The sequence below is a fragment of the Egbenema bharatensis FJBBOT/2019 genome, assembly GCF_048077055.1.
GTDB lineage: Bacteria > Cyanobacteriota > Cyanobacteriia > Elainellales > Elainellaceae > Egbenema > Egbenema bharatensis.
Genome location: NZ_CP182236.1, coordinates 2,389,044 through 2,619,729 on the forward strand (window position 1 = coordinate 2,389,044; position 230,686 = coordinate 2,619,729).

Consider the following 230,686-nt stretch of genomic DNA (forward strand, 5'->3'; position numbering starts at 1 on the left):
CTTTGGGTTCCAGTTCCGTCCGGAGGGCTTCAGTGAGTCCAGTTACAGCAAACTTACTGGTAGTGTAAGGCGTTAAATAGGGAATGGCAACCTTACCGCCGATCGAACCGACATTGACAATCGTGCCCCTGCCTCGCGTCACCCAATGGGGGATTAAAGCGTGAATGGTGTGAATATAACCCCAAAGATTCGTATCGATCGCCTGATGCCAATCCTCCAGAGAAAATTGGGCAACTGGCCCAGAGATGTAGATTCCGGCATTGTTAATCAATACGTCGATCGAGCCGTACTGATCCAGAGCCGATTCCACCAGATGATTCACCTGTTCAAACTGTCTGACATCGGTGGGAATGGCCAGAGCAGACCCGCCCAAATCGGTGATTTCCTGACCAACCTGATTCAGGTGATCAGCGTTACGGGCAGCCAATACAATATTGTAGCCTTGACGGGCAAAGAGTAAGGCGGTTGATTTGCCGATGCCTTGAGATGCACCTGTGATCAGTACCGTAGAAGCCATGATTCCAAACCAGAAAAAGTTTCTAGTAGAAGCGAGCGTGAATTGAGCAACCGTAGAGCGGGCATCTTGCCCCGCGCAGGCTGGAAGCCTGCACTACGAAAGATGGGCGTATTGCTGCCGAGATTTACTAGTAGGGTGAGCCTTACCCACCCGTCTTAATTCAGTCTTAATTCAGTGCCAATGGAATGTAAATCTCCGTGGGCGAAAGTCTTCAATGGGAAAAACCTGAACTATTGCCGTCCCGATGGCTGACCCTCTACAGTGGCAATCTCCCCTGCCTCCATGAGCTGTTTAAACCGACGCAAATCATCCCCGATCTGCTGTTCCGGTTCTTCCCCAAAGAGTTTCGCCAGCGTTGCTCCAATTACGCCCGCTGGGGGTTCATATTCCAGTACAACTTTGACTTCCGTTCCACGTCCTACGGGAGCAGGTTGGAATCGCACCACCCCAGAATTCGTTACATCCGCACCTTCTACAGAAGCCCAGGCAATCAACCAATTTTCCTGATCACTAATGATTTCAGCATCCCATTCCACAGTTGTATCAGCCGGAGCCTTCGCAACCCAGTGCGATCGCCGTTCGTCCAGCACCGTAACAGACTGGAGGTGCTTCATGAAGGTAGGCAGATTTTCAAAATTACGCCAGATTTGATATAGCTCCTCCGGCGTTTTATTTAAGATAGTCGTGGACTTTTCCACCTTGATGCTCTGGTTCACCCCAACCGCATCCCCCACCTTTTCCTGCAAACTTTTTTGACTGGAAGCTCCGTGATAGGCCAGACTACCGCCTGCGATCGCCATTAGAGCACCTCTGAGGGAACGTTGCCGCAATCCCATTAACACTAAAGCTCCTCCCCCCAGCAGGGAAGCCCATCGCTCTTGATCGGTTAGCGATTCGTTTTGTTCAGGAGTAATGTTTTTGTTTTTAATTCGTTCTTCCATGATGTATTGTCCTTAATTGTGGTGTGACTGTATTGCCCCGTTAATCATCTAAAATTCTTGTGGGGTGGGCAGCGTTTCGACTGAGCTCAAGCCGAAGTCTTGCCCGCCCAGTCAACAAAGAAAAACATTGCAGGTTATTTAATCCATGATCCTAAACCCTGGTATCTTGAAACAGCGGAGTAGCCAGCCACGCTAAAGCCGCCACACCGATCACAGAACCTGCAATTAGACTATTTTTGGCAACCGGATGGCGATCGAACCAATCCGTCAGGCTGGGAACCACTAAATGATCAAACTCACCCGTGACTTTGTCATGTTCAGGAACTGGCTCATACAGATTATTGGGCGCATCTTCGGACTTCAGTTGCTCCGTCTTTTGGAGGGGAAAACCTGCCAGGAGCAGCAAGGAATCCACCAGTCCCGGAGACAGTCGTTGTGCGACATCTAAAATTCGACCCACATCACCCACAATAAAATCGCGGGTTGGATGTTCTGCGGTGTAAAGGATTGCATCTGCAACTAAACCGGGCTGGTAATAGGGCGGAATACCAGTGGGTTTCACCCCTAACTTGGTGCGACCCTTATCGTAGAACGGCGTATTGATCACCGCTGGTTTAATACTGGTCACGCTAATGGGCCATTTTTCATGGGCTAACTCGACCCGCAGAGATTCCAAAAAACCTTCCATTCCGTGTTTTGCAGCGGAGTAAGCACTTTGAAAGGGTAAAGCCCGTCTACCTTCCATTGAAGAGACATGAATCAATGCCCCCCGCCCTTCCTGCTTCAGGTGAGGAAGTGCTGCCATTGCACCGTAGACCTGCCCCATTAAGCTGACATCGATGACCCGCTTAAATTCCTTTGGAGTCATCTGATCAAACAGAGAAAATACCGTTGCGGCAGAGGCATGCACCCAGGTATCCATCCGTCCATAGGTAGCGATCGTTTTGTCTGCGATCGCCTGCACCTGTTCAAAGTGCGACACATCGGCTGTGATTGCGGTAGCTTCACCACCGGACTGGTGGATTTCTTCGATTAAGCTCTGCAATCCAGATTCACTGCGGGCGGAAACCACCACCTTTGCACCCTGTTGAGCAAAGCGTAGGGCTGTTTCACGACCAATGCCGCTAGAGGCTCCTACAATGATGACAACCTGTTGATCGATCGGTTTAAGTTGCATTTGAGAGGGAGTGGTAATGGAGCTTGAGTCAGGAACTATGTGATTCCGAAAGTATTTTTCTTGATGCAGCAAAAGTAGAGACGCTGAAGCCACATCTCTACCCGTTGTTAGATTGCCTGGTTTCGAGCCAAAAGCACCGAAATTTACAGGATGCTCAGAAATTCCTGGAACAATCCAACATTCACGAGAAGCGTATAAGCTACGATCGCGCCACCAATGCCACCCAGGAAGAAGCCTGTGCCATACTCATTCCATCCCTCCTCGTTACGGAACGCCTGGGGCGGATTGGGAGTTGTAATAGTGGCAACAGGTTGGGGTGGATTACTGACGGCATATAACGAGATCGCAAGGGTTGCAATCAAAATAGTACCGATCGCTGAAAATAAACCTGCTATGGGCCCTACATCGGTGTAACGCAATGGGTTAAAGGTGACGAATGGGCCAACCAACCAGTAACCATGCGCCAGACCAACTTCTAATCCCCGCCGGAGAGGAGACAATCCTTTGCGATAGGCTGGCAGGTTATTGATGAAAGCCTTGGTGAAGCCGGACGCATTGATAGGAGTGGCAAGATTTCCATTCTGCGGATCGCTTGCAGGATTAACCACCTCCTGATTTCGTGGATCGGATGGACGCTCGTTCGATCGCTCAATCTTGTCAACAAAAGTAGCCATAATCGTTTAATTTCGTATGGATCATTTCGATTCAACGTAGTTGGCAACCATGTTATGAAGTTTTTTATCATGAAGCATCTTTCTTAAGCCACACTTTTGTCATCATGGGGATGAAGGGATGACATCAAGAATACATCATTGATTAACATTGACCTGAAATTGTAGCGAATTGATCGTTGAATGTCAGTAGTTACGGTAAAGTGACTTCACTTAATGAACACTTTATTGATTGACACTTATATGTAGTCTTACAACCCTCTTTGTTTTTAACTTTCACTCTATAAATTTTGTCTGTTTGCACGCGATCGATACGGGGATCAATGTGTAGAGTTTTGTAATTTATTTACTAATTGCAAACTAAAATCATACCTCTTGATAGAAGTAGGTCAACTTTTTTTTTGATAAAACTGTACGTATAGCAGCCTTAAATTCTAAAAGCTACGTTGATACAACGTGATAGGAAGCGGTTGCTGTGAGTAGTAATCAGCTAATACGAATTTGTTAGGCGAGTTTGTATAAACCCACCCAATTTGTATGACTTGAAGGAGTTTAAAGATGACTGGACAAATGAGCTGGCTTTCCACGTTTGGTTCGAACGGTAATAAAATACTCCATTTGCGACTTGCACCGAATCAACCCTGGCAACCTTATCTTGCATTTCCTCAGTATTCAGTTCCTGATTATCCAATTCCCAAAGGTTCCAAAGGTTGGGCAACTTATCAAAAGCTGATGAAGGCAGGTTGGGAACTGATTCCCAGTGCTAAAGCACATGAAACTTTGCTGGTTAGTAACCGATAGAAACCTGAAGCGATCAGAGCATCACGGGTTAGCGTGTCATCTCCAGAAACCTCTCTACCAAATGGAGGATTTTACTCAAAACTACGCAAAAATCCTCCTTCATTGAGGTTTCACACCCAGACAAACTTAACTTCTGATAGAGCGCAACTAATGTAACGGTTGTTAAAGTTGTTAACAATCAGCGTTCCGATCGAGTTTAGATGCAACTTAAAGTCTGAAAATTAGAGCGATCGTTTCCTGTAAATCGTCTATATTCTTTGTAGTTCGATTTGCTTTCCCTGGCGTTTTCCTGGAGTTGCTTGACCTAGAACTACTTCCTTGATTCACCGTATCTTTTCTACAGTTTCTTTATTGGATTCTCTATCGGACTGAATCGTATTCTTCATCACCCAATCTAGCATGCCTTCATCATTTCCTCTAGATTCGTTCTGACTAAGTTTGCGCTAATTGGTTTCACTTACCCAACTTATCCCATGTAATTCATCCAATCCACAAGTCCAATCCACAAGGAAATTGAAATGATGAAAGCTACCTCACCCTCATACTCACCTTTTTTAGCTCCATCTGTCAATGGGGTTAGGAATAACATTTGGATTGTAGGAATCCTTTTCTTGTTGTTTGGTGCTGCCGATCGAGCTATCACGATTTACACCGATGGATACGTCTCAGCCTCAGAATTTCTGCAACTCCTGATTCCCTCTCTCTTACTGCTGGGTTGGCTATGCCTCAGGCCTGAGGAAGATTGGGTTAGCGATGGGAATCAACAGTTGCAGATGTATCGAGAAGAAACCCTTTCACCCCAGGATGAAGCTTATCTCTCCACTGCTCAGGCCAGGATGAATGAGCTACAAAAGCAGCATAAAATCAGCCAGCGATACATTCTGCCTTTTCCCTATCTTTGTCAGATCTACCACCTGTTAAACCTGAAGCATTTAGAGAATGTTCATAACTTTAGTCTGGGCAACTTGAGGGTCATTGGGATTAGCGATGTCAAACCCACTGCGATCGGCGGAACCATTCGCTTCCAGACCGTTTTAGATTCTCCAATGAATGTTTTACGCATCTGGCGACAGCCAGTTGTGGATGTTAATCTGATTCTCCACACTCCCTATATGGTTGAGCTGAATGTTCCGGTGTATCAGGGCAAGCGAATCATTGTGATCTTCAACGTTCTCCCGCTGGTTGGAGCCAATCATGAATTCCTGGTTGATATTTACAGTGATTTGGAGTGGCCTAAATTTTTGTTGCAGCCTGTACTCCATTTCGCTGCCTGCCTGACGCTGTTTGAAGACCTGCCCTATTTGCAAAGGTTAGCCAACCGCAATCTGCTTCACTCCTTTAGGTCAAGCCAATCCGCAGGGCATCCATCCATGTGGCTCTTCAAACGGTTTGTTGATCTCTATGGTGCAACCCAGAATGCGATAGAACCAGCAAAACCCAAAGCGATTGAATAGTACTCATCTCCATTAACCAGTCTGCATCGATCAGGTGAACCTCATGCCTCCAATTCCTTCCTCCAACCCTGTACAACAACTCACTCTCAAAGACAGAATTTGGCTCTTCGGAACCTCTGCCTGGATTGTTGGCATTATCGATCGCAGCATTGCTATTTTCTCCAGTGGAAGCCTGACCGCGATTAACATTATTCAGCTTTTACTGGCGATCGTCTTTTTCGGCGGCTGGCTTTATCTCAAACCCCGTTCTTCCTCACGGACACGGCTCAATTCTCCCATGGTCAGAAAGCGAAGCAGACCGGAGCCGAAAAATTCCTTTAGTTTAGAATCCGAGCAGTCTTCAGAGCAGCAGGCAGATGAAGCCGCGAATTCGGAACCTGAAAAGGAGTTATCGCTGTGTGGAACGCCGGATGATTAGTCTGCTGTTAAGGGTTTAATCCTGAGGACGAGGCACCCAAAAACGAGGAGTTCTGGGGGCAGCTAGAACCTGATTCCAGAGCGTGATGTATTTTTCAGTCATTGCTTTTGCAGTGAACTGAGCGATCGCCAACTGGTAGGCTTGCTGACCCAAATGAATTCGGAGTTCACGATCATCCCTGAGGGTTTGCAGGGCTTTTGCCAGACCAGCCACATCGTTTTTTTCGACAAGAAGCCCCGTTTGTTGATCAACCACCGCTTCAGGCATACTTCCTACCCGCGTGGCGATGATGGGGCGAGCAGCCAGCATGGCCTCGACCATCACCAGGGGAAAGCCTTCTGAGCGAGAAGGGATGACGACACCATCAAAATTGGGTAAATAAACTTGAGGCTGATCAACCCAACCCAGGAACTTGATGCGATCGACCACCCCTAACTGCTTGGCCAGTTCCTCCAGAGCTGGGCGCTGATCCCCTTCACCCAAAATCACCGCCAGTACCCCCTCAACCTGAGCCAGAGCCTGGATAAGAACGTCAAACCCTTTCATGGCATCCAAACGCCCAATGCTGCCCACGGTGATGCCTTTGGGAGGAGTAGTAGATGCAGTAACCTGACCCATTTCCAGTGGAGGAACACCGTTCGGGATGGAAATCACGCTATTTCGTCCCAGCGCATAGAAGTCTTCCATCCGTCGCGCACTGGCTTCTCCCACTGCAACATGGGCATCAACCCGCAGGGATAGACACCGAGTTCGCCCCAGGGTGATTGCATCCGTGGTGCGCAGGGGTAACTGATCGACCCGAACAATCCGCACCTGGGGTAAAAGTAGGGCTGCAAACAAGCCGATCGCCCCGGCCCAGGGAGTACAGAGATTGAAGTGAATGATATCAGGATGGAGTTGGTTAAAGGTGAGGAGATGCTGGAGAAAAGAATTAATCCCTCGATCGGGTAATACAACACGATGGGTTTGAGTCCGTCGATCGGCAATGGCATTTACCACTAAAGTTGATACCCCCACAACCGTAATCTGGATTTCCCTGGGTACGGTTGCCACCAAATGACCCAGACTAATTTCTGCACCACCAATTCCGGCTGAATCCGTATAGACGACAACGTGCAGGGGGTGATTTGAGGGATGATTCGAGGGATCAAAGTTCATGGTCGAGCGTACCCAACGGATTGGTAAACGGCTAAATGGGCTTCAACAATGCTGTCCCAGGTGAATTGCTGGCTGAAGTGCAACCCGGCTGAGGCGAGGGTTTGGCGGCGGGCAGAATCAGTTAGTACTTTCAGCAGGGCTGAAGCGAGGGAATCGACCTGGCGAGGGGGAATCCATTGCCCGATCGTGTCATCCAACTGGGGGGCAGGTGGGGTGGATTGGGTGGCGATCGTCGGTAAAGCGTGAGCCAGGAGGGTGAGCAAGGAACCGCTTTTGAGGGTTACGCCATGATTGAAGGGTAAGACTCCCAGATCCGAGGCGGTCAGATGGATTGAAACATCCTTTGCATCCAAATATCCTGTCCTGTGGACGACAGAACTTAAACCCAGTTCCGTAATTCGAGATCCCAGTTGCTTCCAGTATCGAGTCGCCTGTTCTCCGGGTAGAGCCAGGGTTTCCACGCCACCGATCAGGAGTAATCGCGCCTGGGGATGGTGGGAGCAGACCTGTTCAAAAGCAGGGAGCAGCGTTTCTAAACCTTTAACGGGATGGAGGAAGCCAAAAAAGGCAATGATCACGGCATCTTCTGACCATCCCAACTGATGCCGAATCGTTTTTCGCGCCTGGAGTCGATCGCAATTCTGGACTTCTACATTCGCAGCGATCGGAATCCGGTACACCTGGGATTTCAAATGGGGCAGGCGATCGAAAATGGTTTGTTCAATCTCATGGGTGGTGGTAATCAGGGCATGACTTTGGGTCAGCAAAAATCCATCCTCCCGATCCCACCAGCCTCGTTTCTGCCCGAAAACCTTCAGCCATTCCATCCACTGAGGCGGAATCCCTTTGGGTTGCCATTCCCACCAGCCGTATTCATGAACGGTTGTGACGATCGGAGCCTGCCAGCCCGTTTGTCGGAGCAGCAACGGCAGCAGAAACAAAGCCCGATCGAAGCCATAGGTTCCAGCGGCGTGTTGGATGTGTAATAGTGAAGCATGACTTCGGTGAATGGCGCGAACCAGGGGAATCAAATCCCTGAGATGCCAACCGTTCACTGCACCTTGTACAGTGGCATTCTGGTTAGATTGCGCGATCGAATGGGTAGTCAGCACCAGAGAAGGCATACCGCGATTCGCCAACTGTTCCCGCAGATGAGCCGTGTAGTGAGCCACACCGCATTGATTGGGTTGGTAAGAGCCAGCGATAAAGGCGATGGGATTCATGGGGCTATCTCAAATCTAATGTCATTTGCCTGGAGAAATTTTGGACATTTTCCATCTCTAAAAGCTCCAATCCGGCTGCCACAACTTGTTCCGGTTCTATGTCTAAACATTGCAACTCATAGGGACAAGTCAAGGCATAGCAGGGACTACAAAGGGTAGGACGACGCAAAAGTCGGGAAGGACTGTTGCGAGGTTGCCACTGACATTCCATCTCGGTTCCGGCAAACAGAATCACGCTGGGTGTTCCCACCGCATCCGCAATATGCATGGTGGACGTATTATTCGACAGCACTAACCGGGCAGCCGCAACTAATGCCACCAATTCTGGAAGCGTTGTTGCCCCCATCAAATCAATCGCTCGATCGCCTAATTTCTTTAGGATTGACTGCGATCGAGCGCGGTCTTTTTCTACTCCTGTAACCACCACCGGATACTGAGTGATGTTACTCAACTGGCGAACGGCGGTGACAAAGCGATCGGGGTCATAATTCCGTGATGGGCAACTCGTCCAGGGATTGAACAGGAGGAAGGGAAATGGCGCAGGATGGAACCGGGAGGGCGCATGCTGTTGTAGCAGTTGTAGGGCGGATTTTCGACAGTCGGGTGGGATGTCCAGGGTGAGGCGGCGATCGGAGATAGTTAGACCGAGGAATTCCAGGAGGCGGAGGTTGCGATCGACCTGATGGAGGGCATCCGAGGCAGGGGGGACGGCATGGGTCAGGGTTCCCATATCTACTTCCTTCGATTCTGCAATCCGAATCGGAATACCTGCCAGGGCACAGATCAGGGCTGCGGGATGGGGACTCTGGCTGAAGCTAGTGAACAAAATCGCGGCATCAAATGAGCTAGCCTTGAGGGTTTCAATCAGCTTCCAGTCCTGCTCAGGGCTAAAACTCCGCTGTCCAATGTCTTGCCAGAGGACACGCCAGGGCAGAACCTCGTCTATCCAGGGAAGGAGTGGCGCAGCCAGGGCCCCAGCCGGACTTGCCATGAGGGTGATGTGGGCTTCGGGCAGGTTTTCGCGCAGGGTTCGCAGGGCCGGACTGGTCATCAAGACATCGCCGATGTTGTCCAGGCGCAGGAGGAGAAGGCGAGGGTGGGGAGGGGGGAGGAGTGAGGAGTGAGGAGTGAGGAGTGGGGAGTGAGGAGTAGGGAGTGAGGAGTAGGGAGTGGGGAGGGGTAGGGGCGATTTGCGAATCGCCCGTACAGGGGAGGGGTAGGGGCGATTACTCCTGCGGAGTTGCTGTGCGAACGGGAATCGCCCGTACGGTGGGGAGTGGAGGAGGGTTTTGGCGGATTCCAGGACGGTGTTGGGGGAGATGGCTTCGAGGCAGGTGTCCCAGTCATAGGGACATTCCCCGCTGTACCAGCAGCGTTGTTCAGTGAAGTTGTGGACAAGACGATCGGGGCAGTGGGGATCGCCCTGGAGGTTGATGTGGGGGGAGGGTTGGCCATAGCGTTCGTGCCAGGTTGGGCCAAATAGGGTGAGGGTGGGGATGTTGAGGGCGGCTGCGATGTGGGCAATGCCGGTGTCTGGAGCGATGACCAGATTCGCTTCTGCAATCATGGCTGTAAGCATCCGTAGGGTTCCTCGTGGCCAAACAACTGACGATCGCCCGATCGCCGCGGCAATCTGTTCGGCTTCCTCTGGTTCAGTTCCTTCAATCACAACGATCGATCCGCTAAATTCCTGCTGTAGTCCTTGTCCTACGGTGATGAAATGTTGGGTTGACCAGCGTTTAATTGCCATCCCCGTATCGGGACACAGGACAATCACGGGTTGGTAAAGTGCCCCTAGTTTGGAACGAACGATCGCCCGTTCGGATGGTGTGACAGTAATTTGCGGGTTGAGGGATGGAGGAATGGACTCGGAGATTACTGCTTCAGTTCGTAAAATTTGTAAAAATCGATCGCTGACTCGTTCATTAGGTGGAGGCGATCGCCATAGATTGGTGATGACTTGCTGGGCAGAACTGCATTGAATTAAGTCGGCAATTCCGTCGTAATTGGTATCCGACACAATTAAAGTATGGGTTAAAATATTCGATCGATCCAACTGTGCTAAAGTCTCCTCCACTGCCTGCCGTGCCTGACCGCTGGCAGCATACACCACCCGATCGATCAGAGGATCGGACTCCAGCAGTTCTCCCCCTGGCGCAAAGGTCAGAACCGTTAATTCCGCCTGGGGATGCGATCGTTTTAAGGCGTGGATTGCGGGCAGGGCGATCACCAGATCTCCAATGCCGCCCAGTAATTCGATAAATAAAATCTGTCTGATTGCTTCACGGTGTTCCATTCCCGTCCCCTTCTGTTTTGCTGGCAGGCAAGATGCCTGCGCTACGGTTTTTCCCAGCTTCTATTTCCTGGTTTCTTTTGCTGGCAGGCAAGATGCCTGCGCTACGGTTTTTCCTCCTGGTTTTCGTGCGGGGAATTCGCGTTCGTGCTGCGACTCCACAGGAGTAACCGCCCCTATACGCTCAAAACCTGGGGTGCATCAATTTCCCGATCGACGATCGTGGTGGGCAATTCCTGGTGATAGGCTCCCGATGGAATGATGCCACAGCCGCCGTACTGGGCCATGACTCGCAATTGTGCCAAAACATCTTCTCCACAGTGATTCGGGGGAAGTTCTCGCCAAAATTCAAACCCGCCGACGCTGCGGAGCTTTGCCGTGTCATACAGCACACAGCCCGCGATCCAGGCGACCCGATAGGTGCGTCGTGTGGCGGGGGTCAGGTTCAGGTTTTGCTGGACGTGGTAGAGATTAGCCGCATTATGAAGCTGATAGCGTTCCCATTGGGGAGTGCCCGACTGCACAGTTTCCGGCTCCACTGCTCCCTCCCAAAACTCGATCGCCTGCTGGTGGGGACGAATATCCTGGAGAAAACTGAGTCCGATCATAGCAGAGCCGACAAAGCCACAGTTTTCTACCTGCATCGTAGAGAGCAAGCTATCCATGACCCAGGGTTCCAGGATCAAATCATCATCCAGGAACAGCACATAGGGAGCCGTTGCCTGATCGAGCAGGAACTGCCGTTGCTCGCCAATGCCCCGTCGGGGGAGATGGGTTTGGGTGATCACCTCCTGCCCGTGCGATCGCAGCACCCGCAAAGCGGCCTGAACCTCGCCTGCCTCTAAGGAAGCGGGAACGTCAGGACGATCGGACTGATCTGAGATAATCACGCGAAAATTTCGATACCGTTGCAGACCCAGGCTGGTAAGGGTTACTGCCAGGGCAGCAGGACGACAAAAGGTAGGAATCAGGACATCAATTACAGCGGACATAGTGCAGGATTTTGGAGGTTGGATTTTGAGTTTTGGCTGACAGAATCCGTTGGTGCGAGCAGGGAACGGACGGCTTGAATCACGGTATCAGGTTCAACTAAGCGCAGGCAATGATGATGCCCTTCGGGACAGATGCTCTTGTAGCAAAGCCTACAGGGAACCTCATGGAACAGAACGCGATGGGGAATGCTCCAGGGCGTATGCTGTAGATTGGTCAGAGCATAGAGATCGACGACGGGCGTACCGACGGCAGACGCAAGATGGACGGGCGCAGTATTGTTTGATAGCAATAGGGGCGCTTGATGCAGGAGAGCCGCCAACTCACTCAGATTCAGGCGATCGACCAGGGAAAAGGATGTCGCCTGCATTTGGGTACGAATACTTTCCACCAACTCTGTTTCAGATTGAGTGCCCGTAAAAATCACCTGAAGCTGATCCTGCTGAACTAAGTGATGAGCTACCGTTGCAAAGGATTCAGGTGGATAGCGGCGGGAAGCTGCCGTTGCGCCCGGATGAATCACGATCCAGGGTTGTTCTAAATTGACACCGATTTCCCGGAGCAGATCCCGAACTCGCTGGAGGGCGATCGGATCAAGTTTCAGCAACTGGCGATCGTGAGTTGGATCATTTACAACTCCAGATACATCACAGCCAACGCTGGCAACCAGATCCAATTGTCGCTGTACCTCATGGCGGATTTGTTGCGCGGGTTCTGGGTCAGGAATCCAGTGGGTCAGCAGTTGATACGGATTTTCGTGACAGTGAGCCAATCGGAGCGGAATACCTGCCATGTAGCACAAAAAGGCAGAGGGCAAAGGATTCTGGCTGTATACCGTACAGATGATCGCCGCATCAAACTGAGCCTGACGGAGTTGTTCGATCATGGCAAACTCTGGCGCGTTGGTGATCCGGGGGGAGGTCGCCTTTAACCAGGGCGCATCATAGACGATCAGATCATCCAGGGATAATAGCGGAGCGGCAACGGCTCCAGCGGATGAGGTCATTAGCGTAATGTGGCGATCGGGCTGTTCCAGTTTGAGGGCCAGCATCGCCGGAGCGGTCATGATCACATCACCGATCGTATCCAGCCGAATACAAAGAATTTTCCGGGCAGTCTTCCAGTTGAGCATATTTAACAGTGGAGGGTACGGATTTGGTGAATTAATCGGGTCGTAGAACGATTATCGACGTAGGGCAGGATTTGCACCCTTCCGCCTAATTCTTCAACCAGACTGGCTTCGGGCAATGTTTCTCGCGTGTAATCTCCCCCCTTCACGTAAGTATCCGGACACACAATCCGAATCAAATGATGGGGCGTTCGATCGCCAAAGGGAACCACATGATCAACACAGCTTAAGGCAGATAAGACCGTGAGCCGATCGCTTAAAGGATTGACCGGCGCCATTCCCCTTGAGTTGCCGCACACTTTCATCTGAATTGACTCCAATGATCAACACATCTCCCAAAAGTTTTGCCTGGGTTAAATACGCGACATGACCGGGATGGAGAATATCAAAACACCCATTCGTAAACACAATTCTGCGATCGGCGGCGCGATACTGCTGAACGTAGGTTGCCAGATCGGATTGATCCAGAATCAGCTTACTAGGACTCCGGGCATCAATAATGGACTGGCGCAGTTCCTCTGCTCGGCAGGCGGTCGTTCCAGGTTGTTGCACCACGATCGCCGTTGCGGTACTGGCCAGGGAAGAGGCTGTCGTCGTAGAGGCTCCCGAAGCCAGAGCCAGGGTTAAAGCACTGATGAAGGTATCCCCCGCTCCAGAGGTTTGGTTCTGCGGCGCGGGACGGGCATGGGTGCGAATCGGCGGTTGGCCCGGCTCAAACACGATCGCCCCTTCCACATCTAAGGTCACGGCCACAATGGATGCCCCCGTTAACTGCAACAATCGATCGCCATAGGGGGTGATTTGTTCGGCGCGATCGCGGGGTTGTTTCGGCAGTCCCAGCAGATGAATTGCTTCATCATAGTTGGGTTTCACGGCCGTTGCCCCCACCGGATGATAGATCGATAACTGGCGAGAATCGATGACGAGGGTACGGGGAAACTCGGACTGCAAGGATTTCAGCTTATGGAGCAGCCGAGGGGTAAGAATACCGTAGTTGTAATCTGAAATCACCACTGCATCCGCCTGGGGAAATTGGGTCATCAACCGATCGATCAATTGCTGTTCCAACTCCGGCGAAATCTCCTCCGTGCTGCCCTGATCCAACCGCACCAAGATTTGCGACCCTGCCAGAACCCGCTGCTTGGCTAAGGTCTGACGTTGCTCACTGCTGATCATCCCCGCCGACGATACACCCCGTTGCTCCAGCGCTTGCCGTAACCGCTCACCCTCCCGATCGGCTCCCAGTACGGACAGGAAGACGACTCGGCTGCCCAGACTGGCTAAATTCGTAGCCGTATTCGCAGCCCCTCCTGGCACATCCAACTGTTGGTGAACTGCCACCACTGGAGCCGGGGCTTCTCGACAGAGGCGATCGGTGCTGCCATTGAGGTAGCTATCTAAGATGGCATCGCCAATCACTAATACAGTGAGGGATGTCCAGGAATCAATTCGGTGTAGGAGATCGGAAGTCATAGGAGGTTAGGGAAGTAGGGATTGGGGAACCGGAAGTCGGGCAGGAGAATTGAGAATAATCTGGGCAGCTTCGTGCAGGTTTTTAACACGGTGGTGGGGCAGGCGGGCAGGCGTTAATTCCCATTCCGTTTCATTGCCGTTGTCGATCAGAATCGTGCGGCAACCAGCCGTTCGTCCGGCTTCAACGTCGTTGAGGATATCCCCAATCAGCCAGGACTGCCCCAGATCGATCGTCTGCTCCTGGGCCGCTCGAGCCAGCAGACCGGGTTGGGGTTTGCGACATGAACAATCGATCGCGTAGGACGCAACCGTACCGTCAGGGTGGTGGGGGCAGTAGTAAAAGCCATCTAGCTGAATCCGGTGAGGGGTTAACAACTCCTGCAATCGATGCTCCACCGCAGTCAGGGCCGTTTCAGGGAAATATCCACGAGCAACTCCCGATTGATTCGTAATCACAATCAGTCGGTAATCCTCAGCCTGGAGCAGCTTTAATCCGGCGATCGCCCCTTCACAAAGTTGAATCTGATCTGGATCAACGTTGTAGGGAACGTTCTCGATCAGTGTTCCGTCCTTATCAAGAAATACGGCCTTGCTGTACACTCTTTACTCCTTCATATTCACCGGTGCGGGGGATGTGTGGATTGCCTCTACCCCATGACGGGCGGTTATTCGTGAATTGTCTCTATTTGGTGACTGGGCGGGCAAGATGCCCACCCCACAAGAAGTTCAGTGGATTAGATAACCGGTCAATTATTCTGCTTTGGTGACTGGGCGGGCAAGATGCCCACCCTACAAGAAGTTCAGATGATTCAATTTGCATTCCTATGGCCATGATGTTTCTCGGATTGGAATCACCATTACTTCAGGAATTACTGTTTCAGCTGGTTGCATCAGTACATAACGAACGGTGTCAGCAACGTTTTTCGGATCCTGGAGGACATTGGGATCGATATCTGGAAACCGATCGAGGAGGAACGGGGTTCGCATTCCGCCAGCCACAACGGCGGTTACTTTGACTCCGTGGGGTCTACCTTCAACGTGGAGGCTATGGCTTAATCCCATCAATCCCCACTTACTGGAATGGTAAACAGAGGCATTCGCCCAGGTGCGTTTGGATGCAGTCGAGGAAATGTTGACAATATGTCCACTGCCCTGCTGTTTCATCAGGGGCAAAATCAATTTTGATAGGACAAAGGGAGCGCGTAAGTTGACACTCATCACCTTATCCCAATCGGCGATCGACAATTCCTCGACGGATAGGGTGACATCGGCTCCGGCATTGTTGATCAGGAAATCGATTTTTCCATGCTGATCCACAATCTTTTGAATCGTAGTTTCCACCTGGGCATCGTTGGTAATATCCAGAGGCAGGGCAACCGCTTCCAGACCGCGATCGCATAAATCCCTGGCTACCTGCTCGGCTAGCTCTGCCTGAATATCTGCCACGATCGCCACCACTCCGGCTTCCGCCAGGGTTTCGCAAATCGCAGCACCTAAACCGCGACCACCCCCCGTGACAAGGGCTACTTTCCCAGACAACATTTGCATGGTGTTAACTCCAATGGACATAAAACTACAATGAATTGAGGAATAAACTGAGCATGTAGGAGCTTTGACAACTTATCCGTAGCCTGGTGGTGGGCAGTGCCCACCCTACTCCTGAGTTATTGGGGAGTGGGCATTTTGTTTGCCCAGTTGAACGATGAACGTGATGAACGAGTTACCGCATTAGACACCGGCCTAGATACCGCAGTGGATACGGCATCTGGGGAAAGGGATACATTCTCCAGGGAAGTCGTCTCGTTCAGCGATACATCGGGAACAGGAAACTCACTGCGATCGGAAGGGTGCGTGAACAGGTTTTCTTCCACTAACTCACACAGTAGATGAATCACCAACAACTGCACTTCCTGAATCCGCTGGGTTTCCAGAGCCGGAACCACGATCGCAATATCTGCCTCAGCTCGTAACTCCCCCCCATCCTTACCCAGCAGGGCGATCGTCTTCAGGTTCAACCGTTTGGCCGCCGCAAAAGCATGGATCAAGTTTTGAGACTGACCACTCGTGCTAATGCCCAGCAACACATCCTGGGGTTGAGCAAAGGTGGCAACCTGACGGGCAAACACATCGTCATAGCCAACATCATTGGCCCAGGCGGTGAGAAAGGCGGAATCGGCCGTCAGGGCCAGGGCCGGTAAACCGGCGCGATGGGGACAGCAAAATCGTCCCACCAGCTCGGCGGCAAAGTGTTGAGCATCGGCTGCACTGCCCCCATTGCCACAGATCAGTAGCTTGCCTCCCCGTGAGAAGCAGGTACTCATGGTCTGGGCGGCGGCCTGAATCGTGGGACGAAGTAGCCGATGGGAACGCTGAACCGTTGTAATCATCTCCTCAAAGCCGCGATCGAGAATGGCTAATTGATTCGCTTCACCGCCTGGAATTGCTGCGCTGCCCAACAGGATATCCTCGTACAGAGCTGCCACCGCACTGGTGACTTTCTGCCAGGTGAAATGATCCTGACACCGCCGCATCGCCTGGCGGCCAAACAAGCTTCTCAACTGAGGCTGCTCATACAAATGCAGCAAGCGATCGGCTAATCCTTCTGGGGCATTGGGCGGAATTAAATAACCCGTTTCGCTATCCTTCACCGTAAATTGAATCCCACCCACCTCTGAACCAATGACGGGTGTACCACAGGCCATCGCCTCGATCGGAGTAATGCCAAATGGTTCGTACCAGGGGGTTGTGACAAACACATCCGCTGCACTGTAGTAATACTTCAACACCTCCCGCCCTTTCCGTCCCACAAACGTCACCCGTGAAGCCACTCCCAACTCCTGAGCGATCGCACTCAACCGTCCAATCTCAGGGGTTAGCCTGGGATCAGAGGATTCCGATTCGCCTCCAACAATGAGCAAGCGAGCAGGAATGGTCTGGCGTTCCAACAAGTGGGAAAAGCCACGAATCACGTTGTCTACTCCCTTGCGGGGCACCATGCGTCCCAGTTGCAGCACCAGGTACTCATCGGGGGAGAGCCCCAGCGTCAATCGGGCATGGATTTTGTTGATTGCCCAAAATTCCGTGGCATCAAAGCCGCAGGGAATGATACTGATTCGATCGGGGTTTGCCCCGTACAGCCGCAGTAAATCTTCCCGGTCTTGGGGGCATTCTGCAATGATATGATCCGCCTCCCGCACAATCCGATCTTCAATGGCAAACCGTTCATCTGGAAACTGATCCGCCTCTCCCTGATGCAGCCGACGGACTCTACCCAACGCATGAAAAGTCACGACAAACGGAATGCCGATCGCCCGCTTAATATCTGCCGCAACTAACGCCGACATCCAGAAGTTGGCATGGATCAGGTCATAGGATTGATCTCGACACCAATCTAAAATGAACGCTGTGAATTCTCCCATGTAGGGCAGCAGTTGTTCCTTGGGTAAGCACTGACAGGAACCGGCTGGCACATGGATCACCCGTACCCCCTGTTGCCAGTTGACAACCTCTGGTAAATGTTCACTATCCCGACGTGTAAAGACATCCACCTGATAGCCGATCGCCGCCAGATGCTTGGCTAACTGACCGACATAGACATTTTGTCCGCCACTATCAACACCGCCAAAGATGCCCAGAGGAGTGGCGTGTTCGCTAATTAGGGCAATTCGTTTAGACATGATTGAGAATACTGGGTGAAGAATAAAGGGATTAAATGTTTCAGGGTAATCATCATGGAGCAGTAATTAATTGGCGACTCATTGCCTGATCGAATGCTTGATTCCAGTCATCTACAAATCGCTGAATACCAAACCGCGATCGAGCCTGTTCTCTGGCGTTTTGCCCCAGACGTTGAGCCTGCTGAGAATCCTGTAACAGCTCCTGCATTCGTTCCACTAAGCTATCTAAATTCGTGTCAATGTAGCCAGATATACCGTTCTCAATCACGGTTGTTAGTTCGGTGGTTGCCAATCCTACAATCGGTAAGCCCACCATCATTGCCTCACACACCGCCAATCCTAAACTGGTGTAGCGCACCGGATGAAAAAAGAAGCGATAGCGAGATTGAAAAGCAGGTAAATCGGCATGGGGGACTTCACCCAGCCCACCCAGGGATTCTGCACCCATACCCACCAGATCTAAGGGAACCTGGCGCTGTACCTGTTGAAAGATGTCTGAACCCAATCGTCTACCCCGCGATCGAATCCCATTGGCGATCACAATACCCCGTGCCAGAGTCCCTGTATAGCGAACGGAATCAGGAACAATCACCCCATGCTCAATCACACAGGTTGGTGATGCGCCACTGTCCCACATCAACCGATTGAAATGCGTCACATGAACGAGTAAAACGTCTGGATCATCTACAATATGCCTTGTGTCCGTTGGATGCTCCCGGGGTGGATCATGCTCCAGGTAAAGACGCGGTAACTGTCGCTGGGATTCCGACAAAATTTCGTACTGATCCTGCAAATAATTGCGGCGAGACTGAAACAACACACAGTCGAAGGATTGCTTGCACACCTCATCCGCTGGGATTTCATGCACATTTTCTCCCCAGGGAAATCCCTTTAACCGGCCGCCGTACCCTTCTGGTTTACCCGGTTTGACGGGTAAATAGAACTGATGGGGGGACTGGGTCAAATAATATAGATAACTTCCATGCACGTGCCAGGTCAAAATTCGCAATGGCATAAATTACTGAATGGCTAAGGTTTAAGTCCTTAAGGTTTAAATCGCTAAGGTCGATCGATCGAACAACAGAACTTCCCCCGATCGCTGAGGGGGTTCAGTCCGCTCTTCGGATAGAGACGGCACAGCAAATCCTAGAGCCTGAAGCAGATAACGTTGATACTCAGCCGCAGAAACAGGTTCGATCGGCGGCTTAACGCAGTGGGTCAGCACTCCTCCGCCAAACTCCTGAGACTGCCCGACCCGAACGGAAATTCCTGCTAAAAAGCAGAGATAGGCCATGGCATAGGGCGATCGGCCAGGAGCTGTGAACAGAATCGCAGCATCAAATTCCCCTCGTTGTAGATTTTCAATCAGGTTGGGATAGGCAAGGGCAGCCATTGAAGCAATCAAAATGTTGGGCACGCGCCAAACCTCCGCTGGTGCATCCCCGGCCAACCATAGGGTAATTTCAGCGTGGGGCAGGGCACAACGCACCAACCTGACCACCGGAGCGATGGACTGACCAGACTCTGGATCGCAGTAGAGAAACAGTCGATGAACGGTTTGCCACACTTCAGGACGCATAAGCAATCTCCTGTTGTAATAAGTCTGTTGCTTCAGCCAGAACCATTGCTGGAGAAGGTGTCAGCGGATTTTCGTTGTCTCCAAGACTGCTCCCCACAACCCGATGAAGCTGGCGATCGAGGGGCCCCCAACGCAAGGGATCGGATTGAGTAAAGATGACCACGCTGGGAACTTGTAAGGCATCAGCTAAATGGGAAACGCCAGTATCATTACAGATCAACAATCGTGCTCGTTTGAGTAAGACTGCGATCGCTCCTAAACCGGTTTTCCCAGCCAGGTCAATGGCGGGAAATTGCATTGCCTGAGCCACTGCCTGGGTCAATTCTTGCTCTGAAAGCGTCCCAGTCAAAACAATCTGTAATCCCTGTTTCGCCAACTGATCTGCTACCGTCGCAAATCGCTGAACTGCCCATCGTCGCCCTACTACACTTGCCCCTGGATGAATGCAAACATAGTTTCCTTCCTGCAAGCCAAAGGCAGAGGCTACCTTTTGAAAGGCTTGCCAGTCCGAGGGTGACAGGGGAAACTCCAACCGATCGCCCTGCAACGGTACACCTAAAAATTCCAGCAGCCGTAGAGGTCGCCACACCTCCGGTTCCTGATCCGGGTAAGGGAAAAAGCTCTTTGGATCAGGACAAGCATGACAGGGCGGGAAAAAGCCTGCGGTGTGTTTTGCTCCCAACAACATTGTAAAACTGTTGATGTGAGTCCCATTACCATGCAGTTGCAGAGCCAGATCGACTTCAGAGGACTGAATTTCTGTGAGAAAAGCGATCGTTCGTTGGGCGCAGAAAGGGACTTCTGGAATGCCGGGACATCCTGGAAAACTCAGCCAACCGTTCAAATAGTGCTGAAATCGCTGAACCAAACCAGCCGTTTGCTGTAAGCCAATCAGCCTGATGTCCGCTTCAGGTAACGCCAGTCGCAAAGCCCGTAATGCCGGAACCAAGCAAAGGAAATCACCCAATCCGGGCAGCGATCGAACTAGGAGAATTCGATGGGGCAAAGAGGTTAGCTGATGGTTGACATCAAGGTGCGTGCGCATTCCTAACTCACTAGATGAATCAAAAACATGAAGCTTGAGCAGTGGCGTTCATGTTGGTATTTTAAACAGTTAAAAATTGCAAATTCACTATGCATTTGCATGAATAAACCAGCAGTAAAAAGTTTCTAATTGGGCAAATGCACAAATTAGTAATACCAGCCACAAAAGCCTGTGCAAAAAGGATGAAATTAACAGTAAAACTTGAACACTTTGAATGAAATTTCATCAAAAAGCCACTTTGTATCATCCTCTACAAAATGGCTCTCAATGATTTAATTTCAGACGAAAAAGTAGGATAGATTCAATTCCTTCACCGATCTATCCAGAAAGTTATTTTTAATTCAGTCACTCGATCAAGCTTGCAGCGATCGCAACAATAGCGAAAGGCGCATTTGAACTGCATCATCAAACTTGCGGGGTTCCAGTCCCGTGAGAGAGGCGATTTTATCCAGACGATAGCTTAACGTATTGCGATGAATTGATAGGCGTTTTGCCGTTGATGAAGGGCAACAATCTTCTGAGAAGAAAGTATTCAAAGTCATCAAAAGCTCTGTCTCATGGTTGAGGGGACTTAACAGATATTTTGCCAGGTCAATTTTGGTTGCCTCATCGGCAATCCCCACAAATGCCGCAATTCCCATATCTCCCAGGCAGTGAATCCGGTTTACACCCTGAAGCCGAGTTCCCAGAGAAAGGGCAATATGAGCATCTTCATAGGAGCGAGCTAACCCCTTTAACCCTGGATGGTAGCGACCAATACCAATGTTAATTGAAGCGTTAGTATCGTTTTGTAATCTTACCAGCAACGCATTGGCTGCCCGTTTAAGTGCTGTCAGATTGGCCCAGGAGGCACTCACCCCTTGAGACTCTTCACAGGTTGCCCAGGGATCTAAGTTCCTACTGTTACTTGCCTTAAGAACTCCAATATTCCCCTGACCTAAATCGACACAAATTGTATCCGAAGGCAGTTGAAAGAAACTAACAATACTACCAATCACCACCTTCGTTCGTCGCTGTTCGATCGCCGCCTTTTGCTGATTTAATTTAATTTGATTGTCTGGCTTTCCTTCAGGAAAAGGAATTCCAGCCATATTATTCTCTTTCTCTAAAACATAATCGGCTGCATCAATTAAAATCACGGCTCTGGGTTGGGACAAATCCATACTCAGTTGAGCTGCCTGTTCCAGGGCGATCGATTCATCGGTAATTCGTCCATGCAACAAATCATAGAGCAAACGGTTTTTGATCTTATGCTGACTGGGAAACTGAATTTGAGTCACGGTCTGGTTGACGACTAATTCAACCAGGGCGTGAGCCAGCCGCGAGGGAATGACTTCGCAGTTGTAGGATTCGCCGACTAAAATTTCTGCTGTTTCAGCCGCATGGCAGAGCGGCACTCTCAAAAACTTTTCCAGTCTCTTTTCCCCGTACTCCCAATGCAGTAAACGCCCAGCAAAAGCAGGATCACTGCTGGTAAGCACAACTCCCCGTTGATCGACAACAAAAACTGGAGCATATAACAATTCAGTGACTTTAGCTGTAACCGCAGCAGCGACCTCTAGAAATCCAGTCGTGATCTCCAACATAAATGCTATTTTTTCAACATTCCTCTGTAAGAACCTGTCCGAAAATTAGTCAGGAGTTAGCGAACAATGTTTTCAGTGAAAGCAGTCTTAACTGAAATTAGGTTGACTGACATTCAGCCGACATTCAGCTAGATCCACTTAATATTCGATATTTATTCAACTACTTGCTAAAACTTTCAGTTGGATCAGTTCAGGACAATCCCACAAGGGTGCAACTAGAATCGGAGCAGTTAGGGCAATTTAATTTCATATACCTTATCAAACTCGTTCAGGCTTGTGCTCTTTCCAGGGAGTTAGATTGTTTGGCGATCGACTTGTTTTATAAGATACGCCCCCGCTTTAACAAACGTTGGCTGCTGAAAATCCATTTGCCAGAGGCGATCGACCGCATGCATGAACCCAGTGGCAAAGAACAGGTCTGATTCCGTTGGGCCTCAATATGGACTACGCCAGAAGGTTCTCGCTGAATTGTGACTTGATCGGCTAAACCAGGCAGCCTTAACGAAATCTGTATCCGTTCAAAATTCAAAAATTCCTGAATCGAGGAAACGAAATCTGCTGCGATCTCAGGCTGCACCATAGGGATAATCCCCCCAGATTGACATTGAGTCTCATTGTAAGAGGGAAAATTCCAACTGCAATTGATCAGGGAAAAAATAAAGCCCGCCGATCGCATTAGAGGGAGGCGATCGGCAGGCTACAGGGATAAGCCAGTACAGAGAATGGGTTTTAGAGAAAGACGACTTACTTGTCCGTCCGGGCGTAGTCATCTTGGTAGCGGATAATGTCGTCTTCGCCCAGATACTCACCGTTTTGGACTTCGATCAACACCAAGGGAATCACGCCAGGATTTTCTAAACGGTGCCTGGTGCAGGCTGGAACGTAGGTGGATTGGTTGCAGAACAGCAGCTTTTCCTCATCGCCGCATTCCACCTTTGCCGTTCCAGAAACCACAATCCAGTGTTCACTCCGATGGTGGTGCATCTGTAAGCTCAAACGGTGTCCTGGTTTGACCTCAATCCGCTTAATTTTGTAACCCTGTCCTTCTTCCAGAATCGTGAACGATCCCCAGGGGCGGAGTTCGGTCGCAGCAACTCCCTTGGCGGCAGCCGGACTGGGAACGGACACAGCTGTAGGTTGAGTTACTTCTTTTGGTTGAGCCACAATTTCTCTCCTTGAGACAAGTACTTAAAGACAACGCACGAAAACAACACTCTGACCAACGCCGTGTTGCCTGCGATGGCTGGTTCGACCAGCGAGTGGATCAGGTACGCAACGCTGTAACAGGAACACAGAAAAGCCCAATATCCAAACAACAAAGATGTCGTAGTACGCTTCACCCCGATCGCAAAATTAGCTATGGCAAAATTAGCTCAGGAATCAGGCTGTTTCAGAATTAGACATCATTGAGAGTCGTTCGCCAAGATAACAGAATTCTTCGGGTGAACGGTAGTCTCCTGTGGGGGAAACCGGCATTTCTACACGGATTCTTCACATGGGAACCGATGGGTTCAAGGCAGATTAATAGTAGGCGTGATTTGTAAATCATCCCTATTGAATCATCACCCCAATTCCGTTATGTACCTGGGCTGCGGTGCTGGGAATCCGATCGAGTAATTGTCCACCCAGATAAAGGGCGGTGGAACTCCCCCCATCCAGATTCAGGGCATGAACGGCTCCCAATTGCTTGGCCAGTTGAGCGGTTTCAGTGAGCGTTGGCCCTCGTCCACCCGCACGATGATGAACCGTCATCAGCATCAGAGTTCCCTGAGATGTGGTGGCGATCACGCTGCGAGAGGCAAATTGCTGGTTAAAGGCTTCACCAAACTGTTCTCCCAGTGCATCCAGGACGATTTGTTGATTGTGAAGCAGCAAGGGGCCTGCCCCTAAAACATGGGGAAACTGATTGAATTCAGACGGAGTAGCAGCCGTTTCCAGCCGGATGGAGCTGCCCGTCGGCAGGGCATTCACCGCAGCAGGATCATCCCGGATCACCAGTAAATAACCGTCTGCTGGGATGGGATAAGCACCATGCCCCGCCCCCTGGGTTCGTTGATGGAGCACGACTTGATCGTTGCGAACCGTAACAATTTGCTCATGGTTCAAAATCGGCGTATAGGTTCTTCCCCACTCCTGCGTGTGGCGATAAATTCCCTTACCGACATAGCCACTATTGAGATGGACGACCGGCAGGTTTGCCCCACGATTCGTCACCAGAGTTTCCTGAAGTGTCAGTCGATCAATGGCGACTTCGCCCTGATCATTCCAGCCGATCGCGCCCCGATTCAAAATGGGGCCAGAAAACCAGCGGGAATTGTAGCGAATCGCACCCAGGGGAAGCTGATTGTTGCGGTTAAAAAAGCCACCATTGATCGCAGCAATGGCATGGTACTGTTGCGCAGTGGTTGCCAGGGGAGCCGTACCCACCACCGTTTCCGCATTGCTGACCATTGGCTTTAAGCGAACCCCCGACTGCCGTGGATCAACCTCCAGCAGCACCACGGGGAAGCGGGCACTCCCCAAACTCACCCACTGCTGCCGCCAGCGGACTCCTGGGGCCCATAAAATATTGCGCTCCACCAACGAGTCCGGACGCAGATCGATCAGCAGGCGATGAGGGTTGGCAACTGACCAGACGCGCGGTCGGATATCTTGAGACACCTTGAGGCGGAGAACGGTCTGGTTGCCCTTCGGAGCCAGAATGAGGGACTGAAGCTGGCGGGTCGTGCGCGTTCTGAAAGCCTGGGATAACTCAGGGCTGATCTGAGCATCCAGCGTAACCATCAGTTCTCCTGCCTGTTCGCTCACCTGCCAGGGAGCCGTCTGATCCAGCTCCACCACCAGCCGATCGCCCCAGTCAAGCTGCTCTTGGCGAATTCCATTGACTCTGGCGGTAGGGGTTGCGATCGTTAAAGTATTGCCATTGACGGAGACTTGCCACTCGAAGCGTTGAGCCAGTTCCGTGATATCCAGGTAGCGATAATTTCCGGTTTGCCAGGCGGAAAGGGCGATCGGCTGAGATGGAGCATCAGAAAACCAGGCGATCGGCTGACTTGCAGCATTTTCTGTGCTGAGCAAATCAATCCCCATCTTCCAGATCAGCCCAGCATCCACCACGCCAATCTGCCCCGTTTGGAGGCGGCTCCAGGCAACAGGATAGGATTGACCATTTAGAACCACCTGGGAACCTTGCTGGTTTGGGACTGCGGCGGATAGCAAGGGAGCTGTACGGAAAGCCCGACCCAAAGCGGCGACAATCCGAAACAACGGCGGTTGGGCGGTCTGAGCTTGAACGGAATGGGCCAGTCCGGGTTGCCAATTCAGCGATAAACACAGGAGCACCAGCATCAGCAAGTACGGCAACAGAATGCTGGAACGCCGTCTCGCAGGTCTATAGGGAACATAAGGGGTTCTACGATGATAGCGGTGCGAGCGGTGACGATACGATCGAGTCTTAACCACAGTACTCCAGGATACGTCTGAACAAGCCTACAAGCCTGTTTTCCAGCATTCCCCACCCCAACCAAATCAACCGTCAATTGTTCACAAAATGTTGTTATTCTGTTAATTGCGTAATCTCTGGTTAGGATTGCGTAATCAAGAACTTACAGGAATTCCTGGAGTTTTGCCAATCGCCCCTGGCTTGTCCGTTTCAAACCAGTCCTGACAAAATGGTTGCCCTAGCTACCCAAGAAGTGTGAATTTAGCTTCATAATTGTATGGGTATAGAAATAATAAATTTGTAGAATTGATGTGAATCGATGAGCAAAACACGCCAGGAATGGTGTAATCGACTACCGATCGCGCCACTACTCAAGCATTGTCGTAAGGATCATGTCAGCACAAGGGCCATGTCAGCCTGGACGTAGTTTGGAGTAGGAGCAATCAGGCGCACCTCATAGAAGAGGCTGGAGCGATCGTTGAGTCGGTTGGTCAAGATCAGCAAGATCAGGCGGTTTGTCAAGATCAAGGAAAAAGCCTTTACTGCCAAACCCTTGAGGGATTGCCAAGCCCAGTCAGTTTCTATAAAATTCTCACTCTATCCTGCTTCAAGCCATCATCCTTATTCGCTCTTATTTGCTCACCGTTGAAATGCTGCTCTGCAAACTGCCGAGAGCCTTGTGTAGAGGGGTTGAAGCCTGGAATGATAGAGAACCGCTGTTGAGAGGACAAAATGTATTTTTTAATACAACTCGCCCAGTAGGATTTGGAGAGGTTAGGGGCAAAGATGAGAGAAGTGGAGAGGGGAGAGGGGATGAAAGCAGGCGGGTTTGCAAGGGGCAGGTTGAAAGGGACAAAGCTGAAAGAGGCTGTGAGCTAGAGACTGTAAACCAGGGCAAATTTTCCTGAACTGGAATCTTGGGGAATAGAAGCAAATCTTTTTTTGAGTTGAATTTGAGTTGAATTTACTGCATGGGAGTCGTGGAAGCGTGAACCAGAATATGCTGCATCATCGGAATTTGGATCAAGGATACGCTGGGCAACGGTGGTTGGTGGAAGAGCGAGATGCCTGTGGGGTCGGGGTGATTGCCGATCTGCATGGACGGGCCAGCCATGATCTGGTTGCGAAGGCGTTGGCTGCGGCCACCTGTATGGAACATCGGGGCGGTTGCAGTGCCGATCAGGATTCGGGTGATGGGGCAGGGTTGATGACGGCAATTCCCTGGGAGTTGATCGGGGGTTGGTTGACCGAGCAGGGGACGATGCTTCCAGAAACGATGCAGATGGGGGTAGGGATGCTGTTTTTGCCCCAGGCTGAAGCGGATGCCGCAGTTGCCCGTCAAGCAGTGGAGCGGGTGCTGGCAGAGGCAAGCCTGCAAGTTTTGGGCTGGCGATCGGTTCCAGTTAAGCCATCTGTATTAGGACGGCAGGCGAAGGAGAATCAGCCCCAGATCGAGCAGGTGATTGTCCAGTCCTCAGAGCAAGGAGAAGCCCTGGAACGGTTGCTGTACCTGACCCGGAAGCGGATTGAGAAGGCCGTTTTGGCGACGGCTTCCTTTCCTGGACTGCAAGACTTTTATATCTGCTCTTTTTCCAACCGCACAATCGTCTATAAGGGTATGGTGCGATCGGAGGTGTTGGGCACGTTCTACGAAGACTTAACCAATCCGGTTTATACCACTGCCTTTGCGGTGTATCACCGTCGCTTTAGCACCAACACCATGCCGAAGTGGCCCCTGGCCCAGCCGATGCGCTTCCTGGGGCATAACGGTGAGATTAATACGCTGTTGGGCAATATCAACTGGATGGTGGCGCGGGAGGCTGACTTGGAGCATCCCCTGTGGGGTGAGAGCCTGGCGGATTTGAAGCCGATCGTTGACCCTGAGAAAAGTGATTCAGCCAACCTGGACAGTGCGATGGAGTTGCTGGTGCAGTCGGGTCGTCGTCCCCTGGAAGCCATGATGATTATGGTTCCAGAGGCGTACCAGAATCAGCCTGATCTGGTCAATCACCCTGAAATCGTGGACTTTTACGAATACTACAGCGGCATTCAGGAACCCTGGGATGGCCCGGCGCTGCTGGCGTTCAGCGATGGCAAATTGGTAGGGGCAACCCTCGATCGCAATGGACTGCGCCCAGCTCGTTACTGCATTACCCGCGATGGTTTGGTGGTAGTGGGTTCAGAAGCAGGTGTCGTTGACCTGCCAGAAGCCGAAATTATTGAAAAAGGCAGACTGGGTCCGGGGCAGATGATTGCGATCGACCTGGAAAACCATGAAGTACTGAGAAATTGGGAGATTAAACAGCGGGTTGCCAGCGAGCGTCCCTATGGGGAATGGCTGCAAGCCCATCGCCAAAATCTGCCTCCTCAACCCTTCGCTGAGAGCCAGTCGATCGCCCCTGAGGTGTTGCTTCGGCAGCAAACTGCTTTTGGCTACACCACGGAAGATGTGGAGATGATCATTCAGGAGATGGCGGCTCAGGGTAAGGAGCCAACCTTCTGCATGGGGGATGATATTCCTCTGGCGGTGCTCTCCACCAAGCCCCGACTGCTGTACGACTACTTCAAGCAACGCTTTGCCCAGGTGACGAATCCGGCGATCGACCCTCTGCGGGAAAGTTTGGTGATGTCGCTGTCGATTCAGCTTGGGGAACGGGGCAATTTGCTGGATGCCAAGCCGGAGTCTGCCCATTTGCTGAAGCTGGACTCCCCTGTACTCAACGATGGAGAGTTGGACTATATCCGCCAGTCGGACTTTGCTACCGCCAGCCTTTCCACCCTATTTAAAATTGCCGATGGTCCCGACGGACTGCAACACGCGATCAACACCCTCTGTCAGCAGGCAACCGCTGCCGTGCGGGAAGGCAAGAAGATTTTGATCCTGAGCGATCGCCTACGGCGGGTCGAAGACCATCGGTTAAGCCAAACGGGTGAACCAAATGAACTGAGCCAGGAGTACAGCTACATTCCCCCCTTAGTCGCGGTAGGAGCAGTTCACCATCACCTGATTCGTCAGGGCTTGCGGATGCAGGCTTCCCTGGTGGTGGATACGGCTCAATGCTGGAGTACGCATCACTTTGCCTGTTTGCTGGGCTATGGAGCCAGTGCGATTTGTCCCTACTTAGTTTGGGAAACGGTGCGCCACTGGTGGGGCGATACCAAGACTCAGAAGCTGATGGAAACGGGCAGAATTACTAGGAATAGCCTGGAGGGAGCGCAGTACAACTACCGCAAGGCAGTAGAAGCCGGTTTGCTGAAGATTCTCTCCAAGATGGGCATTTCCCTACTGTCCAGCTATCAGGGGGCGCAAATCTTTGAGGCGATCGGCATTGGTTCGGATCTGCTGCATCTGGCCTTTCAGGGAACCGCTTCTCGGTTAGGGGGGTTGACCGTAGCGGAGTTGGCCCAGGAAATTGTTTCGACTCACCAGCGGGCATTCCCAGAGTTGACCACCAAAAAACTGGAGAACTTTGGCTTCTTTAACTACAAGCCAGGGGGCGAGTACCACATGAACAGCCCCGAAATGGCGAAGTACTTGCACAAAGCCGTTTCCAACAAGAGCTACGACCACTACGAACTGTATCAGCAATATCTGCAACAGCGTCCGCTGACTGCCCTGCGGGACTTGCTGGATCTCAACAGCGATCGCCCCTCCATCCCAATTGAGGAAGTGGAACCCGTTGAGGAGATCATGACGCGGTTCTGTACGGGGGGCATGTCCCTGGGGGCCTGTCCCGTGAGGCCCATGAGACCCTGGCGATTGCCATGAACCGGATTGGCGGTAAGTCCAACTCTGGGGAAGGCGGCGAAGATCCGGTGCGCTTCCGGGTGCTGGAGGATGTGGATGAAGCCGGAAATTCTCCCACCCTGGCTCACCTGAAGGGACTGAGGAATGGAGATACGGCCAGCTCTGCGATTAAGCAAATTGCCTCTGGGCGGTTTGGCGTGACTCCAGAGTACCTGATGAACGCCAAGCAGCTTGAAATTAAGATTGCTCAGGGGGCGAAACCCGGTGAAGGGGGACAGTTGCCCGGTAAGAAGGTCAGTCCCTACATTGCCATGCTGCGGCGATCGAAGCCTGGGGTGACGCTGATTTCCCCTCCTCCCCACCACGACATTTACTCGATCGAAGATTTGGCGCAGCTCATTTTTGATTTGCACCAGATCAATCCAGTCGCTAAGGTGTCAGTGAAGCTGGTGTCGGAAGTGGGCATCGGAACAGTGGCAGCAGGGGTTGCCAAGGCCAATGCTGATATTATCCAGATTTCGGGGCACGATGGCGGGACGGGGGCTTCTCCCCTCAGCTCGATTAAACACGCGGGTGTGCCCTGGGAATTGGGGCTGACCGAAGTGCATCGGGTGTTGATGCAGAATGAGTTGCGCGATCGGGTGATTCTGCGGGCCGATGGTGGTTTGAAAACGGGCTGGGATATTGTGATGGCGGCTCTGATGGGCGCAGAGGAGTTCGGCTTTGGCTCGATCGCCATGATTGCGGAAGGCTGCATTATGGCGCGGATTTGCCACACCAACAACTGCCCGGTCGGGGTGGCGACGCAGCAGGAAAAACTGCGGCAACGTTTTACCGGAACTCCGGAACACGTGGTCAACTTCTTCTACTTCATTGCGGAAGAGGTGCGCTCCCTTTTGGCGCGTCTGGGTTATAAGTCGCTGAATCAGGTCATTGGGCGATCGGATCTGCTGAAACCGCGGGAAGGTGTGCAGTTCACCAAGACTCAATCCCTGAATTTGGATTGTCTGATCAACCTGCCCGATACCCGTACCGATCGCGGTTGGCTTGACCATGAGGCGGTTCATAGTAATGGAGCCGTGCTGGATGACGAGATTCTGGCGGATGCGGAAATTCAGACCGCAATTCAGCAGCAGGGCACGCTCAGCAAAACCTATCGGCTGGTCAACACCGATCGCTCTGTGGGGGCGCGGGTGTCTGGGGCGATCGCCAAGCAGTACGGCAATACGGGCTTTCAGGGACAAATTACCCTCAACCTGAAGGGATCAGCCGGACAAAGCTTTGGAGCCTTTATTCTGCCAGGAATGATTCTCAACCTGGAAGGCGAGTCCAATGATTATGTCGGTAAGGGAATGCACGGTGGCGAGATTATTATCAAGCCCCTCCCGGAAGCGACCTACGACCCAGCGGAAAACGTGATCATTGGTAATACTTGCCTCTACGGAGCCACGGGCGGCATCCTGTTTGCCAATGGGCAGGCGGGTGAACGGTTTGCCGTACGGAACTCTAAGGGGCAGGCGGTGATTGAAGGAGCCGGGGATCACTGCTGCGAGTACATGACTGGCGGTGTGGTTGTGGTGCTGGGTCGGGCTGGACGCAACGTGGGAGCCGGAATGACGGGCGGTTTAGCCTACTTCCTGGATGAAGACGGCAGCTTCCCCACTAAGGTCAACCCGGAAATTGTCAAAGTCCAACGGGTGGTGACTCCTGCTGGAGAAGCTCAGTTGAAAGACTTGATTCAGACCCACTTCGATCGCACCCAAAGCCAGCGGGCAAAGCAAATTCTGGAGCAGTGGACGGAATACCTACCCAAGTTCTGGCAGGTGGTTCCGCCGTCTGAAGCCGACTCCCCTGAAGCCAATCCGAATGCGGTGGAGGAGAAGGTTTTAAGTCCGGTGCAGTAGGGTGGTAATGGGTAATCGGTAGTGGGTAGTGGGTAGTGGGCGATCAGTGAATCGATCGTCCATTACCCCTCTTTTTTGTCGGGTTCCTCAAAACAAAAGGGACGACCGCCCGATCGCCCCTGTCCATTTATCTAGTTGGCTTGAAGGTCAAAGTAAAGCTCAAACTCCAACCGGAGCAAACAAAACGGTTTCAATGCGCTCCAGAGCCTTATCCAGGTCATCATTAATCACCTGAATATCAAACTCATCTGCCGCATCAACCTCCGCCTGAGCCCGTTTTAGGCGACGAGTGATGGCTTCTTCTGAATCTTGCCCGCGACTGCGAAGGCGATATTCCAGTTCCGGCATGGAGGGAGGCAGGATAAAAATGCGCAGAGCTTCTGGGAACGTGCGCCGAATTTGCCTTGCCCCTTCTAACTCAATTTCCAACACTACCCATCGACCTCGCCGGATTTGTTCTTCCACCGGACGACGCGGAGTTCCATAACAATTGCCTGCAAACTCCGCCCATTCCAACAGTTCGTTGTTCACCACCATGCGATCGAATTCGGCACGAGTCACAAAATAGTAATGCTTCCCATGAACTTCTCCAGGACGGGGGGTGCGAGTGGTCACAGAGGTGGAAAGATAGAGATCGGGATGGCGTTGTAGGAGCGATCGAAGAATCGTTCCCTTCCCTACGCCACTGGGGCCGGTGAGTACAATGAGATTGCCTGTTGCCATGACTTTGGATCGGTTGTGGGTTTACTCAGTTTTTCCTGACTGGGGCTGCGATCGATGAACGATCGCTCAATTGAATCGCTGCTCAGATGTGCCAGTAGTACGAATTGTGATTTAGTATACCTTGCCAAAGGGGAGAGAGTGCATGGATTGAGGGCAGATGCTGTGAGAAGGACGAAGTTAGGTGAATGAAGGCAAGCCCAGGAGAATGGCTTCTCAGTTTTGCCCATTGTGGCTAAATACATTCAGGATAGAAAGTAAGCGACTTGGACAAATCACAGCACGGCAAATTTGAACCTGCCCGCCAACCCTGAATGAGTAGCTTTGAACGGTCAACGCGAAAGAGTCAAATTTGATCACCCTGTACTACACCATCGCACTCTTTTAGTCTCCATGCCCATCCTTAGTAACAACGAATCGATTTGCAACCGTTTCAGGTTGAATTGCCGAAAGGACAACATGACCCGAATCAGTAATGATTACGGCTCTGGTACGCCGCCCATAGGTTGCATCCACTAGCTGCCCACGCTCTCTTGCATCGCCAATGATCCGCTTAATCGGAGCGGACTCCGGGCTGACAATGGCAATGACTCGGTTGGCAGATACGATGTTGCCAAAACCGATATTAACCAGCTTTATATCCATCATGTGATCTAAATCACCCAGCCAGCGGGAGCCAATAACGTCTTATTTTCAATGTTATCGACAAAAATTTTGACCAACAAGCCAATGCAACCCGTAGACTTCACAACTTTCACAGCAGCTTGTTCAGAGTTGCGCTTAGACTGGATTCCGGCACGATTGGAACAGGTTTACCAACTCGATCGCCATTCCATTAGCCTCAGCCTGCGAACGTTGTCCCAGCGTGGTTGGTTAACGATCTCCTGGCATCCCCAGGCTGCCCGGTTTTGTTTGGGAGAGGCTCCCCCGCGCACCCCAGATACCTTTACCTTTAGCCAGCAACTCCGGCATCAGTTGGGGGGATTAGCCCTGGTGGCCATTCAGCCGATCGCTCCCTGGGAAAGGGTTGCTGATCTTCAATTTGCCCGTCGTCCTGGTGATCCGGTGCTGTGGCACTTGTATATCGAAATTATGGGCAAGTACAGCAATGCCATTTTGACGAATCAGAACAACCTGGTTGTCACTGCTGCCCATCAGGTGAGTCACCAACAGTCTAGCGTCCGTACTATTCAAACGGGGCAACCCTACGACCTACCGCCCGCTTTAACGGATCCGAGTCCAACCCTGGAGGAAAGCCAGGAACGCTGGCAAGAGCGAGTTGGACTGGTGCCAGGAGCCTTAAAGCGTAACCTGCTCAAAACCTATCGGGGGCTGAGTTCAGCTCTGGTTCTATCCATGATTCAGGTTGCTGGACTGGAGCCAGAGCAATCGACCGATCATTTGAAGGCAGAGGACTGGGCCAGATTGTTCGATCGCTGGCAGGAATGGCTGCGGGTTCTGGAAGCAGGCCAAGGATTTCAGCCCGGATGGTGGCCGGAGGGGGGCTATACGGTAATGGGTTGGGGCGCAGTGAAACCCGAAGAGTCCGTTCAGCAATTACTCCACCGTTACTATAGCGATCGCCTGAATCAGCAAGTATTTGGGCAACTGCGCCATCAACTCAGTCAAAAGCTCACAAATCTACTCAAAAAGCTGTACGTCAAGGCTAATGATTTTCGCAGTCGATTAACTCAGTCGGATGATGCCGATCGCTACCGGGAACAGGCGGATTTGTTGATGGCCTATCTGCATGAATGGCAGCCAGGGATGAAGCAGATTGAACTGCCGGATTTTGCCACTACAAAACCCGTGACCATTCCCCTGAATCCCGAAAAAAATGCCGTGCAGAATGCCCAGGCCCTTTACAAACGGCATCAGAAGTTAAAACGATCGCGCACCGCCCTGGAGCCATTGCTGGCCGATGTGCAGGCAGAAATTGATTATCTGGAGCAGGTAGAAGTGGCGATCGGGCAGTTGGATGATTACCGTAACGCCGATGACCTGACTGCCCTCACGGAAGTCCGGGATGAACTGATTCAGCAAGGCTATCTGGAAGATCCAGAGCAACGATACCGCAACCCGAATTCTGACCCCACCACTAATTTTCTCAAATACCAGAGTCCCAGCGGCTTTGAAATTTGGATTGGTCGCAACAATCGCCAGAACGATCAGCTCACCTTTCGCCTCGCCACCGACTACGACCTCTGGTTCCACACCCAGGAAATTCCCGGTAGCCACGTCCTGTTGCGCCTCGATCCGGGAGCTGTTGCCGATGAAGCTGATTTGCAGTTTACCGCCGATCTGGCCGCCTACTACAGCCGCGCCCGTCAGAGCGATCAGGCTCCAGTCGTTTACACCCAACCTAAGCTCGTCTACAAACCCAAGGGCGCAAAACCGGGCATGGCCATTTATAAGCAGGAGCAGGTGATGTGGGGACAACCGCAACGGGGCAAAGACTATGTCGTTGGGGATCGGTAACTGGTACTCAGCACGCTCACATTTTCCTCCCCTCCCCACTCCCCTCCCCACTCCCCACTCCCCACTCCCTACTCCCCATTCCCCATGCCCGCACCGACCAACCCTCGCCAACTTGCCCTCAACGCCCTCCGCGCGATTCAACGGGGAGCCTATGCTGATGTTGCCCTCGATCGCGTCTTGCGGCAAACGTCCCTGGAAGCGATCGACAGTCTTCGACCGGAAGGCAATCGGCGGTTGGTAACGGAGTTGGTCTATGGCAGTGTGCGACGGCAGCGGACGCTGGATGCTTTGATCGATCGGCTTGCTAAGAAAAAATCCCATCAACAGCCGCCGGATCTACGGTTAATCCTGCATTTGGGACTGTATCAGCTCCGTTATTTAAATCACATCCCCGCTTCGGCTGCGGTGGATACAACGGTGGAACTGACCAAGCAGAATGGGTTCAAGGGATTAGCAGGCTTTGTGAATGGTGTCTTGCGAAACTATGGGCGGCAGATTGCTTCCAGGGAATCTCCCCTCCAGTGGGATACAACCAGTCGCATCACTCAATTGGCGATCGAACAGAGCTATCCCGATTGGATGGTTGAGCTGTGGGTGGAGCAGTTTGGTTGGGAGGATGCCGAGCAGTTGTGTATGTGGCTGAATCAACCGCCTCAGATTGATTTGCGGATCAATCCACTGAAAACCTCGATCGCGCAGGTGGAACAGGCGATGCAGGCGGCAGGGGTGGAGGTCAAGCGGATTGCAGGTTTGCCGCAGGCATTACGATTAGAGAAAGGGGTTGGGGCGATCGATCGACTGCCAGGATTTACTGAGGGTTGGTGGACAGTGCAGGACAGCAGTGCCCAGTTGGTCAGCCATTTGCTCAATCCGCAACCCGGCGAGGTGGTGATTGATGCTTGTGCCGCTCCGGGCGGTAAAACGACCCATCTGGCCGAGTTAATGCAGGATCAGGGAACGGTGTGGGGCTGCGATCGCTATCCCTCTCGATTAAAAAAGCTGACCGCAAATGCAGAACGGCTCCAGTTGAATTCAATCCAAATCTGCACCGGAGATAGTCGAGATCTACCGCAGTTCAGAAACACTGCCGATCGCGTTCTGGTGGATGCCCCCTGCTCTGGCTTAGGCACGCTTCATCGCCATGCTGATGCCCGTTGGCGACAAACCCCTGAAACGGTGCAGGAACTCGCCCAACTGCAAACCGAGCTATTGAACCAAGCTGCGACCTGGGTTAAACCTGATGGTGTAATGGTCTATGCCACCTGTACCCTTCATCCCGCCGAAAATGAGGCCGTCGTCGATCGATTTTTGACTGACCATTCTGACTGGCAGATCAAACCGATTCCCTCTGACCATCCTGCCGCTCAGTTTATTGGTTCTCCTGTTATTGGTTCGCCTGCGGACGACTCGCCCCCGACGCGCAACTGGATCAAGGTGTTGCCCCATCAGCAGGATATGGATGGCTTTTTTATGGTTTTATTGGAGAAGCGGGCAGATGAATTTCGTAAGCGTTTGTAGCTAGGGTCAGAGCTTGTCTATTAAACAACACAAAACAGCCATACTCCGATCGCTAATGCAGCAGGCGGAAATTCCCAGTTTTCGGGCCTTGAGTCGATCGGCGGAAGTTTCCGAATGGCAGGTGGAACAATTACGACGGGGTAAAGCAGCTCAGATGCGAGTGGAAGCGTTGGCGCGATTGAGTCAAGCTTTGCAGATCTCCCTTGCAGAATTAATTCAGACTTTCGCAGAACTCCCCCCCGAAACCGTCGTTTCCTCCAGTCCGGCAGTCACCGTTTCCGACACGCCATCCAACGCAGAATCTAGCTCAGAATCCAACTTAGAAACCAACTCAGAATCTATCTCAGAATCTAACTCAGACGCACTGCGGCAAGAGTACGATCGCCTTCAGGCTCAACTCGAACGACAGGCAGAGGAACTCCAGCGATCGTTTCAGCAAACTACCCTGCAAATTTTAGAATCCTGGCTGATTCAGTTTCCCAGTCTGGTTTATGCAGCGCAACAGAATCCCCAGTTTCCGGCGAAAAACTTTCTGATCTTTATGCGCCCGATCGAACAACTGATGCAGGCGTGGGGGATTGAATCGATCGCAGCCGTAGGAGCGGAAGTTCCCTACGACCCTCAACTGCATCAACTCATGGCTGGTCATGTCCAGGCAGGCGATCGGGTGCGGGTGCGGTTTACAGGATATCGGCAGGGTGAAACGTTGCTGTATCGGGCCAGGGTAAGTCCAGTCCAGTAGAAGCGGGTGGGAAGTTAGGAATGCGAACTGAATAATCTGGAATTCTTGTGGGATGGGAATCTTGCCCGCCCAGTCAGCAATGTAAAACGCTTTACAGGTTGTTTAATCCATGATCCTTGGCAACCGTAGAGCGGACATCCTGCCCACGCAGACTGGCAACCTGCACTACGAAAGGTGGGTATATTGCTGCCGGGGTCTAACTCGTTCATACTTTGGTATCTTGAATCGGAATAATCGATCAATTGGCTGACTCAGAATAAGGGATTTTATAAGATTCAAAATGCGAATCATTCTGAGAATGAACTATTAAATAATTAGATTACTGATTAGATTACTGATGTGAATTATTCTTTATCTTGACTCGGATGATTTGAGTTGATCGAGCATTACCCAGAACGACACCAATTCTCCAAAGTAAAAGTAGGGTGGGCACCGCCCACCAGCCCTCATTCAGTGCCACTCAACGATCAATAGAACCTTCAATAGAACGTTACATCCTTAGGATAATGGACCAAACAACTTGGGCAACATTTTACCTCGCTGACTGGGCGGGCAAGACTTCGGCTTGAGCTCAGTCGAAACGCTGCCCACCCCACAAGAATTCCAGATTATTCAGTTCGCATTTCTTAGGGAGATTATCTACAACACTAGCAATATTCCTTCCACAGAGAGACGCACGAACCCCAGAGAGTTTGATACCTTCAGGCAAGCTCCTGGTTATCCCACGTCATTAAGTCACCCCGAATTTGCAGCCATGAAAGTCTCCGCATTTTTCCCATTACTGAAAGAAACTTTCTCCGAGTGGATGGAAGATAAAGTTCCCCGCTTGGCCGCAGCTTTATCCTACTTCACCGTCTTTTCCCTCGCGCCATTGCTTGTCATTGCCATTTCGGTTGCGGCAATTTTTTTTGGAGAAGATGCTGCCAGGGGGCAAATTGTTGGACAGATTCAGGGCTTGGTGGGACAGGAGGGGGCTGCCGCCATTGAAACGATGATCACCAATGCCGATCAAGTTGAAGGCGGTGTGTTTGCTACTGTGTTGGGAATCGTTACGCTACTGATTGGTGCATCGGGTGTTTTTGGTCAGTTACAGGATGCCCTGAATACCATTTGGGAGGTTGCCCCCAGACCCGGACGCGGCATTGCCTACTTCATTCGATCGCGCTTTCTCTCCTTTGGGATGGTGCTGGTCATTGCATTTCTACTGCTGGTGTCGTTGGTGATTAGTGCAGTAGTCGCGGGCATCGGAACTTACATGACTGACGTAGCGCCTGGATTATCTGCGCTCTGGGAACTGGCCAACTTTGCCATTTCCTTTGGTGTCATTACCCTGCTGTTTGCCTTGATATACCGGGTGTTACCTGATGTAGAAATTGCCTGGGGAGATGTTTGGATCGGCGCAGCAGTGACGGCCTTTCTGTTTACAGTCGGTCGCACATTAATCGGCATCTACCTGGGCAGTGCAGCGGTTGGTTCAGCCTATGGGGCAGCTGGATCACTGGTGGTGATTTTGGTTTGGGTTTTCTATTCCGCACAAATTTTGCTGTTTGGGGCTGAGTTTACCCAGGTTTATGCTCGTCGGTACGGTTCTCGGATTCGTCCCGCGCCGATCGCAGTGGATCTGAGCGATGAGGGACGGGTGCAACAGGGAATTCCCCGCAACGAGTATGTCAAGGAAGTGGCTGAATCGGAGGCAGGACAGGCACCTGAACCAGATCAAGGGTCTAGCCGTCGTCGGGATGCTGCTCCCCCACCGCAGAATAGGGCTAACCGTCGTCGGGATCCGATCGAACCTGCGTCCCCCAGAACAGGGCAACGTCCCGCTTCCTCTCCAAATCTGGGGGCAGTGATCCTGGGATCGATGGTTGTCATTGTTGAAACCGTTCGCGGCAGGAGTCGCAAAAGCAATCGTCGTCGCGATCGTTAGCAGTGGCATTGGGTCAGACAATGGCACGGGTGAGCATGCGCTCAATGTTTTCCCTCAGCAAATGGCAATCCACGATTAAATTTGCCGTATGGGTATCCTCATTAAAATTCTCTGAACTGCAAAGCTGATAAAAATATTTCAAATACAGAGCGGAGGACAAAGCAAAGTAACAATTGCGGCGGGCAGCCCTGGTTCGACGCAGTTCAAGGACGCTACTACCAGGTTTCATAAATAGCATATTGGTTAGACCAGCGCCATGATTTGAAACCAAGTATTGGGCATTTAAAGCAATCTTGACCTGCTGCTCAAAAGAATAATCTTCAAAGTAAATGGTTTTGAAGCCGTATTCTTCCAGAACGGCTATACATTCTGCTTCGTTAGCAATTTTCCTTTTTTTCGCTCTACCTCGACTAACATAAACCTTGCTGTAACTAAGATCACTGCATTCGTGCTGATAAAAGCTAGTATAAAGGCTTCTCAAGCCTCTGATAATGCTTTCGTTATAGTTTCCAGTGGGTGCTGTATGGGTAGGAATTTTAAAGTCTTTGCAATGAAAAGTTTCATGGACAAATTCGATCGCTTGAATTGAGAAAGGTTTTAGAGAAGACGTTATGAATTCCTGCTTTTGATATGTACCGGGTAGTAATAAAGTTGCATTTTCCAGTTTTTCCTGAATCATAAACAATCTAGGTAGGGCATCAGTCAACCAATGAAAATAGCCCTGGCTCCAGGTATCTGTTACCCAAAAGACTTCACGATCGATCGATCGATGACTGGATAAGAAATTTTTAAACCACAGCTTCAACTTACCTCTGATTCCTTTCCAGGAATCCATAAATCGTGGAGATGGAAATGACTGTGGTAAGATTTCGCTGCCACACACCAGTAAGCCATCTGGATTAACGGTAATATCTTTTAGGTAAAGTAATGTAGTTGCAGGAATGATCCTTTTTAGTTCATGGTCAAATAATTCTAAATCTTGCGGATTTAGATTAATCGGCAGATTCCGAATCGAAGTACTGGTTGGGTACAGTATTTCCTGGTTCAACATGACTGATCCTCCTGTTTTTTCAATCTTCAGTCCATGTTGAAATAATCCGGATTCTAACTCACCTTATCTCTACTGGGCTACTGTGCGATCGACAATCAGGGGGACACTGTTGATGCGAGACCTATGAATTGATCGCAATGAGTCGGATGGAATCGTATTTCATTGCTTTAGATGACAACACCGACTTCAGCAGCAATTTCCAGGCGCGCAGCTTGAAGTTTGGCGGTGAATCTCGCTTTGAGTCATAATGGGCAAAGGATTGCCAGATCTCTGCTTCATTCTCTAGCCATGTATTGGTAAATTGCCTGAAAAAGCCATCGTACTTTGTTTTTGCTACGCTGAAACCGTATTTAGTGAGGATTAAATTCAGGCTAGAGGGGGTAAAGAAGTTAAGATGTCGAGGAATGTCTGACCACGGCCATTCTCCCTGATAACTTTTGAAACCACGGGAATGACAATTGGGCGTTTCAACGATGAAGATACCACCCTGCTTTAAAATACGTTTAGCATTAGAAACCGCAGCATTAATATCGAGACAATGTTCCAAAACATGGGACATCAAAACTACATCAAATTTAGGCTCCAAAACCTCTTCAGGAAGTTCCTCAGCCGTTCCTTGAAAAACCAGCATACCGGATTTCTTAGCCGCATCTCTGGCACACGGATCAGGCTCAACGCCGACTCCAGAAAAACCTTGCTTCATGAACTGCAGTAAGTTCCCGCCGTTGCCGCAACCAATTTCACAGATTGTCAAGCTATCGCCTTCAAGCAGAGATAGGGCATCATCGGGGGTTAAAGGTTCGCCCCGATCGAAACGGTAGGATAGATGTGCTCTTAATCGATCGAAAAATGTTTTTCGCGGTTGAAGTTGACTGGTTGATTGAGAATTGTGAGTGTAGTAGTTTTCCAGTTGATAAAAACCTGGGATTTCTGCCCTGGATGGTCTTTCCCAGACCTGTCCATAGTCACACACTTCACACCAATCTATTGCATAGCGTCTGGAATTAAATGGTTTTCGGTAATCACATGGTACTGAAAACAACGGCGATGTCCTGCGAGTGCATATCGGGCATTCACCTGATTTGTTTTTTTCTTCCATGAAATTTGTTTAGAAACTTCTAAGAACGTTATGGTTCATTGGCAGGCAAGATGCCTGCGCTACGGAAATCGATCAATTTGTATCAATTGGATGCTCCCTATGGCCTTAGCTCACGCACTAATGAGCCGATCTTAACCACAAATGAATGCTAATCCCTCCGACAAGGGATGAATATAAGAGAATACATGACAACCTGGAAGAACAAATTAGGATTCCAGAACGATCGCCACTTTTCCCAGTTTCAAAACCATTAATCTATCTAGAGGTGGATGCCACGTAAAGTATTTTTTATCTAAAAATTTGCCCCCTGGAACAAATCGCCAGGAGCTACCCATTCATGTAAATTCAGTAGATCGCAAACGGGAGTATATCACGTTTGCGAGTCTGACCCTCATCCCCCAACCCCTTCTCCCACAGGGAGAAAGGGAGTCGGATCGAAGTCCCTCGCCCTTTGGGAGAGGGATTTAGGGAGAGGGCGACAAAAGTGACATGCTCCTTCGCAAACCCTGTTTAGATCCCCCCTAGCCCTCTTAAAAAAGCTATGGTTTAGACGAAAGTCTGTCAGATTCATACCCTAATGCAGCCGTGAAGGGCTGGGCAAATAATCGCGCAATTCCCTCTGCTTCAGTCAACCAACGATGGCTCACCTGATTGCGATCGGCTCCCGTTTGCTGAGGAGATCGGGCGATGTGATCAGGATAGGACTGAATCGCTTTGGCAATTTCTAGCATTCGTCGCTCCTGATCGCGGGTGATGCGCGACTCACTGTTGCCTAATCCCGGTGCATCCCAGGTTTGGGTACGGGGATCAATGAATGACTGAACTCTTGCCCAAAGAATTGCCTCAGTCCCCGTCATGCCGCGTTTGTGGGCTTCTGCCAGCCACTCCACATACCCAGCACTATCCAACACTGCCTTAGGAGCCTGATTCGCCAGATCAATTCCATTCAGTTTTTCCTCCAGGGACAATACCAGACCTTGGGCCGCCGCCTTCCGCAAAATCGTTTCAGCCTGGGAACGCAGACGGGCGAGCTGCTTGGTATCGGCCTCTTCCGGGGTGGCAGCACCATGCTGATAGGAAAAACTGCCCAAATTCCACACGCCATTTCCCGGATCAGTATGACCATAATAGGCTGGATTCTTACCCCCATGAGGAGTTCGGGTTCCCTCTGCACTGCCCACGGCGATCGCCACCAGGGAATCTGCCTCCCCAGCAAACAACGCATCCAGTGAAACATCCTTTGATCCAGCAGCATCCGGTGATCTAGCAGCATCCGGCGGAGGTGGAGCGATCGATTCAGCTTCGGTTTCCGGTTCGGGGAGTTTGAGTTCCCTTGCCGAGGGATCTGTGGGAGCAGCGGGAGGAGTTGAGAAATCGGGAGATTCTACCTTCGCAGGGGGTGGCGTGAAATCCAACCCGATGACAGGCTTGGCTGGTTCGGGTTCAAACAGGGCTTCATCCGGCAAGTCCTCTGGGAAAGCGAAGGGAGAGGACTCAGAAGGAAGGGGCGGAGGGGCGGGGGGTAAAACAGGCTGCGGTCGATGGGATGCGGGGAGATCGGAGGATGGAGATTGGAAAGGGGGCAGTTCAAATAACGGCAAGGCAGGCAGAGACGGATCTGCTTCAGAGGCAGAGGGGCGATCGAAAACTTCGCTGGGTGGCTGATTTAAGCGATCGACACCAAAGGGAGTCAAATCTTTTTCAGGAGAATTCGCTTGCTCAGTGTATGCCCTCGCAGGAGCAGCGTCCAGGGCTGAAATCGGAGGAGTAGGGGATTTGTCCAGAGGAACGACGATCGGAGAGGCTGGGCCAGCCTCGAAGACCAGGGCATCTTTGGCATGGGCAGTGCTGCCGAAGACAAGGGGCATGAGACCCAGCAGCAGAACAGGTGAATACTTCATGACAGCCAGGGGTAGATTTGGATTTTGAACTTTAGATCTGAAATGGCGAACGAAACTGAAACGAACATTCAGTTTGAGGAGATAGTTTGTAGGAATTGATTTAGGAATGCGAACTGAATAGTCTGAAACTCTTGTGGGGTGAGCATCTTGCCCGCCCCGTCAGCAACGTAAAACGCTTTACAGGTGATTTAATCCATGTCCTTACAGTGACAGGCGCTTGTGGAAATCTACTGGAGTAGTCGTTCCAGAAGGGTTCTGGCTGGTTCTACCATCGTCCAGGTTCCATCGGGCTGGCGGCGGAGGGCCGCGAAGTGAAGATAATCTGCTGAACCGATCGTCTGTCCTTCTACAACCGTTCCGATCGCAGGATTTCTGAGTCCGCACAGACGAAAGAGATACGCCGGGACATCAGGACTGGAAAACAACAGGCAATTCTCCACCGTCGTTTCAATCTGTCCATCAAACGGTGCGTAGACCGAACGCCCATTAACCTGAATTGAGACTTCACCTAATCCTGCGACAATGCGATGCCGACCGATTTGTTCTCCGGGTTGCAGTTGCCAGGCTTGCTGAATTTGAATCGTGCGCATGGGTTCGGTAGTTGATTGCATGGAACAACTGGAAGCAATAACCCACGTCATTGCGACTCCTCCAACCCATTTGCTCGCCGAATTCACCTGCATGATCTGCATGATCTCCATCCTTACCCGATGCAAGGCTAAAACTCTGAAAGATTTGGAATGCCTAAAACTGAATTTCCAGCAATCGATCGAGTTTTGCCAGGATACTTAGCTATTACTTTACAGTAATTTTGTACTAAAGGATGAGGAAGCCTTTTATTCCAGATTCAACTTACTCCAGATTCAACTTACTCTTGATTAAAAAAACGAAACTGATAACCCACATATTCCTCTCCTTCATACAGGACAACCAGCCAGGTTTTTGGATCAAAGGCGAGGGGATAAACGGCCCGCTCCGCCTGAACGCCAGCTCGAACTTCCAGATTGGAAAGATAACAATAGGGAGATTGTAGAACGCTTTGAACTCGCGCTTTAGAATCCCGTTCAGAAATAGTCAGGAATGCGGCCAGTTGTTCTCTGGAAACAATCACATTCTGTTGTACATCACCCTGACAGGTTTCAGATGAACGACTGGTTGGCACAAATTCATTCACAAAGCCATTCCGATTTACATCCATCATCAGTCCTAGAACGACTGCTGCCAAGCCGCCGACGGGTAGTAGTCTGAGGATAGGAGATTGAGTTTCTCTAGTCTGTTGCATTGTGCTTCTCCTGATATCCAGCAAAGAAATAACAGCCAACCATCAACAGTAAAGTGATTTCAAGTAATACAGGACTCATAATCTGCCTCCAATTAATAAACCCAACATTAGAATCAATAAACGATAGATCCAGGACATTCCCGATCGGGGCGTGCGGCTGGTGCGATAAACCGCAATCATGGCGGGAGCCGCTAACAGTGCCACGGCAGGAGTCCACAAAAAGGGAAAGGCCGAAATGATGAAGTTGAGGGCAATTCGTCCTAACACAGCCCCCACAAACAACGCCGCTCCCTCCCGCAGATCAAACCCCAGCAGCGACACCGATCGCCGGGCAGTCCGCCTTGCTCTGGATCTGGCTCGACTGGGGGAATGATGATAGGGTGGGGAAGTCCCAGGAACAGGCGATCGCAGGGCAGTTTGAGGAGATGGGGGCTGGGGCGATCGAGGGGCAGATGCAGAGGCAGTGTGAGGATCTGATTCTGCTGGCATGAAGAGGTCGGAGAACCAGGCCCAAACTCCGCGAGAAGAGGCTCCAGAATCTTGGGATCGATTGCCCCAATGCCGCAACGCTTGAGCCGTTAAGTTTGCTTCTCGTTCCGCTTGAAACAGGTCGATCGATCGCGCTTGCAAAACATAAATTCCATCTGAATTTTTTGCAATCTGGGGAACGGCAGTTTTTTCGTACTCGCAAACGACAGGCGGTTCTGTATCAGACTCGATCGGATTTTTGTAGTAAGCGGTTCGTTCCAGGGCAGCCCAATCCTGCTCCACCTTTGCCGCCATTGCCTTTAACTCTAAAAGGGCAGACTCTTGAATCTCGGAGAGCTGGTTAATATGCTGCACATGGGCATCCAAAATCCGAAAGGCCTGATTCAAAACTTCCTGGGGAGTTTGTAGGGTGGGAGATTGGAGCCGATTGAACTGCTGAACATAAAACTCCGACTGTTGTTGTAGTCGTCTTACCGTTGCAGCTAATTCATCGGGAACGGGGCGAGGGTCTGGCGCGGAACGGGTTTGTTGGCGTGGAGGTAAACCGTCCGAACGTTTGGGTTCAGCAAAATTCTGCGTTCCTTGAGTCGGGTAGGGACGAACTGAGGATTGACTTTGAGAACTTTGCCTAGAACTCTGTCTGGAATTCGTTTGAGGCTGTAGACTCGAATGAGTGGTTGGAGCACAGGAATCAGCGGTGAACGAGGAAGGGAAATGAACGGAATTGGATGAGGTGGGCTGAGTCCGAACCGATCGAGATGATTCACTCAAAATTGGGTGTGTTGGGTTCATCTGAGTTGTCCGTCCCGGATCAGGGGTGGGAGGTTTGGTAGAGAATGGCTCCAGCACAGGGGCACGATGGCGTTGCGAACTTGCTGCCCGAATTGACTTCAGTTGGGACTCGATCGCCTTTTTTTCTTGCTGCAACTCTCTCATAACCGCTCCTTGGGGGCACACCCAGTCAACAGTACTTGCTTAGTACATAAGTACTATAACTAGTTTTTTTTCGCCCGTCAACAAGTTTTTTGATTGAGTTTGGGTATTTGTAGTGACTGATCGGATGGATCGTCGGATGGATCGTCGAACGGATCGCCGGATGGATCGTCGGATGGATTAATCAAACGGATGGATTGAATGGATTGATCGAACAGATTCAGTAGATCTAAAATAGGTTCGTTTCACGGTGAACCCTGGGGGTGATCCCCCTAAATCCCCCTTTTTAAGGGGGACTTCAACTCCTCTTCAGTCTGTGCTACGCACACGCTCCGCGAACGGTTCCCCCTTTTTTAAGGGGGGCTAGGGGGGATCTAAACAAGGTTTGTGAACTACTGAGATGGATCGACCAGATGGATCGACCAGATGGATCGACCAGATGGATCGACCGGATCGGTTAGAACCGTCAAATAGAACCGTCAAATAGAACCGTTAACTTTGCTGAGTTCCAGCAGCGGATGTTGATTGAATTCCCTCAAGAACTACGATCGCCTTCTTCCCGCTCCTGCAAAGGCTGAACGACCCGATCGATTGCCTGTTTAACAAAAACCTTCATGAACTCATCGCGCTGATTCAGACGAAATTGTTCCTGGACGACTTCTGTGATGCCACCATCGCCCCAGTTTTGATCCTGCCGGAAATACTCAATGAAGCTCTTGCCCGCAATGCGAGTCAGGTAGGCTGCGGTTGCTCCATGGACGGCTCGCCCAATCACAAAGGTTGCCACATTGGTTTGCATGGCGATCGCAAATATCTCTGTTGCGCCCCGCACTAACCCCAGACTGATCAGCGTTTTAGTCAGGGACACGGCCAACTCTTTGCCGCGTTCGATATTCATTTCACAGTCATAAACCCGCCCAATTTCCACCACCATCTGGGCATTCACCGCTGCGGCCGCCAGAATATCGACGACTGGAATGGGCATGGCCGACACCACTCCCGCGCCAATCCACTGAAACCGCTCGACCACTTTTTCCGCCTGCTTCAGTCGCTCTGCATCGATCAGTTCTCGGGCCGCTTCACCCAGTTGTTGCGCCTGAAACAGAAGATTGTCAGCAATTAAGTCTTCCCCTTCCGATCGCAGAATCATCACCATACGACGGAGGAGGGGAATGATTTCAGGATCCGGTCGCAGCGTTTCCCCCGATTCCAGGGTGATGGCTTGAGGGTTGGCCGCCACCGCCACCAGATCCTCTGATGGAATCAGGGGATGCAGACGATCCTGAAGGCGATCGAGCAAGATCTGCAAGTCCGCTTCAGGGTAAAGATCAATTTTGTTGAAGACGACGATCGAACGTTTGCCAATCTGCACCAGGGAGCGCAACGTCGTCCATTCAGACTGCCGCAGATCATTATCAATGACAAACAGAAGCAAATCGGCTTCAGCCGCTAACTGCCGGGCGAGCTGTTCTCGTTCAGTACCCACGATCCCCGCTTCCAGAATCCCCGGTGTGTCAGTGATGTGGATTTCCCGATCGAGTCCCTTAAACCGAAACGGATAGGTTTCTCCAATGATGGTGGTTCCCATCGGCGCGCCCACCTGCCCCACCATCCGCCCCAGCACTGCATTCACGATCGAAGTCTTGCCAGCTGAACCAGTGCCAAACACCACCAGACGAAATTCTCGCCGCGCGAAGGTGGATTCCAACTCCCGCGATCGTTCCAGTAGGGCCTGACGAGCGACCTCATCTTGAATTCGGGTGGCCTGCTGCCGAACAGCCTCCAGGGAATCCTTTGCTGCTGCCGATCGCTGGACGGGCACCCTAGGACGAGGTCGTTGCCGCTTGGGACGACCAAACAAAAAGCCATAGTACACCACCCCTGCAATCAGCAAAGCCAGCAGAACCAGCAGCAAAGCCAACAGCAGATTACCCAGAAGAGGAGAGGCTAGAGACACCCCAGCATAGAGTCGATAAACTGCGTCAATCAGCCACGCCACCAGCCCTAACGCCAAGAGAATCCCGACAATAACAGCTAGCCAACGCGCCCTAGACATCAGCGACTCCAAACTGATACAGCTTCGCCTTAGATCTTAGAGGCTGGATTCCAAATTGCGGCAATGAATTTCAACAGCAATTCAGGATTGCCATGCTCCACCACCTCTCAGCATCCTTATAAAAAATTGAAATGCTGAGTCAAAACCCAAATCTAAATTTCTAAACCTTTAGAAGCTGCCGTTTCTACGGTTTCCACCACCGTTCTCACGAGGTTTTGCCTTGTTCACTCGGATCTCTCGACCTAGCCATTCGGCTCCGTCAAGCTCGGCGATCGCCTGATCCTCCTGGGTTTCGTCTTCCATTTCGACAAACGCAAAGCCACGCTTTCTGCCCGTCTCACGATCCGTAGGAAGACTGACTCGGCTAACTTTACCGTATTCAGCAAACACTTCCCGCAAATCCTCTTCAGTAGCCTGAAAGGACAGGTTACCAATGTAAATAGTCACGATCCTCTCCAAACCATACGAAACATGAGGCGGTTCATAGAGATGGTCAGGAATTGCATTGCTTTATACCTTTTCATCCACTACTGAACGACGCTTCGACCGTGATCATATCCCATGTAATGGTAAATGGCTGCTACGCAGAAAACATCTTTCTTAATTTTTAAGACAATTTTTCTGAAATTAGTCCATCAGGCTGCGGTCATTTTCTCGTAATCCATACAAAATTCTGCATAATCGGCTTCCACCTGAGTTACGTAAGCTGCGGCATAGTTCAGAAGGGGATCATGCCAGGTCGGATCCTCGGCAAAGGCAATCAGTTCATCAGCGGTGGCGGAACTGCGGCGACCACTGCTCCGAAGCTGGCTCCAGGCGGTAATCTGCCCCATTGTTTCCACCACTGTTTCCAATCGCTCGATCTTACCATTCCAATCGCTCAGGCTCAGTTTGTCCTGGGTCGGTTGGAGTTCGCGCAGCAGGAAGGGTTGCCCCTCCAATATCACGGCATGGAGCAGGGCAGGGGGGACAGCTTGCGCTTTTCGCTGAATCGTTTCTACGCGGACGGCTTCATTCTCCCAGACGGGCTGATGGGACTCCACATGGGCCTGTAGGCAGGAGGGATGCATCTGCTTTAGATCCAGGAAATAGTTGCGATCGGGTGATCCGCCGCCTTCCACCAAAATCAGGTAGCGCATGAGTCCCATACTGGCGGTTCCTGATAATCGACCTACCACATCCAGCACTTGAAAGAAATCTGGATTGTCCTGGGTTTCTGCCCATTGACCCATGAAGCTTTTAATCTGGGCTTGCCGTTCGGCGGGAATGCTGACAAACCGTTTGGATTCGGTGGAGATCTGCCGTTTACCGCCCTTCGATCGAGTGTAGCGATCGAGGAAATCTCGGCGTTTCCGTTGATCCAACTTCTTGAGCAGGTCTTTGATCATGCCCTCCGCCGTGACCGAGTGGACTGTCCTGGATTTGCCCGATTCCAGAGCCTCGGTGTAGGCTTTGAGGTAGCGATCGCACAGGTGGCGAGCTTCATCATCGTCAATGCCGAGGGTATGGGTGGCGACAAAAATGCTGCCCAGAAAGCGAATCAATTCCCAGGTGCAGGGGCCAGCACCGCTTCATCAAAGTCGTTCAAACCAAAATAAACCTGGCGATCGTCTCCCTTAAAGCTGCCAAAATTCTCCAGGTGTAAATCTCCACAGATCCAGGTCATGGGAGCTAAATCGATCGCCGGGGCATTGGCCACCCAGTCCTCGTAGAATAAGTGGCAGGTGGCTCGGTAGAAAGAATAACTTCCCGATCGCATCTTGCGGTATTTGATCAGGAGCCGCTCTGGATCACGCCCCCAGTTAAACTGCAACACCCTGTCAAGAATATTTCGTGGCATAAATCCAGGTAATGGCGGTTGGGCCTAACGCTGCGACTATACATTAACCCAAGCTGACTGAACTGAAATAGTATCGGAAATCACGATCGATGCTGGAAGTATGCCCTCAACCACTCTGCTGACTTCATTTGCCCCCTGGAAAGCAAATCACTGGTCTAATTCAGCCGATGATCTGTTGCAGGATCTGCTGGCTGATCTTGCCCATCGAGAAACGCAGGGAGAAACGCATCTCGAAAGCAAATTATCGCCAACCTCCCTGCACTTTCTGCGGCAATTGCCCGTCAACTTCCCAGTGGCCCACTCGATCGTCACCCATAAAATTAATCAGTTACAACCCAGGCTGGTTCTGTGCTGCGGTATGGCAGAATCTCGTCACAAGTTGAGCCTGGAATCTAACGCAGTTTGTCAAACTCAGCAGCTTTATACAAGCATTGACCTGGACGGATTAGCCGCAGGATTGACGCAAACTGAAATTAGCCATGATGCGGGACGTTTTGTTTGTAACGCCCTATACTATGGCATACTAAATTATCTAAAATGCTATTCTCCAGATACACTGTGTCTGTTTGTGCATATTCCCGTACTAACTCCGAACAATCGGAAGGGTATCGTGGCCGATTTCTGGGCAATTTTGGAGAGGTTGGAGTTAAAAACCTAGAACCATAGCCTGGGTGCTTGTGAGCCATCTATTCCCCATTCGTCATCTGCAATTCAGTTAGAATCAAACTCCAAAACAAGCTCCAAAATTGTCAGTTTGCTGTTAAGAGGATTGTCGTTCATGTACACGCGCCGTCGCCGATGGAAGCGGAAAGCAAAACGCCGCTCTTGGCTCCCCGTTGTGCTGTTGTTGGTTGGAATACCGATCGGGCTAGAGTTGCTCACCCGTGCAGTCACCCATGCGGCTGGCATGAATGAGCAACTTGCTGGTGATGCCGCTGCTGGAACTGAGCGGGTGGATGCCTATCGCCTTCGGTTTCTTGGTTCTGATCGACAACCTTTTGAAGGGGTTGATAATCGAGGGGAACTGCTGGCAGCCCGAAGTCCGTTAATGGGTTATCAGCTTTTGCCTGATCAGAGCAATTCATTCTGGACGATTAATGAGCAAGGGTTTCGAGAGGAGCAGCCCATTTCGCCCCAGAAGGCCGAAGGAGAAGTCCGAATTTTTGTTCTGGGCGGTTCCACTGCCTTTGGGCAACTCAATTCTGGCAATGAAGCAACTCTGGATAGCCATCTCGAAAAACTGCTGAATGACCGGGTCGCGGATCAGCGGGCCAATCCTGGACGCTATCAGCCCGCTACACTGCCCTTTCGGGCCGATCAGGTGGGTGAAGCCCTGGCTCTCCCCGCCCGAATTCCCGATCGCCAGTATCGTGTGATCAATGCAGCCGTTCCAGGCTATGCCTCTGGTAATGAGTTAGCCCTGCTGATGCAGCACGTTTCTAACTACAATCCTGACATTCTGATTGTCCTCAATAGCTATCAGGACTTGCTGTTGTCCAGTGAGCAGGCAGCGTCCGACATTCCAGGATTAGATGCCCTGGTGCGGGGTGAGCGCGAAAGCTCTGTTCAGCAGGTACAGGCTTCGATCGGCAATTGGTTTAACCAGTTGTATACCGTGCGAGCCGTCGATCGCTATGTGCTGCAAAGCAATGTTGCGGAAGATGAGTCAGCCATCACGCTCAATCTCTTGACTTCCCCGGAAGGCAGCCTGGGGCAGCACCTGCCCGCCGATGAAGCAGAGCTAGAACGGCGAGTCGCTCGTTACCGAGACAATCTGCTGCAAATGGTGCGCTGGAGTTCATCAACCCAAAAGCGTTTGCTGATTGGTGTACAGCCCGAAATCACTGGGCGATCGACCGAAGCCATGACTCCAGAGGAATCTGCCATCCTGTCCAAGTTATCCAGTACCTACAGCGATCGGATTCAGGCGGGATACCCTCGTCTGGTGAGTGCCGCTGAACAGGCCGCAGGTGCTTCTGCCAATGCCAGACTGCTCAACTTCTACAATCTCTATGAAACCTATGAAGGGCAGGCCTTCCAAAGCCCCACCAGCCTGACCGATGAGGCAAATCAGATTATGGCCAGTCGGTTCTTTGAGGCAATCGTCGGCGATCTGGCGATCGCACCTCGACCCTTTGGCACAGTGGAGTAGGAAGTAGGGGCGATTCGTGAATCGCCCATCCCGAAGAAACAGTGAAGTAGGGGCGATTCGTGAATCGCCCATCTCGCAAAAACAGTGAATCGCCCATCCCGGAATCGGACGTGAGATTTTCCGTACCGCAGGCCTTATCGTTATAAAATTTGATCCGAAACGTTCTACGTCGCGGGATTAACCATGATTCATCTCAGCTCGGCTGCCATTGCCGAGGTCAACCGGATTAAATCAAAGCATTCTAACCCGGAGGCATTGGTTCGCCTGGGAGTTAAGGCAGGGGGGTGTGGCGATTTTTACTACACCCTGACACTGGATGAGGTAGCGACGGCTGAGGATTGTGTGACTCACTGCGACACAGTACGAATAGCGATCGCACCGGAGAGCCTCAAGTACTTAGATGGGTTGAGGGTGGACTATACCGAAGACTTGATGGGAGGCGGTTTCCGCTTCCATAATCCCAATGCCAGTTCTAGCTGTGGCTGTGGTAATTCCTTTTCGGTTTAGTCCGGCCTCTGGTTAATATTCCTCCAGTTCTGACGATCGATCGAGGGCTACGGTGAAGTCTTGTCCCTGAAACGAGACGCGATCGCCTTCTACCAGCTTCCGTCCGCGTCGGGTTTCCGTTTCGCCATTCACCTCCACTTCGCCAAACTGAATCAAAACCTTGGCTTCTCCGCCCGTTTGTACAACTCCAGCCCATTTCAAAAATTGATCTAGCCGGATGGTGTCTCCCTGTGCTGCCATATTGTTCTCCTCCACTTGATTTCCTCCACTTTTGCTCTAGTCGGCTGTCTTTTGGGGAGCATGTCACTTTTGTCGCCCTCACCCTAAATCCCTCTCCCAAAGGGCGAGGGACTTCGATCCGGTTCCCCTTCTCCCAAGCGGGGAGAAGGGGTTAGGGGATGAGGGTTAGACTTGCAAACATGACATGCTCCCGTCTTTTTGTTTGCGGTTAGGAAAGCTCCGCCTACAATGGACTTCAGATTTCCTTTTCTTGAGTTTTTCAGCATCTATCCTTTTACACTTTCCCTCCCCTGCCCTCCTCCTATTTTGACCCAATGACCTACTGCCTTGGCATCATCACCCGCTATGGGCTGGTACTTGGTGCAGACTCCCGCACCAACGCCGGAGTGGATTATATTTCAACCTATCAAAAGCTGTTTGATTTTTCTGATCCAGGGCAGCGCGTTCTCCTGTTGGCAACCTCAGGTAATTTGTCGATCACTCAGGCTATCGTCAACGCCTTGCAGCAGGACTTAAAGCTGATGGAGAGCGAAACCATTCACACCTTACCGACCCTGTACGAAGTGGCTCGCTACATTGGGCAAAAAATGCGGAGTGTGCAAGAACAGGAGCGCCCCTGGTTGGAAAAAGATGGGATTGACTATTCCTCGACGCTGCTGCTGGGGGGACAGGTGCGTGGAGAAGAACCGGGACTGTATATGATTTATAGCCAGGGGAACTGTATTCAGGCCATGCCGGAAACGCCCTTTCTGCAAATTGGCGAAACGAAGTATGGCAAACCGATTCTCGATCGCACTTTAACGTTTGATACTCCCCTGGAGGAAGCCGCCAAATGTGCCCTGCTGTCGATCGATTCGACGATGAAATCAAACATTTCCGTCGGTTCGCCGATCGATCTAGTCATGTATGAAACCGACAGTTTTTTCATTAAGCACCAATTGCGGCTGCGGTTAGGAGATCCCTATTTAGCGAAGATGCGGCAGCTCTGGCAAGCCTCTTTGCGGCAAGCCTTTGAGCAAATGCCAAACCTGGAATGGGAATATATTGATGTTGTGCAGGAAGACGTTCTGACAGACTGATGGCTCCCAGCCCAAAATCTAAGATCTAAACTCTAGAATCCAAAATCCAAAATCTAAAATCTAAAATCTAAAATCTAAAACCTTAAACCTAAAACCTACAATCTCACTGTGGCACGAGTTTATCTAGACCGCATTACGCGACAATTTGGTTCAGTCAACGCGATCGAAAATATCAGCTTTGAAGTTCCCGATGGCCAGTTCTGGGTTCTGGTTAGTTCCATCCGGCTGCGGCAAATCCACCATCCTACGGACGATCGCCGGGTTGGAGAAAGCCACCGATGGCAGCCTGTATATTGGCGATCGATTAGTCAACACGGTTCCTGCAAGGGAGCGGGATGTGGCAATGGTGTTTCAAAACTACGCGCTCTATCCCCATATGACCGTGGCGGATAATCTGTCCTTTGGGCTACGGATGCGGCAGGCAGATTCTAAAACCATCAAAGCTCGGATTGAAACAGTGGCAAAGTCCCTTGATATTCACCATTTGCTCGATCGCAAACCGCGTCAGCTTTCAGGTGGTCAACAGCAGCGAGTTGCATTGGGTCGGGCGATCGCTCGACAGCCCCAGGCATTTTTACTGGATGAGCCACTTTCCAACCTGGATGCCCAGCTCCGAGATGAAACCAGAGCCGAACTGAAACAACTGCATCAGCGCGTCGGAATTACAACCATCTACGTCACCCATGATCAGGTAGAAGCCATGACCCTGGCGGATCAAATTGTGGTGCTAGATCAGGGCAAAGTTCAGCAAATTGGCGATCCGCAAACGATCTACGCTCACCCCGCAAACCAGATGGTGGCAACCTTCCTGGGCAATCCGCCGATGAACGTATTTCCTGCTCTTTATAACGGCTCGGCCTTTCAGGTTGCCGGACAAACCCTTCCCTGCCCCGATCTCTTACAGCAGCAACTGCACCCCCAGGCTGGGCAACGATTTAACCTGGGGATTCGCCCAGAGCATCTTCACCTTGCAGTCGATCCCCTACTGCGCCATCTGATGACCGAAGTAGTCCTGGTGGAACCCCTGGGGCGGGAGATTCTGGTGCGATCGCTCCTTCCCACCGAAAATCGTGAAATGGCTCCAGTCTTTAATCTACTAGTGCCTCCAGAGATGCGACCATCGGTTGGCGATCGGTTGCCCTTGCATTTAGATCTAAATCAGCTTGCGGTATTTGATCCAACAACTGGCAGGCTCCTGGGAAAAAGGATCGAATAACCTATACTCCTCACCTCAAAACAACCGCAACTGACTCTCTTCCCTCTTTTCAACGTTTAGATTCTCCAACTCCGAGGCAGGCGTTTCCGATGCCAACTTGTGGGCCTGGCGCGTGGTTTCCGGCAGACGGTACTTGGGTGTGCATTGCAGTACGTAGGCGATCGAGGTTTCCAGGCTGATGCGGTGTCCCGGTGAGATGTACAATGGTTTCGTTTTAGAACGAGTTCGCAGAGCCACTCCAATCACTTCTCCCTGATGCTTTAGCGGTTGCCAGGCTCCCTTCTCATCAGAAACCGTTTCGTGCTGACCCACCAGCAGCGACTTCGCCACCCCGATCGCAGGTAAATTCGTCAACAGTCCAACATGACAGGCAATCCCCAATCGCCTGGGATGAGCCGTTCCCTGTCCATCACACAGTAGTAAATCCGGCAAATGCTGCAACTGATCCAATGCATCCAGTACCGCTGGCACCTCTCGAAACGAAAGTAAGCCCGGAATGTAGGGAAAAGTAGTGGGACGATGCGCGATCGCCCGTTCCTGGATTTGCAAGTCTGGAAAGCTTAAGACAACGATCGCTGCCCGAGTTGTATCACCACCGTCTTCAAACCCCACATCCACCCCCGCCACTGTCCGCACCTCACCCAATTGGTCAGTGGTGATAATTTTGTCCCGAAGCGACTGTTGTAGGGCGATCGCCTCCTCACGGGACAGGTTCCAATCATGGGAATGCTGAAGTTCCATACAAAAAACAGATAAGGGGCGTATTGCTTACCTTACCTGTTTGGGTGGGGGAATGGGAGTGGGGAGTAGGGAATGGGGAGTCGGGAGTGGGGGTAGGGGCGGATTGCGATCGCCCGTCCGGGAATCTTTGCTGACTGGGTGGGCAAGACTTCAGCTTGAGCTCAGAGTTCGGCGAGGACTTCGGCGTGAGCCGTCGAACGCTCAGTCGAACGCTCACTCGAGCCGTCGAAACGCTGTCCACCCCACAAGAATTCCAGGTGATTAAGTTTGCAGTCCTAATGCAGGCAAGATGCCTGCGCTACGAACTCCTCACTCCTCACTCCTCACTCCTCACTCCTACCCACACCGCCCAATTCCCATATAGCGGAATCCGGCTTTCTCCAGGGCTTCCTGATCCAGGAAGTTACGCCCGTCGATCAGGACTGGGTTGGCCATCAGTTGGGCCATCTTGGAATAGTCGAGGGTGCGGAATTCCTTCCAGTCGGTTACGAGCACCAGGGCATCACAGCCATCCGCCAGCCGTTCTGGATCTGTTTCGACGTGAACGTTGGACAATCCGTGCCGCATACCACTTTGAGCCACCAGGGGATCGTAGGCCTTGATCTTCGTGCCCAGGCGGTGCAGTTGCTCAATGATGTCCAGGGCAGGAGCATCCCGCATATCGTCGGTATCCGGCTTAAAGGTGAGTCCCAACAATCCCACGGTTTTACCCTTGAGGATTTTCAGAACTTGCTGGAGTTTTTCGATCGCCATTACCCGCTGCCGCTGATTCACGGTCACCGCAGACTTCAGCAGTTGAGCATCGTAGCCATAATCATCTGCCGTGTGGATCAGGGCAGAGACATCTTTGGGGAAGCAGGAACCGCCCCAGCCGATACCCGCTTGCAGGAATTTGTTGCCGATCCGCGAGTCTAACCCAATCCCTCTGGCAACCTGAGTCACATCTGCACCCACCCGATCGCAGATGTTGGCGACTTCGTTGATGAAGCTGATTTTGGTAGCCAGAAACGCATTAGCGGCATACTTAATCATTTCAGCCGAACTCAGGTCCGTCACCAGGACTGGAACCGTCGGCAAGGACTTATCCTCAGCGAACTCACGGGAAACGATCGGGGCATACAGTTCCTTCATCAAGCTAATCGCCCGGGAATTGTTGCTGCCCAGCACAATGCGATCGGGGTTGAAGGTGTCATAAACCGCCGAGCCTTCCCGCAGGAACTCTGGGTTACTGACCACATCAAAATCAGCCGAGCGATCCATGACCGCGCTACCGCCTGCCCCAACGGCCGCTTTTTGCTGTTCAGCTACACCATCCAGCACCAGCATCCGCACCCAGTCCCCTGAACCGATCGGCACAGTAGACTTATTCACAATCACCTTGTATCCACCATTGAGGTGTTCGCCAATGCCGCGAGCCACTGCCTCAACGTATCGAGTATCGCTTTCACCCGTTGGCAGCGGAGGGGTACCCACTGCAATAAACAGAATTTCACCGTGTGCTACGCCTGCTCCCAGATCAGTCGTGAACTCAATGTGCTGGCTCTGGATGGCTTCCTGCATCAGTTCCGACAAACCCGGCTCAAAAATCGGAGATTGTCCGGACTGCATTAACTTTACTTTTTCTTCATTGTTGTCTACGCAGATGACATGGTGCCCAATGTGAGCCAGGCAAACACCCGTTACCAAACCGACATATCCAGTACCGATAACACAAACGCGCATGAGACAATTCCTTAATTATTCAAGGTGTGATTAGCGTGAGGATGAACAAACTTAAAGCTGTACTGGGGTGGAGGTTCTGCCCCCAGCGGCTTCAATCCGTTCCCGGAAGTCTTCGATCGTCCGTTTCAATCCATCCTGAAGCGGAACAGTCGGTTGCCAGCCTAAGTGGGTTTTAGCCCTGGTAATATCGGGCTTACGACGACGCGGATCATCTTGTGGTAAAGGCTTAAAGTCGATCGCCACATCAGGATTCACCATTTGCTGAACCGCTTGAGCCAGTTCGAGAATCGTGTACTCATCAGGATTCCCCAAGTTCACTGGGCCGACATAGTCCCCGTTCATCATTCGCATCATGCCTTCGACGAGATCAGAGACATAGCAAAAGCTACGGGTTTGAGAACCATCGCCATAAACGGTGAGCGGTTCTCCTTTTAACGCCTGGACGATGAAATTGCTGACCACACGCCCATCGTTTTCCAGCATCCGAGGGCCGTAGGTATTAAAGATCCGAATCACGCGGATATCAACATCGTTTTGGCGATGGTAATCAAACGACAGGGTTTCAGCAACGCGCTTGCCTTCGTCGTAGCAGCTTCTAATGCCAATCGGGTTCACATTCCCGCGATAGTCCTCCGTTTGGGGATGAATTTCCGGATCGCCATAGACTTCGGATGTTGAGGCCAGAAAAAATCTTGCCTTCACCCGCTTGGCCAAACCCAGCATATTTAACGTCCCCATCACATTGGTTTTGATGGTCTTAACCGGATTGTATTGATAATGCACAGGCGATGCCGGACAGGCCAGGTGGTAGATTTGATCCACCTCCAGGCGAATTGGCTCAGTGACATCATGCCGGACTAACTCAAAATTCGGATGATTAAACCATTTGAGGATATTTCGTTTATGTCCTGTGTAAAAGTTATCCAGGCAGATCACATCATGATCTTGCTGCATTAAGCGATCGATGAGGTGGGAACCAATGAAGCCCGCACCACCGGTGACTAGAATTCTCATAAGCCTCTAATGCTCTGATACTTCATAAATCAGTTCTTCAGCAAAATTGGAATCATTTTCAGAGTCCCGTTCTAGAGTTCCCCTCTGGCACTAAATCGTCACAGGAAATCTCAAATCAACAGATTGAAACGGATCCTGGCTTTGGCTGAAAAACATAAATATTTACACTGTACGTTAGTCCTGATCGGCAAGATTTACCCCCTGAATGGGCATCAATTTATTGAATCTTTAAATTATTTGGATCTTTACCCGTAATTTCTCGGATCTTTTATAGGAAGTTTAGTGTTCACGCAAAGCAAAACTTCTAATGCCATCATCCCCGCTGATAGCGCATTCCCGGCAGTTGGGTCACAAATCCCATCAGTTCCAACTGGGACAACGCACTGAGAATAGCTCCAGTTTCGAGGCCAGCCTGTTGCACAATGCGATCGAGGTTTACCGGATCCAGGGAAACTGCTTGCAGGACAGTCTGGAGATGGGGTTCAAGCTGAATGGGGGGGTGAGGCGGCAGTTCTGGCAGCAGGGACAGTTGCTGGGTGGAGGCATTAGATCGTTGGGAAGCCCATTGCAGACTGGGCAACTCTCCTAACGCTTTCAGTAATTCCTGCTCTCCCAGAATCAAGCTTGCCCCCTGGTTCAGCAATTCTAAACAGCCTCTGACCCGAGAATTATCTAACGAACCGGGCAGGGCGTAAACCTCTCGACCATATTCGTTGGCCAGGCGAGCCGTAATCAGAGAACCCGATTTGACTGGAGCTTCCACGACTAAAGTGGCACGTGCCAACCCAGCAATAATCCGGTTGCGGCGAGGAAAATTGACCCGTTCTGGTTGTGTTCCCGCCGGATATTCACTCAGTAACAGTCCTTGGTGAACAATGTGCTTGGCTAATTCCAGATTGAACGCTGGATAAATCACATCAACGCCGGTTCCCAACACCGCGATCGTCCGTCCCTCTACGCCCAAACAACTGTGATGGGCTTCCGTATCGATTCCTTCAGCTAAGCCCGAAACAACGGTGAAGCCCGCTTGAGCCAAAGCAATACTGAGCTTGCGGGCCCAGCGTCTGCCATAATCAGACGGACGACGAGTACCGACCATAGCGATCGCCGGAGTGATGCCTTGATTTTCCAGGGGTTCCATCCTGCCTTTGTAGTACAACACCGGCGGTGGATCTGGAATTTCCAGCAACAGTTGCGGATAATCGGCATCGGCAGGAGTCCAGAAATCTGGGTTCGATCGCATATGTTGCTGAAGGAATGATTCGGGATCAAGCCGTCTGCGTTCCTGCAAAATCACGTCGATCGTTTGCGTACCAAACCCTTCAACGGTTCTCAAATCTGAAGGTTCAGCCACCCAGGCCGCAGACAGGGTACCAAAGTGGCTTTGCAAGCGTCGAATCAGAATCGGGCCAATTCCTGGAATTTGCGCCCAGGTCAGCCAATAAGCTCGCTCTTCAACCAATGGCTCCTCCCGGATGACCCATGACGAGATGACGAATGATCAGTAGTGATGGCAGTAGTAATGGCAAAGAAATCAGTACAGTGAAACACTTCAGCTAGTGTTCCCCAGAAACACCCTAAAATGCTGCTCTTCACCATCGTGATGATCAGTTCGCACCAGCCTGCTGTTTTAAGTAAGCGAACACGCTTTTATCGCCAATATCGGGGGGGATAGCTTGAAACGCTTTTCGTAAAGCAAAGACCACAAACAGAACTGCCCAGGCTGCCAGTAATCCTCGCTCTGCCACCACAGGTAAAACGCCTGTCAAATGTCCCAGGAGTAAGGTTGGCACCAGGGGGGTTAATAGCTTGGTTTCCAGGCGATCGAAACAGAAAGCTTCCTTAAAGAAAATGCCCGTCAGTGCTGCAAAGCTAAATCCAATGCCCAGGATCGTGAGGGGGTAATGGTAAACCGTTAAAGCAAAAGGTTCCTGGCTACCGTGAGCCACCACCAGAGAGGCGATCGCCCCGATTAACCAGAAGCCCTGTAAAGCTCGGTGGAGAGGAGCCATGTAAATATGAATGGTCAACAAGCTGACTGCCAGAGCTGCCATAAACCCGGTATAGAGTACCGTCAACGCCACCAATACAGACGGAATCGCTCCCTGCCACAGCAATAGCGTACTGCCAATGGCAAAGCAGAGGGCTGCAATCATTAACCCAGTCCGGTAAATCACAACTCCCTGGCGATCGGTTGGCGTAATTGTAAACTCGCCAAACTGTCCCTGGTATACAGTCAGATCATCAGAGATAGTTTCAACACTCATAGGTCTTTTACCCTGTAACTCCTAATTAACAGGATACTCCCCTCCCTTCTCAAACCTGCGGGATCAAACCTCCACCCCACAAACACCCTCCTGTCTCCTGTTTGCTTTCGCTGAAGCAGGGCGCATAGCAGTTCGCCCCTACCGGATACGGTATTCTTTCCGCACACCGCTCACTTCTGACTCCTGACTTCTGGCTCCTGGCTCCTGACTCCCTATTCCTTAGACGGGCGAACGCAATTCGCCCCTACTTCACTCCCCACTCCCTATTCCCCATTCCCTATTCCTTAGACGGGCGAACGCAATTCGCCCCTACTTCACTCCTCACTCCCCATTCCTTAGACGGGCGAACGCAATTCGCCCCTACTTCACTCCTCACTCCTCACTCCTCACTCCTCACCCCAAAAAACGCCTTATACACCTCATGCGCCACCGGGATCGCTGTTACCCCGCCAAATCCACCATTCTCAACAATGACGGCGATCGCAATTTGAGGAGCATCCACCGGGCCAAACCCGACGAAGAGGGCGTGCGGTTGGGGGCCCACCACTTCAGATGTTCCGGTTTTACCAGCGGTGAGTGGAATCGAACCATCGTTCAACCCTTGGGCGGTTCCCTGCTGCACCGCAGCGACTAAGCCCGATCGAATCGCGGCGATCGTTTCCGGGGAGAGTCCAGTTGCTTCCGGTTGAGTTTCTGGAGTATTCGTTTGCTGGGTCATTAAGTGAGGTTGAACCCGATACCCACCATTGGCGATCGAAGCCACCATCACCGCTAATTCCAGGGGGGTTGCCTGTACCAATCCTTGCCCGATGGATGTACTCACCGTATCCCCGCCATACCAGGGTTCACCATACAGCTCCTCCTTCTCATCAGGGGTGGGAATGATCCCACTGCCTTCACCTTCCAATCCCAGTATTGTTGTGCCGATCCCCATGCGCTGGCCCCATTTGGAAATTTCCTCTGGCCCGATAGAGAGTCCAATCTGGTAGAAAAAGGTATTGCTGCTGTAGGCCAACGCTTCCCGAAACCCGATCGCCCCATAGCCCTGCCGACTATGCTCCCAAAACTGATGATTGCCCAGGGTAATAAATGCCGATGTAGACAAAATCGAATGGGGCGAAAAGCGACCGGATTCTATGCCAGCCGCTGAAGTCACAATCTTAAAGGTGCTTCCAGGGGGATACCCTTGCAAGGCTCGATTCAGAAAAGGATAATCCCCCTGCTGGAGTTGTTGCCATTGCGCTTCCGACACGCGACCTGTAAAGATGCTGGGATCAAAGCTAGGAGAACTGGCCAGGACTAATACCGCTCCAGTATTGACATCGATCGCAGCCACTGCTCCCCGTCGTCCGCCCAGGGCTTGCTCGGCCGTACGCTGCATTTCCAGATCCAGGGTCAATTCCACCGTTTCCCCCCCGGTTGCCGCCTCCATGCCCAGCAGACGAATCTCCTGTCCCTTAGCATCGACCTCGACTAACCGCTGTCCCCATTTCCCTTGCAGCAGCTCATTAGCCAGCCGTTCAATGCCCATTTGTCCCACAATCATGCCATTGGGGTAAAGGGGATTCGCGTTCATATCTGCCTCAGAGGCTTCTCCGATGTAGCCGATGACATGGGCTGCTAAGGTGCGATGGGGATAGAGCCGAGTGGATCCGGCAAAGACTTCTACACCCGGTAATTGAGGAGCATATTCTGCCAGAGCAACAAATGCCTCAGGGGTAATTTGCTGACTAATGCGAACCGGCAAAGGAGAGTCATAACCCGTTTGGGCTAATCGATCGATAATCTCCTCGGCGGGGATCTCTAGAATCTGCTGTAATCGGAAGGCGGTTGTTTGCCATTGCTGCGGGGATTGTTGCCGGGGCCACAGGTACACCCCTCGGGAAAGGCGGTTGGCGGCGATCAACTGACCCTTGCGATCGACAATGTTGCCTCGATCGGCCGACAGCGGAATGGGACGCACCCGGTTTTGTTCCGATCGCTCGTGGTTGAGTTGCCCCTCCAGGATTTGTAGTTGCACGAGTCGAAACGTACAAACTCCCATGATGGCAGTGATCCCAAGTAGCAAGAACACCGATCGCCAGATTAATTCATCTCGACGAGACGGAGAAGAGGAGGAAGAGTTTGCCTTCCGTCGATGGGGAAAAAAGAGTCCACTCGCCATGGTTGCTTCTCGTTGTGCATTCGTTAAGGGACGTAACCGAATGATTTAGGAGTGAGCCAAATGTTCAACCGAGTTTGAATGCATCTACAAAACTGAGGTAGCCTGGATGAACTCGGATTTTACCCGATTATGTTCTCACCAGGAGACTCAACCATCAGATGCTAGACCACTCCAGGGGCTTGGTCTGGTTGTGAGAACCGGAGCATCATGGCAGGCAAAGGCGTGATTCCTTGATGACCATGAGCTTTACGGGCAGGCGCAGCACATCAAAACATTCATGCCGATCAAGAGCATATCAAGACATCCATGATTGTCATCATGACCTGCCTTCTGGTAGTTTAACCAGAACTGTTCAATCAGATAAATAGCTTTTAAACCCTGAAGGTGGCTCGGCTTGTTCAATTCCTACGTCAATCATAACGATGGGTTTTCTAAAAAAAGGGCAATCTAAAGAAATGTCAGGATATGTTTAAGGAAGCATGAACACCGATCGGGCGTTCAGCTGCGTTTAATGTTTTTTTAATGAAACATCATGATTTTCTGAAGCAGTTTGGAAGGGTAAAGCGGAAACGCATTGATACTTCTATTTGCTTGTTGTCGTATGAACTCACTCACCATGCAGCCAAATTTTGAAGTCATCCGCCCCAGGGGCGTGCTCGATCTCACGCAAGCAAACCAACTCCGTGATCAGGTCAACGAGTTGATAAATGCGGGAGCCTCAACCGTTGTGATTAATCTTGAAGAGGTGACCTTTATGGACAGTTCTGGACTGGCAGCACTGGTCATTGCCTTGAAAACCATTCGTGCCGCAGGCAAGCAGCTTTATGTATGCTGTTTGAATGCTCAGGTCAAAATGTTGTTTGAGCTAACCAACATGACCAAAATTTTTGAGATCTTTGAGACCCAAGATGAGGCAGTGCAGACACTGGGTACAACCTAGGATTTGCTGCCTGGGATTGTAGGCGCGATCGCGGGTGGGTTGAGGTACGCAGTTTGACTATCCGACTGCCGCTGTAGAGTTGATCCCTGACTTTGCTGGGTTGACTCACCTCAACCTGTCCCCTAGGGAGCACCCCAGAAGATGAAGATTATCCGACGCTCTCATCGAACGGTAATCATGCCGTAGATATTTGCGTTATCCATCGTTGTGCAGCCTGCATCGGATGCCATGTTTTCCCTGAACATGGGTTGTTTTTCCAGGGAAATCACCTGGGGCGGCGAGGCAATTCCGGCTGACTCGCTTAAAGATTCTGGGAAAACAAAAATCGCTCCTCCCTTGCCCTGACTGGAGTGTGCCCCAGTTCCACCCATCGCTTCATTGCCCTCAAAAACAGTATTACTGAGAATTAAGCGGCCCGATCGCACAAACACTGCGCCGCCAAACCCACCCCCCCCACCCCCCAAGCCAATGTCGCCATCACCGCCCCCAAAACCGCCCTTTCCCGGCGTTCCTGCTTGACCTGCCCTCCCGGCTATACCGCCCGCCCCTCCCATTCCACCACTCCCACCGCCGCCGCCAAACCCACCGTTGCCCCCGTTACCGCCGTTGCCCCCGTTCGCAATGGACTCGATCGCGTTGCCCCCGTTGCCGCCATTCCCAGCATTGCCAAAGCCGCCAAACCCACCGCCCCCACCAAAGGCGATCGCACCGATATCTCCCTGCCCATCCCACTGACCAAAACTGCCAAAAATTCCGATCCCGCCATCTCCGCCATCTCCGCCATTCCCGCCATTGCCCCCCTGCGCGCCCCCATTCCCCCCGTTGCCGCCGTTCCCCGCATTGCCGAAGCCCCCGAATCCGCCACCGCCTGCGAAGGCAATCGTCCCAATGCCGTCCACTCCGATGCCATTCACCCCTGCGATCGCCCCGCGATTTGCTCGAAATCGGTTATGCTCACTGCCAATGGTGATGCCAATTGGACTGGAGCCAGCAGAACTGTCTTGATCTAAGCTGACTCCGTTAATGCCAAGAATCGCGCCGCGGTTAACTTTATACTTATTCTGGCTGCTATTGACTTGAGAATGCAGAGTACTGGCACGGGTAGAGCCATTGCCCCCGATCGCTTGATTGTGGATGAAATGCACATCCTCCAAAATGACCGTCCCTTCATCAATCAGCAGTCCACCGCCCATGCCTGCCGATCCACCCGCTCCATCCTGCCCATGTTCCCCCTGAGCCAGACCATCCCGAATCGTGAGATGACCGATCGCAACCTCGCCCTGGCTGACGGAGAAAACTCGGTGGGCATGGTTGCCGCTGATGATGTCATTTCCATCACCCGTGATGAATAAATTGCTGGTGATGACGGGTAAGCTGCGCTGAAGCGTGATGATCCCGCTGACCTGGCTCAGGTCAATCCGATCGTCCTCTGGAGTTTGATTAGCTTGCTCGATCGCCCACCGCAATGAACCTGTTCCACCATCACCCGTGTGCCTCACATAGATAGGCTGTGAAAGGGTGTTGAAGGAGGGCGGGATGGTTACAGGAATTATTATAGGAATCGTTACGGGAATCGCTAAAGGAGTGGCAAATGCAAGGGAGCTAAACTTTAAATAGCATAGAAACGTGATGAATAAGTAACAAAATGCTCGGAATACTATTTTAATCTTCCACATCCATCTAATGCCGATTGAAAATGACCACCGCTACTATTGATAGTGGTATTGCTGCTTCTGTTGCTGATACTGATTAGAACTTTGTTGATCTCCAGAATCAAATCTATCCGATCGATAATCGCGCTGTGGCAAGGAGGGAGATCCTTGAGAACGAGTGAATTCCTGATGGGTGTCTACCTGAACGGAAATGTTATCTTCGCGCACCCAACCTTTCTGGTAAGGCGGCTTGTCTAAACGAATGTAGCTCCACGTTTTACCTTCATTGCTGCCAGTTTGCTCCAGGATCGTAACACGATCGCCACTCATGCCATACCCAATGCGGTGCGGATGGAGGTCGGGTTTAGGGTAGATACTAATTTCATGATTTGAATCAGCCGAAAATAACAGCGCAGGTTGATTCAGATCTTGGTTACTTTGGTTGGCTGCCACCACCATTGGCGCAGGGCTAGCCCATCCAAGCAGTAGGGCGATCGTGAGTATGGTGATCGCCTGAACCATTGATTTGATCTTCATTGTGAGCATTTGTTGGTTTTGGGAATAGACACATAACCCGGAAAGATAACCAGATGGGGGAAGTGCAGCATTGTAGACCGAGATACCCTATAAATAAGCGTCAAGTTGTATTTTTGGAGACAGATTTTTCTGCATTTCGAGATGAATAGCGATAAGCGGCGTTCTTTACGCCAACGGTTACAACAACTTTACTCCTCCAGCGCATCGTTCCAGCCCAGCTTTATGAGTGCCTGGATTCGATCGCTGCGTACTGCCTGCCGCAGTTTTGCCCTGTTCATGGTTCAAAAGCCGCCACTGCGATCGAATGAGCGAGGTCAGTCTGCCTATGCTCAAAAAATTAGGCTTTATCCATATTTGCCCTCCATCGAAGAAGAGCGAGATTGGTTAGAGAGAATCTATCAAGATGACTCAACCTTTTAACTATTTTTTTAGAATTATTTTGAATCCCGATTCTGCTTCATTCCGGGATTTTAGTTGAGTTCATCTAAGGGATACTTCGGGTTCTAATTGTCATTTTTAATACAAAAAATATCTTGCACTCGTGGGTACCGTTGATGGATGCAAACCCAAATATTTTCTAAGTTTCTCGGCTTCTATCCACAAGGACGATCGTTCCAAGATGCCGCAACTTAGAAAGTATGCCGCATCTGTCTTAGGAACTGCCTTAGGGAAACAATACCATGAGTCAAGAAACTGAAGAGTTAGAGCGAGAGCAGTCAATTTCCACCGCTGCAACGGCCCCAGCAATCTCGTATACCGGCTGGCAAGGGACGATCGCCCGGTACTTTGATTTTGAGAAGTATCAAACTAACTTCAAAACCGAAATCCTGGCGGGACTGACCACGTTCATGACCATGGCCTATGTGCTGGTCGTCCATCCGGCAATCATGTCTGATGCGGTGTTCTTGAATGAGCCGCGAGATTTATTTGCGGAACTGGTGGTAGTAACCAGTATTTCGGCTGCGATCGCCACGCTGATTATGGGATTGTTAGCCAAGTATCCCTTTGTCCTGGCTCCGGGTATGGGCACCAATGCTTTCTTTGCCTACTCAGTGGTGCTGGGGTTGGGAATTGACTGGCGGGTCGCCCTGGCCTGTGTTTTCTGCGAAGGCGTGATTTTTATTCTGATGACCCTGACCGATGTGCGTCGTCATCTCATTACTGCCATTCCAGATTCGATTAAGGTGGCAACGACCGTAGGGATTGGACTGTTTCTAGCCTACATCGGACTGGCAGGTAATCCTGCGGTGGGTGGGGCGGGACTCATCGTGGCCAATGAAGTTACCAAAACTACCTTTGGGAGTTTCCGGGAACCGGCAACCCTGTTGGCAACGGCTGGGCTTTTCCTGGCTTCTATTTTTGTGGTGCGCCGCATTAAGGGAGCCTTGCTTTGGGGGATTGCGGGAACGGCAATCTTCGGCTGGATTTTGGGTGTTGTCAATGCGCCAACCGGATTGATGCAAGTTCCCCCACTGCCAACCCATTTATTCGGTCAGGCGTTTGTGGGTCTGTCTGGTATTAACAGTAGTAACCTCCTGGATTTCCTGGCTGCCCTGCTGGTGTTCCTGTTTGTGGATATGTTCGATACGATCGGCACCCTGACAGGGGTGGGAATGCAGGCAGGTTATATCGATGAACAGGGGGAACTTCCCAGAGCCAATCAGGCTTTAGCCGCAGATGCGATCGCAACTACGGCGGGGGCAGTGCTTGGGACTTCGACTGTAACGACCTACGCAGAATCGGCTGCTGGTGTCGCAGAGGGCGGACGGACGGGCCTGACTGCCGTGATTGCAGCCTGTTTGTTTTTGGTTGCCCTGCTGTTTATTCCGGTTCTTGAAGCGGTGCCTGGATTCGCAACGGCTCCGGCTCTCGTGATTGTGGGTGTATTGATGATGTCCAGTATCATCAACATTCGCTGGGGTGATTTGACAGAAGCGATTCCTGCTTTCTTAACCATATTCTTCATTCCGCTGGGCTTCTCGATCGCAGCAGGTCTATCGGCGGGGTTGATTATGTACCCGGTGCTGAAACTCGTGAAAGGCAGAAGCCATGAAGTGTCCCTCATCACCTGGATTCTTGCAGCCATCTTTGTCTTCCGATTTGTTTTCACAACCTTGCGTTTCCAGTAACGGTTCCAATCCATTTACAGAAATTAGAGAGAAATTAGAGGAATTGACAATGCAGCTACTGCCACAGAAGAAAGAGTTTACTCAGTCTCCCCTGTTTCTGATTTCTCCTTTCTTCTTTTTGGGAACGGCAATGGTGGTGATGAAATTCATCCTGCCCCATACAACGCCACTATTTTTAGCTGCATTTCGCTTGCTCCCGGCGGGTTTACTGCTTCTGCTGGTTGCGGCCCTACTCAAGCTGCCTCAACCCAAAACTTGGCAGGCATGGCTCTGGATCAGTGTATTCGCCTTGATTGATGGGGCCATGTTTCAGGGGTTTCTGACCACTGGTTTAGTCCACACAGGGGCTGGCTTGGGTGCTGTACTGATTGATGCTCAACCGCTGGTGGTGGCTTTGCTCTCCAGGATGCTGTTTAGTGAATTCATTGGGGTGTGGGGCTGGCTGGGACTGGCGATCGGGATGGTTGGGATTTGTCTGTGCGGACTCCCGGCGGACTGGGTCTATGGATTTTTTCAAAACGCTGGCATCTCTTTGCCCTTCGCAACGCAGACCCTGCTGGAGAGCGGAGAACCACTGATGGCAGCTCAACCCGCTGTGGCTTCCGGATTTTCCTGGCAGAATCTACTGCATAGTGGCGAGTTATTGATGCTATTAGCAGCCCTGGCCATGTCCTTTGGTACGGTAATCGTGCGCTATGTCAAACAACATGCCGATCCGATCGTGGCGACTGGCTGGCATATGATTTTGGGTGGACTACCCCTCATCCTCCTATCCTTCCTGTGGGAAAATCAGCAGATAACCTACTTGAACGCTGGAGACTGGGCTGGACTGGGCTATGCAACGGTGTTTGGCACGGCGATCACCTACGGCATCTTTTTCTATTTAGCTGCCGCTGGCAATATTACCAGTGTGAGTGCGTTGATTTTTTTGACCCCTGTGTTTGCCCTGCTGTTTAGTCTATTTTTTCTGGGTGAACAATTAACTGAGCTGCAATGGATCGGGGTGATGCTGACATTGATTAGTGTCTATCTGGTGAATCAGCGGGAGGAAATTGCCCGGAAGTTTACCCGGAGCGCGGTGGATGGGGCGATCGCCGGGATGGAGGTTGCAGAGCCAGTTCCCGATCGGGAAGCCTGAATTAGGAGTAGCTATTCTCTCAGGCTGCGGTAGTGTCATGGTGTAAAACAGGTTCTGTCTGGCACGCTAGCGAAACTCAATCCTGAGAATAGACAAATCATCATCAAAGGTGGTTGTACCGCTCGATCGCTGTACCCGATCGAGCATCACATTTAAATTGGGTTCAGTCTTCAAGTCCACCAGCAGATCAATAAATCCCTCCAGTCCCCAACTGGAACTTCCGGTAGCCTGCCCGATTTCATAAATGCCATCGCTGAACACATAGAGGATGCTGTTCTCTGGAATCGTTTGGCGATCGGAGGTGTAGGTGGTTTCTGGCAAAATGCCAATGGGAACGCTGGGAGTGCGGAGTTGGTGCACTTCGGTTGAGCCATTGGAGGCAGAGGTTAATAGAATTGCGGGGGGATGACCAGCACTGGCGTAGGACAATTGCCGCTTGGAGCAGTTGTAAACTCCGTACCAGATGGTGAGATATTTCTGATTCTGGTTCCCCATCTGAAAGGCTTCGTTCAGGCTACTCAGGACATCATGGGGTTGATAGAAGTTGGCCGAGGGCAGCGATCGAGAGCGCAGCAGGTTTAATACCAGACTGGAGGGCAGGGCCGCGCCCAATCCATGACCGGATACATCCAGCAAATAAATGGCTAAATAATCGGGATCAAGCCAGAAGTAGTCAAAGCAATCGCCTCCAAGCTGACGGCAGGGCAAAAACCGGGCATCAATTTCGATCGCCCCAGTCATAGGAGAGGGTAAGAGCGATCGAACGTAGATGGCAGCCTCCATCAGTTCTGCTTCCAGGAGCTGTTTTTGAGTTTGTAGATCCTGGCTGAGTTGGTGAATCCGCAGGGCGGCCCTCACCCTGGCTTGCAGCTCGCTGATATTGATAGGCTTGGCTAAAAAATCATCGGCTCCTGTATCCAGCCCAATCACCCGATCTTCTGGCTCCCCCCGCGAAGTCAGCAAGACAAAAAAGGTTGTCGTTAACTGCTTGGCTGCTTTGACGCGGCGACAAACTTCCAATCCATCCAGTCCCGGCATAATCCAATCGCAGATAATCAGGTCGGGACAATGCTGGAGTGCCAGATCGACCCCCTCCTGTCCATCGCTTGCCAGAATCACCTCGTAACCTTGCTTTTGCAGGGCCTTGCTAACGACTAATCGAATTGCAGGGTCATCATCAACGACTAAAATTTTGGCAGCGATCGGGCGTTTCATTCAGGTCAGTCGGTAAGGTCAATCGGTAAGTGAATACAGGAGTCAGGCAGTGAACCTTTTTATCGGTCAGCACAGCGGTCAGTACATCAGTCAGTAAATTATTTAAACCGACAATAGAAAGCATAAACAGACAAAAATCGAGACAACTTTAACTTTTTTGTTAATAATTTAGAGAATATTTAAGGAAAAATTGAGAAATCAGGGGATGATCAAGATGGAAACCTGGAGTAAGTTCAGGAATTTGGGTATATTCAATCTTGATTTGCATGACCAATCTCTCACGGGCAGGTAGGATGCCTGCGCTACGAAATCGTTCAGTTTGCCAATGGGATGCTCCCAGGGATTTTGCCCCAAATTATTGGGTTGCTAGTGTTTGTCTCTGATCAGTGAATTAAATTGAACCGTACTTCAGTGTTGAATAACGCTCAATTGAAATTACCCTACGAAAAAAGAATTCAGGTTGATACCAACCTGAAGGCACTGCCTCAAGTTTTAGCATGGTTCGAGCAGTTCAACCAACCTCCAGTGCCCTACTCTGATTGGTTGGAGTGCCAATTAGCCCTGGCAGAGGCGTTTACCAATGCCGTTCGCCACGCCCATGCCCACAAAGCACCCGATACCCCGATCGACATTGAAGTGATCGTTTACTCCCAGACGATCGAGCTGAAGGTGTGGGATTATGGCTCAGGATTTGACCTATCCGACCTGGCGAAACGTCCGATCGAAGCAGATTATCGGGAACATGGACGTGGCATCAAAATCATGCAGAGAATTGCCAGTGAGCTGAACTATCAGCAAGTTGAACAGCGGAACTGCTTACAACTGATTAAACATTTCTCTGAGGATCCTAATTCGGCGGATCAATCCGGTTCACGAAAATAGTTAGCGGCAGCATCGGTACTCCAGCCGCGAGGCACATCAGCCATTGATTCAGGTCAAGGGGAGCCGTACGGAAAAGGGCGTTCATGACTCCCCACTGGCTGAACAGAATTTGCAAAACGATCGTCACCAGAATTCCCAACCCGACTGCCATTGCCCCAGTAATCGAAGCGTCCCGTCCCCGCAGTTTGTTGACGATCGCCCCTCCCAGATGGCTAATACTCATGAGATAAATCACCCGTCCGGCAACCAATGCTTGAATCGCCATTGTCCGGGCAACCGCCACATCCCCTGTGTTATCCCGGGCCCACTCAAAGATGCCAAAGATTAAAATCCAGTTAAACAGGGAAACCGCCAAAATCCGCTTGAGCAAATTCTTCGACAGGAGCGGCTGGCGAGGATCACGGGGCGGACGCTGCATTACGTCCTGGCTCTTTGGCTCAAAGGACAGTGGGACGGTCATCGCCACCGAGTTGACCATGTTTAACCACAGCACTTGTAAAGACAGAATCGGCAACACTCGACCCAGTACGGCACTAATCAGGATCGTCATGGACTCTCCACCATTCACCGGCAGCAGAAACGCGATCGCCTTTTGCAGGTTTTGGTAAACGGTACGCCCTTCCTCTACCGCCGCTTCGATCGAGGCAAAGTTATCATCCGTCAGCAACATATCGGAGGCTTCCTTCGCCACATCGGTTCCGGCTCCACCCATGGCAATGCCAATATCAGCCTGTTTCAGGGCAGGAGCATCATTCACGCCATCCCCCGTCATGGCCACAATCTCCCCTTTGGATTGCAGGGCTTCGACTAACCGCAATTTCTGAGATGGGGCAACTCTGGCAAACACCGAACCGTCCTCAGCGGCTTGTTTCAGGTTCAGATCGTCCATTTGTTCAAGCTGCTGACCTGTAAAGGCGACAACGTGCTGCATTTTCCGACCTAACCCGATGCGTTCAGCGATCGCACTTGCCGTCGTGATGTGATCCCCCGTGATCATCTTCACCTGCACCCCCGCCGACTGACAGGCCCGAACGGCATTGACTGCCTCCTGTCGGGGAGGATCAATCATGCCCTGCAAGCCCAGGAAGATCAGTCCCGATTCCAGGTCGGAATGCTCCACCGCCGTTTGCCCGGAGGATATCGGCTTTTTGGCAAAGGCGAGAACCCGTAATCCATGCCGGGCGATCGCTTCCGCCTGTTGATGAATCTCCTGGGGGTTGATGGGCACTGCCTGGCCATCGGCCAGCAGCATTTGTTCAGCCCGCTGGACGATCGCCTCTACGGAGCCTTTAACCAGAATCACATGACTGCCTGGCTTGGCAATCCTTAAGTCCGGATCTTCCACCCGATTTAGCGTCGCCATGTACTGAAAGTCTGACTCAAACGGAATGCTGTCCAGGCGAGGGGCTTGTTGGGCGACTTCGGCCCGCATCAGTCCCACCTTACGACCTACTGCAATCAGGCCCCCTCAGTGGGATCTCCCACCACCGTCCAGCGATTGTCTTTGTGCTCTAAATGGGAGTCGTTACACAGGACACCTGTGATCAAACATTCTTTCAAAACAGGGTTCGATCGAGGGTAGTCTCTGCCGGTGTCTGCCTCCACATGGCCAATTTCGCCATCCGGGTCATAGCCAGTCCCACTGACGCTATAGTGTTCTCCACCGGCATAGATCGCCTGAACCGTCATCTGGTTCTCGGTCAAGGTGCCCGTTTTATCTGAACAAATCACCGTTGCGCCGCCCAATGCTTCAACGGCAGGCAGTTTACGAATAATGGCGTGACGTTTGGCCATGCGATCGACTCCAATCGCCAGCGTTACCGTCACCACTGCGGGTAAACCTTCGGGAATCGCACTCACCGCCAGGGCCACGGCTGCCTCAAACATTTCTGCCCAGGATTGCCCCCGTCCCAAACCCACGGCAAAGGTCACGGCTGCCAGGGTCAAAATCACGTAGAGCAGGGTATGGCTAAACTTGGCAAACTTCCGGGTCAGAGGGGTGCTGAGGTTCGCTCGCTGTTCGATCGACTGGGAGATCTGCCCGACTTCAGTGGCACTGGCCGTGGCAACGACGATGCCGCTAGCCTGACCAAAGGTGACAAAGCTACCCGCATAGGCCATGTTGATCCGTTCAGCCAGAGGGGTTCCTGCATCCAGGGGAGCTGAATTCTTCTCAACGGGAACCGATTCTCCAGTCAAAGCTGATTCGTCAACTTGCAGGTTGCGGACGGTCAGCAGGCGCACATCCGCCGGGACTTTATCCCCCGAAGCCAACTGCACCAAATCCCCCGGAACCAGTTCCTTCGACGGAATCCGTAGGGTTTTTCCATCCCGAACAACGGTTGCTTCCGTACTGACAGAGGCTGCTAAAGACGCGATCGCCCCTTCCGCTTTCGATTCCTGGACAAATCCGATAATGGCATTAATGACCGTTACGCCCCAGATCACAGCCGCATTCGTCCACGATCCCAGAAAAGCCTTAATTAATCCAGCAATGAGCAGAATGTAGAGCAGGGCCTGATTAAACTGGGCCAGGAAGCGTAGCCAGGCGGGTTTTGCAGGTTTCGCCTTCAGTTCGTTAAAACCAAAACGTTCAATGCGCTGAGTGACTTCTGTAGCAGTCAACCCCTTTTCTGGATGGGTATCCAGGGACTGAGCCACGTCTGAAGCAGACAGTTCATAGTATGGATGCTCCATGCGGCTATCCGTCGCAGAGTGTTTCATGACGTACTGATGAGGGGATAAATTAGTAGGGCAATTTTAAAGAGCAATGAATCAGGCGATGGTTAGAATCATTCCCTGAGAACAGCTTGCAAGAACGATTCACTAACGGTCTATTCACTATTCTGCAAGACAATTGTGAGACTTGCTCCGAAGGCAAATTCCCATCATGCTTCCAGATCTTAAGCCATGAAGGCTTTGAAAGCGTACAAAGATATATGTTTAAAAGCTTCCGTCTGGAGATAGATGGCTACCGATCGCCAGATGAGCATGGCCGCAACCTGCATCTTCAGAAAACCAGTCCGACAAGAAAACCAGTCCGACAGAAACTAGTCCGACTCGATCTGTTTTTGTAACCGTCTCAGAGTTTGATACATTTCCGGGAGCCGATTGAACACTGCCGTGGCTTTAATAAACAGCTTGTGGGAAATGGCAGGAACCCCCGTTACAATTTCTCCAGCTTTGACATTGTGATGTACTCCCGCCTTTGCCGAAGCGATCGCCCCATCCCCAATTTCAATATGATCGACAATTCCCACCTGACCCGCCAGGATCACCTGATTGCCCACCTTGACCGCTCCAGCCAAACCCACCTGCCCTGCCATGATGCAGTTTTCTCCCACCTGGCAACCGTGGGCGATGTGAACCAGGTTATCAATCTTCGTATTGCGGCGAATCACCGTTGTCCCCAGGGCAGGGCGATCGACGGTGGAATTACAGCCAATTTCCACCTGATCTTCCAGAATCACATAGCCCGACTGCTGCATCTTGAACCAGCCCTCTGGCGTGGGGACAAACCCAAAGCCTTCTGCGCCAATCACGGCTCCGCTATGAATCACGCAGCCTGAACCAATGACTGTCCGTTCATGGATCGTGCAATTGGCATGAAGCGTCGTGCCCTCACCAATGCGCACCTGCGGATAAATCACGACATTCGGATGCACACAAACCCCATCCCCCAGCACTACATCTGCCTGGATGACGACATTTGCTCCGATCGCCACTTTATCTCCCAATTGCGCCGAAGGATGAATCACCGCCGTTGGATGGATTTCTGCATCTAGTCGAAACGGCTGATAAAACTCAGCGATCGCCTGCGCAAACAGCTTGCGGGGCAGGGAAGACACCACCCACGCCAGTCCGCGATCGGTTGCCTGGGACTGCAAATCAGGATCATTGGGCAAAATCAGGGCACTGACAGGGGTGGAAGCAATGTGATGGGCAAACTTCGCGCCTTCAATGTAGCTGAGGGTTTGGGGCAATGGCTCCTCGATCGCTGAGACTCCTAAAATATCAGGATCATGTTCTAATCCTGCTGTCAGGTTTGTTGCTGCTGCCGGATCGATCCGGTTGACGAGTTCACTAAATTTCATTCCCACTCCTTACCGCTGAGACTTCCACACGGGCCATTCCTGTAAGGGCGATTCGCGAATCGCCCCTACCCCTCCTCCATCGCTCGAATCTGTTCCTGTAATGCCTCCACTTGCTGCTGGAGTTTGCGCAGGGTTTGGTGCATTTCGGGAAGGCGATTGTAGATTGCCGATGATTTGAGAAACACCTTGTAGGGACTGGCAGGATTACCCATCATGATGCTGTTTGGCTCGATCGTGCCGTGGAGTCCGGCTTTGGCTCCCGCCTGAGTGCGATCGCCGATTTGAGCCTGATTCGCTACGCCCACCTGTCCCCCCAGAATTACCCAATTGCCAAGTTGTACACCTCCCGCCAGTCCCACTTGAGCAGCCATGACGCAATTCTCCCCGGTTTGCCCGTTGTGACCCACATGCACCAGATTATCCAGCTTCGTGTTGTACCCTATCCGGGTTTCGCCCACCGCCGGACGATCGATCGTGCTGTTGCAGCCCACTTCCACCCGATCTTCTAAAACGGTGATGCCGGATTGCTCTAGTTTTACCCAACCCTCTGGAGCCGGAACAAACCCAAATCCCTCCGCTCCAATCACTGCTCCACTATGGATCACACAATCTGCTCCGATCTGCGTCCGTTCGTGAATCGTGCAATTGGCGTGGAGAATGGTGTGATCGCCAATTCGTACGGCTGGATAAATCACCACATGGGGATAGATACAGGCTCCATCCCCCAGCACCACATCCTCATGGATCACGGCATAGGCTCCAATGCTGACCTCGTTTCCGATCTGTACGGAGGGGTGAATAATGGCAGTGGGATGAATTCCGGCGGCAGGATGGTACGGACGATAAAACAGGGGAACCGCTCTGGCGAATAAAAGCTTCGGGTCGGGAGTGCTGATCCAGGCGATGTGGCGATCGGTGGCTTTTTGTTGCAGAGTTGGATTTGGGGGCAGGATTAACACACTGGCCTGGGTGCGATCGACTTCAGAGGCAAACTTAACTCCCTCAATGTAGCTGAGGGTTCCTGCTCGAGCAGTTTTGACTGCGGCTAACTCCAGGATCTCGGGGTCACAGTCTGGGGCGATCGAAAGACTGTGGTGCTCATGGATGTTTAATTCTTGAAGCAGATCGCTGAATTTCATTGCGGGTGTTGGCTACGGCACCCAAATATTATGCCTCGACTCTTTCCTTTTGACTCCTGATTTTGATGTCTTGAATTGGATGGCCTGGATTGGATGGCCTGGATTGGATGGACTCTAACGGGTCATCTTGCAGACAATTCAGCTCAATTACCTAGCGAAAACTGCCTAGAGCTTTTGGAATCCCAAACCCCCAACCGGGTTTTCGGGTAGATTCTAAGTAGGCTTAAGCTAGCGGTACTTTTTGTAACTGACTCTATCTATAGCGTGTTGTTTTCAAAAAGTCTGATTATTTCTGTATCTATACCGTTCGCTGGATTAGATTGTGATTATCATTGGGTAAAGTCAAATCTGAACTTTGTCAGATGATCAGGGTCTTAAACGTTTGGCAGTTGAGCCGTGGTGCAAAGGTGAATAGCGAATGAGTGATACTGCGGCATTTTTAGCAGGATGTGCTGTAACAGGTGTTGCAGTCCTCTTCGTCATGCGCAACGATGTTGTGGGCAATTCGACGGGAGTACCGCCAACACCACAGTCCCCTGCGATCACTCAAACTCCAATACCCGTTCCACCCTCTCCCCCAGGTTCCCAGGAGGATGGACGCAGTTTTCGTTTGGAAACCGAACTTGATCAGCAGCGTAACCTGTCCAGAGACTTAACGGATCAAATCCGACGGCAGCAGGAACGGGCAGACGAACTGCGAAATCAACTAGAACGCCAACAGCGACAGACGGACGATTTAAAAAGCCAGTTAGAAAGACAGGAGAGAAACACAGAGATTTTGATCTCCCGGATGCAGGAGCAGCAGCGAATTATCGATCGCATTTCTGATCAGCCAATGCAAACTCAGCTTCCGGCCCCTGCCGACTACCACAGCAACAACTCATCCGATCACTCCAGTCTCTATGCCATCGTTACGGGAGCCATTGGGGTGGTCGTCCTGGTGGTGGTGGCAGGAGGAGGACTGGTTTTGTTTGCCATTGTCATCGTTGTCCTATTCTCGACTCGCCGTCGTCGCACCCGCACGGTTCATATTGTGCATCCGTTTGCCCCTTCATCCTATGCAACCACGCCTTCCCAAGCCCTTTTACCCGCACGCATCCGCACCCGTCCTGCCCGTCAGGTTGACATGGAATATTACGGGGATGATGAGTACGATTAGAAGCAACTCTCCTCCTACGCCCGGTTTCTCACCCTCTACAGAATGCGTTAGGCTAAAAACAGTGATTCTGAAGTTTTGAAATAGAGCCATTACAACGTTTGATTGGGGCAGCGAATGCTCCAGTGAGAGAGGACACGAACGATGAGTCAAACTGTTACACCGTCTCCAACAAATTTTGAGAAACTCCAGACCGAGGGAGCGATCGAAACCCCTCCTTCATCGGGACTGGCAGCGTTTCGGCAGGAAGTGGTTGCCCTGACTCGCCGTCTATTTATTCAGCTTCAGCGTCGCCCTTCAACTCTAATTGCTGGCATTATTCAGCCCGTGATGTGGTTGGTGTTGTTTGGGGCGTTGTTCCAGAACGTACCGCAGGGTTTGTTTGGCGATAGCCAGAACTACGGTCAGTTTTTGGCGGCTGGGGTAATTGTGTTCACGGCCTTTGGTGGAGCACTGAACGCAGGACTCCCAGTCATGTTCGATCGAGAGTTTGGTTTTCTCAATCGCTTGCTGGTCGCTCCACTGGCTTCTCGGTTTTCCATTGTGATTGCCTCGGCAATCTTTATTGCCACCATGAGCCTGGTGCAGTCAGCAGTGATTATTGGCATGAGTGCCTTCCTGGGGGCGGGCTTACCCTCGGCGGGAGGATTAGCAGTCGTAACGGCGATCGTCCTTTTGCTGGTATTAGGCGTAACGGCATTGAGCCTGGGACTGGCCTTTGCATTGCCAGGACATATTGAACTGATTGCGGTGATTTTTGTCACCAACTTGCCCCTCCTGTTCGCCAGTACGGCTCTGGCTCCCCTTTCCTTTATGCCGACCTGGTTACAGTTTGTCGCCAGTTTGAATCCCTTGAGCTATGCGATCGAACCGATTCGATATATCTACACTCACAGCAACTGGGGTTTTAATGATGTGGTGATGCAGGCTCCCTTCGCGGAAATTACGATGTCCACCGCCTTGCTGATTCTCGTTGGGTTTAGCACCATTGGACTGATGAGCATTCGTCCCCTGCTGCGGCGATCGTTTGCTTAAGGGGTTCAAAAATTCTTGAAGTTTAAGGTTCGATTTTGGGGTTGTGCCTTAAACTTGGGAGTCAAGTTTCATCTCTGTTTCAGAAGGGAGCAAAACTGCTTCCAGTGCGTCTTGATCATCAGTTCGCCCATCGCACACTTCCTGATTTCTTTGTTTTAGCCTTTTACAGCAAGACCTATGAAAAGAATGATGCGTCAACCCAACTTTTTCCGTGCAGCCCCGATCGCCCTCGGTATCCTGGGATGCGGTGTACTGTCTGCCATTCAACCTGCGATCGCCCAAACGCCACCGAATCCTGGACTGGGCAGCAGCGATCGGGGGGTGAATCAGCCTGATGATATGCCCAATATGTTTGATTTAATGCACGAATTACAGCGTGGATCCATTCGCAGTCCGTACGAGTTTCAGCAAGATCAGCAGCGCAACATCAGTAACGAAGCCGCTGATTTTCGGGAGCAGCAGCGTCGTGCCCTGGAGCAACCCATTCAGCCCGGAACCGTTGAACCAATGCCCTTTGAGGCTTCTGAGCTGGAAGAATAACGCGCTCAATTAACCAATCGTCAGTAGGGGGTGAATGTGGCATTAGAAGGCACGGCATCTCCAGTGGAAGCGGTTTTACGGTTTTGGTTTGGCGATCCGGCGACAGAGGCAACGGATTATGCTGCACGGCGGCAGCTCTGGTTTGGCAAGAAAAGCCAGTTTGACCAGGAAATTGCCGATCGCTTTCAATCGCTGTATCAGCAAGCGGCGCATGGAGAGTTGGATCATTGGCAGGAAGCCCCCGACTCCTGTTTGGCTCTCCTGATTGTGCTGGATCAATTTCCGCGCAATCTATTTCGTCAGCACCCCCAGGCATTTGCCACTGATGCTAAAGCCCTCGCCATTGCAAAATCTGCGATCGCCCAGGGATTTGATCAGTCCCTGGAGCCAGTCCAGCGGATTTTCATGTATTTACCGTTGGAGCATAGTGAGGATCGATCCGATCAGTTGCAGTCTGTAGAATGCTTTCGCAATTTGGCAGCGATCGATCCTGCCCTAAACGATGTTTTTGACTATGCCCTGCGCCACTACGAAGTGATCAACCGATTTGGCCGCTTTCCCCATCGCAATTCGATTCTCGCTCGCCCCAGCACCCCCGAAGAGATCGAGTTTCTCAAGCAACCTGGCTCATCTTTCTGAATTCGATCGCTCCATTAATTTAGTTTTAAGACGAAATTTCAGCAAATGGCTCGATTGCCGTAGCGCAGGCAGCGTTTCAATTGAGCGTTCGACCTTAGTTCGCGTCGAGGGCTCACGCCGAAGTCTTGCCTGCCAGTGAACGTGCCAGTGAACGATTGTCGTCCAACTACAAAACTGCGATACACCTGATCGCTGTGCCCTTGAAACTGTGATTTTGCATTTCAAGCTCTGAGATATACCTGCCTCTGCTTGGGTCATCCCTCATGCTGAATGTTCAGAGAAAACTCGGAGAAAAACTACAATTTCGTAACCAAAAGAACTTGTTTCTAAGAAGTTAGCCCGATATTCTAGCAGAAGGAATGCAGAGTATAGCATCACTGCATCAGTAGGACGGGCGGGATTGATCCAATCACTTCAATCTGCCTCCGTGAAGGCTTTCTGCTGTGTCTTTCAGATCTGTTTCCTGCGCCTGCATCTTCTGTTCCAATTCTGCCCCCAATTTTATGGCTCCCTTTTCTCATCTACCAAAGCATCACCTGATGTCCGGTTCAACGTTAGAGGCATCGATCGATCGAACTGTATCAGTATCCCGATTGCCATTTTCAGGCTGGTGGCTTTGGGCTATACCGACTCTACTGGTGTCCGGCGGGGCAGCATATTGGGCAGTGAATCATTTACTGGCTCTCCCCGATATGCCCGGATGCCGTGCTGCTGCTGAGGCAAAAGCGACGACTTCGGTACAGCTTTACTGTGCCCAACAAATCGCCAACCGCCAAACCACCGATGATCTACGTCGAGCCATTCTCATGGTTAATGAAATTGCTGCCAATGATCCCTTCCGGGAAGAGGGCGATCGCTGGATGAGAACCTGGACGGAAACGATTCTAGGGAGAGGCGAAGCAGAGTTCCAGGCAGGTAATTTGCAGCGGGCAATTCGGATCGCAGAACGGATTCCAACGAAAGTGAGAACGCGGCCCATGGCAACCGAGCGCATCGATCGCTGGCAGCGGATTTGGTCAAGGGCAGAACGCATCTATGATCAAACTCAAACGGAAATTGGCTGGCGAAACTGGTCGAGGGCGATGAATATTGCCAGGGAATTGTTGGCGATCGAGAATCAGTACTGGGCAACCACCAAACATCAGGAACTGATGAATGTCCTGCAAGCCACCCAGGACGCGAATAAAATCCAGCCCAGCCCAACGGCTCGACGGACTCCTGAACAATCGACCAATCCTGTGGGAGACTATCTAACCCAACGCCAGCGGGAACGGGAACAGGAAGCCACGGCCCGGTTAGCCAGGGCGCGGGAATTAGCCAGTGCAGGCGATGTGGCAGGACTTCAGGCAGCCATTTCTGAAGCTCGGCAGGTTCTCTTTGGCACCCCCCGCTATGATGAAGCCCAAGCCGCTATTACCACCTGGCGCAAACAGATTGAGGCGATCGAAGATTGGCCTTACCTCGATCGAGCTAGAACCCTGGCCAGTCGAGGTGATTTAGAGTCGCTGGAAGCCGCTATTCGGGAAGCGCGGCGGATTGGTTGGGGTCGTCCCCTCCATACCGAAGCCCATCAGCAAATTGCAATCTGGCAGGAGCAAGCCTCGCAACTGCGCCTGACTCACCAAACCCCGCCGTCCCAGACCATCGAAGCGGTAGACGTGCGAACACCCTCAACCGAGGCTTCACCAGCGGCAACGCCCGTTGAGGAAGCGATCGACACTCTGGAAGGGGAAGAAATCCCGTAGGGGCGATCGATCCGGGTGGAAGTGCAACCCATTGGCTGGGGAATCGGCTCAAAACGGATGTACTAAAGGATCGAATCAGGGTAACATAAGGGGTTGACGGAGCTTGGCAATCCAAGTTTTGGAAGGTTAACGATAGAATTGTTAAGAACCATTTCCGTAGCAACGGATGAAACGGTTGGAACAATCCAGGGGAACTGAACCCTGTAACGCATTAGCCTGGCAATGTTGAGCCTGTTCTGACCAGCCTGTCTGCTGCTATCACTGCACCCCTAGCCCCCCGATCGCCCATGTCCCAGCGAGACTTTGAAGATACTAAGGCCTCGAAGGCTAAGAGTTCTAAGGGTTCTAAAAGTACCAGAAACTCAAAGAAAAGCTCGAAATCCTCGGTGAAGGGGAGTGAGGAAACGGTTGGGCCAAGTGCCCAGCCAGTAAATGCTCCAGCATTAGATGTTCAACCGTCTAACGCTCAGGAGTTAGATGCTCAGGAGTTAGATGCTCAAGAGCCAGGCTCCAATAGCTCCACAACCCGGAATGGTTCGGCAAAGCGGAATGGTCGATCGCGGCAGGCTTCCCAGGCTTTGAAGGCGACGAATGCGCAAGCCGCCCTGCAATCTTCTCCTGCTCAAAACTGTATTCACATCCGAGGGGCACGGCAACATAACCTGAAGAATCTGGATCTGCTCCTGCCCCGCGATCAGTTGATCGTGTTTACCGGCGTATCGGGTTCTGGGAAATCCTCCCTGGCGTTTGACACGATCTTTGCGGAAGGGCAACGGCGGTACGTGGAGTCCCTCAGTGCCTATGCACGGCAATTTTTGGGGCAGGTAGACAAGCCCGATGTGGATGCGATCGAGGGCTTAAGTCCGGCTATTTCCATTGATCAGAAATCCACCTCCCACAACCCGCGATCGACGGTGGGTACGGTGACGGAGATTTACGACTATCTGCGTCTGCTCTACGGGCGGGCCGGGGAACCCCACTGTCCCCACTGCGGTCGCTCCATTGTGCCGCAAACGGTGGATCAAATGGTCGATCGGATTATGCAACTCCCCGATCGAACCCGGTTTCAAATTCTGGCTCCGGTGGTGCGGGGCAAGAAAGGAACCCACAAGAAGCTGCTGTCCGGGCTGGCGGCGGAAGGATTTGTTCGGGTGCGGATTGATAAGGAAGTGCGGGAACTGTCGGACAATATTGAGCTGGAAAAAAATCAGTTTCACAATATTGAAATTGTGGTCGATCGCCTGGTGAAGAAGGACGGGATTCAGGAGCGATTGGTGGATTCCCTCAGCACCTGCTTGAAGCGATCGGAGGGGATTGCATTCATTGATGCCACCCTGCCCGAAACCGACAATGTGGTGTCGCTGAATCCGGATCTACAACTGGCGGTTTTACCTTCGATGGCGGCGGAACCCGCAGGTCGTTACGGCCAATCCGAAGACGATCAGAATCGGCTGGAACTCGTCTTTTCAGAAAATTTTGCCTGCCCGGAACACGGAGCTGTGATGGAGGAGTTGTCCCCCCGGCTGTTCTCCTTCAACTCACCCTACGGAGCCTGCCCCCACTGTCACGGACTGGGCAGCCTGCGGACTTTCTCAGCGGAACTGGTCGTCCCTGATCCGAAGCTGCCCGTCTATGCAGCGATCGCCCCCTGGTCGGATAAAGACAATACCTACTACTTTTCTCTGCTGTACAGCCTGGGGCAGTCCTTTGGCTTCGAGATTCAAACCCCCTGGGAGCAGCTCACTCCGGATCAACAGCAGGTGATTCTGCACGGTTCTGAGGAGAAGATTTACATTGAGGCGGATTCTCGCTACCACGATAAAAAAGGCTATCACCGGCGCTACGAAGGCGTGTTGCCCATGCTGGAACGGCAGTACAAGGAAGCCTCATCGGATCTGTATAAGCAAAAGCTGGAGCAGTATTTGGTGGATCAGGCTTGCGAGGTCTGCGGCGGCGATCGCCTGAAGCCGGAAGCCCTGGCGGTGCGGGTCGGACAGTTTGCCATCAAGGAACTGACTAACGTTTCGATTCGGGACTGTCTGGATCGGGTCAATGCGATGGAACTGTCCTCCCGACAGGCGCAGATTGGGGAACTGGTACTGAAGGAAATTAAGGCGCGGCTGCAATTTTTGCTGGATGTGGGGTTGGATTATCTCACCCTCGATCGCACGGCTATGACCCTTTCAGGCGGAGAGGCCCAGCGGATTCGGCTGGCCACTCAGATTGGAGCCGGACTGACGGGCGTACTGTATGTGTTGGATGAACCCAGCATTGGTCTGCACCAGCGGGACAACGATCGCCTGCTCAATACGCTGACCAAACTCCGCAATCTGGGCAATACCCTGATCGTGGTGGAGCATGATGAGGACACGATCCGAGCTGCCGATCATCTGGTGGATATTGGCCCCGGAGCCGGAATTCATGGCGGGCAGATCGTGGCTCAGGGTTCCCTGGAGAATCTGCTGGCGGCAGAGAATTCCCTGACGGGAGCCTACCTTTCGGGACGACGGGTGATTCCGACTCCCACGGAACGGCGAGAGGGCAACGGGCGATCGCTGCTGCTGCATGATGCTCACCGCAATAATCTCCAGCACATTGATGTGGAAATTCCCCTGGGCAAGCTGGTCTGCGTTACGGGGGTATCGGGTTCGGGTAAGTCTACCCTGGTCAACGAATTGCTCTATCCGGCCTTGCAACATCACTTTGGGCACAAAGTTCCCCAGCCCAAGGAGATGGCTAAACTCAAAGGTTTATCAGCCCTGGATAAGGTGATTGTGATTGACCAATCTCCGATCGGACGCACGCCGCGATCGAACCCTGCCACCTATACGGGGGTGTTTGATGTGATTCGGGATCTGTTTTCTGAAACGATCGAAGCGAAGGCCAGGGGCTATAAGCCGGGACAATTCTCCTTTAACGTGAAAGGCGGACGGTGCGAAGCCTGCGGCGGACAGGGGGTAAACGTGATTGAGATGAACTTCCTGCCGGATGTCTATGTTCAGTGCGAAGTCTGTAAGGGAGCCCGCTATAACCGCGAAACGTTGCAGGTGAAGTACAAGGGCAAGTCGATTTCCGATGTGTTGAACATGACCGCTGAGGAAGCCCTGGAGTTTTTCGAGAATATTCCCAAGGCGGCTTCTCGACTAAAAACGATGGTGGATGTGGGGCTGGGCTATGTGCGGCTGGGACAAACGGCTCCAACTCTGTCGGGGGGAGAAGCTCAACGGTTGAAGTTAGCCTCGGAACTCTCCCGCCGTGCCACGGGCAAAACCCTTTACCTGATCGATGAACCCACCACTGGACTCTCCTTTTACGATGTCCATAAATTGCTGGATGTGCTGCAACGCTTGACGGATATGGGCAACACAATTCTGGTGATTGAACATAATCTGGATGTGATTCGCTGTGCCGACTGGGTGATCGATCTGGGTCCAGAGGGGGGCGATCGCGGTGGGGAAATTGTCGCGGTGGGAACCCCGGAAGCGGTGGCGGAGAATGGGCGATCGTTTACGGGACATTATCTGAAAAAAGTGTTGGCCCAGCATCCTAAAAATTAACTCACGTCTAATGTGAATTGGACAAAAAGGTGGGAGAGGTTGAGAATCGAAGTACCACCTTTGAAGCTCACCTCTCCCATGACTAGCATAGACTTTCCCAGCCTGATGACCACCATTTTTGTTCTGGTAGACGATTGGTATCGCCAGCAGATTGCACCGTTAGACTGCCCCCGACCAGGAGTACAAGCGCAATTGAGTGATAGCGAAATGCTGACCTTAGCACTGCTGATGGACTATCTGCCCTTTCCGGGTGAAACCCAGTTTCTCGGCTTTATGCGTGCCAACTATCTCTGCTGGTTTCCACAGTTGTTGGATCAGAGTCAATTCAATCGGCGCTTACGCCAATTAGATGGGATGCTGGAATCACTGCGACGCAGTTGGGTCGTGGCATTAGGAGCGACCCAGCAAACGCATCTGCTGGTGGACACCAAACCGATTCCCGTACTGGGACTCAAGCGGGACAAGACACGCAGTGATTTTTCTGGCAATGCAACCCCTGGCTATTGTGCGTCGCGCCAGATGTATTACTTCGGCTACAAACTCGCCTTACTCAGTACCTGGAACGGGATTCCGATTGCCTATGATTTAGTCCCAGCCAACACCGATGAGCGGGTTGCCATTGAGTCGCTCTTAGCGGTCGCCCGAGGGTGCACCATCTACGGTGACAAGGGGTTTATCGACCAGGACTGGCAACTCCAAGTGCAGCAGCGCACCGGCAATCAGATTTGGACTGTCTTGCGCAAAAATCAGAAACAGCAGCATCCCCCATCCCTCAATCGCTTCATCTCCAAAGTGCGTCAGCGCATTGAAGGGGTGTTTCATGAAATTCAAAACACTGGACGTAACCCCGAACGCTTGCTCAACAAGACCGTAGAGGGCTTTTGTGTCCACATTGCAGCTAAACTGGCAAGCCATACCCTGCGGTTATTGCTCAAACAGCAGTTTGGCATCCATGTGTTAACCTTCCAACAGTCTTAAACTGCTCTGTCTAATTCACATTAGGCGTAACTCGTGAGGCTGCAAGGTGGGTTAAATTGTGGCAATAGCTTCTCTGTGCAGCGCTGATGGGACAAAATTGGGCAATTACGATCGGCATTAATGGGTATCACAATCTGCAACGGCTCACCTATGCCCAACGGGATGCGGACGCGGTGCAGGCGTTTTTGCAGCAGGAACTCCAGATCCAGACTCCCTATCACTTCACGGATGACTCACCTGCCATTGCCCAGGACTATGGCCCGCCCCTGAATTCCTATCCGACCTACGCTACCCTGCGGCGATTTTTTCGCATTCGGTTTGAGGAACCGTTTTTGAAGCCAGGGGATAATTTGTGGTTCTTTTTTGCGGGACATGGCAAACGACATGAAGACCGGGACTACTTGATGCCGATCGATGCGGATCCGGGAGATGAGGTGGAGAAAAGCACCTGGATTCCGTTGAGCTATATCACCGATCGCCTGCGTCGGAGTGGGGCGGATAATGTGGTGATGTTGATTGATGCCTGTCGGAGTGGGGCGGGACGAAGGGATAGTGATGGCTTTGGGCGGGAAAAGCAGCAAGGGGTGATTACGCTGTTTGCCTGTAGTCCGTGGGAGTCGTCCTATGAGATTGATGAGCTTCAGCAGGGAGCGTTTACCCATGCCCTGTTGCAGAGTTTGCAAATTGAGGGGGAAGGGAATTGCGCGACGGTGGAACGGCTTTATCAACGCCTGCGGCAGATGGTTCCAGAGGTGACGCAACGGTACAAGCGGGTTCAGCAAACCCCCTATGGAGTGGTGGAACCGCCAACAAAGTATCATCTGATTTTGCTGCCCCGGAAAGCGAATCTTAGTGATATTAATACGTTGAAGTTGGATGCCCAACGGGCGGAGCTAAACAGAGAGTTCAAGTTAGCCAAACAGTTGTGGATTCGGGTTTTGGCGATTTCGGGGGCAGATTATGATGCGATCGAGGGAATTGAGCGATTGGCACGGGTTTCGGCTACGCCAGTCGTACCTGCTGAACCAGAGAAACCGATTTCTGTTCCTCAAACTGGGCAACGGGATGCAACCCCTTCTCCTCCTCCTCCTGAGCCAGCCAAACCAGCCATTCCCACCTTTAAGTTTGAAATGGTGACGGTGGATGCCCAGGGGCGGGAGGTGAACCGTCGTCCAGGTGAGGCGGAGTATTGGGCGGAGGAGTTGGGGAATGGGGTGCAGTTGGAGATGGTGTCGATTCCAGGCGGATCGTTCCAGATGGGTTCACCGGATGGGGAAGGGGTTGATGATGAGCGACCTCAACATTCCGTTACGGTTAAGCCGTTTTTGATGGGTAAGTATGCGGTAACGCAGGCGCAATGGAAGACGGTTGCAAGTTTCCCGAAAGTTGAGCGTGACCTCGAGCCTGATCCAGCTCACTTCCAGGGAGATAATCGTCCGGTTGAGTGCGTGTCCTGGGAGGATGCGATCGAGTTTTGTACCCGACTATCCCAGAAAACAGGACGGGAGTATCGGCTGCCCAGTGAAGCCGAGTGGGAGTATGCCTGTCGGGCTGGAACGACCACTCCATTTCATTTTGGCGAGACGATCACTACTGATCTGGCAAACTATCGTAGATTCTTTTGGGACTATAAGAGAAAAACATACCCTGGCTCCTATGGTGTTGACCCGAAGGGAGAATTTCGGGAGCAAACTACAGAGGTCGGGAACTTTCCACCGAACGCCTTTGGACTTTACGATATGCACGGCAATATCTGGGAGTGGTGTTTGGAGCATTGGCACAAAAATTACAGTGGTGCTCCGATCGATGGAAGTGCCTGGATTGATGAAGATTTAAGTCTCCGGTTGCTACGCGGTGGTTCGTGGAACGACCATCTCTGGAATTGCCGATCTGCCGAGCGTGGCAGGCGCTACCCGAATCGCCGGCTCAACTCTTGTGGGTTTCGTGTTGTTTGTGGTTCTGCGTGGACTCTTTAGCCCTCTGCCCTCTTGCGCTTTTGCCCTTTACCCTCTATTCTTTACTCTCTTCTCTCTTTCGCGCGAAGAGCGATCAAAATTTTTTCACAATGGACGATCTACCCATCATTCAAAAAACCTACGACCTGATCAAGTGGTACGTACCAATCCTCAACCGCCTGCCGCGTGATCACAAATTCCTCTTGGGTGACAGAATCACAAGCAATTTATATGAGCTACTGGAAGGACTGATCCAGGCAAGATATGCTCCAGATAAGCTGCCTCAACTTCAGGTTCTCAATAGCCAGCTTGACATTCTCCGCCATCAAACCCGCCTGCTGCTTGATTTTGAACTGATCGCCACAAATCGTTACGAATATGCCGGACAATTGCTCAACGGTATTGGCACAGATCTGGGCGGTTGGATTAAGCAACAGCGCAAGCGAGTTACAGCATGAAACGCTATGGAAATCTCTGGGAGCAGGTCATTGATTTTGAAAATTTGCTGTTATCAGCCCGCAAAGCCCAGAAGGGAAAACGGTTTCGAGAAAATGTGCTTGCCTTCAACTATAACCTGGAACAGGAACTTCAACACCTTCAAGCAGACTTAAAGAATCAGACTTACCAACCTGGAACCTACCGCACTTTTCAAATCTACGAACCGAAGCCGCGTCTGATCTCTGCCGCACCCTATCGAGATCGGGTGGTTCACCATGCCCTCTGCAATGTCATTGTCCCCCTCTTTGAACGCACCTTCATCGCCGATTCCTACGCCAATCGGGTTGGTTTTGGCACCCATCGGGCCCTCCAACGCTTCACCCGTTTTGCCCGTAATAGCCGCTATGTGTTGCAATGCGATGTCCGAAAATACTTTCCCAGCCTGGATCACGAAATCCTCAAAAGCCTGATCCGACGCAAGATTAAATGCCCTGATACGCTTTGGCTAATGGACACCATCATCGACGGCAGCAATGAACAGGAACCCATCATTCATCACTTTCCTGGTGACAACCTGATCTCCCCCTTGGCTCGACGGCGAGGACTCCCGATCGGCAACCTGACCAGCCAGTTTTTTGCCAACGTTTATCTCAACGGGTTTGGTCACTTTGTCAAAGAAACCCTGAACGCTCAACGGTATCTTAGGTATGTAGATGATTTCGCGCTCTTCAGCGATGACAGGGATTTTCTATCCGATGCTCGTCCCCAGATCGAATCCTACCTGGCAACCCTGCGGCTCAAGATTCACCCTATAAAAAGCCAACAGTTTGAAACCCATCATGGAGCAACCTTTCTAGGATTTCGCATTCTCCCCGATCGAATTCGTGTCCGCACAGAAAACTTACGACGAGCCAGACGAAGATTACATCGACTCCAATCAGAATATCAGGTTGGCAAAATTGCCTAAACTCACCTGAACCAATCCCTACAAAGTTGGTTTGCTCACCTGGATCAAGGAGATACCTGGCAGTTAAAACAACTTATTCTCCAGAGACTTTAGTTTCCAGCATAATAACCCTTGTGTCCTGTTTAAAGCAGGCAAAGAACGGGGTAGGCACTTCCGGCTGCTGCGTGGTGGTTCGTGGAACAACAATCCCAGGAACTGCCGATCTGCCAATCGCAACAGGAACAACCCGGACAACAGGAACAACAATATTGGGTTTCGTGTTGTTTGCGGTTCTGCGCGCGCTCTTCTGTACCAGAACGAGTGGATGGGAATTCATTCGGCGAGTCGAAGAAGAGTCCAGACTTACTCCGGTGATGCGGGTAACGGCATCCGAAAATCAACCTAAATTGGGTAGCCTGGTAAGCTCTGCTGAACGGTTGCCCAATTCTCAATACTGGGGATGTCATTCGCTTCCAACTCAGCGAAAATAAAGGAAAAAGTGCGGAGAATCAGAAATGACAGACGAAGCAGCACAGCTATGGCTCATGACCGAAGTGGAAACCACCGAAACCACCGAAGTCGTCCGGGGAGAGCGGAACGGCAGCGACACCGGAGGTGGATTTGGCCCACCACGAGTCACAGAACAGGTAAAAACGATCGTCCGTCAGCGAGTTCCCCTGGATGCTGTTACCCTCAAAACCCAGATGAAGGGACTCTTACAAGTCGTCAGCGATGTCTTTGATCAGGCCAATCAACAGAGCGATCTGCAACTGGATGAAGTCGAACTGTCCGTCGAAATTAACGCTCAGGGACAGGTCAGCATTATGGGCAATGGCGGTTCTCTCAGCAATCGCGGAGCGATCAAGCTGAAGTTCAAACGTACCAATCCTTAACATGACTTCACCCATTCATCAGAATGTGCTGTACCTATTCAGGATTCCAGAAATTTAGAGTGTCAAAAGATGCGAGATCGCGGTAGTTTAATGTCCAGACAGGACATTGATGCTGTAGAGCTATTGTCACAACTGTCAAATCTTCTAGCGTCCCTTGCCATGCAGGAAGTGACTGAATCTTCTGGCATAAAGATTGAAACTCGGCCGCATCAATGGGCAATGCTATCAGGCTTTCTTCCATGCCTTTCAAAGCGCGTTGAGCTGCGATCGGGGTTGTGTTATGAAGCAGCCACTTATATACCTCATAGATGATTGGTACCGGAGTCAGCAGCATTGTTTTAGTCTGGCTCAGTTGTGAGAATCCAGCAACACACTGAGTGTGATCAATATCCTTTACATAAAACAACCCAATCAGTGGTCCCGCATCCAGTACTATCTGTCTCAACGAAGGTCATCCTCGGCATGGTCACGAGCATTACGAGGAGCTTCTGCCACAATTCCAGCTAGTTCCAACAGCTTCGAGCTATCTTTCGGCGATCGCTTAATCTCTAAAGCCTCTTGCACTAGGCTCACTACCGTTTCCTGAGGATGTGCCCTTAAATAATCCGTTAGCTGTCGCGCTAAGGGTTCAGGTAGGTCGATCGTAATTTGCATAAGAACTTCAACTAAAGCACAATTTTGCAATCCATTTACTGTTTATCGTAGCTTAACAGCCAGCGATTCCTCTAGAGCATTACTCTCAAGACCCACTTTGCTGATTCCGATCGCCCATCGCTTCGATCGCCTCTGCCACTTGCTGGAGTACCCCCACGCGATCGTCTGTCTGGCATCGATCGCAATAGTAACAATTGTGACTTGATTTGCTTGATCGATTGATGGTACGCTCATCAGCTATAGCTGTCTTTTGGGTTGTCCTGACCTGCGAGATAGTGACTCTACCTAGAGGCGAATTCTCTAGCGGAGGTCAAGCGTCGCCGTCCAAAGCAAAACGCCCAACCTCCTGACCCAGACTATGTGCGCTAGTCCAGGCTAGGGTGTATGATAACACCCGATGTCTGCCGCTTGCCCTGTCTGAACGAGGGCTAGTCTCTAGGGTTTCTTCAAACCCTGGAACACAAGGAGATTCACAAATCATGTCCGACAAACTGTTCGATCAGCCCCCTAGTGGCGATCGGCTGATTTCCCCTGCCCGGCGATCGGTAAAACTTCTGATGATTGGTCAACCGAATGATGTAGAAATCACGATCGCCCGTCTGTATCAGTGCAACTTCTGTCGAGTGGAAGACTGGTCACGCCCCCTACCCTTCTCCCAAATCCAACAGGCCACCAGCAAAGAACCCGGCGAAATCATGCGGATCTACGTGCGATCGATGACCCTCTAGGTTAGGACGCACAACCGCGCCCCTACCAGTCCCCTTTGCTGCTCTCTTGTGGGGTGGGCATCCTGCCCGCCCAGTCCACCAACCTTCTTCACCAACTTCTTGTGGGGTGGGCATCCTGCCCGCCCAGTCCTCAAACCAAAACCTTCCATCAGCAATGATGCAAACCCTCCCGATGACAAGAAGTGTGCAACAAGCTACCGTTGCAATGTAAATGTATTTATAGAGTAGATGTGGCAAACCTCAGGAGTTGCCGCAGAGTTTTGCTGCCTGAGAGGAGAATGAATGCTGGAATCGTATCGTAAACACGTTGCAGAGCGGGCGGCTCTAGGAATTCCGCCTCTACCGTTATCGGCTGAACAAGCCTCTGATTTATGTGAATTATTAAAGAATCCGCCTGCGGGTGAGGAAGACGCTTTACTCAAAATGCTGGTCGATCGCATCCCTCCAGGCGTAGACCCGGCAGCCTATGTCAAGGCAGGCTTTTTAACGGCGATCGCCAAAAAGGAACTCACCAGTCCGCTGATTTCCCCGCAGTACGCCGTTGAGCTACTGGGCACGATGATGGGGGGATACAATGTGCAATCCCTGGTGGATTTGCTGCAATCCGACGAGGCATTGGCAAGCACGGCGGCAACTGCCCTGAGCAAAACCCTGTTGGTTTACGATGCGTTTCATGATGTTTTGGAACTAGCGGAATCGGGAAATTCCTACGCTAAACAAGTCATTGATGCCTGGGCAAACGCCGAATGGTTTACCAGTCGTCCGAAACTGCCGGAAGCCATCACCGTGACCGTGTTCAAAGTTCCCGGTGAGACGAATACCGATGACCTGTCGCCTGCCCCCCACGCCACCACTCGTCCTGATATTCCCCTCCATGCCCTGGTCATGCTGGAAAGCCGGATGCCAGACGGGTTACAGACGATCGCCGAGCTGAAACAGAAGGGCTATCCCGTTGCCTATGTGGGGGATGTGGTCGGAACCGGATCGTCCCGGAAGTCGGCCACCAATTCAGTCCTGTGGCACGTGGGGGATGATATTCCGTTCGTGCCGAATAAGCGCACCGGAGGCTATGTCCTGGGCGGTAAGATTGCCCCGATTTTCTTTAACACAGTTGAAGATTCGGGGGGACTGCCGATCGAATGTGATGTCGAAAAAATGGCAACGGGGGATATAGTTACGATCCATCCCTACAAAGGTGAAATTACCAACGAAGCTGGAGAAGTGATTTCCACCTTCACCCTCAAGCCGGATACAATTCTGGACGAAGTGCGGGCAGGGGGACGGATTCCCCTCCTGATTGGGCGTACCCTCACTGATAAGACCCGTGCCGCGTTAGGACTGGAACCCAGCCCCGTCTTTACCCGTCCCCAACTGCCTGCGGATTCGGGTAAAGGCTTCACCCTGGCCCAGAAGATGGTGGGTAAAGCCTGCGGTCTGCCGGGGGTGCGACCGGGAACCTACTGTGAACCGATGATGACTACAGTGGGATCACAGGACACGACGGGCCCCATGACCCGCGATGAATTGACGGAATTAGCCTGCCTGGGCTTCGGGGCAGATTTGGTGATGCAAAGCTTCTGCCACACCGCCGCCTATCCCAAACCTGTAGACATCAAAACCCATCGAGATTTACCGGACTTTATCAACTCGCGGGGTGGTGTGTCCCTTCGTCCGGGCGATGGCATTATCCACTCCTGGCTGAACCGAATACTGTTGCCGGATACGGTGGGGACTGGGGGTGATTCCCATACGCGGTTCCCGTTGGGCATTTCCTTCCCGGCTGGATCAGGCTTGGTTGCCTTTGCGGCAGCGTTGGGGGTGATGCCATTGGATATGCCAGAGTCGGTGCTGGTGCGCTTTAAGGGCAGTTTGCAACCGGGAGTCACCTTGCGGGATGTGGTGAATGCCATTCCCTATGTCGCCATTCAGCAGGGTAAGCTGACGGTGGCAAAGCAGAACAAGCAGAATCTCTTCTCTGGGCGGATTATGGAAATGGAGGGACTGCCCGATCTGAAGCTGGAGCAAGCCTTTGAACTCACCGATGCTACGGCAGAACGTTCCTGTGCTGGCTGTACGATCAAGCTGAATCCAGACACGATCGCCGAATATTTGCGATCGAACGTTGCCCTGTTGAAGAACATGGTGGCGCGGGGCTATGGCGATGCTCGAACCATTCTGCGGCGGGTGGCGAAGATGGAGCAGTGGTTGGCGAACCCAGAAGTCATGGCGGCTGATGAAAATGCTGAGTATGCCGATGTGATTGAGGTGGATCTGGATCAGATCAAAGAGCCTCTGGTGGCGGCTCCCAATGATCCAGACAACATCAAGCTGATGTCGGAATGTGCTGGCGATCCGATCCATGAAGTGTTCATCGGTTCCTGCATGACCAACATTGGACACTATCGCGCCGCCGCCAAGGTGCTGGAAGGAGCCGGAGCCGCCAAAGCCAAACTCTGGATCTGTCCGCCGACCCGCATGGATGAAAAGCAGCTACGAGAAGAGGGCTACTACGGCATCTTTGCAGCAGCCGGAGCCAGAACCGAAATGCCGGGATGCTCGCTCTGCATGGGCAATCAGGCGCGAGTGGCAGATGGGGTGACGGTCTTCTCCACTTCCACTCGCAACTTCAACAACCGCATGGGGAAAGATGCTCAGGTTTACCTGGGTTCGGCGGAACTGGCAGCGGTCTGCGCCCTGTTGGGACGGATTCCCACGGTGGAGGAATATCTGGAGATTATTACTCAGAAGCTCGATCCCTTTGCGGCGGATCTGTACCGCTACCTCAACTTTGACCAGATTCCTGGCTTTGAGGATGAGGGACGGGTGATTCCCCTGGAGGAAATGCCGAAGATTGAGGAGATTCTGGGAATGCCGACGGCGGCGGTTTAAAGCCCGATCGAACTAAATCCGATCGCTGAAGGGGGGTGTGATGCGTTGCACCTCCCTATTTTGTTAGGCTGTAATTCGTTAGGCTATTTCTATCATTTCCCAAATGTTGTCACTTCATGACTTCCCACGCTGCCCCCTCGATCGCGTAATAAGATAGGGAATTGTCTGCTTGTTAAGCAATGCCTGCTGCAAAATCGTGGCGCAGGCTACAGAATTGGGTGTCAATTGTACTTTTTAATCTTTGGTTTGGCTGCCTGGTTGCTGGGCAAACGGTACCGTAATTCACTTTGACTGCTTCAACCCATTCAACTCAACATTAATTCATCTAGGTTCCTGTATGAGTGCTTCTTCCATTCGCTTTCTCATGTGCTCTCCCAAATTCTACGATGTGGATTATGTGATTAATCCCTGGATGGAGGGAAACGTTCACAAATCCTCCCGCGATCGGGCCGTAGAACAGTGGGACAAGCTGTATCACGTCATTAAAGACCACGCAACGGTGGATTTAGTGGAACCTCAAAAAGGGGTTCCCGATATGGTGTTCACCGCCAACGCCGGACTGGTGCTGGAAAATACGGTGGTTCTCAGCCGCTTCTACCACAAAGAACGGCAGGGGGAAGAACCCTTCTTCCAGCAGTGGTTTGAGGAACAAGGGTTTAAGGTACATCTACTCCCCAAGGATTTACCCTTTGAAGGGGCAGGAGATGCCTTGCTCGATCGGGAAGGTCGCTGGCTGTGGGCGGGCTATGGCTTCCGTTCTGAGCTAGATTCCCACCCCTACCTGGCCAAATGGCTGGATATTGAAGTCCTGTCGCTGCGGCTAATGGATGAGCGATTCTACCATCTCGATACCTGCTTCTGTCCTCTGACAGACGGCTACCTGCTTTACTATCCACCTGCCTTTGACTCCTATTCCAATCGCCTGATCGAGATGCGGGTTCCGCCCGAAAAGCGGATTGCCGTTGAAGAACCCGATGCCGATAATTTTGCCTGCAATGCGGTAAATATCGATCGCCTCATCATCATGAACAAAGCCAGCGATAACCTGAAGGCGCGACTGGCAGAGGCCAACTTCCGGGTGATTGAAACCCCGCTCACCGAGTTTCTCAAGGCCGGCGGAGCTGCGAAGTGTCTGACGTTGCGAACCACCGAACCGTTGCAGCCAGTTCACCATGCCGTTGCCACCGTTGAAAGTCGCACTATCCAGTTAGAAGGCCACTTGCTGGATTCCGGACTGATCAACCGGGCGTTAGACCTGATCGTGGAAGGCGGCGGCACCTTCCAGGTCTTGAACTTTAACCTGGGTGAACAGCGTCAAAGTACCTCCACCGCAGAAGTTCGGGTCACGGCCCCTTCCCATGACGTGATGGAAAAAATCATGTCGCAGCTCATCGACCTGGGCGCATCCGCCAGACCCCAGGAAGTGTGTGATAATCCCCTGGAAACCGTGGAATTGGATGGTGTGGCTCCGGATGATTTCTACGTCACAACCATTTATCCCACGGAAGTGCGCGTTAACTGTGAGTGGGTGCGAGTCCAGAATCAGCGGATGGATGGGGCGATCGTGGTGTCTCAAACTCCTGAAGGGGCGATCGCTGAGTGTAAACTGCTCCGCGACTTGCAGAAAGGCGATCGCGTGATCGTCGGCGTAGAAGGGATTCGCACCGTTCGCAAGGCAGAATCCCGCGAGCAGCGCACCAGCAATGATAAAGAGTTCAGCTTCATGGGTGCTGGAGTGTCCAGCGAACGCCGGGTAGAACTGGTGGTAGAACAAATCGCCTGGGAGTTCCGTCGCATTCGAGATCAGGGCGGTAAGGTCGCCGTCGTCGCGGGACCGGTTGTGATTCATACGGGCGGTGGAGAACACCTGGCTCACCTGATCCGGGAAGGTTATGTGCAGGCCCTCCTGGGAGGAAATGCGATCGCGGTGCACGACATTGAGCAATCCATGATGGGCACTTCCCTGGGGGTCGATATGAAGCGGGGGGTTTCCGTTCGCGGGGGGCACCGTCATCACCTGAAGGCGATTAATACTATCCGACGGTATGGCAGCATTGCTCAAGCTGTAGAACAAGGAGCTTTAGGGAGCGGCGTGTTCTATGAATGCGTGAAGCACAATGTCCCGTTCTCTCTGGCAGGTTCCATCCGCGATGATGGGCCGCTGCCTGACACTAAAATGAATCTGATTGAAGCCCAACAGGATTATGCTCGCCTGATTCAGGGAGCCGATATGATCCTGATGCTCTCCTCCATGCTGCATTCGATCGGAGTCGGCAATATGACTCCCGCTGGGGTAAAACTGGTTTGCGTGGACATTAACCCCGCAGTCGTCACCAAACTCAGCGATCGCGGTTCCGTTGAATCCGTCGGCGTAGTCACTGATGTGGGTCTGTTCCTCAGCCTGCTAACCAAACAACTCGATCGGTTAACCAAACCCTATGAGATCGCTCAAACAGTCTAACCAGTAATTCCAATCTCTCTCTTGTGGGGCGGGCATCTTGCCTGCCCTGTTTGGTTATTAGTAACCCAAGTTCGATCACGTGCCATCAGGACAACGGATACAGAGCTATTTTCTCTACAGAGTTATTTCCTCAGAAGAAGCCTTGAGCCGATGGCAAACCAGCGTTGCAGTGGAAGATAGTATAACAATTGAAGGGAGTTCAACGTCCTAAGTAACGAATGCGGGACATGGCAGCAAAAGATGTATTCCATGATGTTGTGAAAGCGGCTCTGGAGAGGGATGGGTGGGTAATCACCGATGATCCATTAACAATCCGGGTCGATAGCCTGACTGACTTGTTTATTGATCTGGGCGCAGAGAAGTTAATTGCAGCTGAGAAGGAGAACCAAAAAATTGCGATTGAGATTAAAAGTTTCCTTGGACAATCGGTTGTATCAGAGTTTCACACAGCGATCGGTCAGTTTACGAACTACCGTTATGCTCTATCCGATCGGGAGCCGGAACGAGTGCTATATCTGGCGGTACCAGCTAGCATTTATGATGAGTTCTTTACTCGACCGTTCATTCAATCGGTGATTCAGCGGAGTCGAATTAGCCTCTTGATTTATAACATTGAAACAGGAGAGATCGTACGATGGCAAAAACAGAGCAGTACCGAAACCTAGTACAGCAATTACTGATAGACTATGCTGGTCGTCGATCCTCGCAACGAGGAGAGGTGGAGCTACAAACCGTATTCGATCGAGAGCATGACCATTACCAACTGATCTATGTGGGATGGGAGAATAAGCAGCGGGTGTTTGGCCGGTAATGCATCTGGATCTTCGCGGAGAGAAGGTATGGATTCAGTGGAATGGAACCGAGGAAAAGGTGGCGGATGATTTGGTGAACTTAGGGGTTGCGAAGCAAGATATTGTATTAGGCTTTCACCCTGAATCGATGCGAAAGTTCACTGAGTTTGCAGTGAGCTAGGCTCTGTTGAGCATTGTCATCAAGGTCGAAATCCTGAAGACTTCTTCCAGCCATTCTCAGGAGCCAAACTTCTGTTTCGCCTGTTCATAAACCTCTACAGTAATTTGAGTCGCTCCCATTTCCTGAGCGAATTTCTCAATCTTCTTGCGGGCAGCCGGACGGACAAAAAAAGGAATTTCCTTGAGTCGGGCTTCCGCTTCCGTCGTCCATTCAGGCGTGTTGCTCATAGGGAGTCTTAGACCGTCGTTGGGATTATAAACAGCATTAAACTTAGCATACTCCGGGGATGTATCTCATTTTGCCGTTGTATGACCGATCGCTTACTGGCAAGCAGGATGCCTGCGCTACGGAAATGAGCCATTGGCATAAAATGACTGTTTGCAGCGAGAGACATCGCTAAAAAGTTATCGTGGAAGGATGAAGACTGTACATTCCCGATCGCCTCTCTCCTCACGGTTTCAAGGAGTCAAAAAATCCCTTTCCCTCTTTCAATATTGTCGTCAAGCTGTTCAATTGGTTTGGACAACCGATCGCCGCCTGACCATTGGACTTGCCCTTCTCACCCTGGTGGCAGGACTATTACCCGCACTGGTCGCCTACCTGGGGAAGCTGATTATTGATGCCGTGGTACTGGCGGAACAAACCGCTACCGCCTCCGATCGATGGCTCGCGCTGCAATACCTGGGCATGGAAGCGATCGTCGTTGCATTGTTATCGGGGAGTCAGCAGGGGATTGCGCTGTGTCAATCTCTGTTGCGGGTGCTGCTGGGGCAAAAGGTGAATGAGTTAATTCTGGAAAAGGCTTTAACGCTGGATCTGTCCCACTTTGAAGACTCGGAATTTTACGACAAGATGACCCGTGCCCGTCGGGAAGCCTCGACTCGTCCTCTGAGTTTGGTTGGACGCACCTTTGGGCTGGTCAAAGATACACTGTCTCTCGTCACCTATGGTAGCCTGTTGCTGCAATTTTCCCTGTGGGCCGTGCTGTTGCTGATGGTGGCCGCAATTCCTGCATTCATTGCTGAAACCCGTTTTGCCCAGGTTGCCTTTCGGCTATTTCGCAGACGGGCCCCGAAACCCGCGAACAGCATTATCTGGAAACCCTATTAGCCAGGGAAGATTTTGCGATGGAAGTGAAGCTTTACCAGCTTGGTGAAATGCTGCTCGATCGCTATCGCACCATTTTTAACCGAATCTACCACGAAGATCGGGATCTAACCGTCCAGCGAAGTTTATGGAGCTATGGACTCAGCCTGCTCAGTACCGCTACCTTCTACGCCACCTATGTTTGGATTATTCTGGAGGCGATCGCAGGCCGGATTTCTCTGGGGGAGCTAACCATGTATTTAGTCGTATTTCGGCAGGGACAAACTACGTTCTCAGGGCTGCTCACATCAGTGGGTGGAATGTATGAGGACAGTCTGTATCTTTCTAATCTTTACGAGTTCCTGGAGGAAGATGTACCAGAATCCTCAGGTTATGCAACCTATGGTCATCAGCCAGACGATGGAATTCGATTTGAGAATGTCACTTTCACCTATCCTGGCAGTACCACACCCGCTCTCAAGCAGGTTTCCTTTCATCTGCGGCCGGGTGAAAAGCTGGCGATCGTTGGCAAAAACGGTTCTGGTAAAACCACTTTGATTAAGCTCCTGACCCGCCTGTACTCTCCGGATTCAGGACGAATTTTACTGGATGGGCGCAATCTGCAAGAATGGGATCTGGAGGTGTTGCAGCGGCGGATCGGCGTAATTTTCCAGAACTTTGTCCGCTATCAATTCACGGTGGGCGAAAACGTTGGCATTGGCGATGTGGATTATCTCCATGAGGAACCGCGCTGGTGGCTAGCCACGGAAAAGGGAACGGCCCGATCGTTTGTTGAAGAAATGCCGGAAGGGTTTCATACGCGGTTAGGACGCTGGTTTAAGAATGGACGGGAACTTTCGGGCGGACAATGGCAGAAAATCGCCCTATCGCGGGCCTTTATGCGATCGAGAGCCGATATTTTGGTTTTGGATGAACCAACTTCTGCGGTGGATGCGGAGGCGGAAGTCGAAATTTTTAACCAGCTTCGGGCCGTAACCCAGCATCAGATGGCGATTTTGATTTCTCACCGCTTTTCTACAGTGCGAATGGCTGATCAAATTATGGTGATGGTGAATGGCGAAATTGTCGAACAGGGAACCCACGAAGAACTGATTCGATCGGGTGGTGATTATGCGCGGCTGTTTGCGCTTCAGGCGGCAGGGTATCGATAGGAGAGGAGGAAGTTAGTTGTAGATTGGTGAGGGAACTTGAGCGGAGGAACGACATGAAACATTTGCAGGTTAAATCTATCCCAGAACCTATCCCAGAACCTATCCCAGAGTCTATTCCAGAGAATCCATCTCCGCTCCCGGTCGTAGAAACGTTTCACTCAGTTCAGGGAGAGGGAACCTGGACGGGAACCAGTGCTTTCTTTATTCGCCTGGCCGGATGCGATGTGGGCTGTCCCTGGTGTGATACGAAGCATTCCTGGAATATGGCGCGGCATTCTCAGCGGACTGTGGCGGATCTGGTGGCGGAGGCAAAGGCGGTTGCTCCAGCGATCGTCGTGATTACAGGGGGTGAACCCCTGATGCATGATTTGACTGACCTGACAGGAGGATTGAAATCCGCAGGGTTGCAGGTTCACCTGGAAACATCGGGAACCCATCCCTTCAGCGGTCAGTTTGATTGGGTGACGTTTTCTCCCAAGCGATCGAAGTTGCCCCATGCCAGTATCTATGCTCAAGTGAGTGAACTGAAAGTGGTCATTGTCGAGCCATCTGATCTGGAATGGGCTGAATCCCATCGGGCTGAACTGCCTGCCCATGCCCTTCAGTTTCTCCAACCGGAGTGGGATACGCCGGAAAGCTATCACTTGATTTTTGAGTATGTTCTGCATCATCCTCAGTGGCGGATCAGCCTACAGACTCACAAATTCACCCGTATTCGATAGGAGGAAGGCTGGATGGATCGTCCTAAAGCAGTAGTTTTGTTATCAGGTGGTTTGGACTCAGCAACGGTAGCAGCCCAGGCGATCGAGGATGGCTATGAACTGATTGCCCTGTCGTTTCGCTATGGTCAACGGCACGATCGAGAACTGCTGGCAGCCCAACAAATAGTGGAGCATCTCAAGGTCAAGGAGCATTTTGTCGTGGAGGTGAATCTGGCCCAGTGGGGAGGATCCGCGCTCACAAGTGCAACCGATGCCATTCCTACCGATGGAGTGCAGGCTGGGGTAATTCCCGTTACCTATGTGCCTGGACGCAATACGGTGTTCATCTCGATCGCCCTTTCCCTGGCAGAAGCCAAAGCCGCAGAGGCGATTTACCTGGGGATTAATGCGATCGATTATTCTGGCTATCCAGACTGCCGCCCAGAATACCTGGAAGCCATTCAGCATCTGGCATCCCTTTCCTCCAGGGCTGGATTGGCGGGAAATGCCCCTCATCTTGTCGCACCGCTTGTGATGGATTCCAAGGTAGATATCGTTCATCGCGCAGTCCGTTTGGGCGTTCCCATTGCCCTGACCTGGTCTTGTTACCAGGGAGAAGCGGAACCCTGTGGAGTCTGTGATGCTTGCCGCATCCGCGATCGGGCTTTAATTGAGGCAGGTCAACCTGAATTAGCCACAGCGATCGGACGGACAATGTATCACCAGGAACAGTCTACTGCCTGAATGCCAGGGAATTGAGGCTATGGCATCCCCCCAACAGGCAACATGACGGTAAAAACTGCTCCCCGATCTAAAACACTATGGGCCGAAATACTGCCACCATGTTGTTCGACAATTTTGCGGCAAATGGCTAAACCCATGCCGGTTCCCTGATATTCACTGGAACCATGCAAGCGATGGAACATTGTAAAGATCCGATCGAGATATTTCTCATCAAACCCAATGCCATTATCACTGACCTGAATTTGATAATAACCACGAAAGTCGGAGGAATGAGTTCGAGTCAAAGGGCTAAATGAAGATGAATCCAAAATCAAGGAAGACTTAAGCTCAACCCAAGGTGAAACGTTTGGCCGATGAAATTTGATAGCATTACTAATCAGATTTTGGAACAGTTGGCGCATTTGGGTTGGATCGGCCTCGATCGTCGGTAGATCTGCCACAACAACCTGAGCGTTTGCTTGCTGAATGGGCACTTCCAGATCGCTCAACACCTCCTGAACAATGTCCGTTAAATTCACCGGAACAAAGGGATTGGCGTTGGTGGTGACCCGCGAAAAGGAGAGCAAGTCATTAATTAAAGTTTGCATCCGGTGAGCAGCATTCTGCATTCGCTGCACATAGTCCTGCCCCTCTTCATCAAGCACATCGGCATATTTGCTGTGAAGCCGATCGCCGAAGGACTGAATTTTGCGCAACGGTTCCTGGAGATCGTGGGATGCGATCGAGGCAAAATCCTCTAGCTCCCGATTGCTTTGCTCCAACCGTTTGGCAAACTGTCTCAGTTCTGCTTCCGATCGCTTCCGTTGGGTCATGTCTCGAATATTGCACTGAATCACCTGCTGTTCACCGGCAATGTAGGCACTGCTGACAAACTCCACCTCCAAATATTGTCCAGTTTTCGTGCAAAGGGACATATCCTCAGACAAAGAGCTTTCTACTTGAAGTCGCTGCATCATGGTCTGAGCGGTTTCCACCTGATCGGGAATCACTATCTCCCAAAGTTTTTTGCCCAACAACTCCGCCTGAGAGTAGCCCAAAAGGTTGAGTAAAAACGGGTTGGCTTCAGTAATTTGTCCGGTTTTGGCATTGATAATCAGCACCCCATCCTGAGCCGCTTCAAACAGCCGACGGTAGCGGATCGCAGAGGACAGCAAAGCTGTATCCTTTTTCTGGCGATCGGTAATATCCTGCACGATCGAGAATACCCCAATCACGTTCCCATCGGCATCCACCAGGGAAGTACTGTGCCATTCACAAACCAGTAAGCGACCATCCGCTGTAATGTTCTGGCTGATGCTCGTAATGCTGGTTTTTAATTCAATCAAAGTGTGCCAGACTTTTTGAAAATCCGGCTTTAGTTGAGGAGGAACAATCAGGGCTGTGATCGGTTCTCCCAGAACTTCACGGCGATCGTACAAAAAAATCTTTTCTGCCCCTGGATTCCATTCCATTACCTCGAAATTCAGATTCCACTCAATGATGGCCAGCGGAGTTTGCTTGAGGTGAAACAAAAGTTTTCGTTCCAGCAGGTGCAGGGCATCTTCAGTCTGCTTGCGATCGCTAATGTCTTCAAAGATAACTCCGACGCGCTGGTGAGGTACGGGGAAGGCTTTGACCAAAAAAACTTTTTCAGCCAGGTGTTCATCCCGGTAGCGGATTTCGCCCAAATCTTTGCTGCTGCCCGATCGAATTACCTCTGCATACCCATCTGGCGGTTCAATTTTCAGGAAGGCTGGGAAGGGATCAAGCGCTTCTATTGCCTCTGGATCGTCTGGATCGTTTGTATTGTCTGGATCGTTTGTATTGTCTGGATCGTTTGTATTGTCTGGATCGTCTGTATTGTCTGCGATCGTTAAGGGAGCCAAACGCTCTGGCAATCCCAGGATTTGTCGCGCCAGTTGGTTAGTGGCAATCAGGCGAAACGTCCCGGCATCGTCCATATCCCTCAGATGCCAGATCATCAGACCCAGCGGAATATGCTCTACCAATTCAATACACAGATGATCACCAACCATCTACTTTTTTACCTAACAATCCATGAATTAACTGGGTTGCGGCTTCCGCCTCGACGGGTTTACAAAAGAAGTAGCCCTGGGCGTAATCACAGTGGAGGGCCCGAATTTGAGCCAGTTGCTTGGGGGTTTCCACGCCTTCGGCCACCACATCCATCCCCAGGTTCCAGGCAAGGGTAATAATGGTACGGACGATCGCCAGTTGTTCACCGTCGGAATCAATTTTACTGATAAATGATCGATCGATTTTCAAAGTATCAATCGGAAACCGATGCAGATAACTTAAGGATGAATACCCTGTGCCAAAGTCATCGATCGCTAAATGAATGCCCAATTCCTGAAGTTTGGACAGCGTCGTAATGGCTAACTCAGCATTCTCCATTAAAACACTTTCAGTAATTTCCAGCTTCACACAATGGCTACTCAGCTCAGCTTTGGATAAAATTTGGCTAATTTCCTCCGTCAGGTAAGGCGTGAATTGTTTACTGGAAAGATTGACGGTAACAGACAGATCTTGATCGGGAAACTGCTGCTGCCATTCTCGCATCTGTTGACAGGCTTCTTGCAACACCCAACGACCAATCGGAATAATTAACCCCGTATCCTCAGCGATCGGGATAAATTCCGCAGGTGAAATCATGCCCCTTTTAGGATGCTTCCAGCGCAACAGGGTTTCAAAACTGACCACCTGCTGAGTCCGCAAAGAGACGATCGGTTGGTAGTGTAACTGTAGCTCTTGCCGTTCTAAAGCTCGCCGCAGATCGGTTTCCGTTTGCAGCAATGCAACTGCGTAAGTGTGCATCCTGGAATCAAAGATTTCGTAGCGTCCACGACCCTGCTCCTTTGCCCGGTACATGGCCGTATCTGCATCTCGCAACAGTTCTTCGGGATGAGTATAGTGATTTGACCCAAAGGTAATGCCAATGCTGGCGGCTGTAAATACCTCATGCCCCTCCAGGTCAAACGGGACGGAAAGCTCTTGCTGAATCCGTTCTGCTACCAGAGTGACCGCTGTTTCATCCCGCACATCCTCCAGCAAAATCACAAATTCATCTCCCCCCAGACGGGCGATCGTGTCCGCTGGACGCAGACAGTGGGAGAGTCGATCGGCGATGGAAATCAGCAGATGGTCACCCAACATATGCCCCAGGCTGTCGTTGATCATCTTGAAGCGATCGAGATCAATAAACAGCACAGCAAACAGGCTACTACTCCGCTGGAACAGTTGAATGGCGTGGCGGAGGCGTTCCATCAACAACACCCGATTGGGGAGTCCCGTCAGCGTATCATGCAGGGCATCGTGAACCAGCTTTTCCTCCGCTTGCTTCCAGGCAGTCAAATCCGTTTGAGAACCCGCCATCCGCGTCGTTTTACCGTCTTGATCCTGAACCGCCAGCCCCCGGCACAGGATCCACCGATATCCACCATCTCGATGCTGCATCCGATATTCCTGCTCAAAGTGGGACGTTAATCCTTCTAAATGCTCCTTTAACGTCCGCTTGACCCAATGGGCATCTTCAGGATGAATGCGATCGAGGCATTCCTCAATACCATCACCAATTTCATGTTCCCGATAGCCCAGCATAGACTTCCAGCGCGGTGAGAAGTACACCTCTCCCGTTTTCAAATTCCAATCCCAGATGCCATCATTTGCTCCCTGAACTGCTAATGCATAGCGTTCTTCGCTTTCTCGCAGGGCCGCTTCAGCCCGCTTTCGGCTCGTAACATCGTTTTGGAGTCCGATAAAGTTGATTAGCTTCCCGCTTTCGTCAAAAACTGGATTGATGGACACTTCATTCCAGAACGGTGTGCCATCTTTGCGATAGTTCAAAATTGGACAAACGATCGGTTTGAGCTGGCGAATTGCGTCTCGGATCTGCTGAATGGCGGTTGGATCAGTATCGGGCCCCTGGAGAAAACGACAATTTCGACCCATTGTTTCCTCTGCGGTGTATCCAGTGAGTTCTGCAAAGGCAGCATTGACAAAAACCACTGGATTCCCTGGCCGCGAAGGATCCGTAACGACCACTCCAGTACTGATATTGCTGATGGCAAGGGCTAATTGCTGTTTTTCTTGCAGGGCTAGCCGTAAGGTTTTGAGGGTATGGGCGTGTTCTACTGCATAGCGAATCGTCCGTTCTAACACCGCAGCCGTCATTTCCCGCTTCAGCAAATAATCCGCAGCTCCAGCGCGCATGGCAGCCATATCAATTTCGTGATCTCCCAGTCCCGTCAACAAAATAAAGGGGGCATTACAGTGATGGGCGATCGCGTCTTGCAGCAACTCTAACCCGCTCCGCTGCCCCAGCCGATAATCCACCAAATACACATCATACTGATCCTGAAGGATTAGATCGAGTGCCTTCTCATAGGTTGCAACCCAGTCAATCCCAAACGTTTCTCCCTGGATTTCAGCAAACAAATCTCGTGTGAGGACATAATCATCCTCATCATCATCAACGAGAAGCACTTTGATTAAGGGGCAAGCCATATCCAAATACAGGTAAATTAAATCGAACAAAGGAGCAGCAAGGTGATGTCAACAAAAATGATCATTAGCAACAATCAATACAATTGATGGTTTATGGGCTTATGCGAGGGAGCGTAGAATGGGGTTGCAAAGACGATCGGTGCTCCGGGGTGCCATGCCAAAAGCTAATGTGCTTCCAGGTTCCGTAGAACAAGGAATTCCCTCGTATTGTTATAGTTCCCTCAAATCGGAGAATTTTTACTTCAGACAGCTCTGAATCCCTTGAAGTAATTTGGGTAGCGTGAAGTAATTTCAGTAGACCGCAAACCCTGTTTAGATCCCCCCTAGCCCCCTTAAAAAAGGGGAAACCGAGCCAAGAAGGTTTGAAGTTCCCCTTAAAAAGCTACCGTGTACACAGATCTTGACTGAGAGGCTCAAACCCTGATAGATCCCCCTAAATCCCCCTTAAAAAGGGGGACTTCTAATCCGGTTCCCTCCTTTTTAAGGAGGGTTAGGGAGGATCAAACCCAGTCGTGGCTAGAGCAGATGACTTGTGTGTACACCGTAGCCTTAAAAAGGGGGATTTAGGGGGATCAAAAGCAGGCGTTGCCGTGAATGCAATTGATTTTCGATCTTTCGATCTACTGATGCTGTAATGCAGTGCAGTAAGTGGCAACCTGAGCATCAATTCCAGTGATGGCAGTCCCCACCACAACGGCATAGGCTCCCAGCGTCAAGGCTTGGTCGGCCATAGGGGGTGAGGCAATCCCGCCCTCACAAAGGCAGGGAACGTTCAAGGCCTGCACCATTTGGGTGAGCAGGTCAAATCCAGGAGGAGAAAGGTGACGAGTCTGCTCTGTGTAGCCGTAAAGCGTTGTACCCACTACATCGGCTCCTGCTTGAGCTGCATGGATTGCTGCTTTGAGCGTATCCACATCGGCCATCACGAGCTTACCCAAGTCAGCGTGAATCCGGTCAATCAGTGACTTTACCGTTTCACCGTTGGGACGTTCCCGTAAGGTCGCATCGATCGCAATGATATCTGCACCAGCCGCAGCGATTTTGGCAGCATGGTCAAACTGAGGGGTAATGTAAACGTCGTAACCGGGGATTTGCTGTTTCCAGAGTCCAATAATTGGCACATTCACTCGTTGCCGTACAGCCTGGACATGGGCAGGAGTATCAATACGAACGCCGACGGCTCCTTGATTCACAGCAGCCTGAGCCATGGCCGCAATGACAGCAGGTTCATGGAGGGGAGAGTCGATCGGAGCTTGACAGGAAACGATCAAGCCGTGTTTTAAAGATGCAATCGGTGAGGGATGGGACACGGGTTGTGGAGAACAGGTGACAGGGGATAGGTGACAGGGGATAGGGTGTGAAAGACCAGGAGAGGATCAATCTCAGCGCATACTAAATTATGGTCTCTTTTGGGGAATGTTGTGGCAGGTTTGTGCCGGAGTGAGCACCGTTCCTCTCTTCTCATCTCTTCATTAACCCTGCCACCTTTTTACACGGACTTGATCAACATTTGTCAAGATTGTTTGCAAAATAGAAAGAAGCTGGGTTTGTGGCAGCACTTGCCCCAGACTATGTAGAAAGCAGTTCGTTGACGGGATGTGTTCTTAGAACCATGACACAATTATTGGCAGGAGATACAGGCGGCACCAAGACCATTCTCCGATTAGCAGAGCTTCATGAGACCCAATCTGGGCCAAAACTCAAGCCGCTGTATGAATCTCGCTATGTGAGTGCAGAATTCACAGATTTGGTTCCGATGGTGCGGACCTTTTTAACTGAAACCGCCGAAGCGATCGGCACCCCCCCCAAACCGCAGAAGGCTTGTTTCTCCATCGCTGGCCCGGTCGTCAACAATACCTGCAATCTGACCAATCTATCCTGGATGTTAGATGGCGCTCGGATTCGGCAGGAGTTAGATCTTAAAAAAGTCCAACTGATTAACGACTTTGCCGCCGTAGGCTATGGCATTACAGGATTAGAGGCTGAAGATATTGATACCCTCCAGGAGGGAGAACCCCGAGAGGATGCACCGATCGCCGTGATTGGGGCGGGAACGGGGCTAGGACAGGGTTTTTTAATCCAACATCAGGGACGGTATCGCGTTTACCCTTCAGAAGGCGGACATACGGACTTCTCTCCTCGCAATGAGCTGGAATTTCAGCTTTTGAAGTATCTGCGCGACAAGCTGAATGTCAACCGGATCTCGGTGGAGCGGGTCGTATCGGGCATGGGCATTGCTGCCATCTACCAGTTTTTGCGCGATCGAGACTACGTTAGCGAAACTCCTGAGGTGGGAGAAGCCATTCGCACCTGGGAACGGGAAGCCGGGAAAGGGGAAAAGACCGTAGACCCCGCTGCCGTGATTGCCGTTGCGGCTGCTGAAGGGCGCGATCGGTTGTCTAAAGAAACCATGGAACTCTTTGTCAGTCTGTACGGTGCTGAAGCGGGTAATCTTGCCCTCAAGCTTTTACCCTTTGGCGGGCTGTATATTGCAGGAGGGGTTGCCGCTAAAAATCTCCCGTTAATGAAATCCGGCATTTTCATCGAAGCTCTGACGGATAAGGGTCGAATGCGTCCCCTGATGGAACGCATCCCCGTCCGACTGATCTTGAATCAAAATGTTGGCTTGCTCGGAGCTGCCCTCAACGCGAGTCGCTTATAGCCCATCGGTTCATTAATGGGTTGGATCGATTGTAAGGGCGCACCGCTATGCGCCCCTACCGGGTACGTTATTTTGCCGCATATCCCTAAAAACCCCCTTACCCGGTCACCAACCCAATTAACGCCTGATCCTGCACGGACTGACGTTTCTCCACGGGAACATAGGGAGCATTCCGTGGCCCAGTATAGATTTGGGTCGGTCGGAAGATGCGATTTTCCCCTAGCTGCTCCTTCCAGTGGGCTAACCAACCCGCCGTTCGAGCAATGGCAAATACTGGGGTGAACAAATCGGTAGGAATGCCCAATTTGCGATACACCAGTCCAGAGTAAAAATCAACGTTGGGATAAATTCCCTTGTGTCCCAGTCGTTCCGAAACCGCCTGCTCCATTGCCAGGGCAATATCGTAGTATTCATCTCGCCCAAACTTTTCAAAGAGCTGCTCTGCCAACTGTTGCAGAATGATGGCGCGGGGGTCTTTAACTTTATAAACCCGGTGGCCAAAGCCCATGATTTTGGTCTTTTGGCGCAGGCAGTTGTCTAAATAGGCCTCCACATTGTCCGCAGAGCCAATTTCCTCCAGCATGAAAATGACTTCTTCGTTGGCTCCGCCGTGCAGCGGTCCCGCCAGGGTTCCCACCGCCGAGGCAATCACCCCATAGGGATCGGTCAGGGTGGAGGCTGTCACCATTGCGGAGAAGGTCGAGGCGTTGATCGTATGTTCCGCGTGGAGGAGTAAACAGATGTCAAAAATCCGGGCGGCTAGAGGATCCGGTTCCCGCTCGGTCAGCATATAGAGGAAGTTGCCTGCATAGTCCAGGTCATCACGGGGCTGAATTGGGTCATTTCCCTTTCGCATCAGTTGGAACGCTGCAACCATCGTGGGAATTTTGGCTAAAAGCCGCACCACCGCATCCCGAATGTAAACGGGATTGTCCAACGCTCGCCGGGAATAAAACAAGCCCAGAGCCGCAGCGCAAGCCTGTAGTGCATCCATTGGATGGCCACTCTCCGGGAAGCACTTCATCATGTCTCGAATTCGGTACTTCAACCGGCGATGAAACCGAATTTCATGTTCAAATTCATCCAGTTCTTCCTGCGTCGGCAATCCGCCCCAAATCAGGAGGTACGAGGTTTCCAGGAATGTGCTCTGTTGAGCCAGTTCTTCAACATTAATACCCCGATACTCCAGGATACCGTTCTGACCATCCACAAAGCTAATACTCGATTGGGTCGCAGGGATTCCTTCCAGCCCTGGTCTGTATTCACAAAACGTCATAGTTCATTGCGCGCCTGAAACGTCTGTAGTTATTAAGCTTACCTAGATTGGCACACTCTCTGCTGGGAGTTTTGTCTGTTTTGCAGCACTCTTAGCAATCTTTAAGGGCCAGGCAGGCTGGAAATCACGACAATCCCTCAAATCCCCGCAGAAAGCTCACGACATTTTGCCCAATTTCATCGATCGCATATCCCCCTTCCATCACAATCAGCGTTGGGTAATTCAGTTGGGCGATCGCCGCTGCCATGCGAGCATAATCCCTGGAGGTCAGGCGGAATTCAGAAATGGGATCTTTTTCAAAGGTGTCTACGCCGAGGGAAACCACTAGAGCATCTGGGTGATACTGCTGGATTTGCTGGAGGGCCTCAGCCAGGACAGGTTGATAGGTTAACCAATCTGTACCGATGCGGAGGGGATAGTTGCGATTGAAGCCCTCTCCCTTACCCTGCCCGATCTCATCCTCAAAGCCCAGAAAATAGGGATAGGACTGGCTGGGATGGGCATGGATTGAGATAAAAAAGACATCGGGGCGATCGTAGAAAATGGCTTGAGTGCCGTTGCCGTGGTGGTAGTCCACATCCAGCACCACAACTCGATCGGCTCCCTGATCGCAGAAAGCCTGGGCCGCAATGGCAGCATTGTTCAAAAAGCAGTAGCCTCCCAAAAAGTCGCGGGCGGCATGGTGTCCAGGCGGACGACAGAGGGCAAAGGCGGAGGGTGCGCCTTGAGTAATGCGTTCCTGAGCCGTCAAAGCTACGTTGACCGCAGTGGTGGCAGCCTGCCAGGTTCCAGAACTGATCGGCGTTCCAGCATCAAAAGAGTAGTAGCTGAGTTTGCCCTCAATCGTTTCTGGGATGCGATCGTGGCGCATGGTGCGAGTCGCCCAGGTCAGCGGCAGTGCATCGTGATTTCCCTGCTGCGCCGACCATTCCGCCCAGGCAGTTTGCAAAAAGTTAACAAATCCAGCATCGTGAACTCGCAGAATTGGATCCAGCCCAAAGGACTTCGGTGGTTCAATGGCTCCCAGGTGAGACTGTTGCAAATGGCTGAGGATGGCATCTGCCCGGCGCGGATTTTCATAGGGGGGCAGCAGTTTGCCGTCAATCAATTCTGCCTGAGCATTCTGGTAGCGGTGATCGTCGCTGTAGATGGTGATCATATCAATCAAAGATTAGTCGAAATCGCCTGAACTGGACAGGTGGGAATACATTGCTCACAGACCACACAGCGCGATCGGGTGAAGTTGAGGCGAAAGGTTTTAGGATCCAGGGTCAGGGCTTCCGTCGGACAGACTCCAGTACACAGCCCACAGTGAACGCAGAGGTCTTCATCAATCACAATTTCTCGACTCGCCTGGGAAATGCCAATATCCTGCGATCGCATCCAGTCCAACGCGGCATCTAACTGATCAATATCTCCCGATAGCTCCACCACCAGGGTTCCCACCTGGTTAGGAGTCACCTGGGCCCGAATGATATTCGCTGCGACGTTAAAATCCTTGGCCAATCGATAAGTGACTGGCATATGCACCGATCGTTTGGGAAAAATCAGGGTAACTCGCTTTTTCACAATCTCCTTTCAATCAGGGATAGGAAATGATATAGACAGTGTTAGATGTCCATGTTAGAACAATTGACTGTAAGGGCGCACAGCAGTGCGCCCCTAGTGTGTAATGAGGACGCACAGTTTGCCCCCGGTGTGTAATGAGGACGCACAGCAGTGCGCCCCTACCAGGAAATTCGCCGATCGGTTACTCGAATGTGTGTAATGAGGACGCACAGCAGTGCGCCCCTACTCGAATTTTCTATCCTTCTCGAATTTGGCCATGTACCATCGTCAGGGTTTGAACTAGCCCCGTTAGACGGTTTTCCAGGTTTTCTTTCTTCGCCAATAAAGTCCGGAGTTTTTGGTAGCGGGCGATCGCCAAACTGACGTAAGCCACCTGATCCGGCGGACAGGGACGCGACCAGACCTGACCATCAGGATCCAAGCCACAGAGGCGATAGTCGGTGCGGGCTGCCTCGCTACTGAGCGGATACCCACCCTGACACAGTTGCTCAATAAATGCCATCAAGTAATCCACATCTGCATGGCGCAGTAAGGACATATCCACAGGCGGCGTAATGTGACCTGAAGATTGGGATTCTAACCAACCCTCCACGATCGGCCCTTCTTGATAAAGAGCATGGATTTGCTGCACCGTTTCCTCTAGATCAACCTGCCAGACTCGCACCAGAGATTCGATTTCTTGAAGCAGGCCGACCGCCAAATTAGGGTTAGCCGCATGGCGATGGCTGCTGAAACTGGGAGCTTGGGGGCGAGGTAGGATGGGAATGCTCGGTGAATCCTGGGCTGAAACAGGTTGCGGTGGGTCAGAGGGCAAAACGGGACTCGTTTCTGAAGCGATCGGCTCAATCGTTCCCTTGGGTAAAGGAAAGGGTTCGATCGCCGGAGATTTCGTCCGAGACTTGGAAGGCACCACGGGGGACGGCCCTTGCCCCCCATCGACAACAGTGGCAGCATCTGCATGGACTGGATTTGCCAGCCGCCCTGGTGCAGGTGGAACCTCTGGTGGAACCTCTAGTTGATCCAGCGTTGCTTCAATCCGTTTTAGTCCAGGTTTCATAGACATTTCCCAACCCGAAATTTTTCGCTACTAGATTTTAATAATTTTTTTGCAATTTGGGCGATCGGGTAGATCGCATAGATGGAATATTGGGGACAGTTCCTCAGGAGAGGGGGCTCGCCATTATTCTTTAGTTTGGTGTAGTTATTCTAGCGGTCATTCTTAAAATGGAACGGCTTCTTTGATGCTTTAGTGAAATTTGCTGCTCAAGCTGTTCATCGGGCGGATAGGATGCCCATTCCCCAAGAATTCTCAGTCGATTTGATTCTCATTTCCTGGCAATGGTTTTTGCCGCTTTTCTTTATTGCTTCCCTGATATGACTGAATCGTCCCATCGGAGTCCAATTTTAGTAACGGGACCCGCTCGATCGGGTAAAAGTGAATGGGCAGAACGGTTAGCCCTCCAATCGAACCATACTGTCACCTATGTGGCAACGGCTCAGGTGAATCCCGATGATGCTGAATGGCAGGCTCGGATTGCTCAACACCAACGTCGTCGTCCCCCTGACTGGCAAACGATCGCCGCTCCGGTTGATCTGCTGACTCCGCTTCAAGCTGCCACTGCCTCCGACTGTTTGTTGATTGATTCCCTGGGAACCTGGCTCGCCAACCTGCTGGAGCAGGATGATTCCCTCTGGGAGCAAACCCTCCAGGATTTACTGACCGCCCTGATCGCAACGCCCAGCCGGGTCATCCTGGTTGCTGAGGAAACGGGTTGGGGGGTGGTGCCCGCCTATCCGCTTGGACGCTTATTCCGCGATCGACTGGGAAGGCTGACTCGCCAAATTGGCCGCATTGCCCATCCGGTTTACCTGGTTACAGGCGGACACGTGCTCAATCTGAGTCAAATGGGAACTCCCTTGCCCTGATCGACCAACCTTAATCTTTGTTACGGAATTCAATGGAGTGAGCCTTCACTCTAATCGTTAGGATAGAGATAACGACTGTACTATCGATCGATGCAGCGTTGAATTGGATGCAGTATTCTACTATGTGAAGCAAGGTAAAGTAATTCTTTGCATTGTCTAAGCATTGTCTAAGTGGAGCAAAATTAGCGATAGGCACTATGGCATCTCCAGATCAAGTTAAGCAGTATCTTGCCTACTGGTTTCAACTCGGCAAGCGATTGATTGTTCGTAACGGTGAAAAGGCAATCTTGCCCCAGCCGGTGATTCAGGGCGATCGATACAGTGCTGAGTTTGAAGATTGCTGGCAATACATCACCAAAAACAGCTCCAAGGACTGCTACCTGGAAGGCACAGTGCAAACGATCGATGAGCTACTCTCATCCCGTTGGGACATTTCTCCCTGTGCCCGGTGTGATATGCCGGTGCCAATGATGAATTTGGGATTACAACCTCCCGAATGTCCCTGTGCGGATCTCCCCCTCTGGCCGAATACTGAGCTTCCTAAACCCCGCTCACCCGTCAGTAACCAGACTCAGCTCAACTCCATCCGCGATCGACTCAGACGCTCTCATCAAAACCGTCAGGATGCACCCGTTCAGCAAGAAGGGGATGGCGATCGTTCTCTGGATCTGCGTTCTCTGGATCACTAACTGGATCACTAGATTTCTAATCTCTGAATCGTCATCATTTTTTCTTGCCCAAAACATCCTCAATGTAAAGCATCTTCACAAGGATCAGTATTGCAGCCGCTAATGGCGTAGCGACCAGGACTCCCAAGGGGCCGAACAAAAATCCCATGACCAGAACAGCGGTGAGGGTTAGAGCGGGTGGCAAAGAAACGGTTTTTTGCTGGACGATCGGGGTGAGCACATTTCCTTCCAACTGTTGGGCTACCAGAAAGAAGATGGCTACATAGACGGCTTGCATTATATCTTGGGTGAAGGCAATCAAAATTGCTGGAAAGGCAGAGAATACAGGGCCCACGATCGGAATAAACTCCAACAATCCAGTCAGAACCCCTAAAGCTGGAGCGAGCGGTATACCTAACAGAGATAGTCCCACCCCAACGACAATCCCGATGACGATCATGGAGATCACTCGGCCCAGTAGCCATGCCTGCATGCCATCAATCAGGCTGTCTATTACTTCGTGGGCCCGCTGCCGACCTGTGGGAGGAATTAAGCTGATAATGCCTGTGCGGTATAGCCCTGGATCAAACGCGATAAAGATGCCGATGAATACAATGAACAATACATTGGCCAGGATCCCTAATGTATCAGCAAAGGTGCCGGGCAATCCGGTTAACAGGTTGAAGTCAGGTAGGGTTTGTTCACCCTCAAACACTCGTCCCGCCAGGCCTTCCCCCCAGTCTTGATTAATAAACGCTTCTACGTAATTGAGGGCTGCATTGATTTGCTCAAATAGCTGATCCGTCTGGCGTAATAGTTCTGGAACGAATAACCACCCACCCCCAACCATCAGCACCAGGATGGTAAACAGCACAATCAGCAAGGCTCCGCGAGGGGGGATTCGAGTTCGACGAGCGATCGGGTAGGCCAGGGTACGCAGGGCGATCGCCAGCAAAATTCCCAGAAATACCAATAGCAGAACATCGGCAACGACCCAGATAAATGTAACCAGCGTAATCAGTACCCCAACTACGCCCGCAGTCAGTAAAATCCGTTTCAGATATTCTTCAGTACTCACAATGTGTCCGACTCTATCTGAATACGGTCTATCTTAGAGGGAGATGGGGCCGTTGTTGATAAGCCTATGGCTATAAAACCAAATTTTCAGGTATTTGGGGATACTTCCGGGTCAAGGTTCTAAGGGTGCATAGCAATATACCCGGTAGGGGGCGCTATTTTTCCGCATACCCCTTATGGGACTGTAAAACATGGTGCTATGGCTGATTGAGTTTACCCATATTGCTGACGATGGCGATCGCTTAATTCCTGGTATTCTGGGTCAGTTTTGGCAAGCTGCCACTTTTGATAAAAAATTTCGGCCGATTGAGCTTTGACCGGATCGACATCCTGAGGAAGAACGGTTTTAGAATCCTTTGCATACTTGCGCCCCGATTTGTGATTCGCATAGCGGCGGGAGCGAGTATATCCCATTTGTAGAAACTTCCGCGCCATATCCATCCCAACGAAATCCCCTTGCTGTTTGTACTCCAGGAACAGCGCATAGATTTTATCCGCAGACTTCTGGGCAACATCGGGTGTTTTAAATCTCCAGTGGGGCAAAATCTCGCTCTTGTAAGGTTCAACCAGCAACACCCCCTGCTCCCCTCGACCAATGCAATAAAGCTCCTGATGCTGTCGAAAGTCGATCGTCTTAAAATCCAGGGAGTAATCAAATGGTTTCATGGGTTTGGTGGAGCGAACTTTGGCTGAAGCGAAACTTCTGACCCATACGGTAGCAAATCTCGACTTGGAGTCGATCGCTCGATCGAGATATTTTCCCTTCAGCTCAAACCAGAAATGATTAAGCCTAATGATTACTCACTTGCTCCATCTGCTCTTAATCTAATTCTATTCAGATTCTGTTTCTGGTGCGGATTCCGGTTCTTCAGAGGGTTCTTCCGGTGAAACTATTGGATTCTCTGAAGATGCAGTTAGCTTTTGCCAGTCTACATTACCCGCCAGGGTACTGAGGGCATCCACGGGAATGTCTTCAGGTAGTAATGTCGTCAGAACTTCGTCAGATAAAGACGATAAAACAGCTAAACGATTGGCTTGTCGTTCGATACTCTTTTCAAATAGATTGCGCGCCACTCTGGCATTCCCAAAGGTGCGATCGCGGCGGACGTATAGCTCTTCAAATACCCGGAGCAGCGTTCTGCGAGTGGCATCGGTCAGGTGAAAATGTCCCTTCTCAGCCATCTTTTCAAAAATCGCCAGCAGTTCCTCTGGTTTGTAATCTTCAAAGTAAAAGTAGCGATTAAAGCGGGACTTTAAGCCCGGATTAGATTCCACAAATGTCGTCATCTCATCGGTGTATCCCGCAACGATCACCACCACCCGATCGCGGTTATCCTCCATCCGTTTCAGCAGCACATCCACCGCTTCCTGTCCAAAATCGCGTCCTCCTCCATCGCCTCTGGGCACCAGGGCATAGGCTTCATCTACAAACAGGACACCATCCAGGGCAGAGTCCACCACTTCATCAACCCGCTTCGCGGTTTGACCAATGTAGCCTGCCACCATTCCCGCCCGATCGGTTTCGACTAAATGGCCTTTTTGCAGAAATCCTAAGCCCTGGTAAATCCGGGCCATTAAGCGACCGATCGTCGTTTTTCCTGTTCCAGGTGGGCCGCAGAATACCGCATGGAGGGAAACCGATGTTTTAGCCAACCCTCGATCTTCGCGGATCTTCTGCACTTTCAGAAAATTGGCCAGCGTTTTTACCTCTTCCTTGATATTGTCCAACCCCACCAGGTCATTGAGTTCAGCCATTGCCTGGGCCAGAATATTGGCAAGCTCATCTTCAGTTTTGGGGGGAGGGGGAGCGTCCGCCTGAGGAGGGGGGGGAGTTGCAGGCGCAGCTGAAGTGGGAGCAGCAGGTTGGGGAGAGGGCGGAGAAACAGTTCTAACGTTGGAAGCTGCGGTTTGCAATCCACTTTTGTAGTTATCGATCGCCCGGTATTGGTGCAACAGTTGCCAGACTTGCGATAGGGCTTCCATTTCTTGCATAGACACATCCCCATCGGCTTTGACCACTACCTGCGCAAATTTGTAGATAGCGTGGACGGTTTGCTCTAGATACTTTGTGCCTTTTTCCTCATCCAGCTTGTTTAGCAAAGAAGGAATAACAAGCTGGGGTGGATCGGGCTGCCCTTTAGTTAAATCGAGCAGGATTTCCACCGTGAGTTTTTCGGCTTTGATTCGTTCTGCATCAGAAAACTCCCAACTGTTTAAAGCGATATTTAGCTTGTCTTTGTCGTCTTTAATTAAGGCATAGGTCATTAAATAAGCCAGCAATTCCGCAGACGTAATCTCACCGCTAGCTTTGCCGCAAATCTGCATGACCCGGTGAGATCCACCAGAAGCAAATCTGCTATGCGATCGTCTAATTCCAGAATTGGCTTGAGCGATTTATGCAGCAAACTGGCTTCCTGCTTGACCATTCTGAAATTTACGATTTGTCTAAAATCCACAGTTGCCTCCTGTCGTGGCAGTCGGTTCTGAAAAATGCCTGGTTAACCCAAATTGTAGAGGCTATTGGCGATCGTGCAACGCTCAAAGGTGGGAGAACCCGACATAACGAGCATTGCATCAACGACAACAATTGCTGATCAGAACCATGTTTGTGCAGGCATCATTTTTGGGAAGTGAGCATCTTGCCCGCCCAGTCCATATATCTTGCCTCTCTCTAAAGCATTTATCTTGCCTCTCTCTAAAGAAAGATTGACGAATCGAATTTGAGAATGCTAGCTTTAGGAGAACCTAAATTAAGTAGGTCAGCCTAATCCTGCGGTCTTATCGCTGAGATAAACCGGGAGCGGAGGAACCACCTTTTGGGGCGAACCGTTGAAAGAGCCAAAAGTGCGAAACACTTAGCTTTTTGAATGGAGGACACCTCTCAGTCCTAGCCCGTCAGCTAACTCCGTCGGCATTGAGGGGAGACTGAAGTATCAGCATTTTACAATTGCCTGATCCCTTCAGTGTCCTCAGTCTGTACGAGGGACGCTTTTTTTGCAATCCGTGGGTTTTCACGGGGATTGTACTGCGTCCGTGTCTAGAACCTCGCACTCTCAGGAGGATTCAATGCTGCTGCAATTTAATATTCAGGTGATCGTCCTGGCTGCTCAAGCAACCTGGAGAAGATCCATTCGCCCGGTAATTGTTCAAGATTTTATTCTGTTTCCGTTCATCGGTTTTGCTGGAGTCCTCTTGCTCTGGTGGATTGTAGCAACTTTCTTCACTACATTGTTGCCAACTCCGTGGGATGCGTTGATGGCAAATATGGATTATATTCTTAATCCTTTCTACCGTCGCGGCCCTGGCGATCTGGGGATCGGTTGGCTCTTATTAGCCAGCTTGCGACGAGTGTTTCTGGGCTTTGTGTTGGGGTCGATCGTCGCCATTCCCGTCGGGTTTTGGATTGGTACATCCAGACGGGCCATGCTGGCCATCAACCCCCTGATTCAAATCTTTAGACCAGTATCCCCCGTTGCCTGGTTGCCTGTGGCTTTAGCAACCTTTAACCTGGCCAATCCATCCGCCATCTTTGTGATTTTCATTACCTCCCTCTGGCCGACGATGATTAATACGGCAGTTGGGGTTGCCAGTGTGCCAAAGGACTACCTGGATGTGGCTCAGGTGCTGGAAATGCCCAAGTGGCGACAAATGGTGAAAATCATCTGGCCTGCCAGCCTGCCCTATGTTTTTACTGGATTGCGGATTAGCCTGGGAATTGCCTGGTTGGTGATTGTGGCAGTCGAAATGTTGACGGGTGGAATTGGCATTGGTTTCTTTGTCTGGGATGAATGGAACCGCCTTAACCTGAACTCAGTGTTCCTGGCCATTTTAGTCATTGGTTTAACCGGACTGGTGTTGGACTATTTGCTGGGACGGCTCCAGGTGTGGATTACCCATCGCCCCCCCACAACGACCTGAGAACCAGCGATCGAACAACATTTTGGGGTTTTGGAGCAGCAGCATGATTCAGGCGAATCGGCATTCGTCGTCATGCCGGGCTGTTTACCCATGCCGCGAACAGTAGAAGCATTTGGGAGAGTTGAACATGAGTTCTTTAAAGCGACGATCGTTTCTCTATGGTTTAGGTGGACTGGCGGCCACAACGGCAATTGCAGCTTGCAGCTCGGCTCCCCAGGCACAGAGTCCCTTTTCAGCGATCACTCAGACTCAACCGGAACGAGTGGTTGATCCTGGAACGTTAGAGAAGCCCAATCTGCGGGTTGGATTTGTGCCCGTCAATGACTGTGCCCCCTTTGCCATTGCCTATACTAAGGGGTTCTTTCATAAATACGGCTTGAATGTCACCTTGAGCCGTGAATCGGGATGGGGAGCTTCACGGGATGGGGTCATCTTTGGACGATTGGATGCATCACCAGTCGTATCGGGAACAGTCACGAATGCACGATTGGGAGCAGAAGGCGCACGGAGAGCCGAAATGTGTGCAGCAATGACCATTCACCGTCATGGAAATGCGATGACGATGAACCAGTCGATGTGGAATACCGGTTTGCGCCCATTGCGAGAGTATAACGGCAACCTAGACGAATTTGGGCAGGCATTTCGTCGCCATTTTGATCACTTGCCAGCGGAACGGCGAATTTGGGCGGTTGTACTCAGTTCTGCGATTTACGAATACTTTGTTCGTTACCTGTCGGCAGCAGTGGGCGTGAATCCCCTGGAGGAGTTTCGGATCATCATTATTCCCCCCCCCAGATGGTCACAAATGTCCGCATCGGGGCAATGGAAGGATACATGGTGGCCGAACCCTGGAACACAAGGGCGATCGCAGGCAATGAAGGGGTTGGATTTACCTTTGCTCAGGGTAAGGAAATCTGGCAGGGCCATCCCGATCGCGTCCTGGGCGTGATGGAATCCTTCATTGAAGAAAACCCCAAGACCTATCGATCGCTGGTGAAAGCCATGATTGAAGCCTGCCAGTACTGTAGTGATCCGGCGAATCGAGCAGAAGTGGCAGAGATTATCTCCGCCCGCGCCTTTACCGGGGCAAAAGCGGATTTCACTAAACCAGCTCTAGTGGGTAAATACAACTATGGTGGATTTGACAAACGCGATCGCATTGTGGAGTCGCCAGATACCACCCTATTTTTCGATGTGCCATCTGATATTTCCCAGGTTCCCAAAGATCATTCCACCTTCCTGTGGCAGTCCCAAGCCTTGTGGTTAATGACGCAAGCGGCCCGTTGGGGACAGGCTGAGTTTCCATCCGATGCAGAAGCACGAGCCAGACGAGCCTGGCGGACTGACTTATACCGCGAAATTGCAGCGGAAATGGGGATTGAATGTCCGGCTGAAGATTACAAGGTAGAACCGGCTGAATTGTTCGTTGATCAAAAAGCATTCGACCCCAGTGACCCCGTTGGCTATCTCAACAGCTTTGAAATTCGGGCGAACGCACCCACTCGTATTTTCCTGTCTTAACCGGAGGCATTAAACCATGAAACCTGAAACCTCTTACTCCACCAGCGGTAGTTACAGCAATTCTCCTGCCCAGAGCGAGTTTCTCGTCGTTGAAAACCTGGGCAAAACCTATCGCACGCCCGATGGAGATCATTTTGTTGTTCTCAAGGACATTAACTTAACGATTCGTGATGATGAATATGTTTCGATCATTGGCCATTCTGGCTGTGGTAAGTCTACGTTACTCAAAATCGTCGCTGGACTAGAACGAGCAACCTCTGGAATGGTACGGCTTCAAGGGAAAGAAATTCGCAAACCAGGGGTCGATCGCATGATGGTGTTTCAGCAATACTCCCTGCTACCCTGGCTCACGGCACGGGATAACATTCGTCTGGCGGTGGATGAGGCTTTACCCCGCATTTCGCCTGCCGAACGGAAGCGAATTGTCAATGAACACATTGAGATGGTGAATTTAGCTGCTGCTGCCAATAAGTATCCTGATGAACTTTCCGGTGGGATGAAACAGCGAGTTGGCATTGCCCGCGCCTTGGCAATTCGGCCCACCATGCTACTGATGGATGAACCCTTCGGCGCGTTGGATGCCCTGACTCGCGGCAAACTACAACGGCAGGTGTTGAACATCTGGGAAAGCCATCGGCAGTCGGTGATGATGGTAACCCATGACGTGGATGAAGCCATCTATATGTCCGATCGCATTGTGTTAATGACGAATGGCCCAGCCGCAACAATTGGGGAAATCCTGGAGGTTCCCTTTCCCCACCCGCGCAATATTCAGGAAATCCGAGAATTGCCGGAGTACTATGAATTGCGGAACCATGCCCTGAATTTCCTCGATCGGCATTTTAGTTAAATCCTGATTGGTGAGAGAGGACATTTACAAAACGCTCATCAGGGGTATGGGAAAAAATGCATATCCGCTGGAGCACACAGGGTATGGGAAAAAATATGTATCCGTCGGGGGCGCATTGCTGTGTGCCCTTCGCCATTTCCGTTTCAGAAATTGATATAAGTGAATCGTTCCAATCAGCCTTGTCATATACTGGAGCGTGAAGCTTTGCCTCTAACCGTGAAATCGGATTAAAATAGGAAAAGTAGGTTGTCATTCAAAAATTTGTCTCTACCTTGAGAATTTATTGTTGTCACCCCTGATCACAATAAAATGCCCAACCTTGAGGAGTTGTATTGTAGAGGTATGGTCTTATTCATAGTGAAACCGCTTTCACAGTTTAGTTCGATCGTTTCACTCAGTAGGATTCTGCTTCTGTTCGTTCTTAACCTCGGACACAGCTTGTTAAGACCGTGATCTGAATCGCCAAAGCTGCTGCATTCCTGAAAATCATCTTCGTTGTTTTCGATACTAATCTTCACAATTAAGTTGTCCTCAGCAAAGGCTTTGGTTTTCGTTGGGTAAACGCTCTTCTCCAGAGCCAGTTTACATTGTGGAGCTTAGGTTGAGCCGATCTCAAACTTCACCATGAGTTAAACTGACCCAGGTTTCACAGATATATTCAATCCGGGGAGTGATGCTATATACCGTTGGAGGTTGGTATTCTTCCTGAAAGACATCTTCATTTTCAGTAGTTATTCTAGAGATGAGAGTGCGTCGAAACACCTAAACTTGTCCTGACTATTTTTCTGCGTGATTGGTTTGCTGTTGCCTATCCATCTCGTTCGCTCACACACCAAAGCTATGAACATCCAAGCAATGCTTTTGCGTTTACAAAACGCTCTCGGTCAAACTAATTTAAGTAACCAAATGCTGTTATATCCTGGCTCAGATGCTTCAAAGCCTCTGGTGGAGCTACGGAATCAATCTGCCAATTTTGTCGTTGGCTACAGCGGATCGCCCAACAGCCAAACTGCCCTCGATTTTGTGTTCTGGATGGCCCACCAGACTCGTATAGCTCTCCAGCAACCCGTAACGGTTCATGTGGTGTACGTTCTGGATAGCTGTAGTGCCTTAAACTTCTCCTGCGTTGCTGCGGGTAGCCTGAATGAGCTACGCACCCAGTTTTCAGCTTTGCCTACCCCAAACCCAGCCAATGAGACTCAGCAACGATCGCGGACAGCCCTTCTGACTCGTTCTGAACCAGAACAGCTTGAACAATCCCATTTAATGAATGCTGATCTCAGCAGTTCTTTGGAATATGCCGATCGCATCCTGTGGCAGGCGCGGTGTCTGGCGGACGAATGGCGTGGATCGCTAGAGGCCCATCTCCGCTTTGGTTCAGTCACCTCTGAATTACGCAAAGTGGTAGAAGCAGTGAATGCCGACCTACTATTTGTGGGCTGTAGTTCCCCGAATCACGCCCTGCTTGAGCAGCTCACACCGGACTTGTCCTGCCCAATTTTGGGAATTCCCACCGAGTTAGAGGCAGACGATTAGGAAAGCAGTGCTCCTCCAGGTGCTCATTTCAGTCAGGTCAGGTGGACATTTTGCCCGCCCATCCAATTCATAAAGGCTCAACCCCTTCCGGAGGCATTATTCCTGGGCCCCACACAGGGCATCGTAGAACTCTCCAACCCAGGGGATTTGAGCCAGATCATCAAAGGTCACCTGTCGCTGCTGCTGATCCAATTCTTCAATGCGCTGATTTTCGGCGTAGATTTGCTGCTGATAATACTGACACAGATCTGGCGCATTCACGTAGTCGGTCTGTTTCCAGAGTTCCAGGAAGTGTCGCCGCCGCTTTTCGCACATCACCCGCTCCATACTGGCGATCGAAGCTCTGATCACCAGGGGGGCGCGGACGATATCCCGTTTCGTTTTTTCATTTAGCTGAAATAAAGGATAGACCAAAGTAGCCTGCTCTGGATGGTCTGTACAGCAATCCTGGAGCAGGGAGATGAGGTCGGGGAGGGGAACTGGCGACGGAGCAGCCAGGGCAGTGGGGAGGGAGGAAGCATGGTTGAAGCTCCGATCCGGGGAATTGAGCGGTAAAGAATTTTGCTGTGATAAGCTGAGTTCTTCAAGCTGCATCACTTGTTGCCACAGGAAGCGGTGATGACCCAGACTAAAATCCAGGTCGCGCTCCTCCAGGGATTCTTTAATCAGGCTGCGGTAAGTGGGCATATGGAGATAGAGACGCAGCAAATTCGCTTCAGACTCTTCCAGAAGGGTTCGATCGCCCGGACGTTGCCATTTCTGCGATCGACCGTGCCAACGTTGCCCTCGGACTTGAGTGCGTAGATCGGATTCTAGCTGCACCGCCAGGCGAGCATTATTCTGGCTCAGGCGTTCAGCGCACTGATGGATATAGTGGGTTCTCAGGGTCGCGTTGGGCAGATTTCCGAGCAGTTTAGCAATTTCCTGAGTAGATTGCTGAAATTGATCCGCCTGACTTAGATCAGTTTGATTCAACACCTGTTGAATTTGCCAGTCCAGCCAGAGGGGAGCTTGTTCAATGAGCTGCTGATAGGCTGCGGGGGGATGGATTCTGAGAAACTCATCGGGATCTTTACCATCAGGAATATTGAGAATGCGTAACTGCACCTCTCCCTGATAAGCCAGATCCGCCACTTCCCCGATCGCCCGTTCTGCGGCTTTGGTTCCAGCGGCATCGGCATCAAAATTGAGGATCACCTGTTTAGATTCGGTGTATCGCAGAATTTGTCGAACCTGAGCCAGACTTAAAGCCGTGCCTAAGGAGGCGACTGTATTGGTAATTCCGGCGGCGTGTAGGGCAATTACATCAAAATAGCCTTCTACGACGATGGCCTGATCCTGCTTGGCGATCGCTGTTCGCGCCTTATCCATGCCATAGAGGGTCTTGCCCTTATCAAATAGTTCAGTTTCTGGAGAATTCAAATATTTGGGCTGTTCATCTCCCAAAGCCCGTCCCCCAAAGCCAATCACCCGTCCCTGCAAGTCGTGAATTGGAATCATCAGCCGATCGCGGAATCGATCATAATAGCCCCGCTCGCCCTGGCGCGGAATAATTAACCCCGCCTGCTCGACTAATTCAACCGGATAGCGTTTTTGCTCTACCAAATAGCCGTAGAGAGTCTGCCAACCGGCTGGAGCGTAACCCAGTTGAAACTGTTGGAGCGTATCGTCCCTCAACTGGCGTGATTTCAGATAGGCTAACGCTGCTTCCCCCTGAGATTGGCGCAAGGCATGTTCATAAAACCGTCCAGTCAAAGCCAGGACTTCATATAGCTGTTCCCGCAGGGAAATCTGGCGTTGTAGTTCCTGTCGCTGAGCCGGTTCCAGGGTTTTCACCGGAACCTGATACCGTCGTGCCAGATCCAGCACTACATCAGAAAACGATCGCTTGCCCAACTCCATCAAAAATTTAATGCTATTGCCCCCTGCCCCACAGCTAAAACAGTAGTAAAACTGCTTACTGGGACTGACGCTAAAACTGGGGGACTTGTCATCGTGGAAGGGACATAATCCCACAAAGTCTTTACCCTGCTTCCGCAAAACGACGTGTTCTGACACCACATCGACAATATCAACGCGGTGCTTTACGTCATCGATCGTATCGGGATGCAGGCGAGGAATGTTCATACAAGTTTGGATTGGAACTTCAGGTTGGCTTATAGATGGGGAATCCGAAAAGGGCGAGCCGGAGTGCTCGCAAGATGACAACCCAGCCCGTAGCGGCAAGGAGCGGGCCGTGTCATCAACCGCTGGAACGGATGATTTGAATCAACGGATTGCAATCAACCCTACTAAATCCACCCATCCATTTCGCTCAGATAGCGTTATATTAGCCTAAGTTTCCGAAGCTAACCGCTATATGTAGAGTAATAAAAAGAGTAATAAAAAATTGATCAGGATACCCGCACAACCTTGAACTTAGTTCAAATGTATCACATTTATAGGATCAACTATTAATTTTTGTGAAACAAGTCCGCAGTTTTGAATCGATTCAAGGTGCGATCGACCCTTTGGGAGTGACCTGTTTATCTTTGAGTGGAGTAAAGGACGAGGGAGCAGATGGGACGTATTTTTGTATCGGCTGGACAATCGGATCTGCCTCAGCAACAGGATCTTAACAGCGTGGGGCTGACGACGACAGCAGGGAAGGAAATGATTGGAGTGCGAGACTTGGTTGTCCAGAACCTGCGATCGCGCAATTATGAAGCAGTGGCGGTTCCAGATGCTCTGGGCTCATCCCAGATGATGGACTGGCTCAATCATCGTGCCCGTCCGGGGGATGTAGCCCTGGAGATACAAGTCGCTCCCCTGTATGAAACGAACACTCGCGGGGCATCTGTCTTTTACATTGCTAATAATGAAATACGTAAGTCCCAGGCAGAACAGCTTTTGCAGACTTATTTGCGTCGAGTTCCCCAATTGTCCAGCCGTGGCGTAAAGTCTGATATTTACGCAGACCTGGGCCAGGCAAGCTTTTGCCGTCAGGCGATGATCCCGGCCTTGCAGTTTGAGCTGGGTTCAATAACTCACCCAGAGGATCGCCAGATGTTGCAAGCCCAGCGTCAAGAAGTCGCCTTTGGAATTGCTGAAGGTTTGGCAAACTGGAGTCGATCGGTGGCTCCTTTTCTGCCGAAATCCCTGGCTGAATCAGGGGGCGAGGTTGGCTATAGCCCCATCGATCTAGTCGTGAATGGAGCTGCCTATGACGATCGGGGAGTTCTGGTGGATGGTAATGCTTACATTCCAATTGACTTAATCGATCAGTTGGGATTGATGGATCAGCCAGGTATGGATCTGACCTGCTATCATTCCCTGCGGCGGATTCAGTACGGTGGCAGAGTTCTGATCCGGGCGATCGATCTAAGGGAGTTTAATATTTCAGTCCGTCCCAAGCAGGAAGGGTTGAACTATCAGTTAGCTCTGCGCTCTGCGCTCTCCCTCCATCCCAGCCAGTTTGACCGGATCATGGGGCAGGGAGTGACTTCGGAGGTGCAAATGATCATGTTTCTGAAGAGTAACCGTGCTGAGGGATCTCACCTGACGGATTTGCCCAAGCTCTATCGAGAAGAGGCAAACCTGGAAGGTGTGAACTATGATATTGCGTTTGCCCAACTTTGCCTGGAAACTCATTTCCTCCGGTTTGGAGGATCCAACCCACCCGAGCAAAATAATTTTGGTGGACTGGGGGCGATCGGCAGCGATCAAGGCGCGAGTTTTTCCAGCCCTCGCATGGGCGTGCGGGCCCATATCCAACACCTCAAAGCCTATGCCAGCCATCAACCCCTGGTGCAGGCGATCGTCGATCCTCGCTTTGCCTATGTTCGACGCGGCATTGCTCCTACCCTTCAGCAACTGAGCCTGCGGTGGTCTGCCGATCCGACCTATCACCAAAAACTGCTTTCAATCCTGCGACGGCTCTATGAATCAGCCGGATTCTTTTGAATGATTTTGGTAGCAACAGCTCCAGTCGCAACAGCGAGTTTGTTTTCTTGTTCGCCCTCTTGTTCGCCACTGCTAGCCATCCTAAAGTTGCCAGGTGAGTAGTCTGGTCATCCTGCAGTCAAGATAATGGATCGAAACTAGAATATGGGTGGACAAACTGCCCACCCCACCGACATTCATAGATATACAGGAACTGCAAGGGAGCCGATTGAGCTGGGCTCGTCATCCAACCCGTCATCCAATCCGCATCCAACTGGGCGGACAAGACCGGCTTACAGACCAGGCAAGTTCAAACCACCAGTCAAGTCTTCCATTTTTTCGCGCATGGTTGCCGTCGAAAGGTTGTATGCTTCCTTCATCGCAGCCGTTACTAAGTCCGACAGAACTTCGGCCCCTTCATTCAAAGCCTCTGGAGCAATCTCAACTCGACGAGGTTCCTGGTTTCCGCTCAAAACGACCTTAACCAGTCCACCACCTGCTTCCCCTTCAATTTCCATCCCCTCCAGCTCTTCCTGGAGTCGCTTGGCTCCTTCTTGAACCTGTTGTGCTTTCTTCAATGCTTCGGTGAGTTCCTTCATTTTGCCCAAACCGAAGCCAAAGCCTTGTTTCTCTGCCATAACTCTATTCTCTGTCGTACTTAGCTCTAAACGGCAATAAACCAAAGATTCCCATATTTACAAGACTTTTTGCGGTCTTGCAAGATCACTCAGGAAACAGTGTAGCCTCCTCACTTTATACCCTATTTCAAACGAATGGGTTTTATGCCATCTGAAACTCCCCTAGCATCTTCACTTCTGGTTCCAGTAGTAAGGACCAATGCTGCTCAACGGTTTCCTGGATATGCTGAATCAGGTGAAAGATATCGGTCGCGGTTGCGCCACCACAGTTCAAAATAAAATTGGCGTGTCGCTGCGCCACCTGTGCGCCACCGATCTGATAACCCTTTAGCCCAGTTTGCTCAATTAGCCATCCTGCTTTGTAGGGAGTTGGGTTACGGAAAACACTACCACAGTTGGGTAAATGGTAAGGCTGAGTCGTGCGACGGTTATTGAGATGGGCAGTAGTGGTTTCCAACACTTTGGCAGGATCGGCTCCGGGCTGGAGTTGCAGAGTTGCCTGTGCAACTAATCGAACTTGATGGGGGGGAGATTGGCTAGAAATTTGTAGGGCAGACGTGCGGTAGCTGTAGTTCAAGTCTGCGGGGGTCAGGCGATCGACACTACCATCCAGGGTAAAGACCTGCGTATTGACCAGTAGATCTGCCATGCAGCTTGTGTGTGCTCCAGCATTCATTACCACCGCTCCGCCGATCGTCCCTGGAATCCCAACGGCCCATTCCAGTCCTGTCCAGCCTCGTTCTGCGGCTTGCCAGGCTAATCGGGGTAGAGGTTCTCCGGCTCCGGCAGTTACCCGGCCAGTTTCAGCATCAAATTCAATCCGGCGCAGGTGGCGCGTTGAGATCACTAAACCCGGCAAACCACGATCGCTGACCAGGAGGTTACTTCCAGCCCCCAGTAGCGTGATCGGTAATCCGCGAGTTTCGGCCCATTCCAGACTAGCCAGCAGATCTTCAACTTGGCGCGGTGCAACATACAACTCTGCTGGGCCGCCTACCCGAAACGAAGTCATGCTGGATAGGGAAACATCCGGTCTAATGGTGCAATTGCGACCAGGAACTGGAATCGGTTCAGGTGAACGACCGAGGGGTACAAACCAGGAGGATTTTGCTGGATTGACAGGGAATGAATCAGTACTCACACGAGTATTAGTTGGAAAGTCTTGAGAGAGCGTCATGATAGGGAAGTGCAATGCGCGAAGGGCTGATGAATCCGGAACGGTAGAGCAAGCCGCCACCGCTAGAGGCAACCAAAGCCATCACGCTGGGCTGCAATAGGCTTCAGATTTGGTCTGCTCAATTCGTTGGTAGTGGGCTGCCAGGTCTGGAATCACTCGGTTAAGGTTACCTGCACCCAGGAAAAGCACCAGATCACCTGGAAGAAGAACTTCCATCAAATAGGCCGTAACCGCCTGAAGGGTGGGTTGATAAATCACCTGCGGATGGTAGGCACCGATGGCTTCAGCCACATCTTGCCCGGTCATTTGCCCTGCATTCGGCTCACCCGCGCTGTAAATGTCTGTTGTAATAACGAGATCAGCGTTTCCAAAAGACTGGGCAAAATCTTCAAGGAATACTTGGGTGCGGCTATACCGATGGGGTTGAAACACTGCAACGACTCGTCGCTGCCGATCGACTGCCTGAGCCCGAAGGCGAGCTGCCGCCAGAGTGACTTGAATTTCACTGGGATGGTGGGCGTAGTCGTCAATGAAGAGAATGTCGTTGTACTCTCCTCGTCGCTCAAACCGCCGCCGTGCCCCTTCAAAGCTTTCTAGAATTGAAGCAATTTGCTCAAATTCCAGCCCCAACTGCCGCCCAATGGCGATCGTCGCCAATGCATTGCTGAGGTTATGTTCACCCAAAACCTGGAGCTTTAATTGTCCCAGTCGGGCACCGCGTTCCCAAACTTGCGCCAGGGTTCCACTAGATTGATACACTACCTGATCGACGGTGTAATCTGCCCCAAGGTCAGGATTTAAGCTATAGGTGATTGTCGGCTTCAGTGCACTCCGGACATTGGCACAATCAATACAGCCCACCAGGGTTCGGCATTGCCCTGCAAAAGTTTGGAAAATATCAATGACCTGATCTAAATCAGCGTAGTGATCGGGATGGTCTAGCTCAATGTTCGTTACAACGCCAATGTATGGGGCCAGCTTCACCAGCGATCCATCCGACTCGTCCGCTTCGGCCACAAAGTGTGGGCCTTTCCCCACATGAGCATTACCACCCCAGGCGTTCACTTCTCCCCCCACAACGATCGTCGGGTCTAGTCCCGCTTCCAGCAGCAAATACCCAACCATGCTGCTCGTTGTGGTCTTTCCGTGGGTTCCGGCGATCGCAATTCCTTGATACTCGCCCATCAACGCTGAGAGTAAATCCGAACGATGGAAGATCGGGCAACCCAGGGTTAAGGCCGCCTGATATTCTGCATTCGCTGGATTAATCGCCGTAGAACAAATGACCTGAGGTAATTGTCCCCCCTCGTGCCCGTCCAAGTTTGAGGCGTTCTGACTCCAGAAGATGTGTGCCCCAAGCTCTTGCAGGCGTTGCGTAATATGATTAAGGCTAAGATCAGAACCCGAAACCGGAAGCTCGCGCTGGGTTAAAACGTAGGCGAGGGCAGACATTCCAATTCCACCGATACCAATGAAATGGAAGGGTCTCCCGCCGAAATCTACAGAATTCAGCATTACAGCTCCTTACACACCACACCACACCAATAACACGCGATATCATAGCAAGAATTACTTTTTTTGCGACATATCTTTCTAAGCAAATTTGTGCATTCCTGCTTAATATTTTTCGGATCGCATCTAATCAACAGGTCACTTTATCTAAAATTCATCATCTCAGAACAGACTCAGAATTGAACTCGAACGTAGCCACTTCAGCGATCGGCTCAGCTTTTTGGCTCAGGTTTCAGAAATTACTTCATTTTGCCCTTAATCCACTACCTTACCGGGCATTGAATCGCTAAATCGTTTGGCAAGATGCAAAATATGCAAAAACTGGCCATTTTTGGCGGGTCATTTAATCCAGTTCACTACGGTCATTTACTAATGGCAGAAACAGCATTGACTCAGTTTTCCCTGGATCAAGTGATTTGGGTACCCACCTACCAGCCGCCCCATAAATCTACTGAGGAATTAATTGGCTTTGAGCATCGATTCAACATGGTTCAACAGGCGATCGCCTCCCATTCTCACTTCATTTGTTCGGATATCGAATTTTATTTAGCCCACCGATCGAGTCCTGCCAATCGTACCTACGCGATCGATACATTGATGGCTCTGCAAATCCATTACCCCCAAAGTCGCTGGTACTGGCTGATCGGAGTCGATGCCTTTCAGTCCCTCCCCCACTGGTATCGCCATCAGGATCTCGTTGCCCACTGTGACTGGCTTGTGGCTCCCCGTTTCGCCCTTGACGGATCAGATCCCCCACCAGCAGCTTGTTCGGGTGAGACCGCTCTGGCATCGACTGCTTCATCCATTCGGCGATCCGCCCTGAACTGCGAACAGGTTGCCCAAACGTTAAAACAACGGTCTATTGAGCTAACCTGGTATCTCCTACCGATGCCCCTCATCGAAATTTCTTCGGGACTGATTCGACGCTACTGCCGCGATCGTCGCTCTATTCGCTATCTGGTGCCCGAACCCGTCAGAACCTACATTTCAACCCACGCGCTCTACCTGGATCAGACAGTTCAGGCTTAGGCGAATTGGAGCCACACACCGAGTGAACCAGAGACTCAGACATGCAAATTTAATAGCCTGGAACTCTTGTGGGGTGGGCATCTTGCCCGCCCAGTCAAAAAAGCAGAACAGTGAACAGGTTATTTAATCCACGCTCCTCAGGAACCAGAAAATTCCCAATTTTGTTCAGATCCCTGGCTGCCCCCTGCCTGCCATCTTCAGGCTGCCGCACTTGATCCCCAATCCTGAATTCCAATCCTATGTTCTCTTGAGTGTCCGACTCGTAAGAGTGTATGATCTGTCTCACTACTTTTTTAATGATCTCTTTATCTACAGAGGGCAAGACGCAGTGATTAGAGTAGCGATCAATGGATTTGGACGCATCGGACGTAACTTTCTACGGTGCTGGCTTGGTCGAGAAAATAGCCAACTGGAAGTTGTTGCGATTAATGATACCTCTGACCCCAGAACCAATGCCCACTTGCTGAGATATGACTCCATGTTGGGCAAACTAAATGCTGATATTAGTGCTGATGACAACACCATCACGGTAAACGGCAAAACGATTAAGTGTGTGTCCGATCGCAACCCGCTTAACTTGCCCTGGGGAGCCTGGGATATTGACTTGATTATTGAGGCAACGGGCGTGTTTGTCACCGACGAGGGGGCATCAAAGCACATAGAGGCAGGCGCAAAAAAAGTTCTGATTACGGCCCCTGGCAAAGGCGGCAACATTGGCACCTATGTGGTCGGAGTCAACCACCAAGACTATGCCCACGGCAAACACAATGTGGTGAGTAATGCCAGTTGTACCACCAACTGTCTGGCACCCGTCGCTAAGGTACTCCATGAGAGCTTTGGCATTGTCAAAGGCACCATGACCACCACCCATAGCTACACCGGCGACCAGAGGCTTCTGGATGCTAGCCACCGTGATCTCCGTCGGGCCGGGCCGCTGCACTCAACATCGTACCCACGACGACTGGAGCGGCAAAAGCGGTCGCGCTGGTGCTTCCGGAATTGCAAGGTAAGCTGAATGGAATCGCCCTTCGGGTTCCGACCCCCAACGTTTCCATCGTTGACCTGGTGGTTCAGGTGGAAAAACCCACGATCGTGGAACAGGTAAACGAAGTAATGAAGCAGGCTGCTGAAGGGCCGCTGAAGGGAATTTTAGACTACAGCGATCTACCCCTGGTATCCTGTGACCACCGTGGAACAGATGCTTCCTCAATTATCGATGCCAGCCTGACGATGGTGATGGGTGGCGACATGGTAAAAGTCGTTGCCTGGTATGACAACGAGTGGGGCTATAGCCAACGGGTGGTTGATCTGGCTGAGGTTGTCGCTCAAAACTGGGCGGCATAGCAAGGAAGAGAGTCTATTCCTTCGCAAAATTCTGATTGAAGCCTCACGGGAGGGGATGCTTGCTACAGGCATCCCCGCTTTAATGGTTCCACTTTAATCATGGGCAGCCGACAAGTGGGTTTGGATTGAGCCACCGTAGAGTGGGATCTTGCCCGCACAGGTTGGGAACCTGCCCCCCTTCCCAGCGATGATCGCCAACCCCCTAAAGGGATTCTGCCTCAGACTGGGACGGAGCTTCAAACTTGTAGCCAACCCCACGCACGGTTTGAATTAATGCAGGTTGAGAGGTATCAATTTCGATCTTTTTGCGAATTTGCCCAATATGCACATCAACGACCCGCTGATCACCGACGTATTCATAGTCCCAGACTTTTTGAATCAGTTCTGCTCGTCGCCAGACTCGACCAGGATGGCTGGCCAGAAAATGCAGCAGGTCAAATTCGAGGGCTGTCAGAGGAACCATTTCGCTGTTGAGCATAACCTCCCGGCGCACTGGATCAATGACTAAGCCATTAAAGCTCAAGCACTGTTGTTCAGCCGTGGTCACCGGACGCTGGCGCTTCAGGATAGCTCCGACTCGTACTTCCAACTCTCCTAAGCTAAACGGCTTGGTGAGATAGTCATCTGCACCCTGGGAAAATCCTCTAATTTTGTCTGCCTCATCACTGCGGCTGGTCAACATTAAAACAAAGACCCCAGTACGTCCTTGCATCTCCTGGCAGAGGTTGTATCCGGTTGCATCCGGCAAATTAACATCCAGGATGACCAGATCTGGATTGAATTGCTCAAATAGGGCTAGAGCAGTCTTACCGTCCTCAGCCGATTCCACCTGATAACTTTGTTTTGAGAGAAAGCGATAGATGAGTGTGCGGATAGCGGGGTCATCATCAACTACGAGTATTTTGGCTTGAGCCATAGCCGTAACCTTAGCGTCAACGATTGGGCGTGGATGGGAAAAGGCAGAGTTGAAGTTCATCTTCTAAAACAATGGGATCTAAAAATTGCAAACCAGCAACTAGCCTTGTCATGAATGGATTCACAATAACTATATACTCAGCATATTGGAGCATTACGGAAACTATTGGCAGTAAATTGGCAGTCAATTGTTATCCCCAAACGATAGATCTGATTCGCAATCTGAACAACCCTGGTCTAGGATGGGGAAAAGTAGGAGTGATGCGATCGAAAGTAACCTTTTGTTGATTTTGTTTGCAAGAGATGGATAGATGATTACATTGGTGACTAACAGCGGCATCAGACAGTTTAGGATAGAGCCAGTGGAATCCAGCCCCGTATTGCCTGTGTGAATTATCGCCTTATGCCAATCATAATCGATTATATAGAGGGAGTCTTCTGGAGGTTGTAGATGAGCGACAAAAGTCCCTATGAGAGGCTTGGGGTCAGTGAAGAAGCATCGTTTGATGAAATTCAGGAGGCTCGCAATCGCTTAGTTGAAGAGCATAGTGAGGATCGCAAGGAAGTAGAGGCGATCGAATCGTCCTACGATGCGATTCTGATGGAACGGTTGCGGATGCGGCAAGAAGGCAAGATCAAAGTCCCCGATCGGATTCGCTTTGCCGAGCGACGGGCTGAACCGCCTCCAGACTATTCCCCCCCCTCAACTCAGCAAACGCCCGATTGGTTGCAGCAATTCGTTGATACACCAGAGCGTAAAGATATTTTGCTACCAGCAGGCTTCTTTGCCGGAGCCGGAGTGCTCAGCTTTTTCATCAGTCCTGCGGTGACGCTGGCACTGGGGGTTGGTTTGAGCCTCTACTTTATTACCCGTAAGGAACGCAAGCTGGGGCGAGCTTTTTTGCTAACCCTGGCAGGTTTGATCGTTGGCGTAGTCCTGGGGTTACAGATTGGTGGGTTGTTGGCTGCACAATTTACGCAAATTCCTAACTTCACTGAGACGGTAGCGGCGCTAGTTACATTTGTCCTCCTCTGGTTGATCAGCAGTTTCCTGCGGTAAAGCTGAACGAAATTCGCGTTGAAGGTTGGGTGTCCAGAATATTTGGGCAAATAGCATTTGCGTGGCGATCGTTTTTATTGAGGTTGCTTGAACACAGGCAAAATTTGAATGTAGCAAAGTCATCGGACGGTAGATTGAGCTTGCTTCTGCGGTAAGGTAAACCTCTTGCTATAGCAGTTTGGCGAGCCAATTTTACGTTCAGACAGTTAAATTCCACCGTGCTTCGATGGGATCGCTAAATGCAACATCAGGGTTTCCTGACATTAAGATGAATTGAAAAGAGCAGTTAAACGGAAAATTTAGGAAAGTGGGGCTGCTGGTGTGTAGAGGTTATTATTGGCGACTTGTGCTCAGCCATGTCGAAAATTTGAGCAGTTTGTTGAGTAGTTATGATGGCAGGGAGAGTTGAATGATTGTTTGTCCCCATTGCAATCACCAAAATCCAGATGAAGCAGCCCATTGCGAGCATTGCTATGCGCCGCTGCCCAGTACAACCCATTGTCCGAACTGCAATGCTACTGTTCAGTCCGATGCCAGCTTTTGTGGCCAGTGTGGGTTTAATCTGCAAAATACAACGGGCGGACATTCCCATCCTTCTCCTCTACCGCCGACGATCGCCGCTCCTGCCGCTGCCCCTCCAACTCGCCCCCTTCCTGATATTGACAGAACTCCCATCCCACCGACTGTAGCAGCACCGGGGGCCATTCCTGATGAATTTTCTGAGGTGAAAGCACCTCTTTCGCCAACGATCGCCACTCCCGTTGCCCCATCTACGGAAATGCCGCCGCCGGATTTTAATATTCCCGATCTCCCCCCCCTGATCCTCTTGTTCAACCTGATCCCATCGTTGCGGAGATGCCTGATCCTATGGAAGCAATGGAAGTCAATGCCTCTCAATCCAATTTTCCAGATGCAAACTTTCCCAATGAGGAAATGAACAGTTCTCCCCATCAAGAAACGATGTCTCCTTCTTCACCGCCTGCTGAACCGACCGAATCCTCCCATCCCACTACCCCACCTCCTGGCTACGTTTCTCCACCGACGGTCGCTCAGGTTCCATCTCGATCGGCTCCATCTCATACCATCTTGCAGACCCAAACTGCCCGGCTGCTGCATGTTCAAACGAACACGATGGTAGAGTTGCCTGCGAACTTAACGGTGATTCACATTGGCAAACCCAACGATCGCATTCCTCCTGACATTGATGTTTCGGGCTTCCCAAATTCTGAAATTGTCTCACGGGTTCATGCGGATATTCGGGTAGAAGGCGATCTGTACTACATTGAGGATGTCAGTAGCGCGAATGGCACCTATATCAACAATATGCCGCTTCCGGTAGGAAATCGTCATCGACTGCGCCCTGGCGATCGGGTAGCTCTGGGCAAGGGTGATAAGGTAACATTCTTGTTCCAAATTTCTTAAGAAGGGGTGTTTAATCAGCAGCAGAACTCGTTCAACAGATTGTTGGCTCCAGTTCGGCTTCGCTTAACCCACGGGGAGGAGCGATTTGGGGTGTTGAGTGCCTCTGAGCGTCGAGTGTAGCCGAAACTATCTTATTCATTCTGCTCACCCCTGAAGATGTGATTCTTCGGCGATCGAGGCTACCCAATGACGACAGGGTTTAGCACTGCCAATTTACTACAGGTGTAATCCCTCAGGTTATTTAAAATTCTTACTCTTAATCTGAAAACCTGCGTGTTTATCTCAGTTCTATCCAAAGCAGCATAGGATATTCTCTACAGAAAATCATTTTGTGAGCATACATACACCAAGCAGATGAGTTAGAGCCAAACCGATCGCCCTGGTTACGATCGCCTACAGGTAAACTCAGTATGCTGATTCCCGTGCGAGATCTTGCACCGGCTCTCTCTTGTAGCTTGAATGGGCGAGATTGCACCAACCGAACGCCCGATGGTATCCCCTATGGGGGCGATGAACAGCCGCCTTTCTATGGGGGGCAAATGCCGGGAGTGCCTTATCAAATCAGAGTGTTTTCTGATCGCTTTAACATGAGCAACGATCAGCCCTTCAGCAGTGGGGATGACACAAACTGGAGAGGGCCATACACCGGGCCCATCTCTCGCATTTGGACACCAGAGAAAGAGCAAGTTCCCAGTACAGCATCAAGTATCTTTGCTATCGCTAACGGAGTTCAGGTAACGGTCTTTTCATCGGCTGACACGTTGCGATATAGGGTTATCCGCTCCATATCCGTTCGACGTGCTGACCTGCAACCGGACACCGGGGGGAACCCACGCCCGATCGTAGGCTTGCCCCCCAACCCATCCCGATCGCCTGTAGTGGCGAACCCCAGAGAGATTGCACCAGGTCAGCCTAACGCCCAACCTGCTAATTACCCACAAACCCGCCCGATCACTTCTCCTAGTTCCCCCAATCCTCAGCAATCGCCCTACACTCCGCAGCTGATCGCCGCTCCTGCCCCTAATCCCCAATCTCAGCCACTCACCAACATTCCTGGCAATGCTCCGATCGCCCCGCCTGTAGAAAATCCACCACCACCACAGCCAGAACCGCCCGGTTCACCAGGGGGCGGGGGCGGTGGATCTCTCCCCTGGTGGCTACCGGGATTAGCTCTGGGGGGATTAGTCGCAGCGTCCCCGATCTCTCGGTTAAATGGGGGACAAGCCACGCCAGGGGGCGGAAGAGTGGGATTAGGAACTTCACCCACCAGTCCAACCTGTTCCTATGACGGGTTAGGGATTAGCGGGAAGGTGGATCTCACCAACAGCGTTTTAAACTCCATTCAAACTGTGCAACTGGCCGCCATGCAATCTATGTTGAGTCAGATCAACACCAAATTAGGGCCGCAAGTTGAGGGCGGGATTAGTGGGTATCTGAAAAAATTCTGGCAGTGGTTTCATATCGATCGCATCATCAACTTACTCACGTTATGGACAACGATCCATAACGCCTATATGTTGAGCAACGGTATCGCCCAAACGTTGTTTAGTTCTTTTGATATGGTGTTCCAGATTTTCGGATTTAGTTTGAAAGATGATGAGGGGAATGATATTGATACAGGAAATTGGATAGGCAATCAGTTTAATGAGTTTTTTAGTTCGGTGTTTGGGGCGGAAAATGTGGAAGAGTTCCGCTATCAGTGGAATCGATACAATCGCATTTATCAAGCCGCTGCCAACATTGTAAACGCGGTACAGTCCATTATGTACAGCGTTTTAGAAGCCCTGGAGGTGGTTGGTAACTACGTTGCATGGATTGGGAATGCAGCGAAAAAATACGGCGTTGTGGTTGAACGTGCATACAACTGGATGAATCCAAACCTGAATTTTAGACAGAATAGGTTTTTCCAACGATTGCAACAAGTTCAGGAAGCTGTAGAGACAGTTGAAATTGTTGCGGGTGAAGTCCTTAATATTACCGAGATGGTAGATGAGATAGGACGACAAAGCGAAGAGCTGAAGAATCTAATTCAGGATAAAGAGAGAGAGGTGCAAGATCAACACGACGCGGGAAGAAGAGAGTCGATCCCGCCGCTTGCTCCGCGAATTGCTGAATCAGATGAAACACCACCAACGGAGACAGAATAGATGGCTCTAGGCGATATTTATGATGGCACTACGACGATCGGAATGTTGCGGGCCCAACTGCTGGCTAAGGGCTACATTGCCTACTCGCCGCCAGCGTTGGGGGACTATAAAGCCTATATGCATCCACTCCGAACCAGGGCGATCGTGCTGATTGGGCCAGATAGTGCCCCGTGTCTGGTCTACCAGAAACGGGCGGTTGAAAATGCCACTCGCAGGGTCTAGAGATAGGAGGTTAAACCAGTGAGTCATCCATATCAATATTCAGTTGTGGTAACGTGGGCGGGAAATCTGGAGACTGAACGGACTATCTGGATCGCCGATATCCCAGAGTTTGGGGGGGCGGCTAAGGCTCACGGGCTGATCCGTCAGCAGGCGGTTGATAATGCTCAGTTAGCTCTGGAATCTCTGATCCTGGCTTACCAGAGTCAAGGGGTGGCACTGCCCACAGCAGAAGGGGAAGGGGTCTAATGCTGCCAGATGGATTTGACCCCTATGAGCATCTTCAGTCGATTTTTCGCATGATGCACAATCGGCGGGTGAGGTATGAGTTTAGGGATGTGGGGCCGGATGATTGGGAACCTGTTCTGAATACCCCACGGGCATCCCTGAGGGTGGCTTGCACCATTCTGGACAATGACAACTCAGGCATGATGGAAATGCGACTGTGGCTGTTCTATGTGCTGCTGAAGAAAGCGCAGGACTTCCACCCGGCGATCTATGGCATTCCAGTCCCCAGCTTTCAGGAGGCCAGGAAGTTTAAGCCACAAATACAACTGTACTTCCAGGAAGACGCGGGGGATGTCGATCGAGGTTACGCCCCTTGCACTGGGGAGATCAGTTTTAGGCTGATGAACAACACCAGCGGGAACCTGAATGAGGCGTTAGCCCGGAACTATGCCAACAAGATTAAGACCCTGTTCTCATCAGGGAGTGGATTTGTCTGGAAAAAGGGAAAAGTGCAATGTGTGTACACCGATCGAGAACGGGGTTATGCGTTGCGGATCTTGTGTCGGACGAAGGCAGAAGGGCGGCGGGTCATTGAGCAGGTGCTGGACATTCAAAACCATAGTCCAGACTGGAAAAAGCTCAATGTGAGTGAGAACGAATCCGCCGCCGCCGCCTATCCTACCGTACCGCCCAATGAATTCATCTTTGGTAAGAGCCGACGGACACCGCGCCAACGCCCAATCGCGGATGTGAGGTTTCAATATGCCGTGCTTCATGTTCACGGGATGCCTCACCCGGTGGTGTTGGTAGACCGATCGCGGATCTTTAGAGAACAACTGGCTACCTAACGGGGATTAGGTGGGGAGGAGCTGGGGAGTAGCAACACGATCGCCGCGAATAGTTCCCGCTGCTGACTTCCCAACTCAATCAGCTTTTCAGCCCTGGCATTACAACAGCGGCAAGGGATACCGCCCTGCTGCAAGGCTCCAATCTCCTGAGAGACTTTCACCAGAGCACGCAGGCGATCGGACAAATCGGCATCAAATGAAGCGGGAAGGGTGGAATCCATAGCGGTTGAGGAGGATGGACTACCCTTATTTTGCCCGCCAGTTCTGAATATTCTCTGAAATCAGTTCAGGTGGCAAGCCGTGGGCAATCCAGGTACGAACTTGAGCCGCCCGATACTTTGCGATCGGGTTCCGCACGTTGCCACCGGGGATGTGTATGTCAAAAATTACGTCATGGCCCACGTTAGCGGTGTACCTAAAGTAGAGCTTCCCTTTAGAGGAGTAGACCCGCACAGTATGGGCGTAGTTTCCGCTAGCGACTGGCTGATCTATGCTAGCGGAATCAAGGGAAAGTTGGCGCGGAACGCTGGGAGTTTTTCCGCTAGCAGGGACAGGAGTAGGGCTAGCGGAATTTTGCGGAATGGGGGAGAGAGTGGGGGAAGGCATAGGGGGCGATATTGTCTCAATTAGAGATAGCTGAGTCCAAACTTGCTTACAGCTTAGACATAGATACCCGGTGGGACAAGTCACAACCGTACGGTGCAGGCATGAGTCCATGATGAATTTCTAATAGAAACTATGGGGGATTAGTTTGTGTTAGTGAAGCGGGTCTATTTTTTGGGCTGAAAACAGGGTCTAAGCCTTGCAGGTAAAGGATTGGGGCGTGGTTTCTATTATTGTTAGCAAACCAGGGCGATCGGATTCTATCGGGCACAGCAACACATATAGTGGAGGCTACGGCTAACGGGATAGGGCCCCGCCCTGGCGGGTCAAGCCTAAAAAATGCCTACCGCCGATCGCGGATGAGATCCTGTATTACTCGGTCGTAGTACCAGTCCAGGGGGCGGCCCGGGTTATCTCTGACCACTTGGGTCAGAAGGCGATCGGCGGTGGGATGATGCCCACCCACCATCGACAGGAGCTGGGACTTTAGCGGATGAGGGGCGGTGAAGTTGAGAGGGGGATTAGCAGGATAGGAGGGATAGGAGGGATGAGTAGACCGGACTGGATGCATCTGTGGTTTACATCTCTGCTTACTCATCTCGTTAATCAGGAGCAGGATGAGCGGAAGTGGTAAGCACAACAACAGCAGCACGATGGCCGCAGCAACAAGATCAACACTCATGGGTAAATTAATTGTGGGATACGCTACCCATCAGGGTTCCCACAACAAAACCCCTCATCTGCGATCGATCGGATGAGGGGTTATTGTTTGATGGTTAATCCTCAGAATTCTCCTGACGATTAAATTCCCGCGCTTGCTGGAGTACAGCCAAAAAGTCTATCAATTGCTGCTTTCTCTGTTTGATACTCTCCAACTTTCGATCGCAGTGTTCAATGCGTCTAGATGCCCTCTCCCTGATGTCAGTGTACTCAGCCAGTTGATCATCAAGGTCTTGCATCAACTGGCCGAAGATTCCCCCAAGTGCTGTGATTCCAAGGAGAGATTCAAAGGGATTTTGCCGAGTCCGATCCGAGTGACTAACTCCGAGCGAGAGATATTCAACTCCTTCGCCCATTCGTCTAGTCCCTTCACTGCATCCTCTGGAACGCTCATGGAAATTATCTTCTTCTCCTGTCCGTGCTCTGAATGCTTCGCTTTCGGCATTGTTGGATACCATCTCTTTCCCCTTATTTTATATAGGATTTGCATAAATATTATATATAGGAAGCTTGCGATTCAGGTTGACATCCTATATAAGATAAAGATGAGGGATTGAAACACTACCTACCTTGCCAACAGGGGCAATCCCTCAATTCTGCCTAAACACTCCGATCGCCCTACTCGGCTAGAGGCTAAACCAGGGCGATCGGCTTCCTGACCTGGCAACGGGGGAAGCCCGTTAGAAACAGATCAGCAGTTGTGATCTGAGTGATGCCACAGGAACGACGGCGGAGCCACCAGGGGGGCGGCTGGTAAAGCTGAGGGGTGAGAATCCCCACGTCCCCAAGCGGAAAGCACGGATCACCGGGGAACCCATCAGGGGCTATAGATGGGTTCCCCATTCTTCAGGAGTTATGGAGCATATGGACAAACCGTGGAAAATTTTCGGAACCTTCCCAACCTTGCATAGCAGGGAGTTTGGGTCTTATAGCTGCCGGGGAGATGCTGAACAGGATGCAATCAAATACCGAAAATTTGTTGGGCCGCAGATCACAATTCGAGTGGTGTGGAGTCCAGAGCATGAGTAACGTTCCCCTATGCCGAACGTGGGAACGAACCGCCGCCAGGGAACTGGTAGAAGTGCTATACGTGCTGATGCAGGGTAGCTTTACTCAACCCGGCGAACTGACGGCAAAACTAAAAGACCTCATCCTTTACCTGGAAACAGAGTACAGTTCACCAGGGCTGGAAGATGAGGCCCAAGCACTTTTCAATGACATCATGACATCACTTACCGGGGGAACCCATGACTGAACACGATCCAAAACTGATTACCGCACTAGGGCATCATATGTTCGCCCTGGAAGTGGCGATCGAACGGTTGAGCAAAGCTACCAAGAAACCTGTAGACGGGCTGTTTCAATCCATCCTGACGGAAGGGATGAACCGCCTATCCAAGATGCCGCCTGAAGCCCTGCAAGAAATGATGGCTCAAATGTTGCAGGAAGGCGGGGGAGAGGAGGGTTCACAGCCATGATTATGATTGGGTACTGGGATCTATCCAAACCTGAAAAACATGGATATCAGCGATGCGAGAACCGTGTAAACCAGATGATGCTACGGGAAAACATTTTTCCTGGGGCGTACGGATTTCCTGATCTCTACATCCGGCATATTCGCTTCGTTCATGGCAGAGAACCCGTACTCATCATCACTCAAACAGAGCGTGAGCTAGAAGAGGGCGATCGAACTGCCATCGTACGGGGGGCGATCGCCTTCCTGAACCACCCGCCTGACGAGTCCTCACCTGACGCATGAGGCGAAACGGGTCAAGCCAGCGGTAAAGGGGAGTAAGTGTGAATTTGCGAGGTTGGCAGAACTGTCTGTACTCCCTACCCGTCGCGGGAAGCGTCCAAAACTTTCCCGTGCTAAGGCTGGGACTTCATAGGATATTGGTCTCTCTGGGACTTGAGACGAATTTTGGTCTCAGTCAGAGAGGGACTTACTTATATAGCGGTCTCAGTCTTTGCTCTAATTTTACTCTGCTAAGAGTTTCAAGGTGTGTTGGTCTCCTTTAAGGGGACTTGAGAGAATATTGACCATTGTGGAGTAACTATGAGAATCGCTGGAATTGATGTTTCCAGGGGTAAAGTTTCTGTGTGTGTATTGTCAGAACTTCCTGAAAACTTGAAAGAGTTTGCTGAAAATTACTATGGGCGAGAATTTTGCTCTGACCATGAAGGAATTGAAAATCTACTCAGCCTAGATTTCCAGGTTGCCATCCTTGAGCCAACAGGTAAGCACTATTCAAAAATTTGGGCATACCATCTAGAAAATTCAGGCCGTGAGGTGCGATGGGTAAAACACAAAGCAGCAGCGGCCTACCGAGAGAGCCACGACATCAACAACAAGGATGATTTGCCTGATGCTGTTGCTCTGGCCTGCTACGGACTGGAACGACTCAACCGCCCTAACGCCTTCATTGATCCGGAGAAAGAGCGACTGTTTGAACTCTTCCAAGAACTGGAGAACCTCACCAAAATCAAAACCGTTGCTATCAACCGCCTGAGACAGCAACTCTCCCACGAGTTCCCGGAAGTGTCCCATAGAGCCGTAGTGCGGAAATGGCTGAGTCCTCAACCGCCTGGATTATGGTTAGCCATTGCCAACGAAAAATGGTCTAAGAAGTGGCAGAAGGAATATGACCGCTCTATTGGGACTGGGATAGGGCAATTCAGCCAGTCCCTAGCGGCGCAAGTTTGCTCGTTAGAAAGACAAGAATACCTGATCGAACAGTCGATCGCATCAGAAACCCAGAAGGCTAAATATGCTCCTTACCTGAATGCGTTCAGTCGCTTGGGGATTGGCAACCGTACCGCCGCGGCCCTGATGGTTATTTATCCATTTGAGCGGTTCTTAGACAAAGATGGAGCCGTGATCAAGCAGAAGAAACGTCGTAATCGAGACGGGAGAACCGTCAAGACAAACCGCAATCGATCGTTAGCCCGATTTAAGCTGTCTATGGGGATGGGTCGAGTCCTTTACAAGTCAGGAGATGGTCAACTCAAATGGAAACCAGGTGGCCCATCCCATGTAAGGGTAGCCCTATGGCGGTGGTGTGAGATGAATATCAAGCGGAATCCGAACCTTGATAATCCTCACATTAAGGAGCTATACGACTACTACAAAAATGGAGTCGAGCGGGAAATCTGGAAAGACGGACAACTGCAACAGACCCACTTCAATCCCGGCAAAGGGAATCAGAGAATCATGAGAGTGGCCAGGAGGTTGGTTGAGAAATTATTCTGGCTTCTAGTTGAAGAATTCCAATCGTAACGGTCAATTGCCGCTCTGATATGCTTGTAGAATTAGAGCGGCTTCAAAATTAGATCGTTTTCTCTAAGGTGTGTATATAAGATGATAACGGTCTTAGTTTCGTTTTCATTGAGGCTTTGTGGTTTAGACGGCGTTCCCCTGCGTGATTACTCTGACTCTCCTGCATCCAGTTAAACAAATCCCGATTCAAGTTTGGACGTTTCCCAATGAATCCGTTATCCGTATTGGTCGATCGACGGATAATCAGGTTGTTCTCTACAGCGCAGTTGTGTCTCGCCATCACGTAGAGTTACGTCGATCGGGAACGAACTGGGAGGTGGTGAACCTTGGCACCAATGGCACCTACCTGGATGGCAAACGCATTGCTCAGGAAATTGTTCAGGATGGAGCCGTAATTCGCTTAGCTCGATGGGGCCGAATATCCAAATCCGCATGGGTGAGGCTGCCCTCCAGGAGATGCAGGAACATTCCAATATTCTGCGTTCTCCAGCGTCGCGATCGGATTTGCCGCTGATTCAAACTGAAGTAACCCGACAAAATGACGACGAGGCAGCGGAGCCTCCAGGTTTTACTCCATAGACTTTGCTGCATCCTGGACTCAGTCTGCAAGCATTCCAGATAATTGAATTTGCAGTCCTGAGAATCGCTGGCTGATCTTGAATGTTAGTCCTTCCAGGGGATTCGCCTGGCAGAGCAATGGTGGGAGGCTAATGTCCTATCCTGGAGTATGGAGACGCTTCGATTAGGTTGGAACGCTGAACTCAACGACTATGCAAATTTATTTGGACTATAGTGCCACTACACCTCCCCGTTCAGAGGTGATTGCTTTGATACAGCAAATGATGGTGGAGCAGTGGGGGAATCCCTCCAGCTTGCACCAGTGGGGACAGCGGGCCGCAACGGTGCTTGAACGGGCTAGATTGCAGGTTGCCAGCCTGATCCAGGCTGAACCAGAGTCGATCGTCTTTACGGCAGGGGGGACGGAAGCTGATAATTTAGCCATCATGGGTGTAGCACGGCAGTATACCCGTCCTCAACACCTGATCATTTCTAGCGTTGAACATTCTGCCATTTCTGAACCGGTTCGGTGGTTAGAACAGCAGGGATGGCAGGTGACACGGCTTCCGGTTAATCCTCAAGGACGAGTGAATCCAGCAGATTTGCAGGCAGCCCTGCAAGCGAATACAGTGTTGGTCTCGGTAATTTATGGCCAGAGTGAAGTGGGAACGCTGCAACCGATCGAAGCGTTAGCTCACATTACCCACAGTCAGGGAATTTTGTTCCATACCGATGCTGTGCAGGTGGCTGGACGCTTGCCCATCAATGTGCAGCAATTACCCGTTGATCTGCTTTCCCTTTCCAGCCACAAACTCTACGGGCCACAGGGGGCAGGAGCCTTGTACGTTCGTCCTGGCGTTGAACTGGAGCCTTTACTGGGAGGAGGAGGGCAGGAATTTCGGCTGCGATCGGGAACTCAGGCAGTGCCAACTCTGGCTGGATTTGGGCTGGCGGCAGAACTGGCGATCGCAGAACTGGAAACTGAAACGCTGCGACTGATGCAACTGCGCGATCGATTGTTTGATCAGTTGGCGGGGGTACCTGGGCTAATTCCCACGGGCGATCGACTGCACCGTTTACCCCATCATGTCAGCTTTTACCTAGACAATGCGGATGGCGATCGCCTCAGCGGTAAGACGATCGTGCGGCAAATGAATTTAGCGGGCATTGGCATCAGTTCCGGGTCTGCCTGTAATAGCGGCAAGCTGGTTCCCAGTCCCGTGTTGCAGGCAATGGGCTATGGCGATCGGGCTGCAAAATCCGGAATTCGGATGACCCTGGGACGGCAAACCACGGAAGCCGATGTTGACTGGACTGCAATGGTACTCCGGCAAATCCTGGAACGACTGGCTCCTGAACCCGTTTTATCTTCCCGGTAACTCCTGCTGGCTCATGCGGCGTAATTTCTCCGTGCGTTCGACTGCCGCTTCAATGTCTCCCTCGGCAATTTGCTTGACGTAGTTAATCTTGATCTCTTCTAAAAGATCTACTAACCAGTCTTGTAATTGCTCTAAATTATGGCTCTTTTGAAACTCATCTCTCAGCGCAACCTGGAAATTTTTGCCCAACTGGGCTGACAGTTCTGCCCCGACCGGATCTTCCAGCGTGTTTACCAGATTGCCGTAGATCGCCTGAGACAAATCTCTGGCCAGGCGTTCAGTCAACTGAAGCGGTATGCGGTTTATCCCAGGAAGACGCTGCAACTGTTGATAGGCAGGCAGTTGATTCAGGGTTTGGTTCAACGTATGGTGAATTAATGCTTCGACATCGGGCTGTACCTGGGGAAACACATCGTAGACACTAACGTTGATTAAACGGTTGGTGATGGCTTGAATTTCGTTTGTGTTATTGACCTGAACGTAGGGACGACGGGAATCAGGTTCCAGGATCCAACGTGTCACATCTCCTCGCCGGACAGAGGACTGCATTTGCTCAATCACCTGGACACCAATAATTTCGATGAGTTCCTGGGCAAAGCCAACGGCAAAGTCATGGTTGATTTGGGCAATCACAGGCTGCAGGTTGAGTAATCTAGCCTGGTAAAGCCGCAGCGTAACGGGTAAGATGCGTAACCAGCGCCAAAAGGGAATAAAGAAGAGCAAGTCATGCCAGCGGCGGAGGATCGCCTCAATCCAGTTCAAGTCTGGGCGACGACGGCTGATCAGGTAAGTCCGTCCCAGGAAATCTAGTCCCAGGATGATGATGAAGGGCAGGTCAATGATCCAGAAGCGATCGACAAACCGTCCAAAAGGTTCTAGCTCACGGTAGTAATTAGCGGCAAACAAGGGCCGCAGTTCAGTATTAAAAAACTCCAGCTCATTCTGCCAGCCAGCCTGGGCAAGATGCTCCTGACTCCAGAACAGGGCATAGCCGCTCTCAGCCGGTGTCGCTCCAACTCGCTGGTTAATCGTTTGATTAATTTGCGTTAGGTAGCCACTTTTACCCGCCGCTTCAAAGGGATTATTGGCAACAATCCGCTGGCTGATCCGACGGAGATCGCTTAGCAGTTCCTCTGTTTCTGGAGCATCCAGCCCTGCCACTCGGATGCGCGCCTCTAAGTTATCCACTCGGTTCAGGTAGTACTCTGTGGATGGATGAGGGCTAATTCCCTTCACAGGGTCATACAGCCGTGTCAGTCCGGGAATAAACTGCAGATAAACATCCCGCAGGGGAATATAGCTAATGTCGAAGAAGACTAACCCCAAATTGAGCAGGGCAATCAGGGCAATAATTCGGTTATACCAGCGGTTAAACGACGGTTCGGCAGGCTTTGGGCGCAGCATACTTTAAGTTATTTTCGATCGCGTTTCCTCGGTTTCTCGCTGCATCTCCCGGTTCACACTCGATTCCAGTGCCCCCGTTCCCGGTTGCCGATTTTGTAACCAGGCAAACCATCCTGCAGCGGAAACCAAGATAATCGTAATGATTGTCACTAATTGAAGCATGATGCTGTAGCGCATAGAAATCAATCTCCATTCAAACTCTATCCATTCATCCAAAACCGTGAAATTTAAAGTCAATTGCTGAGGATCGATCGCCATCAATCTCCGTAGCGCAGGCATCCTGCCTGCCAAAGTGACACCTGGGACACTCCCCTACCAAACCCTCCACGCGGGCTGGATTAAACCAGATTAAAGTGTTCCATATGAATGTTTGTGATTGGCACATCCAGGTCGTGCAGGGCCCGTTCCACCTGATCCATCATGACGGGAGCCGCGCAGATAAAGTATTGCCGACTGCCCCGGTGAATCGGAACATAGCGTTCCAGCAAGTCTCGATCGACATAGCCTTCCTCACCGTCCCAATCATCATCCGGTTCACGCAGGACGTGAACCACCTTGAGGTCGAGCTTGTCTTTGATTTCCTCCAACTCTTCCCGAAACGTGACATCATCCCAGGTGCGATTGGAATAGATCAGCAGGAAGGGGCGATCGTCCTTTCGTTCTACAGCGGTTCGTAGCATACTCATCATCGGGGTAATGCCAATACCGCCCGCAATCAAAACAAATCCAGCCGAATCCCAATAGCGATCGGTGGTGAACACGCCGTAGGGCCCATCCAAAAATGCTTTGGTTCCGGGCTTCACATCTTTAATTCGTTTGGTGAAATCCCCCAGAGCCTTGATGCTAAATTCCAACCGCTCGGCATGATCGCCGCTAGAGGACATGGAGAAGGGATGTTCGCGCATCCGGAAGGGGGAAATATCCAGCGTAATCCAGGCAAACTGCCCCGGATCGAAGGTGATGCCGTTGTGCCCGCGGGGACGCAGCACCAAAGACCAGACATCCCCCCGTTGGGACACCACATCTTCCACCAGGTAAGGTTTGCGGGTCATCATCAACGGCTTAATCAGACGCACGTATCCCATCAGCAAGAGGGCCGTAAGCACAATCCCGCTCCACAGAATAATCTTCCAGAACAACGACAGGTAATAGCTGACCCCGATCGCATGAACCAGTCCCAAAACCATGGCCGCCATCGCCAATAATCCATGTAACAGCCGCCAGGGTTCGTAGGGAATCTGAAGCTGTTTCCGAAAGATGGAGGTGATCACCAGAACAATCAGGGCGATCGTTCCGGCAACGGCTGCCTGAGCCCGCCACGGGGCCTCAAACACGTTTAAAAGCTGTAGAGTTTCGGGTTGATCAATAAACAGAATAATTGGATGAATCAGGATTAACCCAAACGCCACAAGGGAGATATAGCGGTGAAATTGCAGAATAATATCGATCCCATAGGATGACTCAATTCGATTAATTCTGGCCGTTAAGGCAAACTGCAACGCCATCATCGCCAGACCAATAAAGCCCAGGGCGACTGAAAATTCAGTCCAGAACCCTCGATCGTCCGCAGCGGGGGGGTAAAGGAGTAAAACTGCCAGCGGAACTAGCGTAATAAATAAATAGATTCCGAGCCAGAAGGCGGCGATCGCCACTGGACTGCGCATTAACAAGCTTCTCATAGCTTCCTCTCAAGGAATATCAGAACGGACAGGGCAACTAAACGGAAAACCAAACCACAGGGTTCAAAGGGGTTCAATAGCAAAGCTTCACAGCGACAGTCTGCACCAGAAACGATCGCTGCAATTGGCATGAGAATTGCAAGTTCCCATGCTCCACGCCATCATCCTATGGGTTGAAGGACTTTCTGAAATCTCACTAACGGTAGACGTTGACTGATATAGCCTTGAATTCGACTTAAATTTGAGAAGAATAGCCCCCCGTTATTTCAGTAATTCTGCGGATTCAGCATCAATCGCCGCGAGCAATTACGTATTTTCTCGGAGTAAAGGAACAGAAAAATCACAGATGATAGCTTTGGTTTTTATTGCATCTATCTCTAGTCTGATGATCATTTTCCTAATCACCGCTCTATCCTCTGGAGTGCTCATCCCTTCTCACTCCACCTCACCGGCCCAAGTCATTACTCCCGAAACAACCCTTCTCAAAACCGTTGTACATCTATCGACTACTCATTCCCTGCCCTGGAGTGAGCAGAAAAATCCACCCTGTAACTTTGCTCGTTGCGGTTAATTGCTGCGGTTAATTGCTGCGGTTAACTGAGCTGAACAGCAAACATAGAATTCCTGTGATCGCATGATATCCTTAGAATATCTTGCACTGTTGAGTGTGCAGTCCCGATCCAAAAACAGCCCCGAAACTCGGCGAAGCCTGACTTCAGATGTAGGCTTTTTTAGCTTTCTGGGTACTATAGTGTGAACAGTTCCTGTTTGCTCTGCCGTTTACCTACGCAGTTGGCGGTTCCAGTAAGGCTCTCTAATTTTGCTAGAAAGTCGCTGCTGGCGGGAGTGTGTTGATTCCTACCCATACCTTTCATGCAGACTGCTGTTTTTAGTGAGTTATTTCCGCTCTTTAATGCCGCTAGCCCAGAGACGATCGAGTGGCTTTTGTCTATCACCGTGGAGCATGAGTATCCAGCAGAGCGGGCAGTGTTGATGGAAGATGCCTGGGGAAATGCGGTCTACTTTGTAGAGTCGGGCTGGGTGAAAGTGCGTCGCCACGTTGGGGCTGATGTCGTGACGCTGGCAATTTTGGGTCGTGGGGATTTCTTTGGCGAGATGGCGATTTTAGATGAATCTCCCCGCTCCACCGATGTGGTTGCCCTATCCCCAGTTAAGCTGCTCAGTATTTCTGCTCAAAGATTTATTCAAACGCTGTTCAAAGACTCGCAGTTGCACCACCGCATGCTGCAACTCATGGTCAAACGTCTTCGCCACGCCAATTATCGATCGCAGTTGCGGCATCAACCTCCAGCCATCAAGCTTGCCAACACGCTCGTATCTCTGGGGGAAAATTACGGAACCCCCTCGGAGTACGGCACTCAGATCTTCGACATTCCCTTCAAGGATCTGGCTGATGTGAGTGACATCACCCTTGAAGAGACAACCAAGATCATGGAAAAGCTGAATAGCAAGGGCTGGATCAAAGTCGTTCCGCATCAACAGGTGGTTTATCTCCTGAACTTGAAACAGCTTGCTCACCTGGCTGGCAGAATTTAGGAATCTGCAAATGGCATCCTGAAATGGCATCCTGAAATGGCATCCTGTAGGGACAGACTCCTGTGCATTCTTGCTGCGCATCCTTAGGAATGCGAGAATCATCTGGAATTCTTGTGGGGTGGGCAGCGTTTCGACTGAGCTTTCGATCTGAGCTCAAGCCGAAGGGCTCAAGCCGAAGTCTTGCCCGCCCAGTCAGCAACGTAAACCGCTTTACAGGCTATTTAATCCGTGATCCTTACTGTGTGCCCCTGGGCACTAGATTTAGCTAGAATAATTTCTTTAAGCCACATTTCGCTGATATTTCCCCTTGGCCCATGACAGAAGCGACTCAAATGCGTCCATCGTTGTCTCCCCGTACCGATCTGGAGATTCACTATCAGGTGGCAATGTCCCAGCCAGAAACTCACCTGTTTGAGGTGACGTTGCATCTCAAAGGCTGGCGATCGGATCGGCTGGATTTAAAAATGCCCGTCTGGACTCCTGGTTCCTATCTGGTGCGAGAGTATGCCCGGCATCTCCAGGATTTTCAGGCGATGGGAGGGGGAGGGCAATCCCTGGCGTGGCGGAAGCAGAGTAAGAACCATTGGCAAGTGGAAACGGTGGGGGTAAGCGAGATCACGGTTCAATACCGCATCTATGCCAATGAGCTAACGGTTCGCACCAATCACCTGGATATTACCCACGGCTACTTTAACGGTGCAGCTCTGTTCTTCTACATTCCCGAATTTCAGCATTGCCCAATTCAAGTGACGATCGTTCCGCCCCGAGTCGATTGGCCGATTGCCACAACGCTCCCGGCTATACCCCATCAGAAGCATACCTTCCTGGCGGCAGACTACGATACGCTGGTGGACAGTCCGTTTGAGGTGGGGTATCACCGAACCTATGAGTTTGAGGCGTTGGGCAAAACTCATCAGTTTGTCCTGTGGGGCTCAGGCAACATTGATCCCGAACAAACAGTTGTTGACATTAAAAAGATTATTGAAACGGAAGCAGCGTTGTTTGGGGGACTGCCCTACGATCGCTATATGTTTCTGCTGCATATTGCGGCTCAGGGGTTTGGCGGACTGGAGCATAAAAATTCCTGTTCGTTGATCTATTCCCGCTTTGGGTTTCAGACGGACGATCGCTACCATCGCTTCATGCAGTTGGTGGCCCATGAGTTCTTTCACCTGTGGAATGTGAAGCGGATTCGTCCGAAGGGGCTGGAAGTGTTTGACTACGAAGGGGAGAACTATACTCCTTCCCTCTGGTTTAGTGAAGGGGCAACCAGCTACTACGACATCACTTTTCCCCTGAGGGCGGGAATCTATGATGCCAGGGTGTTCCTGAAATCTTTAAGTAAGGAAATTTCCCGTTATCTCACAACTCCCGGTCGGCAGGTGCAACCCCTGAGTGAGTCCAGCTTTGATGCCTGGATTAAGCTCTATCGGCGGGATTCCAACAGTGACAACTCTCAGATTTCCTACTACCTCAAAGGAGAGATGGTGTCGCTGCTGCTGGATCTGCGGATTCGCGCTAAGTTCAACAACCAGCGATCGCTGGACGATGTACTGCGTCAGCTCTGGCAACAGTTTGGTCAGCCGGAAATTGGCTTTACCCCAGAGGAATTACAGACGGTGATTGAATCGGTGGCGGAGGAAGACCTGAGCGACTTTTTCCATCGCTATCTGGATACAACGGAAGAGTTGCCCTTCGATCGCTACCTGGAACCGTTTGGCCTACAGGTTCAGCCGGACACTGAGGATTTAGAGCCCTTCCTGGGCATGACGGTGCGATCGGAAAATGGTCGAGAGGTGGTGAAGTTTGTAGAAGCCAACTCTCCGGCCCGGCGGGCTGGGCTGGATCCCGATGATGAACTGCTGGCCATTGATTCGTTGCGGGTTAAAGCCAGTGATCTGAGCGATCGGCTGAAGTGCTATGCAGCGGGTGAAACCATTCACGTTTCGGTATTTCATCAAGATGAACTGCGCACCTATCGCGTCACTCTGACTGAACCCCGTCCCACGTCCTATCAACTGGTTCCCGTCAAAGATCCATCTCCTGCACAGAAACAAGCTCTGGAAGGCTGGCTGGGTACGACCTGGGAAACTATTCAATCGTAGACGGTATTTTTTCTAGCAAATATTTTTCAGCCTCCTCCCTATGCTGAGAAGGAATAGGATTTTTGAGGAGTGGATTGAATGCTGAGAATGCTGAGAGGCTGGAAAAATATGAAACGAATTGTCTGGATGGGTCTAATTGCGTTCAGCCTGTCTATTGCCTTTATCCTAGCGACACCCAATCGATCGATCGCTCAGGAGATTATCCGCCATCCCATCCCCAACTCTACTTTCCCGATCGCCCAGGCAGTTGAGATTCCCACGACCGGAACATTGGTTTATGTGAGTGGTCAGGTGCCCCCGGTAATCAATCCCGATGCCGATCCCAATTCAATCGAAGCCTTTGGGGATACGCAGATGCAGACGGTGACGGTACTGGAACGAATCGACGGGATTCTGACCAGCCTCGGACTGACCATGAGTGATGTCGTCAAGATGCAGGCTTTTCTGGTAGGTGATCCGGAGATGGGAGGAGTGATGGACTTTGCGGGCTTTATGGAGGGCTACACCCAGTTTTTTGGCACAGAAGAACAGCCCAACTTACCCGCGCGATCGACCATGCAGGTGGCAGGTTTAGTTAACCCTGGCTGGCTGGTCGAAATTGAGGTCGTTGCGGTTCGGATGTAGCCGTCCGGATATTAAACGTAGTAAACGTAGGGTGGGCACTGCCCACCACTCCAAGAGTCATGCCCACCACCCCAGGATTTATGCCCACCACCCCAGGATTCACCTAATCCGGGCGCAGGGATTCCAGGGGCAGCGCATCAGGAACCCGCATAAACGGGGCAGAATCGACATGATGATGGGAGTCTGAAGGGGAAGAATGGTCGATCGCCGGATAGGGCTGATGTAGGCGAATTAACTGCGCCAGCGTCTTCTTGAGCTGCGTTCGAGGCACAATTGCATCCACAAAACCGTGGGAGAGCAGGTATTCAGAAGTTTGGAAATCATCTGGCAGCTTTTCGCGCAGGGTTTGTTCTACCACCCGCCGCCCGGCAAAGCCGATCGTCGCTTTCGGTTCCGCCAGAATAATATCTCCCAGCATGGCAAAACTGGCGGTGACTCCCCCCGTCGTTGGATGGCTCAACACTGGAACGTAGAGCAGTCTTTCCTCTCGATGGCGTTCCAGCGCACCTGAAATTTTGGCCATCTGCATCAGACTGAGCATTCCTTCCTGCATTCTGGCTCCACCCGATGCACAGACAATCACCACGGCAATTCGTTCCCGCGTTCCCTGCTCAATCATCCGGGTCAGCTTTTCCCCCACCACGGATCCCATACTGCCGCCCATAAACCGAAAGTCCATCACCCCTAGCGCAACTGGAGAGCCATCCAACTGTCCTAACCCGGTTTGTACCGCATCGGTTAAGCCGGTTCGCTCATGGATCTCCCGTACCCGATCGCTGTAGGACTTGCGATCGCGGAATTTCAGGGGATCCACTGGACGCAGGTCTTCATCCAACGGTTTCCAGGTTCCCGCATCAATCAACTGCTGAATCCGTTCATCGGCATAGACGCGCAGATGATGACCGCATTCCAGGCAAACCATCTGGTTGGCGCGTAAATCTTTCGTGTAGGTCAGCACACCGCATTCGGGACACTTCGTCCATAGCCCATCGGCAATTTCGCGCTCCTGCCGTTCTTTGCTAATGGGTTCGGTTTTTCGGCGATTGGCAAACCAGTCAAATAAAGACATATCGTGAACCGGGAATTAGTTTTAAGGAATCGTGAAAAGGAAAGATGTAAAGCGAATGCGAAACATAATAAATAGTCAGACACAAAGAAAAGCCCATTCTTCAGGCGATCGATCGTGCTCTGCTGATGTTGGAGTGGATTAATTTAACGGCTTTTGGAACTCCCAGCCTTTAAGGCGTTCAGTACCATCAAAGTGGGATAAAAATGGCAAATTGAGTTGAAGTTGCACATCTGATTCAAACTTTGCTGCTAAAGGTTTTCTTCGATCGGACTCAATAGGAGCAACGCCGTCCATTGATCCTGAGGAGGAACCTGAACCGCAAGGGGGGAATCACAGCCAAAGTGAATAGCTGCCCCTTGGGCAACGACTCGAACTGGAATTTCATGAGCGATAAGCATTTGCTGCATAAACTCTGCTTCCCATCGAGTATCCGTTGTTTTGATAGTGATCCAAGTCACAAGATGATTTTATCAGAGCTAAGAACCACGATCGGTTTCCCCGATCAACCGATCATAGCGCGTTTCATCCCCCCATTCTGGTTCCAGCTTTGTCCATTCTGCTGACTTCAAATTCTGCTGCTGCTGCTCAAGGTTACAAGAAGTGCCAAAATAGGGAGAAGGAAAAATTTCTTAACTTACTTCATCTAGTCACTCTAGTTTAGACGGTGTAACCCCTGTGGCTTCTCAGTCCTCCCTTCAGTTGGGACAATCATTTAAAGGCTCGTTTCTCCGCGGCATCCTGGCCGATAGTTTGACCGTATTTTGGGGCGACTGGCTGGATCTTCGGGTGCGGCTCCCGCAGGTTATTGCCTCTGGTCTGGTTTCCCCCCTGATCTATATCATCGGGTTTGGCTTAGGACTGGGCAGTGCCATGCAGATTGCTCCTCCCCTCGGAGATAACTATCTCCAATTCATCCTGCCGGGTATGGTGGCCCTGTCCTCCATGACCATCAGCTTCGGCGGCACAACCTTTTCTATCTGCGGTGAGCGACTCTATTCCAAGACCTTTGAGGAAATCCTCCTGTTACCCGTTCATCCCCTATCTTTATTTCTGGGTAAAATGCTGGCGGGTGTGGTGCGTGGCATGATGACATCGGGTTCTGTCCTGCTAGTCGCCCTGATTTTCACGCAAAACTTGAATTTCCTCCATCCTTTGTTCCTACTCCTGCTAGTCCTGAACTGTGCTGTGTTCTCTGGGTTAGGGGTAATTGCCGGTTTAAACGTGAAGTCCCTGGAAGGGGTTGGCTTGATCAATAACTTTTTGATTGTGCCCATGTCCTTTCTGGGAGCAACTTTCTTTGACCCCGCTACCCTGCCGATCGCCCTGAAAGCAATTGTGTATCTCCTGCCGCTTACCTACACCAGCATTGGTCTCAGGGCAGCCGTTTTCCAGCCCCTCTCTGAGTTTCCCTGGTACAGCTTTCCAATTTTATTGACAATCGCCATTGTCCTGTCCGCGATCGGAGCTTATCAGTTTGCCCATCAGCAAGATTAAGGGAATGCTGCACTGAAGCGGTGGCCCTACCCACCCGACAATATTTTTGCCTTTTCCCAATTATCGATTCCCGATTCCCGATTCCCGATTACTCATTACCCATTACCTCTCCCAGCCATGTCTTCTGACGATCTCCGCGCGACTCGCCTTGAAAAAGTAGCTCAACTGAAGGAGTTGGGCATGATTCCCTATGCCTATCGGTGGGATATCTCCCATCGAGCCGCCGATCTCCAGGAGAAATATGCTGACCTCCCGAATGGAGAAGAAGTGGAGGTGGAAGTGTCGATCGCCGGTCGAATTCTGGCGCGGCGGGTGTTTGGTAAGCTAGCTTTCTTCACGCTACAGGATGAAACCGGGACGATTCAGCTTTACCTGGATAAGAAAAAAATTGGGGAAAGCATGACGGAGGATGGGGAAGCCTTTAGCCACCTGAAACAGTTGACTGATGTAGGGGATTTTCTGGGGGTAAAGGGCACGATCCGCCGTACGGACAAAGGGGAACTCTCGGTCAATGTCAGTCACTACAGCATTTTGACCAAATCCCTGCTGCCCCTCCCTGATAAATGGCACGGGTTGACGGATATTGAAAAACGCTACCGCCAACGCTATGTGGATTTGATCGTCAATCCAGAGGTGCGGAGTACCTTCCGTAAGCGGGCGTTGATCACGGCAGCCATTCGCCGCTACCTGGATCAACAGGGCTTTATCGAAATTGAAACCCCTGTCCTGCAATCGGAAGCGGGAGGCGCGGAAGCTCGACCCTTCATCACCTATCACAACACGCTGGAGATGGAGCTTTACCTGCGGATTGCCACAGAGTTGCACCTGAAGCGGCTGATTGTCGGCGGGTTTGAGAAGGTGTTTGAACTGGGACGGATTTTCCGGAATGAAGGCGTTTCTACCCGGCACAACCCTGAATTTACGACGATCGAAATTTATCAGGCCTATGCCGACTACCACGACATGATGACCCTGACGGAGCATCTGATCACCTACGCGGCTGAGCAGGTGATCGGGACGTTGGAAATATCCTATCAGGGACAGACGGTGAATCTGACTCCCCCCTGGCGACGGGTCACGATGCACGATGTGATTCAGGAACAGACTGGGCTGGACTTTACCCAATTCAAAACGCTGGCAGAGGCAAAATCGGCCGCGAAAGCTGCTGGACTGAAGGACGTGGAGGACTGCGAGTCGATCGGCAAGCTATTGAATGAAGCCTTTGAGCAAAAGGTGGAACCCACCCTGATTCAGCCCACCTTCATTCTGGACTATCCAGTCGAAATTTCTCCCCTCGCCAAACCCCACCGCAGCAAACCCGGGCTGGTGGAGCGATTTGAACTATTCATCGTTGGCCGGGAAACCGCCAACAGTTTCTCTGAGTTAACCGATCCGATCGATCAGCGGGAACGGCTAGAAGTTCAAGCTGCTCGCAAAGCTGCCGGGGATCTGGAAGCGAACAGCGTCGATGAAGACTTCCTCACCGCGCTGGAATACGGCATGCCCCCCACTGGCGGCATGGGCATGGGAATCGATCGCCTGGTAATGCTGCTGTGCGACTGTGCCAGTATTCGGGATGCGATCGCGTTTCCGTTGTTGAAGCGGGAGGAGAAGAGTGAGGAGTTGAAGAGTGAGGAGTGAGGAGTGAGGAGTCAGGAGTGAGGAGTTAAGAAGTGAGGGGGTGGGCGGTAGGCAAGATGCCTGCGCTACGGATTACCTGGATCAATTAGCTAGCTAATCAGTCCTACAGGCTTTGCCTGTGCTGCGCGAATAGCACTGAATCTTCAGTCCTCCTGATTTCGATCGGCTATAAGGGAATAAGGTAAAGGGTTAGTGAGCGGATTGGAGATGAATGAGGGAATTTTAGTGAACTGAGGAAGTCCAATTGAATCATCTGAAGTTCTTGTGGGGTGGGCATCTTGCCCGCCCAGTCAAAAAGGCAGAACGATCGACAGGTTTTCAATTCACGATCCTTAAGTTCGCTTAAAGGAGTCAATTTTACAAGTTCTATGGGCTTTACTGATTCTCTCCTCTCTCCTCTCTCCTCTCTCCTCTCTCCTCTCTCTCTACCCAACCTGCATCAACCGCTCGTTTCTAAGCATCCACCATGATGAAACCCGTACTGCGTCTGATCTTCTTGCTGGTAGCGTCTACCCTGACCCTGTCCGCTTGTGCCAGAAGTGAAGAAACTACAAGTGCTGAGATTCCTGCACCGATTGCTGCTAGCCCGCGTTTCCCAACCGCCATTAATGCACTGCCGGAGAACCAGACTCCATCCACGCTGAACGCTACGTATCGTCAGCCGAATGGAGCGTTTGAAATTTCTTTTCCAGAAGGATATCAATATCAACCAACGGAATCTGGGCTAATCTTTTACTCTGAGGATGAAGCGTTTCGAGGAGAAGTGGTGTTTGGGTCGGCTCAGGGGGAAACCTACACCAATGAGCAATTGGAAGAGTTTTTGAAACAGGCGTATCGGGCGAATTTAAACTTGACGGAAGTTGACTGGCAGCAAACTGCGGTGCAGCCAGATGGTAGTGTCCGGATTGATTGGGTAGGAAAAGATCCAGGGGAAAATGTTCTGGATGCGGAAAGCTTTATTGAGCAACGGGGTGACACGATTTACATCCTGACGCTGTCTGGGATTAATGCATCCTACACGGATTATCTGGAAGATGCGCAGGCGATTGTCAATAGCTATCGGGTACAGCAAGAAGCAACACCAGAAGCGACTACCCAAACACCGGCCAGTGCTGAAGCTGGAGAAGACAACGCGGACAGTGCCGAATAACCTGTCACCACTTTTGAACTTTTGGAAAAGCCAGGTGAGGGCTGTGAGGCTTCGCGTCTCGTCAAAACGCGACCCCGGCAATGTACTCCTCTCCGACTAAAGGAACGGCACTTTGTCGGGTCGGAATTTCAATGATGAATTTTGTTCCCTTGCCCGGAGTGGATTCGCACCAGAGCCGTCCATTATGTCGGTCTGTAACAATCTGGTAGCTGATGGACAGGCCCATTCCCGTGCCTTTGCCCACTGGTTTGGTGGTGAAGAAGGGATCAAAAATTTGCGATCGCACGGCTTCACTCATGCCAGTTCCATTATCTGAAATGTGGATAGCAATGCGGTTTCTCACCTTACCCGACCAAATGCGAATCGTACTGGGTTCTGCCTTGATTTCCTCGATCGATCGCAATCGATCGCGCTCTTCCAGAGCATCAATGGCATTACTGAGCAGATTCATAAACACCTGATTCAGTTGCCCAGCATAGCATTCCACCAGGGGCAATATGCCGTACTCTTTGATGATTTGAATGGACGGGCGATCGCCTTTTGCCTTGAGTCGGTTCTGCAAAATGGTAATGGTGCTGTCGATGCCCTCATGGATATCAACATCTTTGACTTCCGATTCATCTAGTCGGGAAAAGTTTCGCAACGATTGCACAATCTCCCGAATTCGGTCAGTGCCTATGAGCATGGACTGAAGTGCTTTTTCCAGGTCAGCCTCCAGAAACTTCAGGTCGATCGCTTCAATTTCTGCCTGAATAGCTGGCGGTGGCTCAGGGAAATGTTTGTCATAGAGATGCACCAGATTCAGCAGATCCCGAGCGTAGGTGTCTACGTGGGAAACGTTACCGTGAATGAAGTTAACGGGATTATTAATTTCGTGCGCCACCCCCGCCACCAACTGCCCCAGGCTCGACATTTTTTCATTTTGGACAAGCTGTAGCTGGGACTGTTTCAGTTGCGTGAGGGTGGTTGATAGGGCTTCGGTTCGGTCTGCAACGCGCTGTTCCAACTCTTCAAAGGAGGTTTGCAACTGCTCTGCCATATGCTGAATCAGCAACTCTAAGATGTCCAGCTCATCTTTATTCTGGACGCTGAGGGCCAGCTGAGATTCCACCACAGTTGGGTCTATGTTCTGCAAATTCAACCGTTCGATGCGATCGATGTCCGTTTCAATCAAAGCATCGCACTGATCTAAAATTGGTCGCAGCCGCTGATTCAGCCGTCGGATAAAGAAACTGACTACCACTGCCAGAATGCCACCTGCACCAATTGATGCACCGAACGCAATCAGCAGCACCGGTTGAAGAATCACCCACTGCGGTACAACTTCTAGCATGAGCCAGTGCGTTCCTTGCACCCGTTGATAGGCCCAGTACATTCCATTGCTTTGAATCAGTCCCGATGGATCAGTGCTGATGTGGGGCGAAACGGCATTTAGTTGGGGAATATCTTGATAGGTCGCCAGACTTTTTGCCTGTTGGGGATCAGGAGGATAGGCTAGCAAATTTCCCTGATCACTGATGATGGTCAGGTAACCACTGTCCTTAAACAGGGATAAACTCATTTGCTGACTCAGGGCAGTGACACTAATATCCACTCCCATAAATCCCAGTAGTGGGTTGTCGTCGCTAGAGGATGACTTGCCATACATGGGAGCCACAAGACTGGTCATTGTAATGTCATTCCAGGCATAGGGTTCCAGCCAAACAGCCGATTGCGTTTCCACCGGAGTGTGGTAGTACGGTTTCTGAGTATAGTCCTCCAGCTGAGCAATATCGACAAAGCGCGTGTCGGAATGGGGGGCAGGTAAAGGTTGCCCAACCTGATCAGGAGTATGTTGATCTAGAAAAAAGTAGGGATAGTACAGGGAACGATCGGGTGCGAGTTGAAAGGGAGCCTGTGCAGCCCCTGCGCCCAGTGCGATCGGCGGTCGGTTTTGATACAGTTCAAACATTGTCTCCCGGTAGGAATCTGCATCAATCGTCTTCGCCTCATGCAAGACTTCGATCGTTGTGACTGAATCAGACAGCAATTGTTCTACGCGGGAAAGCTGCCCCTCCACCAGGGCGGCTTGCGTCTCCAAATGGCTGACCATTTCAGCTCTGACCTGACTCTCCAAAACCTGGTAGAACAGGTAGGACATACTACTTAGCCCAAGCAATGCCCCACAGAGGACATACAAAAATAGCCGCGTTCCGATCGAGTTACGAACTGAAATCTGGATAGCCCCCAAGCTCATATATTACTTCTGATAGAGTTACATTCTTTAACACACTCCATCAGTATGCCCAGGCATCCAAACGAAGTAACGCCCACTCGATCGCAGAAGCAATGAAGAGCGGGCGTAATGAATGCGGTTTTGATGATTCAGGTTTGCCTGACTGAGTGGAAGAAAAAACTCGTCAAGGAGCATGGGTTCAATAACCTGTTCTCTTTTCTGCTGCTTTAACTGGGCGGGCCAGACTTCGGCTTAAGCTCAGTCGAAACGCTGCCCACCCCACAAGAATCTCAGGTTATTAAATTTGCCTGCCTAATTTGAGATCTCGGCCATCTCAATGACTCGCCCATCCAGATCTTTCACCAAGAAGTTGAGCGGATTATCTCGACGGATCTTGTACTTCACGCCGTAGGATTGCACCCGCAGCAGCAATTGCTCCAGGCAGTCATGGTCAAAGCAGACATGCCGCTGACGGTTTTTCGCACCCATGCTAGCGCCGGAAATCACGTGGAGCTGCGTATTTTTTCTCAACTGATACCACAGCCCATCAGAATTGTTGTAGGTCGAACCGGAGCGCGTCAGGTTTGCAGTTGAAGCATAGAGCGGATCAACGCCAACAGCTCCCAGCGTTTGTTCATAGTTGTAGTAGTAGTGGAGCGGTACATCCGCCACTGGCAAATCCAGCAAACCCTCGTAGAACTGCCGGGCTAATTCCAGATCCGTCACCATCACGGTGTAGACCTTAGGAGCACTGGTCAAAAACATCCACATGGCTCCTGCATAGGCAATCAGGAGGGCCACCATGATGCCTTGCGTAGACAAAAGGCTGTCCAGCGGCAGGGATGGCAAGAACGAGGCTAGGGTCTGAAACGCCAATGGGACAATATGAACTTCAGTTAACATGAATGCTTAAACGCTCTCCGTGTACGTTAAATCTGCTCCGTAAATGGGCGAAGGCAATGGGCAAAGGTAGTGAGCCAAATCCAGGCACGAACAAAATGTGTAAAGACTTGCAAGAATATATTGCTGTTTAATTACCTTTAGTCTACCAATCTCCTTTTCGTCTCGTCTAAAGTTCTGTAGCAGAAGTTTTAAGATTTGATTAATCTGCCCATTGGTAGGTACGGAATTCCCTAAAGCAGAGGCGAGCTTCCTTAAAAAATATCGGTATAAACCCTTTGAAACCGTTAAACTCCTGCCCCATTCCTTTACACTATGTAAAGAATCGTTCAGGAATGGTGTTGAATGCGAGTTGCGATCGTTGGTGCTGGATTGGCGGGGTTAGCTGCTGCGATTGAATTGGCAGATGCCGGACAGGAAGTGGAAATCTTTGAAGCGCGATCGTTTGTCGGTGGCAAGGTTGGAAGCTGGGTCGATGCCAACGGCAATCACATTGAAATGGGGCTGCACGTTTTCTTCAACAACTACTACAACCTGTTTGCTCTGATGCAGAAAGTGGGAGCGTTTGAGAACCTGCTGCCGAAAGAGCACGTCCATACCTTCATCAATCGGGGGGGCGACGTTGGCAAGCTGGACTTTCGCTTCCTGCTCGGCGCACCGTTTCATGGACTCAAGGCTTTCTTTACCACCGGACAGTTGACTCCCCTGGACAAGCTGCAAAACGCGCTGGCTCTTGGCACTAGCCCGATCGTCCCTGGATTGGTGAACTACAACGCTGCAATGAAGTGGATTCGATCGCTCGATCGGATCAGCTTTGCTGATTGGTTCCGCAGTCATGGGGGATCGCAAAACAGCCTGAAGCGAATGTGGGATCCGATCGCTCTGGCTCTGGGGTTCATTAATACTGAAGAAATTTCTGCCCGCTGTATGCTGACCATCTTCATGATGTTTGCGGCCAAGACAGAAGCCTCCCGGCTCAACTTGCTGGCGGGTTCACCCGATGAGTATTTGCACAAGCCCATCCTGCGTTACCTCCAGGAGCGAGGCGTTCAAATCCACACACGCCGACAAACCCGTAGAATTCTGTTTGAGCAGAGTGAGCAAAAGGGACAGACTACCGTGACAGGGCTGGTCGTTGCCAATGGAGAAACAGAGGAAACGGTTACAGCCGATGTCTATCTCGCAGCCTGCGATGTGCCTGGAATTCAACGACTATTACCTGCGGAATGGCGCAAATGGTCGGAATTTGACAATATTTACAAGCTAGAAGCCGTTCCAGTGGTAACGGTGCAGCTCCGCTTTGATGGCTGGGTTACCGAAATGGAGGATGCAGAACGGCGAAAGCAGCTCAATCAGGCGGCGGGAATTGACAATTTACTCTATAGTGCCGATGCCGATTTCTCCTGTTTCACAGATCTGGCTCTGTCTAGCCCCAGAAACTATTACCGGGAAGGGCAAGGATCGTTAATGCAGGTCGTCCTCACTCCTGGTGATCCATTCATTCGGATGAGCAATGAGGAGATCGCTCAACACGCCCTCAAGCAAATTCACGATCTCTTCCCATCTTCCCGCGATTTAACCATGACCTGGTTCAACGTCGTCAAGTTGGCTCAGTCCCTCTACCGCGAAAATCCGGGGATGGAACCTTACCGCCCTCCCCAAAAAACCCCCATTCCCAATTTCTTCCTGGCGGGTAGTTACACAGCACAGGACTACATCGATAGCATGGAAGGAGCCACGATTTCCGGCAAGCAGGCGGCAGCGGCCATTCTGGAACCGATCGGATATCAAGTGCAGGGGTCAGGGCTGTTCAGGTACTAGGATGATGAATCACACAGCCTGGATTACATCCCGTCGAGTTGGGTCATTCTAAACTCTGATCTCCAAAGATTCATCCATTCCCCCCTCCCTATTCCCCACTCCCCACTCCCCACTCCTATGACTGACTGGCTCGAGCACACCGTACAAGTTGAAGTTGAAACACCGATCGAACTGGTGTGGAGTTTGTGGTCTGACCTGGAGCAGATGCCACGCTGGATGAAGTGGATTGATTCTGTGAAGGTGCTGGAGGATAATCCAGACTTATCTCGATGGAAGTTGGCATCGGGTGGCTTTGAGTTTAGCTGGCTCTCCCGCATTACCAAACTGGTGACGCACCAAATTATTCAGTGGGAATCCGTGGATGGACTACCCAACCGGGGTGCGATTCGATTCTACGATCGCGGCGAACATAGCATTGTCAAACTGACGGTTGCCTATGCAATTCCTGGGATTTTGGGCAAGCTAATGGACAATCTCTTCCTGGGTCGCATTGTCGAGTCAACGATTCAGGCAGACCTCAATCGATTTCGTGAGTATGCCCTCAAATCTGCCCGCAAGCCATAGATATAGATATAGATATAGATATAGGTATATAGCTATCCTCCGTAGGATTTGAACGGGGTGCAGGGGTAAAACCCTGGCGTGGGGGCGTTGCCCCTACCCCCTTGTTCACAAACAATTTGTGAACGCTATAGGTATAGATGAAGTTGGGACAGTGGGCCAGATTAGTCCCTAGTTTTTTAATCCCTGATCTCAATTTCCCAGCCCAGAGCCTCAGCAATTTGGTGGGGAAGGGATAGGGGGTTAAACGGTTTGGCGATCGTTTTGATCACACCGAGCTGAACCAATTGACTTTGCTTAACGTTTGGCTTGGCAGTTAATAGGACAACTGGAATCGAACCCTCAAATTGACCATTCAAGCGTTCTAAAAACTCAAAGCCATCCATTTCAGGCATCATCAAGTCAAGTAGGATTGCGTCAGGTAACTGTTCCGTAATCCGCATCAACCCCTCTACCCCTGATGCAGCTTCGGCAACCTTCCAACCTCCCAATTCTTGCAAACAAGTCTGTACCACTTCTCGAATGTGGTCTTCATCTTCAATGATCAAGATTTGTTTAGTGGATGTCTCCATCGCGGCAATGACCATATCCATGATTCAACCTATGCATTGGCAGGACTGGAACCCACTCCGAGAACTGGACAGGGCTTCAGAATAAAAGTTTTGAAAGGTTCGGCGGGGTACTAATTAGTTAAAAAGTAGTTGAAGCAATGCCCAACCGGATTACCGGCCGGACTAGCAGCATTCAGCATTTAGAACATTGGACTGCTCCAGACACCGATCGTCTGATGTGACTTGAACCGCGATCGTCTGTCGCTGGATTCTGCCCGATTTAGGTAAAACCAGCATCAGCACGTTATCTTGCAGCTTGACTTGAACCGATTCTGGATGAACCGCGATCGGCAACGGAATCAAGTTTTGGATAGAACTGGCACTGAAATAACCCTCAACATCACAGGCGATCGGTTTACCTTGAATCACCGCTGTTTCTGGTGAAACTTTAACTTTCAGATCAACCAAAGTTTCAGGCATCTGAACCCGGAGAGTTACATCCGTCTCCGTCTCATGAATCGTAATATCTGCAATCCAGGTTGAACCACTGCTACCAACCCAAATTGTTGATGCTTGCTCGTAGGAAGACGCTTCTGACAGGATTTCCTGAACCGTTTGATACAAGCTGTTCAGCATTTGCCAAGATTGCCACTGTGTAAAAGACATAGTTCACGCTTCGGGATATTACCACTCGTTTCGTGTCTACAAAAACCATTCATGGCGCAGACCAATCAAAGCCAACTTTCCCCACTCCAGGGAAAGCAGTATCTCAAATGGCTATGTCTTCCAGACTATGAAAAGAAAATAAAGAAGTTATAAAGATGGAGGGGGAGGAAGGGGGGTTGGGGCGAATCGCAATCCGCCCGTACCAGAAGTGGGAAGTGAGGCGAAAGTGCTATCTTCCCTGCGGAATTGCCTTCGACAGAACAAAATACAGAATCACAGCGGCAATGATGCCGTTGATGGGGGCAATGCCAAATCCAGCCTGAGATGAGAAATAGGCGATCGCAGAGGCTAATACATAGGCAATAATTCCAGCCCAGTTAAATGCAGGTTGGCGTTGGTCGAGGGATGGAAAACCGCCGCGACGGTGCAGCCAGAAATCAGCCATGATGATACCGCCCACGGGGGGAATAAAGGTGCCCAGCAAGATCAGGTAGCTGACCAGGTTTTCGTAGATACCGCTCAAGGACAGGATCAGGGCGATGGTTGCACCACCCAAGACAAACCAGGTGCGCTTGTTGGTGCGGAACATATGAGAACCAGCCACCGAGAAGGCGTAGATGGTGTTGTCCTGAGTCGTCCACATATTCAAGAACAGCAGAATTAAGCCCCCCAGCAACAGACCTTGATAGGCCATAACCTGCACAATATCGGAGCTATCAGCAATATCAGCAACGCCCGAATAGACCAGGGCGCAGAAAGCTCCCGTAAAAATCAAAAATCCGTTGGCAAAAAAGAAGGCGGCCAGTGTGCTCGTCCAGGCAGTCTTAGTCGAATCGGCAAAGCGGCTCCAGTTGGTTGACTGGGTTCCACCGGAGATGAACGTACCAACAATGATGGTCAGGGCTGCCCCAATGCTCATCTCCCCGGCAGGGGTAATGGACTGGAGTCCTTCCAATCCACCCACTTCTCCGGTAGCGATCGACAAACTCCAGACCATTAAAATCAGCATGGCTGGAACGGCAAGGCGGCTTAACCAATCCATGGCCCGATAGCCAATGTAGGCTGTACTGCAAAAGAAATAGGTAAAAAATAGAATCGTCAGCCAGTTCCAGGATGTAGGAACCCCGGCCAGTTTATTCAGCAAATCGGCAATCAGCGCAGAGCCCCACGCATACCAGCCAATCTGTGTAAAGCCCAAAATAAAATCAACCCAGCGCGACCCCACACTGCCAAAGCTAAACCGAGCCATTAACACCGTCGTTAACCCGGTTTTAGCAGCAATATAAGCTAACCCTGCGGCATACAGTCCCAAGATTAAGTTGCCAACCAGAATCAACCCCACTAGATCGGGGAAGAAACGAAATTGTGGACCAACTAATCCACCTGCAAATAATGTGCCAGAGTACAGCGTAAATCCCATCAAAATGGGAGCGAGTGACCAGATTGATCGCCGCGCTTCGGGCGGAACCGCACTGAGGGGATAATCCTCTCCTGCCTGCGATCGATCGATTGATTGCGCCCGTGAAAACACATTCATTAGCTGTAGATCCCTTTACGTTTTCTTTGTAAATTCCTGCGAAAACCATTGTCTGCCGTTGCAGAAGCTTAGATGGTATTGCAAATCACCGTCATTGAGATAGGAAATTGGAGTGAACAGGCTAAATTGAAGCGACTCTTTGACCCTTCACCCACTGCCGTGTCTGTCCATCTTCTACCCTGTGTATGATGGACTGATTGTACAAGTTGAATGCTTTAATTCTCCCGGAGTCCTCACCCCTCACCTCATGGGCTTCCACAACACGCGATAGCATGATGACATAGAGGGAAGCTCAGATCATGGCTGGATTATGGCTAGATTAACGTTATTTCTATTTATACTTGTGGTTTTGGTGATTCTGGTTTTATCGAACCTGTCACCGACGATCGCCTTAACGATTTTAGGGATCAGAACCCTGGCCCTGCCGCTGGGGGTGTGGGTCGTAGGGGCGATCGGAGCTGGAGCATTGACGACATTACTCCTGTCGCTTTTGTTCAACCTGTCCCGTCCCTCAACTGGCCGTTACTCTAGCCGTGCCAATCCGCGTCGTGTTGCCGGAGGTTCATCTCGCCCCTGGACTGCCTGGACGGATCGAGATCCTCAACCCGTTGGCAAACCTTCTGGTGCAGCAGGGTCAACCCATAGCCGCCTGGATGATGATTGGGAAGCCGATCGCCAAGGCAGGGATGAATGGGAGAATTGGAGCGATGATAGAAGGACGAGCACTCAAACCTTTGAATCAGCTCCGGGTGAACCAGTCCCGCGCAACCCATCTTTTGAACCCCGAACTGAAATTCGAGATCGGGAGGATGAGGATTGGGCAAACTGGGAAGGCTATGCCGATGAGGGAGACGATCGAGAAGAATTTGAGGCCCGCCGGGATACCGATCGCAGGTTTGATCGCCGGGATACCGATCGCCGGGATACCGATCGCCGGGATACCGACTTCGAGTTAACCGATCGCCCCGATCGTCCAGTTCGCCCCACGCCACCCCGCACCGACTTTGAATCCCCCCAAACTCCTGAAACCCGTCGGCAGGAAGGCTCGGTCTATTCCTATGGCTATCGTCGCCCCAGTCAGCCATCCCCCAGTCCAAACGAGGATTGGCCAGATGCAGTCAGTGATTCAGACGATCGCTCCTACGACTCCCTGGATGATGATCGGGATGATTCCTCCAGAGAGCCTTTCCCTGACGATCGTTCCCCTGCTCGTCGCCCTGCTGCCAAACCCGATCAAGTCTACGATGCCGATTATCGGGTGATTGTCCCTCCCTATCGTCCTGACCCAGAATCCTTTAGTCCTGCCCCAGAACCTGACCCTGCATCTTCTTTCAATGCACCGGATTCCCTTGATTTTGCTGAAGAGGAGGATGATTCGATCGAGGAACCCGTGATGCCCAGCATTGAGGCAATTTATGGACTTGAGGATGACGACGACGATGAAGACGAAGTTGAAATTTGGGATGAGGATTGGGGGGTGGAGGATAACCCGAATTAGGCGATCGTCCCCAATCAGTAGTCCCAGCACTGTCCCTGTACTGATTACTTTATTAATGAGTTGAGACGGAATTGCATCCAAAGATTAGCAGCATCAAGCAAAGTAAGACCATCAAGCTAAAGTAAGACAATGGCTACTCTAACGCTCCCACTCAAGTTGGATCTCAATCAGGTTCATCTATCCGATGAGCAGTTCTATCAGCTTTGCATCAGCAACCCTGATCTCAACATTGAACGCAGTGCTACAGGAGTGTTGATTGTCATGTCTCCAATCGGTGGTGAGAGCGGCAATCGAGAAATGGAGCTTGGAATTGACCTGGGACTCTGGAATCGGCAAACTCAACTAGGAAAAGTTTTTAGTTCCTCTACCATGTTTAAACTGCCCAATGGTGGAAGCCGTTCGCCCGATGCCGCCTGGGTAAAACTGGAACGTTGGCAAGCCCTACCTCCAGAGCAACGCCAAAAATTCCCGCCGATCGCCCCGGACTTTGTGATTGAATTGCGCTCTCGAACCGACAGTCTATCCTTGCTTCAAGAAAAAATGCAGGAATATATCAATGGTGGAGTGCGTCTTGGATGGATGTTGAATCCGCAAGATCAGCAGGTAGAAATTTATCGTCAGGGGCAGGAAAAAGAAGTGCGAGCGTTGCCCACTCAGCTTTCGGGGGAAGGAGTTTTACCAGGCTTTGTTTTACAGGTCGATCGGTTTGTAGAGATATAGTCTGACTAAGTTAAGTAATGAATCCGTATATTTCCGCTCTACGGATAGCTGATCGGTAGCTCATCAGATAAGCTAGGTTAAAGCAGTTTCCAAAGTTACAAATTATTGCGGACTCTACATGGTAGCAACACAAGTCAAACACGATGTTAAAGACCTTTCCCTCGCCCCCTTGGGGAAGCAGCGCATTGAGTGGGCAGGACGCGAAATGCCCGTTCTTCGGCAAATTCAAGAGCGGTTTGCTCAAGAAAAACCGTTAGCGGGTATTCGTCTCGTTGCCTGCTGCCACGTCACCACTGAAACCGCACATTTGGCGATCGCCCTCAAAAATGCTGGGGCAGATGCCCTGTTGATTGCCAGCAATCCCCTCTCTACACAGGATGATGTGGCAGCCAGCTTGGTAATGGATTACGGGATTTCAGTTTTCGCTCAGAAAGGGGAAGACAATGACACCTACCATCGTCATGTGAATATTGCCCTGGATCATCGCCCGAATATCATTATTGATGACGGCAGTGACGTAGTCGCAACGCTGATTCAGGAACGCAAGCATCAACTGCCTGACCTGATTGGTACCACGGAAGAAACCACGACGGGAATCGTTCGCCTCAAGGCCATGCTCAACGATGGGGTTCTCACCTTCCCCGCCATGAACGTGAACGATGCGGATACGAAGCACTTCTTTGATAACCGCTACGGTACAGGTCAATCAACATTAGATGGTATTATCCGCGCCACGAATATTCTACTGGCGGGTAAAACGATCGTTGTGGCTGGCTATGGCTGGTGCGGTAAGGGAACGGCTCTGCGGCCCGGGGCATGGGCGGTAATGTGATTGTGACGGAAGTGGATCCAGTCCGGGCGATCGAAGCGACGATGGATGGATTCCGGGTGATGCCGATGGATCTGGCGGCTCCGCTGGGCGATCTGTTCGTGACGGTAACGGGCAACAAGCACGTGATCCGGGGTGAGCATTTTGAAGTGATGAAGGACGGGGCGATCGTCTGCAACTCTGGTCACTTTGATATTGAGATTGATCTGAAAGCCCTCAAGGGCATGGCAACGGAAGTGAAGCAAGTTCGTAACTTCACGGAAGAATACCGTCTAAACAATGGTAAGTCAGTTGTCGTCCTGGGTGAAGGTCGTCTGGTGAACTTGGCGGCAGCGGAAGGCCACCCCAGCGCAGTGATGGACATGAGCTTTGCCAATCAGGCCCTCGCCTGTGAGTACCTGGTGCAAAACAAAGGCAAGCTGGAACCGGGGATGTATGCCATTCCGACTGAACTGGATCAAGAAATTGCGCGCTTGAAGCTTCAGGCCATGGGAATTGCGATCGACAATCTGACTCCGGCGCAGTTGGAGTACATGAACTCCTGGACAGCGGGAACCTAACCCGTTGGACGATATCGGTATAACAGGATGTTTGAGGAGTAGCCTGTTGTATCTTTGCCCGTTGATCCCCCCTAGCCTCTCTTGAAAAGGGGGAACCGAACTCAAAGTCCCCCTTATTAAGGGGGATTTAGGGGGATCTGAGCCGTTTTGCTACCAACCGCAGGACTTTTAGAACATCCTCCAAAGTTACTCACTTCACCAGGCTGTCGTTTTTGGTAAAGCGATCATTAATTGGCAGCCGAATCAGGGTGTGATGATTAAATTGGGGCGTTCCAGACAACGCCCCTCTTCCATAGGTCTGCAACCCATTCACAGATCCTTGCCTTGGCACCCTCCCTATTAAGTAGAGAACGATCGTGGCCCGACTTTCGACCGAACTACAACGCTTCTTTTTTGATGAAAATCCTCCGGCCCGAGTCACCCTGGAGGATATTTTGACGCTGGCGGGAGAGCGAGTTTTTGGCTTTCTGTTTGTCCTCCTTGCCCTACCTTCTGCGCTACCCGTCCCCGCCCCTGGTTATGCCGTTCCGTTTGGGGTTCTGCTATTTCTCCTGGCAGTTCAGCTCATTCTGGGGTCGAAAGTTCCCTGGTTCCCAGCCCGATTTCGCCGCCATTCTATTCCCATTCAGCAGGTGCAGGGCTTTTTGAAAGCCGGTTTACCCTGGCTGCGGCGCATTGAAGCCCTTTCTCGACCCCGACTGACTCCTGTTTGCACCAGCTTGCCCGGTCGGGTGGTGATTGGTCTGGCGATCGCCCTGATGTCCATATCAATGATGATTCCCGTTCCGCTGACCAATACCCTACCGGCGATCGGCATTTTTGTGGTTGGGTTTGGCTTAATTGATGATGATGGAGCGATTAGTTTGGCGGGTTTGGTGCTGTGCGTTTTGGGCGCAATTCTGACTAGCTCTGTTTTGCTATTTGGGTATACTGCTGTTCGCACTGCAATTGGCTTTCTCAAAGCATCGCTGTTTAACTTTGGGCAGTAGGGCAACTCCTTATCCTGTGGCAGACTTCAATCCTGTGGCGGAATTCTATGGCAGAGTGGATTACTCGCACGATCGAAACGTTGGGGTATCTGGGCATTGCCCTCTTGATGTTTCTGGAAAATCTGTTTCCTCCGATTCCGTCTGAACTGGTGATGCCCCTGGCGGGGTTCACCGTGTCTCAGGGTGAGCTATCCTTCGTTCCGACGATCGCCGCTGGAGTGATTGGCACCATCGTGGGAGCCTTTCCCTGGTACTATTTGGGCAAAATTGTCGGGGAAGAACGCATCAAAGCCTGGCTCGATCGGCATGGTCGATGGCTCACCCTCTCCTCCAAGGATCTTGACCAATCGAAGCGGTGGTTTCAGCGTCATGGTAAAAAGGCGGTGTTTTTCTGTCGGCTGGTTCCCGGAGTCCGGACGCTGATTTCCCTGCCCGCTGGATTAAGCCATATGCCCCTGCCGCAGTTTGTTCTGTATTCGACGCTGGGCACACTGGGTTGGGTGATGCTGCTAACCTTTGCAGGCTTCATGCTGGGGGAAAACTACGATCGAGTAGAACAGTATCTTGCTCCGATCACCAAACTCGTTCTGCTGGGCCTTGTTCTAACTTTAATCCTCTGGATTTTTAAACGCCAGCGCGATCGGCGGGGAAAGGGTTAACGGTGCGAACCGTTAGCACACCGCTGTTTCATCGGCATGGAGCAAAGCAAACTCTGGTTTAGCCAGGAAAAATTCTACCTTGATCATGCCAAACTGAATCAAATCTCCATCTTCTAAAACAATCCGGCGAGCTGGTTCCAGGCGATGCTGATTCACCCAGGTTCCATTCAAACTGCCCAGATCGGCAATATAGAATCCGAAGGAATAACGTCCGATGACCGCATGACGACGAGAAATGGTACGGTGCTGAAGCTGAATTGTACACCCCTCACTGCGCCCCACCAGCCAAGTTGAAGACATTGGCGTTACCTCCGCCAACTGCGCTTGCCCCCCCAGGTTCGTTGCGATAAATCCTGTGCATTGCGTTGCGATCGCTTGAATGTACCGTCCCGTCTGCTGACATCGCTGAGGAGCATTTCGCAGTGGCTCCATCAAGGCTGAAACTTCCTTCAGGTCGTAGTTGCATTCAGCTAACAATTGATCAGAGAGGGCAGTCTGCTCAAGGGGGAGAGAAGTCTGGGAAGCCGCATGGAAAGAGTCCAGATCTGGCATTTTGCTACGCCAACGCAACGAACGACAGAAGCCGTTGAGCGTAGAGGGCGATCGCTCAACAGAAGAACTGCTTAACCGCTATCCTAATCTCAGCTCTGTCAAATCCATAGAGAAATTAACAGGGAAATGAATGGAGCAGGGTCGCGCATTGCCCAAATTAAATATTACTCTCTGCAATTTCGCAACTCTAGTAGCCCAGGAATTCACTGAGACTTCATAAAATCCGGGTCGGTGCCAAAGACTGACTCATGCAATGAAGTTCCTCAAGAACTGGCTTTTGGTTTTCAAAAGAAACTAAACTGAGAATAGACCTTCTCCGTAGCAGTCCAGTCTTCTCTGTCATAGCCCGTTCCCTGAAATAACCAGCCTGTTGCTCGATCGCGTCTCCCGCATGGGTAAGGTTCTGGGAGCAGGGTGAGCCTGCTATGGGCCCCATTCATTTCATTAATGCTGATCCGAAGTCCTATGAAGTCCTACCTTGCTGCCGCCGTCCAAATGAACAGTCAGCCAGATTTAGCGAAGAACCTGGCTCAAGCCGAAGACCTGATTGATCTGGCAGTGAAGCGGGGTGCAGAGTTGGTATGCTTGCCCGAAAACTTCTCTTTTTTGGGAACTGAGGCAGATAAGTTGTCCCAGGCTGAACAGATTGCCCAGGCCAGCGAAAAGTTCCTCAAAACGATGGCGCAACGCTATCAAATTACGCTACTGGGAGGTGGCTTTCCCGTTCCAACCAAAAGCGGACAGGTTTACAACACGGCATTGCTGATTGATCCTGCTGGTAAAGAACTGGTGCGATATGAAAAAGTGCATTTGTTTGATGTGAATCTGCCTGATGGCAACACCTATAAAGAATCCCAAACGGTGCTGGCCGGACTGAACCTTCCCCCCGTTTATCCTTCCAAGGAATATGGCAACTTAGGACTATCGGTCTGCTACGATGTCCGCTTTCCTGAACTGTATCGCCATCTCTCCCAAATGGGGGCAGAGGTGCTCACGGTTCCCGCCGCCTTTACGGCCTATACGGGCAAAGATCACTGGCAGGTGTTACTGCAAGCACGGGCGATCGAAAATACCTGCTACGTCATTGCCCCTGCTCAAACTGGAAAACACTACGGTATTCGCCAGTCCCATGGGCACGCTCTGATTATTGATCCGTGGGGCATCATTCTAGCAGATGCTGGAGAGCAGCCTGGCGTGGCGATCGCCGCCATTGAACCCACCCGAATTGACCAGGTTCGTCGTCAAATGCCCTCCCTTGAGCATCGAGTGTTTATCTAGTTTTTCTCTCAAAATCCTCAAAATTATCCTATAGGCTACTCCTCATCCTATGAAGAAACCTGTACATTAGACAGGATGAGTTTTGCCAAGAATACACGCATTCATGGTTGATCTAACCATCTGGACAACTTGGAATTCAATGATCCCTATGCTGTCATTTATTTCTCCGCCGCTTTTGCTGGCAGAAACCGCAGAAGCTGAATTAGGCCCAATGGTGCTGGCAGGGGTGCTAGTGAGCTTAATTGTGATCTACCTGTCCTCCAAGCTGATTGGAGAACTCTGCGCGCGAATTAACCTTCCGCCGGTTCTAGGAGAGTTGCTGGCAGGGGTGCTGATCGGTGTCTCTGTTCTCAATCTGCTGATTTTTCCTGGAGAAGGAGAGGAATCGACCTCCATCCTGCTGACCTTTCTCCAGGCAACGGATGGTTTAACACCGGAATTAACGGCACAAGTGGCGGAGTCGATCGGTGAAGTGATCACTGTTCTATCAGAAGTGGGCGTGATCATTCTCCTATTTGAAATTGGCTTAGAGTCAGACTTAAAAGAATTGATTCGAGTTGGGCCACAGGCAGCAGTTGTGGCGGTGATTGGAGTCGTTGTCCCGTTTACCCTGGGTACCGCTGGACTGATTGCCCTGTTTGGGGTGCCTGCGGTTCCAGCGATTTTTGCCGGGGCTGCTTTGACGGCAACCAGTATTGGCATTACCGCCAAGGTGTTGGCAGAAATTCAACGCCTGACCTCCAGGGAAGGGCAAATTATTATTGGGGCAGCCGTTTTGGATGATGTGCTGGGCATTATTGTTCTGGCAGTGGTCGCCAGCCTGGCCAAGACGGGAGAAATTCAAATCTCTAATATTATCTATTTGATCGTGAGTGCCACGATCTTTTTAATTGGCGCAATTTTGCTGGGACGGTTGTTCAATCCTTACTTTGTCGCCCTAGTCGATCGCCTCAAAACGAGGGGACAAATTATCTTACCTGCTTTAATCTTTGCCTTTGTGCTGGCTTACATTGGGGCAGCAATTCAACTAGAGGCCATTTTGGGAGCCTTCGCGGCTGGACTGGTGCTGGCCGAAACGGAAAAACGCACTGAAATCGAAGAACAGGTGATTCCGATCGCAGATATGCTTGTTCCGATTTTCTTCGTCGTCGTGGGTGCAAAGACCGATATTAGCGTACTCAATCCTTTTAATCCAGCCAATCGTGAAGGGTTAATCATTGCCACGTTTTTAGTCGTGATTGCCATTCTCGGTAAGGTCGTTACAGGGCTGGGGGTATTTGGGCAACCTGGAATTAACCGACTGGCGATCGGCGTGGGCATGGTGCCGCGAGGCGAAGTGGGATTAGTCTTTGCTGGAGTGGGGTCTGCCACAGGAGTCCTTTCTGAATCTCTAGATGCTGCCATTATCGTCATGGTCATCGTCACCACCTTTATTGCGCCTCCCCTGCTGCGCCTCGTTTTCCGGGAAGAGTCTGAGGATGTAGAAACTGTAGAATCCCTACCCAAAACAGAGTAATGACCGGGGAAACTCCTGCCGATTCCCCCACTCCCCGCTCCTGTACGGGCGATTCGCGAATCGCCCCTCCCCACTCCCCACTCCCCTCCCTAACATCACAATTCCTAAACCCTGTTGCATGCCAAAAAGTTTGTGCTAGACTCATCGCTCATGGATATGCTCTACGGGTAGAGAAAAATTCACACTTTTTCCATGTTCACCCCCAGCAATAGTGCATACCCTAATTGCAGCCCTTGACTGAGTCTCCCTGTAGAAAACCTCCAGGTAAATAGACTTAGCCAGTGGGCGATCGTTCACACTGTCCTTTGGTGTGTTTGTGAGCGAGACACAAGAGCCTATAATTGCTCAATCTCTGACGTAAATCTTGATGCAAGCTTCAGTTGATGCAAACTCCAGTACCGAATTATTCATCGCCTGAACCCGCTCAGTCCAACGCCATTTCTGCTAGTGACAGGGCAGAGGCGGAGCAGGTCAACCGTTCCCTCCAAACTCCTGACTTTCGTCTACCTCCGATCGCATCCTCCGATCGACAACGGGCCCAAATTGGCATCTTTGACAGCGGCGTTGGCGGACTGACTGTTCTCAGGGAACTCTACCGACAGCTTCCTAATGAATCGATTCTTTATTTCGGCGATACGGCCCATCTGCCCTACGGCATTCGATCGCAGTCTGAAATTTTGCAGTATGTCCGGGAAATCCTATTTTGGATGATGCATCAGGGCGTAAAGATGGTGATCATGGCCTGCAACACCAGTTCTGCCCTGGCACTGGAAACCATCCGTTCTGAAGTGGACATTCCAGTATTAGGGGTGATCCTGCCCGGAGCCAGAGCTGCGGTTCAGCAGGGTCGGCGGATTGGTGTTCTGGCTACGCCTGCCACTGCGAATAGCAATGCCTATCGTCAGGCGATCCAGGAAATCGAGCCATCGGTACCCGTGTGGCAAATTGGCTGTCCCGAATTCGTGCCGTTAATTGAAAACAATCGGATTCACGATCCATATACCTATCAGGTGGCGCGGGAATATCTGGCTCCTTTACTGGAACAGCAGATTGATACGCTGATCTACGGCTGCACCCATTACCCTCACCTGGCCCCAGTGATCCGATCGATTGTGCCGCGATCGGTGCGATTAGTTGATCCGGCTGTCTATGTGGTGAATGCCGCCTTACAGGAATTAGAACTGCTGGGACTGCGAAACACTCGTACCGCCCTTCCCACTCAGTTCTATGTCAGTGGATGCTCAACTAACTTTGCGCGGCTGTCGGTGCAGTGGTTAGGCTGTATGCCTTTGGTAGAGCAGGTCAATGTTAGAGACTTTGCGCGCCAATGCATCTCATAAGCCAAAATGCTGTATCCAGCGAAACATTGTGTTAAGCAATGCAACAGGTAATAAAAAGCGGCACTTAGGGTTGGATAATACCAACAAACCTAAAATGCCGCCGGATTGCAAGCTAACCAATTCCGCAACTATCCAACGGATGAGATGCTGCATTAGATGCAAAGATATTTAAAGCGGAGTGATTCATCGAACTTATCAGGACGATGTGAGACTTCGCTACGATCAGACTCATAATCAGGCTATGGAGATCAAAGATCCAGATCTATATAGCCAAATCCAAAGATTCAGGATCCAAAGATTCAGAATCACCAGATCCAAAGATCCAAATCCGAATACCTGGATTCGAGAAGTTCGCCCAATCACCCCAAACAATCGCTCAAATGGTTAAGCATCAGACGATCGTTGAGCCAATCTCAGGAGTAAATAGACAGCCAATACGTAGCCGGTAGCCAAGACAGGAATGATGAAGGGGATGGGATCATAAGCCATAGCGCAAACTCAATATAGAGGGGGTTTACTTAGCAGGAGATATCGGAGTACAAAACTCACGAAGTACGTACGCACAGTGTGAATAGCATCGAAAACTAGAACAGGTAAGGGTATACCTGATAACAGAAGCTCCTAGCGGCACCTGCACTTAAGATGCGGACACTGAACAAACAGGAAAATCATCCAGACGAATGCATGGATTACTTCCCCTAGGCCTCGATGACTACCGAAAGCTTGTTCAGCTAAAGAAATCCCTCGCACAGCACAAAACGCATTAGTGTAGGAACTACATCAATGCATGAACTGCACAATTAAAATTTCTTAACGACGCATCAGCACCTTAAGACCAAACTTGCCTCACCCGCGCTGAATCTATGTAGTTTTGAAATCCTTATATATAGACTAACACAACGATTCCTTTATGTATTAGTGAAACGCAATTTTTTTGGGGCTTTTTTGAAAGACTTTACAATTAATCTCAGAAAACCGTAGTAATGAGGGGAGTTTGTATTCCTTGATACGTTATTCCACCTGATTTTTGCGGACTCAGGCAAAACCTCTGGATCCATCCGTGAATGCAGCAATGTGTCGGAGAGTACAAGTGATTGGTTTTGCTTATATTGATTTACTTCGATATCAGTTTTTATGAAGCGAGCTACTGTACTCTTCCTCTGTGGTTCAGCCTCTACAGTACAACCAGTTCTTAAGCAGGAGCCAGGCCCAAGAAGCAAGATCACAGAAAAAAGGGGAATTCCGGAAAACTGATGAAGGACATACGCCCGATACCGAGGCCTTAGCTTAGAATAAGTGTAAGATTATGTAAAATTTCGTAACTTAGCGCAAGAGTCAGTCTATCCATGACCTCAGCTACCTCGCTCTTTTCCCCGATCGAAGCAGATCTGCGTCTACTCACTGAGAATCTTAAACAGCTAGTGGGTGTACGTCACCCAATCCTCTACGCAGCAGCAGAGCATCTGTTTGGGGCAGGCGGAAAACGTCTCAGACCTGCGATCGTCCTCCTCCTCTCCAGGGCAACCATGCCCACTCAGGAAATCACTGCAAAGCACCGACGGCTCGCAGAAATCACTGAAATGATTCACACGGCCAGCTTAGTCCATGATGATGTTATTGATGAAGCCGAACTGCGCCGGGGTGTGCCCACCGTTCACAGCAGTTTTGGCAATCGGGTGGCAGTACTGGCTGGAGACTTTCTGTTTGCCCAGTCATCCTGGTATTTGGCAAATCTTGACAATCTGGCGGTCGTGAAACTCCTTTCTCAGGTGATTATGGATCTGGCGGAAGGAGAAATTTTGCAGGGACTCAATCGGTTTGACACCAGTCTGTCGATCGAAGCCTACCTGGAAAAAAGTTACTACAAAACGGCTTCACTGATTGCTAATAGCTCCAAAGCAGCCGGACTACTGAGTGGAGTGTCACCAGAAATGGCCTCTGATCTATACAGCTATGGTCGCCATATTGGACTCGCCTTCCAAATTGTAGACGACATTTTAGACTTCACCGGCTCCAGTGATTCCCTGGGGAAGCCTGCTGTTTCAGACCTGAAAAGCGGTAACTTGACGGCACCAGTGCTTTATGCATTGGAAGAAAAGCCTTACTTGGAGACCCTGATCGAGCGAGAATTTGCTCAGGATGAAGATCTGGATCAGGCCATTGCCATTGTTGAATCCAGTCAGGGCATTCCCCGATCGCGGGAACTGGCAGCCCACCATGCTCGATCGGCGGTGCAACATCTGACCCATGTTCCTCCCTCTGAATCGCGTCAAGCATTGATTGAACTGGCTGATTATGTCCTGAGCCGCCTTTACTGAGGCATCTAATCCTAAATTTTGGCTTCAGTCATTCTGCATTGGCTATCCATGATGGCTTGAGCTACCCACCACCAAGGCATCCTGGAGGCGGATGCGATTGGGTGCTCGAATTTGTCTGAGCGATCGTTCTCCAGGGAATCTACTGAGTTTACCGAGGGGCAAGCCACAAACTTTACTCAGTGAATTCATCAATCTCCGAAGAGTCTGACGTAAAGGAAAACGATCGCAACACCCAAAATTAAGTATTAGTACTTAATTTTTGTACAGAGTTTTCTTCATCATAAATTTATGCAATATCCGGTGGTAAATCAGGCTTCTGACGCTGCTTCTGAACCACAGAGCGGATTGTGTCCTGTAAGCTTTGCCGTGTGACTTCCGTTCCAGATTTTAAATTTCCGGGAGTTTCAAAAAAAACTATGCTATCGACTGGCTTCATTGCTAGCATTTGGAATAAGATCTGAATGACTGGTAAAGGCAAAGCCACAACTTGAGGGTCATTACTAGGAGCCTGGGGGCTTGCCGCTGCATCCTTGAGCGTGGGAAACGCATAGACTACGTTTTTAGTCATGTTGGATTGGGTGCGATGCGATAGGGTGGTCATCAACCAATTTTGCTCAAGGGTTTGCAAAACAAAATATTGAGGGTGCTTTAGCCGTTTTGCAATGGCTGTTAGAGCAGGTGCGATCGTTGAAATATCATCAGGATTGGCCCCGTACTGGGGAGCTTGCTCGATCAGAAATTGAATTTGTTGATCTACATTCATGGCTTCATGACGTGTTGCTTCGCAATGTTGATCTGTTGGGGTACAGATGGGGTGCAGATATAATTTGTCCCCTCAGTCTAGATTAGACCGTCCTTGAGGATTGAGTGACAAATGGTAAGCCAAATTGATTGTGTTAGCGTATTAGGCGACGAAATTCCATCAGGGGGACGATACCAAGGCGTGGAGGCGATTTTTCAACTGGTATTTAGTGAACTCAAGCAAGCCACTCGCGCATCTGAACAGAATTGTCGGAATGCTGCAACTCGAATTGTTGAAGAAGTCAACCGCATCTGTACAGAGAGCAAACGTATTCAAGCGTCTGGCGAAGTGGAAACATGGTCTACTACTTTAGCGCGTCATCGCCTGAAGCAGTGCCTCAAATATTATCAGTTGGGTTCCCATCGAGGTCGAGTCGAACTGCACAGTACTCTCAGTGCAGTCGTTTACCGTTACATCACACCGCCTCAGGTACAGTCCAGCTATCAGGCGCGTCTAACGTTAATTGAAGACTTCTTGCAGGGTTTCTACATTGAATCGCTGAACGCTTTTCGTCGAGAAAACCATCTGCCTGCTGATTTTCGTCCCAGAGGTTTGCTGGAACTTGCTGAATATATGGCTTTTACCGAACGGTATGGCAAACGGCGAATTCCTCTCCCGGGGCGACGCAGTCAACAGCTGATTATCTTGCGGGCCCAAACCTTCTCGCAGCAGCAGCCCCCTGAAACAATGGTGGATATTGAACAAGCCGCGGAAGGATCCTCTGGTGAGTCAGAGAACCGCAGCGCAGTGCCCATGCCTCAGGTGCGAGAGCAAATGATGGCGATGGAACCTGAAGTGCCAGAAGATGCCCTGCGGAATACGGTGATTTCGGAGCTAATGAGCTATTTAGAGGAGCGACAACAGCAGGATTGCGCAAATTACTTCGCATTACGCTTACAAGATCTGCCAGCGAGCGAAATTGAAGCTATCCTGGGTTTAACGGCTCGGCAACGAGACTATCTCCAACAGCGATTTAAGTATCACTTAATTCGTTTTTCACTCTCTCACCATTGGGAACTTGTGCATCAGTGGCTAGAAGCTGATTTAGAACGTAATTTTGGTTTGACACCTCAGCAGTGGCAAATTCTCCAAACCCGGTTATCAACTAACCAGCAGGAACTGTTGCGCCTGAAGAAAAGTGGGATGGCGGATGCATCGATCGCCCAAACGATCGGTCTGACACCAACCCAGCTTCAAAAGCAATGGTCAAAACTGTTGGAGCAAGCTTGGGAGATCCGAAATAACGTATTGTCCGGATCGAGTAAATCAGCCGATGAATAGAATATAAAGTAACTGTCAAGTTTACTTTAGCGGACTTGAAAAATTCGCAACATTTATATATCCGGAGCAGGGGCATCTATCCATGAATAATGACGCAGAAGCCATAAAGCAGTTGTTTGCTTGGCTATTGCATGAACTAGACCCGGCTACTTCATCGCCATCAGGGAACGAATCTAGCCATGAGGCTAGGACAAACGAGTCCGGGGTATTCCATTCACAGTCCATACTTGACTCTCTCGATTCTAACGGGGCTAATAGCATCACCCCTGCCAGTGAATCGAGTTCATTCCCATTTAGGCAAATCTCGTCATTAGAATTCGGAGAAATACCTGCTGTGCAAGACCGTTTTCAAGCCTTGTTGAAGCGTCGGCTCCGCGCTGAGATCGAACGGAATCCTCCCCGTTTTCCCTGGGAGACTGGAGCATTTGACTATGACTCTGAGTATGTAGACGTATCTGACTCTGATTTGATTCCGGCTCAGATTTGGATGAGTCACATTCATTCGTTAAATTTGCCCGTCCCTTTACCGGAGCGGGTGCTGGCTCAGTTATTTGAACAGTGTCGTGAACTAGTTGCCACTTCCCTGCAAGAGGGAGCCAAGTTGGTACGGGTCGTAGAGTCTCTGTTTCCGGGGCAGAACCAAGCCTTGAATCAGTTGGCAGGACTTGTGCTTTCTGCTCCTCCTCGATCGGGGCGATCGACTCTGCAAGCTTCTACCGCCTCAACTGCGGCCTTTCCCAGCCATTACGATGTCGCCACTCCTGCCCAGCAAATGGCTCTATCCTTGTTGGCGGCTCAGGAGATTTTGAATACAATGACCCTCCGGCTTTCACCGGGTCAGACTCACGTTCAGCGAGATTGGCTGACGGATTGGGGGGTGCTGAAGCTAGAGGTCGAATACCAACCGCAGGGGGGGCACGTTCGGATTCAGGCCATGCTTCCCTGTCAAGGGCAGGTATGCTTTCAAAATGCGACGGCGCGATCGGTGATTCAGTCTGCTGAGTCGGGCAATTTGACTGTGGAACTATCCAACCTGGAACCGAATCACACTTATTTCCTAGAGGTGCAGCTTGGAGATGAGCCATCTCCGCTTGTGTTTGCAGTTTGTCTGACTACTGAAGAATAGATGAGCTTGCTTCACAGTTTTCAAAAGCCCGTTCACCACTGAACTATTGCTGATTGAAGCGCGATTAAATTGCTGTCAATCCGTTACTGCTAACTGCGTCTACTCGTTTGGGCCCGGATGAAAACTGCTTTCTTGAGTTAAACAAACTGCTTTTGGGAAGGATGCTGGAAACGGATGTTGGACATAGCCTGATTGCCCATTGACCATCATTAACCATCAGGGTTTCCATCAGGGTTAGGGGCATTGTTTGAGAACAACGTAAATTGAGAGCAGGGTAAGTACCATTTGAGAAATTACGTTTCTACCGCTTCGGCTGATAATACTATCCCGTCACCTGTCATCTGATTGCGACCCACAACATAGACATTTATCCCCATGTTTCCAATCCGATAATCCTTCTCGCTTGATGTGCGTTCAAGCAACTGACCAGATAAAATCGCTGGACGACTAACTGCTCCTCTTCACACTGACAGTTCTGCTCTTGCAGGGCAGGGCGATCGAATTCACGTTATTTAACTGTTTGCACGGACTATCCTGAACCTGTTCTGGTTGCGCGAGTCACCGATGTGCTGTCGGCACTGCTCGCTCCAGAGCAACTTCAAATGGGTAGTCCGTTTTATTTTTTCTACTTACACTGGCAGGCAAGATGCCTGCGCTACAGTTAAGGGTATGCGGAAAAACAACGACCCGGTAGGGGGTGGATAGCAGTGCGTCCTGGCCATTCATTGAGCCGGTAGGGGGCGCACTGTTGTGCGCCCATACAATTCATTGAGGCTGGATTTTCGTATGATTTTGTCGGGTTGGTTCTAATTAATCTGCCGATCGAACGCTGAGGGAAAGGTAAAAGTTGGTAATGAAGCATCCGCAAACAACAGATGATCAGCCTGGAACTGACCAGAAAGTTGCCCTGGCTATTCATACCGCCAGTCCGGATCTGGGGTTGGCGATCGGCACGGGAGTAAGCAGTTCTCGTGTCCAGGTATGGGAAAATTTGGGGCGAGATCTTTCAACCCGGTTCCACGCTTACCTGGCAGAATTTATTGCCCCTCACACCTGGAATGAGCTGGCATTTATTGCAGTGGTGCGAGGGCCAGGGGGGTTTACTGGAACTCGTTTAGGGGTTGTGGCAGCCCGGACGTTGGCCCAGCAGTTAGAGATTCCGCTGTTTGCGATTTCAACCCTGGCGGCTGTTGCCTGGAATACCTCCTCAAGCCACCTTGCCTCTAATGCTTTCCCTACCCCAGAGCTTGCGGTACCAGATATTGCGGTACAAATGCCGGCCCAGCGGGGAGAATTTCACACTGCAATTTATTCGATTCAGCGGCAAAATTCGCAAACTCTAGAAATACCAATTGAGGCGACGATCGCCCCAGAACATCGGTCGAAATTAGCCCCTCCCGATCCGATTTTGATCAACAAACATCCAGATACTGTACTGGCTCAGGCAGAGTGGCTCACAATGCTGGAGGAATGGGAGTCGCCCTATCATCTAGTTCAGGCGGAAGGCGGGCTGGGTCACACGGTTGCTAGCGTGCTGGATCTGGCTTACCTGGAATGGCAAAGGTCAATGCGCCCCCACTGGTCAGAGGCATTACCCGTTTATGGACAAAGCCCGGTGTGACAGGCTGCGAATTCGGCAGAGCCAGCCAAAGAAGATGCGCGATCATCCATAAATCATCATGAATCATCCAGGAACTACCGCTGTAAGTTGCGCGGATCCAGGGCATCTCGCAGACCGTCTCCCAGAAGATTGAAGGCGAGGAGAGTCAGGACAATCAGGGAGGCAGGAGCCAGCACCAACCAGGGTTGAAGAACCAAAATGGAGGCGTTCGTGGCGCGAGATAGCATATTGCCCCAGGATGGATCCTGTTGAATTCCCAGTCCAATGAAGCTGAGGGTGGCTTCCGCCACAATAAAGCTGGGAATGGCGAGCGTTGCCGAAATAATCAGATAGGTTGCCGTTTGGGGCAGAACATGGCGCAGCACAATGTAAACCGATCGCCCGCCCATTGCCCTGGCTGCCTGAACAAACTCTCGCTCTTTAATGGACAACACCTGCCCACGAATCACCCGCGCCAACCCCGCCCAACCAACAAAGGAGGTGATCAGCGTAATCAATAAAAACCGTTGAGCATCCGTCAACTGCGGTGGCAGCACCCCCGCCAGGGCTACCAGCAGGTAAATTCCGGGAATCGTCATTAGCACTTCCACAAAGCGCATCAAAATTGCATCCGTAATCCCGCCAAAGTACCCAGACAGTCCGCCCACGAGCATTCCCAGAGGGAAGGAAATTAAGATCCCAATCAGTCCAATACTCAGGCTAATGCGGCTACCAAATATCAACCGACTGAACTGATCCCGTCCTGCTTCATCGGTTCCCAGGAGATTAATCCGCCCTTCCCCAACCGCACCAAACAAGCGCAGGTTAGCGGGAAACCCAGGAAACAGCACCACATCCTGCACGTTGGGATTGGTCAGGGAAAACCGGGTGGGCAGCGGCATTTCTATCCGCAGGAAGTTGTACTCTTCGCCCTGAACAAATAAGCGCAGGGGAGAAGGCTGAGTTCGATCGACCTCCAGGGATCGATCGCCCGTGTCAATATCCACCGGGCCCTGAGTGGTGGGGTAAACGTGGGGCCGATCAACTGCCCTGCTTCCGTTTGCCAGTGAATTTGAGTGGGTGGCAGCAGGGAACCGTTAGGCTGAAAGGAATCAGGATTGTAAGGGGCAACAAAGTCCGCAAAAATGGCGACAGTATAGAAAACGATCAAAACGATCGCTCCAAACCGAGCCAGGGAATTCCGCTTCAGGTTGCGCCACCACTTCATAGTTTGCTCCACGGGTTTGATGTGGATGATCTTAGACGATTTTTGGGTGATCTGGGAGGACTGGAGCAGCGGATTAGCGGGTGGAGAAGGCTTCGCTGAACCGGCGAGTAATTGGCTCTAATAAGAAAGTTAAAACCGATCGCTGCCGGGTTACAACTTCAGCGGAGGCAGTCATCCCAGGCACCAGTTCAACTTCACGATTTTGAGTCGGCACATAAACAGTGGTGCGATCGATCTGGACTCTAGCCGTGAAAACCATTCCCAGGTCTCGATCGACGATCGCATTGGGGCTAATGTGGGCCACTTCTCCGCTAATGGTGCCAAATTCCTGGAAGGGGAACGTGGCGATTTTGACTTTAACGGGCATTCCTTCCTGGACAAAACCAATATCACGGTTAAGAATCTTGACTTCCAGCATCAAGTCCTGGCCTTCCGGCAGGATTGACATTAATTCTTCGCCTGGAGCCACCGATCGCTCTGCCATGCTAGTTTGCAGGTTATAGATCCGTCCGGCAACCGGAGCGGTGATTGTTTGGCCATCGGTGCGAATTCTGGCCTGGTTCAACTGCCCTTCCAGGTTGGCGAGTTCCTCCTGCCGCTGGCTGAGTTGAGACAGAATATCGCTCTGGCGTTCAGCCCCCACCCGATCGACCATACGTTGAGAGGCTTGGTAGGCTTGCTCTGCCTGCTGAACCGCTTGCTGCTGGGCCGCAATTTCCTGCTCCAGGGAACTGACTTGATCTTCCGCCTGGGTCAACCGATCCTTTGCTTCCAGGTAGTCGAACCGGGGTACTGCCCCTTCCTGATCCACAAGGGTAAACAGCGTACGTTCTCGCTCCTGAGCCGTCACTAAGGTCGATCGCGCATTGACTAAGTTTTCTCGCAAACGGGCTAGCCGCGCCTGGGCTTCACTAATGCCAGCTTGATAGCGTCGAGCATCTGCCTCAGCCGCCGATCGCCGGGTATCATGTTCCCGCAGACGAGCTTCCAGCAGTTGATCTTTGGATGCATTGCCGGTGAAGGATTGCCCCGTTCGTTCCGCCTCCAGCCGCGCAATATCCTGACGAATCAATTCCGCCGAGGCTTCCAGTCGATCGACTTCTGCCTGGGGCAGTTGCGGATCTTGCACGATCAAGACATCCCCCTGCTGCACATAATCCCCTTCCTTGACTCGGATTTCGCCAATTACGCCTCCTTCCAGGGCCCGAATTGCCGAATTTGGGTAGAGGGAATCAATTCTCCCTGGGTCACGGCCACCTCATCCACCTGACTGAAGTGGGCCCAGCCAATGGTGCCAAAGACGATCGCGCTCAGGGTTGCGGCAACGAGACGAGTATAAAACGGGGGCAGTTCCCGGACAGCTTTGCCTAGTTCATAGGAAAGATAGTCTTCTGGGTTAACGAACTGCTGACGGGTTTGCCGAACTTGGGCCGAGGTCGTTTCCGGGGCAGCAACCAATTGGGGAGTTGATTCCATAGGGCAGATCGTGACTCAGTATAAGGTTTGGACTCAGGTTTCCAGGCGTTGCAGTTTTAACCCTGCGTTTGCCTTTCCAAGTTTATCCTTCCCAAACTAAAACCGATTGCCTTCAAGTTTCTAATACCGAACTCAAATCGTTGGCAGGGTAGATGGATCGTCTGTAAGGACGCACGGCCGTGCGCCCCTAATCACCGCGCCCCTGAGCACCCAAACTCAGGATCATGGATTAAATAACCTGTGCAACGTTTTACTTCGCTGACTGGGCGGGCAAGATGCCCACCCCACAAGAACTCTAGATTATTAAATTCGCATTCCTCAGGCATCCACCACCAGGCGATCGACTGGATAGGCGACGCAGGCGAGGACATAACCCGCTTCTCGATCCTTTTCCGTTAGCGCAGCTGGTTGGCTATCGTAGTGAACTTTTCCTTCACGGGCATGGACTTTACAGGCTCCGCAGGCTCCTACCCGGCAAGCATTACGAATTTCAATCCCCTCCTGTTCTGCCAGTTCTAAAATTGAGGTTGTGCCATCTGCCGCTACTTCCTGTCCCGATTTAGCGAAACACACCGCAGGATCTGCCGTAGCAATGCCAGCCGAGGTTGCTTCTAGATGGGGTTTATGGCTTGCGTGTTGACCATTGCCATTGTGACTTGCATGATTGTGATTTGCATGATTATGAGCATGGCTACCCTGAATCAAGCTGGGCGACGGTTCCCATAGCAGCGTTGTGGGTGGTTCAACGTTGGCAGAAACAGTCGGTTGAGCTGACACGATCGATTTCTTTCGACCGCCAAAACTTTCTTCTTGATAATTTTGCATAGGAAAGTTCATGGTTTCCAGGGTTGCCTTGATGTTGTGCATAAATCCTGCCTGCCCGCAAACGAACACGGCCCGATCGTGCAGGTCTGGCACAACTAAATTCAGCATTGATTTAGAAATCCGCCCAGTCAATCCCATCCAGGGATGGTTTGCAGGTTGAGTCAGGGTCACGGCCAGATGAAAATTCGACATTTGGGTGGCCATGGTTTCCAATTCGCGGCGAAAGATAATGTCCTCTGGAGTCCGGGCACTGTGAAGAAAAACAATATCGCTCTTTGCCAGGGTATCCTGCACCCAACGCGACATGGACATCATGGGTGTAATGCCGCTGCCCGCAGAAATGAGTAGCAGTTTGGCAGGTAAGTCAGGTAAGCAGGTAAAGTGACCGCAGACACCACCAATCAATTTGATGCGATCGCCCACCTTTAAGTGATCATGTAACCAGTTGGAGACTAATCCGGGAGGGGCATCTGGATCATCTGCTGGACTGTAAACCCTTTTAACCGTAAGTCTGATATGCCAGGGACGGCTGGGCGAACTGGAAATGGAATAGGAACGAATCACTGGCTTACCGTCAATTTCCACTTCTAAATTCACAAACTGACCCGGTTTATAGTTAAACAATATTGCAGGTTCTGCGGCAAAACAGAATGTCTTCACATCGGGCGTTTCCTCAATAATTCGACAGCATCTTACCGTCAGATCTCCGGCTGTCCACTGGTTGACTGGAAGCGGGGTTTCAGCGATCGAATCAGATTGGGAAATCAGCGAAATCGGTTCGGGGGGCGATAGTTCTTCAACATACAAAAAGGTTTCTCCTAATTGCAGTAAATCTCCGGCATGGAGAGCTTGCTTTTGATTAGCTGGAACTACTTCACCGTTTAATAGGGAACCGGCTGTACTTCCCACATCAATAAAATGGTAGGTTTCATCGCTGTAAATAATTTGCCCATGCACACGGCTAACTTCTGGATTGGTCAGGATTAAATCGCAGGTGGAATTGCGTCCAATCATCCATTCCATTTGCCCCGATCGAGATTGACTGAGCTGATGAATTTGGAATTGCTGTTGCTCAAAGTTAACGGACTTTAGTTTCAACATATCGTTTAACGTTCCCTGTTACTAGATGGTTACGGAGTTAAAACTTCAGGACAGACAATCTGCATCAATGCCATGAAGGGTGGACAGTACAGTTCCTATCAGGACTATCGTTTATGGTTGGTTGAAGAGGGCTGTTTGCTGGCTTTATCTTTCCGCAAACGTTTGGCGATCGTTCGGGCGATGGTTTCAGCATTGTGAAGTTGGGGAGATGGGGATGCGGCAACCAGGATTTCCGGATGGGTGGCGGCGATCGTTTCCATCGTGGCGAAGTGATCGGCATCTTTGACCTGGAGGTCTTGCCGCAGCCGCTTAAAGAAATCAAAACTGCTGGAAACTTGAACCACTTTCTGTTCTAAAAAGTCTTGCACCACTCCGGTATAGGCTTGTAGGCGCAGCTTTTGAGAGAATCCAGGCAATACCTTAACTAAGGTATACACTTCATCGGAGGACAAGTCATCCAGCGATCGCCCTTCCAGGAGTGCTGGATCAAGCTGAAGTTTTTGCAGTTGTTTACGCAGACTGGATGCAACACTTTCCCGTTCATACTGCGATCGCTCTCGGCCAAAGGTGCGGAACAACCACATGGAACCCACCACAATCACTGCTGCATTAAAGGTCAACACGACATAGGGTGGCATTTTGTTGAGCCAGGGACGTGCCCCGTAGGAGAAGAATGTCCAGAAGGAGGCCGTTGTGAATAACGTAAAGGCCACGTGCTGGGCCCGTTGGGCAGACACCGCTTGTCCTTTCCAGCCGGTATAGAGCCGATACAGCCGTTCTGTAATGTGACCCAGGGAATAGGTAATGCCTGCTAACACAGCAAAGGTAATGAATACGGCGATCGCTTTAGGAATCGGAATAGTATTTCCATAGATATGAAAGCCCGCATCAAAGACTTTCGCCAATTGATCTTCTTCTCGTGTCCAGGCTCCAGTGAAGTAGTAATCCCAGTTTCCGGCGTAGAGGAAATAGTACAGATAGAACGCAATCACCATGCCTAAATAACCATACTGCACCAGTCGTCGTCCCGGTTTAGTGAGTTCAGTCCAATAGTTCTTTTCGGCATCGATATCAAAGCAGGGCATTTTACAACTAACGCAAGCACTCTGTTCCTGCCCCGTTTGTGGATCAACGATACGGCACATGGACTGGGAAATAGCAGGTTTCTTTTCCTGGTGCGCCTGACTGCCCATCAGCGATCGCGGCCCGGTGTAAATCAACTGCACTGGAGCCATTGGACAAAAATAATGACACCAGCTTTTTCCAGCGTATAGATAACCTACCAGAATGGCGCAGAGAATTGCTCCTACCAAAAAACTGGCTAAGGCAATGCGATCGGAGTTGACAAATAAAATTCGTGCTCCCAAACCCAGGAAAAACAATCCCGACTGAACGTATAGGTGATTTCGACCTAACCAGGAATTTTCACCGATCGTCACTACCTCCGATCGCACCTCACCCGTCACGGGATCGACTACTTTACGCTGACGTTGAATCCCTAGGGCGCGGGGAATTTGTGAGAGGAAAGACAGCGGACAAATCCGCCGCCAGAATTCATGGCCGAACACCAATATGATAAAAATTCCCGCTGGAACAATCATTGCCCACCAGATTAATGCCCCCATTGCAAACGGTTGTTCCATCATGCAAACATCCCGAATTTTGGTGCATCGATCGGGGTCAAGATAAATTTCAGGTCTAATCCGAAAGGGGCTAGCTAGATTATCCGGGTGCGTAAATAGTGGAGTGATTGGGTCGTACACCAACGAAACAATTAACAAAAACCATCCGAGGGTCAATGCCCAACGGACATGATGCATTGTCTTTTCAGAAACCTTGTTCAACATGACAGTTCATTTACCTTGTGTTGTCTAATAACCTTGTGAGATGGAGAAAAAACGATGGAAGATGAACTGAGCTTCTCTCTTCATTTCCCCTTTTCCCCGTTCAATCCTGGACTGTGGTATTGGCAGGCAAGATGCTTGTCACTCCTACAGGCTCATGTCCATGCGCTGCAAATCCTCCTCACTCCTCACTCATTTGCCACACCTGCAATCGTCGAGTTGGACTCCAACTGACTAAATAGCGATGATCTGCACTGAGAACCGCATCCAAACTTTGCTCAAATCCACCAGAAACCGTTTTCACCAATCGTCCGGCTTCTCGCGTCCATCGACGAACGCTGCCATTGTCATGCACCGTCACGACATATTGGTCGTCCAGTAACGTCGTCATGGGATTTGCCGAATCTTCTGAGAACACTCGCACCAACGTTTCCCGCTCAATGTCCCATACCAGCGTTCGATCTGCACCAAAGCTAAATAGCGTATTGTCCTCTGACATTCGTAATCCTGTGATAGGAGCCGTGTGACCAGTGAAGGTACGCTGGAGGGTTCCTGTTTGGAGATCCCAATCCTGAATTTGGTAATCGCTGCTGGCACTAAATAGTCGATTCGCTGCACCGAATGTAATTGCAGTTACCGTTCCCGTTGAAACCGTCAAGGTCTGTAGGAGTGCTCCAGTTTGCAGATCCCATAAATGCAAAGCACTGTCTTTACTACTACTAGCGATCGTCTGCCCATCAGGACTAATTCCGACCGCAGTAATTCCTTGATCATGTCCCTCGAAGGTTCGCAACAACGTTCCGGTTTCCACATCCCACAACCGCACCGTTCGATCGTCACTACCGCTGACCAGCAACTTGCCATCCCGACTCATTTCCAGAGTGGTGACTGCATCTGTATGCCCGTGCAATGCATTGAGTAGTTCACCGTCTGGCAGTGACCATAAATGCAGCACATGATTGGCTTCAGCCGTTACTAAAACCTCACTATCTGGCGTAATTAACATTCGATCGAGAGTTGATTCAATGGGTACATCTCGCAGCCAGGTCAAGGCTTGACGGGATGAGGCAGAACCTTGAAATTGCGCCAGAAAAGCAGATGTCTGATATCGATGCTGATATAAATATCCACCTCCTACCATGCCCACCAGCAGCACAGCCGCTACCGCAGGTTTCACAATTTTCTGTATCGATCGTCGCCAGCCGATCGCAGAGTTTTTCGTTGGTGGATGCACTCCAGTTAATAAAAACAAATCGGACAACACATCAACCGCTCGCTGATATCGATCGCGGGCATGGGTTCGCACCATCCGATCAAGAATTTCCAGCAGCTTTGGCTCCAGGGAAGACCCGCTCAGAAAGCCCTGCCAATCCAACTCGCCTGTAATTGGATCCCGCTGCAGTCGTTGGGGATGAATCCCGGTTAGCAAGTGAATAATGGACACTCCCAGCGCGTAAATATCGCTATTAAATTGAGCTTTTCCCGCCTCCTGCTCCTCCGGCATATATCCGGGCGTACCGATCGCCAACAGGTTTTCCTGCTTGTCAACGGAACTAGATTCTTTCCCCAGGCAAGCTGCCCCAAAGTCAATCAACACTATCTTGCCATCTTGATGCTGTTGGATCAGGTTGCTGGGTTTTATGTCGCAATGAATCACCCGCCGAGAATGGACATAGTCCAAAACGGGTAGAACCTGTGACAAGAGGTCGATCGCAGCATCCGCAGGCAAGCGACGGTCTTGGGCGACCCAATCTCCCAAATTGTCGCCCTCAATGTATTCTTGCACCTGATAAATTTGATCTTGCTCACGGCAAAAAGCAAACAATTTGGGAATTTGAGCATGGCTTTGACCCAGCTGATCCAAAATTCGTGCTTCTGCTTCAAACAATTGCTGTGCCGCTTCCAGTGAGATTGTGCTGTTGGAAGAAACCTTCAGACACTTCACAACACAAAGCGGGTGATGAGGTAAGTACTTGTCGCGGGCTAAATAGGTTTCACTAAATCCACCCGCCCCTAATGTTTTCAGAATGAGATATCGCCCAGTCAATAGTTGCCCAATCATTACACTTCATCCTTAGTGCAACCGTGCGTACACCAATACCAAACTTAATTTTGGGCAGATCACCTCTGATTGCGCTGAACGAAGGCTGCGCTGAACCTATTTTCTTGCTTGATTTTCTTGCTTGATTTTCTTGCTTGATTTTTTTGGCAATTTATTTCTCTGCAAGCTCTACGGTCTGCAAGTTCCATTGAACCCACTGAACCGTGACTCAAACCGCGATCGCGGGATGCTACGTCTAGCCGCGTGCACTCACTCTAACCAACTTGCAAACCTTGTATCTACCTGCTTATTCTGACGATTCAGGTAGTAACCGGGAACAAATCGGAAACCTTAGCGAGAATGAATCGGGAACAATATAGCAATTATAACGATCAAAGACTAATTAGAACACCTTGGATGCACCCGTTCCAGTTAACCCTGCCCTAAGATAACAGACATATGAAGCTTTGTAAAAGGATTTCAAATTTTGAACCGGCAATTTTTCAATTTTGGTGTGAAGGATGGGGGGATAGTACTTTCCGCATGACCCCACGCAGAATCGCCCGAGTCAGATCAGGGAACTTGATTATCGATCGCCGAATTCCAAGCATCTTTGTAAATTCTTGACCAACCTATCCTCCGACTTTGCATAATCTTCCCATTCAGATTTATTCATCCCGGAAGCATTGGGCTACAATAACCGTAACTTGACTGACAGACTTGGGTTCGTTGAGTTTTGCCATCGGGTGTTTGGATGTCTTTGTGCTTCTAATCTTGTATCTACGCAGCTTTGTATCTACGGAGCTGAGGATTACATCAGTTGTAATAATTAAGTTCAGTATTGGTACTGTTTGTACTTATATCGCTTAGTATCCCCATAATTCTTGTATTCCTATGGATCGCAGAACTTCTGCCCCTGTTGCTGACCAGAGGACTGCTCAAGCGACCCTTGGGCATTGTATTGAAATGGCAATGAATCCATTCCCCCCGATCGAGCATTCTACCGAAAAAGTATCCACCTCGGATACCTGTGGCACTCCTGAAGATCTGCTGCTTCAGGCAACTCGTCTTGACAATGAAGCAAAGATCAATTTAATCCAAGCTTTAATGACTCAGGTGGAGACTGAGCAGCTTCAAATGCTCCTGAAGGCTGGGCAACAGGAATTGGCAGGACGACAGGAGCAAATCACGCGATCGAAGGATCGGCAAACTCGCCTCCTGCTGAAAAAAGACTATAGCTATCAAGATCGAGGACTCAGCGAACCAACCCAGTACTACGTCTATATCAGGCGGCGTAAACCTAAGCTCGATCGCTACATCGGTACACTATTTTATGTGCCTCAAGGTTGCACCCTTGCCTACGAGCCAGATGCCGAAGGGCGTATTTTGTTTCAACCTCCATGCAATGTCTTTCAACTAAAAGACTCTAAAAATCCGGCCGCAGTGCAGGTAGTGCGCTTGATTTGTCTGGAACCACCCCCACCAGACTATACCTTTACCAAGCAACAAAACGATACGCCAGAAATCTATCTCCGTTTAGAATATCTTGATCCACGTACCTATCAGCCCATTGCTGAGGAGTCCTATCCGTTCCCTTTTTGTATGTACGAAGGCGGGATGCTCGATCGCTACCGCTGGGATGTTTCAAGCATGGTACTGCCGGATGCTTCCAATGTTCCTCTGATTGAGCCGAACCGCGATCAGAACCGCGATCAAGACTCTAACCCTGAGCAAAAACGCAATTTAGCGACAGATCGTCACGCTTCACAACCCGCAACAATTTCTCCCTCCGATGATAAAAATCGGACTCCCAAACCCACTGCAAATCCGCCACGCCAAATTCTTGAACTGCCTACTCCTGCTTCCATTACCTGCTTTTTAGCTGATCAAGCGGTTGCATCTCAAATTTTGGAGCGGATGCGACTGTGGGTCACATGGAGTGAGAAGGCGACACCCCAGTCAAAATGGAAAATTGTGCAGGTAGACACGGATTTTGTCCTGATTAATGCAAATTTCAATCGAAAGATTTTAAGTTTCTCATTGGAGCAATCTGCCATTTCCCTTGAAAGTTCCCTGCCTGTATTGATGAAGTGGTTTCACGATTTGAGTTTAGCTGTAACTCAAGCGCAAAATCAGAGGCAATACAGTTCTGCTCAATTGAAGCTTGCCCATAAAGTGTTTGTGGAAATGAGCCTGCCTAAGGATGATCCACTCATCGTTCTCAAGGTTCTATTTGGCGTGGATTTTTCTAAAACTTCGCTTTATCAATGAAGCGATCGAAATCTCTGCTCAAACTTTCTATGCAGTGATTCATCTCGCGCCAAGCTAGAATGCGTCCAATAATTATGAAGTGATCGAGATCTCTTGTTAAAGATTTCGTTGGTAGTATGATTAGGGCGGGTGCAACCTCTAACCGAGAGGAATTATTTCTCTGCAAAATTGTGCATTACCAAGAAGTTTTAACTTGATTAAGTGGTATGTGTTAAGCGACAGATTTAGACTAATTGTTTTATAGTGTCGCGTGGTGATTCAGTGAGGAGTGCGGTTCATTGAGCGTCGTTACCGACAGCTCTACTGACGTAGCGTGTCTTGCGGCATGGCTATCTTTGTAGTCGCTGCCAAATCAAGCTTGACAAATGATAGGTTTTAAGGTAAATATCCATGTCCATGACTTTGCAGCCCCCTTCAAAGCATGACCCGTTCTGCTTTCCTGTAACCAATTTCAGCTCTTGCACTGCAAAATCAATGCTGCACACGATCGAACAAATCGGGATTGGGATTGCATATTGGGATTTTCGGAACCATAAAGTACATTGGTCAAAACAACTGGCAGTCCTTTACGGGCTGGAAACTGAGCCGTTTTATCGTTCCTGCCAGGATTATTTGAAATATATTCATCCTGAAGATCGGGTTGAGCTTAAATCGATGATTAAGCAGGTTGAACAAACGCGAAAAAATGGCGAAGTTGAGTATCGCGTATACATCGATCGCCAGGAAAAATGGTTTCGCTCTTCCTTCTCCCCAGTGATAGAAAGCGATGGACTGGCTTATATCATTGAATTTGTTACTGATATTTCCGAGCTAAAGTCGGCTCAAGCAGCATTAGTTTATTCAGAGTTACGCTGGCGTAGCATCCTAGGCTGTATTTCTGATGTTCTAATCGAAACTACTTTTTCGGGTGAGATTATTTCTACAACGGATTCTATTGTTTCCCTATGGGGATATCATCCTGAAGAGCTGAGAGGAATCAATCTCCGTTCGATTGTTGAGTTTGAAGAGGGCTTTTCGTTTGAAACTCCCTCATCGATCGATTCTGATTTTCGACCCATATCAGCAACTGCTAATGTTTTACTTAAATCTCTCTCCTGTCGTACTTCTCAGTGCAGGGTTCATGTGGATACAGTACGTCAAACTTTGCTGTTTATCTTCACGTCCCATCCCTCACCTGCGCCTCAGCCCAGCTCTACCTCTCCGGTTCGATCGGTGATTCCGAATCTGACCTACGCCCTGGCGAATCGCTGCCCGCTTCCCACTCTCTATTCGATAGTATCCGAACACCTGGCTGGTTTACTTCAGGCAGACTGTGTTCACATCTATCAATACCATCTTGAACAAACTCGCTGGCATACCATTTATGATTACTGCCAGCATCCCAATCCCCAGTGTGCCGCCCGTATCCCATCTCCAGAAAAGGATATGTTCCTTCCCCAAATGCTCGATCGCCTTGAACCCACTCAAATTCATGGTTCAGGTCAGGCCAATCATGCTTTTGTGTCCAACGTTATGACCCAGGTTGTGGGGACGTGGATGGTGTTACCGATTTTGGTGAACGCCAGCTTGTGGGGATGTATTCTGGTAATGCGATTGGACAAAGCCGATCGGTGGACGGAACAAGAGTTTAGCCAGGCGATTTCGATTGGGGATTATCTCAACTTGGCGATCGCGGCGCGGAGAAGTGGAGAGTAGGGAGTGGGGAGTGGGGAGCGAACGAACGCAGGTGTTACCATAAATGCGAATTCATTTTCGATCTACTGCATCTACTTCTTTTACTTATTTATTGCTTCATTCTTCGTTCTTCGTTCTTCACTTTTCGCTCCTCCTGTACCACCTTGCAATCCGTTCTGGGGAGATACCTGAAAAGTAGGCGACGATCGCAAGCTGATTGATCAGGGTCGTTTGGAGGATGCCGAGTTTTTGCCAGCGGCGGGCTGAGGTGGTGACGGGGGCAGGGACGATCGCAATTTTGCCCAGCTTTTGTAGGCGACGGATAAAAATGAAGTCCTCCATAATCGGCAGGATGGGGAATTCGCCAAGCTGATGGAAGGTGTTTGCGGTGAGAAAAATTGCCTGATCGCCATAGGGCAGTTGGCAGTGTTTCGATCGCCAATTTACCCCCCGTTCCACCCAGCGTAGTCCAGGTTCGCTGCCGTCAATCCGCAACTCAAAGGCTCCGGCTACAACCTGGGGTTGGTTGAGTGTTTGCTGAATCAGGGAAACAAAGCCTGGCGGCAGGTAAGTATCTGCATGGAGGAAAAGCAAAACCCGACCTGTGGCGATCGCGGCTCCAGCATTCATTTGATTGGCTCGGCCAGTTTCGCCGGAAATGACCGTTGCCCCGGATGCCTGCGCTAAGGGGATAGTGTCATCCTGACTGCCTCCATCCACCACAATGACTTCGATGGACTCGGACTGACCAACCGCATTCAGCCTCAGGTTTCGTAGAACCGTTTGAATTGTGTTAGCTTCGTTCAGGACGGGAATGATGACGGACAGAACGGGAGATGGATGACAAACCGCCTCCCATACTGGTAAGTCTTCAGGGCGATCGATATCTGTCAGCGGATTGAGAGCAGCAATGTCCAGTCCTTTCTGGGTGGCGATCGCTACGGTTTGATGCAAAACTTCTGCGGTACTCCAGGCAATCCCGGTGAATAAATCAGTGGTAAAGCGACTCAAGCCAATCAGGTAATACCCGCCATCGGTAGCAGGGCCCAGCACGACATCATGCTCTTGAAGTAACTGAAATGCCTGCGCTAACAGATTGGCATCGATTCCAGGACAGTCTGTGCCAATAATGACAACCCGTTCCATTCCGGCTGCAAAAGCCGATCGAAACGCCTGCGCCATGCGTTCCCCTAAATCCCCAGAAGGCTGCGATCGATACGCCCACTGGCTGCCCAGCCAATCCTGCATTCGCTGGCGATCGAGGTCAGGTGCATCCGTCCCAGCAAACCAGATCTCTACTGATTGCAGGGGGTTCGATTGAACTGAGCGATCGACCCATTCAGCAACCTGCCGCAGGGTGTGTTCCGTCATCTGACGTTGCAAAGCAGCGGCACCAACCGCACCCAAAGCTGGAATCAGGCGAGTTTTGGCTTTACCGGGTTGGGGATAGCGCGTAAAAACAATCAGGCGTTCTGTCTGAGTCAACAACTTCCTCTATATTCCTACTGCTCGTTATGCCCACCATCATGTCACCAAAACCCCAGGTTCCGCTGAGATGTTGCTGAACGATCGCTGAGAATCGCTGAGAATCGGGTTGAATCCGGTGAATCCAGCTTTATTGGCACTTGTATTTTGTTCTCAAGCTCAGGAACTATCGGCTGAAGTAAACTCTGGCATCCATGCCAAAGTCCCGAAAATAGCGACTCCAGCGATTCGCAGCACTGCGATCGGCGAAGGGCCCCACACGAACGTGCGTTCCACGGCGGGATTCGGCTGTCTGCACCATCTGGGCAACATCAAACCCTTCTCCTAACCGGGCGACCTGATTCGTAATCGCTTCAATGTCATTGGAACTGCCTGGAATTACCACATAGTAATGCCGCGAATTCCGGATAGGAGCCGTCGCTTCCACTTCAGATGGCGGAACTGGATTACTCAACTGGTTTGGGCTGGGCGGCTGACCAAATTCCACTTCCCTGGGCACTGGAGCGACTGGCAGAATATCGGGAGGCGGGAGTCCCGGTAAAGGGTTTTGCTGGGCAACTTGTCCGCTGGTTGTGGCTGCATTGACTGTGACAATTTCTGCACCAATTCCCTGGGCGGCAAGGGCTGAAACCTGCTGCTGGGCCATGGCTGGGTCATTAAACAGTCCTGCCTGAATAAATCGCTGCCCGTTATAGTCCTGGAGCGAGGCATTGGCAGCTACCATCTGCACCTGGGAAAGCAGGAGGGGACTATCTCCATTCACAATCACCAGGTACTGCGATGCCCCTGGATTGCCACTGGTGGGATGGCTGGGGAATCCGCCTGGAGCATTGTCGAGGGGAGGAGGAGGGGGTAAGCCATCGACGATCTGTTGAGCTAAGAGCCGATCGCCCTCTAATTCATTTGCCGATGCTGGAACGTTGGCGGAGGCCAGTTGGGGAGTAATCAGTAGTCCACTGCCGATTAGCCCGGCCACTAATCGCGGGATTGCCGAAGAGACTTTCATAGGGTTGACCGATAGGAGTAGCACTGAAATTGGCTGTTAGTTTAACACAGGAATTAAAAATCAAATAATAATTCATTGTATCTACGGATTGCGTTTATGGCGCAAATTTTTTATTTAAACCGCTATATCTGTGGCGATGGCTGGGGCAACCGATGAAGGAATTCAAATAAACCAAAGGAGAGTGTTAGCCTAGAGAGAGCGATGTTCGATCGCGCTCATTTTTAGCTGCCGGAATTCTAAGGACTGAGTTGAGGACTGAGTTCCGAGTCAGACTTTTATCTTCTATTGCAAGCGTTTCCGTTCATGGACAAAGTTGTTGTTGGACTTTCAGGTGGTGTCGATAGCTCAGTGGCAGCCGCGACCCTGCATCGTCAGGGGTATGACGTGGTGGGAATTACCCTGTGGTTAATGAAAGGCAAGGGACAGTGTTGTTCAGAAGGAATGCTGGATGCGGCAAGACTTTGCGAGGATCTGGACATTCCCCATCACATTGTGGATACGCGCGAAGTCTTTACGAAAAATATTGTGGACTATCTGGTGAGCGGTTACGAGGCAGGGATTACGCCGCTCCCCTGTTCGCAGTGCAACAAGGCCGTGAAGTTTGCCCGATGCTGGAGTATGCCCGGACGGAGTTGGGGGTCGATCGCATTGCCACAGGTCACTACGCCCGTATTGTGTTTAATTCCGACACAGGACGCTACGAACTGCATCGAGCCGTTGATCCCAGTAAGGATCAAACCTACTTTCTCTATGACCTGAGCCAGGAAATTTTGGCCCATACCCTGTTTCCTCTGGGCAACCAGGTTAAGGCAGAAACCCGTCGTTTAGCGGCCGAATTTGGACTTCACACAGCAGAAAAACCAGAAAGTCAGGATCTTTGCCTGATTGAAGCCCACGGCTCTATGCGATCGTTTCTAGATCAGTACCTGGCTCCTAAGCAGGGGGATATTGTGGATCCATCCGGGAAAGTCCTGGGGCAGCATGATGGCATTCACCATTACACCATCGGGCAGCGACGGGGGATTGGCATTGCAGCTGATCGGCCTCTGTACGTGATTGGGATTGATGCTGGACGAAATCAGGTGATTGTGGGCGATCGAACGGCAGCCCAGCATCCTGAACTGACGGCCCATCGGGTGAACTGGGTGTCGATGGCTGTTCCCACCAGCCCCATCCGGGCTGAAGTTCAGATTCGCTATCGTTCTCAACCAATTCCCTGTACGGTGATTCCCTTGGAAGGCGATCGGGTCAAAGTTGTGTTTGATGAACCACAATTCAGTGTTACCCCCGGACAGGCGGCCGTCTGGTATGACGGCGATCGGTTGTTGGGCGGTGGAGTAATCGAGAATGGGATATAGATCGTAGAGTGCAATTGCTAGGGGATCTGCAATCAAATGGCATCCCAACTTTTGAGAAAATCGGCTGTAAGGGCGCACCGCTGTGCGCCCCTTCCCAATCTGGGGCTAACGCCTCTCACTCTTCTATCAGAAGAGACAGTTAACGACTCAAATCAGCAGCGGCGGCTTTACTCACCACGCTACTGTTTTCAGAATCTCCACTTCTTGAGAATGAGCATCGCATGTTACCAGAATCAAATCATGCTGTAGTGCAAGGGCTACAATCCAGACATCGTTTTCAGATAATCGTTTTCAGATAATGGACGGCCCTTGAGCCTTAACTTGTTTTTGACCTCACCGTATTGCTGTGCGGTTTCAGCGTCACACACCAATGTTGTGCTGCCAGCAACTAATCAACTCTTGCTAAGTTTGCTGCAACTCGCCCTGACTTTCTGGCTCCATAACACTGCTCACCAATGACAATGCTAGGAATGAAAACTGAAGTGTGGTTGGTGCAGCCCAAGCGGAAGCAACAACAAACGGTTGTCGTTGAGCTAGAACATCAAGCAAAACATCACTGTCAAACAATACCCGCCTCAACTGTACTTTTCCTCCAGATAATCCACATAGGATTCTGTAGGTTCTTCTGTGCCTAACTGAACGACTCCAATTAGGCTTTGAGTCCAGGGATTAAGCTCAGCCAAAGAATCCACCTTTGTCTTTAGTGGACTCAGTATCAGTGTTTCCTGTTGGATTGAACTTAACAATGACTGTACTAAACGCCAGCGATCGCCAATCGGCAACTGCAATGCCTGATTTTGTAGCTCTTGTAAAGTCATCAGTTTTTCTCAGCCGCTCTGTTTTATCTATTTTAGATGGCTGTTGCCTCTATTAACCTGGAAAGCACTTCCCACCTAATTTTGAATACTGACAGATAAGCTTTCGGCTGCGCCCCCACCAAGGACTCAGCGGCATAACTACTGTTTATGCTGACTCCCCTGCCTAAATTCCGTCTAACACCCCGTAGCAAGAATGGTAGGGGCTGCACCGCTGTGCGCCCTGGCTTAGAGCGTCATCGATCGCACATAAATCCTCATAATCTCTCCCGGTTCTTTGGTGGTAGCCTGTTGGATCTGGGAGAAGGGTAGGGGACGTGACCAATCTTCGACGCGGCAGAAGTCACACTGATACAGACGCGCGATCGTGATTTCCACATCATTGGGTTGACCGATCATCAGGATTTTGACCGATCGCCGGGCAGGGGAAATCAGCCGATCGCCTGCGGGAGGCAGACCGAATAGTTTGTCGGACATGGTTTGTAAATCTCCTTATTCCAGGGTTTGAAGAAACCCCAGAGACTAGCCCTCGTTCAGACAGGGCAAGCGACAGGCATCGGGTGGTATCATACACCCTAGCCTGGACTAGCGTTCGTAGTCTGGGTCAGGAGGTTGAGCGTTTAGCTTGTGAGGCACGCTTGACCTCCGTTAGAGAATTTCGTCTCCAGGTCATCCAGCTATCCCCCAGGTCTGTGCAACCCAAAAGACAGCTATAGCTGAAGAGAGTAGCATTAATCAAACGAGCAAATCAAGTCAAAAAGGTTACAGTTCGATCGATTCTGCAAATAGCGCGATCGAGGAATTTGGCTAATCGGATGAACCGATCGGGTGAAGTGCGATCTCCCCTGACTGGGGCAGGATCAGGCTGTATTGAACCAATAGGAGGCAGTGCATTTCGCCTTATACTCATGGTTAACGCCTCACCACGTTAGGGATGACGAACGCCGATGCTCAACTTACCCAATGGCGACATGAAGCTGGGGGGGCGATATCAAATCGTCTCCTATTTGGGAGGTGGTGGTTTTGGGCAAACCTATCTGGCGCAGGATAATCACCTGCCGGGACGGCCTCAATGTGTGGTGAAACACCTCAAACCTCGTTTGAGCGATGAGGAAAGTTTAGTCACCGCCCATCGGTTGTTTGAAACAGAGGCCCAGGTTCTATACAAGCTAAGTGATTTTCCGCAAATTCCGCGACTCCTGGCGCATTTTGAGGAAAATCAAGAATTTTATCTGGTTCAGGAATTCATTGAAGGGGAGAACTTAACCGCAACCCTCACCCCAGGCAATCGCCTCACTGAGGAACAGACGATCGCCCTCCTCCAGGAAGTATTGGAAGTATTGGTATATCTGCATCACCATCACGTAATTCACCGCGATCTGAAACCCTCTAACCTGATTCGACGACGCAGGGACAGCAAAATTGTTTTAATTGACTTCGGCGCAGTCAAACAACTCTCCACCCAGATCCAGACCCACGGCCACAGCACCCGCACCATTGCGATCGGCTCCCCCGGATATATGCCCAGCGAACAAATGGCAGGCAAACCCCGCTTCTGTAGTGATCTGTATGCCTTGGGAATGATGGGGATTCAAGCCCTAACCGGATTGCATCCCAAAAGTTTGCCCGAAGATGCCTACACCAGCGAGATTGTCTGGCGCGATCGAGCCGAGGTCAGCCCTCGCTTAGGGGATTTGCTGGACAAAATGGTGCGCTACGACTTCCGAGAACGCTATCAAACGGCCCTGGAAGTTCTGGCTGATCTGGCTCCTTTAACCCCCGATCGAGTCATAAAACTACCCCAGGGTTCAGAATTTCAGCCTGATATTAGCCCAGAGACACGGATTCAAATGTTTACCGGGTTTGCCGTCGGTTCCCCCAGTGGTTCTGAGGTGGGGATTGATTACAAGCATTTACAAGATCTGTTAATTGCCCAATCCTGGCAGGTAGCCGATCGAGAAACCCATCGCCTGATGCTCAAAGCCTTCGATCGGGAATCGGGACAGCTCTCTCCCGACGAAATCCGCCAGTTTCCTTGCCGCGATTTGTACTTGATGGATTACCTCTGGCTGCACCACAGCGACGGATTATTCGGCTTCAGCGTCCAGCAAGATGTTTGGAAAAGTGTGGGTGGCACCAGTGATGCCCTCTATCCCACCCTGGAACAGTTTTCCAGGGGACGGGGCAAGTGGCGGGTGAATAGCCCCTGGCAGCGGTTTGGCAGTCGGGTGGGATGGCGATCGAAAGAGCAATGGTTTTCCGACGATCGACTCTGCTTCTCTCTGGAAGCACCCAAGGGACACCTGCCCCACTGGCAAACGGGCGCACAGGTCGCAGCCTTGATCTCGCGCCTGGAGGTTTGCAAGCCCTATGTCCCCCACCTGGACATGACTCGGAAACCCTGAAGATTAAATGGAATGAAAACATTCTGATGAGTGGTTCATTCAGTAATAGTAAACTTTAGTTTCATCCACTTTTCTGATTCCTCAAAAGCTGTATATTAGGAATTGAAGCTGATAAGCTTCCCTGGCAGATTTAACAGCCAAGTGTACATTCAAAAGAGAGGTAAAAGAGCTGTTTCATCTGAATCTGTCTCGTTCAACCGTAACAGCATCCATCCGAAACATTGATATTTCCTCCAGTAGTTGAAGGGGAGCAATGCAGAGGGTTGAGTTAATGAATAATCAGTGATTCAATCCGAGTAACTCCAGATAGAATAAAGAAAGAGAGGAAATCGCTCAAATGTTTCAGACCTTGGGTGCTGTTGCTGCTTTTAAATGAGTTTTGAAAGCTGTCTAACAAGCTACCCAGGTCAGCCCTACGAGACAGGATAAACTCAACCCATGGCCATCATTGCACTGAAAGCTTGGTACATTGACGAGTATGAACCAATTCGAGAGTTAGAAAAACGTCCTCACGACCTGCGCCTCAGCAAAAATAGCTTGCTTAAGTCAGCCTTGCGGGCTGATTTTTTAGAAGATAGTGAAGATGTTAAAAACTCTGCCTGGTTTCAGCGATACTTAGAAGGGGAAACGGTCGAATTCTACATCGAAGGCAGTGGGGGTTATGCCATTTCCAATATTGATTTAATCAGCCATGAAATCTATTTCACAAAACAGGATGTCATGGCCCATCTAGATCCTACTATTTTTCTTTGCTATCAAACCGATCATCCCCAATCCAGCGATCTATTGCGAGATGAAATTCAAAGCTTTCTAGAAAAATTTAACAAACGATCGCGCTTTCCCATCACCCTGGAAGAATCCCACCGGCTCGCAGAAGGCCCCGTCCGCCTCAACAGTGGGCTGATGCGTAAAATCAAAAAATGCTTGCTGTTCATTGCTGACGGTACGCCGATCCTGCAAATTGACGGCAACCCCCCTCAACTGATCCCCAGCCCTAAGGTTTGTGTAGAAGTGGGCTATGCCCTGCAATGTAAACGACCGGAACAACTACTGCTGACCCATCTAGAGCGATCGGACGTATCAGGACAATTTCCCTTCGATCTACCCAGCACCAGCCGCCTCACCTTCCGCAACAAAACCGATCTACACAAAACCCTCCCCCAGGCGATCGAAGAACAGCTTCAACGGTTTAATTTGCTGGTTTGAGGGATCTGGCTGAAAGGGGCTAGCTTGAATCATCTAAGGTTCTTGTAGGATGAACCTCTTGTAGGATGAACCTCTTGTGGGGTGGGCATCTTGCCCGCCCAGTTAAAAAAGCAGAATAGTGGACAGCTTATTTCATTCACAATCCTATTGTTGGTGGACAGTGTTCAATGGCAGGCAAGATGCCTGCACTACGGAGGGGAGCATGTCACTTTTGTCGCCCTCACCCTAAATCCCTCTCCCAAAGGGCGAGGGACTTCGATCCGGTTCCCCTTCGCCCTGCTTGGGAGAAGAGGTTAGGGGATGAGGGTTAGACTTGCAAACGTGACATGCTCCCACTACGGAGTGATTCTCAACCCCCGGAACCATCACCTTTTTTTTACGTCTAAAGGATGGGGTGGCGCGATCGGGTGACTTCCCTCAGTTGGAATGTCAATGAGCGAGTTAGTTAAACGATCAAGCTGGTTTCAGCAACGCCACAACTTCAGCAGCAGCATTCCAAAGTGGGCAAAGGTGGGCAAACTGTGAATTTCTTGCGCTTCCTACAATCCTCCTCAACTGAACTGTTGGGAGGACGATACAAGCTGATTGAGCAACTGGGGGCTGGCGGCTTTGGCGAAACCTTTCTAGCTGAAGACTGCCATTTGCCAGGGCATCCTCGCTGCGTGATTAAACGCTTGAAGCCCCAGGTCAGCAGTATGGGTGGGCTAAAAACAGCGAAACGGCTATTTGATACGGAAGCCAATGTGCTGTACCTGCTGGGAGAACATGATCAAATTCCGCGTTTGTTGGCTCACTTTGAACACAATGAAGAATTTTATCTGGCCCAAGAACTGATTGAAGGGCAACCCCTCGATCGGGAGTTGGTGAAGGATCAGCCCTGGCCGGAGGAACAGGTGGTTGCATTCCTCTACGATCTTTTGCATGTGCTGACGTTTGTCCATCAGCAGGGTGTGATTCACCGGGACATTAAGCCCCAGAATTTGATTCGCCGACGGCATGACAATCGGATTGTGCTGATTGATTTCGGAGCGGTGAAGCAAGCCAGTATTCAATTAGCTGATCCCAACTCTGGGCCAACTCGCACGATTTCGATCGGCACTCAGGGCTATATGCCGAATGAGCAGGTGGCGGGAAGTCCCCGGTTTAGCAGCGATTTGTATGCGGTGGGCAAGATTGCGATTCAGGCTCTAACAGGTGTTTCGCCCCGACACCTCCAGGAAGATCCCCACACAGGGGAAGTGATGTGGCGACATCTGGCTCCCCAGGCCAGTGCTGAACTGGTGGAATTTCTGGAAACGATGGTGCGCTATGACTTTCGGGCCCGCTATCCTACGGCGATCGAGGCTCTGAGCCAACTCAAGCAGCTTCCGGTTCAGCCCAGTGCCGCTGCGGTACTACCCTCGAACCCTGTTTGTGATACCCCCGATCGCCCGCCCCTGCGTCATAAGTCGCCACCGAATGCAGATCCGTTGGAAGCCAATCATCCATTGGTGGTCAATCAGTTGGCCGTCAATCAGACGATCGCCGCGACTGATCCCTTCAGCCAGGTTGCCCCCACCTCCGCATCCGCCATTTCAACGACGGCCATTTGGCAATCGGGGGCTGAATCTAGTGCGCCTCCGCTAGAGGAACTAGAGATTCCTGATGCAACGGCTGTTGAGACTGCGGTGGAGTCGGATATCTCAGAACCACCGATTCCGGCGGAAGTACCTCAGGCGAAAGTAACTACTGAAGCGACTGCTGCCAGTCAGGTTGCAACTCAAGCGGTGATTCCTGCCCCCAGACCTCAAACGGCTTCGGGTTTAACCTCCGATCGTCTGGAACGAACTGCCTGGCGTTATTTGCTGATTCCCATGACAGGAATTGCAGCGATCGGCTTACTGATTGCTCTATTCAGACCAGCTCCCATCGCACCACCCCCTCCAGAAGCGGCAGTCACCGATTCCAGCACTCCCGATCCCCAAGCTCCCCCTGCTTCCCCCTCTCCTGATCCTGCGGCCCAGATGGCTGCCCTGCTAACTCAAGCCAACGATCTGCGAGAAGCCCGGCAATTTCTCCAGGCCCTAGAACAGTACGATCGCGCCATTGCCCTGGATAATAGTAACCCGGAAGCTCAGTGGGGCCGGTGCTACAGCCTGAACCGTTTGAATCGACTGGATGAGGCGATCGTGGCTTGTGATGCGGCCCTGGCAGTGAAACCCGATTATCCAGAGGCGTTGTGGAGTAAGGGATATGCCCTGGATCTGCAAAATAATCCTGCTGCGGCTCTACCGTTCTATGAGCAGGCTATTGCCCTCAAACCAGATTTTGCGGAAGCCTGGAGCAATAAGGGAACAGCTTTGTTTTATCTCAGTCGCCCAGAAGAGTCTTTGGCTGCGCTGAACAAAGCGACGGAACTCGATCCCACCCTGGCGGAAGCCTGGAACAATCGGGGGGCCGTTTTGTGGAACCTGCGACGGTTTGATGAGGCAGCACAGTCAGTCGATCGAGCGTTACAGCTTCAGCCAGATCATCAGGATGCACTCAGCTTGCGGGAGCAGATGCGCCAACGCTTGGGGCGATAATCCTGCTGTTTCCTCCAACACTGATTTAGCGAGGGAAATCATTTAATATTCATTGAACATGCGTTGAATTTCGCTGACATCATTAGTTTCCAGTAGTGCCAGCATCAGGAGTATCCGAGCTTTTTGAGGCAGGAGGTTATCTCCTGAAACAAACAAGCCCTCATAGCGGTGCCAGGGCATGACTCGGTTTTCGCCTGCACGGCTACTCCGCACCACCACCACTCCTGCTTCAGCCGCTTCCCTCAGCGCATCTTCAATTTCAGGCAGCCAGCCATCTCCCATCGCTGCCACAATAATACCCTGACTTCCAGCTTCTACAGCCGCTCTCACCAGTGCATCATCACAACCTCTGCAACCGTAAATGATATCCACCCTCGGCAGCTCACCCAGAGATGTATATCCTGTTACATCAAACTCAGACCTATAAGTATGTCTGCGCATAGGCGCACGGTAAAAAGAAATCCGATCTGGATCGGTGCTGCCTAAAGGCCCAAACTCTCGGGATTCAAAAGTTTGCAGTCGATAAATTGCCCCCTTCGTGACTTCCCGCGCTGAATTGATTTCTTCATTCAGAAGGACTAACACTCCCATGCTGGCAGATTGTGGATCAGCAGCGAGACGTACAGCATTGAAGTAGTTGCTTGCTGCATCCGAACTGTAGGTGTTGGGAGGGCGTTGTGACCCAACAACCACAACGGGCTTTTCAGTATCAACCGTCAAATGGAGAAAATAGGCTAGCTCTTCCAGTGCCCAGGTACCACTTGTGACGACAACGCCATCAATTTCTGGATCAGCAACAGCTTGCATGACGGTTGCTGCTGCTAGCGGCATATCTGTTTGGGCAATGGGTTCTTCATTGAATACCTGAATTGCAGCGATGTTATCAATTTCTGGAACTAAGCCAATGATTTCCTGAGGGGTAAACTGACCATGCTCACCATAATCAAAATAAGATAATGCTGTCGGTGCTCTGGAGGTAATTGTTCCACCGACGTTGACGTGGGCAATGTTAGGTCTATCTTCAGGATAGGTTTCCAGTATGCGATACTCTGAGTCAGGGTTGTGATTTGCTTTTGCAACATCACAGATTACGAAAGCAAATGGCGAAATGAGCAACAAGCAGAACAACCGAATATGCAAAATGGAAAATTTCTGAAACATTAATCTTACTCCTCTTCTACTCCTCTCATCCCAGACCTTATCTATCAGATCTGCAAAGAAAAATATATTGTTTCTTACCATTTCAATACTGTCTTCCTCTTTACAAATTACAGTCAATTTACAGATTAAATGAATCAAATCAAAAAGCTCATCCTCAGAATTAAAGGATGAGCATGGAACATACATTTCTCTGTGCCTGGAATTAAGGCGAGATTCAAGGCTCGCTTGATTAAAATTCCAGAGGAACTCGCTGACGGTCTTTAACAAAACTGAACTGCGATCGGGCAACGTTTCCGCACTACACAAATTCAGCGGCTGTGATTAAGGACGCATCAATGCCTCTCAGCACCGCTAACACATCTTTGTCTAGCTGAATTCGAGTATTCTGCCCAATGGAAGTAATCGTTAAATCATCAAACTTGATTCCTTCACTCAGTTCAATCTGATCGAGTTCAACCTTGTAGTCTGCGATCACCTTTCTACCTGGACCTGTTTCTAACACAAAGGTCTTTCCGGTATCTCTATCAGAACCTGTTCCGCCAAACAGCAACTCATCAACAGACTTGAGATCGGGGACTGTATTTGGCGCTACACGATGCTTTGTTGCTTGTTCAAAATCGTAAGCATAGCCCAAAATGTCTGCTTCACCATAGTAGCCTCCCATGAAGCTGAGGGAAGCAGGAGCATTGCCCTGGGTATAGCCCATCGGCACAGTCACGATAGGCAACCCCATCACATTTGACTCAGCATCCGCATTGCGATTAAAGGGAACCGGTCCCGTTCGACCCGACTCATCTGGGATTGCTGCACGTAAGGTGGGAAACACAAATGCATCAATTCCAAGCTCTGCGACGAACGGTTCAAAATCATTGACACGCCATTGTTCTAATGCGTTCAAAACAGTTTGCAGGGCTTCATCTTCAAACGATCGCGGTGTCCCTTCTTCAAGGGCTTTCAGCGTTTGAACCAGAGCCGTGTCAGAGAATTCTCCTGTAATGGCACTTTTCACATCTACCAAAGAGCTAAACTCTGGGTTGTCGAGGTTCTTGATGAATTCCTCTAGATAGAAAGCTGCATTTTCCCTATTCCAATCAGGAAACTCATCTTCGGGCCAGCCATACTCCCATTCCTCATCTCGGTTAATCCACTTGGAAAGGTAGGGGGCTGTGTCTACTTCAATGACGGTTGCTCCTTGTTCTTCCAAGGTCTGTATCGCTGCTGCAAACAGTGTTGCAATCTCAGGGTCAAGCTCAAACCCTTCACCCAATTCTTGATCTTTACCAATGTAGATTTTAGGGACGGCAAGCAACTTTCCTTCTAGTGCCGTATCGCTCAAAACTTCAGACGACGCATACGACGCTGGGCGATCGTCAAATCCTTCAGGACGATAGGGAAACCACAGATCATCTGGATTATCTTGCACCAAAACATCCATCATAAGGGCTGTGTCGGTGACGCTGCGGGTTAGGGGGCCAATTACATCCCGGAATGGGGCTAGGGGAATGGTTCCAGCAACTGAAACAAGTCCTCGACTTGGTTTAATGCCGACGAGGGAGCCGGCGGCACTGGGAATCACGATCGACCCACCCGTTTCTCCTCCCATGCCTGCCATTGCAAAGTTTGCCGCGATCGCAGCCCCCGTTCCCGAACTCGATCCTCCGGTTTCTTTGTTCAGATTGTAGGGATTGCGAGTTTCACCAAACAAGTTGCTGAATCCCCGGACACCACTGGCAAAACTGTCCATATTCGTTTGACCAAGGATGATTGCCCCTGCCTCTCGCATTTTGGCAACCACAAATGCGTCATTCGCTGCAACAAAATCTTGGAAGCCTCTAACGCCGCCGCTCGTTGCCAGCCCTGCTACGTTATAAGAATCTTTGACCAGGACAGGAATGCCATGAAGGGGTCCTAAAATTTTACCTTCGGTGCGCAGCTTGTCTAACTGCTCGGCTTGCTCAAGGGCATCGGGAGTGAGAGACACAACCGAATTGAGATAGGTTCCGGTCAGTTCGTCATCGTAGATGGAAATTCGATCGAGGTAGTATTGAGTCAGGTCAACTGCTGAGAGTTCTCCCGCCTCCATTGCGGTCAGGGCTTCTGAGATGCTGAGTTCGAGTAAAGAAAGTTTCGTTGTCATTGAATGAAATCTCCTGGTAGATGAACGCAAGAGCTGAAATCAGCTCAGTACTTTTTAGTGGGACAAAGAAGCCCTCAGGAAAGGCTATGACCTGAATAGGTGATACAAATTTTCCTGACTGAGAGATACTCTGTGAATTACTTCTGCGATCGTTTAAGAAACACAAGAGAAATAGTTAAACGATCGCAGAAAAGCAAACTTGTACTTTCAGTAGATCTAAAATAGGTTCGTTTCACAGTGAACCCTGGGGTTGATCCCCCTAAATCCCCCTTAAAAAGAGGGACTTCAACCCCTCTTCGGTTTGTGCTGCGCACACGCTCCGCGAACGGTTCCCCCTTTTCAAGGGGGGCTAGGGGGGATCTAAACAAGGGTTGTGATCTACTGACTTTAGGTAAAGACAAAATCAGTCGCGGCAAAGGCAGTTGCTTCAGTATCCAGGAAGGTGGCAACGGGCGTATCCCCCACACTGATCAGCGTATCTTCTTCAATCTGAGTAAAGGAAAGCTCCTCAAAGCTCAGCCCCAAATCTGCAAACCCGATCACATCGACTCCACTTTCATTCGGCGCTGCGGGAAGCTCACCATTGGCAATCCAGAATTGGTCAGCCCCAGCACCCCCCGTTAGCAAGTTGTCGCCTCCAGCACCCACAAACAACTGGTCATCCCCCTGGTCGCCAAAGAGGGTATCGTTACTGCCTGCAAAGAGCGTATCGTTGCCCAGCCCACCAGAGAGCAAGTTGCCCCCTCGACCTTGGGAAGCATCCAGCAAATCATCCCCTGCTTCGCCATAGGCTCTGTCATTGAGCCCCACAAAGATGGTGTCATCGCCATCCCCTGCATAGATCAGGTTGCCACCAGAGATGGCAGCAGTGGTGTCAATCAGGTCATCCCCTGCATCGGCAACAACAGTATCAGCGTTGCCATCAAAGTCGGTAAGTTCTCCGGCAATAATTACGTCATCGGCTTCAGTGCCCTGAACTAGCACCTCAGTCACATACTCAAATTCTTCACCTTCCAGAGCAGGTAACAGCGGGGGTGCTTCCCGTAGCTGGGTTTCCTGTTCTAAAGAGTAAGCTAAACCAATCAGAGTCGGCTCACTATAGGGGACACCTGTGAACGAGATGGTAATTGGCAAGCCATCCTCGCTGAATCCTGCTGGCACAGTAATATCGGAGAAGCCCAGAAGACTGGCAATCTCTACACCACGAATGGGAGCAGCCGGAAGGATTTCGACAAACGATGGATCGGTGACACCTTGGAAGGGTGAAGCCAGAGTTCGAGTGGTGGGGAAAACGATCGCATCCAGTCCATTGCTTTCATAGATCTCAAAGAAAGTTTCTCGGAGTGCTGGAATGACGTTTTCAACCACATCAATATATTCTGGATTGCTCAACCCACCATACGCTTGAATATTCTTCAAGCCTTGTAATCTAGCAGGTGGAACTAAATCCGCAAACTCTGGTGATTCTGCGATCGCAATGATATCTTCCAGCGTCTTAGGATAGCCCTCATCAAGGGTCGCCAGGTACTCAGCCAGTTGAGGAGGAAACTCCGCTAATCCAATCGATCGTGATGCATTGATCATCGTGGTCAGCAACTCATTGGACAGTTCCAATTCAATGATCGTTGCGCCCAGTTCTTCCATTAACTGAATCGATTCATTAATTAGACGATCGACTTCTGGATCACCCCCAAACCAAGGTAGACCAACCCCTATAGTAGCCCCATCCAAAGCACCTGTCTGCAAAAATTGCGTGTAGTCATCGAAGAACTTATCGGGTTGAACCGGGGGAGCCGGAATTAACGTCTGAAAAATCGGATCATCTGGGACATACTCAACCATGGGTCCCAGAGCTATAACCGCATCTGTTACCGTTCGCGCCATTGGTCCAATCCCATCGCGGGAAAGCGCGAAAGGAATAATGCCCTCCAACGGAATCAAACCGCGTGTTGGGCGGATACCCACGATACCGTTGAAGGAGGAAGGTCCCCGAATCGAGCCACCTGTATCACTTCCCGTTCCCAGCACCGCAAAGTTAGCCGCGACTGCCGCACCTGTGCCTCCGCTAGAGCCAGAAGCATTGCGGTTGAAATTGTAAGGATTGCGAGTTTCTCCACCAAACTCAGTGTAAATGCCTAATCCACCTCTACCAGCAAACTCACGCATGTTTGCTTTACCCAAGATGATGGCTCCGTCCTCCCGCAATAGTGCCGTAGAAGGAGCATCCTTGGGCGGAATGGAATCCTTAAGGACGATCGAGCCAGCCGTTGTTGGCATATCGAACGTATCAAAGTTGTCTTTTAGAACGATCGGAATTCCATGCAAGGGACCTTTTATAGTACCTGCTTGGCGTGCTGCATCCAGTTCTCGCGCAATCTCAAGGGCATTTGGGTTCACACTAATCATGGAGTTCAGTGCTGGGCCCTTTTGATCGTAAGTTTCGATCCGGTTGAGGTAAAGTTGCACCAGTTGTTCAGCCGTCAACGCTCCAAAATCAAAGGCTTTCGTGATCTCTGCGATCGTCGCCTCTATGAGCTTAAATGTGGTTGGAGCTGATAAGCGAAACGTCGTTACCACGTTCGATCTCCTCTAATAAAAACCAAAAACTTGTTTGAATTTCGCATTCACTTTTGTCTACTGAATCATAGAACTCAAGTATTCATTTTTTTGGTAATTCTAGCTACATTAAATCATCTAAAAAGATTAACTTTTGTTCTGAGTTAAATTTATGAAGTGACGACAAGAATTTGTCCCTTATATACTTCTCAAGGTGAGATTAAGAGTAAAATCGATCGGTTATATTGATCTTTTACAAATACTCGATCGCATCAAAAATTAGCTACGAGAACACGGTTTCTGAAAAACACAGCATTTTTTTGGCATAAAAAACTTATCTAGGATTAATTACTTCAAACCTCCTCAGAGTGATCGATATTGAATTTGTTTCCATGTGAGAGTAAGGAGAAAACTTTCTCCTTGCGTTGGTAACTGAGGATACTACAACCTCAACTGATCAAGCAAAGTTGGGTGGCGATCGCCCCAAGGAGCAGCACGCTCAAATACCGCAGAAGCCTTGAGAACTAAGGGATCATCTAAGTGCCGTCCAATGATTTGTAGCCCAATGGGTAAACCGTCATCAGTCCATCCAACTGGTATGGTTGCCGCAGGCTGCCCAGTCATGTTGATGGGAAAGGTAAAAGCTAACCACTCAAACGGTTCGACCTGCCGACCATCAATGACTTCTGGTCCCTGAATTCCAATTTCAAATGGAGGAACAGCCAGGGTTGGGGTCAGTAGCAGGTCATACTGACGCATGAATTTCCACATTTTGTTATTGAGGGCTTTTCGAGCTAATACGGCGTTGGTAAAATCTTCTGCTGTCCATTGTCTGTTAAGGAATTCAACCAGATGGGGAGACATTTTATCTCCCAATTGCTCTGCCATTTTTCGCATTCCCACCAGGTCAGAATCCAACGCAACAAGTGCCCAAAACGTATCGTAGGGATTCTCCCATCCTGGATTCGCTTCCTCGACAATGCAACCCAATGCCTGCTCAAACACTTTCACCGCATTACCCACAATTTGTCGAACTTGCGGATCAACGGCTGCATACCCCCAATCGGGACTATAGGCAACTTTCAGCCCCTTAATGTCTCCCTCTAACACCTTCATCCAATCAAAATCGGCAGTGGGCAAACTGTGACGATCGCGATCGTCTGATCCTGCAATGACAGAAAGCATGAGCGCGCTATCAGCAACAGTGCGACTCATAGGGCCAATATGTTCTAAAGATTCCCAACTTGAAACTCCTGGATATCGCTCATCTCGACAACCGGGATATAGGGGAACTCTTCCCATTGAAGCTTTCATGCCATATAACCCGCAAAAGCTGCTCGGAATGCGGATTGACCCACCGCCATCACTGCCGATCGCAAACGGCACCATTCCAGTAGCGACAGCGGCTCCTGAACCGCCACTGGAACCTCCCGATGTTAATTCTGGATTCCAGGGATTGCGCGTTGTTTCAAATACCGGGTTGTGCGCTACACCGCTATAACCAAACTCTGGCACATTCGTCTTGCCCAGAATCACCGCACCTGCTGCCTTCAACCGCTCAACCACCACATCGTCTTCCTCTGGGACAAAATCAATGTAAGCCGCCGAGCCTGAAACCGTGTGGATTCCGGCAGTACAAACCAAATCTTTGATGCCGATGGGAACCCCAGCCAGTGGCCCCACTGCATGGCCCGCCATAATATCTGCCTCGATCTGTTTAGCAGTGGCGATGGCTAAATCCGGTGTTGGAGTACAAAATGCATGGAGTGCCGGTTCTAGCTGGCTCATCCGCGCCAAAGCCGCTTCCGTAACTTCAACAGGCGAAAGCGCTTTGCTTTGAATCAAGCGTGACAATGTAACTGCATCCAGACGGCAAATGTCATTCGCAGACACAGTTCTCCTCCTTTAATCAAAATAATTGTTTAACCGACTTTTAGCGTTCAACCGTCGCTGCCCTCGTCTCCTGATCTCGTTCAGATTTAACCGCTTGCTGACGATTAGAACCGGAACCAAACCATGAATAGAGAATTAAATAGGCTGCGAATGTGACAGCGATTCCTGCCACACCAAACAAGAAGTTGGGATAAGCTACATTGACGTAATACCCAGAAATGACACCAGCAATGACCGAAACGATCGCAGCCCAATTAAAGGGCAACCCTTCATCTGGCTCGAAATAGCGTCCCTGTTTAATGAAGTAATAATCTGCAATAATGGCACCGCCGATCGGTGGAACCAACAACCCCAAAAGAATTAGAAAGTTCACAATATTACCAATTAATCCTGTCGCTGCCGCAATCAGTCCGATCGTCATGCCAAAAACAGCCGCCGATCGCCACGTAAGGTTGCGAAAAGAATTGGTAAAACCCATCGTTGCGTTATACAGGCAGGCATCGCAGGTTGAGCCATTACTCAGGAAAGCAACAATGACCAGCGGAAGCACAACAAAGATTGAAGAGGAATCAAAGAAATACTCGACTTCTGGATTGTTAATTGCCGCAGAAATAAATGCGCCCAGCAGCATGAAGACACTATTCGCCAGCAGAAAAGCAACCGCTGTCACTCCAACCGCTTGTGTTCCACTTCGGGTATAGCGCACAATATCCCCCGTCATCGTTCCGCTAACGACAAACGTACTCCAGGTGAGGGCAACTCCTGTCATAAATGCCATTTCACCTGAGCCAGGACGCGAAAGAATATCAGAACCAGCCGGAACCACCTTCACGAATAAATAGTACAACGCGAAGATGATCATTCCCGGTAGCGCGATTTGCATATATTTCGACATCGATTTAACGCCAAAGACTGTAGGCATAGCATAAACGATACCGATTAGAATTGTGATTGCCACAAGACCTGCGGTTTGCTGTAAATCGAAAGCGGCTCGCAAAATATCTGCTGTTAACCAGGTTTGAAAGGCATACCAACCCGTTACCAGAAATGCCAGGATCAGTGTTGGCACGATCGCCCCTTTGGCACCAAAGACAGCTTTAACCATCAAGGGAAAGTTCAATCCCCACTTACCGGAGATGTAAGCCAGCAAGGACGAATAAATAAATAATGTAAAGTTACCCAACAAAATGGCATAGATAGCGTTGGGCATTCCCAGTCCCGTCTGAATTGTTCCGCCAATGACCGCGCAAATGTAGGCGATCGCAAATCCTGTCCAAATGAGCGCTGGATCTTTGAACCCCAGCCGTTTATGTAGTGGAACCGGTCGAGAATAGTATTCGTCACTCGATGCTGTATCTTCTGCAAACCAATGTCTCAAGGAACTCATCGATCTTCTCCTCAACTCCTCGGAATTTCCAGCCCATTCAGGTCAAATATCCAGAACGTTAAAATTATCTAACGTAGAGAGTAGCTCACTTCAACAACGAAGATGAGTCAGATATGGATGGACTTCAGGATAGGTCAATGAAGTGAAAAATATGGGAAAGAAATGGTGAAAAAGAGGTGAAGTTAATTTTTTGGGGGGTTCAATAAAATCTGTGCCAGTTGCTACAAAATCCAGGCTCAATGTATCTAAATTTTTGCACCTTCTTTTGAAGCCGATCGCGTTTTCTATTCCTATTAAAATTCATATTTCTATTGGAATACACTGCGCCAAGTGCGATCGTAGCCGAGTGCGATCGTATTTATATTTATCCACAAACTGCTGCTACTGGAATCCCGTAACTGCGCAGGAGGACAGCATTTTCCAGGGCAAGCTTGTAATGCGTTTGAAGAGTTTTGTTGCGATCGAGTTTTTACAATGGCAAAAATAGAGTTCAACCTTGCTTCAGCCGGTATCCAATGCCATGAATGGTTTCAATAAAATTACTGGGCGCGCCTGCCATTCTCAGCTTTTGGCGTAAGCTCTTGATATGAGCCTTAACAGTGTTTTCATCTGGAGATTCGTTGAAAGACCAAAGATGATCCACAATAGCAGAACGGCTGAGAACTCGTTTTCCACTTCCCAGGAAAAGCCGTAGTAAGCTAAACTCCTTTGGCGTAAGTCGTAGAGGATCGCCATAATAAGTTACTTCATAGGTATTGGGATCAAGGCACACCCCCTGCCATTTCAAAACGCTTTCCGAAACTCCCTGTCCCCGACGAAGTAATGCCCGGATTCTGGCAAGTAATTCCTTCAAATCGAAGGGTTTTACAACATAATCATCCGCCCCAGCATCCAAACCATCCACCTTGTCAGATTGAGTATCCCGTGCAGTTAGCATCAGTAGTGGAACTTGATGTCCCTGCATTCGCAACTTCCGACATAAGCTAATTCCGTCTAACTTCGGTAGCGTTAAGTCTAAGAGAATTAGATCATACGTCGTCGTTTGAAAATGCAGCCACCCTTTTTCTCCATCTCTGGCTACATCCACAACATAGCTTTGATCAGTCAATGCCTCTGCCAATGCCTCTGCTAACTTAATATCGTCCTCGACTAAGAGAATTTTCATGACCGACACTACCCAACACAATACGATTTAATTGGTGAGGTTACTGACAGCGATACGCAGAGCATCTCGCAAAACGTCCAAAAAAATTGTAGCTATCAATACTTTTTTTGACGAACTGATCACGGATAGTTTGTGTGAAAGCTTGATAAATTGGCGATCCGAACCTGTCTAGTCATGGTGCAAGCGTCAGGCTAGTTTATACACTGTATGCGCTGTCTATCCTTATTTTCCCGCTATATTCCAGTTTTCCTTACCCTATGTGTAGGCATTGGGTTATCAACAATTGCTTCCATCAGTGTGGGGCAATGGGAGAAGGAAACAAAACAGCAACAATTTCAACGACGAGGGAGTGGACTGAGTATCCTTTTGCAGGAAGGAGTGGAAGAGTATACTCAACAACTTCTGACGCTGCGAAATTTTTATCGATCCTCAAATCGATTCAATGAAGACGAAGCCTTGTTTTTTACTGAGCAATTGATTTCATCGCGTAAAGGAATCTTAGCCCTGGGATGGTTTTCAAACTATACAGACGAAAAAGAACTCTTTGCAAGAAACTATCTAGTCGCGCAGGAAAAACAGTTGGCAAAGACAGAGGTTAAGTTTGTTCAGGATTCCAATTGTCAAAACATCTTAGAACAGGCGAAGGAAGCGGGCAAACCTTTCTTAACCCCTTGCTTACAAATGGAAGGTATATCTCAACATCCGTTGAATTTAGCTGTTATTATGCCAATTGATGAGCATGGATTAGGAGTAAATAAGAAAGATCATGCTAATTCACATGAATATGTATTTGGGATATTTCATATATCTGAAATAGTTGAAGAGCTTCTCAAAAACTTCAACTACGAAATCGATTTCTATATTTATTTACAAGATCTTGAACAAGCCTTTCAATACGGTGGACGTTATGATGCTAGGCATAAACGCTTTCTACCCATTACAGCAGAAATATTTCAGCAGGGAATACAAAATGAGATTTCGCCCTGCGCGTCTCTTCAAGCCTGTACGCATTCCTTGAATTTTATTGGACAATCCTGGTCGTTGACTCTGCTACCTTCACGTACCTTCACGGCAACTGAGCCAGTTTGGGGAGCAGAGGCATTATTGGCAATCGGGCTTCTTTTGACAGGAAGTCCATTTGTTTACCTTGCAATGTTGATGGCTTCAATGGATCGAGAACGAGAAATTGGGGAGCTAAAATTGCGCCTTTTTTCATTGGCTTCCCATGAGTTTCGTACTCCTCTAAGTACGATTCTGCTTTCTGCTCAATTATTAGAAGAAAGTGACTACTCCTGGCCCCTGAAAAAAAAGCAAAAAATCTTCACCGAATTCAGTCCTCGGCCATAAAAATGAATTATCTTTTGGCTGACCTTTTGACTCTATCGAGAGCGGAAGCAGGGAAGTTAGAATTTAAACCAGAGCAAGTTAACTTGCCAATGTTTTGCCATAGTTTGATCAATGAGGTGCAGAACAGCGCTGTCAAAACATCAAAAATCGTTCTTAGCGCGCAACAACTGGATTATGATGAAGTTTATTTAGATCCTACGTTAGTATCCCCTATCTTGAGTAATCTTCTCTACAATGCAATTAAATACTCTCCTTTAGAAAGTACTATTACTTTCTCGGTTTTCAGCACTAATCAGGAAGTTGTCTTTCTAGTAAAAGATCAAGGAATTGGGATTCACATCAGCGATCAAATGAACATTTATGAACCATTCTATCGAGGGAAAAACGCCCAAGAAATTGAGGGTACAGGGCTAGGGCTTTCGGTGGTCAAAACGTGTTTAGATTTACATCAAGGTCAAATATTTGTTGATAGCAAGGTCGGCTTTGGAACGGTATTCAAAGTTGTTCTACCCCTGACCTATCCTCAGCCTAAGAGTCGGGCATTGCGAAACTGGTAGCAGGATCTCGCCATTCAACAAAACGATTTTGGAAGATAAACGCTATCTATGCTTGAATCCGTCGTTTGGGTCTTTTGGAGATGTGCCAGTGCTGGCAAAGTAAGTAAACTTTTCTGTGAAAATGTTGATATTTGGAGTTTTCATGGCTTGCTCCCCTATGCCAACCCCATCCTAATCCACTCGCTGCAACGACGTAATTTTTGGATCGATAATTTTCTGCCCCAGCCCCGGAAACTTGATCGCCAGACAAATCTTATTGCCCGCCCCAAAAATATGCGTCACCTTGCCTTCCCCAAACGCCTTGTGCATAATTCGATCGCCCACTGACCAATCATCCGCATGGGTTCCCGGTGCATCTTCTGCCTGCTGGCGAATTTCCCGAACTGGAGTGGTCATCCGTTTTGGAATAGCATTCACCACACTACCCAGGAGCAGATCCTTCGGGAGTTCCCCCAGAAACAGGGACGGGCTGGCTGGTTCGCGGGAGCCATAGAGCCGACGTTCGCGGGCATAGCTGAGGAACAACCGCTCCTGAGCGCGAGTGATCCCCACATAGCAGAGCCGCCGCTCCTCCTCGATCGCCTTCGGATCTTCCAGCGATCGATAGTTGGGGAACAAGCCCTGCTCTAGTCCCACCAAAAAGACGATCGGGAATTCCAGACCTTTAGAAGAGTGGAGGGTCATCAGCGAGACTTTCGCCTGCTGTTGTTCATCTAAATTATCCAGATCAGAGGCGAGAGATGCATTTGCCAAAAACATCAGCAAATTGGACTCCTCGTTTTCCTCCTCAAATTGCAGCACCGCATTGTAAAGCTCCTGGACATTTTGCAGGCGATCGAGGGCTTCATCCGTTCCCTGTTGCCGCAGATCCGCTACATAACCCGAATCATCCAGAATTCCCTGGACAATCTGTGAGGCAGGCATCGCCTCCACCCGTTCCTGCCAGGATTGCAGCATCGCCGCAAAGGATAGCACCGACTTGGACGATCGCCCTGCCAGGGTTTTCACCGAGGTTTCGTCGCTGAGGATTTGCCAGAGAGGAATGTTGAGTTCCTTTGCCGCACTTTCCAGGCGATCGATCGTCGCTTTGCCGATGCCGCGTCGGGGGGTGTTGATAATCCGCTTCAGGCTAATGGTGTCATCCGGGTTCGCCAGGGCCCGCAGGTAGGCCAGTACGTCTTTTACCTCTTTGCGATCGTAAAACCGCAAACCGCCCACCACGTTATAGGGAACGGCGTACTTGACCAGAGCTTCCTCAAAGGCGCGGGATTGGGCATTGGTGCGGTAGAGAATGGCAAAACTGCCGTAGTTGAGCTTGGGATCAGTCAGTTCCAGTTGGCGGATCTGATGCACCACAAAATAGGCTTCATCGGTTTCATCATCCGCCCGATGGCAATAGATCGTTTCTCCTTCCCCCCGTGTGGCCCGGAGGATCTTATCGATCCGTTCCGTGTTGTTTTCGATCAGTTCATTGGCCGCTTGCAGAATATTAGCGGTCGATCGATAATTCTCTTCCAGCTTCACCATGGTGCGCGTATCGTCGTCCGGCAAGCCATCACCAAAGTCCTGCTGGAAGTTCATCAGAATGGTAAAATCGGCGGCTCTAAAGGAATAGATCGACTGGTCGGCATCACCCACAACAAAAATCGATCGATAATTCCAATCATTGAATTGCAGCGTATCAACTCCGTTCGTAACCAGTAACCGAATCAAGTCATATTGGGTTCGATTAGTATCCTGATATTCATCCACTAGAATGTGGCGAAAGCGTTTGTGCCAGTAGGCTAAAACCTGTTCATTCTGACGGAAAAGCTGCACCGGGATCAGGATCAGATCATCAAAGTCCAGGGCATTATTGCTGGCCAAGCCTTTTTGATATTCAGCATAGACATTGGCGATCACCCGCCCTCGATAGTTGGGCTGCTCCCGTTCCACCTCTTCTGGTGACAAGCCCTGGTTTTTGGCATTGCTGATGGCGTAACGAATCGATCGCGGCTCAAACTTTTTGTCATCCAGGTTAAGCTGATTCACGACAATATCTTTGACCAGACTTTGGGCATCTGATTCATCCACGATCGAGAAATTTTTCGTCCACTGATTCCCTTGCGGACTCTGATACTTCTCAATATCAAACCGTAAAATTCGAGCGCAGAGGGCATGGAACGTACCAATCCACAGTTCCTTTGTAATGTTCTTATAAACACTCGATCGCAGCCGCGTTTGTTCCACCGGAGCCAGATCCGCCCATGCCTTACCGTGCTTTACCCAGGCTTGCTGTTCGGCAAATAGTTTCTCGATCCGCTCCTTCATCTCCCTGGCCGCTTTGTTGGTAAACGTGACCGCCAGGATATTTTCGGGATCAACCCTGTGGGTCAACACCAGATTGGCAATTCGATAGGTTAATGCCCGCGTCTTACCCGATCCCGCTCCTGCAATGACCAGAAGGGGCCCACAGTAATGTTCTACGGCTTGACGCTGGGAAGGGTTGAGGTGGCTGAGGAAATCGATCGCTTGGGTCATGGGAGGTTTGAACTAAGGCTAAACGCTGGAAGCTGTAAGGTGGGGATCAGGGCGAACACAAGCATCGCAGCAAGGACTCAGCCATTCTCTTCTATCCTGATCATCTTCAGCCCATTAGTTAAGCGTATCGTATCTGTTGAAGACTTGAGCATTGAGAGGCTTGCAGCGTTGTAGGCGCACCAGACCCAAACTTGTAACAATTTTTTTAAGATACTGGATTTCCCAGACTTCAGCAGTTTATAATCCGCTACTCTATATATCCACGTGTTCTGAGCCAGTGGTTCTGAGCCAATTCTTGAGATAAACATGTCGATATTTTAATAGGGTTGCAATTTTTCCGTTCTAGGATATACTCTATATGCGTTAATCGCAAAATAATTGAAACGCTACATATGGCGTAGTCTATAGAAAGGTAAAAGCATAGTATCAGAGCTTCAAAGCTCTCCGAGTCAGGGGTTCGCGTATGTCTGCGCTGTTGTGCGATCGCCTAGTTGCGATGGTCAGCTTGTCTTGTCTGGCGAGTGATTTTAAGGTTTTATTCAGGTTTAATTCCTTTTATCTCGAAGCTGAATACCCTATATTGAACAGTGCTGACCCAAATCAATGGAAGCCCCTTACGGTTTGGCTCTGATCAGTCGAAATGGTTGATCGGTGGATGCTCAGTGGGCAATGTTACATCAGCAGTTTTGGGTAACATTTCTCAACAGCTAGTTGCTTTTGTTCGTGGGTAAGAAAGTGACAGTTTCACGTCATTGATTTAATTTTTAATCGAGCGGTTTGCTCTGAAAAGTTGATGTATACTGTTCACTCGAAATCGGATTGGTTGGGGCTAAGTAGGGTGCTGAAATTAGTGGTATCTTTGGGTTCAAGCCAACAGCCAGAGCTTTCTGATGTTCTCCAAGGGCGTTTAAACTGGAAGTTTTGCAAATTTAAGGTTTAATTTTCCAGAACGCTTTACAATTTTCTTCTCTATGTTTGGTGCCTGCTGGTCAAAGAGTATTTTTTACTAGGCTGGCCTTAGGTGTTTCAAGATAACCCTAGTTGTGACGGAGCGTGAACTGTGAATACTATCTTTTCCAAGCTGAAGGATTTTGTTGGACTGAATGATCCAATGGAATATGAATACGAATATGCCGAAGTAGACGGAGAAGACTACCAAAACTTGTATCAGGAGGAGCATCCCCAACCCCCGATCGTTCAAGAGGAAGAACCGCGTCGTCGTCGATTACGCGATCGCCCTACCCTCTCAACTGAATCATTTTCGTCGTCCCCATCATCGTCCTCATCATCATCATCATCTGGAGTCGGAGCTGTGAATAATGTGATTGGAATGCCCGGTGCAGTGAACGGAATGTCTGAAGTGGTTGTCATGGAGCCTCGTACATTCGAGGAAATGCCTCAAGCCATTCGCGCATTGCGGGAACGTAAATCAGTGGTGTTGAACCTGACGATTATGGATCCAGATCAAGCTCAAAGAGCAGTAGACTTTGTAGCTGGTGGCACCTATGCGATCGACGGTCATCAAGAGCGGATTGGGGAAAGCATCTTCCTCTTCACGCCGAACTGTGTTCAGGTCAGCACGCAACAGAATGGCACTGAGCCCATCATGCAGCAGCCCCCAGTTCGCACCCCACGTGCCACGCCGACTCCAGCCTGGACTTCTGAACAAGTCAGAATGGCATGAACTCAGTTTAGTCACGCCTGACAGCAATCCTGTTTCAAGTAAACGATTTTTTGGATGAGGTGATCCGCACTCAGATAAAAATTCGTTTATGTTTGCAGGGTTGCTGTTATTCATTGCAGTGGATCCTGAAACATTATCAAGAGGAAGACGATCGTTGACTGTACGACTGGGTGTGATTGGGGGCGGAATGATGGGGGAAGCCTTGCTATCCCGCCTGATTGCTCAACAGATCTATGCGCCCGCTGAAATTATGGTGAGTGATCCCACGGCGCAACGACGGGATTTGCTGGCACAGCAATATGGTGTGTCGGTGGTGAGCGAGAATCAAACCGTTGCAGCGGAATCAGAAGTTTTGTTGCTGGCTATTAAACCCCAGGTCTTTGATGCGGTCGTTTCAGTTCTGCGTTACGAAACTTCCCAGGATGTCAAAAATGATCCGAAGCAAGTAGTCATTTCAATTCTGGCAGGCGTTCCGCTTCAGCGTTTGGAGGCGGCTTTCCCCCATCAGCCCGTGGTTCGAGCCATGCCCAATACGCCCGCTACCGTCGGAGTTGGAATGACAGCTATTACCCTCGGTCAATCTGCTCGATCGGAACATCTTCAGATCGCCCAACAAATTTTCCAGGCGGTTGGAGAAGTGGTTGAAGTACCTGAGTCGCTGATGGATGCCGTTACCGGACTTTCGGGATCAGGCCCAGGATTTATTGCGGTCATGATTGAAGCGTTGATCGATGGAGGAGTGGCCGCAGGATTACCCAGATCGATCGCCACAACATTAGCTTTACAAACGGTGCGCGGAACGGCGGAATTATTACACTCCACAGGACTCCATCCGGCGGAACTGAAGGATCGGGTCACCAGCCCAGGAGGGACGACGATCGCAGGCATTGCCCATCTAGAAAAATCTGGGTTTCGCTCTGCTTTGATAGAAGCTGTCCGGACTGCCTATTTGCGTTCTCAGGAATTAGGGCAAGGTTAAGAACCTTTAATTATTGCCAACTCTAATCCTGAACCTGGCTTTTGCTGGGATGCTGCCAACGATCCATGACATCCTTAAACAAAACTTCTTCCACCCAAATTTTGACCACAACCGCCAGAGGTAACGCCATCAGTAGACCGAGTGGCCCAAATACGCTGGCAAAAAACACCTGGGCGGTTAATGTGAGGGCAGGTAAGAGGGAAACCTGCTTCGCCATGATAGTTGGTGTCAGCCAATAACTCTCAATATTTTGAATCACAATATAAAGAATCAAGACCGCGATCGCTTTCCAAGGGGCATCCAGTAAGGCGATCGTAATTGGCAAGACTGCACTCAGGGTAGGGCCGATGTTGGGAATCAGGTTGAGTAAGCCTGCCAACACCGCATGGGCTAAAACTAAAGGAACTCGAAGGGCCCACAATCCAACTCCGCTCATCACGGCAATGAAGACCATTTCAATCAAGGTGCCGATCGTCCATTGCCCCAACGATTCATGACATCGGGAAAGAATGCCATCCACTCGCTTGCGGTAAAAAGACGGGAATATGCGAATGAATCCCGACCGATAGGGATGAGGATTAATTAAGAGCATCAGAGCGATCGCCACAATTAAAACGACTTCTATGGCAACGCTAACGGTAGTCGAGAAAAAAGTGAGTGAACGGTTGAATAGCTGAGTGCTAACGGGTTGAATTTGGCGGATCAGTCGATCGAGTTCAAAATTTTCAGGGATAAACTGTCCCAGAAAGGTATTTTGCAACCAGCTTAACCAGCCTTCCAACTGCTCCAATCCTACAGGCAGAAGCAATACAAGCTGCTGAAACTGATCAATGAACGGTGGAACAATCAGGGCAATGACCACAAACAGCACAGCTACCACAATGCCAATACTCAGGCACACCGCTGCGGTTCGCGAAAGCCTTCGTCGTTGAAATCGCCAAACTAGCTGATTCAGAGCAGTTGCCAGAATCACGCCCGTAAAGAGTAGCAGTAGCAGTTGCCGAATTTGCCAAATAATATAAAGGCTAATCACAAACGCAATCAACCCTAACCACTGACTGAACTTCATTCATCCATCCCCTATGCACTTCAAAAAATCAATAGGGGGATCCTGCCTAAACCTAATGCCATCCCCACCCCGACAACTCCCTATGCCCTATCTCTACACTAAAACCAGGATAGCCGGGGACTTCTTGCGGAAAAATCTATCTATTGAGTGAGGAGTGAGGAGTGAGGAGGGGAAGAATGTTTCTGTAGCGCAGGCATCTTGCCTGCCCGTGGGACAATCGCAGGGGAGCACCTGCCCGTGGGACGATCGCAGGAGAGGCAGCCAATTAGACAATTAGACAATTAGACAATTAAAAGTTTGGATAGAGTGCCTGAGCCAGTCGGGCAATGCCGATTTGAATTTGGGCGGTTTCTAGCTCACTGTAGCCAAAAATCAACTCATGCCGATCGGCGGGAGTCAGGTAATGGGGTTGGGCTAACATGATGCCGACTCCAACTTGTTCGGCCCGTTGCACCAGTTCTGCATCACTCCAGTGAGTTTGTAAGCGCACCATGAGATGCATCCCTGCTTTGTCTCCCAGAATGGTGATCTGTTCACCAAAGTGGATTCGCAATGCTTGCACTAAAGCCTGGCGGTTTTGATCATAAAACGATCGCATTTTCCGAATATGGCTTTCCAAATGTCCTTCGAGAATAAAGTCGGTTAGTACTCGTTGATCGAGTAATGGTAAATGTCGATCGCTTAACCATTTTGCTTGAGCTGTAATCGATACAAGAGAATGAGGGAGCACCAGATAGCCAATTCGCAGCGAAGGAAACAGTACCTTAGAGAAGGTGCCAATATAGATCACGGCATAACTCTGACTCAAACCCTGTAAGGCGGGAATCGGACGATCGCCGTAACGATATTCGCTATCATAATCGTCTTCTAAGATCATGGACTGCTGTTGCTCTGCCCATGCCAGTAGCTCTAGCCGACGCGGTAAAGATAGGGTTGCTCCAGTGGGGAACTGATGGGAGGGCGTGATATAAACCAACCGAACGGGGTAAGCGATGGGCTTCGTTAATGTTTCGACTTGCAATCCAGCTTCATCGACGGGGATGGGTAGTAATTTCGCTCCATGACTGAGGAAAATTCGCTGCGCACTGAGGTAGCCTGGATCTTCAATGGCGATCGTATCTCCGGGGGTGATCAATAGCCGCATCATCAAATCCAGGGCTTGCTGGGTGCCGTTGGTAATGACCACTTGCTCTGGAGTACATTGCACAGCCCGAGCCCGCCCGACGTACTGGGCAATGGCTTCCCGCAGGGGACGATAGCCTTGCATATCCGTGGCATAGTCCATCCAGTCCAGCGATCGACTATGGCGGGAAAGTAGCCTGCGCCAGACGGGCAGGGGAAAGCGATCGAAGGCGGGTCTGCCATAACGAAAGCAGATGGGCTGGTCTGGCTCTGGTTGTAGCTGAAACGAAGTCTGAGCTAAGTAGTCGCCGTAGGATGAGAGTCGGATCGGGGACTGGGATGGGCGATCGCCTGGCTGGACAGGGGCAGAGTGCAGTAGTTCATCCGGCAGTTGCGAACAGACGTAGGTGCCTGAGCCTTGTATCGTTTCCAGATACCCCTCGCTCAGTAGCCGATCGTAACTCTGTGTCACTGTCGTCCGAGAAATCCCCAATAACTTCGCCAACGATCGACTGGAGGGTAGACGGTGTTGCGGCAAAAGTCGTCCTGTCAGGATCGATCGTCTTAGTTCCTCGTAAAGCTGCTGGTGGAGGGGGATGGGGGAGTGGGGGTTGAGGGAGAGGGGAAAATCCATTGGGGGGCATGGAGAATGGTAGGGGCAATTCGTCAATCACCTGTACGGCAGCCGGACTGTAGCGCAGGCATCTTACCTGCCAATAGGAGAGCCAGACTGTAGCGCAGCATCTTGCCTGCCATTTGGGGAATCGGGAGGAAAGTGGACTGGTGTTATTGTACAAAATTGGCTCTTGTAGAAGTCCAATTGAATCCATAGGCTAGGAATTATTGCCCATGAGTGAATTGATGAGGGATTTATCAATGATGACCCAAAGCCTTGTCCAGGTCAGGATTGCTGATTTGGAGGAAGATCTTTTGCTGGCGGAACACTTTTATCAAATGTGGCTGGATCTGGAGATTCCACCCGACGCGATCGATCCCGATTGGCGTACTGTGATCTGCCAGTTCATGATCCAGGCACGTCAGAACTTGAACTACCGGGCCTTTGTGGCTGAGGTTGAAGAAGGGAGCGATCGACGGGTTGTGGGTTCCGTCGGATGCCAGCTCTATGCCGGACTATACCCCAACATTCTCCAGCCCAGCTATCGACAATACGGCTACATTTGGGGCGTTTACGTGGAGCCCGCCTACCGCAGACAGGGGATTGCAACCCAACTGACCGCTACAGCGATCGACTATCTCAAATCAATTCACTGTACACGCGCCATTCTCAATGCATCTCCGTTAGGACAACCAGTATACGAGCGGTTAGGGTTCAAGGAAAGTAATGTGATGCAGTTGGAGTTGGAACATGGGGCACGGTAGAGGCGATTCGTGAATCGCCCATCCAGAATCAAGAAGAGGCAAGGACAATTCGTGAATCACCCCTAAAGGGAAGTAGGAAGTAAATAACCAAGATCAGTTAAACAGAATAGAACAGGAGAATAGAGAGTAAAATGACCACCGAGCAGAATAGGTTAAACCCAGAGAAACTAACACCTACAGATCGATCGCAGATCAAGCGACTCCCCCAGCGAGGAGAATACGATCGCCAGGTAATTTACCAGATTTTAGATGAAGGATTGATTTGCCATGTGGGATTTGAGGCGAATGGGCAACCGTTTGTGATCCCGACGGCCTATGGCAGAATAGGAGATCGACTATACATTCATGGTTCGCCGGCCAGCCGGATGTTGCGTACCCTGAAAAAGGGAATTGAAGTTTGTGTAACGGTGACGCTGCTAGATGGTTTAGTTTTGGCGCGATCGGCTTTTCACCATTCCATGAACTATCGATCGGTGGTGGTGTTTGGGACAGCAACCTGGGTTGAAAGTGAAGCGGAAAAAGGGGAGGCACTCAAAGCCTTTACGGAACATATCATTCCCGGACGGTGGGACGAGGTAAGACAACCAACGCCGCAGGAAGTGGCTGGAACACTGGTGCTGTCTTTGCCCCTGACGGAAGCCTCTGCCAAAATTCGATCGGGCCCACCAATCGATGATGAAGCGGATTATGCCCTACCTGTTTGGGCAGGGGAACTCCCGCTGAAATTCATGGCTCTGTCCCCCATTCCTGATCCCAGGCTGACCTTAGATGTACCAATTCCGGGCCATGTGGAGAACTATGGGCGATCGATGTAATAACCAAAAGGTTTAAACCACATCCTAGTAATCGTACGGTGTATCTGGCTCTGGAATTTCCTCCAGTGACTTTGCCTGAATCACCAACTGTCGCCTACCATTCAAGGTTTCCGTCATCATTTCCCCCTCCACCCGTAACCACATATCCGGAGGATAAGCCGATCGATCGCCCTCCGGTAATTTCACAGGAATCCCCACTGGGTAGGCATCCGCTGCACAACAGGTGATGACAAACCGGGAAATCACAAAGTAATTTTCAGGGATTTCATTGGAATGGATCACAAACCCTTCCACATTGGCGGGTTGTCCGGCATAGGCATCCGGTTCTGGGTAAACGTTTAGCGTTCGCACCCATTCCACCAACGATCGCTCCGATGGACTGCTGGAAGACCGGAAGGATTGGGGCTGCGATCGGGTCATGGTGAGCGAATCGGTCACCCCACGATCGAGGGCAACCTGACTGGCGAACGGTCGAGGCGTAAATTGCAAGCCAAACAGAGCCACAATCAGCAGTAAGGCACTACTCCATCCGGGTGGAAACAGCGAAAAATGCTGGGGTGAAATTAGATCCCCAGAGGGGGTTCGGAACCGTCTAAAGCGTGAGGGCAACTGAATTGCCTTGAACACCGCCACCCCCACCAGGAAAAAGCCGGCCGAATAAGCCAGCCAGACATAACCTGGGTGCAGCAGCACATTAATCCTTCCGGTGATCCAGAACCTCAGCAGCAACGCTCCCCACGCCAGCATGGTCACTGTATCCAGTAAGGGCAACCACAGACTGAGCTTTTTGCCAGACGATCGACGTTTTCGACGGGGAGTAGTGGGTTTTGCGCGAACGGTCATAGGGAACTTAGGAGTAGGAGTAAGGAGTGGTGAGTGGGAAATCAACGGGACAATGCCCACCAGCAATCATACGGTCAACTTCAGCTTTGCTGATTAACTAATGTACAAATTGACGATTAGCGTCAGCAGGAAAGTCAGTTGACCCGCCAAGACAAACAAATAGACGATCGCCCGGCCCCGAAACACCGATAGGAGAAGGGCAATATTTTTCAGGTCAATCATGGGCCCGAAGACCAGGAAGGCCAGCAGGGAGCCAGTGGTGAAAGTGGAGGCAAATGAGAGGGCGAAGAAGGAATCGACGGTGGAGCAGATGGAGACAATGCAGGCCAGGGCCATCATTGCCAGAATCGATGTCACGGTATTTTGCCCCAGACCCAAAATCATTTCACGGGGGACAGCAACCTGAATTAAGGAGGCGATCGCCGTGCCAATAATCAAAATTCCGCCCAGTTCCCGCAACTCCTGCACAATGTTATCCAGCATCATCTGCAACCGTTCCGGCATGGGACGCGACAGGACGGGATTGGCAGCAAGGGTGGCCATCTGAGTTGGATTGCCATCTAAGCGCAAAGGTGAACCCGATTCACCCAATAGAAATGTGCCGGATTGCAATAAGGCGGAACCTGAATCTCCATTCGTCACGGGGCAGACCTGGGACTCCTCCCTAGGAGCTGGCATGGCCCGAGCCACAGTAGGCTGCATGAGGGGACGCAAATCAGCCTGGGTGCTGAAAACCCAGCCCACGATCGAAGCAATCAATAGCGAAAAGCCAATGCGGAGGAAAACGACCTCCGGCTGATCTCGAAAGGCTGTCCAGGTGGCCCAAAACACGATGGGATTCACCGTTG

Annotated in this window: 189 protein-coding genes, 14 pseudogenes and 1 riboswitch (2 of these 204 only partly in view); of the genes and pseudogenes, 95 read left to right on the top strand and 108 right to left on the bottom strand. The window is 50.7% G+C overall.

Features of this window, described 5'->3' with window-relative positions; translation table 11 throughout:
• The 4 genes from ACM1PF_RS11120 to ACM1PF_RS11135 form a co-directional block, all read right to left on the bottom strand.
• Nucleotides 1-517: the 5' portion of an SDR family NAD(P)-dependent oxidoreductase gene (locus tag ACM1PF_RS11120; protein WP_416674526.1), read on the bottom strand. The gene continues 296 nt to the left of window position 1, outside the view; only the first 517 of its 813 coding nucleotides appear in the window; its start codon is at nucleotides 515-517; its stop codon lies beyond the left edge, outside the window.
• Nucleotides 518-747: 230 nt separating this feature from the next.
• Nucleotides 748-1,458, bottom strand: a complete 711-nt coding sequence (locus tag ACM1PF_RS11125; protein WP_416674528.1) for an SRPBCC family protein — start codon at nucleotides 1,456-1,458, stop codon at nucleotides 748-750.
• Between the two features lie 151 nt (nucleotides 1,459-1,609).
• The gene (locus ACM1PF_RS11130) at nucleotides 1,610-2,635 is read right to left on the bottom strand and encodes an SDR family oxidoreductase (protein WP_416674530.1); all 1,026 of its coding nucleotides are present in this window, start codon (nucleotides 2,633-2,635) and stop codon (nucleotides 1,610-1,612) included.
• A gap of 143 nt (nucleotides 2,636-2,778) precedes the next feature.
• Nucleotides 2,779-3,309, bottom strand: a complete 531-nt coding sequence (locus ACM1PF_RS11135) for a photosystem I reaction center subunit XI (protein ID WP_416674531.1) — start codon at nucleotides 3,307-3,309, stop codon at nucleotides 2,779-2,781.
• A 555-nt stretch (nucleotides 3,310-3,864) separates the two neighbouring features.
• On the opposite strand from ACM1PF_RS11135, the gene ACM1PF_RS11140 reads away from it, so the two are divergent.
• The 3 genes from ACM1PF_RS11140 (at nucleotide 3,865) to ACM1PF_RS11150 (ending at nucleotide 5,979) form a co-directional block, all read left to right on the top strand.
• On the top strand, nucleotides 3,865-4,107 hold the full coding sequence (locus tag ACM1PF_RS11140) for a hypothetical protein (protein WP_416674532.1): 243 nt from the start codon (nucleotides 3,865-3,867) through the stop codon (nucleotides 4,105-4,107).
• A gap of 611 nt (nucleotides 4,108-4,718) precedes the next feature.
• Nucleotides 4,719-5,561: a hypothetical protein gene (locus tag ACM1PF_RS11145; RefSeq protein WP_416674533.1), complete on the top strand. Its 843-nt coding sequence runs from the start codon at nucleotides 4,719-4,721 to the stop codon at nucleotides 5,559-5,561.
• Nucleotides 5,562-5,604: 43 nt separating this feature from the next.
• Nucleotides 5,605-5,979 (top strand): hypothetical protein, encoded by a 375-nt coding sequence (locus tag ACM1PF_RS11150; protein ID WP_416674535.1) that lies wholly within the window; start codon nucleotides 5,605-5,607, stop codon nucleotides 5,977-5,979.
• A gap of 15 nt (nucleotides 5,980-5,994) precedes the next feature.
• Here ACM1PF_RS11150 and ACM1PF_RS11155 read toward each other — a convergent pair whose 3' ends face one another.
• Genes ACM1PF_RS11155 through ACM1PF_RS11165 form a run of 3 tightly spaced genes read right to left on the bottom strand, consistent with a single transcriptional unit; the run spans nucleotide 5,995 to nucleotide 10,656 of the window.
• The gene (locus ACM1PF_RS11155) at nucleotides 5,995-7,137 is read right to left on the bottom strand and encodes a glycosyltransferase family 4 protein (RefSeq protein ID WP_416674537.1); all 1,143 of its coding nucleotides are present in this window, start codon (nucleotides 7,135-7,137) and stop codon (nucleotides 5,995-5,997) included.
• Nucleotides 7,134-8,360, bottom strand: a complete 1,227-nt coding sequence (locus tag ACM1PF_RS11160; RefSeq protein WP_416674538.1) for a glycosyltransferase family 4 protein — start codon at nucleotides 8,358-8,360, stop codon at nucleotides 7,134-7,136. The genes ACM1PF_RS11155 and ACM1PF_RS11160 overlap by 4 nt, the downstream gene beginning before the upstream one ends.
• A gap of 4 nt (nucleotides 8,361-8,364) precedes the next feature.
• Entirely contained in the window at nucleotides 8,365-10,656 is a 2,292-nt protein-coding gene (locus tag ACM1PF_RS11165; protein WP_416674539.1) for a glycosyltransferase family 9 protein, read from the bottom strand.
• Nucleotides 10,657-10,688: 32 nt separating this feature from the next.
• On the opposite strand from ACM1PF_RS11165, the gene ACM1PF_RS11170 reads away from it, so the two are divergent.
• Nucleotides 10,689-10,823: a hypothetical protein gene (locus ACM1PF_RS11170; protein ID WP_416674541.1), complete on the top strand. Its 135-nt coding sequence runs from the start codon at nucleotides 10,689-10,691 to the stop codon at nucleotides 10,821-10,823.
• Nucleotides 10,824-10,829: 6 nt separating this feature from the next.
• Here ACM1PF_RS11170 and ACM1PF_RS11175 read toward each other — a convergent pair whose 3' ends face one another.
• From ACM1PF_RS11175 to ACM1PF_RS11245, 15 genes and pseudogenes are all read right to left on the bottom strand, one after another.
• Complete coding sequence (locus tag ACM1PF_RS11175) at nucleotides 10,830-11,645, bottom strand: glycosyltransferase family 2 protein (protein WP_416674542.1); 816 nt, start codon at nucleotides 11,643-11,645, stop codon at nucleotides 10,830-10,832.
• Nucleotides 11,633-12,775, bottom strand: a complete 1,143-nt coding sequence (locus ACM1PF_RS11180; RefSeq protein WP_416674543.1) for a glycosyltransferase family 9 protein — start codon at nucleotides 12,773-12,775, stop codon at nucleotides 11,633-11,635. Before ACM1PF_RS11180 ends, ACM1PF_RS11175 begins: the two co-directional genes overlap by 13 nt.
• Before the next feature lie 2 nt (nucleotides 12,776-12,777).
• Nucleotides 12,778-13,050, bottom strand: coding sequence for a hypothetical protein (locus tag ACM1PF_RS11185; protein ID WP_416674544.1), 273 nt, complete (start codon nucleotides 13,048-13,050; stop codon nucleotides 12,778-12,780).
• A complete protein-coding gene (locus ACM1PF_RS11190) occupies nucleotides 12,989-14,245 on the bottom strand; it encodes a PfkB family carbohydrate kinase (protein ID WP_416674546.1) in 1,257 nt (418 codons plus the stop codon). The genes ACM1PF_RS11185 and ACM1PF_RS11190 overlap by 62 nt, the downstream gene beginning before the upstream one ends.
• A gap of 6 nt (nucleotides 14,246-14,251) precedes the next feature.
• Nucleotides 14,252-14,845 carry a D-glycero-alpha-D-manno-heptose-1,7-bisphosphate 7-phosphatase gene (locus tag ACM1PF_RS11195; RefSeq protein ID WP_416674547.1) on the bottom strand — a complete coding sequence of 198 codons (594 nt, stop codon included), beginning with the start codon at nucleotides 14,843-14,845 and terminating at the stop codon, nucleotides 14,252-14,254.
• Between the two features lie 222 nt (nucleotides 14,846-15,067).
• A complete protein-coding gene (locus tag ACM1PF_RS11200; RefSeq protein WP_416674548.1) occupies nucleotides 15,068-15,793 on the bottom strand; it encodes an SDR family oxidoreductase in 726 nt (241 codons plus the stop codon).
• A gap of 116 nt (nucleotides 15,794-15,909) precedes the next feature.
• The gene (locus ACM1PF_RS11205) at nucleotides 15,910-17,922 is read right to left on the bottom strand and encodes a glycosyltransferase (protein ID WP_416674549.1); all 2,013 of its coding nucleotides are present in this window, start codon (nucleotides 17,920-17,922) and stop codon (nucleotides 15,910-15,912) included.
• Nucleotides 17,923-17,974: 52 nt separating this feature from the next.
• The gene (locus ACM1PF_RS11210) at nucleotides 17,975-18,937 is read right to left on the bottom strand and encodes a glycosyltransferase (protein WP_416674550.1); all 963 of its coding nucleotides are present in this window, start codon (nucleotides 18,935-18,937) and stop codon (nucleotides 17,975-17,977) included.
• 36 nt (nucleotides 18,938-18,973) lie between these two features.
• Nucleotides 18,974-19,501, bottom strand: a complete 528-nt coding sequence (locus ACM1PF_RS11215) for a glycosyltransferase family 9 protein (protein WP_416674551.1) — start codon at nucleotides 19,499-19,501, stop codon at nucleotides 18,974-18,976.
• Complete coding sequence (locus ACM1PF_RS11220) at nucleotides 19,491-20,546, bottom strand: glycosyltransferase family 9 protein (RefSeq protein ID WP_416674553.1); 1,056 nt, start codon at nucleotides 20,544-20,546, stop codon at nucleotides 19,491-19,493. Before ACM1PF_RS11220 ends, ACM1PF_RS11215 begins: the two co-directional genes overlap by 11 nt.
• A gap of 353 nt (nucleotides 20,547-20,899) precedes the next feature.
• Entirely contained in the window at nucleotides 20,900-22,132 is a 1,233-nt protein-coding gene (locus ACM1PF_RS11225; protein ID WP_416674554.1) for a PucR family transcriptional regulator, read from the bottom strand.
• 293 nt (nucleotides 22,133-22,425) lie between these two features.
• A pseudogene (locus ACM1PF_RS11230) lies at nucleotides 22,426-22,551 on the bottom strand (penicillin acylase family protein); the annotation flags it as partial.
• Nucleotides 22,552-22,876: 325 nt separating this feature from the next.
• On the bottom strand, nucleotides 22,877-23,296 hold the full coding sequence (locus tag ACM1PF_RS11235) for a phosphomannose isomerase type II C-terminal cupin domain (RefSeq protein WP_416674556.1): 420 nt from the start codon (nucleotides 23,294-23,296) through the stop codon (nucleotides 22,877-22,879).
• Between the two features lie 387 nt (nucleotides 23,297-23,683).
• Nucleotides 23,684-25,594 carry a phosphodiester glycosidase family protein gene (locus tag ACM1PF_RS11240; RefSeq protein WP_416674558.1) on the bottom strand — a complete coding sequence of 637 codons (1,911 nt, stop codon included), beginning with the start codon at nucleotides 25,592-25,594 and terminating at the stop codon, nucleotides 23,684-23,686.
• Between the two features lie 370 nt (nucleotides 25,595-25,964).
• Nucleotides 25,965-26,096, bottom strand: coding sequence for a hypothetical protein (locus ACM1PF_RS11245; RefSeq protein ID WP_416674559.1), 132 nt, complete (start codon nucleotides 26,094-26,096; stop codon nucleotides 25,965-25,967).
• A 478-nt stretch (nucleotides 26,097-26,574) separates the two neighbouring features.
• Here ACM1PF_RS11245 and gltB point away from each other — a divergent pair.
• Nucleotides 26,575-31,226 (top strand): annotated as a pseudogene (gltB, locus tag ACM1PF_RS11250) (glutamate synthase large subunit).
• A 159-nt stretch (nucleotides 31,227-31,385) separates the two neighbouring features.
• Here the strand turns inward: gltB and gmk are convergent.
• Nucleotides 31,386-31,949, bottom strand: a complete 564-nt coding sequence (gmk, locus tag ACM1PF_RS11255) for a guanylate kinase (protein WP_416674561.1) — start codon at nucleotides 31,947-31,949, stop codon at nucleotides 31,386-31,388.
• Between the two features lie 381 nt (nucleotides 31,950-32,330).
• Nucleotides 32,331-32,591 carry an extracellular matrix/biofilm regulator RemA gene (remA, locus tag ACM1PF_RS11260; RefSeq protein ID WP_416676625.1) on the bottom strand — a complete coding sequence of 87 codons (261 nt, stop codon included), beginning with the start codon at nucleotides 32,589-32,591 and terminating at the stop codon, nucleotides 32,331-32,333.
• A gap of 84 nt (nucleotides 32,592-32,675) precedes the next feature.
• Here remA and ACM1PF_RS11265 point away from each other — a divergent pair, with 84 nt between their 5' ends.
• From ACM1PF_RS11265 to ACM1PF_RS11280, 4 genes are all read left to right on the top strand, one after another.
• On the top strand, nucleotides 32,676-34,424 hold the full coding sequence (locus ACM1PF_RS11265; protein WP_416674562.1) for an Rqc2 family fibronectin-binding protein: 1,749 nt from the start codon (nucleotides 32,676-32,678) through the stop codon (nucleotides 34,422-34,424).
• 84 nt (nucleotides 34,425-34,508) lie between these two features.
• On the top strand, nucleotides 34,509-35,942 hold the full coding sequence (locus ACM1PF_RS11270) for a 16S rRNA (cytosine(967)-C(5))-methyltransferase (RefSeq protein ID WP_416674563.1): 1,434 nt from the start codon (nucleotides 34,509-34,511) through the stop codon (nucleotides 35,940-35,942).
• 13 nt (nucleotides 35,943-35,955) lie between these two features.
• Nucleotides 35,956-36,684, top strand: a complete 729-nt coding sequence (locus tag ACM1PF_RS11275; protein WP_416674564.1) for a helix-turn-helix domain-containing protein — start codon at nucleotides 35,956-35,958, stop codon at nucleotides 36,682-36,684.
• Between the two features lie 754 nt (nucleotides 36,685-37,438).
• The gene (locus ACM1PF_RS11280; RefSeq protein ID WP_416674565.1) at nucleotides 37,439-38,611 is read left to right on the top strand and encodes a YihY/virulence factor BrkB family protein; all 1,173 of its coding nucleotides are present in this window, start codon (nucleotides 37,439-37,441) and stop codon (nucleotides 38,609-38,611) included.
• 13 nt (nucleotides 38,612-38,624) lie between these two features.
• Here the strand turns inward: ACM1PF_RS11280 and ACM1PF_RS11285 are convergent, their stop codons facing one another.
• The 9 genes and pseudogenes from ACM1PF_RS11285 to ACM1PF_RS11325 all read right to left on the bottom strand — a co-directional run bounded on the left by ACM1PF_RS11285 (nucleotide 38,625) and on the right by ACM1PF_RS11325 (nucleotide 49,262).
• Nucleotides 38,625-39,662: a glycosyltransferase family 61 protein gene (locus ACM1PF_RS11285; protein ID WP_416674566.1), complete on the bottom strand. Its 1,038-nt coding sequence runs from the start codon at nucleotides 39,660-39,662 to the stop codon at nucleotides 38,625-38,627.
• Nucleotides 39,663-39,783: 121 nt separating this feature from the next.
• Nucleotides 39,784-40,761: a class I SAM-dependent methyltransferase gene (locus tag ACM1PF_RS11290; protein WP_416674567.1), complete on the bottom strand. Its 978-nt coding sequence runs from the start codon at nucleotides 40,759-40,761 to the stop codon at nucleotides 39,784-39,786.
• Between the two features lie 539 nt (nucleotides 40,762-41,300).
• Nucleotides 41,301-42,662 (bottom strand): hypothetical protein, encoded by a 1,362-nt coding sequence (locus tag ACM1PF_RS11295; protein WP_416674568.1) that lies wholly within the window; start codon nucleotides 42,660-42,662, stop codon nucleotides 41,301-41,303.
• Nucleotides 42,663-42,889: 227 nt separating this feature from the next.
• Nucleotides 42,890-43,273 carry a hypothetical protein gene (locus tag ACM1PF_RS11300; RefSeq protein WP_416674570.1) on the bottom strand — a complete coding sequence of 128 codons (384 nt, stop codon included), beginning with the start codon at nucleotides 43,271-43,273 and terminating at the stop codon, nucleotides 42,890-42,892.
• A 257-nt stretch (nucleotides 43,274-43,530) separates the two neighbouring features.
• Entirely contained in the window at nucleotides 43,531-43,944 is a 414-nt protein-coding gene (locus ACM1PF_RS11305; protein ID WP_416674571.1) for a hypothetical protein, read from the bottom strand.
• Between the two features lie 75 nt (nucleotides 43,945-44,019).
• A complete protein-coding gene (locus tag ACM1PF_RS11310) occupies nucleotides 44,020-45,369 on the bottom strand; it encodes a hypothetical protein (protein ID WP_416674573.1) in 1,350 nt (449 codons plus the stop codon).
• A gap of 532 nt (nucleotides 45,370-45,901) precedes the next feature.
• The gene (locus ACM1PF_RS11315; RefSeq protein WP_416674575.1) at nucleotides 45,902-47,422 is read right to left on the bottom strand and encodes a YcjF family protein; all 1,521 of its coding nucleotides are present in this window, start codon (nucleotides 47,420-47,422) and stop codon (nucleotides 45,902-45,904) included.
• Between the two features lie 168 nt (nucleotides 47,423-47,590).
• Nucleotides 47,591-47,869, bottom strand: a complete 279-nt coding sequence (locus ACM1PF_RS11320; RefSeq protein WP_416674577.1) for an RNA recognition motif domain-containing protein — start codon at nucleotides 47,867-47,869, stop codon at nucleotides 47,591-47,593.
• Nucleotides 47,870-48,057: 188 nt separating this feature from the next.
• Nucleotides 48,058-49,262 (bottom strand): annotated as a pseudogene (locus tag ACM1PF_RS11325) (DUF2252 domain-containing protein).
• Nucleotides 49,263-49,362: 100 nt separating this feature from the next.
• On the opposite strand from ACM1PF_RS11325, the gene ACM1PF_RS11330 reads away from it, so the two are divergent.
• The 3 genes from ACM1PF_RS11330 (at nucleotide 49,363) to ACM1PF_RS11340 (ending at nucleotide 51,921) form a co-directional block, all read left to right on the top strand.
• Nucleotides 49,363-49,920: a pyroglutamyl-peptidase I family protein gene (locus ACM1PF_RS11330; protein WP_416674579.1), complete on the top strand. Its 558-nt coding sequence runs from the start codon at nucleotides 49,363-49,365 to the stop codon at nucleotides 49,918-49,920.
• A 120-nt stretch (nucleotides 49,921-50,040) separates the two neighbouring features.
• Nucleotides 50,041-51,414, top strand: a complete 1,374-nt coding sequence (locus ACM1PF_RS11335; protein ID WP_416674581.1) for an SGNH/GDSL hydrolase family protein — start codon at nucleotides 50,041-50,043, stop codon at nucleotides 51,412-51,414.
• 183 nt (nucleotides 51,415-51,597) lie between these two features.
• On the top strand, nucleotides 51,598-51,921 hold the full coding sequence (locus ACM1PF_RS11340) for a HesB/IscA family protein (protein WP_416674582.1): 324 nt from the start codon (nucleotides 51,598-51,600) through the stop codon (nucleotides 51,919-51,921).
• A 12-nt stretch (nucleotides 51,922-51,933) separates the two neighbouring features.
• Here the strand turns inward: ACM1PF_RS11340 and ACM1PF_RS11345 are convergent, their stop codons facing one another.
• Nucleotides 51,934-52,161 (bottom strand): RNA-binding S4 domain-containing protein, encoded by a 228-nt coding sequence (locus ACM1PF_RS11345; protein WP_416674583.1) that lies wholly within the window; start codon nucleotides 52,159-52,161, stop codon nucleotides 51,934-51,936.
• 314 nt (nucleotides 52,162-52,475) lie between these two features.
• Here ACM1PF_RS11345 and ACM1PF_RS11350 point away from each other — a divergent pair, with 314 nt between their 5' ends.
• Both ACM1PF_RS11350 and ACM1PF_RS11355 read left to right on the top strand, forming a co-directional pair.
• On the top strand, nucleotides 52,476-53,240 hold the full coding sequence (locus tag ACM1PF_RS11350) for a peptidase (RefSeq protein WP_416674584.1): 765 nt from the start codon (nucleotides 52,476-52,478) through the stop codon (nucleotides 53,238-53,240).
• A gap of 108 nt (nucleotides 53,241-53,348) precedes the next feature.
• A pseudogene (locus ACM1PF_RS11355) lies at nucleotides 53,349-54,456 on the top strand (ABC transporter ATP-binding protein).
• Between the two features lie 15 nt (nucleotides 54,457-54,471).
• Here the strand turns inward: ACM1PF_RS11355 and nfi are convergent.
• The 6 genes from nfi to mrdA all read right to left on the bottom strand — a co-directional run bounded on the left by nfi (nucleotide 54,472) and on the right by mrdA (nucleotide 62,364).
• Entirely contained in the window at nucleotides 54,472-55,197 is a 726-nt protein-coding gene (nfi, locus tag ACM1PF_RS11360; protein ID WP_416674586.1) for a deoxyribonuclease V, read from the bottom strand.
• A 336-nt stretch (nucleotides 55,198-55,533) separates the two neighbouring features.
• Nucleotides 55,534-56,919 carry a UDP-glucose dehydrogenase family protein gene (locus ACM1PF_RS11365; RefSeq protein ID WP_416674588.1) on the bottom strand — a complete coding sequence of 462 codons (1,386 nt, stop codon included), beginning with the start codon at nucleotides 56,917-56,919 and terminating at the stop codon, nucleotides 55,534-55,536.
• 51 nt (nucleotides 56,920-56,970) lie between these two features.
• Complete coding sequence (locus ACM1PF_RS11370) at nucleotides 56,971-57,933, bottom strand: UDP-glucuronic acid decarboxylase family protein (protein WP_416674589.1); 963 nt, start codon at nucleotides 57,931-57,933, stop codon at nucleotides 56,971-56,973.
• Between the two features lie 313 nt (nucleotides 57,934-58,246).
• Nucleotides 58,247-59,395 carry a DNA-processing protein DprA gene (gene dprA / locus ACM1PF_RS11375; RefSeq protein ID WP_416674592.1) on the bottom strand — a complete coding sequence of 383 codons (1,149 nt, stop codon included), beginning with the start codon at nucleotides 59,393-59,395 and terminating at the stop codon, nucleotides 58,247-58,249.
• Between the two features lie 145 nt (nucleotides 59,396-59,540).
• Nucleotides 59,541-60,200, bottom strand: a complete 660-nt coding sequence (locus tag ACM1PF_RS11380) for a DUF2301 domain-containing membrane protein (protein ID WP_416674594.1) — start codon at nucleotides 60,198-60,200, stop codon at nucleotides 59,541-59,543.
• A 379-nt stretch (nucleotides 60,201-60,579) separates the two neighbouring features.
• A complete protein-coding gene (gene mrdA, locus ACM1PF_RS11385; RefSeq protein WP_416674596.1) occupies nucleotides 60,580-62,364 on the bottom strand; it encodes a penicillin-binding protein 2 in 1,785 nt (594 codons plus the stop codon).
• A gap of 616 nt (nucleotides 62,365-62,980) precedes the next feature.
• On the opposite strand from mrdA, the gene ACM1PF_RS11390 reads away from it, so the two are divergent.
• A complete protein-coding gene (locus ACM1PF_RS11390; protein ID WP_416674598.1) occupies nucleotides 62,981-63,304 on the top strand; it encodes an STAS domain-containing protein in 324 nt (107 codons plus the stop codon).
• A gap of 161 nt (nucleotides 63,305-63,465) precedes the next feature.
• Here the strand turns inward: ACM1PF_RS11390 and ACM1PF_RS11395 are convergent, their stop codons facing one another.
• Both ACM1PF_RS11395 and ACM1PF_RS11400 read right to left on the bottom strand, forming a co-directional pair.
• Nucleotides 63,466-64,803, bottom strand: a complete 1,338-nt coding sequence (locus ACM1PF_RS11395; protein WP_416674600.1) for a hypothetical protein — start codon at nucleotides 64,801-64,803, stop codon at nucleotides 63,466-63,468.
• 210 nt (nucleotides 64,804-65,013) lie between these two features.
• Complete coding sequence (locus tag ACM1PF_RS11400) at nucleotides 65,014-65,493, bottom strand: SH3 domain-containing protein (protein WP_416674602.1); 480 nt, start codon at nucleotides 65,491-65,493, stop codon at nucleotides 65,014-65,016.
• A gap of 141 nt (nucleotides 65,494-65,634) precedes the next feature.
• On the opposite strand from ACM1PF_RS11400, the gene ACM1PF_RS11405 reads away from it, so the two are divergent.
• The 3 genes from ACM1PF_RS11405 to ACM1PF_RS11415 all read left to right on the top strand — a co-directional run bounded on the left by ACM1PF_RS11405 (nucleotide 65,635) and on the right by ACM1PF_RS11415 (nucleotide 68,760).
• Nucleotides 65,635-65,913 carry a hypothetical protein gene (locus ACM1PF_RS11405; protein ID WP_416674603.1) on the top strand — a complete coding sequence of 93 codons (279 nt, stop codon included), beginning with the start codon at nucleotides 65,635-65,637 and terminating at the stop codon, nucleotides 65,911-65,913.
• Nucleotides 65,914-66,173: 260 nt separating this feature from the next.
• Nucleotides 66,174-67,622 carry an NCS2 family permease gene (locus ACM1PF_RS11410; protein WP_416674604.1) on the top strand — a complete coding sequence of 483 codons (1,449 nt, stop codon included), beginning with the start codon at nucleotides 66,174-66,176 and terminating at the stop codon, nucleotides 67,620-67,622.
• Nucleotides 67,623-67,671: 49 nt separating this feature from the next.
• Nucleotides 67,672-68,760: a DMT family transporter gene (locus tag ACM1PF_RS11415; protein ID WP_416674606.1), complete on the top strand. Its 1,089-nt coding sequence runs from the start codon at nucleotides 67,672-67,674 to the stop codon at nucleotides 68,758-68,760.
• Between the two features lie 66 nt (nucleotides 68,761-68,826).
• Here the strand turns inward: ACM1PF_RS11415 and ACM1PF_RS11420 are convergent, their stop codons facing one another.
• Together ACM1PF_RS11420 and ACM1PF_RS11425 are read right to left on the bottom strand one after the other, a co-directional pair.
• Nucleotides 68,827-69,975, bottom strand: coding sequence for a PP2C family protein-serine/threonine phosphatase (locus ACM1PF_RS11420; protein WP_416674608.1), 1,149 nt, complete (start codon nucleotides 69,973-69,975; stop codon nucleotides 68,827-68,829).
• On the bottom strand, nucleotides 69,938-70,099 hold the full coding sequence (locus tag ACM1PF_RS11425) for a hypothetical protein (protein WP_416674610.1): 162 nt from the start codon (nucleotides 70,097-70,099) through the stop codon (nucleotides 69,938-69,940). The genes ACM1PF_RS11420 and ACM1PF_RS11425 overlap by 38 nt, the downstream gene beginning before the upstream one ends.
• A 287-nt stretch (nucleotides 70,100-70,386) precedes the next feature.
• On the opposite strand from ACM1PF_RS11425, the gene ACM1PF_RS11430 reads away from it, so the two are divergent.
• Nucleotides 70,387-70,857, top strand: coding sequence for an ATP-binding protein (locus ACM1PF_RS11430; RefSeq protein WP_416676626.1), 471 nt, complete (start codon nucleotides 70,387-70,389; stop codon nucleotides 70,855-70,857).
• Here ACM1PF_RS11430 and ACM1PF_RS11435 read toward each other — a convergent pair.
• The 3 genes and pseudogenes from ACM1PF_RS11435 to lpxD (ACM1PF_RS11445) all read right to left on the bottom strand — a co-directional run bounded on the left by ACM1PF_RS11435 (nucleotide 70,823) and on the right by lpxD (ACM1PF_RS11445) (nucleotide 76,090).
• Nucleotides 70,823-73,581 (bottom strand): annotated as a pseudogene (locus ACM1PF_RS11435) (cation-transporting P-type ATPase). The gene ACM1PF_RS11430 and the pseudogene ACM1PF_RS11435 overlap by 35 nt on opposite strands.
• 326 nt (nucleotides 73,582-73,907) lie before the next feature.
• Nucleotides 73,908-74,951: a UDP-3-O-(3-hydroxymyristoyl)glucosamine N-acyltransferase gene (gene lpxD, locus ACM1PF_RS11440; RefSeq protein WP_416674611.1), complete on the bottom strand. Its 1,044-nt coding sequence runs from the start codon at nucleotides 74,949-74,951 to the stop codon at nucleotides 73,908-73,910.
• Between the two features lie 65 nt (nucleotides 74,952-75,016).
• Nucleotides 75,017-76,090, bottom strand: a complete 1,074-nt coding sequence (gene lpxD / locus ACM1PF_RS11445; RefSeq protein ID WP_416674612.1) for a UDP-3-O-(3-hydroxymyristoyl)glucosamine N-acyltransferase — start codon at nucleotides 76,088-76,090, stop codon at nucleotides 75,017-75,019.
• A 418-nt stretch (nucleotides 76,091-76,508) separates the two neighbouring features.
• Here lpxD (ACM1PF_RS11445) and ACM1PF_RS11450 point away from each other — a divergent pair, with 418 nt between their 5' ends.
• From ACM1PF_RS11450 to ACM1PF_RS11505, 12 genes and pseudogenes are all read left to right on the top strand, one after another.
• Nucleotides 76,509-77,249, top strand: a complete 741-nt coding sequence (locus tag ACM1PF_RS11450; protein WP_416674614.1) for a hypothetical protein — start codon at nucleotides 76,509-76,511, stop codon at nucleotides 77,247-77,249.
• Nucleotides 77,250-77,390: 141 nt separating this feature from the next.
• Entirely contained in the window at nucleotides 77,391-78,281 is an 891-nt protein-coding gene (locus ACM1PF_RS11455) for an ABC transporter permease (RefSeq protein WP_416674617.1), read from the top strand.
• Nucleotides 78,282-78,458: 177 nt separating this feature from the next.
• Nucleotides 78,459-78,821 carry a hypothetical protein gene (locus tag ACM1PF_RS11460; RefSeq protein ID WP_416674619.1) on the top strand — a complete coding sequence of 121 codons (363 nt, stop codon included), beginning with the start codon at nucleotides 78,459-78,461 and terminating at the stop codon, nucleotides 78,819-78,821.
• 36 nt (nucleotides 78,822-78,857) lie between these two features.
• On the top strand, nucleotides 78,858-79,460 hold the full coding sequence (locus ACM1PF_RS11465) for a DUF924 family protein (RefSeq protein ID WP_416674621.1): 603 nt from the start codon (nucleotides 78,858-78,860) through the stop codon (nucleotides 79,458-79,460).
• A 503-nt stretch (nucleotides 79,461-79,963) separates the two neighbouring features.
• On the top strand, nucleotides 79,964-81,205 hold the full coding sequence (locus tag ACM1PF_RS11470) for a hypothetical protein (protein ID WP_416674623.1): 1,242 nt from the start codon (nucleotides 79,964-79,966) through the stop codon (nucleotides 81,203-81,205).
• A gap of 578 nt (nucleotides 81,206-81,783) precedes the next feature.
• The gene (gene uvrA / locus ACM1PF_RS11475; protein ID WP_416676627.1) at nucleotides 81,784-84,762 is read left to right on the top strand and encodes an excinuclease ABC subunit UvrA; all 2,979 of its coding nucleotides are present in this window, start codon (nucleotides 81,784-81,786) and stop codon (nucleotides 84,760-84,762) included.
• Nucleotides 84,763-84,840: 78 nt separating this feature from the next.
• A complete protein-coding gene (locus tag ACM1PF_RS11480; protein ID WP_416670324.1) occupies nucleotides 84,841-85,740 on the top strand; it encodes an IS982 family transposase in 900 nt (299 codons plus the stop codon).
• An 86-nt stretch (nucleotides 85,741-85,826) separates the two neighbouring features.
• A complete protein-coding gene (locus ACM1PF_RS11485; RefSeq protein WP_416674625.1) occupies nucleotides 85,827-87,716 on the top strand; it encodes an SUMF1/EgtB/PvdO family nonheme iron enzyme in 1,890 nt (629 codons plus the stop codon).
• Between the two features lie 89 nt (nucleotides 87,717-87,805).
• Entirely contained in the window at nucleotides 87,806-88,153 is a 348-nt protein-coding gene (gene avd / locus ACM1PF_RS11490) for a diversity-generating retroelement protein Avd (RefSeq protein WP_416674627.1), read from the top strand.
• Nucleotides 88,150-89,193 (top strand): annotated as a pseudogene (locus ACM1PF_RS11495) (reverse transcriptase domain-containing protein). The gene avd and the pseudogene ACM1PF_RS11495 overlap by 4 nt, the downstream one beginning before the upstream one ends.
• Before the next feature lie 25 nt (nucleotides 89,194-89,218).
• Complete coding sequence (locus ACM1PF_RS11500) at nucleotides 89,219-89,485, top strand: SUMF1/EgtB/PvdO family nonheme iron enzyme (protein WP_416676628.1); 267 nt, start codon at nucleotides 89,219-89,221, stop codon at nucleotides 89,483-89,485.
• A 109-nt stretch (nucleotides 89,486-89,594) separates the two neighbouring features.
• Nucleotides 89,595-89,972: a Pepco domain-containing protein gene (locus ACM1PF_RS11505; RefSeq protein ID WP_416674629.1), complete on the top strand. Its 378-nt coding sequence runs from the start codon at nucleotides 89,595-89,597 to the stop codon at nucleotides 89,970-89,972.
• 34 nt (nucleotides 89,973-90,006) lie between these two features.
• Here the strand turns inward: ACM1PF_RS11505 and ACM1PF_RS11510 are convergent, their stop codons facing one another.
• The 3 genes from ACM1PF_RS11510 to ACM1PF_RS11520 form a co-directional block, all read right to left on the bottom strand.
• Nucleotides 90,007-90,306, bottom strand: coding sequence for a type II toxin-antitoxin system VapC family toxin (locus ACM1PF_RS11510; protein WP_416674631.1), 300 nt, complete (start codon nucleotides 90,304-90,306; stop codon nucleotides 90,007-90,009).
• A gap of 107 nt (nucleotides 90,307-90,413) precedes the next feature.
• Nucleotides 90,414-90,626 carry a hypothetical protein gene (locus ACM1PF_RS11515; protein ID WP_416674633.1) on the bottom strand — a complete coding sequence of 71 codons (213 nt, stop codon included), beginning with the start codon at nucleotides 90,624-90,626 and terminating at the stop codon, nucleotides 90,414-90,416.
• Nucleotides 90,627-90,668: 42 nt separating this feature from the next.
• The gene (locus ACM1PF_RS11520; protein ID WP_416674636.1) at nucleotides 90,669-90,860 is read right to left on the bottom strand and encodes a hypothetical protein; all 192 of its coding nucleotides are present in this window, start codon (nucleotides 90,858-90,860) and stop codon (nucleotides 90,669-90,671) included.
• 245 nt (nucleotides 90,861-91,105) lie between these two features.
• On the opposite strand from ACM1PF_RS11520, the gene ACM1PF_RS11525 reads away from it, so the two are divergent.
• The 6 genes from ACM1PF_RS11525 (at nucleotide 91,106) to ACM1PF_RS11550 (ending at nucleotide 97,676) form a co-directional block, all read left to right on the top strand.
• Nucleotides 91,106-91,354 carry a hypothetical protein gene (locus tag ACM1PF_RS11525; protein ID WP_416674638.1) on the top strand — a complete coding sequence of 83 codons (249 nt, stop codon included), beginning with the start codon at nucleotides 91,106-91,108 and terminating at the stop codon, nucleotides 91,352-91,354.
• Nucleotides 91,355-91,636: 282 nt separating this feature from the next.
• Nucleotides 91,637-94,243 carry a bifunctional aconitate hydratase 2/2-methylisocitrate dehydratase gene (gene acnB, locus ACM1PF_RS11530; protein ID WP_416674640.1) on the top strand — a complete coding sequence of 869 codons (2,607 nt, stop codon included), beginning with the start codon at nucleotides 91,637-91,639 and terminating at the stop codon, nucleotides 94,241-94,243.
• 337 nt (nucleotides 94,244-94,580) lie between these two features.
• Nucleotides 94,581-96,704 (top strand): bifunctional arginine dihydrolase/ornithine cyclodeaminase, encoded by a 2,124-nt coding sequence (locus tag ACM1PF_RS11535; protein WP_416674641.1) that lies wholly within the window; start codon nucleotides 94,581-94,583, stop codon nucleotides 96,702-96,704.
• A gap of 227 nt (nucleotides 96,705-96,931) precedes the next feature.
• The gene (locus ACM1PF_RS11540; RefSeq protein ID WP_416676629.1) at nucleotides 96,932-97,369 is read left to right on the top strand and encodes a XisH family protein; all 438 of its coding nucleotides are present in this window, start codon (nucleotides 96,932-96,934) and stop codon (nucleotides 97,367-97,369) included.
• Nucleotides 97,339-97,515, top strand: a complete 177-nt coding sequence (locus ACM1PF_RS11545; protein WP_416674644.1) for an element excision factor XisI family protein — start codon at nucleotides 97,339-97,341, stop codon at nucleotides 97,513-97,515. The genes ACM1PF_RS11540 and ACM1PF_RS11545 overlap by 31 nt, the downstream gene beginning before the upstream one ends.
• On the top strand, nucleotides 97,515-97,676 hold the full coding sequence (locus ACM1PF_RS11550) for an element excision factor XisI family protein (protein WP_416674646.1): 162 nt from the start codon (nucleotides 97,515-97,517) through the stop codon (nucleotides 97,674-97,676). The genes ACM1PF_RS11545 and ACM1PF_RS11550 overlap by 1 nt, the downstream gene beginning before the upstream one ends.
• A 56-nt stretch (nucleotides 97,677-97,732) precedes the next feature.
• Here the strand turns inward: ACM1PF_RS11550 and ACM1PF_RS11555 are convergent, their stop codons facing one another.
• A complete protein-coding gene (locus ACM1PF_RS11555) occupies nucleotides 97,733-97,903 on the bottom strand; it encodes a PCP reductase family protein (RefSeq protein ID WP_416674647.1) in 171 nt (56 codons plus the stop codon).
• Between the two features lie 190 nt (nucleotides 97,904-98,093).
• Here ACM1PF_RS11555 and ACM1PF_RS11560 point away from each other — a divergent pair.
• From ACM1PF_RS11560 to queC, 3 genes and pseudogenes are all read left to right on the top strand, one after another.
• Nucleotides 98,094-99,934, top strand: a pseudogene (locus tag ACM1PF_RS11560) (ABC transporter ATP-binding protein).
• A gap of 53 nt (nucleotides 99,935-99,987) precedes the next feature.
• Nucleotides 99,988-100,656 (top strand): 7-carboxy-7-deazaguanine synthase QueE, encoded by a 669-nt coding sequence (locus ACM1PF_RS11565; protein ID WP_416674648.1) that lies wholly within the window; start codon nucleotides 99,988-99,990, stop codon nucleotides 100,654-100,656.
• A 12-nt stretch (nucleotides 100,657-100,668) separates the two neighbouring features.
• Nucleotides 100,669-101,379, top strand: coding sequence for a 7-cyano-7-deazaguanine synthase QueC (gene queC, locus ACM1PF_RS11570; protein ID WP_416674651.1), 711 nt, complete (start codon nucleotides 100,669-100,671; stop codon nucleotides 101,377-101,379).
• Nucleotides 101,380-101,396: 17 nt separating this feature from the next.
• Here queC and ACM1PF_RS11575 read toward each other — a convergent pair whose 3' ends face one another.
• The 3 genes from ACM1PF_RS11575 to ACM1PF_RS11585 form a co-directional block, all read right to left on the bottom strand.
• Nucleotides 101,397-103,394, bottom strand: coding sequence for a sensor histidine kinase (locus ACM1PF_RS11575; protein ID WP_416674654.1), 1,998 nt, complete (start codon nucleotides 103,392-103,394; stop codon nucleotides 101,397-101,399).
• Nucleotides 103,384-105,912, bottom strand: a complete 2,529-nt coding sequence (locus ACM1PF_RS11580; protein ID WP_416674656.1) for an EAL domain-containing protein — start codon at nucleotides 105,910-105,912, stop codon at nucleotides 103,384-103,386. The genes ACM1PF_RS11575 and ACM1PF_RS11580 overlap by 11 nt, the downstream gene beginning before the upstream one ends.
• Before the next feature lie 590 nt (nucleotides 105,913-106,502).
• Nucleotides 106,503-107,192, bottom strand: a complete 690-nt coding sequence (locus tag ACM1PF_RS11585; protein ID WP_416674658.1) for an N-acetylmannosamine-6-phosphate 2-epimerase — start codon at nucleotides 107,190-107,192, stop codon at nucleotides 106,503-106,505.
• Nucleotides 107,193-107,494: 302 nt separating this feature from the next.
• On the opposite strand from ACM1PF_RS11585, the gene ACM1PF_RS11590 reads away from it, so the two are divergent.
• A complete protein-coding gene (locus ACM1PF_RS11590) occupies nucleotides 107,495-108,544 on the top strand; it encodes a glucokinase (protein ID WP_416676630.1) in 1,050 nt (349 codons plus the stop codon).
• Between the two features lie 97 nt (nucleotides 108,545-108,641).
• Here the strand turns inward: ACM1PF_RS11590 and ACM1PF_RS11595 are convergent, their stop codons facing one another.
• The 4 genes from ACM1PF_RS11595 to ACM1PF_RS11610 all read right to left on the bottom strand — a co-directional run bounded on the left by ACM1PF_RS11595 (nucleotide 108,642) and on the right by ACM1PF_RS11610 (nucleotide 112,452).
• Nucleotides 108,642-109,820, bottom strand: a complete 1,179-nt coding sequence (locus ACM1PF_RS11595) for a citrate synthase (protein WP_416674660.1) — start codon at nucleotides 109,818-109,820, stop codon at nucleotides 108,642-108,644.
• 124 nt (nucleotides 109,821-109,944) lie between these two features.
• Nucleotides 109,945-110,979 carry a histone deacetylase family protein gene (locus ACM1PF_RS11600; RefSeq protein ID WP_416674662.1) on the bottom strand — a complete coding sequence of 345 codons (1,035 nt, stop codon included), beginning with the start codon at nucleotides 110,977-110,979 and terminating at the stop codon, nucleotides 109,945-109,947.
• Between the two features lie 5 nt (nucleotides 110,980-110,984).
• Nucleotides 110,985-111,389: an NIL domain-containing protein gene (locus ACM1PF_RS11605; protein WP_416674663.1), complete on the bottom strand. Its 405-nt coding sequence runs from the start codon at nucleotides 111,387-111,389 to the stop codon at nucleotides 110,985-110,987.
• 235 nt (nucleotides 111,390-111,624) lie between these two features.
• A complete protein-coding gene (locus ACM1PF_RS11610; RefSeq protein WP_416674665.1) occupies nucleotides 111,625-112,452 on the bottom strand; it encodes a hypothetical protein in 828 nt (275 codons plus the stop codon).
• A gap of 311 nt (nucleotides 112,453-112,763) precedes the next feature.
• On the opposite strand from ACM1PF_RS11610, the gene cobU reads away from it, so the two are divergent.
• On the top strand, nucleotides 112,764-113,315 hold the full coding sequence (gene cobU, locus ACM1PF_RS11615; protein WP_416674667.1) for a bifunctional adenosylcobinamide kinase/adenosylcobinamide-phosphate guanylyltransferase: 552 nt from the start codon (nucleotides 112,764-112,766) through the stop codon (nucleotides 113,313-113,315).
• A 197-nt stretch (nucleotides 113,316-113,512) separates the two neighbouring features.
• A complete protein-coding gene (locus tag ACM1PF_RS11620) occupies nucleotides 113,513-114,004 on the top strand; it encodes a hypothetical protein (RefSeq protein WP_416674668.1) in 492 nt (163 codons plus the stop codon).
• A 34-nt stretch (nucleotides 114,005-114,038) separates the two neighbouring features.
• Here the strand turns inward: ACM1PF_RS11620 and ACM1PF_RS11625 are convergent, their stop codons facing one another.
• The 3 genes from ACM1PF_RS11625 to ACM1PF_RS11635 form a co-directional block, all read right to left on the bottom strand.
• Complete coding sequence (locus tag ACM1PF_RS11625) at nucleotides 114,039-115,061, bottom strand: AI-2E family transporter (RefSeq protein ID WP_416674670.1); 1,023 nt, start codon at nucleotides 115,059-115,061, stop codon at nucleotides 114,039-114,041.
• 212 nt (nucleotides 115,062-115,273) lie between these two features.
• Nucleotides 115,274-115,726, bottom strand: a complete 453-nt coding sequence (locus tag ACM1PF_RS11630) for a DUF4385 domain-containing protein (RefSeq protein WP_416674672.1) — start codon at nucleotides 115,724-115,726, stop codon at nucleotides 115,274-115,276.
• Between the two features lie 165 nt (nucleotides 115,727-115,891).
• Nucleotides 115,892-117,385, bottom strand: a complete 1,494-nt coding sequence (locus ACM1PF_RS11635; RefSeq protein ID WP_416674674.1) for an AAA family ATPase — start codon at nucleotides 117,383-117,385, stop codon at nucleotides 115,892-115,894.
• Between the two features lie 426 nt (nucleotides 117,386-117,811).
• Nucleotides 117,812-117,989, top strand: a riboswitch (cyclic di-AMP (ydaO/yuaA leader).
• A 137-nt stretch (nucleotides 117,990-118,126) separates the two neighbouring features.
• Between ACM1PF_RS11635 and ntrB the strand changes: the two genes are divergently transcribed.
• From ntrB to ACM1PF_RS11655, 4 genes and pseudogenes are all read left to right on the top strand, one after another.
• The gene (ntrB, locus tag ACM1PF_RS11640) at nucleotides 118,127-118,978 is read left to right on the top strand and encodes a nitrate ABC transporter permease (RefSeq protein ID WP_416674676.1); all 852 of its coding nucleotides are present in this window, start codon (nucleotides 118,127-118,129) and stop codon (nucleotides 118,976-118,978) included.
• Between the two features lie 127 nt (nucleotides 118,979-119,105).
• Nucleotides 119,106-120,499 (top strand): annotated as a pseudogene (locus ACM1PF_RS11645) (CmpA/NrtA family ABC transporter substrate-binding protein).
• A gap of 16 nt (nucleotides 120,500-120,515) precedes the next feature.
• A complete protein-coding gene (locus ACM1PF_RS11650; RefSeq protein ID WP_416674677.1) occupies nucleotides 120,516-121,349 on the top strand; it encodes an ABC transporter ATP-binding protein in 834 nt (277 codons plus the stop codon).
• A gap of 906 nt (nucleotides 121,350-122,255) precedes the next feature.
• Nucleotides 122,256-122,885: a universal stress protein gene (locus ACM1PF_RS11655; protein ID WP_416674679.1), complete on the top strand. Its 630-nt coding sequence runs from the start codon at nucleotides 122,256-122,258 to the stop codon at nucleotides 122,883-122,885.
• 96 nt (nucleotides 122,886-122,981) lie between these two features.
• Here the strand turns inward: ACM1PF_RS11655 and dnaG are convergent, their stop codons facing one another.
• Complete coding sequence (gene dnaG, locus ACM1PF_RS11660; protein ID WP_416674681.1) at nucleotides 122,982-125,012, bottom strand: DNA primase; 2,031 nt, start codon at nucleotides 125,010-125,012, stop codon at nucleotides 122,982-122,984.
• Nucleotides 125,013-125,444: 432 nt separating this feature from the next.
• Between dnaG and ACM1PF_RS11665 the strand changes: the two genes are divergently transcribed.
• Nucleotides 125,445-126,827: a hormogonium tapered terminus morphoprotein TftA gene (locus tag ACM1PF_RS11665; RefSeq protein WP_416674682.1), complete on the top strand. Its 1,383-nt coding sequence runs from the start codon at nucleotides 125,445-125,447 to the stop codon at nucleotides 126,825-126,827.
• Nucleotides 126,828-127,099: 272 nt separating this feature from the next.
• Here ACM1PF_RS11665 and ACM1PF_RS11670 read toward each other — a convergent pair whose 3' ends face one another.
• From ACM1PF_RS11670 to murC, 3 genes are all read right to left on the bottom strand, one after another.
• Nucleotides 127,100-127,444: a YbaB/EbfC family nucleoid-associated protein gene (locus tag ACM1PF_RS11670; RefSeq protein ID WP_416674683.1), complete on the bottom strand. Its 345-nt coding sequence runs from the start codon at nucleotides 127,442-127,444 to the stop codon at nucleotides 127,100-127,102.
• A gap of 142 nt (nucleotides 127,445-127,586) precedes the next feature.
• The gene (gene murB / locus ACM1PF_RS11675) at nucleotides 127,587-128,621 is read right to left on the bottom strand and encodes a UDP-N-acetylmuramate dehydrogenase (protein WP_416674684.1); all 1,035 of its coding nucleotides are present in this window, start codon (nucleotides 128,619-128,621) and stop codon (nucleotides 127,587-127,589) included.
• An 81-nt stretch (nucleotides 128,622-128,702) separates the two neighbouring features.
• A complete protein-coding gene (gene murC, locus ACM1PF_RS11680; RefSeq protein ID WP_416674685.1) occupies nucleotides 128,703-130,136 on the bottom strand; it encodes a UDP-N-acetylmuramate--L-alanine ligase in 1,434 nt (477 codons plus the stop codon).
• A gap of 300 nt (nucleotides 130,137-130,436) precedes the next feature.
• Here murC and nadD point away from each other — a divergent pair, with 300 nt between their 5' ends.
• Together nadD and ACM1PF_RS11690 are read left to right on the top strand one after the other, a co-directional pair.
• Nucleotides 130,437-131,162, top strand: coding sequence for a nicotinate (nicotinamide) nucleotide adenylyltransferase (nadD, locus tag ACM1PF_RS11685; protein WP_416674687.1), 726 nt, complete (start codon nucleotides 130,437-130,439; stop codon nucleotides 131,160-131,162).
• Nucleotides 131,163-131,490: 328 nt separating this feature from the next.
• A pseudogene (locus ACM1PF_RS11690) lies at nucleotides 131,491-132,506 on the top strand (type I glyceraldehyde-3-phosphate dehydrogenase).
• 202 nt (nucleotides 132,507-132,708) lie between these two features.
• On the opposite strand, the gene ACM1PF_RS11695 reads toward ACM1PF_RS11690, so the two are convergent.
• Nucleotides 132,709-133,422 (bottom strand): response regulator transcription factor, encoded by a 714-nt coding sequence (locus ACM1PF_RS11695; protein WP_416674688.1) that lies wholly within the window; start codon nucleotides 133,420-133,422, stop codon nucleotides 132,709-132,711.
• 450 nt (nucleotides 133,423-133,872) lie between these two features.
• Between ACM1PF_RS11695 and ACM1PF_RS11700 the strand changes: the two genes are divergently transcribed.
• The 7 genes and pseudogenes from ACM1PF_RS11700 (at nucleotide 133,873) to ACM1PF_RS11730 (ending at nucleotide 139,345) form a co-directional block, all read left to right on the top strand.
• Nucleotides 133,873-134,481, top strand: a complete 609-nt coding sequence (locus tag ACM1PF_RS11700; RefSeq protein ID WP_416674689.1) for a CPP1-like family protein — start codon at nucleotides 133,873-133,875, stop codon at nucleotides 134,479-134,481.
• A gap of 409 nt (nucleotides 134,482-134,890) precedes the next feature.
• On the top strand, nucleotides 134,891-135,418 hold the full coding sequence (locus ACM1PF_RS11705; protein WP_416674691.1) for a zinc ribbon domain-containing protein: 528 nt from the start codon (nucleotides 134,891-134,893) through the stop codon (nucleotides 135,416-135,418).
• Nucleotides 135,419-135,561: 143 nt separating this feature from the next.
• Nucleotides 135,562-135,903, top strand: a pseudogene (locus tag ACM1PF_RS11710) (FHA domain-containing protein); the annotation flags it as partial.
• 410 nt (nucleotides 135,904-136,313) lie between these two features.
• On the top strand, nucleotides 136,314-138,050 hold the full coding sequence (locus tag ACM1PF_RS11715) for a hypothetical protein (RefSeq protein WP_416674693.1): 1,737 nt from the start codon (nucleotides 136,314-136,316) through the stop codon (nucleotides 138,048-138,050).
• A complete protein-coding gene (locus ACM1PF_RS11720) occupies nucleotides 138,051-138,272 on the top strand; it encodes a hypothetical protein (RefSeq protein WP_416674695.1) in 222 nt (73 codons plus the stop codon).
• A gap of 18 nt (nucleotides 138,273-138,290) precedes the next feature.
• Nucleotides 138,291-138,518 carry a type II toxin-antitoxin system HicB family antitoxin gene (locus tag ACM1PF_RS11725; RefSeq protein WP_416674696.1) on the top strand — a complete coding sequence of 76 codons (228 nt, stop codon included), beginning with the start codon at nucleotides 138,291-138,293 and terminating at the stop codon, nucleotides 138,516-138,518.
• Entirely contained in the window at nucleotides 138,518-139,345 is an 828-nt protein-coding gene (locus ACM1PF_RS11730) for a hypothetical protein (RefSeq protein ID WP_416674698.1), read from the top strand. The genes ACM1PF_RS11725 and ACM1PF_RS11730 overlap by 1 nt, the downstream gene beginning before the upstream one ends.
• Here the strand turns inward: ACM1PF_RS11730 and ACM1PF_RS11735 are convergent.
• From ACM1PF_RS11735 to ACM1PF_RS11755, 5 genes are all read right to left on the bottom strand, one after another.
• The gene (locus ACM1PF_RS11735) at nucleotides 139,342-139,566 is read right to left on the bottom strand and encodes a hypothetical protein (RefSeq protein WP_416674699.1); all 225 of its coding nucleotides are present in this window, start codon (nucleotides 139,564-139,566) and stop codon (nucleotides 139,342-139,344) included. The two genes, ACM1PF_RS11730 and ACM1PF_RS11735, sit on opposite strands and share 4 nt — an antisense overlap.
• Before the next feature lie 25 nt (nucleotides 139,567-139,591).
• Nucleotides 139,592-139,951, bottom strand: coding sequence for a hypothetical protein (locus tag ACM1PF_RS11740; RefSeq protein ID WP_416674701.1), 360 nt, complete (start codon nucleotides 139,949-139,951; stop codon nucleotides 139,592-139,594).
• Between the two features lie 340 nt (nucleotides 139,952-140,291).
• Nucleotides 140,292-140,630, bottom strand: a complete 339-nt coding sequence (locus ACM1PF_RS11745; protein WP_416674703.1) for a hypothetical protein — start codon at nucleotides 140,628-140,630, stop codon at nucleotides 140,292-140,294.
• Between the two features lie 276 nt (nucleotides 140,631-140,906).
• Nucleotides 140,907-141,158 carry a ribbon-helix-helix protein, CopG family gene (locus tag ACM1PF_RS11750; RefSeq protein WP_416674705.1) on the bottom strand — a complete coding sequence of 84 codons (252 nt, stop codon included), beginning with the start codon at nucleotides 141,156-141,158 and terminating at the stop codon, nucleotides 140,907-140,909.
• 143 nt (nucleotides 141,159-141,301) lie between these two features.
• Entirely contained in the window at nucleotides 141,302-141,448 is a 147-nt protein-coding gene (locus tag ACM1PF_RS11755) for a hypothetical protein (RefSeq protein WP_416674707.1), read from the bottom strand.
• Between the two features lie 241 nt (nucleotides 141,449-141,689).
• Between ACM1PF_RS11755 and ACM1PF_RS11760 the strand changes: the two genes are divergently transcribed.
• The 6 genes from ACM1PF_RS11760 to ACM1PF_RS11785 all read left to right on the top strand — a co-directional run bounded on the left by ACM1PF_RS11760 (nucleotide 141,690) and on the right by ACM1PF_RS11785 (nucleotide 145,882).
• Nucleotides 141,690-141,923, top strand: coding sequence for a hypothetical protein (locus ACM1PF_RS11760; RefSeq protein ID WP_416674708.1), 234 nt, complete (start codon nucleotides 141,690-141,692; stop codon nucleotides 141,921-141,923).
• Complete coding sequence (locus ACM1PF_RS11765) at nucleotides 141,916-142,146, top strand: hypothetical protein (protein ID WP_416674709.1); 231 nt, start codon at nucleotides 141,916-141,918, stop codon at nucleotides 142,144-142,146. The genes ACM1PF_RS11760 and ACM1PF_RS11765 overlap by 8 nt, the downstream gene beginning before the upstream one ends.
• Entirely contained in the window at nucleotides 142,143-142,427 is a 285-nt protein-coding gene (locus ACM1PF_RS11770) for a hypothetical protein (RefSeq protein ID WP_416674711.1), read from the top strand. Before ACM1PF_RS11765 ends, ACM1PF_RS11770 begins: the two co-directional genes overlap by 4 nt.
• Nucleotides 142,428-142,724: 297 nt before the next feature.
• Nucleotides 142,725-143,945, top strand: coding sequence for an IS110 family transposase (locus ACM1PF_RS11775; RefSeq protein ID WP_416674713.1), 1,221 nt, complete (start codon nucleotides 142,725-142,727; stop codon nucleotides 143,943-143,945).
• A gap of 142 nt (nucleotides 143,946-144,087) precedes the next feature.
• On the top strand, nucleotides 144,088-144,459 hold the full coding sequence (locus tag ACM1PF_RS11780; protein ID WP_416674715.1) for an FHA domain-containing protein: 372 nt from the start codon (nucleotides 144,088-144,090) through the stop codon (nucleotides 144,457-144,459).
• 256 nt (nucleotides 144,460-144,715) lie between these two features.
• On the top strand, nucleotides 144,716-145,882 hold the full coding sequence (locus ACM1PF_RS11785) for a cysteine desulfurase family protein (RefSeq protein ID WP_416674717.1): 1,167 nt from the start codon (nucleotides 144,716-144,718) through the stop codon (nucleotides 145,880-145,882).
• On the opposite strand, the gene ACM1PF_RS11790 is transcribed toward ACM1PF_RS11785, so the two are convergent.
• The 3 genes from ACM1PF_RS11790 to ACM1PF_RS11800 are packed head-to-tail and all read right to left on the bottom strand — an operon-like array spanning nucleotide 145,868 to nucleotide 148,965.
• A complete protein-coding gene (locus ACM1PF_RS11790) occupies nucleotides 145,868-147,286 on the bottom strand; it encodes a hypothetical protein (protein WP_416674718.1) in 1,419 nt (472 codons plus the stop codon). The genes ACM1PF_RS11785 and ACM1PF_RS11790 overlap by 15 nt on opposite strands.
• A 3-nt stretch (nucleotides 147,287-147,289) precedes the next feature.
• Nucleotides 147,290-147,565, bottom strand: coding sequence for a hypothetical protein (locus ACM1PF_RS11795; protein ID WP_416674720.1), 276 nt, complete (start codon nucleotides 147,563-147,565; stop codon nucleotides 147,290-147,292).
• A gap of 59 nt (nucleotides 147,566-147,624) precedes the next feature.
• Nucleotides 147,625-148,965 carry a ferredoxin reductase family protein gene (locus ACM1PF_RS11800; protein ID WP_416674722.1) on the bottom strand — a complete coding sequence of 447 codons (1,341 nt, stop codon included), beginning with the start codon at nucleotides 148,963-148,965 and terminating at the stop codon, nucleotides 147,625-147,627.
• Between the two features lie 873 nt (nucleotides 148,966-149,838).
• On the opposite strand from ACM1PF_RS11800, the gene ACM1PF_RS11805 reads away from it, so the two are divergent.
• The 3 genes from ACM1PF_RS11805 (at nucleotide 149,839) to ACM1PF_RS11815 (ending at nucleotide 153,251) form a co-directional block, all read left to right on the top strand.
• On the top strand, nucleotides 149,839-150,522 hold the full coding sequence (locus ACM1PF_RS11805; protein ID WP_416674724.1) for a Crp/Fnr family transcriptional regulator: 684 nt from the start codon (nucleotides 149,839-149,841) through the stop codon (nucleotides 150,520-150,522).
• Between the two features lie 314 nt (nucleotides 150,523-150,836).
• On the top strand, nucleotides 150,837-152,627 hold the full coding sequence (locus tag ACM1PF_RS11810; protein WP_416674726.1) for a M61 family metallopeptidase: 1,791 nt from the start codon (nucleotides 150,837-150,839) through the stop codon (nucleotides 152,625-152,627).
• 108 nt (nucleotides 152,628-152,735) lie between these two features.
• A complete protein-coding gene (locus ACM1PF_RS11815) occupies nucleotides 152,736-153,251 on the top strand; it encodes a RidA family protein (protein ID WP_416674727.1) in 516 nt (171 codons plus the stop codon).
• A gap of 103 nt (nucleotides 153,252-153,354) precedes the next feature.
• Here ACM1PF_RS11815 and accD read toward each other — a convergent pair whose 3' ends face one another.
• Together accD and ACM1PF_RS11825 are read right to left on the bottom strand one after the other, a co-directional pair.
• Nucleotides 153,355-154,320 (bottom strand): acetyl-CoA carboxylase, carboxyltransferase subunit beta, encoded by a 966-nt coding sequence (gene accD / locus ACM1PF_RS11820; RefSeq protein WP_416674729.1) that lies wholly within the window; start codon nucleotides 154,318-154,320, stop codon nucleotides 153,355-153,357.
• A gap of 248 nt (nucleotides 154,321-154,568) precedes the next feature.
• Nucleotides 154,569-154,778, bottom strand: coding sequence for a hypothetical protein (locus ACM1PF_RS11825; protein WP_416674730.1), 210 nt, complete (start codon nucleotides 154,776-154,778; stop codon nucleotides 154,569-154,571).
• A 217-nt stretch (nucleotides 154,779-154,995) separates the two neighbouring features.
• On the opposite strand from ACM1PF_RS11825, the gene ACM1PF_RS11830 reads away from it, so the two are divergent.
• The 3 genes from ACM1PF_RS11830 (at nucleotide 154,996) to ACM1PF_RS11840 (ending at nucleotide 158,605) form a co-directional block, all read left to right on the top strand.
• Nucleotides 154,996-155,814: an ABC transporter permease gene (locus tag ACM1PF_RS11830; RefSeq protein ID WP_416674732.1), complete on the top strand. Its 819-nt coding sequence runs from the start codon at nucleotides 154,996-154,998 to the stop codon at nucleotides 155,812-155,814.
• Between the two features lie 117 nt (nucleotides 155,815-155,931).
• Nucleotides 155,932-157,455, top strand: coding sequence for a lysine--tRNA ligase (gene lysS / locus ACM1PF_RS11835; protein WP_416674733.1), 1,524 nt, complete (start codon nucleotides 155,932-155,934; stop codon nucleotides 157,453-157,455).
• Between the two features lie 466 nt (nucleotides 157,456-157,921).
• The gene (locus ACM1PF_RS11840; protein WP_416674735.1) at nucleotides 157,922-158,605 is read left to right on the top strand and encodes a hypothetical protein; all 684 of its coding nucleotides are present in this window, start codon (nucleotides 157,922-157,924) and stop codon (nucleotides 158,603-158,605) included.
• A 61-nt stretch (nucleotides 158,606-158,666) separates the two neighbouring features.
• Here the strand turns inward: ACM1PF_RS11840 and ACM1PF_RS11845 are convergent, their stop codons facing one another.
• On the bottom strand, nucleotides 158,667-160,841 hold the full coding sequence (locus ACM1PF_RS11845) for an ATP-binding protein (protein ID WP_416674736.1): 2,175 nt from the start codon (nucleotides 160,839-160,841) through the stop codon (nucleotides 158,667-158,669).
• 291 nt (nucleotides 160,842-161,132) lie between these two features.
• Complete coding sequence (locus tag ACM1PF_RS11850; protein ID WP_416674738.1) at nucleotides 161,133-161,723, bottom strand: VOC family protein; 591 nt, start codon at nucleotides 161,721-161,723, stop codon at nucleotides 161,133-161,135.
• 342 nt (nucleotides 161,724-162,065) lie between these two features.
• On the opposite strand from ACM1PF_RS11850, the gene zds reads away from it, so the two are divergent.
• A complete protein-coding gene (gene zds, locus ACM1PF_RS11855; RefSeq protein WP_416674739.1) occupies nucleotides 162,066-163,541 on the top strand; it encodes a 9,9'-di-cis-zeta-carotene desaturase in 1,476 nt (491 codons plus the stop codon).
• A 117-nt stretch (nucleotides 163,542-163,658) separates the two neighbouring features.
• Nucleotides 163,659-164,105: an SRPBCC family protein gene (locus ACM1PF_RS11860; protein ID WP_416674740.1), complete on the top strand. Its 447-nt coding sequence runs from the start codon at nucleotides 163,659-163,661 to the stop codon at nucleotides 164,103-164,105.
• 176 nt (nucleotides 164,106-164,281) lie between these two features.
• On the opposite strand, the gene ACM1PF_RS11865 is transcribed toward ACM1PF_RS11860, so the two are convergent.
• The 3 genes from ACM1PF_RS11865 to codB form a co-directional block, all read right to left on the bottom strand.
• Complete coding sequence (locus tag ACM1PF_RS11865) at nucleotides 164,282-164,695, bottom strand: response regulator (protein WP_416674742.1); 414 nt, start codon at nucleotides 164,693-164,695, stop codon at nucleotides 164,282-164,284.
• Between the two features lie 141 nt (nucleotides 164,696-164,836).
• Complete coding sequence (locus ACM1PF_RS11870; protein WP_416674744.1) at nucleotides 164,837-165,319, bottom strand: Hsp20/alpha crystallin family protein; 483 nt, start codon at nucleotides 165,317-165,319, stop codon at nucleotides 164,837-164,839.
• 229 nt (nucleotides 165,320-165,548) lie between these two features.
• Entirely contained in the window at nucleotides 165,549-166,856 is a 1,308-nt protein-coding gene (gene codB, locus ACM1PF_RS11875; RefSeq protein WP_416674746.1) for a cytosine permease, read from the bottom strand.
• Nucleotides 166,857-167,166: 310 nt separating this feature from the next.
• Here codB and ACM1PF_RS11880 point away from each other — a divergent pair, with 310 nt between their 5' ends.
• The 3 genes and pseudogenes from ACM1PF_RS11880 to ahcY all read left to right on the top strand — a co-directional run bounded on the left by ACM1PF_RS11880 (nucleotide 167,167) and on the right by ahcY (nucleotide 170,463).
• Nucleotides 167,167-168,354, top strand: coding sequence for a hypothetical protein (locus tag ACM1PF_RS11880; RefSeq protein ID WP_416674748.1), 1,188 nt, complete (start codon nucleotides 167,167-167,169; stop codon nucleotides 168,352-168,354).
• 129 nt (nucleotides 168,355-168,483) lie between these two features.
• Nucleotides 168,484-169,074, top strand: coding sequence for a Uma2 family endonuclease (locus ACM1PF_RS11885; protein WP_416674750.1), 591 nt, complete (start codon nucleotides 168,484-168,486; stop codon nucleotides 169,072-169,074).
• 118 nt (nucleotides 169,075-169,192) lie between these two features.
• Nucleotides 169,193-170,463 (top strand): annotated as a pseudogene (gene ahcY / locus ACM1PF_RS11890) (adenosylhomocysteinase).
• 190 nt (nucleotides 170,464-170,653) lie between these two features.
• Here ahcY and ACM1PF_RS11895 read toward each other — a convergent pair.
• Entirely contained in the window at nucleotides 170,654-170,776 is a 123-nt protein-coding gene (locus ACM1PF_RS11895; protein WP_416674752.1) for a hypothetical protein, read from the bottom strand.
• A gap of 43 nt (nucleotides 170,777-170,819) precedes the next feature.
• Between ACM1PF_RS11895 and ACM1PF_RS11900 the strand changes: the two genes are divergently transcribed.
• Together ACM1PF_RS11900 and ACM1PF_RS11905 are read left to right on the top strand one after the other, a co-directional pair.
• The gene (locus ACM1PF_RS11900) at nucleotides 170,820-171,452 is read left to right on the top strand and encodes an exopolysaccharide biosynthesis protein (RefSeq protein WP_416674754.1); all 633 of its coding nucleotides are present in this window, start codon (nucleotides 170,820-170,822) and stop codon (nucleotides 171,450-171,452) included.
• A 47-nt stretch (nucleotides 171,453-171,499) separates the two neighbouring features.
• Nucleotides 171,500-172,111: a DedA family protein gene (locus ACM1PF_RS11905; RefSeq protein ID WP_416674756.1), complete on the top strand. Its 612-nt coding sequence runs from the start codon at nucleotides 171,500-171,502 to the stop codon at nucleotides 172,109-172,111.
• Between the two features lie 12 nt (nucleotides 172,112-172,123).
• Here the strand turns inward: ACM1PF_RS11905 and ACM1PF_RS11910 are convergent, their stop codons facing one another.
• Nucleotides 172,124-172,663 carry an FHA domain-containing protein gene (locus ACM1PF_RS11910; protein ID WP_416674758.1) on the bottom strand — a complete coding sequence of 180 codons (540 nt, stop codon included), beginning with the start codon at nucleotides 172,661-172,663 and terminating at the stop codon, nucleotides 172,124-172,126.
• A gap of 465 nt (nucleotides 172,664-173,128) precedes the next feature.
• Here ACM1PF_RS11910 and ACM1PF_RS11915 point away from each other — a divergent pair, with 465 nt between their 5' ends.
• From ACM1PF_RS11915 to sds, 4 genes are all read left to right on the top strand, one after another.
• Entirely contained in the window at nucleotides 173,129-173,941 is an 813-nt protein-coding gene (locus tag ACM1PF_RS11915; protein WP_416674760.1) for a carbon-nitrogen hydrolase family protein, read from the top strand.
• Nucleotides 173,942-174,044: 103 nt separating this feature from the next.
• Entirely contained in the window at nucleotides 174,045-175,457 is a 1,413-nt protein-coding gene (locus ACM1PF_RS11920; RefSeq protein ID WP_416674761.1) for a cation:proton antiporter, read from the top strand.
• A gap of 383 nt (nucleotides 175,458-175,840) precedes the next feature.
• Nucleotides 175,841-176,797, top strand: a complete 957-nt coding sequence (gene murI / locus ACM1PF_RS11925; RefSeq protein ID WP_416674763.1) for a glutamate racemase — start codon at nucleotides 175,841-175,843, stop codon at nucleotides 176,795-176,797.
• 1,346 nt (nucleotides 176,798-178,143) lie between these two features.
• A complete protein-coding gene (sds, locus tag ACM1PF_RS11930) occupies nucleotides 178,144-179,115 on the top strand; it encodes a solanesyl diphosphate synthase (RefSeq protein ID WP_416674765.1) in 972 nt (323 codons plus the stop codon).
• Nucleotides 179,116-179,157: 42 nt separating this feature from the next.
• Here the strand turns inward: sds and ACM1PF_RS11935 are convergent, their stop codons facing one another.
• Complete coding sequence (locus ACM1PF_RS11935; RefSeq protein ID WP_416674767.1) at nucleotides 179,158-179,304, bottom strand: hypothetical protein; 147 nt, start codon at nucleotides 179,302-179,304, stop codon at nucleotides 179,158-179,160.
• A gap of 97 nt (nucleotides 179,305-179,401) precedes the next feature.
• Nucleotides 179,402-179,878 carry a hypothetical protein gene (locus ACM1PF_RS11940; RefSeq protein ID WP_416674769.1) on the bottom strand — a complete coding sequence of 159 codons (477 nt, stop codon included), beginning with the start codon at nucleotides 179,876-179,878 and terminating at the stop codon, nucleotides 179,402-179,404.
• A gap of 180 nt (nucleotides 179,879-180,058) precedes the next feature.
• On the opposite strand from ACM1PF_RS11940, the gene hetZ reads away from it, so the two are divergent.
• From hetZ to tsaB, 3 genes are all read left to right on the top strand, one after another.
• Nucleotides 180,059-181,198, top strand: a complete 1,140-nt coding sequence (hetZ, locus tag ACM1PF_RS11945; RefSeq protein WP_416676631.1) for a heterocyst differentiation protein HetZ — start codon at nucleotides 180,059-180,061, stop codon at nucleotides 181,196-181,198.
• A 334-nt stretch (nucleotides 181,199-181,532) separates the two neighbouring features.
• Entirely contained in the window at nucleotides 181,533-182,324 is a 792-nt protein-coding gene (locus ACM1PF_RS11950) for a PatU (RefSeq protein WP_416674770.1), read from the top strand.
• A gap of 853 nt (nucleotides 182,325-183,177) precedes the next feature.
• Nucleotides 183,178-183,945 (top strand): tRNA (adenosine(37)-N6)-threonylcarbamoyltransferase complex dimerization subunit type 1 TsaB, encoded by a 768-nt coding sequence (gene tsaB, locus ACM1PF_RS11955; protein WP_416674771.1) that lies wholly within the window; start codon nucleotides 183,178-183,180, stop codon nucleotides 183,943-183,945.
• A 74-nt stretch (nucleotides 183,946-184,019) separates the two neighbouring features.
• On the opposite strand, the pseudogene ACM1PF_RS11960 reads toward tsaB, so the two are convergent.
• The 6 genes and pseudogenes from ACM1PF_RS11960 to ACM1PF_RS11985 form a co-directional block, all read right to left on the bottom strand.
• Nucleotides 184,020-185,152, bottom strand: a pseudogene (locus tag ACM1PF_RS11960) (ABC transporter permease).
• A gap of 73 nt (nucleotides 185,153-185,225) precedes the next feature.
• Entirely contained in the window at nucleotides 185,226-186,389 is a 1,164-nt protein-coding gene (locus ACM1PF_RS11965; RefSeq protein WP_416676632.1) for an HlyD family type I secretion periplasmic adaptor subunit, read from the bottom strand.
• On the bottom strand, nucleotides 186,338-186,628 hold the full coding sequence (locus ACM1PF_RS11970; RefSeq protein ID WP_416674773.1) for a hypothetical protein: 291 nt from the start codon (nucleotides 186,626-186,628) through the stop codon (nucleotides 186,338-186,340). The genes ACM1PF_RS11965 and ACM1PF_RS11970 overlap by 52 nt, the downstream gene beginning before the upstream one ends.
• Nucleotides 186,629-186,946: 318 nt before the next feature.
• Entirely contained in the window at nucleotides 186,947-188,554 is a 1,608-nt protein-coding gene (locus ACM1PF_RS11975; RefSeq protein ID WP_416674775.1) for a 2Fe-2S iron-sulfur cluster-binding protein, read from the bottom strand.
• 104 nt (nucleotides 188,555-188,658) lie between these two features.
• Nucleotides 188,659-190,401, bottom strand: a complete 1,743-nt coding sequence (locus ACM1PF_RS11980; RefSeq protein ID WP_416674776.1) for a hypothetical protein — start codon at nucleotides 190,399-190,401, stop codon at nucleotides 188,659-188,661.
• Nucleotides 190,402-190,579: 178 nt separating this feature from the next.
• A complete protein-coding gene (locus ACM1PF_RS11985; protein ID WP_416674778.1) occupies nucleotides 190,580-192,460 on the bottom strand; it encodes a protein kinase domain-containing protein in 1,881 nt (626 codons plus the stop codon).
• Nucleotides 192,461-193,333: 873 nt separating this feature from the next.
• On the opposite strand from ACM1PF_RS11985, the gene ACM1PF_RS11990 reads away from it, so the two are divergent.
• Nucleotides 193,334-194,710 carry a hypothetical protein gene (locus ACM1PF_RS11990; RefSeq protein WP_416674780.1) on the top strand — a complete coding sequence of 459 codons (1,377 nt, stop codon included), beginning with the start codon at nucleotides 193,334-193,336 and terminating at the stop codon, nucleotides 194,708-194,710.
• Between the two features lie 474 nt (nucleotides 194,711-195,184).
• The gene (locus tag ACM1PF_RS11995; RefSeq protein ID WP_416674781.1) at nucleotides 195,185-196,405 is read left to right on the top strand and encodes a PAS domain S-box protein; all 1,221 of its coding nucleotides are present in this window, start codon (nucleotides 195,185-195,187) and stop codon (nucleotides 196,403-196,405) included.
• A 117-nt stretch (nucleotides 196,406-196,522) separates the two neighbouring features.
• Here the strand turns inward: ACM1PF_RS11995 and ACM1PF_RS12000 are convergent, their stop codons facing one another.
• Nucleotides 196,523-197,869 (bottom strand): TIGR04283 family arsenosugar biosynthesis glycosyltransferase, encoded by a 1,347-nt coding sequence (locus ACM1PF_RS12000; RefSeq protein WP_416674782.1) that lies wholly within the window; start codon nucleotides 197,867-197,869, stop codon nucleotides 196,523-196,525.
• Nucleotides 197,870-198,035: 166 nt separating this feature from the next.
• Nucleotides 198,036-198,875 carry an SPOR domain-containing protein gene (locus ACM1PF_RS12005; protein ID WP_416674783.1) on the bottom strand — a complete coding sequence of 280 codons (840 nt, stop codon included), beginning with the start codon at nucleotides 198,873-198,875 and terminating at the stop codon, nucleotides 198,036-198,038.
• Between the two features lie 303 nt (nucleotides 198,876-199,178).
• Between ACM1PF_RS12005 and mnmA the strand changes: the two are divergent.
• Nucleotides 199,179-200,233 (top strand): annotated as a pseudogene (gene mnmA / locus ACM1PF_RS12010) (tRNA 2-thiouridine(34) synthase MnmA).
• A gap of 171 nt (nucleotides 200,234-200,404) precedes the next feature.
• Here mnmA and ACM1PF_RS12015 read toward each other — a convergent pair.
• The 4 genes and pseudogenes from ACM1PF_RS12015 to ACM1PF_RS12030 form a co-directional block, all read right to left on the bottom strand.
• Entirely contained in the window at nucleotides 200,405-200,497 is a 93-nt protein-coding gene (locus ACM1PF_RS12015) for a hypothetical protein (protein WP_416676633.1), read from the bottom strand.
• Between the two features lie 222 nt (nucleotides 200,498-200,719).
• A pseudogene (locus ACM1PF_RS12020) lies at nucleotides 200,720-200,812 on the bottom strand (PIN domain-containing protein); the annotation flags it as partial.
• A complete protein-coding gene (locus tag ACM1PF_RS12025) occupies nucleotides 200,809-201,051 on the bottom strand; it encodes a hypothetical protein (RefSeq protein ID WP_416674784.1) in 243 nt (80 codons plus the stop codon). The gene ACM1PF_RS12025 and the pseudogene ACM1PF_RS12020, both read right to left, overlap by 4 nt.
• A 225-nt stretch (nucleotides 201,052-201,276) precedes the next feature.
• Nucleotides 201,277-201,525 carry a hypothetical protein gene (locus ACM1PF_RS12030; protein WP_416674364.1) on the bottom strand — a complete coding sequence of 83 codons (249 nt, stop codon included), beginning with the start codon at nucleotides 201,523-201,525 and terminating at the stop codon, nucleotides 201,277-201,279.
• 470 nt (nucleotides 201,526-201,995) lie between these two features.
• Between ACM1PF_RS12030 and ACM1PF_RS12035 the strand changes: the two genes are divergently transcribed.
• The 3 genes from ACM1PF_RS12035 (at nucleotide 201,996) to ACM1PF_RS12045 (ending at nucleotide 207,223) form a co-directional block, all read left to right on the top strand.
• Entirely contained in the window at nucleotides 201,996-203,453 is a 1,458-nt protein-coding gene (locus ACM1PF_RS12035; RefSeq protein ID WP_416674785.1) for a GUN4 domain-containing protein, read from the top strand.
• Between the two features lie 438 nt (nucleotides 203,454-203,891).
• Nucleotides 203,892-204,659, top strand: coding sequence for a hypothetical protein (locus tag ACM1PF_RS12040; RefSeq protein ID WP_416674786.1), 768 nt, complete (start codon nucleotides 203,892-203,894; stop codon nucleotides 204,657-204,659).
• A 521-nt stretch (nucleotides 204,660-205,180) separates the two neighbouring features.
• Nucleotides 205,181-207,223 carry a protein kinase domain-containing protein gene (locus ACM1PF_RS12045; protein WP_416674788.1) on the top strand — a complete coding sequence of 681 codons (2,043 nt, stop codon included), beginning with the start codon at nucleotides 205,181-205,183 and terminating at the stop codon, nucleotides 207,221-207,223.
• A gap of 42 nt (nucleotides 207,224-207,265) precedes the next feature.
• On the opposite strand, the gene ACM1PF_RS12050 is transcribed toward ACM1PF_RS12045, so the two are convergent.
• The 6 genes from ACM1PF_RS12050 to ACM1PF_RS12075 form a co-directional block, all read right to left on the bottom strand.
• Nucleotides 207,266-208,672: an asparaginase gene (locus ACM1PF_RS12050; RefSeq protein ID WP_416674789.1), complete on the bottom strand. Its 1,407-nt coding sequence runs from the start codon at nucleotides 208,670-208,672 to the stop codon at nucleotides 207,266-207,268.
• Nucleotides 208,673-208,682: 10 nt separating this feature from the next.
• On the bottom strand, nucleotides 208,683-210,521 hold the full coding sequence (locus tag ACM1PF_RS12055) for an amidase (protein ID WP_416674790.1): 1,839 nt from the start codon (nucleotides 210,519-210,521) through the stop codon (nucleotides 208,683-208,685).
• A gap of 387 nt (nucleotides 210,522-210,908) precedes the next feature.
• Nucleotides 210,909-213,098, bottom strand: coding sequence for an amidase family protein (locus tag ACM1PF_RS12060; RefSeq protein WP_416674791.1), 2,190 nt, complete (start codon nucleotides 213,096-213,098; stop codon nucleotides 210,909-210,911).
• A 420-nt stretch (nucleotides 213,099-213,518) separates the two neighbouring features.
• Complete coding sequence (locus ACM1PF_RS12065; protein WP_416674792.1) at nucleotides 213,519-214,970, bottom strand: amidase; 1,452 nt, start codon at nucleotides 214,968-214,970, stop codon at nucleotides 213,519-213,521.
• Between the two features lie 40 nt (nucleotides 214,971-215,010).
• Entirely contained in the window at nucleotides 215,011-216,357 is a 1,347-nt protein-coding gene (locus ACM1PF_RS12070) for a cytosine permease (protein ID WP_416674794.1), read from the bottom strand.
• A 490-nt stretch (nucleotides 216,358-216,847) separates the two neighbouring features.
• Nucleotides 216,848-217,522, bottom strand: a complete 675-nt coding sequence (locus ACM1PF_RS12075; protein ID WP_416674796.1) for a response regulator transcription factor — start codon at nucleotides 217,520-217,522, stop codon at nucleotides 216,848-216,850.
• Nucleotides 217,523-217,729: 207 nt separating this feature from the next.
• Here ACM1PF_RS12075 and ACM1PF_RS12080 point away from each other — a divergent pair, with 207 nt between their 5' ends.
• Entirely contained in the window at nucleotides 217,730-218,869 is a 1,140-nt protein-coding gene (locus ACM1PF_RS12080; protein WP_416674797.1) for a histidine kinase dimerization/phospho-acceptor domain-containing protein, read from the top strand.
• Nucleotides 218,870-218,871: 2 nt separating this feature from the next.
• Nucleotides 218,872-219,426, top strand: a complete 555-nt coding sequence (locus ACM1PF_RS12085; RefSeq protein WP_416674798.1) for a sensor histidine kinase — start codon at nucleotides 218,872-218,874, stop codon at nucleotides 219,424-219,426.
• Between the two features lie 171 nt (nucleotides 219,427-219,597).
• On the opposite strand, the gene pcrA is transcribed toward ACM1PF_RS12085, so the two are convergent.
• Entirely contained in the window at nucleotides 219,598-221,946 is a 2,349-nt protein-coding gene (gene pcrA / locus ACM1PF_RS12090; RefSeq protein ID WP_416674799.1) for a DNA helicase PcrA, read from the bottom strand.
• A 1,060-nt stretch (nucleotides 221,947-223,006) separates the two neighbouring features.
• Between pcrA and ACM1PF_RS12095 the strand changes: the two genes are divergently transcribed.
• Complete coding sequence (locus tag ACM1PF_RS12095; protein ID WP_416674801.1) at nucleotides 223,007-223,630, top strand: cell division protein SepF; 624 nt, start codon at nucleotides 223,007-223,009, stop codon at nucleotides 223,628-223,630.
• Nucleotides 223,631-223,784: 154 nt separating this feature from the next.
• On the top strand, nucleotides 223,785-224,609 hold the full coding sequence (gene proC, locus ACM1PF_RS12100; protein WP_416674802.1) for a pyrroline-5-carboxylate reductase: 825 nt from the start codon (nucleotides 223,785-223,787) through the stop codon (nucleotides 224,607-224,609).
• Between the two features lie 22 nt (nucleotides 224,610-224,631).
• On the opposite strand, the gene ACM1PF_RS12105 is transcribed toward proC, so the two are convergent.
• Nucleotides 224,632-225,678, bottom strand: coding sequence for an AI-2E family transporter (locus ACM1PF_RS12105; protein WP_416674803.1), 1,047 nt, complete (start codon nucleotides 225,676-225,678; stop codon nucleotides 224,632-224,634).
• 289 nt (nucleotides 225,679-225,967) lie between these two features.
• On the bottom strand, nucleotides 225,968-227,434 hold the full coding sequence (locus tag ACM1PF_RS12110) for a MocR-like pyridoxine biosynthesis transcription factor PdxR (RefSeq protein WP_416674805.1): 1,467 nt from the start codon (nucleotides 227,432-227,434) through the stop codon (nucleotides 225,968-225,970).
• 242 nt (nucleotides 227,435-227,676) lie between these two features.
• Between ACM1PF_RS12110 and ACM1PF_RS12115 the strand changes: the two genes are divergently transcribed.
• Both ACM1PF_RS12115 and ACM1PF_RS12120 read left to right on the top strand, forming a co-directional pair.
• On the top strand, nucleotides 227,677-228,180 hold the full coding sequence (locus ACM1PF_RS12115) for a GNAT family N-acetyltransferase (RefSeq protein ID WP_416674807.1): 504 nt from the start codon (nucleotides 227,677-227,679) through the stop codon (nucleotides 228,178-228,180).
• Nucleotides 228,181-228,311: 131 nt separating this feature from the next.
• Nucleotides 228,312-228,995: a pyridoxamine 5'-phosphate oxidase family protein gene (locus ACM1PF_RS12120; protein ID WP_416674808.1), complete on the top strand. Its 684-nt coding sequence runs from the start codon at nucleotides 228,312-228,314 to the stop codon at nucleotides 228,993-228,995.
• A gap of 24 nt (nucleotides 228,996-229,019) precedes the next feature.
• Here ACM1PF_RS12120 and ACM1PF_RS12125 read toward each other — a convergent pair whose 3' ends face one another.
• Nucleotides 229,020-229,838, bottom strand: coding sequence for a TIGR03943 family putative permease subunit (locus tag ACM1PF_RS12125; protein ID WP_416674810.1), 819 nt, complete (start codon nucleotides 229,836-229,838; stop codon nucleotides 229,020-229,022).
• 93 nt (nucleotides 229,839-229,931) lie between these two features.
• Nucleotides 229,932-230,686: the 3' portion of a permease gene (locus tag ACM1PF_RS12130; RefSeq protein ID WP_416674811.1), read on the bottom strand. The gene runs 283 nt beyond the window's last position; 755 of the gene's 1,038 nt are visible here — the last part of the coding sequence; its start codon lies beyond the right edge, outside the window — the gene reads right to left on this strand; the stop codon is at nucleotides 229,932-229,934.

Excerpts from the sequence above, each read along its gene's own strand:
- ACM1PF_RS11125 (WP_416674528.1), bottom strand. The coding sequence starts at position 1,458 with ATGGAAGAACGAATTAAAAACAAAAACATTACTCCTGAACAAAACGAA.
- ACM1PF_RS11130 (WP_416674530.1), bottom strand. The coding sequence starts at position 2,635 with ATGCAACTTAAACCGATCGATCAACAGGTTGTCATCATTGTAGGAGCC.
- ACM1PF_RS11135 (WP_416674531.1), bottom strand. The coding sequence starts at position 3,309 with ATGGCTACTTTTGTTGACAAGATTGAGCGATCGAACGAGCGTCCATCC.
- ACM1PF_RS11140 (WP_416674532.1), top strand. The coding sequence starts at position 3,865 with ATGACTGGACAAATGAGCTGGCTTTCCACGTTTGGTTCGAACGGTAAT.
- ACM1PF_RS11150 (WP_416674535.1), top strand. The coding sequence starts at position 5,605 with ATGCCTCCAATTCCTTCCTCCAACCCTGTACAACAACTCACTCTCAAA.
- ACM1PF_RS11155 (WP_416674537.1), bottom strand. The coding sequence starts at position 7,137 with ATGAACTTTGATCCCTCGAATCATCCCTCAAATCACCCCCTGCACGTT.
- ACM1PF_RS11160 (WP_416674538.1), bottom strand. The coding sequence starts at position 8,360 with ATGAATCCCATCGCCTTTATCGCTGGCTCTTACCAACCCAATCAATGC.
- ACM1PF_RS11165 (WP_416674539.1), bottom strand. The coding sequence starts at position 10,656 with ATGGAACACCGTGAAGCAATCAGACAGATTTTATTTATCGAATTACTG.
- ACM1PF_RS11170 (WP_416674541.1), top strand. The coding sequence starts at position 10,689 with ATGCCTGCGCTACGGTTTTTCCCAGCTTCTATTTCCTGGTTTCTTTTG.
- ACM1PF_RS11175 (WP_416674542.1), bottom strand. The coding sequence starts at position 11,645 with ATGTCCGCTGTAATTGATGTCCTGATTCCTACCTTTTGTCGTCCTGCT.
- ACM1PF_RS11180 (WP_416674543.1), bottom strand. The coding sequence starts at position 12,775 with ATGCTCAACTGGAAGACTGCCCGGAAAATTCTTTGTATTCGGCTGGAT.
- ACM1PF_RS11185 (WP_416674544.1), bottom strand. The coding sequence starts at position 13,050 with ATGGCGCCGGTCAATCCTTTAAGCGATCGGCTCACGGTCTTATCTGCC.
- ACM1PF_RS11190 (WP_416674546.1), bottom strand. The coding sequence starts at position 14,245 with ATGACTTCCGATCTCCTACACCGAATTGATTCCTGGACATCCCTCACT.
- ACM1PF_RS11200 (WP_416674548.1), bottom strand. The coding sequence starts at position 15,793 with ATGCAAATGTTGTCTGGGAAAGTAGCCCTTGTCACGGGGGGTGGTCGC.
- ACM1PF_RS11205 (WP_416674549.1), bottom strand. The coding sequence starts at position 17,922 with ATGTCTAAACGAATTGCCCTAATTAGCGAACACGCCACTCCTCTGGGC.
- ACM1PF_RS11210 (WP_416674550.1), bottom strand. The coding sequence starts at position 18,937 with ATGCCATTGCGAATTTTGACCTGGCACGTGCATGGAAGTTATCTATAT.
- ACM1PF_RS11215 (WP_416674551.1), bottom strand. The coding sequence starts at position 19,501 with ATGCGTCCTGAAGTGTGGCAAACCGTTCATCGACTGTTTCTCTACTGC.
- ACM1PF_RS11220 (WP_416674553.1), bottom strand. The coding sequence starts at position 20,546 with ATGCGCACGCACCTTGATGTCAACCATCAGCTAACCTCTTTGCCCCAT.
- ACM1PF_RS11225 (WP_416674554.1), bottom strand. The coding sequence starts at position 22,132 with ATGTTGGAGATCACGACTGGATTTCTAGAGGTCGCTGCTGCGGTTACA.
- gmk (WP_416674561.1), bottom strand. The coding sequence starts at position 31,949 with ATGGCAACAGGCAATCTCATTGTACTCACCGGCCCCAGTGGCGTAGGG.
- remA (WP_416676625.1), bottom strand. The coding sequence starts at position 32,591 with ATGGATATAAAGCTGGTTAATATCGGTTTTGGCAACATCGTATCTGCC.
- ACM1PF_RS11265 (WP_416674562.1), top strand. The coding sequence starts at position 32,676 with ATGCAACCCGTAGACTTCACAACTTTCACAGCAGCTTGTTCAGAGTTG.
- ACM1PF_RS11270 (WP_416674563.1), top strand. The coding sequence starts at position 34,509 with ATGCCCGCACCGACCAACCCTCGCCAACTTGCCCTCAACGCCCTCCGC.
- ACM1PF_RS11280 (WP_416674565.1), top strand. The coding sequence starts at position 37,439 with ATGAAAGTCTCCGCATTTTTCCCATTACTGAAAGAAACTTTCTCCGAG.
- ACM1PF_RS11285 (WP_416674566.1), bottom strand. The coding sequence starts at position 39,662 with ATGTTGAACCAGGAAATACTGTACCCAACCAGTACTTCGATTCGGAAT.
- ACM1PF_RS11290 (WP_416674567.1), bottom strand. The coding sequence starts at position 40,761 with ATGGAAGAAAAAAACAAATCAGGTGAATGCCCGATATGCACTCGCAGG.
- ACM1PF_RS11295 (WP_416674568.1), bottom strand. The coding sequence starts at position 42,662 with ATGAAGTATTCACCTGTTCTGCTGCTGGGTCTCATGCCCCTTGTCTTC.
- ACM1PF_RS11300 (WP_416674570.1), bottom strand. The coding sequence starts at position 43,273 with ATGCAATCAACTACCGAACCCATGCGCACGATTCAAATTCAGCAAGCC.
- ACM1PF_RS11305 (WP_416674571.1), bottom strand. The coding sequence starts at position 43,944 with ATGCAACAGACTAGAGAAACTCAATCTCCTATCCTCAGACTACTACCC.
- ACM1PF_RS11310 (WP_416674573.1), bottom strand. The coding sequence starts at position 45,369 with ATGAGAGAGTTGCAGCAAGAAAAAAAGGCGATCGAGTCCCAACTGAAG.
- ACM1PF_RS11315 (WP_416674575.1), bottom strand. The coding sequence starts at position 47,422 with ATGTCTAGGGCGCGTTGGCTAGCTGTTATTGTCGGGATTCTCTTGGCG.
- ACM1PF_RS11330 (WP_416674579.1), top strand. The coding sequence starts at position 49,363 with ATGCCCTCAACCACTCTGCTGACTTCATTTGCCCCCTGGAAAGCAAAT.
- ACM1PF_RS11335 (WP_416674581.1), top strand. The coding sequence starts at position 50,041 with ATGTACACGCGCCGTCGCCGATGGAAGCGGAAAGCAAAACGCCGCTCT.
- ACM1PF_RS11340 (WP_416674582.1), top strand. The coding sequence starts at position 51,598 with ATGATTCATCTCAGCTCGGCTGCCATTGCCGAGGTCAACCGGATTAAA.
- ACM1PF_RS11345 (WP_416674583.1), bottom strand. The coding sequence starts at position 52,161 with ATGGCAGCACAGGGAGACACCATCCGGCTAGATCAATTTTTGAAATGG.
- ACM1PF_RS11350 (WP_416674584.1), top strand. The coding sequence starts at position 52,476 with ATGACCTACTGCCTTGGCATCATCACCCGCTATGGGCTGGTACTTGGT.
- nfi (WP_416674586.1), bottom strand. The coding sequence starts at position 55,197 with ATGGAACTTCAGCATTCCCATGATTGGAACCTGTCCCGTGAGGAGGCG.
- ACM1PF_RS11365 (WP_416674588.1), bottom strand. The coding sequence starts at position 56,919 with ATGCGCGTTTGTGTTATCGGTACTGGATATGTCGGTTTGGTAACGGGT.
- ACM1PF_RS11370 (WP_416674589.1), bottom strand. The coding sequence starts at position 57,933 with ATGAGAATTCTAGTCACCGGTGGTGCGGGCTTCATTGGTTCCCACCTC.
- ACM1PF_RS11380 (WP_416674594.1), bottom strand. The coding sequence starts at position 60,200 with ATGAGTGTTGAAACTATCTCTGATGATCTGACTGTATACCAGGGACAG.
- mrdA (WP_416674596.1), bottom strand. The coding sequence starts at position 62,364 with ATGGCGAGTGGACTCTTTTTTCCCCATCGACGGAAGGCAAACTCTTCC.
- ACM1PF_RS11390 (WP_416674598.1), top strand. The coding sequence starts at position 62,981 with ATGCAGCCAAATTTTGAAGTCATCCGCCCCAGGGGCGTGCTCGATCTC.
- ACM1PF_RS11400 (WP_416674602.1), bottom strand. The coding sequence starts at position 65,493 with ATGAAGATCAAATCAATGGTTCAGGCGATCACCATACTCACGATCGCC.
- ACM1PF_RS11405 (WP_416674603.1), top strand. The coding sequence starts at position 65,635 with ATGAATAGCGATAAGCGGCGTTCTTTACGCCAACGGTTACAACAACTT.
- ACM1PF_RS11410 (WP_416674604.1), top strand. The coding sequence starts at position 66,174 with ATGAGTCAAGAAACTGAAGAGTTAGAGCGAGAGCAGTCAATTTCCACC.
- ACM1PF_RS11415 (WP_416674606.1), top strand. The coding sequence starts at position 67,672 with ATGCAGCTACTGCCACAGAAGAAAGAGTTTACTCAGTCTCCCCTGTTT.
- ACM1PF_RS11420 (WP_416674608.1), bottom strand. The coding sequence starts at position 69,975 with ATGAAACGCCCGATCGCTGCCAAAATTTTAGTCGTTGATGATGACCCT.
- ACM1PF_RS11425 (WP_416674610.1), bottom strand. The coding sequence starts at position 70,099 with ATGCTTTCTATTGTCGGTTTAAATAATTTACTGACTGATGTACTGACC.
- lpxD (WP_416674611.1), bottom strand. The coding sequence starts at position 74,951 with ATGAAATTTAGTGAACTCGTCAACCGGATCGATCCGGCAGCAGCAACA.
- lpxD (WP_416674612.1), bottom strand. The coding sequence starts at position 76,090 with ATGAAATTCAGCGATCTGCTTCAAGAATTAAACATCCATGAGCACCAC.
- ACM1PF_RS11450 (WP_416674614.1), top strand. The coding sequence starts at position 76,509 with ATGAGTGATACTGCGGCATTTTTAGCAGGATGTGCTGTAACAGGTGTT.
- ACM1PF_RS11455 (WP_416674617.1), top strand. The coding sequence starts at position 77,391 with ATGAGTCAAACTGTTACACCGTCTCCAACAAATTTTGAGAAACTCCAG.
- ACM1PF_RS11460 (WP_416674619.1), top strand. The coding sequence starts at position 78,459 with ATGAAAAGAATGATGCGTCAACCCAACTTTTTCCGTGCAGCCCCGATC.
- ACM1PF_RS11470 (WP_416674623.1), top strand. The coding sequence starts at position 79,964 with ATGGCTCCCTTTTCTCATCTACCAAAGCATCACCTGATGTCCGGTTCA.
- ACM1PF_RS11480 (WP_416670324.1), top strand. The coding sequence starts at position 84,841 with ATGACTAGCATAGACTTTCCCAGCCTGATGACCACCATTTTTGTTCTG.
- ACM1PF_RS11485 (WP_416674625.1), top strand. The coding sequence starts at position 85,827 with ATGGGACAAAATTGGGCAATTACGATCGGCATTAATGGGTATCACAAT.
- avd (WP_416674627.1), top strand. The coding sequence starts at position 87,806 with ATGGACGATCTACCCATCATTCAAAAAACCTACGACCTGATCAAGTGG.
- ACM1PF_RS11505 (WP_416674629.1), top strand. The coding sequence starts at position 89,595 with ATGACAGACGAAGCAGCACAGCTATGGCTCATGACCGAAGTGGAAACC.
- ACM1PF_RS11510 (WP_416674631.1), bottom strand. The coding sequence starts at position 90,306 with ATGCTGCTGACTCCGGTACCAATCATCTATGAGGTATATAAGTGGCTG.
- ACM1PF_RS11515 (WP_416674633.1), bottom strand. The coding sequence starts at position 90,626 with ATGCAAATTACGATCGACCTACCTGAACCCTTAGCGCGACAGCTAACG.
- ACM1PF_RS11520 (WP_416674636.1), bottom strand. The coding sequence starts at position 90,860 with ATGAGCGTACCATCAATCGATCAAGCAAATCAAGTCACAATTGTTACT.
- ACM1PF_RS11525 (WP_416674638.1), top strand. The coding sequence starts at position 91,106 with ATGTCCGACAAACTGTTCGATCAGCCCCCTAGTGGCGATCGGCTGATT.
- acnB (WP_416674640.1), top strand. The coding sequence starts at position 91,637 with ATGCTGGAATCGTATCGTAAACACGTTGCAGAGCGGGCGGCTCTAGGA.
- ACM1PF_RS11535 (WP_416674641.1), top strand. The coding sequence starts at position 94,581 with ATGAGTGCTTCTTCCATTCGCTTTCTCATGTGCTCTCCCAAATTCTAC.
- ACM1PF_RS11540 (WP_416676629.1), top strand. The coding sequence starts at position 96,932 with ATGGCAGCAAAAGATGTATTCCATGATGTTGTGAAAGCGGCTCTGGAG.
- ACM1PF_RS11545 (WP_416674644.1), top strand. The coding sequence starts at position 97,339 with ATGGCAAAAACAGAGCAGTACCGAAACCTAGTACAGCAATTACTGATA.
- ACM1PF_RS11550 (WP_416674646.1), top strand. The coding sequence starts at position 97,515 with ATGCATCTGGATCTTCGCGGAGAGAAGGTATGGATTCAGTGGAATGGA.
- ACM1PF_RS11555 (WP_416674647.1), bottom strand. The coding sequence starts at position 97,903 with ATGAGCAACACGCCTGAATGGACGACGGAAGCGGAAGCCCGACTCAAG.
- ACM1PF_RS11565 (WP_416674648.1), top strand. The coding sequence starts at position 99,988 with ATGAAACATTTGCAGGTTAAATCTATCCCAGAACCTATCCCAGAACCT.
- queC (WP_416674651.1), top strand. The coding sequence starts at position 100,669 with ATGGATCGTCCTAAAGCAGTAGTTTTGTTATCAGGTGGTTTGGACTCA.
- ACM1PF_RS11575 (WP_416674654.1), bottom strand. The coding sequence starts at position 103,394 with ATGGTTGGTGATCATCTGTGTATTGAATTGGTAGAGCATATTCCGCTG.
- ACM1PF_RS11590 (WP_416676630.1), top strand. The coding sequence starts at position 107,495 with ATGACACAATTATTGGCAGGAGATACAGGCGGCACCAAGACCATTCTC.
- ACM1PF_RS11595 (WP_416674660.1), bottom strand. The coding sequence starts at position 109,820 with ATGACGTTTTGTGAATACAGACCAGGGCTGGAAGGAATCCCTGCGACC.
- ACM1PF_RS11600 (WP_416674662.1), bottom strand. The coding sequence starts at position 110,979 with ATGATCACCATCTACAGCGACGATCACCGCTACCAGAATGCTCAGGCA.
- ACM1PF_RS11610 (WP_416674665.1), bottom strand. The coding sequence starts at position 112,452 with ATGTCTATGAAACCTGGACTAAAACGGATTGAAGCAACGCTGGATCAA.
- cobU (WP_416674667.1), top strand. The coding sequence starts at position 112,764 with ATGACTGAATCGTCCCATCGGAGTCCAATTTTAGTAACGGGACCCGCT.
- ACM1PF_RS11620 (WP_416674668.1), top strand. The coding sequence starts at position 113,513 with ATGGCATCTCCAGATCAAGTTAAGCAGTATCTTGCCTACTGGTTTCAA.
- ACM1PF_RS11630 (WP_416674672.1), bottom strand. The coding sequence starts at position 115,726 with ATGAAACCATTTGATTACTCCCTGGATTTTAAGACGATCGACTTTCGA.
- ACM1PF_RS11635 (WP_416674674.1), bottom strand. The coding sequence starts at position 117,385 with ATGCAGATTTGCGGCAAAGCTAGCGGTGAGATTACGTCTGCGGAATTG.
- ntrB (WP_416674676.1), top strand. The coding sequence starts at position 118,127 with ATGCTGCTGCAATTTAATATTCAGGTGATCGTCCTGGCTGCTCAAGCA.
- ACM1PF_RS11650 (WP_416674677.1), top strand. The coding sequence starts at position 120,516 with ATGAAACCTGAAACCTCTTACTCCACCAGCGGTAGTTACAGCAATTCT.
- ACM1PF_RS11655 (WP_416674679.1), top strand. The coding sequence starts at position 122,256 with ATGCTGTTATATCCTGGCTCAGATGCTTCAAAGCCTCTGGTGGAGCTA.
- dnaG (WP_416674681.1), bottom strand. The coding sequence starts at position 125,012 with ATGAACATTCCTCGCCTGCATCCCGATACGATCGATGACGTAAAGCAC.
- ACM1PF_RS11665 (WP_416674682.1), top strand. The coding sequence starts at position 125,445 with ATGGGACGTATTTTTGTATCGGCTGGACAATCGGATCTGCCTCAGCAA.
- ACM1PF_RS11670 (WP_416674683.1), bottom strand. The coding sequence starts at position 127,444 with ATGGCAGAGAAACAAGGCTTTGGCTTCGGTTTGGGCAAAATGAAGGAA.
- murB (WP_416674684.1), bottom strand. The coding sequence starts at position 128,621 with ATGACGCTCTCTCAAGACTTTCCAACTAATACTCGTGTGAGTACTGAT.
- murC (WP_416674685.1), bottom strand. The coding sequence starts at position 130,136 with ATGCTGAATTCTGTAGATTTCGGCGGGAGACCCTTCCATTTCATTGGT.
- nadD (WP_416674687.1), top strand. The coding sequence starts at position 130,437 with ATGCAAAATATGCAAAAACTGGCCATTTTTGGCGGGTCATTTAATCCA.
- ACM1PF_RS11695 (WP_416674688.1), bottom strand. The coding sequence starts at position 133,422 with ATGGCTCAAGCCAAAATACTCGTAGTTGATGATGACCCCGCTATCCGC.
- ACM1PF_RS11700 (WP_416674689.1), top strand. The coding sequence starts at position 133,873 with ATGAGCGACAAAAGTCCCTATGAGAGGCTTGGGGTCAGTGAAGAAGCA.
- ACM1PF_RS11705 (WP_416674691.1), top strand. The coding sequence starts at position 134,891 with ATGATTGTTTGTCCCCATTGCAATCACCAAAATCCAGATGAAGCAGCC.
- ACM1PF_RS11715 (WP_416674693.1), top strand. The coding sequence starts at position 136,314 with ATGCTGATTCCCGTGCGAGATCTTGCACCGGCTCTCTCTTGTAGCTTG.
- ACM1PF_RS11720 (WP_416674695.1), top strand. The coding sequence starts at position 138,051 with ATGGCTCTAGGCGATATTTATGATGGCACTACGACGATCGGAATGTTG.
- ACM1PF_RS11730 (WP_416674698.1), top strand. The coding sequence starts at position 138,518 with ATGCTGCCAGATGGATTTGACCCCTATGAGCATCTTCAGTCGATTTTT.
- ACM1PF_RS11735 (WP_416674699.1), bottom strand. The coding sequence starts at position 139,566 with ATGGATTCCACCCTTCCCGCTTCATTTGATGCCGATTTGTCCGATCGC.
- ACM1PF_RS11740 (WP_416674701.1), bottom strand. The coding sequence starts at position 139,951 with ATGCCTTCCCCCACTCTCTCCCCCATTCCGCAAAATTCCGCTAGCCCT.
- ACM1PF_RS11745 (WP_416674703.1), bottom strand. The coding sequence starts at position 140,630 with ATGAGTGTTGATCTTGTTGCTGCGGCCATCGTGCTGCTGTTGTTGTGC.
- ACM1PF_RS11750 (WP_416674705.1), bottom strand. The coding sequence starts at position 141,158 with ATGCAAATCCTATATAAAATAAGGGGAAAGAGATGGTATCCAACAATG.
- ACM1PF_RS11760 (WP_416674708.1), top strand. The coding sequence starts at position 141,690 with ATGAGTAACGTTCCCCTATGCCGAACGTGGGAACGAACCGCCGCCAGG.
- ACM1PF_RS11765 (WP_416674709.1), top strand. The coding sequence starts at position 141,916 with ATGACTGAACACGATCCAAAACTGATTACCGCACTAGGGCATCATATG.
- ACM1PF_RS11770 (WP_416674711.1), top strand. The coding sequence starts at position 142,143 with ATGATTATGATTGGGTACTGGGATCTATCCAAACCTGAAAAACATGGA.
- ACM1PF_RS11775 (WP_416674713.1), top strand. The coding sequence starts at position 142,725 with ATGAGAATCGCTGGAATTGATGTTTCCAGGGGTAAAGTTTCTGTGTGT.
- ACM1PF_RS11785 (WP_416674717.1), top strand. The coding sequence starts at position 144,716 with ATGCAAATTTATTTGGACTATAGTGCCACTACACCTCCCCGTTCAGAG.
- ACM1PF_RS11790 (WP_416674718.1), bottom strand. The coding sequence starts at position 147,286 with ATGCTGCGCCCAAAGCCTGCCGAACCGTCGTTTAACCGCTGGTATAAC.
- ACM1PF_RS11795 (WP_416674720.1), bottom strand. The coding sequence starts at position 147,565 with ATGCCTGCGCTACGGAGATTGATGGCGATCGATCCTCAGCAATTGACT.
- ACM1PF_RS11800 (WP_416674722.1), bottom strand. The coding sequence starts at position 148,965 with ATGAGAAGCTTGTTAATGCGCAGTCCAGTGGCGATCGCCGCCTTCTGG.
- ACM1PF_RS11805 (WP_416674724.1), top strand. The coding sequence starts at position 149,839 with ATGCAGACTGCTGTTTTTAGTGAGTTATTTCCGCTCTTTAATGCCGCT.
- ACM1PF_RS11810 (WP_416674726.1), top strand. The coding sequence starts at position 150,837 with ATGACAGAAGCGACTCAAATGCGTCCATCGTTGTCTCCCCGTACCGAT.
- ACM1PF_RS11815 (WP_416674727.1), top strand. The coding sequence starts at position 152,736 with ATGAAACGAATTGTCTGGATGGGTCTAATTGCGTTCAGCCTGTCTATT.
- accD (WP_416674729.1), bottom strand. The coding sequence starts at position 154,320 with ATGTCTTTATTTGACTGGTTTGCCAATCGCCGAAAAACCGAACCCATT.
- lysS (WP_416674733.1), top strand. The coding sequence starts at position 155,932 with ATGTCTTCTGACGATCTCCGCGCGACTCGCCTTGAAAAAGTAGCTCAA.
- ACM1PF_RS11840 (WP_416674735.1), top strand. The coding sequence starts at position 157,922 with ATGATGAAACCCGTACTGCGTCTGATCTTCTTGCTGGTAGCGTCTACC.
- ACM1PF_RS11845 (WP_416674736.1), bottom strand. The coding sequence starts at position 160,841 with ATGAGCTTGGGGGCTATCCAGATTTCAGTTCGTAACTCGATCGGAACG.
- ACM1PF_RS11850 (WP_416674738.1), bottom strand. The coding sequence starts at position 161,723 with ATGTTAACTGAAGTTCATATTGTCCCATTGGCGTTTCAGACCCTAGCC.
- zds (WP_416674739.1), top strand. The coding sequence starts at position 162,066 with ATGCGAGTTGCGATCGTTGGTGCTGGATTGGCGGGGTTAGCTGCTGCG.
- ACM1PF_RS11860 (WP_416674740.1), top strand. The coding sequence starts at position 163,659 with ATGACTGACTGGCTCGAGCACACCGTACAAGTTGAAGTTGAAACACCG.
- ACM1PF_RS11865 (WP_416674742.1), bottom strand. The coding sequence starts at position 164,695 with ATGGATATGGTCATTGCCGCGATGGAGACATCCACTAAACAAATCTTG.
- ACM1PF_RS11870 (WP_416674744.1), bottom strand. The coding sequence starts at position 165,319 with ATGTCTTTTACACAGTGGCAATCTTGGCAAATGCTGAACAGCTTGTAT.
- codB (WP_416674746.1), bottom strand. The coding sequence starts at position 166,856 with ATGAATGTGTTTTCACGGGCGCAATCAATCGATCGATCGCAGGCAGGA.
- ACM1PF_RS11880 (WP_416674748.1), top strand. The coding sequence starts at position 167,167 with ATGGCTAGATTAACGTTATTTCTATTTATACTTGTGGTTTTGGTGATT.
- ACM1PF_RS11885 (WP_416674750.1), top strand. The coding sequence starts at position 168,484 with ATGGCTACTCTAACGCTCCCACTCAAGTTGGATCTCAATCAGGTTCAT.
- ACM1PF_RS11905 (WP_416674756.1), top strand. The coding sequence starts at position 171,500 with ATGGCAGAGTGGATTACTCGCACGATCGAAACGTTGGGGTATCTGGGC.
- ACM1PF_RS11910 (WP_416674758.1), bottom strand. The coding sequence starts at position 172,663 with ATGCCAGATCTGGACTCTTTCCATGCGGCTTCCCAGACTTCTCTCCCC.
- ACM1PF_RS11915 (WP_416674760.1), top strand. The coding sequence starts at position 173,129 with ATGAAGTCCTACCTTGCTGCCGCCGTCCAAATGAACAGTCAGCCAGAT.
- ACM1PF_RS11920 (WP_416674761.1), top strand. The coding sequence starts at position 174,045 with ATGGTTGATCTAACCATCTGGACAACTTGGAATTCAATGATCCCTATG.
- murI (WP_416674763.1), top strand. The coding sequence starts at position 175,841 with ATGCAAACTCCAGTACCGAATTATTCATCGCCTGAACCCGCTCAGTCC.
- sds (WP_416674765.1), top strand. The coding sequence starts at position 178,144 with ATGACCTCAGCTACCTCGCTCTTTTCCCCGATCGAAGCAGATCTGCGT.
- ACM1PF_RS11935 (WP_416674767.1), bottom strand. The coding sequence starts at position 179,304 with ATGAATTCACTGAGTAAAGTTTGTGGCTTGCCCCTCGGTAAACTCAGT.
- ACM1PF_RS11940 (WP_416674769.1), bottom strand. The coding sequence starts at position 179,878 with ATGAATGTAGATCAACAAATTCAATTTCTGATCGAGCAAGCTCCCCAG.
- tsaB (WP_416674771.1), top strand. The coding sequence starts at position 183,178 with ATGAAGCATCCGCAAACAACAGATGATCAGCCTGGAACTGACCAGAAA.
- ACM1PF_RS11970 (WP_416674773.1), bottom strand. The coding sequence starts at position 186,628 with ATGGAATCAACTCCCCAATTGGTTGCTGCCCCGGAAACGACCTCGGCC.
- ACM1PF_RS11975 (WP_416674775.1), bottom strand. The coding sequence starts at position 188,554 with ATGTTGAAACTAAAGTCCGTTAACTTTGAGCAACAGCAATTCCAAATT.
- ACM1PF_RS11980 (WP_416674776.1), bottom strand. The coding sequence starts at position 190,401 with ATGTTGAACAAGGTTTCTGAAAAGACAATGCATCATGTCCGTTGGGCA.
- ACM1PF_RS11985 (WP_416674778.1), bottom strand. The coding sequence starts at position 192,460 with ATGATTGGGCAACTATTGACTGGGCGATATCTCATTCTGAAAACATTA.
- ACM1PF_RS11990 (WP_416674780.1), top strand. The coding sequence starts at position 193,334 with ATGGATCGCAGAACTTCTGCCCCTGTTGCTGACCAGAGGACTGCTCAA.
- ACM1PF_RS11995 (WP_416674781.1), top strand. The coding sequence starts at position 195,185 with ATGCTGCACACGATCGAACAAATCGGGATTGGGATTGCATATTGGGAT.
- ACM1PF_RS12005 (WP_416674783.1), bottom strand. The coding sequence starts at position 198,875 with ATGAAAGTCTCTTCGGCAATCCCGCGATTAGTGGCCGGGCTAATCGGC.
- ACM1PF_RS12025 (WP_416674784.1), bottom strand. The coding sequence starts at position 201,051 with ATGACTTTACAAGAGCTACAAAATCAGGCATTGCAGTTGCCGATTGGC.
- ACM1PF_RS12030 (WP_416674364.1), bottom strand. The coding sequence starts at position 201,525 with ATGTCCGACAAACTATTCGGTCTGCCTCCCGCAGGCGATCGGCTGATT.
- ACM1PF_RS12035 (WP_416674785.1), top strand. The coding sequence starts at position 201,996 with ATGCTCAACTTACCCAATGGCGACATGAAGCTGGGGGGGCGATATCAA.
- ACM1PF_RS12040 (WP_416674786.1), top strand. The coding sequence starts at position 203,892 with ATGGCCATCATTGCACTGAAAGCTTGGTACATTGACGAGTATGAACCA.
- ACM1PF_RS12055 (WP_416674790.1), bottom strand. The coding sequence starts at position 210,521 with ATGACAACGAAACTTTCTTTACTCGAACTCAGCATCTCAGAAGCCCTG.
- ACM1PF_RS12070 (WP_416674794.1), bottom strand. The coding sequence starts at position 216,357 with ATGAGTTCCTTGAGACATTGGTTTGCAGAAGATACAGCATCGAGTGAC.
- ACM1PF_RS12075 (WP_416674796.1), bottom strand. The coding sequence starts at position 217,522 with ATGAAAATTCTCTTAGTCGAGGACGATATTAAGTTAGCAGAGGCATTG.
- ACM1PF_RS12080 (WP_416674797.1), top strand. The coding sequence starts at position 217,730 with ATGCGCTGTCTATCCTTATTTTCCCGCTATATTCCAGTTTTCCTTACC.
- ACM1PF_RS12085 (WP_416674798.1), top strand. The coding sequence starts at position 218,872 with ATGAATTATCTTTTGGCTGACCTTTTGACTCTATCGAGAGCGGAAGCA.
- pcrA (WP_416674799.1), bottom strand. The coding sequence starts at position 221,946 with ATGACCCAAGCGATCGATTTCCTCAGCCACCTCAACCCTTCCCAGCGT.
- ACM1PF_RS12105 (WP_416674803.1), bottom strand. The coding sequence starts at position 225,678 with ATGAAGTTCAGTCAGTGGTTAGGGTTGATTGCGTTTGTGATTAGCCTT.
- ACM1PF_RS12110 (WP_416674805.1), bottom strand. The coding sequence starts at position 227,434 with ATGGATTTTCCCCTCTCCCTCAACCCCCACTCCCCCATCCCCCTCCAC.
- ACM1PF_RS12115 (WP_416674807.1), top strand. The coding sequence starts at position 227,677 with ATGATGACCCAAAGCCTTGTCCAGGTCAGGATTGCTGATTTGGAGGAA.
- ACM1PF_RS12120 (WP_416674808.1), top strand. The coding sequence starts at position 228,312 with ATGACCACCGAGCAGAATAGGTTAAACCCAGAGAAACTAACACCTACA.
- ACM1PF_RS12125 (WP_416674810.1), bottom strand. The coding sequence starts at position 229,838 with ATGACCGTTCGCGCAAAACCCACTACTCCCCGTCGAAAACGTCGATCG.